182 protein-coding genes, 6 tRNA genes, 1 other RNA gene, 1 pseudogene and 3 riboswitches (2 of these 193 running past the window's edge) are annotated in these 230,686 nt (G+C 39.8%); of the genes and pseudogenes, 103 read left to right on the top strand and 87 right to left on the bottom strand.

The annotated features are described in order from the left end of the window. Positions 1 to 396 carry the start of a YeiH family protein gene (locus tag DOD25_RS02240; RefSeq protein ID WP_032842515.1) on the bottom strand. It extends 666 nt beyond the left edge of the window, so only the first 396 of its 1,062 coding nucleotides appear in the window; it begins with the start codon at positions 394 to 396; its stop codon lies beyond the left edge, outside the window. Positions 397 to 616: 220 nt separating this feature from the next. Between DOD25_RS02240 and DOD25_RS02245 the strand changes: the two genes are divergently transcribed. The 3 genes from DOD25_RS02245 (at position 617) to DOD25_RS02255 (ending at position 6,273) form a co-directional block, all read left to right on the top strand. Then, positions 617 to 982, top strand: coding sequence for a DUF488 domain-containing protein (locus tag DOD25_RS02245; protein WP_004106880.1), 366 nt, complete (start codon positions 617 to 619; stop codon positions 980 to 982). Positions 983 to 1,319: 337 nt separating this feature from the next. Continuing rightward, positions 1,320 to 2,609 carry a uracil-xanthine permease family protein gene (locus DOD25_RS02250; RefSeq protein ID WP_004119362.1) on the top strand — a complete coding sequence of 430 codons (1,290 nt, stop codon included), beginning with the start codon at positions 1,320 to 1,322 and terminating at the stop codon, positions 2,607 to 2,609. 133 nt (positions 2,610 to 2,742) lie between these two features. Further along, positions 2,743 to 6,273 (top strand): UPF0182 family membrane protein, encoded by a 3,531-nt coding sequence (locus DOD25_RS02255; RefSeq protein ID WP_112928605.1) that lies wholly within the window; start codon positions 2,743 to 2,745, stop codon positions 6,271 to 6,273. A 99-nt stretch (positions 6,274 to 6,372) separates the two neighbouring features. Here the strand turns inward: DOD25_RS02255 and DOD25_RS02260 are convergent, their stop codons facing one another. Further along, positions 6,373 to 7,164 (bottom strand): ABC transporter permease, encoded by a 792-nt coding sequence (locus tag DOD25_RS02260; protein WP_112928606.1) that lies wholly within the window; start codon positions 7,162 to 7,164, stop codon positions 6,373 to 6,375. A 310-nt stretch (positions 7,165 to 7,474) separates the two neighbouring features. Here DOD25_RS02260 and DOD25_RS02265 point away from each other — a divergent pair, with 310 nt between their 5' ends. The 3 genes from DOD25_RS02265 (at position 7,475) to mfd (ending at position 12,864) form a co-directional block, all read left to right on the top strand. Then, on the top strand, positions 7,475 to 8,527 hold the full coding sequence (locus DOD25_RS02265; protein ID WP_004106862.1) for an ABC transporter substrate-binding protein: 1,053 nt from the start codon (positions 7,475 to 7,477) through the stop codon (positions 8,525 to 8,527). 139 nt (positions 8,528 to 8,666) lie between these two features. Further along, the gene (pth, locus tag DOD25_RS02270) at positions 8,667 to 9,266 is read left to right on the top strand and encodes an aminoacyl-tRNA hydrolase (protein WP_112928607.1); all 600 of its coding nucleotides are present in this window, start codon (positions 8,667 to 8,669) and stop codon (positions 9,264 to 9,266) included. Beyond that, a complete protein-coding gene (mfd, locus tag DOD25_RS02275) occupies positions 9,256 to 12,864 on the top strand; it encodes a transcription-repair coupling factor (protein WP_112928608.1) in 3,609 nt (1,202 codons plus the stop codon). Before pth ends, mfd begins: the two co-directional genes overlap by 11 nt. 78 nt (positions 12,865 to 12,942) lie before the next feature. On the opposite strand, the gene DOD25_RS02280 is transcribed toward mfd, so the two are convergent. From DOD25_RS02280 to DOD25_RS02290, 3 genes are all read right to left on the bottom strand, one after another. Continuing rightward, complete coding sequence (locus tag DOD25_RS02280) at positions 12,943 to 13,677, bottom strand: ABC transporter ATP-binding protein (protein WP_004106856.1); 735 nt, start codon at positions 13,675 to 13,677, stop codon at positions 12,943 to 12,945. A gap of 175 nt (positions 13,678 to 13,852) precedes the next feature. After that, positions 13,853 to 14,851 (bottom strand): ABC transporter substrate-binding protein, encoded by a 999-nt coding sequence (locus tag DOD25_RS02285; protein WP_112928609.1) that lies wholly within the window; start codon positions 14,849 to 14,851, stop codon positions 13,853 to 13,855. A gap of 155 nt (positions 14,852 to 15,006) precedes the next feature. Further along, positions 15,007 to 15,822 (bottom strand): ABC transporter permease, encoded by an 816-nt coding sequence (locus DOD25_RS02290; RefSeq protein WP_004119379.1) that lies wholly within the window; start codon positions 15,820 to 15,822, stop codon positions 15,007 to 15,009. Beyond that, a riboswitch (TPP riboswitch) is annotated at positions 15,812 to 15,936 on the bottom strand. Its footprint overlaps the gene before it by 11 nt. 210 nt (positions 15,937 to 16,146) lie before the next feature. Between DOD25_RS02290 and eno the strand changes: the two genes are divergently transcribed. The 8 genes from eno (at position 16,147) to DOD25_RS06420 (ending at position 23,589) form a co-directional block, all read left to right on the top strand. After that, complete coding sequence (gene eno / locus DOD25_RS02295) at positions 16,147 to 17,442, top strand: phosphopyruvate hydratase (RefSeq protein WP_004106847.1); 1,296 nt, start codon at positions 16,147 to 16,149, stop codon at positions 17,440 to 17,442. A 197-nt stretch (positions 17,443 to 17,639) separates the two neighbouring features. Then, complete coding sequence (locus DOD25_RS02300; RefSeq protein WP_004106846.1) at positions 17,640 to 18,554, top strand: L-lactate dehydrogenase; 915 nt, start codon at positions 17,640 to 17,642, stop codon at positions 18,552 to 18,554. 257 nt (positions 18,555 to 18,811) lie between these two features. Beyond that, on the top strand, positions 18,812 to 19,312 hold the full coding sequence (folK, locus tag DOD25_RS02305; RefSeq protein ID WP_112928610.1) for a 2-amino-4-hydroxy-6-hydroxymethyldihydropteridine diphosphokinase: 501 nt from the start codon (positions 18,812 to 18,814) through the stop codon (positions 19,310 to 19,312). Between the two features lie 56 nt (positions 19,313 to 19,368). Next, positions 19,369 to 20,508, top strand: a complete 1,140-nt coding sequence (gene folP, locus DOD25_RS02310; RefSeq protein ID WP_112928611.1) for a dihydropteroate synthase — start codon at positions 19,369 to 19,371, stop codon at positions 20,506 to 20,508. A gap of 173 nt (positions 20,509 to 20,681) precedes the next feature. After that, positions 20,682 to 21,158 (top strand): FtsB family cell division protein, encoded by a 477-nt coding sequence (locus DOD25_RS02315; RefSeq protein WP_004106839.1) that lies wholly within the window; start codon positions 20,682 to 20,684, stop codon positions 21,156 to 21,158. A gap of 111 nt (positions 21,159 to 21,269) precedes the next feature. Further along, positions 21,270 to 22,937: a DUF501 domain-containing protein gene (locus DOD25_RS02320; protein ID WP_174191646.1), complete on the top strand. Its 1,668-nt coding sequence runs from the start codon at positions 21,270 to 21,272 to the stop codon at positions 22,935 to 22,937. Between the two features lie 140 nt (positions 22,938 to 23,077). After that, positions 23,078 to 23,161, top strand: a tRNA-Leu gene (locus DOD25_RS02325). A 290-nt stretch (positions 23,162 to 23,451) separates the two neighbouring features. Continuing rightward, entirely contained in the window at positions 23,452 to 23,589 is a 138-nt protein-coding gene (locus tag DOD25_RS06420; RefSeq protein ID WP_196776771.1) for a hypothetical protein, read from the top strand. 364 nt (positions 23,590 to 23,953) lie between these two features. On the opposite strand, the gene DOD25_RS02330 is transcribed toward DOD25_RS06420, so the two are convergent. The 4 genes from DOD25_RS02330 to DOD25_RS02345 are packed head-to-tail and all read right to left on the bottom strand — an operon-like array spanning position 23,954 to position 29,838. Then, complete coding sequence (locus tag DOD25_RS02330; protein ID WP_112928613.1) at positions 23,954 to 25,063, bottom strand: AAA family ATPase; 1,110 nt, start codon at positions 25,061 to 25,063, stop codon at positions 23,954 to 23,956. After that, positions 25,053 to 25,832 carry a DUF6414 family protein gene (locus tag DOD25_RS02335; RefSeq protein WP_112928615.1) on the bottom strand — a complete coding sequence of 260 codons (780 nt, stop codon included), beginning with the start codon at positions 25,830 to 25,832 and terminating at the stop codon, positions 25,053 to 25,055. The genes DOD25_RS02330 and DOD25_RS02335 overlap by 11 nt, the downstream gene beginning before the upstream one ends. Before the next feature lie 2 nt (positions 25,833 to 25,834). After that, a complete protein-coding gene (locus DOD25_RS02340) occupies positions 25,835 to 28,048 on the bottom strand; it encodes a DEAD/DEAH box helicase (RefSeq protein ID WP_112928617.1) in 2,214 nt (737 codons plus the stop codon). After that, positions 28,042 to 29,838: a site-specific DNA-methyltransferase gene (locus DOD25_RS02345; RefSeq protein ID WP_196776772.1), complete on the bottom strand. Its 1,797-nt coding sequence runs from the start codon at positions 29,836 to 29,838 to the stop codon at positions 28,042 to 28,044. Before DOD25_RS02345 ends, DOD25_RS02340 begins: the two co-directional genes overlap by 7 nt. Positions 29,839 to 30,487: 649 nt before the next feature. On the opposite strand from DOD25_RS02345, the gene DOD25_RS02350 reads away from it, so the two are divergent. The 16 genes from DOD25_RS02350 to DOD25_RS02425 all read left to right on the top strand — a co-directional run bounded on the left by DOD25_RS02350 (position 30,488) and on the right by DOD25_RS02425 (position 50,858). Continuing rightward, a complete protein-coding gene (locus DOD25_RS02350; RefSeq protein ID WP_112928618.1) occupies positions 30,488 to 31,066 on the top strand; it encodes a hypothetical protein in 579 nt (192 codons plus the stop codon). A 470-nt stretch (positions 31,067 to 31,536) separates the two neighbouring features. After that, positions 31,537 to 32,172, top strand: a complete 636-nt coding sequence (locus tag DOD25_RS02355; protein ID WP_112928620.1) for a zinc ribbon domain-containing protein — start codon at positions 31,537 to 31,539, stop codon at positions 32,170 to 32,172. A gap of 189 nt (positions 32,173 to 32,361) precedes the next feature. Then, positions 32,362 to 33,393 carry a cation diffusion facilitator family transporter gene (locus DOD25_RS02360; protein ID WP_112928622.1) on the top strand — a complete coding sequence of 344 codons (1,032 nt, stop codon included), beginning with the start codon at positions 32,362 to 32,364 and terminating at the stop codon, positions 33,391 to 33,393. A 112-nt stretch (positions 33,394 to 33,505) separates the two neighbouring features. After that, the gene (locus DOD25_RS02365; protein ID WP_112928624.1) at positions 33,506 to 34,414 is read left to right on the top strand and encodes a TrmH family RNA methyltransferase; all 909 of its coding nucleotides are present in this window, start codon (positions 33,506 to 33,508) and stop codon (positions 34,412 to 34,414) included. Between the two features lie 70 nt (positions 34,415 to 34,484). After that, positions 34,485 to 35,552: a phenylalanine--tRNA ligase subunit alpha gene (pheS, locus tag DOD25_RS02370; RefSeq protein ID WP_162720535.1), complete on the top strand. Its 1,068-nt coding sequence runs from the start codon at positions 34,485 to 34,487 to the stop codon at positions 35,550 to 35,552. Between the two features lie 5 nt (positions 35,553 to 35,557). Continuing rightward, the gene (gene pheT / locus DOD25_RS02375; RefSeq protein WP_112928626.1) at positions 35,558 to 38,179 is read left to right on the top strand and encodes a phenylalanine--tRNA ligase subunit beta; all 2,622 of its coding nucleotides are present in this window, start codon (positions 35,558 to 35,560) and stop codon (positions 38,177 to 38,179) included. A 257-nt stretch (positions 38,180 to 38,436) separates the two neighbouring features. Continuing rightward, on the top strand, positions 38,437 to 38,976 hold the full coding sequence (locus tag DOD25_RS02380) for an arginine repressor (protein WP_032842537.1): 540 nt from the start codon (positions 38,437 to 38,439) through the stop codon (positions 38,974 to 38,976). Positions 38,977 to 39,251: 275 nt separating this feature from the next. After that, positions 39,252 to 40,466 (top strand): argininosuccinate synthase, encoded by a 1,215-nt coding sequence (locus DOD25_RS02385; RefSeq protein ID WP_112928628.1) that lies wholly within the window; start codon positions 39,252 to 39,254, stop codon positions 40,464 to 40,466. 34 nt (positions 40,467 to 40,500) lie between these two features. Beyond that, positions 40,501 to 42,018 carry an argininosuccinate lyase gene (gene argH / locus DOD25_RS02390; RefSeq protein ID WP_112928629.1) on the top strand — a complete coding sequence of 506 codons (1,518 nt, stop codon included), beginning with the start codon at positions 40,501 to 40,503 and terminating at the stop codon, positions 42,016 to 42,018. A gap of 165 nt (positions 42,019 to 42,183) precedes the next feature. Continuing rightward, a complete protein-coding gene (gene tyrS, locus DOD25_RS02395) occupies positions 42,184 to 43,503 on the top strand; it encodes a tyrosine--tRNA ligase (RefSeq protein ID WP_004106818.1) in 1,320 nt (439 codons plus the stop codon). 153 nt (positions 43,504 to 43,656) lie between these two features. Beyond that, positions 43,657 to 45,279 carry a tetratricopeptide repeat protein gene (locus tag DOD25_RS02400; protein ID WP_101892146.1) on the top strand — a complete coding sequence of 541 codons (1,623 nt, stop codon included), beginning with the start codon at positions 43,657 to 43,659 and terminating at the stop codon, positions 45,277 to 45,279. Between the two features lie 145 nt (positions 45,280 to 45,424). Further along, the gene (locus DOD25_RS02405) at positions 45,425 to 46,525 is read left to right on the top strand and encodes an HAD-IIA family hydrolase (protein WP_064340443.1); all 1,101 of its coding nucleotides are present in this window, start codon (positions 45,425 to 45,427) and stop codon (positions 46,523 to 46,525) included. Continuing rightward, entirely contained in the window at positions 46,522 to 47,325 is an 804-nt protein-coding gene (locus DOD25_RS02410; RefSeq protein ID WP_004106808.1) for a TlyA family RNA methyltransferase, read from the top strand. Before DOD25_RS02405 ends, DOD25_RS02410 begins: the two co-directional genes overlap by 4 nt. Before the next feature lie 97 nt (positions 47,326 to 47,422). Then, positions 47,423 to 48,346, top strand: a complete 924-nt coding sequence (locus tag DOD25_RS02415) for an NAD kinase (RefSeq protein ID WP_112928631.1) — start codon at positions 47,423 to 47,425, stop codon at positions 48,344 to 48,346. Between the two features lie 54 nt (positions 48,347 to 48,400). Further along, a complete protein-coding gene (gene recN / locus DOD25_RS02420; protein ID WP_112928633.1) occupies positions 48,401 to 50,194 on the top strand; it encodes a DNA repair protein RecN in 1,794 nt (597 codons plus the stop codon). After that, positions 50,178 to 50,858, top strand: a complete 681-nt coding sequence (locus DOD25_RS02425; protein WP_101886023.1) for an HAD family hydrolase — start codon at positions 50,178 to 50,180, stop codon at positions 50,856 to 50,858. The genes recN and DOD25_RS02425 overlap by 17 nt, the downstream gene beginning before the upstream one ends. Before the next feature lie 20 nt (positions 50,859 to 50,878). On the opposite strand, the gene rnpB is transcribed toward DOD25_RS02425, so the two are convergent. Beyond that, positions 50,879 to 51,252, bottom strand: an RNA gene (gene rnpB / locus DOD25_RS02430) — RNase P RNA component class A. A 211-nt stretch (positions 51,253 to 51,463) separates the two neighbouring features. On the opposite strand from rnpB, the gene hpf reads away from it, so the two are divergent. Together hpf and secA are read left to right on the top strand one after the other, a co-directional pair. Then, the gene (gene hpf, locus DOD25_RS02435) at positions 51,464 to 52,135 is read left to right on the top strand and encodes a ribosome hibernation-promoting factor, HPF/YfiA family (RefSeq protein WP_004106803.1); all 672 of its coding nucleotides are present in this window, start codon (positions 51,464 to 51,466) and stop codon (positions 52,133 to 52,135) included. 188 nt (positions 52,136 to 52,323) lie between these two features. Beyond that, positions 52,324 to 55,119: a preprotein translocase subunit SecA gene (gene secA, locus DOD25_RS02440; RefSeq protein ID WP_004106800.1), complete on the top strand. Its 2,796-nt coding sequence runs from the start codon at positions 52,324 to 52,326 to the stop codon at positions 55,117 to 55,119. Between the two features lie 85 nt (positions 55,120 to 55,204). Here the strand turns inward: secA and DOD25_RS02445 are convergent, their stop codons facing one another. Continuing rightward, positions 55,205 to 55,873, bottom strand: coding sequence for a hypothetical protein (locus DOD25_RS02445; RefSeq protein WP_101886024.1), 669 nt, complete (start codon positions 55,871 to 55,873; stop codon positions 55,205 to 55,207). Positions 55,874 to 55,948: 75 nt separating this feature from the next. Between DOD25_RS02445 and DOD25_RS02450 the strand changes: the two genes are divergently transcribed. Then, positions 55,949 to 56,656 (top strand): lysophospholipid acyltransferase family protein, encoded by a 708-nt coding sequence (locus DOD25_RS02450; RefSeq protein WP_032842512.1) that lies wholly within the window; start codon positions 55,949 to 55,951, stop codon positions 56,654 to 56,656. 125 nt (positions 56,657 to 56,781) lie between these two features. Here DOD25_RS02450 and DOD25_RS02455 read toward each other — a convergent pair whose 3' ends face one another. After that, positions 56,782 to 59,172, bottom strand: a complete 2,391-nt coding sequence (locus DOD25_RS02455; protein WP_101886025.1) for a Stk1 family PASTA domain-containing Ser/Thr kinase — start codon at positions 59,170 to 59,172, stop codon at positions 56,782 to 56,784. 97 nt (positions 59,173 to 59,269) lie between these two features. Beyond that, a complete protein-coding gene (locus tag DOD25_RS02460) occupies positions 59,270 to 60,376 on the bottom strand; it encodes a polyprenyl synthetase family protein (protein ID WP_064340567.1) in 1,107 nt (368 codons plus the stop codon). Between the two features lie 195 nt (positions 60,377 to 60,571). Between DOD25_RS02460 and DOD25_RS02465 the strand changes: the two genes are divergently transcribed. The 4 genes from DOD25_RS02465 (at position 60,572) to DOD25_RS02480 (ending at position 66,817) form a co-directional block, all read left to right on the top strand. Beyond that, entirely contained in the window at positions 60,572 to 61,438 is an 867-nt protein-coding gene (locus DOD25_RS02465; RefSeq protein WP_064340566.1) for a hypothetical protein, read from the top strand. A 130-nt stretch (positions 61,439 to 61,568) separates the two neighbouring features. Beyond that, entirely contained in the window at positions 61,569 to 63,038 is a 1,470-nt protein-coding gene (locus tag DOD25_RS02470) for an RNA polymerase sigma factor (protein WP_162720536.1), read from the top strand. Positions 63,039 to 63,144: 106 nt separating this feature from the next. After that, a complete protein-coding gene (locus DOD25_RS02475) occupies positions 63,145 to 65,526 on the top strand; it encodes a DNA gyrase/topoisomerase IV subunit B (RefSeq protein ID WP_064340565.1) in 2,382 nt (793 codons plus the stop codon). A gap of 115 nt (positions 65,527 to 65,641) precedes the next feature. After that, positions 65,642 to 66,817: an MFS transporter gene (locus tag DOD25_RS02480; RefSeq protein ID WP_101886186.1), complete on the top strand. Its 1,176-nt coding sequence runs from the start codon at positions 65,642 to 65,644 to the stop codon at positions 66,815 to 66,817. 132 nt (positions 66,818 to 66,949) lie between these two features. Here the strand turns inward: DOD25_RS02480 and DOD25_RS02485 are convergent, their stop codons facing one another. Together DOD25_RS02485 and DOD25_RS02490 are read right to left on the bottom strand one after the other, a co-directional pair. Continuing rightward, entirely contained in the window at positions 66,950 to 68,704 is a 1,755-nt protein-coding gene (locus DOD25_RS02485; protein ID WP_101886026.1) for a PASTA domain-containing protein, read from the bottom strand. A 114-nt stretch (positions 68,705 to 68,818) separates the two neighbouring features. Then, on the bottom strand, positions 68,819 to 71,482 hold the full coding sequence (locus DOD25_RS02490; RefSeq protein ID WP_101886027.1) for a DNA gyrase/topoisomerase IV subunit A: 2,664 nt from the start codon (positions 71,480 to 71,482) through the stop codon (positions 68,819 to 68,821). Between the two features lie 161 nt (positions 71,483 to 71,643). Between DOD25_RS02490 and DOD25_RS02495 the strand changes: the two genes are divergently transcribed. After that, the gene (locus DOD25_RS02495; protein ID WP_064340448.1) at positions 71,644 to 72,903 is read left to right on the top strand and encodes an alkaline phosphatase family protein; all 1,260 of its coding nucleotides are present in this window, start codon (positions 71,644 to 71,646) and stop codon (positions 72,901 to 72,903) included. Between the two features lie 138 nt (positions 72,904 to 73,041). On the opposite strand, the gene sepH is transcribed toward DOD25_RS02495, so the two are convergent. Then, positions 73,042 to 74,250: a septation protein SepH gene (gene sepH / locus DOD25_RS02500; protein ID WP_101886028.1), complete on the bottom strand. Its 1,209-nt coding sequence runs from the start codon at positions 74,248 to 74,250 to the stop codon at positions 73,042 to 73,044. Between the two features lie 158 nt (positions 74,251 to 74,408). Here sepH and DOD25_RS02505 point away from each other — a divergent pair, with 158 nt between their 5' ends. From DOD25_RS02505 to DOD25_RS02515, 3 genes are all read left to right on the top strand, one after another. After that, complete coding sequence (locus tag DOD25_RS02505) at positions 74,409 to 74,702, top strand: DUF4193 domain-containing protein (protein WP_004106775.1); 294 nt, start codon at positions 74,409 to 74,411, stop codon at positions 74,700 to 74,702. Then, a complete protein-coding gene (gene dut, locus DOD25_RS02510) occupies positions 74,703 to 75,182 on the top strand; it encodes a dUTP diphosphatase (RefSeq protein WP_004106773.1) in 480 nt (159 codons plus the stop codon). Between the two features lie 121 nt (positions 75,183 to 75,303). Then, complete coding sequence (locus tag DOD25_RS02515; protein WP_004119477.1) at positions 75,304 to 77,655, top strand: RelA/SpoT family protein; 2,352 nt, start codon at positions 75,304 to 75,306, stop codon at positions 77,653 to 77,655. Positions 77,656 to 77,744: 89 nt separating this feature from the next. Here DOD25_RS02515 and DOD25_RS02520 read toward each other — a convergent pair whose 3' ends face one another. From DOD25_RS02520 to DOD25_RS02575, 12 genes are all read right to left on the bottom strand, one after another. Further along, complete coding sequence (locus tag DOD25_RS02520; RefSeq protein WP_004119480.1) at positions 77,745 to 78,026, bottom strand: HU family DNA-binding protein; 282 nt, start codon at positions 78,024 to 78,026, stop codon at positions 77,745 to 77,747. 205 nt (positions 78,027 to 78,231) lie between these two features. Further along, on the bottom strand, positions 78,232 to 80,667 hold the full coding sequence (locus DOD25_RS02525; protein WP_112928635.1) for a lysylphosphatidylglycerol synthase transmembrane domain-containing protein: 2,436 nt from the start codon (positions 80,665 to 80,667) through the stop codon (positions 78,232 to 78,234). A gap of 15 nt (positions 80,668 to 80,682) precedes the next feature. Continuing rightward, positions 80,683 to 82,125 (bottom strand): adenylosuccinate lyase, encoded by a 1,443-nt coding sequence (purB, locus tag DOD25_RS02530; RefSeq protein ID WP_112928637.1) that lies wholly within the window; start codon positions 82,123 to 82,125, stop codon positions 80,683 to 80,685. 61 nt (positions 82,126 to 82,186) lie between these two features. Continuing rightward, complete coding sequence (locus tag DOD25_RS02535) at positions 82,187 to 83,794, bottom strand: esterase/lipase family protein (RefSeq protein WP_064340177.1); 1,608 nt, start codon at positions 83,792 to 83,794, stop codon at positions 82,187 to 82,189. Position 83,795: 1 nt separating this feature from the next. Then, entirely contained in the window at positions 83,796 to 83,984 is a 189-nt protein-coding gene (locus DOD25_RS02540) for a hypothetical protein (protein ID WP_004119491.1), read from the bottom strand. A 110-nt stretch (positions 83,985 to 84,094) separates the two neighbouring features. Continuing rightward, the gene (locus DOD25_RS02545; RefSeq protein ID WP_004119493.1) at positions 84,095 to 84,685 is read right to left on the bottom strand and encodes a DUF6466 family protein; all 591 of its coding nucleotides are present in this window, start codon (positions 84,683 to 84,685) and stop codon (positions 84,095 to 84,097) included. Continuing rightward, positions 84,682 to 85,797, bottom strand: a complete 1,116-nt coding sequence (locus DOD25_RS02550) for a vWA domain-containing protein (RefSeq protein WP_004119495.1) — start codon at positions 85,795 to 85,797, stop codon at positions 84,682 to 84,684. Before DOD25_RS02550 ends, DOD25_RS02545 begins: the two co-directional genes overlap by 4 nt. After that, positions 85,794 to 86,930 carry a vWA domain-containing protein gene (locus DOD25_RS02555; RefSeq protein ID WP_064340179.1) on the bottom strand — a complete coding sequence of 379 codons (1,137 nt, stop codon included), beginning with the start codon at positions 86,928 to 86,930 and terminating at the stop codon, positions 85,794 to 85,796. The genes DOD25_RS02550 and DOD25_RS02555 overlap by 4 nt, the downstream gene beginning before the upstream one ends. Then, positions 86,930 to 87,457: a hypothetical protein gene (locus DOD25_RS02560; RefSeq protein ID WP_112928638.1), complete on the bottom strand. Its 528-nt coding sequence runs from the start codon at positions 87,455 to 87,457 to the stop codon at positions 86,930 to 86,932. The genes DOD25_RS02555 and DOD25_RS02560 overlap by 1 nt, the downstream gene beginning before the upstream one ends. 1 nt (position 87,458) lies before the next feature. Continuing rightward, positions 87,459 to 88,400, bottom strand: coding sequence for a DUF58 domain-containing protein (locus DOD25_RS02565; RefSeq protein WP_064340180.1), 942 nt, complete (start codon positions 88,398 to 88,400; stop codon positions 87,459 to 87,461). Next, positions 88,397 to 89,521: an AAA family ATPase gene (locus DOD25_RS02570; protein ID WP_004119505.1), complete on the bottom strand. Its 1,125-nt coding sequence runs from the start codon at positions 89,519 to 89,521 to the stop codon at positions 88,397 to 88,399. The genes DOD25_RS02565 and DOD25_RS02570 overlap by 4 nt, the downstream gene beginning before the upstream one ends. 90 nt (positions 89,522 to 89,611) lie before the next feature. Continuing rightward, complete coding sequence (locus DOD25_RS02575; protein WP_004106746.1) at positions 89,612 to 90,328, bottom strand: uracil-DNA glycosylase; 717 nt, start codon at positions 90,326 to 90,328, stop codon at positions 89,612 to 89,614. A gap of 129 nt (positions 90,329 to 90,457) precedes the next feature. On the opposite strand from DOD25_RS02575, the gene DOD25_RS02580 reads away from it, so the two are divergent. Then, positions 90,458 to 91,132: a LytR C-terminal domain-containing protein gene (locus DOD25_RS02580; protein WP_112928640.1), complete on the top strand. Its 675-nt coding sequence runs from the start codon at positions 90,458 to 90,460 to the stop codon at positions 91,130 to 91,132. A 199-nt stretch (positions 91,133 to 91,331) separates the two neighbouring features. Continuing rightward, positions 91,332 to 92,957, top strand: a complete 1,626-nt coding sequence (gene groL, locus DOD25_RS02585; RefSeq protein WP_004106741.1) for a chaperonin GroEL — start codon at positions 91,332 to 91,334, stop codon at positions 92,955 to 92,957. A gap of 102 nt (positions 92,958 to 93,059) precedes the next feature. Here groL and DOD25_RS02590 read toward each other — a convergent pair whose 3' ends face one another. Further along, on the bottom strand, positions 93,060 to 93,353 hold the full coding sequence (locus DOD25_RS02590) for a WXG100 family type VII secretion target (RefSeq protein WP_004106739.1): 294 nt from the start codon (positions 93,351 to 93,353) through the stop codon (positions 93,060 to 93,062). A gap of 53 nt (positions 93,354 to 93,406) precedes the next feature. Here DOD25_RS02590 and DOD25_RS02595 point away from each other — a divergent pair, with 53 nt between their 5' ends. From DOD25_RS02595 to DOD25_RS02625, 6 genes are all read left to right on the top strand, one after another. After that, the gene (locus tag DOD25_RS02595; protein WP_112928642.1) at positions 93,407 to 94,312 is read left to right on the top strand and encodes a hypothetical protein; all 906 of its coding nucleotides are present in this window, start codon (positions 93,407 to 93,409) and stop codon (positions 94,310 to 94,312) included. 79 nt (positions 94,313 to 94,391) lie between these two features. Next, positions 94,392 to 95,132 carry a response regulator transcription factor gene (locus DOD25_RS02600; protein ID WP_004106736.1) on the top strand — a complete coding sequence of 247 codons (741 nt, stop codon included), beginning with the start codon at positions 94,392 to 94,394 and terminating at the stop codon, positions 95,130 to 95,132. Positions 95,133 to 95,134: 2 nt separating this feature from the next. Further along, a complete protein-coding gene (locus DOD25_RS02605; RefSeq protein ID WP_112928644.1) occupies positions 95,135 to 97,084 on the top strand; it encodes a sensor histidine kinase in 1,950 nt (649 codons plus the stop codon). Positions 97,085 to 97,275: 191 nt separating this feature from the next. Beyond that, a complete protein-coding gene (locus DOD25_RS02615) occupies positions 97,276 to 97,665 on the top strand; it encodes a cold-shock protein (protein ID WP_004106732.1) in 390 nt (129 codons plus the stop codon). A 17-nt stretch (positions 97,666 to 97,682) separates the two neighbouring features. Next, positions 97,683 to 99,101 (top strand): DUF3027 domain-containing protein, encoded by a 1,419-nt coding sequence (locus DOD25_RS02620; RefSeq protein WP_064340184.1) that lies wholly within the window; start codon positions 97,683 to 97,685, stop codon positions 99,099 to 99,101. Positions 99,102 to 99,252: 151 nt separating this feature from the next. Beyond that, entirely contained in the window at positions 99,253 to 101,862 is a 2,610-nt protein-coding gene (locus DOD25_RS02625) for an ATP-dependent Clp protease ATP-binding subunit (protein ID WP_064340185.1), read from the top strand. An 80-nt stretch (positions 101,863 to 101,942) separates the two neighbouring features. Here DOD25_RS02625 and DOD25_RS02630 read toward each other — a convergent pair whose 3' ends face one another. After that, complete coding sequence (locus DOD25_RS02630) at positions 101,943 to 102,119, bottom strand: type IIL restriction-modification enzyme MmeI (RefSeq protein ID WP_231880161.1); 177 nt, start codon at positions 102,117 to 102,119, stop codon at positions 101,943 to 101,945. Between the two features lie 247 nt (positions 102,120 to 102,366). Here DOD25_RS02630 and DOD25_RS06425 point away from each other — a divergent pair, with 247 nt between their 5' ends. The 3 genes from DOD25_RS06425 (at position 102,367) to DOD25_RS02645 (ending at position 106,469) form a co-directional block, all read left to right on the top strand. Continuing rightward, positions 102,367 to 102,516 carry a hypothetical protein gene (locus DOD25_RS06425; RefSeq protein ID WP_196776773.1) on the top strand — a complete coding sequence of 50 codons (150 nt, stop codon included), beginning with the start codon at positions 102,367 to 102,369 and terminating at the stop codon, positions 102,514 to 102,516. A 222-nt stretch (positions 102,517 to 102,738) separates the two neighbouring features. After that, positions 102,739 to 104,709 (top strand): ATP-dependent nuclease, encoded by a 1,971-nt coding sequence (locus DOD25_RS02640; RefSeq protein WP_101892143.1) that lies wholly within the window; start codon positions 102,739 to 102,741, stop codon positions 104,707 to 104,709. 14 nt (positions 104,710 to 104,723) lie between these two features. Beyond that, positions 104,724 to 106,469, top strand: a complete 1,746-nt coding sequence (locus DOD25_RS02645) for a UvrD-helicase domain-containing protein (protein WP_101892142.1) — start codon at positions 104,724 to 104,726, stop codon at positions 106,467 to 106,469. A 735-nt stretch (positions 106,470 to 107,204) separates the two neighbouring features. Here the strand turns inward: DOD25_RS02645 and DOD25_RS06460 are convergent. Genes DOD25_RS06460 through DOD25_RS02660 form a run of 3 tightly spaced genes read right to left on the bottom strand, consistent with a single transcriptional unit; the run spans position 107,205 to position 107,820 of the window. Further along, complete coding sequence (locus DOD25_RS06460) at positions 107,205 to 107,396, bottom strand: type II toxin-antitoxin system death-on-curing family toxin (protein WP_231880199.1); 192 nt, start codon at positions 107,394 to 107,396, stop codon at positions 107,205 to 107,207. An 8-nt stretch (positions 107,397 to 107,404) separates the two neighbouring features. Next, the gene (locus DOD25_RS06465; RefSeq protein ID WP_231880198.1) at positions 107,405 to 107,581 is read right to left on the bottom strand and encodes a Fic family protein; all 177 of its coding nucleotides are present in this window, start codon (positions 107,579 to 107,581) and stop codon (positions 107,405 to 107,407) included. Next, positions 107,578 to 107,820, bottom strand: coding sequence for a prevent-host-death protein (locus DOD25_RS02660; RefSeq protein WP_004106718.1), 243 nt, complete (start codon positions 107,818 to 107,820; stop codon positions 107,578 to 107,580). Before DOD25_RS02660 ends, DOD25_RS06465 begins: the two co-directional genes overlap by 4 nt. Positions 107,821 to 108,073: 253 nt before the next feature. Here DOD25_RS02660 and DOD25_RS02665 point away from each other — a divergent pair, with 253 nt between their 5' ends. Beyond that, positions 108,074 to 108,799, top strand: coding sequence for a MerR family transcriptional regulator (locus tag DOD25_RS02665; protein WP_112928645.1), 726 nt, complete (start codon positions 108,074 to 108,076; stop codon positions 108,797 to 108,799). Positions 108,800 to 109,151: 352 nt separating this feature from the next. Here DOD25_RS02665 and DOD25_RS02670 read toward each other — a convergent pair. Then, a pseudogene (locus DOD25_RS02670) lies at positions 109,152 to 110,675 on the bottom strand (DNA/RNA helicase domain-containing protein); the annotation flags it as partial. Positions 110,676 to 110,893: 218 nt separating this feature from the next. On the opposite strand from DOD25_RS02670, the gene DOD25_RS02675 reads away from it, so the two are divergent. From DOD25_RS02675 to DOD25_RS06545, 8 genes are all read left to right on the top strand, one after another. Further along, a complete protein-coding gene (locus tag DOD25_RS02675; RefSeq protein WP_101892141.1) occupies positions 110,894 to 111,106 on the top strand; it encodes a helix-turn-helix domain-containing protein in 213 nt (70 codons plus the stop codon). Further along, positions 111,106 to 112,785: a site-specific DNA-methyltransferase gene (locus DOD25_RS02680; RefSeq protein ID WP_112928646.1), complete on the top strand. Its 1,680-nt coding sequence runs from the start codon at positions 111,106 to 111,108 to the stop codon at positions 112,783 to 112,785. The genes DOD25_RS02675 and DOD25_RS02680 overlap by 1 nt, the downstream gene beginning before the upstream one ends. Then, entirely contained in the window at positions 112,779 to 114,992 is a 2,214-nt protein-coding gene (locus DOD25_RS02685) for a DEAD/DEAH box helicase (RefSeq protein ID WP_064340563.1), read from the top strand. Before DOD25_RS02680 ends, DOD25_RS02685 begins: the two co-directional genes overlap by 7 nt. A gap of 11 nt (positions 114,993 to 115,003) precedes the next feature. Next, positions 115,004 to 116,863: an ATP-dependent nuclease gene (locus DOD25_RS02690; RefSeq protein WP_064340562.1), complete on the top strand. Its 1,860-nt coding sequence runs from the start codon at positions 115,004 to 115,006 to the stop codon at positions 116,861 to 116,863. Between the two features lie 396 nt (positions 116,864 to 117,259). Then, a complete protein-coding gene (locus DOD25_RS02700) occupies positions 117,260 to 117,613 on the top strand; it encodes a hypothetical protein (RefSeq protein WP_180947417.1) in 354 nt (117 codons plus the stop codon). 310 nt (positions 117,614 to 117,923) lie between these two features. Beyond that, the gene (locus tag DOD25_RS02705; protein WP_112928648.1) at positions 117,924 to 119,549 is read left to right on the top strand and encodes an ATP-dependent nuclease; all 1,626 of its coding nucleotides are present in this window, start codon (positions 117,924 to 117,926) and stop codon (positions 119,547 to 119,549) included. Further along, positions 119,539 to 120,729, top strand: coding sequence for a UvrD-helicase domain-containing protein (locus DOD25_RS02710; RefSeq protein WP_064340559.1), 1,191 nt, complete (start codon positions 119,539 to 119,541; stop codon positions 120,727 to 120,729). Before DOD25_RS02705 ends, DOD25_RS02710 begins: the two co-directional genes overlap by 11 nt. 635 nt (positions 120,730 to 121,364) lie before the next feature. Further along, positions 121,365 to 121,502 (top strand): hypothetical protein, encoded by a 138-nt coding sequence (locus DOD25_RS06545; protein ID WP_407645749.1) that lies wholly within the window; start codon positions 121,365 to 121,367, stop codon positions 121,500 to 121,502. A 109-nt stretch (positions 121,503 to 121,611) separates the two neighbouring features. Here DOD25_RS06545 and DOD25_RS06430 read toward each other — a convergent pair whose 3' ends face one another. Next, positions 121,612 to 121,752: a hypothetical protein gene (locus DOD25_RS06430; protein WP_196776774.1), complete on the bottom strand. Its 141-nt coding sequence runs from the start codon at positions 121,750 to 121,752 to the stop codon at positions 121,612 to 121,614. Positions 121,753 to 121,918: 166 nt separating this feature from the next. Here DOD25_RS06430 and DOD25_RS06435 point away from each other — a divergent pair, with 166 nt between their 5' ends. From DOD25_RS06435 to DOD25_RS02795, 17 genes are all read left to right on the top strand, one after another. Then, on the top strand, positions 121,919 to 122,236 hold the full coding sequence (locus DOD25_RS06435; protein ID WP_064340557.1) for a hypothetical protein: 318 nt from the start codon (positions 121,919 to 121,921) through the stop codon (positions 122,234 to 122,236). A 140-nt stretch (positions 122,237 to 122,376) separates the two neighbouring features. Then, positions 122,377 to 122,688 (top strand): hypothetical protein, encoded by a 312-nt coding sequence (locus DOD25_RS02720; protein WP_101892139.1) that lies wholly within the window; start codon positions 122,377 to 122,379, stop codon positions 122,686 to 122,688. Positions 122,689 to 123,011: 323 nt separating this feature from the next. After that, complete coding sequence (locus DOD25_RS02725; protein WP_231880182.1) at positions 123,012 to 123,236, top strand: hypothetical protein; 225 nt, start codon at positions 123,012 to 123,014, stop codon at positions 123,234 to 123,236. Between the two features lie 648 nt (positions 123,237 to 123,884). Then, positions 123,885 to 123,957, top strand: a tRNA-Gly gene (locus tag DOD25_RS02730). Positions 123,958 to 123,985: 28 nt separating this feature from the next. After that, positions 123,986 to 124,056, top strand: a tRNA-Cys gene (locus tag DOD25_RS02735). Positions 124,057 to 124,086: 30 nt separating this feature from the next. After that, a tRNA-Val gene (locus DOD25_RS02740) sits at positions 124,087 to 124,158 on the top strand. Positions 124,159 to 124,198: 40 nt separating this feature from the next. After that, positions 124,199 to 124,271, top strand: a tRNA-Val gene (locus DOD25_RS02745). Positions 124,272 to 124,892: 621 nt separating this feature from the next. Next, a riboswitch (TPP riboswitch) is annotated at positions 124,893 to 124,982 on the top strand. A 190-nt stretch (positions 124,983 to 125,172) separates the two neighbouring features. Next, entirely contained in the window at positions 125,173 to 126,414 is a 1,242-nt protein-coding gene (locus DOD25_RS02750; protein ID WP_004574239.1) for a hydantoinase/carbamoylase family amidase, read from the top strand. Positions 126,415 to 126,713: 299 nt separating this feature from the next. Continuing rightward, a complete protein-coding gene (gene allW / locus DOD25_RS02755) occupies positions 126,714 to 128,198 on the top strand; it encodes an allantoin permease (protein WP_082851869.1) in 1,485 nt (494 codons plus the stop codon). A 1-nt stretch (position 128,199) separates the two neighbouring features. Next, on the top strand, positions 128,200 to 129,576 hold the full coding sequence (gene allB / locus DOD25_RS02760) for an allantoinase AllB (RefSeq protein WP_004106667.1): 1,377 nt from the start codon (positions 128,200 to 128,202) through the stop codon (positions 129,574 to 129,576). A 60-nt stretch (positions 129,577 to 129,636) separates the two neighbouring features. Next, positions 129,637 to 129,834: a sulfur carrier protein ThiS gene (gene thiS / locus DOD25_RS02765; RefSeq protein WP_004106666.1), complete on the top strand. Its 198-nt coding sequence runs from the start codon at positions 129,637 to 129,639 to the stop codon at positions 129,832 to 129,834. After that, positions 129,835 to 130,458, top strand: coding sequence for a sulfur carrier protein ThiS adenylyltransferase ThiF (gene thiF / locus DOD25_RS02770; protein WP_004106663.1), 624 nt, complete (start codon positions 129,835 to 129,837; stop codon positions 130,456 to 130,458). After that, positions 130,448 to 131,215 (top strand): thiazole synthase, encoded by a 768-nt coding sequence (locus DOD25_RS02775; RefSeq protein ID WP_004108959.1) that lies wholly within the window; start codon positions 130,448 to 130,450, stop codon positions 131,213 to 131,215. Before thiF ends, DOD25_RS02775 begins: the two co-directional genes overlap by 11 nt. A gap of 143 nt (positions 131,216 to 131,358) precedes the next feature. Beyond that, positions 131,359 to 131,434: transfer RNA gene (locus tag DOD25_RS02780), tRNA-Gly, on the top strand. Positions 131,435 to 131,608: 174 nt separating this feature from the next. Further along, positions 131,609 to 134,854 (top strand): tetratricopeptide repeat protein, encoded by a 3,246-nt coding sequence (locus DOD25_RS02785; protein WP_112928649.1) that lies wholly within the window; start codon positions 131,609 to 131,611, stop codon positions 134,852 to 134,854. A 58-nt stretch (positions 134,855 to 134,912) separates the two neighbouring features. Next, positions 134,913 to 137,681: an NAD-dependent DNA ligase LigA gene (gene ligA / locus DOD25_RS02790; protein WP_082851871.1), complete on the top strand. Its 2,769-nt coding sequence runs from the start codon at positions 134,913 to 134,915 to the stop codon at positions 137,679 to 137,681. Between the two features lie 3 nt (positions 137,682 to 137,684). Next, entirely contained in the window at positions 137,685 to 138,812 is a 1,128-nt protein-coding gene (locus DOD25_RS02795; protein ID WP_064340392.1) for an Mrp/NBP35 family ATP-binding protein, read from the top strand. Positions 138,813 to 138,903: 91 nt separating this feature from the next. On the opposite strand, the gene DOD25_RS02800 is transcribed toward DOD25_RS02795, so the two are convergent. Continuing rightward, a complete protein-coding gene (locus DOD25_RS02800) occupies positions 138,904 to 140,274 on the bottom strand; it encodes a DUF349 domain-containing protein (RefSeq protein ID WP_004574246.1) in 1,371 nt (456 codons plus the stop codon). A gap of 96 nt (positions 140,275 to 140,370) precedes the next feature. Between DOD25_RS02800 and hisS the strand changes: the two genes are divergently transcribed. From hisS to DOD25_RS02865, 12 genes are all read left to right on the top strand, one after another. Then, positions 140,371 to 141,771, top strand: a complete 1,401-nt coding sequence (gene hisS / locus DOD25_RS02805; RefSeq protein ID WP_064340395.1) for a histidine--tRNA ligase — start codon at positions 140,371 to 140,373, stop codon at positions 141,769 to 141,771. A gap of 91 nt (positions 141,772 to 141,862) precedes the next feature. After that, positions 141,863 to 143,659, top strand: coding sequence for an aspartate--tRNA ligase (gene aspS / locus DOD25_RS02810; protein WP_064340391.1), 1,797 nt, complete (start codon positions 141,863 to 141,865; stop codon positions 143,657 to 143,659). Between the two features lie 146 nt (positions 143,660 to 143,805). Further along, a complete protein-coding gene (locus tag DOD25_RS02815) occupies positions 143,806 to 144,618 on the top strand; it encodes an amino acid ABC transporter ATP-binding protein (protein WP_004106646.1) in 813 nt (270 codons plus the stop codon). 68 nt (positions 144,619 to 144,686) lie between these two features. Beyond that, positions 144,687 to 145,520 carry a glutamate ABC transporter substrate-binding protein gene (locus tag DOD25_RS02820; protein WP_064340390.1) on the top strand — a complete coding sequence of 278 codons (834 nt, stop codon included), beginning with the start codon at positions 144,687 to 144,689 and terminating at the stop codon, positions 145,518 to 145,520. 1 nt (position 145,521) lies between these two features. Beyond that, on the top strand, positions 145,522 to 146,199 hold the full coding sequence (locus DOD25_RS02825) for an ABC transporter permease subunit (RefSeq protein ID WP_004574250.1): 678 nt from the start codon (positions 145,522 to 145,524) through the stop codon (positions 146,197 to 146,199). Positions 146,200 to 146,204: 5 nt separating this feature from the next. Beyond that, positions 146,205 to 147,290 (top strand): amino acid ABC transporter permease, encoded by a 1,086-nt coding sequence (locus DOD25_RS02830; RefSeq protein WP_004106637.1) that lies wholly within the window; start codon positions 146,205 to 146,207, stop codon positions 147,288 to 147,290. Positions 147,291 to 147,498: 208 nt separating this feature from the next. Then, complete coding sequence (locus DOD25_RS02835; RefSeq protein ID WP_064340389.1) at positions 147,499 to 148,938, top strand: UTP--glucose-1-phosphate uridylyltransferase; 1,440 nt, start codon at positions 147,499 to 147,501, stop codon at positions 148,936 to 148,938. 292 nt (positions 148,939 to 149,230) lie between these two features. Next, positions 149,231 to 151,150: a helix-turn-helix transcriptional regulator gene (locus DOD25_RS02845; protein WP_004106631.1), complete on the top strand. Its 1,920-nt coding sequence runs from the start codon at positions 149,231 to 149,233 to the stop codon at positions 151,148 to 151,150. Positions 151,151 to 151,152: 2 nt separating this feature from the next. Further along, positions 151,153 to 151,494, top strand: coding sequence for a hypothetical protein (locus tag DOD25_RS02850; RefSeq protein WP_032842489.1), 342 nt, complete (start codon positions 151,153 to 151,155; stop codon positions 151,492 to 151,494). A 27-nt stretch (positions 151,495 to 151,521) separates the two neighbouring features. Next, positions 151,522 to 154,155, top strand: coding sequence for a DEAD/DEAH box helicase (locus DOD25_RS02855; protein ID WP_112928651.1), 2,634 nt, complete (start codon positions 151,522 to 151,524; stop codon positions 154,153 to 154,155). A gap of 109 nt (positions 154,156 to 154,264) precedes the next feature. Next, positions 154,265 to 154,612: an RNA polymerase-binding protein RbpA gene (locus DOD25_RS02860; RefSeq protein ID WP_004106625.1), complete on the top strand. Its 348-nt coding sequence runs from the start codon at positions 154,265 to 154,267 to the stop codon at positions 154,610 to 154,612. Then, positions 154,605 to 155,339 carry an HAD hydrolase-like protein gene (locus tag DOD25_RS02865; protein ID WP_050397231.1) on the top strand — a complete coding sequence of 245 codons (735 nt, stop codon included), beginning with the start codon at positions 154,605 to 154,607 and terminating at the stop codon, positions 155,337 to 155,339. The genes DOD25_RS02860 and DOD25_RS02865 overlap by 8 nt, the downstream gene beginning before the upstream one ends. Positions 155,340 to 155,595: 256 nt before the next feature. Here DOD25_RS02865 and DOD25_RS02870 read toward each other — a convergent pair whose 3' ends face one another. From DOD25_RS02870 to uvrA, 20 genes are all read right to left on the bottom strand, one after another. Next, positions 155,596 to 155,865, bottom strand: a complete 270-nt coding sequence (locus DOD25_RS02870) for a hypothetical protein (protein ID WP_234025950.1) — start codon at positions 155,863 to 155,865, stop codon at positions 155,596 to 155,598. Positions 155,866 to 155,983: 118 nt separating this feature from the next. Beyond that, a complete protein-coding gene (locus tag DOD25_RS02875; RefSeq protein WP_004106620.1) occupies positions 155,984 to 156,589 on the bottom strand; it encodes a MerR family transcriptional regulator in 606 nt (201 codons plus the stop codon). Continuing rightward, the gene (locus tag DOD25_RS02880; protein WP_004106618.1) at positions 156,567 to 157,007 is read right to left on the bottom strand and encodes an FHA domain-containing protein; all 441 of its coding nucleotides are present in this window, start codon (positions 157,005 to 157,007) and stop codon (positions 156,567 to 156,569) included. The genes DOD25_RS02875 and DOD25_RS02880 overlap by 23 nt, the downstream gene beginning before the upstream one ends. An 18-nt stretch (positions 157,008 to 157,025) precedes the next feature. After that, positions 157,026 to 157,862: a DUF881 domain-containing protein gene (locus DOD25_RS02885; protein ID WP_004106616.1), complete on the bottom strand. Its 837-nt coding sequence runs from the start codon at positions 157,860 to 157,862 to the stop codon at positions 157,026 to 157,028. Positions 157,863 to 157,865: 3 nt separating this feature from the next. Further along, entirely contained in the window at positions 157,866 to 158,198 is a 333-nt protein-coding gene (locus tag DOD25_RS02890; protein ID WP_004106615.1) for a small basic family protein, read from the bottom strand. Between the two features lie 2 nt (positions 158,199 to 158,200). Then, positions 158,201 to 159,250 (bottom strand): DUF881 domain-containing protein, encoded by a 1,050-nt coding sequence (locus DOD25_RS02895; protein ID WP_004106613.1) that lies wholly within the window; start codon positions 159,248 to 159,250, stop codon positions 158,201 to 158,203. 19 nt (positions 159,251 to 159,269) lie between these two features. Then, positions 159,270 to 159,875, bottom strand: a complete 606-nt coding sequence (locus tag DOD25_RS02900; protein ID WP_004574267.1) for a CDP-alcohol phosphatidyltransferase family protein — start codon at positions 159,873 to 159,875, stop codon at positions 159,270 to 159,272. A 123-nt stretch (positions 159,876 to 159,998) separates the two neighbouring features. Beyond that, on the bottom strand, positions 159,999 to 160,664 hold the full coding sequence (gene rpe, locus DOD25_RS02905) for a ribulose-phosphate 3-epimerase (protein ID WP_004106609.1): 666 nt from the start codon (positions 160,662 to 160,664) through the stop codon (positions 159,999 to 160,001). 79 nt (positions 160,665 to 160,743) lie between these two features. Then, positions 160,744 to 161,661 (bottom strand): prolipoprotein diacylglyceryl transferase, encoded by a 918-nt coding sequence (gene lgt, locus DOD25_RS02910; protein WP_004106607.1) that lies wholly within the window; start codon positions 161,659 to 161,661, stop codon positions 160,744 to 160,746. A gap of 42 nt (positions 161,662 to 161,703) precedes the next feature. After that, the gene (locus tag DOD25_RS02915) at positions 161,704 to 162,735 is read right to left on the bottom strand and encodes a phosphatidate cytidylyltransferase (protein ID WP_004106605.1); all 1,032 of its coding nucleotides are present in this window, start codon (positions 162,733 to 162,735) and stop codon (positions 161,704 to 161,706) included. A gap of 33 nt (positions 162,736 to 162,768) precedes the next feature. Next, positions 162,769 to 163,323: a ribosome recycling factor gene (gene frr / locus DOD25_RS02920; RefSeq protein WP_004106603.1), complete on the bottom strand. Its 555-nt coding sequence runs from the start codon at positions 163,321 to 163,323 to the stop codon at positions 162,769 to 162,771. Positions 163,324 to 163,342: 19 nt separating this feature from the next. Then, entirely contained in the window at positions 163,343 to 164,092 is a 750-nt protein-coding gene (gene pyrH, locus DOD25_RS02925) for a UMP kinase (RefSeq protein ID WP_004106602.1), read from the bottom strand. A 175-nt stretch (positions 164,093 to 164,267) separates the two neighbouring features. Then, positions 164,268 to 165,119 (bottom strand): translation elongation factor Ts, encoded by an 852-nt coding sequence (gene tsf / locus DOD25_RS02930; protein ID WP_112928653.1) that lies wholly within the window; start codon positions 165,117 to 165,119, stop codon positions 164,268 to 164,270. Positions 165,120 to 165,219: 100 nt separating this feature from the next. Beyond that, complete coding sequence (gene rpsB / locus DOD25_RS02935; protein ID WP_032842488.1) at positions 165,220 to 166,038, bottom strand: 30S ribosomal protein S2; 819 nt, start codon at positions 166,036 to 166,038, stop codon at positions 165,220 to 165,222. A 309-nt stretch (positions 166,039 to 166,347) separates the two neighbouring features. Further along, the gene (locus DOD25_RS02940) at positions 166,348 to 166,836 is read right to left on the bottom strand and encodes a peptide deformylase (protein ID WP_004106598.1); all 489 of its coding nucleotides are present in this window, start codon (positions 166,834 to 166,836) and stop codon (positions 166,348 to 166,350) included. Positions 166,837 to 166,900: 64 nt separating this feature from the next. After that, positions 166,901 to 168,940 (bottom strand): AMP-dependent synthetase/ligase, encoded by a 2,040-nt coding sequence (locus DOD25_RS02945; RefSeq protein WP_004106596.1) that lies wholly within the window; start codon positions 168,938 to 168,940, stop codon positions 166,901 to 166,903. Positions 168,941 to 169,227: 287 nt separating this feature from the next. After that, positions 169,228 to 169,818 (bottom strand): hypothetical protein, encoded by a 591-nt coding sequence (locus DOD25_RS02950; RefSeq protein WP_004106594.1) that lies wholly within the window; start codon positions 169,816 to 169,818, stop codon positions 169,228 to 169,230. A 366-nt stretch (positions 169,819 to 170,184) separates the two neighbouring features. After that, positions 170,185 to 171,315 (bottom strand): GuaB3 family IMP dehydrogenase-related protein, encoded by a 1,131-nt coding sequence (locus DOD25_RS02955; RefSeq protein WP_004106592.1) that lies wholly within the window; start codon positions 171,313 to 171,315, stop codon positions 170,185 to 170,187. A gap of 67 nt (positions 171,316 to 171,382) precedes the next feature. Continuing rightward, a complete protein-coding gene (gene uvrC, locus DOD25_RS02960) occupies positions 171,383 to 173,725 on the bottom strand; it encodes an excinuclease ABC subunit UvrC (protein ID WP_004106589.1) in 2,343 nt (780 codons plus the stop codon). A gap of 102 nt (positions 173,726 to 173,827) precedes the next feature. Next, positions 173,828 to 176,719 carry an excinuclease ABC subunit UvrA gene (gene uvrA / locus DOD25_RS02965; protein ID WP_223293644.1) on the bottom strand — a complete coding sequence of 964 codons (2,892 nt, stop codon included), beginning with the start codon at positions 176,717 to 176,719 and terminating at the stop codon, positions 173,828 to 173,830. A gap of 284 nt (positions 176,720 to 177,003) precedes the next feature. On the opposite strand from uvrA, the gene DOD25_RS02970 reads away from it, so the two are divergent. Further along, positions 177,004 to 178,605 (top strand): ABC-F family ATP-binding cassette domain-containing protein, encoded by a 1,602-nt coding sequence (locus tag DOD25_RS02970; RefSeq protein ID WP_012914200.1) that lies wholly within the window; start codon positions 177,004 to 177,006, stop codon positions 178,603 to 178,605. Between the two features lie 46 nt (positions 178,606 to 178,651). Further along, the gene (locus DOD25_RS02975; protein WP_112928655.1) at positions 178,652 to 180,868 is read left to right on the top strand and encodes a beta-carotene 15,15'-monooxygenase; all 2,217 of its coding nucleotides are present in this window, start codon (positions 178,652 to 178,654) and stop codon (positions 180,866 to 180,868) included. Between the two features lie 19 nt (positions 180,869 to 180,887). Here DOD25_RS02975 and DOD25_RS02980 read toward each other — a convergent pair whose 3' ends face one another. From DOD25_RS02980 to DOD25_RS02990, 3 genes are all read right to left on the bottom strand, one after another. Then, positions 180,888 to 182,075, bottom strand: coding sequence for a pyridoxal phosphate-dependent aminotransferase (locus tag DOD25_RS02980; RefSeq protein ID WP_112928656.1), 1,188 nt, complete (start codon positions 182,073 to 182,075; stop codon positions 180,888 to 180,890). A gap of 93 nt (positions 182,076 to 182,168) precedes the next feature. Next, positions 182,169 to 182,942, bottom strand: coding sequence for a polyphosphate--glucose phosphotransferase (ppgK, locus tag DOD25_RS02985; protein ID WP_004108876.1), 774 nt, complete (start codon positions 182,940 to 182,942; stop codon positions 182,169 to 182,171). 93 nt (positions 182,943 to 183,035) lie between these two features. Further along, positions 183,036 to 184,070 (bottom strand): glycosyltransferase family 2 protein, encoded by a 1,035-nt coding sequence (locus DOD25_RS02990; protein ID WP_004106577.1) that lies wholly within the window; start codon positions 184,068 to 184,070, stop codon positions 183,036 to 183,038. Positions 184,071 to 184,142: 72 nt separating this feature from the next. Further along, positions 184,143 to 184,289, top strand: a riboswitch (FMN riboswitch). Positions 184,290 to 184,295: 6 nt separating this feature from the next. Here DOD25_RS02990 and DOD25_RS02995 point away from each other — a divergent pair. The 3 genes from DOD25_RS02995 (at position 184,296) to DOD25_RS03005 (ending at position 187,711) form a co-directional block, all read left to right on the top strand. After that, the gene (locus DOD25_RS02995) at positions 184,296 to 184,865 is read left to right on the top strand and encodes an ECF transporter S component (protein WP_004574293.1); all 570 of its coding nucleotides are present in this window, start codon (positions 184,296 to 184,298) and stop codon (positions 184,863 to 184,865) included. A gap of 47 nt (positions 184,866 to 184,912) precedes the next feature. Continuing rightward, positions 184,913 to 187,237: an energy-coupling factor transporter ATPase gene (locus DOD25_RS03000; RefSeq protein ID WP_112928659.1), complete on the top strand. Its 2,325-nt coding sequence runs from the start codon at positions 184,913 to 184,915 to the stop codon at positions 187,235 to 187,237. 168 nt (positions 187,238 to 187,405) lie between these two features. Further along, positions 187,406 to 187,711: a YhbY family RNA-binding protein gene (locus tag DOD25_RS03005; RefSeq protein ID WP_004106568.1), complete on the top strand. Its 306-nt coding sequence runs from the start codon at positions 187,406 to 187,408 to the stop codon at positions 187,709 to 187,711. Between the two features lie 115 nt (positions 187,712 to 187,826). On the opposite strand, the gene DOD25_RS03010 is transcribed toward DOD25_RS03005, so the two are convergent. The 6 genes from DOD25_RS03010 to DOD25_RS03035 all read right to left on the bottom strand — a co-directional run bounded on the left by DOD25_RS03010 (position 187,827) and on the right by DOD25_RS03035 (position 197,898). Further along, a complete protein-coding gene (locus tag DOD25_RS03010) occupies positions 187,827 to 188,996 on the bottom strand; it encodes a hypothetical protein (protein WP_004106567.1) in 1,170 nt (389 codons plus the stop codon). 35 nt (positions 188,997 to 189,031) lie between these two features. Beyond that, positions 189,032 to 190,744, bottom strand: coding sequence for a PASTA domain-containing protein (locus tag DOD25_RS03015; protein WP_064340533.1), 1,713 nt, complete (start codon positions 190,742 to 190,744; stop codon positions 189,032 to 189,034). A gap of 135 nt (positions 190,745 to 190,879) precedes the next feature. Next, positions 190,880 to 192,247 (bottom strand): replication-associated recombination protein A, encoded by a 1,368-nt coding sequence (locus DOD25_RS03020; protein WP_064340532.1) that lies wholly within the window; start codon positions 192,245 to 192,247, stop codon positions 190,880 to 190,882. Between the two features lie 87 nt (positions 192,248 to 192,334). Then, positions 192,335 to 194,863, bottom strand: a complete 2,529-nt coding sequence (locus DOD25_RS03025; protein WP_112928661.1) for a DEAD/DEAH box helicase — start codon at positions 194,861 to 194,863, stop codon at positions 192,335 to 192,337. 60 nt (positions 194,864 to 194,923) lie between these two features. Then, on the bottom strand, positions 194,924 to 197,128 hold the full coding sequence (gene der / locus DOD25_RS03030) for a bifunctional cytidylate kinase/GTPase Der (protein WP_064340530.1): 2,205 nt from the start codon (positions 197,126 to 197,128) through the stop codon (positions 194,924 to 194,926). Further along, positions 197,125 to 197,898: a pseudouridine synthase gene (locus tag DOD25_RS03035; protein WP_004106562.1), complete on the bottom strand. Its 774-nt coding sequence runs from the start codon at positions 197,896 to 197,898 to the stop codon at positions 197,125 to 197,127. The genes der and DOD25_RS03035 overlap by 4 nt, the downstream gene beginning before the upstream one ends. Positions 197,899 to 198,143: 245 nt before the next feature. Between DOD25_RS03035 and DOD25_RS03040 the strand changes: the two genes are divergently transcribed. Next, positions 198,144 to 199,115, top strand: a complete 972-nt coding sequence (locus DOD25_RS03040; protein WP_004106561.1) for an MIP/aquaporin family protein — start codon at positions 198,144 to 198,146, stop codon at positions 199,113 to 199,115. Between the two features lie 8 nt (positions 199,116 to 199,123). On the opposite strand, the gene DOD25_RS03045 is transcribed toward DOD25_RS03040, so the two are convergent. From DOD25_RS03045 to DOD25_RS03115, 15 genes are all read right to left on the bottom strand, one after another. Continuing rightward, positions 199,124 to 199,441 carry a hypothetical protein gene (locus DOD25_RS03045; protein WP_004574306.1) on the bottom strand — a complete coding sequence of 106 codons (318 nt, stop codon included), beginning with the start codon at positions 199,439 to 199,441 and terminating at the stop codon, positions 199,124 to 199,126. A 141-nt stretch (positions 199,442 to 199,582) separates the two neighbouring features. Continuing rightward, positions 199,583 to 201,253: a bifunctional phosphoribosylaminoimidazolecarboxamide formyltransferase/IMP cyclohydrolase gene (purH, locus tag DOD25_RS03050; protein ID WP_004106559.1), complete on the bottom strand. Its 1,671-nt coding sequence runs from the start codon at positions 201,251 to 201,253 to the stop codon at positions 199,583 to 199,585. Positions 201,254 to 201,286: 33 nt separating this feature from the next. Continuing rightward, positions 201,287 to 202,660, bottom strand: coding sequence for a cell division protein PerM (locus tag DOD25_RS03055; RefSeq protein WP_064340529.1), 1,374 nt, complete (start codon positions 202,658 to 202,660; stop codon positions 201,287 to 201,289). Between the two features lie 89 nt (positions 202,661 to 202,749). Continuing rightward, the gene (locus DOD25_RS03060; protein ID WP_064340745.1) at positions 202,750 to 203,331 is read right to left on the bottom strand and encodes an adenine phosphoribosyltransferase; all 582 of its coding nucleotides are present in this window, start codon (positions 203,329 to 203,331) and stop codon (positions 202,750 to 202,752) included. Between the two features lie 140 nt (positions 203,332 to 203,471). Continuing rightward, positions 203,472 to 203,870 carry a preprotein translocase subunit YajC gene (gene yajC, locus DOD25_RS03065; protein WP_004574313.1) on the bottom strand — a complete coding sequence of 133 codons (399 nt, stop codon included), beginning with the start codon at positions 203,868 to 203,870 and terminating at the stop codon, positions 203,472 to 203,474. A 59-nt stretch (positions 203,871 to 203,929) separates the two neighbouring features. Continuing rightward, complete coding sequence (gene ruvB / locus DOD25_RS03070; RefSeq protein WP_217428681.1) at positions 203,930 to 204,934, bottom strand: Holliday junction branch migration DNA helicase RuvB; 1,005 nt, start codon at positions 204,932 to 204,934, stop codon at positions 203,930 to 203,932. Between the two features lie 94 nt (positions 204,935 to 205,028). Further along, positions 205,029 to 205,658 (bottom strand): Holliday junction branch migration protein RuvA, encoded by a 630-nt coding sequence (gene ruvA, locus DOD25_RS03075; protein ID WP_004106548.1) that lies wholly within the window; start codon positions 205,656 to 205,658, stop codon positions 205,029 to 205,031. Between the two features lie 87 nt (positions 205,659 to 205,745). Then, positions 205,746 to 206,327 carry a crossover junction endodeoxyribonuclease RuvC gene (gene ruvC, locus DOD25_RS03080; protein WP_004106546.1) on the bottom strand — a complete coding sequence of 194 codons (582 nt, stop codon included), beginning with the start codon at positions 206,325 to 206,327 and terminating at the stop codon, positions 205,746 to 205,748. 6 nt (positions 206,328 to 206,333) lie between these two features. After that, positions 206,334 to 207,092: a YebC/PmpR family DNA-binding transcriptional regulator gene (locus tag DOD25_RS03085; protein ID WP_004106544.1), complete on the bottom strand. Its 759-nt coding sequence runs from the start codon at positions 207,090 to 207,092 to the stop codon at positions 206,334 to 206,336. Between the two features lie 62 nt (positions 207,093 to 207,154). Next, positions 207,155 to 207,811, bottom strand: coding sequence for a CDP-alcohol phosphatidyltransferase family protein (locus tag DOD25_RS03090; protein ID WP_004574317.1), 657 nt, complete (start codon positions 207,809 to 207,811; stop codon positions 207,155 to 207,157). A 215-nt stretch (positions 207,812 to 208,026) separates the two neighbouring features. Further along, positions 208,027 to 210,057, bottom strand: coding sequence for a threonine--tRNA ligase (thrS, locus tag DOD25_RS03095; RefSeq protein WP_112928663.1), 2,031 nt, complete (start codon positions 210,055 to 210,057; stop codon positions 208,027 to 208,029). Between the two features lie 183 nt (positions 210,058 to 210,240). Continuing rightward, positions 210,241 to 211,134: a metal ABC transporter permease gene (locus DOD25_RS03100; RefSeq protein ID WP_112928665.1), complete on the bottom strand. Its 894-nt coding sequence runs from the start codon at positions 211,132 to 211,134 to the stop codon at positions 210,241 to 210,243. Continuing rightward, complete coding sequence (locus tag DOD25_RS03105; protein ID WP_112928667.1) at positions 211,135 to 212,091, bottom strand: metal ABC transporter permease; 957 nt, start codon at positions 212,089 to 212,091, stop codon at positions 211,135 to 211,137. It lies immediately after the preceding gene. Positions 212,092 to 212,097: 6 nt separating this feature from the next. Next, complete coding sequence (locus DOD25_RS03110) at positions 212,098 to 212,820, bottom strand: metal ABC transporter ATP-binding protein (RefSeq protein WP_004574322.1); 723 nt, start codon at positions 212,818 to 212,820, stop codon at positions 212,098 to 212,100. A 144-nt stretch (positions 212,821 to 212,964) separates the two neighbouring features. Next, positions 212,965 to 214,146 carry a metal ABC transporter substrate-binding protein gene (locus DOD25_RS03115; protein WP_004106533.1) on the bottom strand — a complete coding sequence of 394 codons (1,182 nt, stop codon included), beginning with the start codon at positions 214,144 to 214,146 and terminating at the stop codon, positions 212,965 to 212,967. Positions 214,147 to 214,617: 471 nt separating this feature from the next. On the opposite strand from DOD25_RS03115, the gene DOD25_RS03120 reads away from it, so the two are divergent. The 4 genes from DOD25_RS03120 (at position 214,618) to DOD25_RS03135 (ending at position 218,186) form a co-directional block, all read left to right on the top strand. Continuing rightward, positions 214,618 to 215,754, top strand: coding sequence for an ADP-dependent NAD(P)H-hydrate dehydratase (locus DOD25_RS03120; protein ID WP_112928669.1), 1,137 nt, complete (start codon positions 214,618 to 214,620; stop codon positions 215,752 to 215,754). 98 nt (positions 215,755 to 215,852) lie between these two features. Beyond that, complete coding sequence (locus DOD25_RS03125; protein ID WP_004119121.1) at positions 215,853 to 216,503, top strand: HAD family hydrolase; 651 nt, start codon at positions 215,853 to 215,855, stop codon at positions 216,501 to 216,503. Between the two features lie 182 nt (positions 216,504 to 216,685). Next, a complete protein-coding gene (locus tag DOD25_RS03130; protein ID WP_004119122.1) occupies positions 216,686 to 217,618 on the top strand; it encodes a LysR family transcriptional regulator in 933 nt (310 codons plus the stop codon). A gap of 118 nt (positions 217,619 to 217,736) precedes the next feature. Further along, on the top strand, positions 217,737 to 218,186 hold the full coding sequence (locus DOD25_RS03135; RefSeq protein WP_064340324.1) for a Panacea domain-containing protein: 450 nt from the start codon (positions 217,737 to 217,739) through the stop codon (positions 218,184 to 218,186). Between the two features lie 380 nt (positions 218,187 to 218,566). Here DOD25_RS03135 and DOD25_RS03140 read toward each other — a convergent pair whose 3' ends face one another. The 3 genes from DOD25_RS03140 to lepA are packed head-to-tail and all read right to left on the bottom strand — an operon-like array spanning position 218,567 to position 222,279. Next, the gene (locus tag DOD25_RS03140) at positions 218,567 to 219,022 is read right to left on the bottom strand and encodes a hypothetical protein (RefSeq protein WP_004106523.1); all 456 of its coding nucleotides are present in this window, start codon (positions 219,020 to 219,022) and stop codon (positions 218,567 to 218,569) included. A gap of 57 nt (positions 219,023 to 219,079) precedes the next feature. Beyond that, positions 219,080 to 220,402, bottom strand: coding sequence for a radical SAM family heme chaperone HemW (gene hemW, locus DOD25_RS03145; RefSeq protein ID WP_112928670.1), 1,323 nt, complete (start codon positions 220,400 to 220,402; stop codon positions 219,080 to 219,082). After that, positions 220,399 to 222,279: a translation elongation factor 4 gene (lepA, locus tag DOD25_RS03150; RefSeq protein ID WP_032835221.1), complete on the bottom strand. Its 1,881-nt coding sequence runs from the start codon at positions 222,277 to 222,279 to the stop codon at positions 220,399 to 220,401. The genes hemW and lepA overlap by 4 nt, the downstream gene beginning before the upstream one ends. Positions 222,280 to 223,001: 722 nt before the next feature. Here lepA and rpsT point away from each other — a divergent pair. Next, on the top strand, positions 223,002 to 223,262 hold the full coding sequence (rpsT, locus tag DOD25_RS03160) for a 30S ribosomal protein S20 (protein ID WP_004106518.1): 261 nt from the start codon (positions 223,002 to 223,004) through the stop codon (positions 223,260 to 223,262). A 91-nt stretch (positions 223,263 to 223,353) separates the two neighbouring features. Here rpsT and DOD25_RS03165 read toward each other — a convergent pair whose 3' ends face one another. From DOD25_RS03165 to DOD25_RS03175, 3 genes are all read right to left on the bottom strand, one after another. Next, entirely contained in the window at positions 223,354 to 224,067 is a 714-nt protein-coding gene (locus DOD25_RS03165) for a trimeric intracellular cation channel family protein (protein WP_032842495.1), read from the bottom strand. A gap of 142 nt (positions 224,068 to 224,209) precedes the next feature. Next, on the bottom strand, positions 224,210 to 225,379 hold the full coding sequence (locus tag DOD25_RS03170; RefSeq protein WP_004106516.1) for a branched-chain amino acid aminotransferase: 1,170 nt from the start codon (positions 225,377 to 225,379) through the stop codon (positions 224,210 to 224,212). A 279-nt stretch (positions 225,380 to 225,658) separates the two neighbouring features. Continuing rightward, positions 225,659 to 226,285 carry a 50S ribosomal protein L25/general stress protein Ctc gene (locus DOD25_RS03175; RefSeq protein WP_064340722.1) on the bottom strand — a complete coding sequence of 209 codons (627 nt, stop codon included), beginning with the start codon at positions 226,283 to 226,285 and terminating at the stop codon, positions 225,659 to 225,661. 337 nt (positions 226,286 to 226,622) lie between these two features. Here DOD25_RS03175 and DOD25_RS03180 point away from each other — a divergent pair, with 337 nt between their 5' ends. Further along, positions 226,623 to 228,671, top strand: coding sequence for an AMP-dependent synthetase/ligase (locus DOD25_RS03180; RefSeq protein ID WP_004106511.1), 2,049 nt, complete (start codon positions 226,623 to 226,625; stop codon positions 228,669 to 228,671). Positions 228,672 to 228,846: 175 nt separating this feature from the next. Next, entirely contained in the window at positions 228,847 to 230,346 is a 1,500-nt protein-coding gene (locus tag DOD25_RS03185; RefSeq protein WP_112928672.1) for a CAP domain-containing protein, read from the top strand. Between the two features lie 190 nt (positions 230,347 to 230,536). Here DOD25_RS03185 and era read toward each other — a convergent pair whose 3' ends face one another. Continuing rightward, positions 230,537 to 230,686, bottom strand: the final stretch of a protein-coding gene (era, locus tag DOD25_RS03190; protein WP_004119093.1) for a GTPase Era. The gene runs 846 nt beyond the window's last position; 150 of the gene's 996 nt are visible here — the last part of the coding sequence; its start codon lies off the right edge, out of view; it ends in the stop codon at positions 230,537 to 230,539.

Raw genomic sequence — 230,686 nt, forward strand, 5'->3', positions numbered from 1 at the left:
CTTCAAGAGTTTAGCAATGTTATAAGTTACGCAAACCATTATTGCAACTAACACAGCTGCAATAGGCAAGCATTTAATGCCCTTGGTAAACAAATCATGCAAATTCAGCTTAAATCCGAGGAGAATAATACCTAGGCGAAGAAGTTTGTTTGCAATCAAACCAGCAGCGCTTTTAACGCCTGCTCGCCTTGAATCATTATTCATTTTGTACACGTGCAATGGCAGCTGCAGAGCCATGCCAACAAGCAACGCAATAATAAGAGCACCAAGTAATTGGAAACCTGGGTACTGCTTAAGCCAGCTACCAATGAAGGAAGCTAGAAGTGTCAATACAGCAATAAGAGCCATATCGATGGTGCAGATTTTCTTTTTCCATGTATCAAAGAAATTAACCATTTAGCCAAGTATTCTCCCATAATCGGACAAAAACGAACATAAATTAAAAAATTAAGCAAATTTTATATAATTTTGCTGCAAATAAACGCGACACGCCGACAGAAAATCACATAATCGAACATAATAACTCAATTTATATCGCATATATCTTTTGCTAGTAAATAATTCCTTGAAAAAATAAATAAAGCTGCGATTATAGTAAACGTATAAAGGAGATTTTATGAACAAGTGCACTGTGAAGATTAAGCGTGTGTATGAAACGGTTAGTGAAGATGATGGTGTGAGAGTCTTGGTTGATAGACTTTGGCCGCGTGGTATAAGCAAAGAATATGCTCATATTGATAAATGGCTTAAAGATATTGCTCCTACTTCGCAGTTACGTAAGTGGTTTAATCATGATCCGGAGCATTTTGAAGAATTTTCACATCGTTATGTTGAAGAACTTGATTCAAATCATGAAGCTGTTGGTGTGATTATGGATTTGTTTAGTAAGTATCAAACTATAACTTTGTTGTATGCTGCAAAAAATCCAAAAGTAAATCACGCATTAGTTTTGCAAGAATATTTACAAAAATTACTTGCTTGAATATGTGTTTACTAATTTTGCGATTGTTTAACTTTGCCTAACTTTAATTATTTTATAAACATAAGTTAGTAAGTATCAACTTTAGTTGGTGTTCATTGCATTCTTTTCAACACGCCGACTTTGCTTGATATTCCAACAAAAATAAAAAACAAAACTGTAATTTTTTTCTTATGCTCGACACTTTCGTTTTGCAACATTAGAATGTCCCTTTGGCATATGGGTCGGTGGTGCAATGGACCTCCCAGAAGCTGCCATCCCAGCGCTCAATGAGTGCTTGTTTTTTAGCGACACTTGTTTACACAACATTTTGCATAGCTTGTTTTTGCAAGGAGAAGAAATGAATTCATTATTCACGTGGCAGCTTCACGGTAATGGCAAAACGTTAAAGCCTGGTGAAGTTGTAGAGCCAGACGAGCGTTTGACTTGGACTCGTACTGCTGGAATTGGTGCTCAGCATGTTATTGCAATGTTTGGTGCTACGTTCTTGGTGCCTATTCTTACAGGCTTTGATCCATCAACAACATTGATGTTCACTGCTATTTCTACAGCACTGTTCTTACTTATTAACGCAAATAAGCTTCCTAGTTATCTGGGAAGCTCTTTTGGTCTTATAGCACCTGTTATGGCTGTAACAACAGCTCATAAAGGTATTGCAGTTGCAAGCTTTGGCATTATGTGCACAGGTTTACTTCTTGCTCTTATAGGTGTGCTTGTACATTTTGCAGGAGCTAAGTGGATTGACATTATTATGCCGCCTGTTGTAAACGGTGCAATCGTTGCAATTATTGGTTTTAATTTAGGACCTGCAGTTTGGACTAATTTCCAGAAAGCTCCAGATACGGCTCTTGTGACATTAGTTGCTGTAATGCTTATTGCTGTAGTATTTCGCGGTCTTCTTGGTCGTTTAAATATTCTTTTAGGTGTTCTCGTTGGTTACGCTTATGCATGCTTCCAAGGTCAAGTCGATTTTAAAAAGATTGAAGAAGCTTCTTGGATTGGTTTTCCTAAATTCCACACTCCACAAGTTGATTTCTCTGTTCTACTTATGTTCTTGCCGGTAGTACTTGTTCTTATTGCAGAAAATGTTGGTCACGTAAAGTCTGTAGCTCAAATGACTGGTCGCGACTATGACTCTAAGATTGGAACTGCATTATTTGCAGATGGTTTTGGTACAGCTATTGCTGGTTTATTCGGTGGCTGTGGTACTACTACGTACGGCGAAAATATCGGTGTTATGGCCGCAACAAAGGTCTATTCTACTGCAGCTTATTGGTGTGCTGCAGCTTTTGCATTCATCCTGAGCCTTTGCCCAAAGTTTGGTGCTGTTGTAAACTCAATTCCAGCTGGTGTTCTCGGTGGCGTGACCACTTTGCTTTACGGCATGATTGGCATGATTGGCGTAAGAATCTGGGTAGAAAACAAAGTGAACTTCGATAAGCCAGTGAATATTATGATTGCTGCAATCGTTATGATTATTGGTATTGCTAACTTCCAGTTTGCTATTTCTGGCATTCAGTTCAACGGTATTGCAATCGGAACCGTTGTGGTGTTGGTTGTATATCACTTATTGAAGGCTATTGGAAAGCTTACTGGTACGATCGCTAAAGATGATCCTGATGTTGCCTAACTTAAATGCTCCAATTTGATTTAATTTAATCGCTTTAAGCGCGCTTGCATTAATTTGCGGGCGCGCTTTTTGTAATTAGTTTTGATTACATAATATGTAGAGTGGGAATAATTAATATAGTACTATTAACTTTATGTTGAAACTCATCATAGAAATAATTATTGGCGTTGCATGGGCTGCTTTTGGCGTGTATATGGCTAAAAAACCTAAAAATACTAAGACGCATAAGCGTGCCGATTATACAAGCGACGGAAAGAAAAAGCGCCAACAAGATAACGATTCTACTGATTCTATTGAGCAAGATGTAATTGTAGAAAGTATTGATGAAGATAATAAAAGTGATGATGTTGTTGCTAAAGACGATTCTAAAGAGGATGCTAAAGACGATTCTAATAGTGAAAACAAAGGTAAGACTTTTTCAAAGTTTACAAAAAAAATAGAAGATTGGGCAGACTATTATAGTGATGATGGTGACTTTGGTGACCTCTTTAGTGATTTATTAGAAGCTAAGAAAAAACTAGAGAACAAAGGCGATTTTCCAAAAAATAGCGAAAGTAATAATATCAATAAAAGCGATTATAAGAGCACTGAAAATAAGGAGCATAAGCGTTCTATGAGATTAGAGTTTAATGTAGGTAAATTTATTGGCGGCTCAAGAAGATGGCGGTGGATTCTTGCGATAGTATTGTTAATCGTTGTGCTTGCTATAGCTGCAATATTTGCTCTCGCAAGGTTCATAACTGATTGCATGTGGTATTCACAGCTTGGCTTTGAAAGTGTTATTTGGATTCAACTTGCAGCAAAAGTGGGCGTTTGGGTGCTTTATGCAATATTAATGTCTGTTTTTGGCTACTTGTCTGCAGCTTTGGCAATAAAAGCGCGTCCAAGCAATGCAGATGGAACTTATATTCGAATTAAAGGCAATGTTATTGATTTAAAGCAGGGAATTAGTTCAAAGCTTGCTTTGCATGTTGCAGGAATTTTTTCATTGATTGTAGGCGCGGTATTTGGATTTAAATTCTACAATCATTGGGCGCAAATTTTGTTAATGTTTAACGCCCAACCTTTTGGCATTAAGGATCCGCAATTTGGAATTGACAATGGGTTTTATGTATTCGTACTACCAGGATTAAGGTTATTTATAAGTGCATTTGTGCTCTTATTGGTAATATCCCTTGTTTTCTCTATTATTACGCATCTTCTTATGGGAGCAATTCGTTTTAGTATGCCTATCGACGGTAAAAGCATATTAAGTATTACAAAACGAGCACGTAGACAAATTTCTGTATGGTTTATGCTTGTGATTTTGACGTGGGCAGCTCAGCAAATTTTAGACATGTTTGCTGTTGTAACTCTTGACGGTCCTCGTATTACTGGCGGTTCATACACGGATATGAATGCTGGAGTTCCTGGAAGCATAGTTATGGCAGTAATTACAGTGTTAGTTGGTTCTGTTATTGCATTTTGGTTTATGAAATCTCACGCTTTATCTGTAGAAGCACCAATTTCAGTGCGTTTTAAAACTGCTGTAAAAGCTTGGAAAACTCCGACTATTGCTTTAGCTTTTATGATTGTTTGCTCAATTGTTATATCTTTTGCCTGGCCGGCACTTGTGCAGCGATTTAAAGTTGCTCCTAATGCTCAGGAATTGGAAGCTACTTATATTCAGCGTAATATCGATGCTACAAAGTTTGCTTACGGTCTAAATAATGTAAAGAAAGAATCGTATAACGCTACTTCTAAAGGTAAATCAGGTGCATTATCAAAAGAAGCAGAGTCAACTGCGCAAATTCGTTTGTTAGATCCACAAGTTACGTCTCCAACTTTCCGCCAATTGCAGCAATCGAAGCAATACTACACTTTCGCAGATACGCTTTCAGTTGATAAATACGATATTGACGGTGTAAGTCAAGATACAGTTATCGCTGCACGTGAACTCGATTTAGCTGGAAACGATAATCGAAACTGGGTTAATGATCATACAGTTTATACGCATGGCTACGGAATTGTTGCAGCCTACGGAAATAAAGTAACTACAGATGGTCAGCCGCAATTCATGGAGTACGGTATTCCTGCTCAAGGCAAACTTACTAAGTCGCAAAAGTATGAACCACGTATTTACTTCTCTCCGAATGCTCCTGAGTATTCTATCGTTGGATCTCCAAAAGGGACAGCTCCATGGGAGTTTGATTATCCGACTGGTTCTCAAGGTGCATTAACTACTTTTAATGGCAATGGTGGTCCAAGTTTAGGCAATTTCTTCTCTAAACTTTTGCATGCAATTAGGTTTGGGTCTGATCAAATTCTTTTCTCTGATCGTGTGACTTCTGAATCTCAAATTTTGTATGATCGTGATCCTAAGACACGCGTGTCTAAGGTTGCTCCTTACTTAACTTTGGATGGTCGAGTTTATCCTGCAGTAGTAGATGGTCGCGTTAAGTGGATTGTTGATGGCTATACTACTTCTGATTCTTACCCTTATTCTCAGATGACTGATTTTGGTAAGGTAACTCAAGATTCCACAACAACAACTTCTCATTCTATTAAAGGATTGACTAATCAACGAGCAAACTACATCCGTAATTCTGTGAAAGCTACAGTTGACGCTTATGATGGTTCTGTTGATTTGTATGTGTGGGATACGAAAGATCCTGTAATCAAGGCTTGGAGATCAATTTTCCCAGGTCACTATCACGATATTTCTAAGATTTCTGGTGATTTGATGAAGCATTTGCGTTACCCAGAAAGCTTGTTTAAAGTCCAACGTCACTTATTAGCAAAATATCACGTAGATACAGCAAGCCAATTCTTCTCTGGAGAAGACTTCTGGCAGATTCCTGTTGATCCAACTGAATCTCAAAAAGCACAAAAAGAAGATATTTTGCAACCTCCATACTATTTGACTTTGCAAACTGGAGATGCAAAGAAGCCAGTATTTTCGCTTGTTTCTACTTATATTCCAGCTGGTAAAAGTACTCGTGAAATATTAACTGGTTTCTTGTCTGTTGATTCAGATGCGGGGGATACTCCTGGAAAGATCGGTTCAAATTACGGTAAGATTCGTTTGCAAGAATTACCTAAGATATCTAATGTTCCAGGACCTGGCCAAGCTCAGAATAATTTCAATGCTAATGCAAATGTTTCTAAAGAATTGAATTTGCTTGAATCTGGTTCTACTAAAGTTAAACGTGGTAATTTGATTACATTGCCTCTTGGTGGAGGACTGGTTTATGTAGAGCCTGTTTATGTGCAATCTAGCGGTTCTACTAGCTATCCTTTGCTTAAGAAGGTGTTAGTTGCTTTTGGAGATCAAGTTGGATTTGCAGATACATTAGATGAAGCACTTAATCAAGTATTTGGCGGAAACTCGGGTGCTTTGGCTGGAGATGCTTCTAATAATTCTTCTTCAAACAATGCTGCTGAAAGTAATGAATCTAAGGATGCTGATTCTAAAGAAGGTAGCTCTAAGGAAAGTGAGTCTAAGAATTCAGAAAAATCTCATTCTATGAGTCAAAAAGCTAAAGAAGCACTTAAACGTGCAGCTCAAGCGTTAAAAGATTCTGATTCTGCTATGCGATCCGGAAACTGGGAAGCTTACGGAAAGGCGCAAAAAGAGCTGAGCGATGCTATTAATGAAGCAATGAAAGAAGAATCAGGTAAGTAGTAAGTTTTCATTAATATCTCAGTTTGTGAGTTACAAAAGTAGCGAATGTTGCGTTATTTTCGTCACTTTTGTAGCTCACATGCGCTGTTTTAATGCAATTCACAATTGGTTATCTGGATCATCATCTTCGTCTGCTGAACCAATCATAATTCTTTCACAAACGTTAACAATGCACATAAGAAGCGCAGTAAGAATTATTATTACTATTGTTGCAGAAAAAATAAGTGGTGTTCTAAATGAGTTATAAGCGAATTGAAGCCAAATTCCTAGCCCATCTTTGGCTCCCAAATATTCTGCAGTTGAAGCAGTTCCAAAAACATAAGCTGCACTAATGCGTATGCCACCAAAAATTTGGCGAGCTGCAACCCTTAATTTAACATGCCACAAAGTCCAAGTTCTACTTGCTCCACAAGTTAAAGCAACATCTGTATAAAAACTTGGAACGGCGTCAAGACCTCGTATAGTTTGCACAGCAATAGGGAACATGCTGAAAACCATTACTATTACAATTTTCCCCGATATTTCAAAACCAAACCAAATCAAAAAAATTGGCGCAATAGAAATTAATGGCATAGTTTGCGCTGCGCATAAAAGCGGGAATAAAGCAGATTTAACAAGCTTACAAATATGGAAAATAACACCTAAAAGAATTCCAACTACTATTGCAATAGAAAAACCGATAACTGTTTCTTGTGTTGTAATTAATGCTGCAGGTAATAGAGTTGGCAAAGCGTCAGCTGTTGATTGAACAATTGAAGATGGTGTTGGAATCAAATTTTCCGAAATTTTATAATATTCGCATGCATACTGCCAAAAAACAAGTAAAACTATTACAGAAAATACAGTTGGCAGATATTTAATTAGCATACGTTTAAAACGCGATTGCGTCATGAAAACTCGATTCCTTTCTTTAAAGGACTTCGATTGCTGCCCCAATCGAATTATTTAAAACTACAAATAGCATGTACATTCTATTAGAAGCGCACAACTTCTGTGAGTTTAATAGTGTACGAGATTTTTTTATTTGTCTATTTAATCATGCATAATCTAAATGTTTCGTGAGTCAATGTGTGGCAAACTGTAGCAGATTGAATCTGCTCAGGGGCATTGAACGGCGCGGGCTAGGCCCTTTGTTACCGTTTTCTGCCGAGTTCGTGTCACTTTCCCAGAAGAACGGTACAAGAAACAAAGTAGGGAACTCATGAATATGCGTATTGTAAAGCGTACTCTTGCGTTTATTCTTTCTGCGTGCTGCGTATTTTCTTTCTCGGCATGTGGATCTGCAAGTAGTAGTAAGAATGCAAATCTTCGTAAAGTGTCGTTTATGCTATTTTGGGCACCGGATACTAATCATATTGGTATTTATGTTGCTAAGCATAAAGGATGGTTTAAAGATGCCGGATTAGATGTCAATATACTTGCTGTTGCTCAGACTGGTTCGGAACATGCAGTTGATAGTGGTGTTGCTGATTTTGCTCTTAGTACTTTGACAAATGCTGCTGATTTTTCAACAAAGGGAGCAAATCTTGAGCAAGTTATGCAAGTTCAGCAAAAGCCAAGTGCTATTTGGTGTTCACTTGCTTCGAACAATAAGATTCATTCTCCAAAAGATTTTGATGGTCGTACTTTTGCAACTTTTGGTTCAGCTGAAGGTGATGCTGTAATTCGTAGGATGATTCAACACGATGGCGGTCAGGGTAAGTTCGACAAAGTTACTGTTGGAACTTCAACTTTTAGAACTCTTGAATCTGGCAAAGCTGATTTTGGTGGCTTCTACGGCACTTGGGAAGGTGTACAATCTGAAATGTTTGGACCAAAGCTTCGCTGCTTCATGGAGGGCGACTACGGTGTGCCAGGTCAGCCAGATACTATTGGAATAATTGCAAATAAGCGTACTGTAGCTAAAGACCCTAAGCTTGTTCGAGCATTTGTTAAAGCTGCAAAGCGTGGATATGAATATGCTTATGAACATCCTGATGAGGCTTCTGAAATTCTTGTGAAAGAAGCAAAAGATGCTAATCTTGACATAAAGTTTGTTAAGCGTAGCATGAAGATGATTGTTGACGGTCAATATTGGGGCAATCGCGCGGATATTAAGAGCGGAAAATTTGTGTTCGGAACCACTGATGTTAAAGGCGCTCAAGCTTACTTTAACTTCTTAAGTAAGGAAGGTGCTTACACTGATTCTAAAGGCAAAGTAACTCATAAAACTCCGCAAGCAAAAGAATTGTCTACTGACGAATTTTTGAAATAAATAACATAATGACTTGAGTCTTGATAGAATAGGCTGAAGTATATAAGGGCGTATCGAGTAGTTGTAATTTTACGTTCAGCTACAATCGATGCGCCCGTTTTGTTGTTTTGCTAAATATTTGAATGGGGAGTGGTCTGCCATGGCATCGGATTTTTGGCTTATTGCTGGCTTGGGAAATCCTGGTACAAAATATGAGGGTACTCGACACAACATGGGTTTTATGGTTGCAGACGTTTTGGCACAACGTTGGTCAGTATCTCTTTCGGATCACAAAGGTTTAGCTAAACTTGGCAAAGGTGTTATGAATCTTGATGGTCGCGTAGCAAAGTTTTTCCTTGCTAAACCGTTGACTTTTATGAACGATTCTGGTGCTGCAATATCTTCTATAAGCTCCTATTATCAAATAGAACCGGATCATATTGTGATAATTCACGATGATATGGATTTAGATTTTGGGCGCATTAAAGTAAAAGCAGGAGGCTCTGCTGGAGGACATAACGGTATTCGTTCTATCGATCGCTCTCTTGGTACTCCTCAATATTCTCGAGTGAGAATGGGTGTTGGTCATGCGCAGCGTGGTGCTCACGCGCACGATAATACCGTCAATTGGGTTCTTGGAGGTTTTGCTGCAGTTCAAAAATCCGATCTTCCAAACTTTTTAGCAGATGGTGCTGATGCTGCAGAAAGTATTATTTTCCATGGATTAGCAGCGACGCAGGAGAAGTTTAATGGCCGCTGATAGCAGGTCTAATATCAAAAACAACAAGAATGATAAGACTGATGATATTTCAGTAATAAGCTTGAGAGATATTCTTAATGATTTATCAACTAAGGATTCACTTTTTAAAGCTTTATCTGAATATGATCTTGATGCGATATCTGATTATTGTTGCGAAAGTGCAAATAAAAATCGTAAAGATTTAGATTCAATAAGTGAAGATTTAACAATTTCTTCTCCTATTGGAATTCGTTCTGCTATTGTTGCTGCATTAGCTAAGAAAAAGCCAGTTGTTGTTATTGTTCCATCGAGTAGAGATGCTGAAGATTTTATTGCGTCTGTGCGTGATTGGTACGATGGTGATGCTCAAGACGTTGCTAAATTAGAAGCTTGGGAAACGTTACCTCATGAAAGGCTTTCGCCTAGGGCAGATACTGTTGCTAGCAGGATTGCAGTGTTTCGTAGGCTTTGTCATCCTGAAAATAACACATCACTTTTTGGTCCGATTCGCGTGTTGGTTATGCCTGTGCGATCGCTTATTCAGCCTGTAGTTGAAGGCATTGGTGATATAGATCCTCTGTTATTTGAGTGCGGAAAAGAATTAACTCTTGAATATGCTGTGAAACGTTTGGTAGAAAACGCATATACTCGTGTTGATTTGGTGATGGAACGTGGAGAGTTTGCTGTTCGTGGTGGAATTATTGACGTTTTTGCGCCAACAATGACGCATCCTGTGAGAATTGAATTTTTTGGTGATGAAATTGATACTATAAAGCAATTTCATGCTTCTGATCAGCGTACTTATGGCAATAATATTGCAAGCATTTGGGCTACGCCTTGCCGTGAGCTTCAGATTACAGAAAAAATTTGCAAGCGCGCGTGTTCTCTTATTGGCGCAATTCCAAATGCTGACGATATGCTTGAATCAATCGCAAATTCTATACCTGTAGAAGGTATGGAGTCTTTGTTGCCTGCACTAGTGGATCGCATGGAATCAGTGCAAAATATGCTTCCAAAGGAATCTGTTATTATTCTATCTGATCCCGAAAAATGCCGTAGAGCTGCAGATGACGTAACTGCTACAGCTAACGAATTCTTAGCGGCTAGTTGGCATGTTGCTGCTTCTGGACACGGTTCTGGAGCTCCAATAACATTCGATCAAGCTAATTTCTTGGATTTTGATGAAACGATTTCATCGTTAGAATTGTCTAATCATGATGTATGGAAATTAACATCTTTTGGTGTTGACAATCAAATTTATGGAAATATTGCTTTGCCAGCATCGGCGCCACAAGAGTTTCGAGGAGATGAATCGAAAGTTTCTGGTGGTATCACTTCTCTTGTTGACAATGGTTTTGCTGTAACTATTACAGCTGCGGCTTCTGGTACTCTTGCACGCTTGAGACGCGCTATATATGTGACTGGTGTACATGAATTTACTACAGTGCGCTCAAGTATTTCGGATGGCTTTATCGATAATGTTGCGCGTATCGCGATTCTTACAGAGCGTGATCTGACAGGTAAATCTTCTGCATCAGCTCAACTAAAAACTCCAAAACGCAGGCGCAAAGCAATCGACCTAATGGAACTAAAGCCTGGTGATTTCGTTGTGCACGAGCAGCATGGTATTGGACGTTTTGTTGGTATGAAACAACGTAATATTGCTGTTTCGGGTGGTAGTGCAACTCGCGAATATTTAGTAATTGAATATGCTCCTAGCAAACGTAATGCTCCTAACGATAAACTTTTTATTCCAACCGATCAGCTTGATTTAGTTAGTAAATATATTGGTGCCGAAATACCAAAGCTTAACAAGCTCGGAGGTTCTGACTGGGCTCAAACTAAAGCAAAAGCTAAAAAGCATGTTCATGAAATTGCTGAAAATCTTATTAAGCTTTATTCGGCAAGGCAGCAATCTCGCGGATTTGCATTTAGTAAAGATACACCTTGGCAAAAAGAGTTGGAAGATGCATTTCCTTATCAAGAAACTGCTGATCAGCTTACAACTATTGACGAAGTAAAAGCGGATATGGAAAAGCCAATACCAATGGATCGCTTAATTTGTGGAGATGTTGGTTTTGGTAAAACTGAAATTGCGTTACGTGCAGCTTTCAAAGCTGTGCAAGATTCTAAGCAAGTTGTTGTTTTAGTTCCAACGACTTTGCTTGTTCAACAGCATTACGAGACTTTTACAAATCGATTTGAAGGCTTTCCTGTAAAAGTTGCTGCAATGAGTAGATTCCAAACTTCTAAAGAGATTGAAGAAACTTTAGCTGGATTGCAAGATGGAAGCATTGACGTTGTTATTGGAACGCATAAGCTTTTGAATCCTAGTATAAAGTTCAAAGATTTAGGTTTGGTTATTATTGACGAAGAGCAGCGTTTTGGTGTGGAACATAAGGAAACTCTCAAAGCTTTGCGCACAAACGTTGACGTATTAAGTCTTTCAGCAACGCCAATTCCTAGAACTCTTGAAATGGCTGTAACTGGTATTCGTGAAATGTCTACTCTTGCAACTCCTCCAGAAGATAGGCTTCCAGTGCTTACATACGTTGGTGCGTATGATAATTCTCAAGTTGCTGCGTGCATTAAGCGTGAATTGTTGCGTGGGGGTCAAGTTTTTTACGTCCATAATCGTGTTGAAGATATTAGTTCTGTTGCAAGTAAGATTCAGGAGCTTGTGCCAGATGTCCGTGTTGCTATTGCTCATGGAAAAATGGGTGAGAAGCAGCTCGATGCTGTTATTCGTGATTTTTGGCATAGAGATATTGATGTGCTTGTTTGTACAACGATTATTGAAACAGGTCTTGATATTTCTAATGCGAATACACTTATTGTCGATCACGCAGATAGATTCGGTTTAAGCCAGTTGCATCAGTTGCGTGGCAGAGTAGGTAGAGGTCATGAGCGTGCTTACGCTTACTTTTTGTATGATCCATCTAAGCCTATGACGCAACAATCTCACGATAGACTCTCAACAATTGCTCAGCATACTGCACTTGGTTCTGGTTTTGATGTTGCGATGAAAGATTTGGAATTGCGCGGAACTGGAAATTTGCTTGGAGATGAGCAAAGTGGCCACATTGAGGGTGTTGGATTTGATTTGTATGTTCGTATGGTTTCTGAAGCTGTTGAAAAATATAAGGAACCTGAAAGAGTTGAGCCTGTTTGTGTAACTATTGATCTTCCAGTTGAGGCTTCTCTTCCAGTTGATTATATTGCTTCTGACAAGCTTCGTTTGGAAGCGTACCGAAAGCTTGCTGCTGCTAAGGATAATAGTGATTTGCAAGAACTTCACGATGAGCTTCTTGATCGCTTTGGTAATCCGCCTGAAGAGTTTGAGTCTTTGTGTGATGTTGCTCGTTTGCGCTTTAAAGCACGCGAGATTGGTATTACGCAAATCAGCTCTCAAGGAAAATCAGTGCGAGTTGTTGGCGTCGATCCAAAAGAGTCTGTGATGATGCGTTTGAAGCGTATTTATAGAGGATTACAGTATCGTCCTCTTACCCATATGCTTATTGTTCCAGCTCCTTTTGAATCTTCACTCGGGTCTGGTTCAATGAGTGAGCATGAAATAATCTCCTGGGTGCGTCAGCTTCTTGATGACGTCGCTTGGTAAATTTTCTTGTGTTTATTTTATAAATAAAGGCGGCCGCTATTTTGCAGTCGCCTTTATCAATTATTTTTTTTCGCGTTCTTACTGTAACGCTTCTCTAAGCTCGTCTTCTATTTCAACGTGATTATTTGGACGCTTTTGTGCATCAAGTTGGCTTCGATCAATATTCCAGTTTTTCTCAATGATTCCGTCTTTAATCATAAGAATTCTGTCAGAAAGTCTTACTGCTTCAGAAATATCATGCGTGACCATTATTGTGGTCCAGCCATGTTTCTGTCTTAGATTATCAAGCAAATCTTGCATGTCTAAACGAGTTAAAGCATCTAATGCGCCGAAAGGCTCGTCTAAAAGTAGTAATTCAGGATTATGAACTAAAGCTCTAGCTAATGAGACTCGTTGTGCTTGACCACCTGAAAGTTCTGATGGCCATTTTGACCCGCAATTATTAAGTTGCATATCGTTAAGAGCTTTTTCTGCAATAGATTTTAGTTCTGATTTGTTTCCTTGCATGCCGAAAACTACGTTCTTACTTACTGTTATCCATGGTATTAATCTTGCATCTTGGAAACCTATTGCTTGATGTTGTGTGACGTTTATTGTTCCAGAATCAGGTTTGATTAATCCTGAAATAACTTTAAGAAGAGTGGTTTTTCCGCATCCTGAGCGTCCGATTAGAGATACAAATTCACCTTTTTTAATATTTAGATTTATATCTCGCAATATTTTAGCGTTATTTTTAAAAGTCACGCCAATATGTTCTAGAGTAACGCAGTAAGAGTTATCTTTAGTCTCATAGTCTTCTATTTGAGTGTTCATATTTACTCCTACTGCGTTGCTCTAAATCATGTTTATATAATATTTATATAACTTTGTTATACAAGCATGTTATATAACTTTGTTTTAATTTTGATTAATCAGTTATATATTATTTATTTTTGATATTTAATTTTTTGTTTTTACTGATATGTGTTTTATAGATATATGGATTAATTTACTTCGTGCAATCCATTACAGAATCTTTCAAATTCTTTGGAGCTTGCTTAATTAAACCATATTTCACGTATTCTTTAGCCTGAGTTTCCATCATTTTCAAACCTTTTTCATCGATTGGGCGAATAGTTGGATTGTCAAACTTTTTAATTTGCTTAATAATAGTTTCGCTTGCTCCGAGCTGCTTGTAAGCGTTTCCAATAACATTGTTTTCTTTATGAGACTTTTTTGCTTCGCGAACAAGAGCCTTGTACATCTTCTTAACAAGATCCGGATGCTTTTGGGCAAAGCTCTTAGAAACAATGTGAATAGTAACATTCATATTGCCGTACTTTTTAGCATTTACAAGCAATTTTGCGCCTGGAGTTGTCATTGCTGCAGCAAGATTCTGATCGAATGAGGAAATTGCATCAATCTGTCCAGAAGTAAATGCTGCCTGGAAGTTCTTAGGGCTCATCTCAACTTTGTTAACTTTAGAAACGTCTAAACCACTTTTATCGAATGCGCGGTGAAGCATGTAATCGCCAGTATCACCGTTGTGAATAATAGCAACTTTCTTTCCGTATAAGTCTTTTAGTGTTTTCACGCCGCTTTTTGCGGACGCAACGATTCCTTGAGAATCACCATTGTAATATTCGAGCGCAAAAGCTACCCATGGTTGTCCTTCAGCAATCAAATCAATGAAGCGTCCGGTTCCAGTAGTTGTAGCATCTGCATTTCCGCTCATAACAGCAGTAAGACCATCGACTGGAGTGTAAGGACCAGTGTAAACTACCTTAGATTTGCCAAATTCGTCTTGAAGGAATTTCTCATTTTTCAAAGTAGTTAAATAATTTGCTGTAGAAAGATAAGCAACTCTCATAGTTCCAGCGTCTTCTTTTGAAGAAGCGCTTGATGATTTTTGTGAGTTTCCGCAAGCTGCAAGAGATACAGTTGCACAAGCAGCGCAGATTAATGCAATAATGCTCTTTTTAGAAAATCGCATTTTTAAATTAGCCATGATATACAGCTCCTTTTGTTTGTTGTTTTGTTTATCTGTTGTTTGTTTGGTTGTTATTATTTGGTTGTTGATTCTAAATATTGACTGATTCTTAAAAAGCAATTTAATGCATTTTAAAAAGTAGTTAACTTTAGAAAAATGTTGATACTACTAGATTATTGGCGTGATTTTCTATCTAATCTGCGCTCAGGTATAAGAAGATACTCTAATATGTTTGCAGTAAGCTCAGATCCAAGACCTGCAATTGCGTACATAATAACGCATGCCATCATTTGATCTGGCCTAAAGAATTCTTGCGCTCTTGAAAGAATGTATCCAATTCCAATAGAAGAATTGACTGTTTCGCAAGTCACTAATGCAACCCATGCTACAGATATTGCAAATCGCAAACCTGTCATAAAACTTGGAAGTGTACCGCGAAGCAAAATAGATATAAAAATAGTAGATTTTTTAACGTGATAAACCTGCGCTAATTCGAGAAGTTTCGGATCAATATTACGCACTCCGTCGCGAATATTAACGTACATAGGTCCAAAAACGCCAACAGCTATAAGCGCTATTTTCATCGTTTCATCTATTCCGAGGAAAATTATTAATATTGGAGCTAAAGCCGGGAATGGAATTGACCTCAACATGTGGCTTGGTTTATCAACTACAATATTGCCAAGCTTACTGCCTCCCGCAAGTATGCCTGCAGGAACAGCAAAAATAATTCCTAACAAAAGTCCTAAAAGAACTCGTAAAATACTTATTCCTAAGGATTTTAATAATATGCCTTCGTTGTTTAAATCAATAAAAGCTTGTATTACTTCATATGGGGATGGCAAAGAACGGTCTTCGATTGGAGAAAGAGTTGTAAAAAACCACAAAACCAAAATGAGGATGGTTGAAATCCACACTTTACACGAAGATACCGCTTTAAATGCAATCTTCAATATGTTTTTCGCTTTATTAGGCGAACTGTAAGTCATGCGACAATCCCTTCGATAGTTTTAGCTATATCAGGTTCAACGAGTGTATTCTCAGCGCAACACTGTATGTATTGTTGTTTGGCACGATGTAGTTGCGCACCCCGTGTCTGTGGTCATTATCTCCCAAGGGTATGGACATGTATATTTGAAATCGATATTTATAAACGATATTGCTTAAAAATATACAATTGGCTCATATGACTCGAATTAAATCAAAATATTGTGAACGTTCACGGCATAAATACGCTGGTACTCAATATAACGTCCATAAAACGCACTAATCTTGGAAGAGTCATCACAACCCATAGGTATAAAGGAGTAGTTGTGGCAGCTATTGAAAGCGTATATGCACGCGAAATTTTGGATTCTCGTGGAAATCCTACTGTTCAGGTTTATTTGGAGACCGAAGATGGCGCTCAGGGTATTGGTTTAGTGCCTTCTGGTGCTTCTACTGGTGAGGCTGAAGCTTGGGAACGTCGCGATGGCGACAAGTCCCGTTATCAAGGCAAGGGCACGTTGGAAGCTGTTAAGGCTGTCAACGAGGTAATCGCACCTAAGGTTATTGGCATGGATGCCACCGATCAGCGCGCTCTTGATGAGACGATGATTGAGCTTGATGGCACGCCAAACAAGGGCAAGCTTGGTGCTAACGCAATTCTCGGCGTTTCCCTCGCTGCTCTCTACGCTGCTGCCGAGTCTGCTCAGCTTCCGTTGTACCGCTACATTGGCGGCACCAATGGTCACATTCTTCCAGTTCCAAACATGAACATCATGAACGGTGGTGCTCACGCTGATTTCGCAACCGATATTCAGGAGTACATGATTTCTCCTTACGGTTTCGCGACCTACAGCGATGCTTTGCGCGCTGGTGTTGAGGTTTATCACACCTTGAAGAATGTTTTGAAGAAGGAAGGCTTGGCTACTGGTCTTGGTGACGAAGGTGGCTTCGCTCCAAAGATGAAGTCCAACGAGGATTCCTTGAAGTACATCATGGATGCAATCGAAGCCGCTGGCTACGAGCCAGGCAAGCAGATTGGTATTTCTCTTGACGTTGCTTCTTCTGAGTTCTACAACAAGGAAACTGGTAAGTATCGTTTCGATGGCGAAGAGCGCGAATCTGCTTACATGCTCGATTACTACGAGAAGCTCATCAACGAGTATCCAATCGTTTCCATCGAAGATCCATTCCAGGAAGAAGGCTGGGATGATTGGGCAGAAATCACCAAGCGTCTTGGTGATCGTTTGCAGTTCGTTGGCGATGACTTGCTCGTCACCAATCCAAAGCGTTTGGCTAAGGGTATTGAGCTTGGTGCAGCTAACTCCTTGCTCGTGAAGTTGAACCAGATTGGTTCCGTTACCGAAACCCTCGACGCTATTGAGCTTGCAACTAAGAACGGCTTCACTTCTATGGTTTCCCATCGTTCTGGTGAAACCCCAGATACCACCATTTCTGATCTTGCTGTTGCTAAGAACACCGGCCAAATCAAGACTGGTGCTCCTGCTCGTGGCGAGCGTATTGCTAAGTACAACCGCTTGCTTGAGATTGAGGAAGAGCTTGGTTCTACCGCTCAGTATGCTGGTTACAGCGCATTCAAGGCTTGCAAGAAGTATATGAAGTAACTTTTAGTTTTAAGTAACTTAGTGGCTTCTTGAGTCTTTGAGTTTTAACGGTCAGTCGTGTTTACGGCTGACCGTTTTTTATTAAATATTTTTGAAAAAATCACAACACGCAAAAAATTTTTCTTAAATTTACTTTCATTCTCCGCATAATGGTGATATTTTTGTGAGAAAATCGAAACAGAAGGAGATGTTTCATTATGCGAAAAGTAGCAGTTATTGGTATGGGAAATGTTGGCGCAGCTGTTGCTCATCAGCTTGTTGTTGGTGGTTACGCCGACGAGCTGTACTTATATGACAAGAATGAGGCTAAGGTTAAGGCTGATGCATTGGATTTTGAGGATTCAATGGACAATTTGCCTTTTAATGTAAACATTACTGTCAATGATTACGATGCTTTGAAAGATGTTGAAGTTATCGTAAGCGCTATGGGCAATATTAAGCTTTTAGACGTCCCAAATCCTGATCGTTTCGCAGAACTTAAACATAATCGTGTTCAAGTTGAAGAAGTTGGCGCAAAGATTAAAGCTTCTGGCTTCCATGGTGTTCTAATCGATATTACGAATCCTTGCGACGCTATTTGCCAGCTTTATAAAGAAACAACTGGTCTCCCTTATGAAAAAGTTATTGGCACTGGAACATTGCTTGATTCTGCACGTCTTCATCGCGCTGTTGGTAAATTCTTCGGAGTGCATCCAAAAGCCGTGAAGGGCTATAGCTTGGGTGAACATGGTGATTCACAGTTCGTCGCATGGTCCACAGTTAAGGTTCTTGAACAGCCGATTGTTGAGTTTGCAAAAGAAAAGAACATTGATTTAGATGCTGTCGATGAAGAAACTCGTCAAGGCGGCTTCACTGTGTTCTACGGAAAGAAGTATACAAATTACGGTATTGCTGCTGCTGCAGTTCGTTTGGTCCATGCTGTTCTTTCGGATTCGAAGGAGCAAATGCCTGTTTCGAACTATCGAGAGGAATACCATTCTTATCTTTCTTACCCAGCAATCGTTGGTCGCGAAGGTATTGTGAAGCAGTGCCAACTTGACTTGACTGAAGAAGAGTTGCAAAAGTTGCAGCATTCTGCAGATACAATTTTGAGTAAAGCTCAAGCAAAATAGACAAGTCAAAAATAAAATAACTAAAAATACTACTTTTGAATCTAAATATTTTTACAGATTTTAGACAAAGCGTATTGAAAAATGTCGTTGTAGGTTTAATTGCTCATAAGGAGTGTTGAATTTACAGCGACATTTTTGTTATAAGAATTTTTGATATTAGCATATTTATTATTTGAATTTATAAAGTTGGCTAGTCTTAACTGTTCATGATATATACTTTTAACTATAAATTGAATTATTTTTTTGGGGGTGGAAATATGATTTCTAGTGCATACATAAGTGTTGGAAGCAATATAGGTGATAGATTACTTAATTTGCGCCAAGCTGTTTCGCTATTGAAGCAAAATTCACATATAAACAATATTATCGTTTCTTCAGTGTATGAAACTGAACCAGTTGGTGACGTAGTGCAAGACAGTTTTTATAACATTGCTTTACGTTTGGACACTGATTTAACAGCTTTTGAACTGCTTGATTTTATTCATGATATTGAACAGCGTCTTCACAGAAAGCGCATAGTTCGTTGGGGTCCTCGAACAATCGATTTAGATATTATTGATTTTGGTGGTCAAACTATAAAAAGTGAAAATCTTACGATTCCGCACAAAGAAAGAGATAATCGCAGATTTGTATTAGTTCCTTTGCTTGAAATAAGCACAGACGATGCAAATTATCATGAGCTCATCCAAGATAAGCTTAATAAAACTAGCGACACTAATTGGATTAATATTATTGAAAGTAGCGAAGTTTTTAATTAGTTTGGAATATAAATTTAGTTTTTTTAAATATGAGGTTTTAGAAAGAAAGAATACAAATGCGAATTATTGAAAGCAATTTGGAGAATGCATCTTCTAAAAGTATTGCAGATATAGCGTTACTGCAGGATCTTTGTGTAAATCAAAAAATTTTATGCACGTGGGAAAATATTAGCAAAAACGATTTAAGCAAAGTAGCTGATTTTCTCGATCATTTTGATACAGCTATCAAAGTTTCCGAGTCTTCTATTGACTTCATTTTGCCGCTTATTGCTCTTAAACCTTTTATGCAAGAATGCGAAAAAGCATGGTACGAAGATCAAGAATTACTTGCAAGTTTGCGCTCGATATTAAAGCAAAAAGCAATTGTGTGGAATGCAGGGCGATTCTGCTTTGATACACTTGACAAGCCGATAGTTTACGCGATTTTGAATATTACTCCTGACTCATTCTATGACGGCGGCAAGTACCAAAGTGAGGACGAAGTAAATAGCCATATTAAAGAAATAGTTGAAGCTGGTGCTGATGTTATAGAAGTAGGCGGTCAAACTACAAAACCTGGCGGTTATTTAGAAATTACTCCAGAAGAGGAAATAAGGCGCGTTATACCTGCTATTAAGTATATTCACAAAAATTATCCTCAAATTGCTGTAGCAGTAGACACTTACAAGTTACCTGTAATGGAAGCTGCAATTGAAGCTGGCGTAGATATTATAAATGATGTTCGTGCGTTTGATTCTCCAGAAAAAGTAAAGCTTATGGCAGATTCTAACGTTGGATTAGTAACAATGCATAGCAATAGAGATACAGAATATGACAATTTAACAAAGGTTATGTGTCAATTCTTTAGCGATAATTTAAAAATGCTTGTTGATGGAGGAGTTGACTTAAATAGGATTATTCTTGATCAAGGAATTGGCTATGCAAAGGTTGCTGATGGTGAACAAGATTATGCAATGATGCGCAATATTAATCAATTGCATCGTTTTGGTCGACCAATATTGGTTGCGATTTCTAGAAAAGGCTTTGGTAAGAAGCTTTTTAATTTAGATAAAGAAGATCGTTTGCCTGTCACTTTAGTTGCAGAAACAGCGATGTTTATGGCTGGTGGACGTGTAATACGTGCTCATGATATTGCAGAAACAAAGCAATTAGTTGAAATGATCGATGTTATTAATAGAAATTACTGGTTTAAGTAGAAAAATTTGAATATTTTTTTGCAGTTTTGTTTGTCAGTTTTTTTAATTTTAATAACGAATAAATGTAGAGTGACTGTAAATGTGGTACAACAGCATTTTGCATCTAAAGCACGTAAGATATTAGCGGAATACATGATGTTTTCACGTCGAATACATCAAGTAATTTAGAGAGTATGGTTATGAAAAAGCGTCGTAAAACGGCATTAGGTGAGGATGTAGTATCACCATTGCAACAGCGTCGACTACTTTCAGGACCGCTCGTGTTTTTATTTATGGTTTTTGTAGTTACCGTTGGTTCAATTGAATGCATTTCAACAGTTAGAAATTATGCGTTAAGCTTGTCGGAGCTTCATGCACTTCAGCGTGAAGAAAGTGATTTACGTGAACAAAAGCGTACGTTGGATAATAATATTGACCGATGGAAAGACAAAGCATACGTTACCGCTCAAGCTAGAGATCGTCTCGGCTTTATTTTTCCTGGTGAGCAGGCTGTTCGTGTAGAGCATCCTGAGGCAGTAACTGGAAAAGTTCCGAATGAATTTGCTCAAGAAAATAGCGAAACTAAGACTCATTCAGTCTTGCCTTGGTATAGTGACTTAATGTATGCAATACATAAAGCAGACAAACCAGATACCGTGCCATCCTTATAACACATAAACTGATAAAATATATAAACTGATAAAGTAAAGAATTATTTATTTGTAAAACAGCTTTAACAGGAGTAGAAACGCATGGCTAACAGCCAAGAAAGTTCAGATAAAATGCAGAACAGTAATAAGAATTATATTCCAAAAGAAGCTGTAAAACGTTTATTTACTACACCTGCGAGTGATGCTGAGCGTGCAATTGTTGAAAAGCAACTTGGAAGATTCCCTAGAGGAATGGTAGCTGTTGGTGCTCGTTGCGTTTGTGGTAGACCTCTTGCTGTTATTACTAGACCATGCTTAGAAGATGGCACTCCATTCCCAACTACATGCTACCTTACCAGTCCTGAAGCTGTAAAAGCGGTGTCTCGCGTAGAAGCAGACGGTATTATGCGAGAATATAACGAGCTATTACAATCGGACGAAGATTTAAAGAAACAATATGAGCGTGCACATAAGTATTATTTGGAATTCCGTCATGAATTAGCTGTGTCTTTGGGGGATAGTGAAGAGCATATTAGTCAGATGAGCGCTGGTGGAATGCCAGTTCGTGTTAAATGCTTGCATGCTTTGCTTGCGCAAACATTGGTAATGGGCAAAGGTGTAAATCCGATTGGTGACATGGTGTTAGAGCGCATTAAAGATGAGTTTGATCCTAACGTGTGCCGCTGTACTACTCCGTGGAGCGATGATGCATATGCTACTGAAACGGAAGTTGTTGTGGAAGACGAAACGGCTAAAACTGCAGAGGGTGAAGCTGTAAAAAGTGAAACGACTACTTGCGCAGAAAAAACAGTACAGGTTGCTGCAATTGACTGCGGTACAAATTCTATTCGACTAAAAATTGCGCAAGTTTCTGAGCATGGAATGAAAGATATTGTGCCTCGTATGCTTCGCGTCGTTAGACTCGGTCAGGGAATTGACGAAACTCATCGTTTCGCAGATGACGCTTTGAAGCGAGTGAGGGAGGCTGCGCACGAATTTGCGCAAGTTTTGAAAGAACATCCAGTTGATGCGATTCGTTTTGTGGCAACCTCAGCTACACGAGATGCTGAAAATCGTGAGATTTTTGAACAAATGATGATTGATGAGCTTGGTGTTCGCCCTGAAGTTATTAGTGGTAACGAAGAAGCGGCTCTTAGCTTCCTTGGAGCAACAAGCGTTGTGTCTCGCGATGAGTTGCAGCCACCGTATCTCGTAGTTGATTTAGGTGGAGGCTCTACTGAGTTAGTGCTTGGAGGGGATGGTGACTGCTTGCCAGCGCACAAGGTTTCTGCAGCATACTCCATGAATGTTGGTTCCGTTAGAATGACGGAAAGGCATTTGCATACCGATCCTCCTACTGAAGAGGAAATTCAAGCTGCGATTGAAGATATTGACAAGCATATTGATGATGCTTTCAAAGTCGTTCCTGCAGGACGAGCTCGCACTATTATTGGCGTTTCTGGAACTGTGACAACTATGGCTGCTTTGACTATGGGATTGCAGCATTATGATCATACTGCTGTCGATGGTGTGCGTATTGGATTAGAGCAGGCTTATGCTGTTAATAATCGATTTTTGCGTATGCCTAAGGACTGCAGGCGCACGTATGCGACGATTCACCCAGGGCGTGTGGATGTTGTTGGCGGTGGAGCAGTGATTTGGAGCCGAGTGTTGGAGAGATTAGCAAAAGCTGCGTATGAGGATCACGGTGGGGTTTTAGATACGTTTGTTGCAAGTGAGCATGGTTTGCTTGACGGAATCACGATTGATTTGGGAAGAAAGTTACTCGCCACACGCTGAGTGCGTGTGTTTGCGGTTTCTGACGGTTGATGAGTGTGCGTGTTTGCAGTTTCTGACGGATACTGAGAATATGTGTTTGTGATTTCGCCACACGCTGAGCTTGTTCTTTGCTTAAATGTATGGCATAATAAGTGATTGCTGCCTCTGTGGCGGAATTGGCATACGCATCAGACTTAAAATCTGACGCCCTTACGGGCTTGTGGGTCCGAGTCCCACCGGAGGCACAAACAAAGCGCTGCATAGTTTTAGCTGTGTGGCGCTTTTTGCTTTTCTGAGTTTTTGGGTAAGCTGCAAAAAGGGGTAAGCGGCAAAAAGGGTTTCTATTAATCGGTGTGTTCTGAATGAAATATCACTTTTCTGTAGTAATGAATTATCGCTACCAGATTTATCGTTATAATATTATATACGATATCTTGTTGATTTTAGATTAATGTGGTACTATATATAGTAGTTGAGTTGGATATTTGTAAGACATAAATTAATAAAGAATTGTTTTAAAGAAGGGGGTGATGGTATGGTCAGAAATACGAAGCAAACTTCTAAATCTGTTGCTTCTAAAGCTAGTAAAGTTTTGCATGATGGTAGATTTAGTAAAATTTCTAAGTCCGTTGCTGGAAGTGCTTTATCTCAAACTAAAAAAAGTTCTAAATAAAGCAATTTGCATAATTGATTAGCTAGGGGGAGCTAATTCTTATATGAGTTAGCTCCCTTAATGAGTTTTTAGTAATGGATTAAAAGAAAATCGACTGAAAGCCTTTAAGCGGGAACATAAGAAAGCCTACCTAGTGCGCATTGCATGAAGTAGGCTTTCCTTGTTTTTGGTGATTACAGTGGTATTTGCCAAGCCATATTACTTTCAGACATTTTATCTAAAAGTTATTCGAATGGGGCTTGCTATATTCCAAATACTGAGCAATATATACACAAGCAATGCTTGAGGAAGCGTATGAGCTTGGTAAAACACAAAAAAATTATTATGTTTAGTGGCGTAAATAAATAAGACATGAATTATATTATTATGAAAAAGTTGCTTTTAGAATGCGAGTAAATACATATTCATTGACAAATTTATCAAGTTCTCTAGCATTTTGTAAGTTACTTGAATACGACAATAAAGCTTTTAAGCATTCCTGTTCATCGATTCTTTTTCTATCATCATTATCTAAGCTATTTATCAATTTACTAAATGACTTTGATATTAGTTGATTTACAACTTCTTTCGTTAATGCTTTATATTCTATAAAAGCATCAAACCTACTGTATATGGCATCACCTAAGACTCGTTTAATTTGACCCTCATTTGTAAAATTCGAAGTACAGAAAATTATGCTATTTTTTAAATTCACTTGGTAATTCTTATCTTCAAATTTTCCTTCGTCGAACATCTGATAAAATGCACTGTAAAACATATTGTTGGGTTTATCAAACTCATCAAACAGAATAACATTGCTTTCTCTTTCCAAAAGGTCTCTTGAAAGGGAAGATGAGTTGTGACTTGCACCAAAAATATAATCAGCAAACGAATTAGTGTGAAACATAGAGAACTGTTTCCTAAATAAATGTTGACCAAGTACTGATGACAACAATTTTGCTGTTTCTGTTTTTCCAACTCCTGCTGGTCCATACAACATTAATACTATAGGTTTTCCCTTATTATAGTTTTTGGCAAGCTGGTATAAATTCACAAGCAACTTATTTTTTGCTGTTTCCTGTCCTAAAATTTCAGAAGTGAACTTGTTGGCAAATATCTTTAGCGTTTTAGTTTGAATATTTTTGTACAAATAGTTATCTCTACCTATTTTTTCGTAAACCTCTTCTAATTGACTTACGACGCTAGATGGAGGATTTTGAAAGTATATATTTTCAATTGAAAACTCATCCAATAGCGTTATAAGACCATTCAGTCCACTGTCAGATAGTAGAGCATATTCTTCTGTAGTTGCAATCACATTTTTAAAGCTTCGCTTTTTTCTGTTCTCCTTTGTTTTATTAGGGTAATCCACATAGAAATTGTGTCTTTCGCGATCTGATATTTCCACTAATTTTGTAAGCGTTTTAGGTCTTATACCTTCGGGAAGAATTTCATCAAAAGCTTTGCGTGGGCCATAATAAATCTTAATTTTCATATGCTACTCCCGCAAAAAGAACGTCATAAACATCAACACTATCAGTTGATTCTTTTGTATTGTTCTCAATTGCTAGCTCATATGCGTCAATTTTCTTTTCTTCCATTTGGAATTCATTATTAATATCCAACTGATTTATAGACGTCCTTCCAACTTTAACGCCGTGATACGTGAGATTCATTTTAACTAAATCAGCTAGTGAATAGGCATTTCTGAAAGAAGCTAAATTAAAACGCAAAATAATTTTATTATCGTTGAAATTCAAAAGCATTTCATAGTAACCTTTACCTCTCGTTAATGCTTCATCCATCATTGGAATATTAAGTTTAAAATCACCAGCGTCTAGCTTTCCTTCAGTCATAGCCATGTATGGTGTTATTAATTTAAAATAAGATAACGAATTAGGATATGCATATACTAAGGAATTATTAAATTTTTGTATCTTGTTCTCTCTGTACGCAAAATCTAAATAATCAGATAATACATCATTAGTAAAAATTTGATTTACTATTTTTTCAGCCCTACGATTAAGCTCTCCTTTAACCCCAATATTTGCATGCAAACTAAAAGGCCAAAATGGAAATTTAATACCCGCAGATGTGTCTCCATTTAATGATTCAGCATTATTGTTACTTGAAGCATTTTTAATCTCATTAATCACTTTTCCCTTATTTATGATACACAATAAGTCTGTAGCTGCTTCTTCATCGAAATAGATCACTTTTAAGAAGGATATATTATTTGTATCATTGCTTGCACATTTTGCCATTATTAAAACCTATCTTTGATCGGCACCCAGTTCTCGTCTGCCATATCTTCAGCAAATACCGTGTTATTGATATAAAGTTCACCATCTTTATCTCGTACAAAACCCCAGTTAAGTTTTTTAGCTTGAGCATACTGTTTAAAAGCGTTGAACTTATTCTCAATCTGCTTGTCAATATTCTTATCTTGTCCTCTAGCTTCTCCGCCTTTGGTTTCAATTACCCAAATAGAACCGTCTTTCTTCTTAGCAATATAGTCTGCATAGAAGAGCCATTGATGTTGCAAGCCATCGATGTAAACGATAGAGAAATATTGCTGACCTGTATCACCGTTTTTATAAACCCAATCAATATCATCTCGCGTTTCACAATACTTCTCAAACAGCATCTCAGATGTTGAACGTATGATACTTGTTGCATATCCTGAAGTGTATTCACGGTAAGCGTTGGTGAGGTATTCTACTTCATTTTTGACACCCGGATCATACTTAAAGAAATCCTGCTCAGGAATCTTGAAAGTAGACGTTTTAGGCGCAAGCTTCAGTTCTTGCTGTACAGACATTTTAGCTGTAACAGCTCTAAATTCCTCTTTCAAAAGATGCTCATTATTAACAACAAAAGCATAAAAGTCGGCTGTAGGAAGGCTAATAAGTTTTTGCTTATTATTACCACCTTTACGGAATAAGCGTTCCAGAATGACTTTTACTTTGACAGTTGACATACCAATCGTGCTTTTAATCGCATCTACACTATGTAAAAGTTCAATACCGTGCTTATGTGTATCAACACGCTTTCTAACCATATGGTATGTGGTAGCTTCTGCTACTGATGCTGTTTTAATGAACTTACCGTATAAGGCAGAGCTGAGTATTTCATTACCAAAAACATACCCTGCAGCTTCTAAACGTGTGAGGTTTGCTTGCTTATCGTTTGTGAGCTTGTATTTTTCAACGAGGAAAGTATAAATCTTTTGCAACACTTCACGTTCACCTAAACCGTTAAAGTCAAGGTCACGGACTTGCTTTTCTAGCGTGAATGTCTTGCATTTATCTTTGAGAAACAGGCGTCTTGTTTCGTAGGCTTTATCCATTGAAGAGAGTAGTCCTGCCTTGTATTTCTCATCAAAAGTATAAACATAGCAGAAATCAAGCAAGTCATCATCATAGTGTCTTGCTTCTGGCATACGGCGTATACGTCCGATTGTTTGTATTTCAAAGGATTCGCTCATGCCTTCACGAAGCTTTACGAGTATTTTCGCACGAGGACAATCCCAGCCAGTGGATATTGCCTGTTTCATAAGAAGGAATACAGGAATGCCGTCATTCTCAGTTAGATCATCAGGTAGGTCTTTCTTATCCTCACTCATCCACTTGCTGACCATACCGTTTTCATACGTGTAACCCATGGACCCAAGCTTTGCTTCTACTGCTTCAATCGTTTCAGGCTTACCATTTGGGAACTGAATCAACACAAGTGGGCGTATTGTTTTACCAATTGATTTATACCTGTCAGCTATCTCTTTGCGCTTACTATCAGCTAGATCAAGCAAAGTATCATAATCATCATCAATATTGAGATTTTCTTTGAGACCCTCATTAACATAAAGTGCTTTTGTAATAAGACCTGCGTCAATAACATCAAGCTCATCAATCTCAAAAAACTCATATCGTTTGTTTTCAACAGCCGTGGCACTGACGCGAATAGTATGTTTAGCAGCAAAAGCATCAATAATCGTTCTAGCTTTTGCAGTGTTATTGGAGTGTTCCTCGTCGATAATAACAATAAACTCTATACCTGAGCGATGTGCTTCCGCGATACGGTCGAAAAGATTTTTACGTTCACTATCACGAATAGCAGTGTTACCCTTCTTAGTAACCAGCTCCCAGTTGATGAAAGTCGTTGAACTTTCAGGAAATCCGCCTAAAAGTGCGTCAAATAAATTCTGTGTCTTTCTACCCGGAGAAAGCTTCTGCATCTTCTTACGACTTTGCTCTTCAAGGTCTCCTTTACCCGGGCATAGCCAAATAAAAGCAGTTTTCTTATCAACATTACTTAAATATTCATCAACATAGTCAATAAGAATAATTGTTTTACCTGAACCAGTAGGAGCTTTCATGACTACAGTTTCTTTAGCATCAGACTTAGTAGTTAAATCTATTAAACGGATTACGGCTTTTTCTTGAAATTCAAATAAATTGATTGTAAGTCCAGGATTTACCATGCTTCACCAACCTCCTTCAGCTCATACTCGAAGTAGTAATCAGGAATAATATGAATATCCGTGTTACTAAAGAGAGCATTCTGCTCAGACGTAAAGAGAACGTTATGAGAAACATAAATCGCTTTTACATCCTCATAATTAGACCAGTTCTTAGCAAGCTCGTCAGCTTGTTCATCGGTTAAAACAATGAGATAGTGCTTGTTATCCAATGTAATACCATTTTCAAGTTCTACCATCTCTTTGATGTGAGAAAGGAGTTCTTCACTCACATCATCTGCATCTTTGGGAATAAAGTCAGTCTTGAAGTATTTGAGGTTTGCAGGGATGCCTTCTACATCTGCATATCCATGAATCACACGCTTAATACGCTCATAAGTAACTTCTTCACAAATATTATTCTCGTTATTCGTGCAAAGAATAAACTTACGATTCCCACCATCTTCCTTGTTAAGCTCAAGAACAGCTTGAGCAGTAGTACCACTGCCTGCGAAGAAGTCGAGGATAGTAGGATTTTTGCCTACATAGATAGATAGCAGATATTCTATCATGCTCAAGTTCTTAGGATTGCTAAAAGTAGCATTTCTTCCCATCACAGCTGAAAGAGTATTCGTGCCATCGTTTGTAGAGTATTCGATAATACTTCTTGAATTTCTTTCTTCAATAGAGGAATAGAACAAGTTTCCAGAAATATTTTCAACAGATTCTTTAGGAATGAAAGTTCGTTTTTTTACTGTATAACGACCTGCTTTTCCTGTTATTACAATATTGTCAGATTCTGCATTAAATTTTTCTAAAGACCACGTCCAGCATCCCAATTTGCCACGCACTTTTGGAGGTATAATGGCGACATAACCATCATTCAGTAAGTTGGAGCTGTGTTTGTATATTATGCTTTCATCATTAGATTCTTTAACAAGAGAAATATCGTAGTCAGATACTGCTTTTTTAACCCCAGTAGATGGATTAAAATACACAGTGTATCCAAGGTTTGGACGAGCACTTAATACGCCACCCTCACCACGTGTAGTAATAGAATCATTGACATAGTAGTATCTGCCATTTTCCTCGTATACTGGTCGTAACTTTTTTTCCTTTCGTACTAATGTTGGCAACACTTTGGTTCCGTTTATAAATCTAGACTTCTTCCTATATGTGACTATGTACTCATGATTCTTTTGTATATCTAACGTATCATTTTTTGCATTAAGTTTATTCTGAATAATGATACCTAAAAAGTTATCCATACCAAAAATTTCATCACATAACAACTTAAGCTGTGCAATTTCATTATCGTCAATTGAAATGAAGATAACTCCCTCATCAGAAAGCAGTCGCTTTGCTATCTCTAGTCGTTCGCTCATAAAAGATAGCCATTTTGAGTGAGAATATCCATCGTTTTTATCAATAAATGCATCATCGTAAATAAAGTCTTGGTTGCCAGTGTTATAAGGTGGATCAATATAGATTACATCAATCTTTTCTGTATGTGTTTTCTCAAGCAACTTCAAGCTGTGAAGGTTGTCGCCTTCCAAGAGAAAGTTATAAGCATTTTCATCAGTTGCTTTAATTTCACGCTCTTTTACTTCAGTGAACACAGGTATATTGTCTTGCATCATACGGTCGACTTCTTCTTCGTGCTTTTCCCAAACAAGACCGTATTTCTTTGAGTTGAGCTCATTCTCAATCTCATCAAGAGCAATAAGAGTTTCATCATCGTCTTTATGCTCTTCTTTAATCTTATTCAAAAACTCAAGCATTCTTTGGCGTTTTTGTTGCGATAAATTTGCCACTATATCCTCCTACGCTATGATTCAATTCTATCGTTTAGTGTGCAATTAAATTCGAAACATGTGTTTTCTACTTTTTCAACGAGATATATTTATATACGTGTATTGTTTTTTATGATTCCATAAAGAATATTAATCATTTTCATTAATGCTTTATTGTAAATATATTCTTCAACAATGGTGTACATGAATTGTTTGAATTAGCTGACATACATATACTCACATGTTTGAACGAATAAATAATATAAAATCTTGTGTTCACATTTTCCCAACAGTCGAGTAAATATAATTGAATATTTTCTCTTTCTGTTATCAATGGGAAAAGATTTTTGAAGAATAAGTAATAATTATTTTACGTTTGTCTTATCTGATATGCTCTTTATGGAAGCTGGGGCTCCTCTTACCCTTGACCCTTAAAAGGGTAGGTTTGGGGGAATGACCAGCTTCCTTTTTAGCTTAGCGCACTTAATTTTCCTTGGTATTTCAACGAAAACTCTGGTTTTTAGACATACTTTTTGCCGATTGCCTCCGCTTGAAATCTTCTATAGTATTATTGCCAGTTTTGGGACAATTTATGTGAAAATTGAGTATTTATAATAAAATACTTCATTAATAGCAAGAAGACTGTTGTTGCATTTTTTTGGGAGGCAAAATGGATGAAACAATAGCTTGGGGAGATGAAAGTACAAAATCCAGCAAATCTGGGATACAGGCATACCACATATGCGCATGCATTTGCAATTTACCAGAGTTTGTTGTGAGAAATAAACTGTTAGATGCAACAAAGAAACATGTTAATAAATTGCATTGGCGCGATATGACAATGCGTGAAAAAGAAAAATCTATACGAATTATAGAAAATCTAGATTTACAATATATTATCGTTTCTATGCCACGAAATTACCTAAATTTGAAACCTGAAAGAGCAAGAAGAAAATGCATGGAAACTTTACTGCAAACATTGGAATCTCAGTATAAAGTAAATTTACTAATTCTTGAGTCAAGAGAGAAACACCAAAATGCTAAAGATCTTGTATTGCAAAAATATTTGATAAAAAATAAAACAATACAGAAATTACAAATTGAATTTAAGAACGGAAAAGATGACGCAAGATTATGGATATCAGATCAAATTCTTGGATTTTATGGGGAACAATTAAATAAATATGAAGATCCTACATTGGTAAATCTTATCCAAAAATTCAAAAAGGTTCACGTAAAAAATATCTAGCATACTTAACAAAGCATGTGACAATATTGTCGCATACTGATACAATGAACTTATTGCCTATCTCTTCGGAGGATATGGAAGTTGGAGCCGGAATTGCCTGAGTATCTTGGGCGCCGGCTCCTGCGATATTTAGAGTCATGTGCCAAATGCGAAACACTGTTAATATCTCAGCTAAAGAACTGAGCTAGTAACGGTGTTACTACGGAAGACCTGTTTGCGCTGAAATCACAGTATATTTTAGGGTTATGGGCCAAAAAGTGTGTAAAACTAAGCTGATGAGTATTCTTAAAATAGAAGCAACCCGCTTAGCTTTACACACTTTTTGGCCTATAACCCACATTTGCACTTTACTTAGCATATTTGCGATTGACAATCCCGTATTTGTCTTATAGTCAGTTCGATTGTTATAATTGTTGCGAATTTGCAATGCAATAGTTGTATTGCTTAACAACTGAAGTAGAAGGTGAATTATGCTTTGTAATTTTTGCGGTAAAGAGAACGACGCAAATAGTCAAGTATGTGCTAATTGTGGAAATCGCTTAGGAAACCCAAATGTGCAGCAGACTGTTCAAAATACTCAGCAGCCAGCAAACGATACTTTAAATTCTGTTAAAGATGGCTTTAAGAATTTTAATGAGGCAATAGATTCAGTAATTGAAGATTCAGATCCTGAGCTTTTACATAAGTACTCTTTGATTGCTTATATGGCAGCTTCTGTTGTTGCAATTATTGCTCCATTCTTGCCACTTATCACTGTAAATTGCTTTGGTCTCTCCAAGTCGTTTAATTTTGTAAACAATAATAACACTCCTGGCGATGGAATTTTTTATATAATTATTGCTATTGTTGCTTTAGTTTTTGCTTTTATGAATAAGTCAAAAATAATGATGATTGTTGGCGGTGTTGCTGCCGTATTTATGATTTTTGAGTTTTTCCATATTAATGGCAAGATATCTTCCCTCAAATCGCAGTTTGGCGGATTCTCGATGCTTGGATCTGTAAGTTATGGCATTGGTTTCTACTTATTCATTCTCTCTGCACTTGCTTTGCTTGGATCCTCTGTATTGTACTACCTGTGTGAAAGAGTGCTAAAAGCAGAGAAATAGCATTACTTTGTAACATGTTTTATACAATGTTTATGCATGTTGACAGCTTGTGATTACATAGTCATAGACAAAGTAATTGATAATAGTGAACCCCGGCTTAGGCTGGGGTTCATTGCGTATACGGCAAAATGCGAATGATATTGAGAAACGATATCGCCCAAATATTTTAATATTTTAGGAGGCTGGAAAGTGCATAATCATAACGATGTAATTCAAACTAACGGCACTGGTTCACGCTCAAGCAGTGTGAATGCAAATGTCAACTCTTTCGATACTCATTACAATAACGCCAACGCAGCTTCCCAAGCAGCCGCAATTCACGCAAGTCATGCACATCAGCATCGTTTGCTTCTTACGCTTTCTCTTACTGCAACTGTGTTTTTTGCTGAGGTAATTGGTTCTTTTCTAACTAATTCTTTGTCGCTGCTTATAGACGCAGGTCATATGCTTACAGACATTTCGGTTCTTGCAGCTTCAACAGTTACTGCAATTCTTATGCGTCGTCGTCCGAATAGTAAGCGTACGTGGGGCTGGGCGCGTCTTGAGGTTATTACAGCTGCTGCGGGAGCTCTTATTTTACTGCTTGTAGGAGTGTATGCTCTTGTTGAAGCTGGAATGCGTCTTTTTGGTAGTGGTCATCAAGGCATTCACGATGTAAATCAGCTGCTATTCTTTGGTATTCTTGGCTTAGCTGCGAATTTAGGTTCTCTTGTAATTCTTATGTCTCAATCGCAAGACAATATGAATATGCGTGCTGCCTTTCTTGAGGTTATGAACGATGCTCTTGGATCTGTTGCAGTTGTAGTCTCAGCTATTGTAATGATGAGCACAGGTTGGGCAGGTTTTGATGCTGTAGCTGGCGGTATTATTGCGCTTCTTATGATTCCTCGTGCGTTAAAGCTTCTTAAGAATGCTGTTAAGGTTCTTCTTGAGCAGACTCCTGAAGGTCTTGATTTAAACAAAGTTCGGGAACATCTAGAGCATGTTCCTCATGTGATTGCAGTTCACGATTTACATGCTAGTACTGTCTCTACTGGTATGCCGATTTTTATGGCACATGTCGTTGTGGATCCTAATATGACAATGTCTCAATGCTCTCAGGTGCTTTCCCAGCTTCAGGACTGCTTACGCGAGCATTTTCCTGTCTCTGTGTCTCACACTACTTTCCAACTTGAGCCTAAAGGCTATACAACTTCTAGTGCTTCAGAGCATCATGAATAGAGTTTATAAGTTTTTGCTTATAAGTCTTGTTGCAAAGAATGTGACAAGTTTGCATAAATGTGTGAATGCGTATTTCCTGTGTCGTAATCGTTTTTGAAGTAAAGTTATATTTATGCCGTTAAAAGAACTAATTGATAATACTCACAGTGAGCGCGTGCGCAGACTTGTTTCTTTAGGTCGCGCAAAGTCGCATGATTTGCAGCGTTTTTTAGTTGAAGGTCCGCAAAGTGTGCGTGAAGCTATACGTTATGCCACAGATTCGTTATGTGATATTTATGTTACTAAAGATGCTTGTGAAGGTAATGAAAAGAAAAGTTCCCAATTTTCGTCTTTGCGGGAAATAGTTAAAGAAGCTTTATCTCGATCTTGTTATGTTCATCCTGTTGAATCGAGTATTATGCAAAAAATTAGTGCTGATTCACAGGGAATTGTTGCGGTTGCTAATTCGAAATCTTTGGACGATGTCTATTTTAGTGAGTTTAAAAATTTGCAACAATCAGCACAAGTAAAATCAAAAAACGATTTTAAACCTCTTCGTATTGCAGCTTGTTGGCAGGTAAGAGATCCTGGCAACGCTGGTGCTATTATTCGCGTTGCAGATGTTGCTGGATGCGATGCTGTTGTTTTTGTTGATGATTGCGTAAGTCGTTGGAATTCTAAGCTTGTGCGTTCGACTGCAGGTTCACTATTTCATCTTCCTGTAGTGCAATTAAGCGTTCAAGACTGGTTCGAATGCGCTGCAAAATCAAATATTCGAATTATTGCAGCTGATATTTACGGAACTGACAAGATTAAACCTGTGCCATTTCCAAAAATTTTAGTCAATTCCGAGGTTATTAGCAGTTCTTTGGCTATTTTATTTGGCAATGAAGCTAGAGGCTTACCTAAAGAAGTATTGCAACAGGTTGACGATATTTCAATAATTCCAATATATGGAAAAGCGGAATCAATGAACCTTGCAACAAGTGCAGCAGTAATGCTTATGGGCTTGGCTATGTCGAGTCATGAGCGAAAAATATAACTTTGGGCAATATTTTGCAATATCGTATATAAACAATGAATATACATATAACACAGATAGGAAGGGTGCTGTGACCGATAATAAGCCATTCGATATTAAAGCTGTAACTAAAGCAGTAAAAGAAGGTATTGCTAGCGTTACAGCTGCTCAAACTATGGAAGAACTGAAGGCTGTTAAAACTAAGTATGCTGGCGCACAGTCAGTGATGACTGTTGCAAGCAAAGCAATTGGTTCTTTGCCTGCAGATCAAAAGAAGGAAGTTGGCAAGGTAATGTCAACTTTGCGAGCTGATTTTGGTCGAGCTTTTGCAGAAGCTACAGAGCGAATTAAAGCCGTTGAAGAAGCTAACATGCTTTCTGCAGAGACTGTAGATATGACTCTTCCAATTAATCGTAAGCCTTTAGGTGCTCGTCATCCTATTGCTCGTATTATTGAAGATTTTGAAGACTTCTTTGTGTCTATGGGTTGGCAGATTTCTGCGGGTCCAGAAGTTGAAACTGAATGGTTTGATTTCGATGCATTGAACTTTGGACCGGATCATCCTGCGCGTCAAATGCAAGATACTTTCTACGTTCAAGGAAATCAAGCTAAGGATGCCGCAGGCTTTGTTGGTTCAAATATGGTTTTGCGCACGCAAACTTCTTCTGACCAAGTACGTGCGTTAATTGAGTGTGGAGTTCCTCTGTATATTGCTTCTCCTGGTAGAGTGTTCCGCACTGATGAACTGGATGCAACGCATACTCCAGTTTTTCATCAATGTGAAGCTTTGGCTGTGGATAAGCATTTAACAATGGCTGATTTAAAGGGTGTTCTCGATCGTTTGGCTGTTGCTATGTTTGGTCCAGATGCAAAGAGCCGTTTGCGACCAAGCTACTTCCCATTTACTGAGCCTAGTGCTGAGCTGGATCTTTGGTTCCCGGATAAAAAGGGCGGTCCAGGCTGGATTGAATGGGGCGGATGCGGAATGGTGAATCCTAATGTCCTTAAATCTGCTGGTTTAGATCCAGAAGTTTATACTGGTTTTGCTTTCGGAGTAGGTTTGGAGCGAACTTTGCTACTTCGACATGACATTAACGATATGCATGATTTGGTTGAAGGCGATAAGCGCTTCAGTGAACAGTTTGTGATGGGGGAGTAAAACTCATGCCAATGGTAGATATTGACTGGCTTAAAGATCATGTTGAAGTGCCAGAAGGTTTAACATACGAACAGCTTGCTAAAGATTTAGTTCGTGTTGGTTTAGAGGAAGAAGAGATTCACACTTCTCAAGTTACCGGTCCAATTGTTGTCGGTTACGTAGTTGACGCAACCCCTGAACCGCAGAAAAATGGCAAAACTATTAATTGGTGTCATGTTGATGTTGGAGATAAATACAACGATGTTGACGAGAACGGCAAGAAAGTTCCTCGTGGCATTGTTTGCGGTGCTCCTAATATGGCTGCTGGTGAAAAGGTTGTTGTGACTCTTCCTGGTGCTGTTCTGCCTGGAGATTTTAAGATTGAGCCGCGTAAGACTTACGGTCATATTTCTGATGGTATGTGTGCTTCAGAACGTGAGCTTGGTTTGGGAGATAGCCACAATGGCATTATTTTGTTGCGTGAATATGGCTTCTCTAAGGCTGAATATGATGAGTTGAAGCCTGGCGATGATGTAATGGAGTTGTTGCATCTTAATAAGCCGATTTTGGAGATTAACATAACGCCTGATCGTGGTTATGCTTTCTCTTATCGTGGTGTTGCTCGCGAATATCATCATTCAACTGGTGCTGTTTATACGGATCCTGTTTCAAAGTTGAATGAGCAGGTATCGCAAATTAATGATGAAGGTCACAAGACTTCAGATATTGACGTGAGCATTGAAGATACTAATCCAATTCATGGTGTACCTGGTTGTGATCGATATTATGCGCGTGCTGTACATGGTTTTGACTCCACTTGTGCAAGCCCACGTTGGATGCAGCGTCGTTTAACGCGTGCAGGTATGCGCAGTATCTCTCTTGCCGTTGATATCACTAATTATGTCATGCTCGATTTGGGTCAACCTCTTCATGCTTATGATTTAGACAAAATTGAAGGTCCAATTGTAGTTCGTCGTGCACATGATGGCGAACATCTTACGACTTTGGATGGCAAAGATCATGAATTGCATGTTGAGGATTTAGTTATTTGCGATTCTCCTCATGGAAACCACGGTTCACGCGTGCTTGGCTTAGCAGGTGTTATGGGAGGCATGTACGGCGAAGTTACGAGTGAAACGAAAAATATTTTGATTGAGGCAGCTCACTTTGATCCCGTTTCAATTGCTCGCACTGCTAGACGACATAAGATTCCTTCTGAGGCTTCTCGTCGTTTTGAACGTGGCGTTGATACTCAATTGCAGCCAGCAGCTGCGCAAATGGCTGCGAATCTTTTGGAACAGTTTGGTGGAGCTAAGCCATCTACATCGCCGTGTGATGTTAATAATACTCAGTCGCGAAATGTGATTGTGTTTAAAGCTAATGAAGTGCAGCGAGTTGCTGGTTTGGAAGTTGATTTGAATCGCATTAGCGATATTCTTACCGATATTGGTTGCTCTGTTGCTGGTGGTGGCAATGGATCCTTCTCCGTTCTTCCTCCAACTTGGCGTCCTGATTTGAATGAGCCTTGCGATCTAGTAGAAGAAATCGCTCGACTTATTGGATATGATGAGATTCCTGTTAAGGTTCCTGCAGTTCCTGTTACTGGTCGAACCGGTTTAACCACGCAACAGCAAACTAGGCGAGCTATTGCTTATGAGTTAGCAGAAACTGGTTTTGTTGAATCTTTAAGTTATCCATTTGTTGGTGAAGAAGATATTAAGGCTTTCCGCCAAAATGTGGACGAAGTTGCTGAAGTAAGTGTTCGTATTGCTAATCCTTTGGCTGGAGACAGACCTTGGCTTCGTCGTTCTGTTTTGATGACTTTGGCTGGCACTGTTCGACGCAATCTTCATCGTGGTTTAACAGATATTTCCATGTATGAGCTTGGTCATGTGTACTTTAGCGATCCAAATGCTCCTGCAATTCCTGCATTACCTGGTTCTGTTAGACCTTCTAATGCTGAACTTGCTGCGCTGGATGCTGGATTACCGGAACAACCTTTGCATGTTGCTGCTTTGCTAACTGGTCATGCTGAAGAAACTGGTTGGCTTGGTACTCATAGAGATGTTGATTGGAGCGATGCTGTTGAAGCACTCCAGCGAGTTGGTAAGAGAATTGGTGTTAAGTTCATTCTCGAACAGTTTAAAGCTCAAGATGCTCCATCTTCTTGGCATCCTGGTCGTAGTGCTCAAGTTTGTGTTCTTGCTGAAGATGGTTCAAGCGTCAATCTCGGTATTGTTGGCGAATTGCATCCGCATGTTTGTGAAGCGCTAGATTTGCCTAAGCATTCTGCAGCATTCGAGCTTGATTTAACTGAATTGTTTAAGAATATGCTTATGAAGCCTGTTCAAGCTAAACCAATTTCGACTTTCCCTCCTGTAAAGCAAGATTTTGCTTTCACTGCACCAATTGAGTTGAAGGCGAATGAATTGCAGTCTGCTATTGAAAAGTCTGCTGGAGATTTGCTTGAATCTGTTGAGTTGTTCGATGTGTATGAGGGTGAGCAGCTTGGAGAAGGCTTGCGTTCTCTTGCTTATTCTGTAACGTTCCGAGCAAATGATAGAACGCTTTCTGGCGAAGAGGTGGAAGAAGTTCGTAAGAAGATTACGGATGCTGCTGAAGTCTTGCACGCAACTTTGCGAGTGTAAAATATAATATATTTTAATTAATGCGATTGTGCATACGTTCTAATAATAGTATGCATAATCGCATTTATTGTATTATTGACTCTTTTTTCTTTTTATGTAAAGTAACATTCATTTTTTAATGAGAATCTAGCGTTTTCATGCATAATAGATATGTGTGACGAAGAACACATAAATAATTTTTTATGCATGTAGATATGTATACACATATTCGTATATATTTAATTGAAAATATGTTTATGAAAGGTTTTGATAAAACTATGATGAATCCAGAAACGGATGCAGAATCAAATAACGAAGTGTCAATAAAACAGCAACGTCCTGCAACAAAAGCAGCGCGTTTAAACGCTATTGAACAAGCGTTACTGGCAGAAGTGATTACTTCTCAATCTCAACTCGCTAAAGTGTTGGCGCGTCATGGTTTTAATGTTACTCAAGCTACTTTGAGCCGAGATTTAGATGAGTTAAATGCCGTTAAAATTCGATTGACGGATGGCAGGATTGCGTATGTGCTTGGCGATGGTACTGGCAATCGTCATGCTATGGATACTGTGCGAATTGATCAGCAAGTTGCTCGCACTTTAGCAGGTCTTGTCACTGAAGTTGGGCATGCAAATAATATTGTTGTTATTCACACTCCATCCGGCGCTGCACAATACGTTGCAAGTGTTATAGATCGTCAGCCTTTGAAAGGTATTTTAGGATCAGTTGCTGGAGATGATACAGTTATTATGGTTTGCGTTTCGAATGAAGAAGCTGAAAATCGAGCAAATTGGATGCTTTCAGTAGCTTCTCGTTAAACAATTTATTAAGAAATATTGTGGCTATTCAAATAAATATTATATTAGAAAAATAATTTTGCAGTAACGAAAAGAATTTATACGCGTGCAGTGCATTGTTGAGCTGCACGCGTTTTTATATGTATAACTATAATTGATATATTTTTTATATTTTATAATAACTCTTCAAAGATGATAAAAATGTAATAATTTTTGGCGCATCTGTTGATTTTATTTTAGATGTATAATATGCTCTTTATTGTTTATTTATTCAATACATGACCTGGGAGGTCACTATGACTAATAAAAAACGTATTGTCTTGGCGTATTCAGGTGGCCTCGATACTTCTGTAGCAATTCCATACCTTAAAGAGCAAACAGGTCAAGACGTTGTAGCTGTGTCACTAAACGTTGGTCAGGGCGGTGAAGCGCTTGAAGTAATTAAAAATCGTGCTTTGGCTTGTGGTGCAGTTGAGGCATATGTTGTCGATGCTCGAGAAGAATTCGCAGATAACTATTGCATGCTTGCATTAAAAGCTAACGCAATGTATGAAGACGTGTATCCATTGGTTTCTGCTCTTTCTAGACCTTTGATTACTCGGCACTTAGTGAATGCAGCTCATCAATTTGATGCAGACACAATTGCGCATGGTTGCACCGGCAAAGGAAACGATCAGGTTCGTTTTGAAGTTGCAATCCAATCTTTGGATCCAGAATTAAAAGCTATTAGCCCAATTCGAGACTTGTCACTTACTCGTGATGTTGAAATAGAGTTCGCTAACGAGCATAAGCTTCCAATTGAACAGAGCAAGAAAAGCCCATATTCGATCGACCAAAACGTGTGGGGTCGTGCAATCGAAACTGGTTTCCTAGAAGATCCATGGAATGCTCCGACTGAAGAGTGCTACTCTTATACGCAAAATCCTCTTGAATCTCAAGAACCGGATGAAGTTACAATTACTTTTGAAGAAGGTATTCCAGTCGCAATTGACGGTCATAGCGTAACGCCTTTGCAAGCAATTGAAGAAATGAATGCAAGAGCTGGAGCGCAAGGAATTGGACGAATCGATATTATTGAAGATCGTCTTGTAGGAATTAAATCTCGCGAATTGTACGAAGTTCCAGGTGCTCAAGCTTTAATTGTTGCACACCAAGAGCTTGAAAATTGCTGCCTGGAGCGTGAACAGCATAGGTTAAAGCGTGCTCTTGATAAAAAGTGGGCTGAATTTGTCTATGATGGTCAGTGGTTCTCTCCAGTTGTGCGTTCTCTTAACGCATTTATTAATGAAACTCAAGAGCATGTTTCTGGAGAAATTCGAATGACTATGTATGCTGGCAAAGCTGTAGTTACTGGACGCCGTTCTGATGAATCATTGTATGACTTTAATTTAGCAACATATGATTCTTCAGATACATTTGATCAGCGTGCTTCCAATGGATTCATTGAAATCTACGGATTGTCTAGCAAGGTTGCAGCAGCAAGAGATATGCGCGTTGCAAACAACAACTAATACGATATATAAAAAGATATAAAGGTAATAAACTATGCACGATGCAACAAAAGCAGCAGCCGCAGAACTAGAAAATAATGAAACTAATAATACTAATCACCCTATTGCATTGTGGGGTGGACGATTTAGTTCAGGTCCTTCAGCAGAGCTAGCGAAACTAAGCAAGTCCACACAATTTGATTGGCGATTAGCGGATGATGATATTGCTGGTTCTAGAGCTCATGCGCATGCGTTGTATCGTGCAGGTCTTCTTAACGAAAAAGAGTATGCTGATTTATCTTGTGCATTAGATGAATTGCAAAAGCATGTAGATGACGGAACTTTCGCACCCATTGAGGAAGATGAAGATGAAGCTACAGCATTAGAGCGCGGTTTACTTGAAATTGCTGGAAATGAGCTTGGCGGAAAGCTTCGTGCAGGTCGCTCTAGAAATGATCAAATTGCAGCTTTAATACGTATGTTTTTGCGTAGGCATGCGCGCATTATTGCATCATTATTGTTGTCAGTTTGCCAAGCGTTGCTGAATCAATCAAAAAATGCAAAAGACGCGGTGATGCCGGGTCGCACTCATATGCAACATGCTCAACCAATTTTGCTTGCGCATCAGTTAATGGCACATGTTTGGCCGCTTTTACGAGATGTAAATCGCTTCATAGATTGGGATTTGCGTGCAGATGAAAGCCCTTATGGAGCAGGCGCTTTGGCAGGCAATACTCTTGGTCTTAATCCAGAAGAAGTAGCTAAAGAGCTTGGTTTTTCAAAAGTTTGCGCTAATTCTATAGACGCAACTGCAAGTAGAGACTTAGTTGCAGAATTTTCATTCATTGCAGCAATGGTTGGCGTTGATATATCACGATTAAGTGAAGAAATTATTATTTGGAATACTCAAGAATTTGCATTTGTTCGTTTAGATGACGCTTATTCAACTGGCTCATCGATTATGCCTCAAAAAAAGAATCCAGATATTGCAGAACTTGCTCGCGGAAAAGCTGGTAGATTAATAGGCGATTTAACTGGTTTAATGGCAACTCTTAAAGGTCTTCCTACTGCTTATGCTCGCGATTTGCAGGAAGATAAAGAAGCTGTTTTTGATCAAATTGACACTTTAGAAGTGCTGCTTCCAGCTTTTGCTGGAATGGTAGAAACTATGAAATTTGATCTAAATAGACTTTATGAACAGTCTTCTACTGGTTTCGCTCTTGCTACAGATATTGCAGAATGGCTTGTAAAAATGGGTGTTCCATTCCGTAATGCTCATACTTTGTCTGGTTTGTGTGTAAAGCGAGCTGAGGAAATTGGGGGAGATCTTGCTGATTTAAGCGATGATGATTTTTCAAATATTCTAAGCGGTTTTGTTGATAGCGAAGAAATTGCGAATATTAGAACAATATTGACTAGTGCTGGATCTGTGTCTGCCAGATGCGGTCGTGGCGGTACAGCCTTCGTGCGAGTTAAAGAGCAAATTGTAGAGGCTGAAAACGCAATCGATAATTATTATAAATTTGCAAATTCGAAAAGCGATGGTTCTGCTTATATTTCGTCTATAAAATAATTTTAAAATTAGATTATTAGCTGTAACGTTATAGTGCCAAGTATCGTACGTTATGATATTTGGCACTTTTTATTATGCGTGTCGTCATGTGCTGCAAAAATTGAAAGGCTTGTGGACGCGCAAAGCGCCCGATATTTATCGGTATTCTGTATTAAGGAGATACGAATGGCTCAGGTCAGGAACTACAAGGAAGCAGGTTTTGCTTCTTTGTTTGAAGAGCTTAAGTGGCGTGGATTAATTTCACAATCTACTGATGAGCAGCAACTTGCTCAAGCGCTTGACGGAGAACCATTAACGTATTATTGCGGTTACGATCCTACTGCTGCTTCATTGCATATTGGTAATCTTGTGCAGCTTATTAATATGCGCCACTTGCAGGCTGCAGGTCATCATCCTATTGCTTTAGTTGGTGGTGCCACTGGTTTGATTGGTGACCCTCGTCAAAGCGGAGAACGCACTCTTAATTCTAAAGATATTGTGGCTGGCTGGGCTGAACGTTTGCGTAAGCAGATTGGCAGAATTTTGCCTCTTGATGGTGAAAATCCTGTTCGTTTTGTTAGCAATTACGACTGGGTTTCTAAGATGTCTGCTATCGACTTCCTGCGTGATGTTGGTAAGAATTTCCGTGTTGGCACAATGCTTTCTAAGGATATTGTTGCTCGTCGCTTAAATTCCGATGAAGGTATTTCTTTTGCTGAGTTTAGCTATCAAGTTTTGCAAGGCAACGACTTCTTGTACTTGTTTGATAATTACAACGTAACCTTGCAACTTGGCGGTTCGGATCAGTGGGGTAATCTCACTTCCGGCATGGATTTGATTCGTAAGGTTCGTGGCGCATCCGTAAACGTGTTTACTAGCCCAATTATTACAGATAATCAAGGTCGTAAGTTTGGTAAGTCAGAAGGTAACGCCATGTGGCTTGATCCTTCTATGCTTAGCCCTTATCGCTTCTATCAGTTCTGGTTCAATCAGCCTGATGATGAAGTTGTTAAGTTGCTTAAGGTGTTCACTTTCTTGCCAAAAGATGAAATTGAGCGTTTAGCTCAGCAAATTCAGGATGATCCTGGAAGTCGTGAAGCTCAGCGCGTGCTTGCGTGGGAAGTTACAAGTTTCGTTCACGGTGAAGATTTAACGAGCCAGGCTATTGAAGCTTCTTCCGCTTTGTTTGGACGTGGCAATCTTTGCAATATTGATGAGCAGACTCTTGAAGCTGCTTTAGATGGCGTTAAGGTTAAGGCTGAAGACGGTAGTTTAGATTTCGCTAAGGCTAAAGTTGCAGATCGTGTTGTTGAGGCTGCAGTTGCCGCAGGTCTGTTCCGCACTGTTTCCGAAGCTCGTCGCGCTATTGAAGCAGGCGGTTTGTATCTAAATAATGAACGTGTAAGTGGTGTCGACGATGTGTTAAGTGAGGACTCTTTCTTGCACGGTCGTTTCGCTTTGCTTCGCCGAGGCAAGAAAGCTATCGGTGCCGTAGAGCGCGCTTAATAAATGTTTGTATTTATTAAAAAATACATCTGTTGTAAGCTTGCTGCTTGATGTATGCTATAGCTTGCTTACAGCAGATGTTTAGTTGTTTTATGAATATAATTAAAATGTGATTTTGTAATAAAATTGCACATAGATGAGAGGTATGCCAGAATGGGCGAAGAACGCGAACACTCGCGGAGTGGTAAGAAATCTTTTGGTGAACGTGGTGGATTTGGTCATCGCAATGGTAGTAAAAGTAGCGAGCGTCGCGGCGGTTTCCATAAAGATGGTTTCCATAAAGGCGGTTTTAAGAAGGGTGGTTTCCGCCGTAATGATGATGACCGTGAAGAGAGCTTCCGCTCTGGCGTAAAGCGTGATGGTGATCGTCGTTTTAACCGTCATGACGATCGTAAAGATGACCGTCGCGGTGGTTTTAAGAAGAATGGTTTTAAGAAGGACGGATTCCGCTCAGAGAATCGCGATAATGATCGTCGCTTTGATCGTAACCGTCATTTTGATCGTATAGATGATCGTCGCGATGATCGTCGCTCTAGAGATTTTGAACATTCTGGTGAAGAAGGTGGCAACCCACGCTACAAGAAGTTTGATGGTGAACATCGTTTTAACCATCGTGACGATCGCAGGGATAATCGTCGTGAGAACCATCGCAATGGCGATTTCCATAAAGATTTTCATAAAGGCTCTAAGGGTGGCTTCCGTGATGACCGCAGAGATGATCGTCGCGATGAGCGCAGAGATAATGAGCGTCGTTTTGATCGTCGTGACAATCGCAGAGATGACCGCAGAGATGACCGTCGCGCAAATTCGCGTAGTAACTTCCGCTTTGAAGATGGTCCACGCCGCAATTCTGACGGAACTGTTTCTTATCCATCTCAAAATCCTTATACAGCACGCCGCCCTGGTGAGCCTAAGATGCCAAAAGGTTTGGAATGGGCAATGCTTTCTAAAGAAGATCGCGAGCGTTTGCGCGGTCTTTCAAAGGAGCATGCTGAAAATATTGGTCTTCATATTCTTGCGGCCTATACTTTGCAAGAAGAAAATCCTGAACTTGCATTAGAACATGCAAAGTGGGCTGCTAAGCAAGCATCTCGTATTGATTTTGCTCGCGAAACTTTAGCTTTTGTGGCCTATCGTCAGGGCGATTACAAGCTTGCTTCTAAGGAATTCCGCACTGCAATGCGAATGAATGGTTACCTTGATTATTTGCCATTTATTGCCGATTGCGAGCGCGGTATGGGAAATCTAGATAAGGCTTTAGAAATTTGCATGTCAGATGAAGCAAAAACCTTAAGAGGAGAAGTAAAAGCCGAAATGTTCCTCGTTTATGCAGGCGTTTTGGCTGATACTGGTCATGCTGATAAGGCTATTGAATTGGTTCATGCAATGGGTCGTTCAAAGGGTCTTCCTGGAGAGTATCGTATGCGTGCAGTTCAAGCAGAACAATACTTCTTGGAAGAAGCCGGTCGTAGTGACGAAGCAATTGAATTAGAGTCTTTGCTTGATAAGCTTGAGCAACAGTATGCTGATGTTGATGACGAAGATATAAATCCTGATGATATTGTTATCGACTATGATTTAGAGCATTTGAATGATGACATGATGGATGAAATTGGCATGAGTGAAGATGATGCTCAATTTGCTCCTGATGAAGAATCTGATGAAGAATCTGAAGTAACTGAAGATTTAGAAGACTCAGAAGAGACAAGTAACTCTGAGAATGCGGATAATACAGATACTATCGAGATGAGTGCTGTTCACGCTGACGAAGAGTAGTTCGTAACATTTGAATATTTGCGCCCGGCTGCTTTTAAGTAAGCCGGGCACTTGCTGCTTTAAGAGTTGATATTTATAAAATAGGCTTAATAAAATTTGAATCTAAATTAAGTGCAGTGTTTAGCAAACTTAAATGAGGTATAGTATGCAAGTTGAAACGAAAAAGAATTTTTCTTCATGTAATCGTCCGTTAAGCGATGCATTTCGTCTAGCACTGCTTGATTTAGATGGTGTTGTATATCGTGGTGGAAATGCTGTTGAATATGCGTCTGATTCCATTTTGTTTGCGCAAAAAAATGGAATGGCAATTGAATACACAACTAATAATTCTTCGCGTTTCCAATCTGTTGTTGCAAAACAACTGGAAAGTTTTGGTTTAAAAGTAGAACCATGGCAGATTATAACGTCTTCTGTTGTTGCAGCAAGAATGGTAGCTCGCAATGTTGAGAAAGGATCTAAAGTTCTTGTTCTCGGCGCTGAACATTTGCGTCAAGAAGTGCAACGCGTAGGATTAGAGCTTGTAGATTCGTGCGAAGATAATCCTAAAGCTGTTATTCAAGGCTGGTATCCTCAAATGACTTGGCAAGAAATGGCGGAAGTTTCTTTCGCTGTTGAGCATGGTGCAAAATATTTCGTTACTAACCGCGACTTAACTATTCCAAGAGAGCATGGTATTGCTCCTGGATGCGGTTCCATGATTCAAGCTGTTATTAATGCTACGGGTGTGGAGCCTATTTCGTCTGCTGGAAAACCAGAATCTGCAATGTATGATGAAGCAAGGTTTTTGGTTGCTGCTAATGCTAAGCATGATGATTCTGAATGTGAAGAATACACTGAAAAAGACGAGTATGGGAATCCTGTAATTAGTATTGAGCATTCATTAGCAGTTGGAGATCGTTTAGATACTGATATTGAGGCTGGGACAAGAGGAGGCTATGCTTCTTTACTTGTTCTTACTGGAGTTACAGATCCTCGCATGCTTATGCTTGCACCAAAACATTTGCGTCCAAGTTTTGTTTCTAAAGACTTGCGAGGATTAAACGAATCTCATAATGCTCCTGAACGCGTTAACGGTACTACTTTTACTTGTGAAGATGCTATAGCAAGAGTTGTGAATAATAATATTATTGAAGTTAATAACACCAACGATTGCAATGCTTTGAGAGCTGCTTGTGCGCTGGCATGGAGTTTGCAAGATTGCGGTGAAAATATGGAAAATTATACTCTTCCGGAGTTTTCCTTATGACTGTAAATGAGGATTTAAGTAAACTTTCAAATAGCAATATTTCACAACGTTTAGATTGCGCTTTGGTTAAGCGTGGTTTAGCAGAAAGTAGGACAACTGCTCAGCGTTTAATTCGTGCTGGCGTAGTGAGTGTTGACAATCGAAATATTACAAAATCCTCATTTTTAGTAAACAATTCACATGCAATAACAATCAATGAATCAAAAAATACGCAATCTTGTATTAGATACGTTTCTCGCGGAGCGCTTAAGTTAGAAGGTGCCTTCGAAGCGTTTTCTAAAAATGGTTTAACTACTTCCAAATCAACTAAAGCTCTAGATATAGGTGCATCAACGGGCGGTTTTTGCGACGTTCTTTTGCAAAGAGGCGTTCATTCTGTAATAGCTTTAGATGTTGGTCATGGTCAATTACATCCAAAAATAGCTAACAATTCACATGTAATTGAAATGAGCGGTGTAAATATTCGAAATGTGTACGAAGAAAACTTGCCATATAAGCCAAATCTTATAGTTTCTGACGTTTCTTTTATTTCTCTAACGCTTGTTATTCCAGTAATTTCTAGAATAGCTCAATTGCATGCAGATATTGTGCTTTTAGTTAAGCCGCAATTTGAAGTAGGAAAAGGAAACCTTGGAAAAGGTGGAATAGTAACTGACGAAACTTTAAAAATTAAAGCTTTAGAAACAATAAAAAGTTGTGCAAATCAAAACGGTCTAAAGGTTATCTCCTCTTGTGAATCTCCTATTGAAGGAACACATGGCAATACGGAGTATCTTCTTTATGCGCGTTACGAGAAATAAGAAATAAGTTAATCATTGAATGTTTAACATTTTTCAATATGTATCCTAACAATTACAATAGTAGTAGTTGTGTTTAAACAGTACGAAGGGGCTGTATATGCAGGAACATTTCGATACTAATTCCGCTTCGGCGGCTCGTCGTGCTCTTGTAGTTACTCACGCTAGGATCGATGTTCACAGTAATGTGGTAAATCAAGTCAAGACTCAACTTATTAAAGCTGGATTCGTTGTTGACGTATTCAACAGTGCTTCTGTGTCTGATTTTGCTAAAAAAACTACTCGTATAGTTGACGAAAATACAGAAATAGTTGTGGTACTTGGGGGAGATGGCACCATGCTTCAGGCTGCTGAGTTAGTGCATTGTACTACTGTTCCAATTATCGGCATAAATCTTGGCCATGTTGGTTTTTTGGCAGAATTCGAAAGTTTTCAAATTAATGATGCTATTCGTAGAATTGCAAACAAGGATTACACTATTGACAGGAGAATGGAAGCTCATGTAGATGTGTGGCTTCCTGGCGAAAGCGAGCCTTTAAGTGATTGGGCGTTGAACGATATAACTCTTGATCGCGAAGACAGAGGTCGAATGGTAGAACTTTCAATACGAGTAGACGATGTTGAAATGTCATCTTTTGGTTGCGATGGTGTAATAGTTTCAACTCCTACTGGTTCCACAGCTTACGCATTTTCAGCAGGTGGATCAATTATGTGGCCAAATGTAGAAGCATTGCAATTAGTGCCATTAGCTGCTCATGCTCTTTTTGCGCGTCCTCTAATTATTGGTGCCGGTTCTACTTTTACTATTGACATTCTTAATGAATCGTCTTCTGGAGGTTGGATTTGTTGCGACGGTAGAAGACAGCGTGCGCTCCCTCAGGGATCAAGGATTCAAGTTCGTCAATCAAAAGATGAGCTATTATTAGCTAGACTTTCTGGCGCTCCTTTTACGAAGCGTTTAGTTACAAAATTTGATTTGCCAATAGTTGGATGGCGTGAGCACAATAATAATTCTTTAAAATGAATTATTTAAGTAGAAAATAATATTAAATATAGCATTTATAAAACGAGGTACAGCGTGCTTGAAGAGTTAGAAATACGTAATCTTGGGCCAATTTCACATGCGCTTATTACTCCTTCGTCTCACATGACAGCTATTACGGGCGAAACAGGTGCCGGAAAGTCAATGCTTTTAAGTGCTATCAAGCTTATTTCTGGATCCAAAGCAGAAGTTGCAAGGATTTCTCCAAATGCTAAAGAAGCGTGGGTCCAAGGCATATTTAGTATTCCTAAAACAAGTGAATTAGTAGATGCTGTTGGCAAATCCGGTATTGAATTAGAGCCTTCAGAAAATGACGAAAATAAATCAGATATGTATGTTTCTAGAACAGTACCACAAGAAGGTCGTTCAAGAGCAACAATTTCTGGTTTCGCAGTACCAAAAACAGTTCTTGAACAAGTATGTTCTCGATTGATAGTGATTCATGGACAAAGTGACCAATTACGCATAGCAACAAATTCAAAACAACGCGAATTGCTTGATACTGTATCTAAAAATAGTGAATTACTTAAGCAATACGCATGTGCGTATCAAGCGTGGAAAGATGCTAAAGAAACATGTAACCGACTAGAAAATCAAGCGTCTTCTTCACGGCAACGTGCAGATTACCTTAGAGAATCATTAGCGCGAATACGAGATGTGAATCCTCTCCCTAATGAAGATAAAGAATTGCGCGCAAAAAGAGAAAGAATTGAGAATTCTGCTCAAATTGTCAAAGCAGTGAGCATTGCGCTCGCATCCCTTGATTCCAGTCAAATAGATTGTGGTGCTTCAGAATCATCTGAAGATGCTTGTTTCCTTGTAGATAAAGCTTCTCAAGCATTACGAAATATTCGTGTAGATGATTCTTTCAATTCTATTGCAAATCAACTTGACGATATTCATGCTCAACTTGACGATATCGTAATGCAGCTTGCTCAACAGTTGGATATCGATGTAAGTGAAAAAGATTTAGATGATTTAAATTCTCGTATTCATGATCTTACTGATTTAACTCGTAGGTGGGGCCCAACATTAGATGATGTACTTGATTGGTCCGAAAAAGCTCAGTTTGAACTTGAAGATTTAGATGATTCTCCTGAAGCTATTGCCAAAGCGCGTGCTAAATGTGCTCAACGATATGATGATGCTCTTAAACTTGCTGAAGAATTATATAAAACTCGTTTAAATGCAGCTCATGATTTTGGCACTTTAGTTAGTGAAGAATTAAACTCTTTGGCCATGCCAGGTGCTCAATTAATTATCAGTGTAAATAAGCGTTGCGAAGATTTATCTGGTTCTATTCCGCTTGATGCTAACGGATGTGATGATGTAGAGTTTTTGTTCCGACCATTTCCTGCTTCTTCAGATTTGCCGATGAGCAAAAGTGCTTCTGGTGGTGAATTAAGTAGGCTTATGCTTGCAATTGAGCTTGTTATTGCGAAGTTGACAGATTGCGACGAAGAAAATATGACATTTATTTTCGACGAAGTAGATTCTGGTGTTGGTGGTGTTGCGGCAGTAGAGCTAGGTAAACGTTTGGCTCAACTTTCTAAACATGCTCAAGTTATTGTTGTTACTCATTTAGCTCAGGTTGCTTCTTTTGCAGATGTACAATTTGCAGTACAAAAAAATCTTGTTGAAAATGACGATAATAGCGAGAATAGCTCTTTTGCTAAAGTTGCAAATACTTCTGTTATTGAGCTTAATGATTTGATGCGTGAACAAGAGATTGCTAGGATGCTTGATGGAAGTGAATCAAAAACTTCACTAGAACATGCTCGTGAACTATTGAATGCAAGTAGGAAGATCATTGATGGATTTACAAAATAATTCGTCTATTGTTGCAGCGATTTTTGATTTTGACGGCACATTACTTGATTCTTTAAGCGTTTGGGATGATATTGATCGAGTAAGTTTTGCGAAACGTGGTATGAGCGTTCCCTCAATCTTTGCTAGTACAACTGCAACAATGAATCCTAGACAAATTGCAGAATATGTTATTAAAAATTACGGGTTCACTGATTCTCCTGAAGCTTTGATGAAGGAGTGGTCAGATATGGCTTTTGACGCTTATGCTAATCATCTTCCGCTAAGAAAAGGCGCGTATGAATATGTGCATTATTTGCATTCTAATGGTGTAAAGCTTTTTCTTGCCACAACTCTTTCTAAACGCTTGTGTATTCCAGCTTTAAAAAGAGTTGGTATTTTTGATTGTTTTGATTTTCTTCATTTTGGAGAAGATTTATCTGAAAAAGGTAAGCATAGTCCTAAAACTTATACCGATATTGCTAATCAGCTTAAAGCAGATCCAGCTGAATGCATAGTTTTTGAAGATTCTGCTACAGCTTTATGTTCAGCTCAGCAAGCTGGTATGCAAACATGCGGAGTAGTTGATAATTCAAACGTAAAAATTGATTTAGATTCGTCGTTTAATAAGTGTTTAGCAGTATTCTCTGATTTTTCTTTCGCTCCAAAAATCAGCGATATAAGTTGAAAATATGCTATTTGGTTGAGTTGATGAGGTTTCACATACCCCGGGTTTTGTCGCATACACAAGTGCATGCGGATGGCCATCCATCTCGATTTGACGTTACCGCCAAACTCTAGCAGTCTACCCGAAGACTTGAGCGAGCAGCTCTAAAGCGTCTTCTGCTTGACCTTGCTCCCAATGAGGCTTGCCATGCGGCTTACTGTTGCCAGAAGCCCGGTGGTCTCTTACGCCGCCGTTTCACCCTTACCCGAACGAAACGTTCAGGCGGTCTATTCTCTGTTGCGCTATCTCTCAGGTCGCCCTGGGCGGACGTTATCCGCCATTGTGCTCTGTGGAGCCCGGAAGTTCCTCAGTCACTCCGAATGAACATTGTGACCGCGGCCATCGTGAAACCTCAACCTTCCTAATTATAGCAGATAATATTAATATCGTAAAAAATTCGTTATTTTATAAGAAATTCCGTAATAAACGTTAATTTTTTTATTTTAATTTAATAAATTGCTAGGTTTGTATGGATTTAGCAGATATAATAGAAGAACCGACGGCATCGTGGCAGTCGGGTTGTACAAATCGAGCTTAAGGTTCGAGTCTATATGGGGAGGTTTCGCATGGAAATCGTCATTACTGGTCGTCATACGCAGATTAATCAAAGGTTCCGTGACGTTGTAGAAAGTAAGATGAATCGTGTGACCGCCATTGCGCCTGATGCGCAGCGCGTGCAAATCGTGTTGACTCATGAAGGCAATCCAAGGCAGGCTGACACAGCAAAGCGAGTTGAAATCACTGTTGTTGCAGGAAGCACTGTGATTCGCGCAGAAGCTTCTAGCACTGATCAATTTAGCGCATTAGATATGGCGCTTGATAAGTTGACGCTTCGTTTGCGTCGTACTCGCGATCGTCGTAAGGATCATCGCCGTGGATATACGGAAATGACTCCTGTAGATATGGGTGCTGTAGAACCTGAGATTGAAACTACCGTTGAAGAGCCAGAAGAAAATGAGGTTAATAGCGCAGATGCTGCTGTTGCTTCCGATTTAGGTCCTGGTGAATCTGTGGAAGTAAGTGTTGGCGACACTCCTATTGTGATTCGTCGTAAGCTACATATTGCAGAGCCTATGAGCATAGATGAGGCTTTGTATGAGATGGAGCTTATTGGACATGATTTCTTCCTGTTTGTAAACAAAGAAACTATGAGACCATCTGTAGTATATCGCAGACATGGTTGGAGCTATGGCGTGTTTGAAATTGATACACCTGAAAATGTTGCTAAGCAAAAGTAATGGTTAAAAACATGTCTAAAGTGCGCGAATAAGTGCGCGTGCCCGTCTAGCACAATGTTGGGCGGGCATTTTTATGTAGAAATCAGACTCGCTAACTTACAAAAATCGTAGCCGTCGCGTAATATAGGCACAGTTTACGTCTATGTTGGCTAGGCCGTCGTCATAGACATGACCTAAGGGAGCAAAACGTGGTAGATATCGTCGATAAAGCCTTGCGTATGGGTGAAGGCCGTCAATTGAAGCGCCTTGAGAACGTAGCCAAGGCTGTGAATGCGTTGGAAGATGAAATTTCCGCGCTTTCCGATGAAGAATTGAAGGGTCAAACTGCTAAATTCAAGCAGCGTTTAGACAATGGTGCAAAGCTTGATGATTTGATGCCTGAAGCCTTCGCTACTGTGCGAGAGGTTTCAAAGCGTACGCTTGGCCAGCGTCATTTCGATGTGCAGCTTATGGGTGGTGCTGCATTGCATTGGGGCAATATTGCAGAAATGAAAACTGGTGAAGGTAAAACGTTGGTCGCTACTTTGCCAAGCTATCTGAATGCTTTGGAAGGCAAAGGCGTGCACGTTGTCACAGTCAACGATTACCTTGCTAGCTATCAAAGCGAACTTATGGGTCGTATTTATAGATTCCTTGGCATGAGCGTTGGCTGCATTATTACCGACCAGCAGCCACCTGAGCGTCGTAAGCAATACAATGCTGATATTACTTACGGTACAAATAATGAGTTTGGCTTCGATTACTTGCGCGATAATATGGCGTGGGAAAAGAGCGAACTTGTGCAACGCGGTCATCACTATGCAATTGTCGATGAGGTCGATTCCATTCTTATCGATGAGGCTCGTACGCCACTTATTATTTCAGGTCCTGCTGAAGGTGATGTAACTCATTGGTATCGTGAATTTGCAAAGCTTGTTTTGAAGCTTACTCGCGATGTTGATTACGAGATTGACGAAAAGAAAAAAACCGCAGGTATTCTTGATCCTGGCATTGCAAAAATTGAGGATTACTTGGGCATCGATAACCTTTATGAGCCAAGCAATACAGCTCTTATTGGTTATTTGAATAACGCTTTGAAAGCTAAGGAGCTTTTCCTTCTAGATCGTGACTATGTTGTCACCAACGGCGAAGTTTTGATTGTCGATGAGCATACTGGTCGTGTTCTTCCAGGTCGTCGTTATAGCGAGGGCTTGCATCAAGCAATTGAAGCTAAAGAAAATGTGGAAGTTAAGGCAGAAAATCAGACTTTTGCTACTATTACTTTGCAAAACTATTTCCGCATGTACGACAAGCTTGCTGGTATGACTGGTACTGCTGAGACTGAAGCTGCAGAGTTCATGGGAACTTACAAGCTTGGTGTTCTTCCAATTCCTTCCAATCGTCCAGTAATTCGTAAAGATAAGGACGATTTGATCTTCCGCACAAAGAAAGAAAAGCTTACTGCTATCGTGCGCGATGTTGCTGAACGCCATGCTAAAGGACAGCCTGTGTTGCTTGGTACAGCTTCTGTTGAATCTTCTGAGATTCTTTCTTCACTCCTTGACGTTGCTCGCATTCCTCACCAGGTTTTGAATGCTAAGCAGAATGCTAAGGAAGCTGCTGTTGTTGCTGTTGCTGGTCGTAAGGGTGCTGTAACTGTTGCTACTAACATGGCAGGTCGTGGTACTGATATTATGCTTGGTGGCAATGTTGAATTCTTGGCTGATGCAAAGTTGAAGGCTGATGGTTATTCTCCAGACGATACTCCTGAAGAATATGAGAAGCGTTGGCCAGGCGTTTTAGCTGAAGTTAAAGAGCAAGTTAAAGACGAGCATGAAGAAGTTAAGAAGCTTGGTGGCTTGTATGTTCTTGGCACTGAGCGTCACGAATCTCGTCGTATTGATAACCAGCTTCGAGGTCGATCTGGTCGTCAGGGCGATCCTGGCGAATCTCGCTTCTACTTGAGCTTGGAAGATGATTTGATGCGCCTGTTCAACACTCAGCTTGTTGCTCGTGTTATGGCTAAGGGATTGCCAGAAGGCGAACCAATTGAGTCTAAGTACGTTTCTAACGGTGTGCGTACGGCACAGAAGACTGTTGAAGCTCGTAACTTTGAAATGCGTAAGAACGTTTTGAAGTATGACGATGTTATGAATAAGCAGCGTACTGTGATTTATGCAGAGCGTCAGATGGTTCTTAAGGGTGAAGATATTCACGAGGACATCTTGAAGTTCATCAGTGACACCGTAGAAAGCTATGTGCGTGGCGCAATGAACGGTTCTGATAAGCCAAAGAATTGGGATTTGGACGGCTTAAAAGATGCTCTTAACTCTGTAATGCCTGTACTTCTTGATTGGGATCAGGTACGTGAAACTATTATCAATCTCAAGGGCGAAAAAGCTGTTTCTGCTTTGCGTGATTTGATCGTCGACAGTGTAGTAAAGGTTTACTCTCTCGTCGAAGATCGTCTCGGTGCTGATCCACTTCGTCAAATTGAACGTCGCGTTGTTCTTTCTGTTCTCGATCGCAAGTGGCGTGAACATCTTTATGAGATGGATTATTTGAAGGATGGTATTGGTCTGCGTGGTATGGGTCAGCGTGATCCGCTCGTTGAATATCAGCGTGAAGGCTACCAGATGTACAATTCGATGATTGAGGCAATTAAGGAAGAAAGCATTCAGCTTCTATTCCACATTGATGTCAATCAGATTGCTTCTACTGAAGATATTTCTTCTGACGATGAGCTTGATGAAGATGTTGCGCAAGCTTCGTCTGAGGTAGATGCTGAAGATCAAGCTGCTGGTATTGTTGGTCCTGCACCTTTGAGCCATGCTGAAGGCGATGTTCCATTAACCATGCGACCAAAGAATGAAGAATGGAAGACTCCATGGTCTGATGGACGTACATTCCCAGGAACAAATAAGAATGACGAATGCCCATGTGGTTCTGGTCGTAAGTACAAGCTTTGCCATGGTCAAAACGAAGCTGAAAATGAAGCTGAGTGACTTGAAAGCTTACTAAAGTAAATATAAATAAAAGGCGGTGTGATCAAAATCATGCCGCCTTTTATTATATTCGATTGATTATTAGCTATACTCGAGCACCATCTCCATAATCGCTGTAATCTTCTTTATACGGATCAGGTTTTTTGCGATTCATAAGTAATCCTGCTCCACTAAGTAGCATTAATAAGCCGCATATAATACCAACAATGTTCGCTATAGTAGGAATAAAAGCACTTACAATAACACCGAAGATACCTATAACAAATAGAATCCACAAAACTACATTAACTAGAGATACGTTATAAAATTGTGGATTTGGAGGCACAAAATCATCGCCATAGTCTTCCATAGTCTTATCTAAATCGAGCCAACTTGTGCGGGTATTATCACGAGGACCTTTAGCAGTTATAATCGTGTGAGAATCTTGCATTCTAGTAGGAATAATATAAGATTTATGGCTACTTAGATTTTTTAAGTTAAATTTATTTTTTATTACACTTTTTTGATTTTTAGAATTATTGTCGCTTGCTATAGTGTTGCGCTCTTTCTTTTTTTCTTCTTTCTGAGCGTGCTTTTCAAAACTTTTTGCGCTACGTGAATTAGCAATATCGTTCATGTCATCAGAATGTTCTGCAACAAAAGATGACCATTCGTCATCAAAATCTCCGTTGTTTTGTTTTCGATTATTTTTTAACGATTCTGACGTTAACTCGTCATCACGGCGAGGGTCGTTGGTATTCTTAGAAGAAGTCATGAACTATACTGTAGCAAGTCTTCCTGATTCTATGCTTAAAATGTTCGAAATTGGACTTGCAAGAAAGGATATGGTATGTTGTACTGGTTCTTCGTGAAGGGACTTGGGGGTATTGCCCGCATGAGGATTCATCCATCAGCGCAAGGTGTTAAAAATGTTCCTAAAAAGGGTGGAGCTATTATTGCTGCAAATCATCTTGCTGTTATTGATGACGCGCTTCTGCCATTGACTTGTCCTCGTATGATCCACTTTATGGGTAAAGCAGAATATTTTGAAGGCAAAGGTTTAAAGGGTCGTTTTAAGAAGTGGTGGTTTACTTCTGTGGGCGTTTTCCCTGTAGATCGTTCTGGAGGCGCAAAATCTCTTGGCGCTTTGAATCATGCTCGTGAAATATTAGAAAAAGGTCAGCTTTTTGGCATTCATATTGAAGGCACAAGAAGCCCAGACGGTCGTTTATATCGTGGTCATACTGGTGCTGCACGTCTTGCTCTTGAAACAGGTTGCCCGATTATACCTGTTGCAATTATTGGAACTAGAGAATTACAAGTGCATGGTCAAGTTATTCCAGCAAAAGGCAAGACTAAGGCGATTTATGGCGAGCCTATTCAAGTAGAGCGTGTTCGTGACGAAAGTGAGATCACTCACGAGCGTTTACGCGAAATTACAGATAAAGTAACTAAGTCTATTCAGCAAATGAGTGGTCAAGAATACGTTGATGAATATGCTCAAACCGTAAAAGAACGTATGCGTCAAAAACGTGAAGAAAGTAACGAAAATAAGTAAAATATAATGCTGATTCTCATGCTATTAGATTAACATTATTACATATTTAAATTTTATTTATGTTCAAATATGTAAGCGGCGAAAGTTATTGAGCTTCCGCCGCTTTTATAATACTTAAGACACGCTTATATTACTGTAAGAGTAATAATAGAAGGATTTCCATTAGAATCCTTCAATGGCACTTCGCTTCCAGCTCCAGGGGATTGGAAGCGCACTACGTGCATTAAATCACCAAGTGGAGCAGAAACACGAACTTTAAGCCCTAGACTTTCAATAATCCTTCTAGCTTCATCACTGCTCTTTCCGCAAACGTTTGGCAATGTAACAGTTTTTGGACCTTTTGAAACAACAACTTTAACGCTATCGCCCCAATGTAAGTCAGAACCAGCTTCAACAGAAGCGCGGATAATCTTACCCTTTGCTACAGTATCGCTATTTTCTTCTTCGTACTTTACATCCAGCTTAGCGTCAGTCAAAGCTAAGTCAGCTTCATTCTTTGTTTTCCCAACTATATCTGGCATTTGTACAGGCTTAGGTCCCTTAGAAAGTAAAATACTTACTTCTTCGTTATGGTTCATGCGTGTGCCAGGTTTAGGGTTAATATCAATTAAGCTGCCAGCTGGTATATCTATAGAATACGTATCTCCTGACTTATCGTGAATAATGTTAGTAAAGCCTGCTTTACGCAATGTTTTCAAAGGATTTTTGCCATTGTAAGTCTTTGGATCTGTAATATCGTCCGGGATTGTAGCCTTACGAATTCCACGCGAAATTACAACATTAAGAGCACTATTATTGTGCTTTTGAATATGGCTTCCGACAACATCAGGATTTGTTGAAACTACTTTTCCTTCTGGCACATCGTCACTATAATCTTTTGAAACTGTGTAAGGAATTCCAGCAACTTTAAGCGTGTGCTCATATCGTTGCCAATTGACATCAGTTATTTTGCAAGATGCATAATTGTTGCATTGAAGGTCGTCAGGCTTAGGTAGCGTCCAATAACTGCCAGGACCTAAGAAATACCAAAAACCACCAATAGCAGCAATTGCTAATACTCCAGCTGTACTTAAACCTGCAATAATGAAAACACGCTTTTTAGAAGAGCGGTTAGACTTGTTTCCTAAGTCCTTTTCTGTATATGACAGGCCCAATGGTTTTGTTGCATTTAATTTGTTGTTAAAATTGCGAGAGCTAATAGCAATTGTTGGCATATTGCTATCGTCAAATTCTTCTAAAGGATTATCTTGCGAATTGTATGACACATCTTCTGCATTAGTAGCATGCCATTGCATAGCTTGTGTTTTTTGAAGATTATTCGCATCGAAAGCACTGTTGGACTTCGCTAGTGAATTGTCTATTGCTACATTATTGACTTCAGGATTATGTAGATCATTATTTGTGCGTGAATCGAGTTCACCTACAGAATTATCTCTAGGTATTGCAACAGTTTCGTCTGTAGCATTTTGCAATAAAGAGTTGGAATTAGCAGAAAAATTAGAGCCTGAAGTATTTATCGCTCGTGTAGCATCTGAGTCATTATTAGGATTCAATTTGTCCGAATAATTTGCTTCAGGGGGAACACGCAAATTATTAATAGGAGAAAAGTCTGTTTCTTCTGAAAACTCTTGTGGTTCTTCTGCTTTGTATTGCCAATCTTCAGGGTTTAATTGTGTAGAAAGTGCACGTAATTTTGCTAATGCTTCACTTGCATCTTTAGGTCGTTCGTTCATGTCGCGAGCAGTGAGGTTTGCTATGAATTGTGCAACTTTTTCGCTAATTCCAGGGCAAGCTGTAGCAATTGAAGGAGTGTTTTCATGCACATGCTTGAAAACAAGCGTAACAGGATTATCTGCAGTAAAAGGCACTCTTCCTGCAAGCATTTCCCAAGCCATCATGCCCGCTGAATACAAATCACCTTGAGGAGTTGCAAGATTATGCTCAATAAGTTCAGGAGCAAGATAAGCTGCTGTGCCAAGAAGCAATCCTGTAGAAGATAATGTTGCTTGCGAAATTGCTCTAGCTAAACCGAAATCAGTAATCTGAACATGACCTCGATCGTTAATTAAAATATTTTCCGGCTTAATATCTCTATGCACAACTCCAGCATTATGTGCAGAAGCGAGACCATCCAAAGTTTCTGCAAGTAAACGCAGCGTATCTCGCACACTGAATGTGCCTTGCATATTCATTTCATAACGCAAATTAACGCCATGAACATATTCCATCACAAGATAATCAAGCCCATCATATTCGCCCGTATCATAAACTTGCACAATATGTGGATTGGCAATTGCTGCAGCAGAGGTTGCTTCTCTGCGGAATCTAGCAATAAATTGCTGGCGATGCACTCCTTGAGCAAGTTGAGTGTGCATGATTTTAATTGCTACAGGTCTATCAAGGCGTTCATCTTCTGCTTGATACACAGTAGCCATGCCACCCTGAGCTATTTTGCGCACAATGCGATAGCGATTTTCAATGCGCATACCTGGCTGCGCCTGCGTAGCTTCATCCATTGTCACAATCCTTATACGCGTAAAACCATTTTTGCTACTTACGAGTGTACAAGCAAGATAGTAAAGAAGGCTAATTTCGAGCGTTATTTACTAAATATTATTGTACATTACGCCATGCTTCTGGTATAAATCGTTTGCTAATTTCATGCAAAATAGTTTTTCCACTATCGCTCAATGTACTTGATTCGATTGCTTGTTGTGAATCATTCCATAGATTCTCAATTCGCTTTTTTGATTTTTCAATAGCACCAGAAGTATGGTAAATCTGTATTATTTTATTTACATCATCTTCACTCCTAGTACTACTCGTATAAGCTTTTAATAGTATTTCTCTTTCGTTATCGTTTCCGTATTGCAAAGCATCTGCAAGAAGAACTGCACGCTTACCTTCTCTAATATCACCGCCAATAGGCTTACCTGTAATCTTGCTATCTGAAACAATATCAAGCAAATCATCAGCAATCTGGAAAGCAACGCCTAACGAATTGCCAATAGAATTAGCAAGATTGTATGCTTCAGTTGGTTGCATATTTGCTGCAAGAAAGCCGAGAGTTAATGGAGCAACAGTAGTGTAACTGGCTGTTTTCCATCTAAAAACATTCAAAGATGATTCCGCAAGTTGTATTGGATTATCTAGTTGCATCATTTCTATAGACAAATCCAATACTTGACCAATACCAACATTTCTTTGCATAGACGCAAATGCTGCTAACAATTCCTCGCCATAAGTAAAATTCTTCGCACAATTTCTTGCAATATCGAAACTTTCTGTGGCAAGTAGATCTCCTAGCATTAAACCTAAGCCTGTGCCAATATGCTTATTATTGCAAGCTTTACTTAATGCACAATACGCACTAGGCTTTCCACGTCTCAAATAAGATTCGTCAATAATATCATCATGAATTAATGCAGCTGTTTGAAATACTTCTAGAGCACAAGCTATGTCAAATACAGACTGTTCATGGATTTTTTGAATATTGGTTTCTTTTGATGCAGCGTAAAATGCTGAAATCGTAAGAAGAGCTCTAAGACGTTTTCCGCCTTCGCTTGAAACAATAGCTTGCTTTATTACTTGCTGTAGTGTTTGCGCACATGTGGATGAAAGATTATCTTCTAGTCCCGTATTAAATTGCTGAGAAATTAAAAAAGTAATTCTAGATTCAATATCGTTAAGACTGTAATTGTTGCCTATAAATGTGCTCATATTATGAAAGTTATCCACAGGGCTGAACATTACAAAACGCAGTTATTATTATGGTTTAATAAGCTTTTCACCGCGGAAATAGTTTTTTATTGAATGCTGACTTATGTCTTGAGAAACTTCAATATATCAAAAAATGCTATTACATAGTTTGATTATCAAAATAAAAAATCATGTAAAAAATGAGGGGGAGTATGCATGGAAATTGTAGAGGATGATTTGAAAACAAAGATATCGCATAATTGTATGGATGACTTTGATATGCAAAGTCTTATGCAAATTTATGGTGAAAGCGCTAATTCTTTTAATGGTTGTTTAGATTTTGCAGGTTCAGAAGATTTTGAAAGTTTTGCTGGAAGAGAAATTTCAGATATTAATGGGAATATATATCCTTCCAAAGAGTGCAGCTTTTTTATGACTTTTTCTAAGGAATATATTTACAACAACTGTAGTGATAGTGTGCAATGGATTAAAGGATTAGAATATTGGGTTCCGGCAGTTTCGGAAGCTTTTATAGAAAATGTTGATCGAAATGGCAAGCAATACGCCATTAGAGATATTGCAAGCAGAGCGCTTATGCGATGGTACAATATGTTTGCTTACGATGAAAAAATGTTTGGATATGATCTAGTAAACCTGCCAATAGCAATGTTGCATAATATTAATGTTCGTGACGCAATGCTTATTTCTATTCTGGATGAAAATCAAGAATGGTATGACGAAAAAACTTTGTCGGAATTTGCTTGGTGTCCTCACACTTCTGAAGTATCTCGTAATTTGCGGCATTGTTTAGAAGCAAAATTCACTCAAACAAATAATAAGCCTGATATAAAGAGAGCTATTTTCGCGTGCAAAATTTTAAAATCTATGGCTATTATTACTAAAAGCATTCCAAAATTATCTGTGCAAGTTTACGCTTTATTAGCTTATATCAGCTGGTGGTTTAGGCTAGGAGAAGTAAAGTATTATTGTGATTGTGCATTGCGCATTGATCCTGATTGTTCTATGGCAAAAATAGTGTGTGGAGCATTCGAAAATGGTCTTGAGCCAGCATGGATTGAATAATTCGCCACGCCGCAAAAAATTAGTTGGGGAATAATCGTCTTGCTTAAATGGTTTACTACTTAAGGTAAAACTTGCCCTTGCATGAACTATGCCTATATGCGTTACAAGGGGATAATACAGGAGGAACAGTTTGACGAGTGAAGTTGGATCAACGGTCGACAGCGACGAAATGCAAGATGATACTAAGCCTGTAAAAACTCGCAAGGCTAGCGCTGCGCGTAAAACCAGTACTCGAACTTCGTCAGCTGATAGCAAGACACGCAGTTCTCACTCAAAGAAAACTGAAGACAACAAGATTGATACTGAATCAGTATCGTCTGATGCTAAACATGACGAAACTGAGGATAGCGTAGATATTGAATCTCAAGATCAATTATCTATTGACGATCCTTTAGATGACGATCCACATCTTGATGTTGATGATGAACATTTGAATCTTGATGATTTAGACGATATCCAGCCAGAAGATATATCTGATGTTGACGATTTAAGCGATATTGACGTTGCAGATGATCTTGATGATGAAGAGTCTGAAGATCTTGATGAAATTGATGATCACGACGAAATTAAGCATGATGCTCCGCAAGTGCCACAAGCAAAAGGCGCATTTGTTGTACGAGACGATGACGATGATGATAATCTAACTCCGTCTGGTAATCCTAAGCGTCGTGTAATTGCTACAGGCGCTACTGCAGATCCTGTTAAGGATTATTTAAAGCAGATAGGTCGCGTGAGCTTGCTTAACGCTGAGCAAGAAGTTGATTTGTCAGAGCGTATTGAAGCTGGATTGTATGCTCAGCATTTGCTTGATACTCAAATTGATCAAATGGAGTTTAAGCGTAAGCGTGAGCTTAAGTGGGCTGCAGCAGATGGTAAGAAAGCTAAAGATCATCTTCTTGAAGCAAACTTGCGTCTTGTTGTTTCTCTTGCTAAGCGTTATACGGGTAGAGGCATGCTTTTCCTTGATTTGATTCAGGAAGGTAACCTTGGTTTGATTCGTGCAGTTGAAAAGTTTGACTGGAAGAAGGGCTTTAAGTTCTCAACTTACGCAACTTGGTGGATTCGCCAGGCTATTACTCGTGCTATGGCAGATCAGGCTCGTACTATTCGAGTTCCAGTGCATATGGTTGAAGTTATTAATAAGCTTTCTAGGGTTCAGCGTCAAATGCTTCAAGATTTAGGTCGTGAACCTACACCAGATGAGCTTGCTCGCGAACTAGATATGCCAGTAGAAAAGGTTCAGGAAGTACAAAAGTACGGTCGTGAACCGATTTCTTTGCACACTCCTTTGGGTGAGGATGGCGATTCTGAGTTTGGCGATTTGATTGAAGATACTGACGCAATCGCACCGTCTGATGCTGTTGCATTCTCGCTTCTTCAAGAACAGTTTAGGCAAGTTTTGGAAACTTTGGCCCCTAGAGAGGCTGGAGTTATTAAGATGCGCTATGGCTTGGAAGATGGTCAACCAAAGACTTTAGACGATATTGGTCGCGTTTATGGTGTTACTCGTGAACGTATTCGTCAAATTGAGTCTAAAACAATGTCTAAGCTGCGTCATCCTTCTAGATCGCAAACTTTGCGTGACTTCTTAGATCAGTGATTGTGTGAAGTTATATTACAAAGTGTCGTATTGTTGCTTTTGCGATAGTACGACACTTATTGCTTAAAATAATCGGTTGTACGTTTAATAAGTGCAAGGGGTAGAAGTGGTCTCTCATAAAGAGCAATATGATGCTGATAGCTTGACTGTGCTTGAAGGCTTAGACGCAGTTCGTAAGCGTCCAGGCATGTATATTGGCACTACAGACAGTCAAGGTTTAATGCATTGCCTTTGGGAGATTATTGACAACGCAGTTGACGAAGCTTTAGCTGGAGCTTGCGATCATATTATTGTTACTCTTCACGACGATGGATCTATTGAAGTTGCAGATAACGGTCGTGGTATTCCAGTAGACGTTGAGCCTAAAACAAAACTTACAGGCGTTGAAGTTGTTTTAACTAAGCTTCATGCTGGAGCAAAGTTTGGCAACGCTTCTTATAATGCTGCAGGCGGTTTACATGGCGTTGGCTCTTCTGTTGTAAACGCTTTGAGTTTGCGTTTGGATGTCGAAGTTGATAGAGACGGTAAAACGCATCATATGGCGTTCCATCAGGGACATCCTGGAGTTTATAGTGATGCAGATCCAGAGCATCCATCTCCTGCTTCTCCGTTTAAGCGCACGCGAAAAAATAAGCCTACTGAGCTTGAAATTATTGGCACTGTTTCGCCAAAAACTACCGGCACTCGTGTACGCTACTGGGCGGATCCAGAAATTTTTAACTCAACTGCGCATTTCAGCTATGAGCAGCTTATTGCTCGCGTGCGTCAAACAAGTTTCCTGGTTCCAGGCTTAAAAATTACTGTTATTGACGAGCATGTGCCTGAAGGTGAATCTGCAAATATTGAAGAAATTGATTCTCCAGAAGACAATGTTATAGAAGATAATGCTGCAGAAGATAATCTTCTTGAAAACCAGTCTGATAATAGCGATGACTCTGTGCCTGAATTTGAAGAATTAGAATCTGAAACAACATTAGAAGATGAAGATGATTCTGAAGATGAGACTGAAAATATCGCGAATGAAGATGCTGAATCTGAAGAATCAGTTGCACAATCTGTTGCAAATGCTGAGTCTGCTAACTCAATGCAAAATAAGCATCATCCTCGAGTAGTTGAATTTTTGCATAATGGTGGCGTCAAAGATTTCGTTGATTTTCTTTCAAAAGGTGAAGCAGTATCGGATATTTGGCGTATTTCTGGCGAAGATACATATGTAGAAGAAACGCAAGCTGTTGATTCTGCAGGAGATTTACATGCTCAACAAGTAACGCGTAAGTGCGGCGTTGACATTGCAATGCGTTGGGTAAACGGCTACGATTCAACGATTATTAGTTTCGTAAACGTTGTTGAAACTCCTGGCGGAGGTATGCACGTTGACGGATTCTTGCAAGGATTGACCAAGCAAATTCGTAAAGCTGTTGAAGACAACGCACGCAAATTAAAAGTAAATCTTAAAGATTCGAATACGAAAATTGAGCGAGACGACATTACAGCAGGATTGGTAGCAGTCGTAACTGTTCGCATTGCTGAGCCTCAATTCCAAGGTCAAACTAAGGATGTTCTTGGAACCGCACAAGTTAAGCCAATTGTTACTAAAATGACTGATGCTCAATTTGGTGAGATGATTACTGGATCTAAGCGAGGATTCAAAGAGCAGTCTGCTAGGGTTTTGGAAAAAATCGTTTCCGAAATGCATGCTCGTGTTCAGGCGCGTAAAACTAAGGAAGTTACGCGCAGAAAGAATGCGCTTGAGTCTGCTTCAATGCCACCAAAACTTTCTGATTGCCAGCCTGGAAACGACGATGTTGCAGAACTTTTCATCGTCGAGGGTGATTCTGCACTTGGCACTGCAAAAGCTGCTAGGAACTCTGCTTTCCAAGCGCTTCTTCCAATTCGCGGTAAGATTTTGAACGTGCAAAAGGCAAGTCTTGCACAAATGCTTTCAAACAAAGAGTGTGCTGCAATTATTCAGGTTGTTGGAGCGGGATCGGGCGCAAGTTTTGATATTTCGCAAGCGCGTTATAACAAGATTGTTATGATGACTGATGCTGATGTTGACGGCGCGCACATTCGTATTTTGCTGCTGACGCTGTTCTATCGTTATATGCGTCCGCTTATTGAGCACGGTCATGTTTATGCTGCAGTGCCGCCTCTTCACAGAATTGCGCTCGCTGGAAAGCGAAAGGGTGAGTATATTTATACTTACTCAGACGACGAATTGGCTGGAAAGCTTGATGATTTGCAAGCTAAGGGCATTGATTTTAACAGCGATATTCAGCGCTATAAGGGCTTGGGCGAGATGGATGCGGATCAGCTTGCAGACACTACTATGGACCCTAGAACCCGTATGCTTCGAAGGATTCGTATGGAAGATGCTCAGCAAGCGAGCGAAGTATTCGATTTGCTGATGGGTGATGATGTTCCTCCGCGCAAGCAGTTTATTGTTGATAACGCTGATGACTTTGATCGTTCCAAAATCGATACCTGATGTCGGCATGTTGTTTGCGTTGCTTTATGTCGCCTTGTATATTTATATTCCTTTATATTGCTTTATGAAGGCGTGTTTGCGTTAGAAATATGAAGTACTAATGTTTGGGAATTTTATGATTAACCTTCTTCTTGTTGTTATTTATCTTGCTTTTATTAGTTTGGGTTTGCCGGATGCTCTTTTAGGAGCTGCGTGGCCTACGATGAGTCACGATATTGGTGCGCAAATTTCTTGGGCTGGCGGAATATCAATGGTTATTTCTGCAGGAACAATTATCTCTGCATTACTTTCGAACAAACTTACGTGCAAATTTGGCCCTGGGAAAGTTACGCTTATTTCAGTTGCTCTAACAGCTTTAGCGCTACTAGGTTTTTCTTTTGCTCCGAATTATCTTGTGCTTATTTTTCTAGCTATACCCTACGGTTTAGGTGCTGGAGGAGTGGATGCGGCTCTTAATAACTACGTTGCAGTGCACTATGAGAGTTGGCATATGAGCTGGCTTCACTGCATGTGGGGAATTGGTGCTTCTACAGGTCCTTATATTATGGGTTTTGCGCTTTCGCATGGTCAAAGATGGACTGCTGGATACCAGTATATTGCCGTTATGCAGATTGCTTTAACACTTGTGCTGCTCATGAGTTTGCCGTTGTGGAAAAACAATAAAAAGAATGAATTGAATAAGATCGTTGAGTCAAAAACAAAATCTTTTGAAAAGGTATCTTATGCGGGAATTTTGCGCATTCCAGGAGCTAAAAATATACTTATTATGTTCTTTTGCTATTGTGCGTTGGAACAAACTGCAGGCTTGTGGGCTAGTAGTTACATGGTTTTGCATGGAGGAGTTAGCCGCATTGTTGCAGCTGGTTGGGCAAGCCTGTTCTATGTTGGTATTACGGTTGGTCGTTTTGTAAGCGGATTTCTTACTATGCGTTTTAACGATGCAACCATGATTCGTATTGGGCAGTGCGTAATGCTTATGGGCATTCTGGTGTTGCTGCTGCCTTTGCCGAATCATATTGAGCTTGTTACAGGATTCATTATTATTGGACTTGGTTGCGCTCCTGTTTATCCATGCATCATTCATTCAACTCCGCATTATTTTGGTGCTGATAAGTCTCAAGCAATTGTTGGCATGCAAATGGCAAGCGCATACATCGGCTCTATGGTAATACCTGCGATTTTTGGAATAGTTGCACAGAATGTTTCCATGATGCTGCTTCCAGCTTATTTGTTTATTCTTCTCGCTGTAATGACTTTTATGCATGTGCGTCTGATGCGCGTTTATGCATAATAATCTCTTATAATAAAATTAAACCCTTCAAAAGTTGAAATACTACAACTAGAAGGGCTTAATTTATTGATAAGCAAATGATTAAGCGTTTTTAAGTGCTAATATTATTTGCTTTACAACGTCAAATTTTAACTACAAGGTTTTTATAATATCGAACCTTAACCAATTTAAAGGTTCTTCAATCTTGTAATAAACATTGTCGCCGTCTGGAGCTGGCGCGAAAGGCACTGGCTTGTTCTTTTTTGTCGGCACAAACGGGCTAGTTGGATAATCGGGTCCAGTAACTCCATCAGGAATAGCTACTTGTGTTTTATCGTACAGCTTTGGATCTCTTCGCATAATGAATGGTCGGCTAAAATCAGGCTTATTTTTCCCTTTGCCTTTAAAGTATCCGCTCTTTTCAAGTTCATCAAATTTTGTATTTACAGGAACAAGCACAAAGAAATCATGCATTTTGTAGGTTAATCCTGTATTAGCATCTTTGTTAGAACCTTTATACATTCCTTGATCATCAAATTTTTCAGGGCTGTTTTCTGCGTTTATATCTTTACCATGTTCACAAACTCTTACACCTGGTGATGGGGAAAATATATTGTTTCCGCAAGATGGCAAATCTAATCCTTTGTAGAATTCTACTGCGCCAGTATCGCCGGAAAGTAAATGACTTTTCATCATATCATTCATAGGTAATTTTTTATCGTATAGAATAGATCCAGATATATCTTGCGAATAGTTATTCATGCTAAGATAATTTTCATCACTTATCATAATAGGCTTAGCTCCATCATTCATGAGATCGCCAACGCGTGTCCCTAACACAACTGTAGATTCACCTTCAACAAACGATGGCATTTCATTGAAGTATAAGCATTCGCCGCCTTTATTACACCAAACTCCTGCAATTGGAGAAAGGCCTTTTGTTACGCGGACATCAGCATTATTTATTCCGTCCAGATGCTCTTTTTTAGTTAGTACTTCTTTTGTTTCACTTGCATCAACACCGTAGTATAGAGTAACCTTTTTTACTTCTTTCAAATTTTCTTCACCCAATGCAGGGTAGGAGCCCACAATTTTATCAATATAATTACGAGAAGAAAATCGTGGTTTTAATTCGTATTTCGTTATTCCAACTTTTTCCAGTATTTGTTTTGCGCTGTCTATATCTTTTCCTAGCAAGTCTGCAGGTACTACTTTTTTGTTGCATTTACTAGCAATAGCAATATGCATATTGTCACCTTCGTAAGCTGCATTAAAAGCTTCTCCGGGCATAGGATAAGTTGAAATAATGGTTCCAGGCTTTACTGTTGCAGGAACTTTATGAACTTCTACTTTTAAGCCCATTGCTTTTACTTCGTCAGTAATTTCGTCTACAGTTTTCCCAATAACGTTTTTTGGCATACCTGGACCAAGAGATTCCACAACTGTTATTTTTGTGGAATGATTAACCTTACTACCTGGTTTAATGCCTTTTAATGAAATAAAAGAACCTTTTTTGCGTTTATTAAGTTCCCTAACAATTTCTACTTTAAAACCTTTTGAGCGTAAATTCGTTGCAGCAGCTTGAGCATTTGTATCTTTAATCACTGGCACTGTGACCATACCTGAATTTGGCTGTACTTGCGTTATGTAATAAATCGTTCCAGCGGTCGCAACTATAGCTAGAACTATTATTGCGCAAATAATTGATATGAATGCGCCTTTTTTCTTATGATTTTTATTACCTTTATTAGGTTCTTTTTGCAACTCTTGTGCATGTGTTTGTTGCTCTACTTGATTTATTTCTTGTTCTTTAGTTTTATCTTCGTAATTTTCGTTAGGCGTACCGCATTGTTCGCAAAACTTTGCATCGTCTACCATGCTACTGCCGCAATGAGTGCAAAATGACATATTTTCCCTTTCTCTTTAAAAAATTTACCTAATTTTTAATAGCTTTAGTTTTATATTATCTATTTTCTTATTGGTGACTAATCACTAATAATTTTCTAAAAATTGTTCGTAATGCTATCCAATATGTGCAATTGGGGAAACAAGCTCAGTTCCAGAAGCATCCCTACGCATATCTGGTTTAGGTAGCTCAACATTGCTTCCGCCTTCTGTAACGGCTTGCAATGGATAGTATCCAACGTACGCGTGTATCAACGTATCTTGACCTTTAAGGAATCTTTGCGAGCGCACGCCACCAGTTGCGCGACCTTTTGTTGGGTACATGTCAAATGGAGTAATCTTTGCAGAACCGTTTTCGGTTCCAGGAAGAGCTTCACTGTCTCCAGCAACGGTGAACACTACTGTTCCAGAAGCGGAGAATAAACCATTTTCGCCTTCTTCGTAATGCCACTCTATTGATTTTTCTGGCACTACTGCGAAGGTTGCAACTTTAGCGCCTTCTGCTAAACGAATACCTGCCATTCCGCCTGCTGTACGTCCTTGTGGCCTAACTTGTTTAGCGTCAAAAGTAAGTAATGAAGAATCACTACTAATGAACACAAGTCTGTCGTTGTCTTCCGCTGGGGCTGCAGCAATAACGGTGTCGTCGTCTTTTAAGTCAATTATGCTCCATGAATCCATGGTAGTTGGAGCTTCAAAATTCCATCTTTTAACTACACCGTTTCGTGTGCCGATTGCAAGTGGAGTAGCGTTTTGTGAGGCATCAAATGCTATTGCTGAAACTACGCGTTCTCCTCTTACTGGATCCGTGCTTTGTGTGGAAGTTAGCAATTCTTGTGCTTTTACTCCGTGGCTGAGCAGCGCAGGTTTTCCTTCTTCATAGTTAAGTTGTGGCAAATCTGCAACATGAGCTAGAACTAGTCGACCAGATGAAGTAACAAGAGCACAAGTTGAACGCGTTGTTGTTTCAAACATTGTTTTACAAGGAGTGTTAAATACGTTGTTGTTGTGCGAATTCCAATGTTCTAACACTGCAATGCTTGTTCTGGCAATTAACCCTGAAGTACTTAATGCTACTGCACAAGGCTCGTCACTTAATTGCATTGCAACAGAAGATGCGTCAGCTTCTCCAGTTTTACGAGCTGCATTAGCTGCTGCAGCCAAATCTGCTTGAGTTGAAGTAATTTTATTTGCTGATTGCACAGCTTTAATCGCAATATCCTCACTGTTTTTATTTATGCTGGAGGCTACTGGAGTAAAACTACCATCTTCATTTTCGTCAAGCAAAATTGTTCTGCGTGGAGTATCCCATTGTTTAACCGCAGAATCCATATCTGCTATTACGACGTTGTCGAGTTTCGCTTCAGAACTTAATATTTGATTTAGCTCTTCAATTTTCTTGAGCAAATCGTCGCGTTCAGCTTCGAGCTCTATTCGGCTCATTTTAGTAAGTCTGCGAAGACGTAAGTCAAGAATATACTGTGCTTGAATTTCATCAAGATCGAATACTTTAATTAACTTAGTTTTTGCACTATCTGCATCTTCAGATGAACGAATAACCTGAATTACTTCATCAATATCAAGAAGTGCAAGAAGCAAGCCATCAACCAAGTGTAAGCGTTCTTGAGCTTTTTTGCGCCTAAATTCGCTGCGTCTGCGTACTACTGTTCTGCGGTGAGAAATCCAAACGTCTAATAGCTCTCTCAAGCCCATTGTGTGAGGTCTGCCGTCAACAAGTGCAACATTGTTAATAGTAAAGCTCTCTTGCAAAGGAGTGTGCTTAAAAAGTTGAGCAAGCACAGCGTTAGGATCAAAGCCTGTCTTAATCTCAATAACAATACGAGTTCCGTTATGTCGATCTGTTAAATCAATAGCACCTGAAATACCATCTAATTTTCTTGATTTAACTCCTTGAGAAATTCTTTCCAAAACGCGTTCTGGTCCAACCATAAACGGAAGTTCTGTAACAATAATAGCTTTTTTGCGAGCAGTAATATTTTCTATATGTGTTGTAGATCTTGTAGTGAATGCTCCGCGACCTGTTGCGTAAGCTTCGCGAATGCCACTTCGACCAATGATAATTCCTCCGCTAGGCCAGTCAGGTCCTGGAACTAGTTTCATAAGATCATCTAGGGTTGCGTCAGGATGTTTCATAACATATTTTGCTGCAGCAACTACTTCTCCTAGATTATGTGTTGCCATATTAGTTGCCATGCCTACAGCAATTCCAGAAGCGCCATTTACTAAAAGATTTGGAATAGCTGCAGGAAGCACAGTAGGTTCTTTTAGTTTATTGTCGTAATTTGGTACGAAATCAACTGTATCTTCGTTGATATCCGCGTTCATACCTAGTGATGCAGGAGCTAAACGCGCTTCTGTGTATCGAGAAGCTGCTGGACCGTCGTCAAGAGAACCAAAATTACCGTGTCCGTCAACAAGTGGCAAGCGTAGGGAAAATGGTTGAGCTAAGCGAACCATTGCCTCATAGATTGCAGAATCACCGTGAGGATGAAGTTTACCCATTACTTCACCAACAACGCGCGCTGATTTCATATAAGCATGATCAGGACTCAAATTCATATTGCCCATTTGATACACAATGCGTCGCTGCACTGGTTTCATTCCGTCTCGTGCGTCCGGTAAAGCTCGAGCATAAATAACTGAATAAGCATATTCCAAGAAGGATTTGCTCATTTCTTCGTTCAATGGTGTTTCAACAATATGCTCTTTAACTTTTCTTGGGTCGAAAGCTTGCTGTGTTGAGTGATGGCGTGAGGGCATATTTAGAACTCCTTGGATGACATTACGGCTATCAATCTTACCAATTTATATGCACAAACAGCATGTTTTTGTTGAATTTTTCAGCAATTTGACTAGTTATTTATATAAATATTTGTTATTCGCGTTTTGTTCAATGCAATATAAGTGGTTCAATAGTAAGTATGAGTGCTGAAATACCGTCTGAAAATGATCTTTTACAATTCGTTGGTAATGTTAAGTACGGTGATTTTTCTAATTTCGTAGTTAATGAAGATTTTTCTTATGATTTTAATGAAAAAAATCTTGGTGGAGCGTTACATATATCTTCGGTTCTTCCAGCTTTAAGTGATGCAATAGATGCTCCTGTCAAAACAGCTATTCATAACGATCCACACGCTTTACGAGAAAGCCTTGGTTTCCCTAAATCTAATTCTGCAATTGTAGTGCTAATAGATGGTTTAGGATACTGGAATATTCTTATGCGCAAAGGTCACGCTCCTTATTTACGATCCTTACTTAACGAATCAATAAATCAAAGACCAATTAGCACGTGCGTCCCAAGCACAACTGTTGCTGCAATGGCTACTTTTGGAACAGGCACATGTCCGGGTCTTACTTGTATGACCGGTTACACGCAAAAGAATTCTCAAACTGGTAAACTTGCGCAGCTTATTCAATTTAATGATGCGCCTGATCCGCTAGTTTTGCAGCAAGAGCCAACTATATTTGAAAGTTTAGTTTCTAATGGAGTCCGTGCAGATAGCGTGGGATTACCAAAGTTTGAAAATACTCCTCTTACCAAAGCTGCTTTTCGTGGAGCAAATTATATTACTGCTGGAACTCCTAGAGCTCGCATTCTTAAGGCTGCTAATAGCAGTAAAACTCCAGGTTTAACTTATATGTATTTACGTGACGCTGATAAAACCGGTCATAATTATGGTTGGGATTCTCAGCAGTGGGTTTCTGTTTTTGAGCAAATTGACGAGCAGTTGCGTCTTTTGCGAGCAAATTGTGCTCCTGGAACATTAATTGTTATTACTGCAGATCATGGGATGATTAAATCTGATCCAAATAAGCGAGTTGATATTGCTAAGCATGATAAGCTGATAAAAGGCATATCGATGGTTGGTGGTGAACCTCGTTCTGTAATGTTGTATGCTAACAGTGACGCAAATCCTGAAGATATTATTTACCGTTGGCGTGAATATTTTGGAACTAATGCAATTGTACGCAGTAAAAAACAAGCCATTGACGATGGTCTTTTTGGTTTAGTAAACAACAGGGCAGAGGCTGTTATTGGCGATGTTATTGTGCAAGCTTGTGGAGCTTACACAATTGTTGATTCTCGCATTCAATCTGATAAAGCTATGAGTTTACCTAGCGTTCATGGATCAATGACTCACATGGAAATGGATATTCCGTGCCTCATAGATTTAGTGTAATTAGTGAGTTTTTGCTTCTAGTATTGAAAATGTTTTTATAAATCACAACTTAGCAAATAAAATGTGTGACACTCAAATTTTACTAAGAGTGTCACACATATTGTCAATAAGCGAAAAATTTATTTTTAAACTTCTTATTTAGCTTTCACCAAATAATATTTCATCCCAGCTTGGTACTGCTGCTCTTCCAGCTTTACGTTTATTGTGCTCAGAAGATGATTTTTCTTGACCATTAGCATTAATTTCTTGATTATTTTTAGCAGAATTTTGATTACTTTCAGCAGCATTTTTTTGCAAATTCGTACTAACAATATCTGCTTTTTCAGCATTTTGAACTTTTGCAGCCAATGATTTTTGCGCTTCATTAGACTCATTGACGATTTTGCTATTCGTTTCGTTTCTATTAATAAATTCAGTATCCGGTTGTATTAGCGAAGGCTGCTGAGAATTATCTTCTTTAATAAATTGCGTATTTGTTTTAGTAGAACGCTTAGAATAGCCTTTTTCTAATACTTGCTGTATGTCAGAATCATTGTCCTGATTTTCGAAGGAAGATTGGGCTTGTGCATCTGCAAGTTTGTCACTGTTTCTAAGTTCCCATTGAGAAACAGCTCGTTCGATTCTGGCAGAACGAATAGAATTTCCTGGAAGCTCTTCAGTGTTGAATGGGAAATTAATGCTTACAGTGTCTCTATAAGCTCCACCATATGGAGACTGTTTAGAAGTATCCGCTGCATTAACATCTTCACCAAGCAATAATCTAGACGAAGGGTTCGCGCATGTAACAGAGTTGTCATGCATGTTCCATGTCCACTCAGCTTTAATAGTGCGACTAGCAGTTTTGAAAGTAGCAGTAATTCGCCATGGCTCTAATCCTCTGCGCGTTGCTTTCCATTGCACTGTTTCCATGCCAATATGTGCTTTAGCTAACGTTCTTTCAATTAAATCTGCAATAGTGCGCATATTGCTTTGTTTAGGAGCAGGTACTAGAAGGAACTGCTCAATTGCATACTGCTTTTCGGTTTCAACGCCTGCAGAAAAACGCCTAACTTGTGCTTCACTAACGTTGTATCTTTGTGCTACATGTGAAGGTGCAACTCCTGCGCGAATCAATGCCTGAATTTGCGAAATAGGCAATGTTGCATTAGATTGCATAGAATTTGCGCCAGCGTTTGCTGAGTTCTGTTCATCGCTGTTTTTACTCGTAATTTTATGTGAACCAGCGATGGCGCGTTCCAGCGTGTCGTCCACTTGAATACGTAACGGCGTGTTTTCACAAATGAAAATCAAATTACCGTCTGCGTCAATATGGTCGAAACTCGCCTCTTTTGGCGGATTTTCAAGCATTATGCACCACTTTCTTCGCTTTTAACAATACTATTTATACACTTTAGTCCATACACTGCATTCTTTACCATTTTATTTAAAATAAAAAATGTGTAATATACGGGGTAGCATTCGTGTATGCTATGCGCGTAAGTAGCTTTAAAAACGAAAGGACCATAATGGCACAGGATTATGATTCTCCTCGTAGCAAAGATGAGGACGAAGAGTCGTTGGAAGCTTTGAGTAAAGGTTCTCAAAATTCAAGCAGCGATATTGACGATGATGAAAATGCTATTGCTGAAGACTACGAGTTGCCAGGTGCTGATTTAAGTAACGAAGATGCATCCGTAACTGTTATCCCTATGCAAGGCGATGAATTTATTTGTTCTGAATGCTTCTTAGTTAAGCATCGCAGCCAGTTAGCTGAAACTAATGCTGATGGTCAGCCTATTTGCAAGGAGTGCGCAGCTTAAATGGCATATGACGAGACCTATACTGGCCCCGAACAGGTTGAGGTATTAATTAAGTATCTCGATGATGAAACATCTACATTACAGCCGCTTTGCTACGCGCATGCAGGTGATGCAGGTGCCGATTTAAGAACTACCCAAGATTTTACCTTGCGTCCTTTCCAGAGAGCGCTTGTTCCTACTGGAGTTGCTATAGCTTTACCTGCAGGTTATGTTGCTTTAGTGCATCCTCGTTCTGGTTTAGCAGCAAAACAGGGTGTGACTGTGCTAAATGCACCTGGAACAGTTGATGCCGGGTATCGTGGTGAAATTAAGGTTCCTCTTATTAATTTAGATCCTGAGAACACAGTGCAATTCCATAAAGGTGATCGTATCGCTCAAATGGTTATACAACGTTATGTAGAAGCACAATTTATTCCCGCATCTAAATTACCTGAATCTGATCGCTCTGATAAAGGTTTTGGCTCCACTGGCGTACAATAATCTTTTTATAAATATCCGACCGGTTTTTAAAACTGAGTCGGATTTATTGTATGTATTTTTTGTTTTTGTAGTGTATTGAGCGAATTGCAGGTAGGATAGTAAAAGTACCAGGAGGTGCCAAATGGGTGAACTTCAAGAGGATGTAAAAGGATCCAATAGGCTCGGATGTGAAATCAGCGAAGATTCTCGAAATCCATTATTGCCAATATTGAGCATGTGCCAATGGCATCATCCTAATGAGGATATGAGCATTCTTCATAGAGCTTATGATCGTGCTGTAAAGCAGCATACAGGTCAAAGACGCAAATCTGGTGAGCCATACATTATTCATCCTCTTGCTGTAGCTCAAATTCTTGCAGATCTTGGAATGGGACCAATTGTTGTTGCTTCAGGATTATTACACGACACTGTAGAAGATACAGATTACACGCTAGAAGAATGTCGAGCTGAATTTGGCGATACTGTAGCAGGTCTTGTAGATGGTGTTACAAAAATATCCAACATGGAATATGGCGAAAGTGCTCAAGCAGAAACTATTCGTAAGATGGTTGTTGCAATGAGCCGCGATGTGCGAGTGCTTGTAGTAAAGCTTGCGGATCGTTTGCACAATGCTCGCACTTGGAGGTATGTTAAGCCATCAAGTTCACATAAAAAAGCAAGAGAAACTCTTGACGTATATGCGCCTCTTGCTAACCGTTTAGGTATGAATGCAATTAAAACTGAACTTGAAGAGCTGAGTTTTAAAGTACTGTATCCAAAAATTTATAATGAAATTGTTGTTTTAGTTGCTCGTAGAGCAGGTCAGCGCGAAGTTTATTTACGACAAATTCTTGAAGAAATTAATGCAGATCTTGCAGAACAACACGTTAAAGCATCAGTAAAAGGTCGACCAAAAGATTATTTCTCTATTTACCAAAAGATGATCGTTCGAGGTCATGATTTTGCTAATATTTACGATTTAGTTGGCGTGAGAATAATAGTCGATTCTATTCGTGACTGTTATGCAGCATTAGGTGCAGTGCATGCTCGATGGAGCCCTGTTCCAGGACGTTTTAAGGATTACATTGCAACTCCAAAGTTGAATATGTATCAAAGCTTGCATACTACAGTTGTAGGCCCTGGTGGAAAGCCAGTAGAGATTCAAATACGCACATGGGATATGCATAGGCGTGCTGAATTTGGTATCGCAGCGCATTGGAAGTACAAAGCTAATGGTCAGGCTGGTCGCGCTTTAAGTAAGCCTGATAATGATGATTTAAAACGCGAAAATAATATTGATGACAAAAAAGAGCTTAGCGAAGCAGATAATCTTAAGTGGATTCAACAGCTTGCTGATTGGACTAGTGAGACTCCAGATTCAGATGAATTCTTAGGTTCATTAAAGCAAGATCTTGGTGCTTCTGAAGTTTATGTTTTTACTCCAAAGGGGAGTATTGTTGCGCTTCCGCAGGATGCAACTCCTGTTGATTTTGCATATTCTGTGCATACTGAAGTTGGTCATCGCATGATGGGTGCTCGTGTAAATGGACGTTTAGTTCCTCTTGATACGAAGCTTTCAAACGGTGACACTGTAGAGGTACTTACTTCAAAGTCGGATACAGCTGGACCATCACGCGATTGGCTGAGTTTTGTAAAATCTCCTCGTGCTCGAAATAAAATACGTCAATGGTTTAGCAAGGAACGCCGCTCTGAGGCGATTGAAGAGGGCAAGGATGAGCTAACTCGCGCTATGCGTAAACGTAACTTGCCTTTAACTACTTTGATGACGCAGCAGGCATTAATTGGCGTTGCTGATGAATTGAATTTGCCTACTAATGTTGAGTCTTTATATGCGGCTATTGGCGAAGGCCAAGTTTCTACACAGAATGTTATTTCGCGTTTAGTAAAAGATGCGGGCGCTGATGAAGTTGCAGAAGAAGTAGAACAAGAAGCATTGCCTTTACGTCATGTTGAGCGCAGCCATAAGTCTAACGGCGCTTTGGGAGTATCAGTTAAGGGTGTTGGAGACGTTTGGGTAAAGCTTGCAAAATGTTGCATGCCAGTTCCAGGAGATATGATTATTGGTTTTATAACACGAAACCAAGGTGTGTCTGTGCATAGGACTGACTGCCAGAACATGCTCGATTTGCAAAAAACTCAATCAGAGCGCGTTATTCCTGTTCAATGGACTAGCGATAAAGGCTTGTTCTTGGTTAAGGTCCAAGTTGAAGCATTGGATCGACAACATCTTCTTTCGGATGTTACTCGCGTTCTTTCAGATCATGGAGTAAATATTCTTTCCGGAACTATTGCTACAGGCGATGACCGTGTTGCAACAAGTCAATTTACCTTTGAAATGGCAGATCCTCAGCACTTAGCAACTCTACTTGCTGCTATCCGTAAAATTGAAGGCGTTTTTGACGTTTACCGCATTACGGGAGCAAAAGATAGCGCAGAGCCGCGTTTGCGAAAAATGGAACGAGGAGATTTATAAAAGATGGGCACCCCAGCTTTGGAGTGCCCATCTTCGTTTTTGCGCAAATAGTATTTGTTTAATGTAATAAATACGAAAAACGCTTAATTTCAGGCAGTGACAGCCTTCTTCAACAAGGAGCCAGCAGAAATACGTACACCGTAAGAAGCTGGAATCTTGATTGTTTCACCGGTACGCGGGTTGCGGCCAGTGCGCTCAGCACGCTTTACGCGTTCTGCGGAGAACAGACCAGTAAGCTTCAAACCTTCACCGGACTGTAAAGCCTCAACGAACACATCCTGGAATGCGTTGACGGCGGCTTCGGCCTGTGCCTTGGTCAGGTTGGACTTCTGTGCGATCTTAGAAACGAGATCAGACTTGTTGTATGCCATGCAGCATCCTTTGTGTCAGGGGACCTTCTCTTCAAAGGTCACGTTCATACTAGATACTAGTACATTTTCCCTACAAATGTAGCCATTTTTGCATTTTTTCTTAATATTTTTATTTATTTTTTGTTATTTTTTATTTAAAACATACTCGTATTAAATCAGATACGATATTTGCTAATAAAAATACACAAATGTTTGTAAATCTCACTTATATAAGCTCATTATTGCTAAGCCACTTCATTGCAAACGCGCCTAACGGAATTCTTAACCAGTAGAACATAAGTCTATACAGAAGGGTGGCAGACAAAGCAACTGTTGGAGGAACACCTACAGATGTAAAAGCGAAAGTAAGAGAAGCTTCGACAGCACCCAAGCCGCCTGGTGTAGGCACTGCCGATCCAGCAGCGTTAGCAAGTAAGAATAGTAAGATTGTTTCCCAAGGATTTGCGTAATATCCAAATGCAAGTAAAGAAATCCAATAACCCAATCCAATGCATGAAACAAGCACAATAGCACCGAAAGAGCCCGCAATAAGTTGCATAGGATGTGAAATAAGTTCCTTAATTTGACGACCGTAATCAGATAATATTGGCAAATAATGTTTGCGAATTGTTTTACGAGCGGACGGGATAACCATTAAAACACAAACTATAAGAGTGATTATTCCAATGAAAGTAATGAGCATATGAGTAGGAATCATTCCAGAAAGCACATTTTTACCGGTGAAAACGCCTATAGAAAGTAATACTAAAGTTGTCATTAATGCTTGAATAAGCCATACTGCACTAGTAATTGCTGTAGCTTGAGCCGGAGTGTACCCGTTTTTCTTTAATAATTGCATATTTACAAATGCAGGACCAACACCAGCAGGCATAGAAACTGCTGTGAAACCAGAAGCTGCTTGAGATGCAAACAAAACATGTGCAGAAGGTTTTTGATCATCCATGAATGAGCCGAGAGTAATTGCAGATCCAATCCAAGCAAACATGCTGCAAGCAAAGCACATAAATACCATTACATTATCTGCGTGACGCAAGGCAGCAAATATTTCCTGAGGATGCCACTGTGTAGCGATAACAGCAACAGCAACAATTGAAAGAACTAAGCTAACAAAGAAACGTATATTGAAACGAGCTAAACGCACAGTATCATAATCTTCTTCATCTGTGCTTAAAGCAACTGTTTCACTTAGCTTATTGCAAAGATTTTGGAAAACTTTTTTATTCCAAGATGGCAAAGATCTCGTAGAAGCAGGAATAGCGGCTTTTTGCATAAAAGGCAATAGCGCAGATAACTTTTCTACACCCCATGTGTTAATAGCAGCTTTAAGAGCAGTGTCAATATCTGTGCAAGATGCAATAAGCGTTAAAAGCTGAACTTTATCAAGTGCAATATTTGTATCATCGCTGGCAACATCGCCATTTTGCCAACCTGCAATAACTGGGGTTCCATCTTCAAGCCTAGCAATAGTTTCAGGAGTGATGCGTCTATGCGTAATACCGCGAGTATTAGCCGCATCGACATAACGCATTAATTTTGCTGCATCATCAATAGTTAAAGTGTTCAAATTACAAGGCAGCAGAGCGTTAGAAGCATGAAAAACCATTATTGAAGATTTATCACTGTCGCTTACTCCATAAACATTCGCTGTTGGTAAATGCATATTTCGTAAAACAAGAAGCATAGAAAGATGGTGATGAACAGAATGCCTAGCAGAACGATCTCTACGAGTCGGTATATCTACTAAACGCACCCACTGCCATAATTGATTTAAATAACCTGGTAAATGAACTTGATTATCTAATACTGAAATTACATAACGTATGCCGTGAATGTCTGTTGCATCATACAATCTTGAATTTTCAATTAAATCGTCATCAAGACTTGAACGAAGAACTCCAGTATGATCAGCTTGCTGAGTTCTACGAGTTAATTGAGTAAGATTATCTATGCCAATATTTTTTAAAGCAAGAACAATATCGTCACCCCAAGCACCCTTACTGCGTGTGCCTTTTGCGAAACGAATAAGCGTACCAATTGCTCTTCCTAAGCAGCATGATACAAGAACAGCGGAGTAGGAGTCCCAAGATGAAAATAGAAGTATTGCTGTAACAATGAATAAAGCATTCCAGCCCCACATTACATGCTTATATTCGCGTCTAGGACCACTAACTGTAAGAAAAGCAACTAGAACAGCATACATGTCTGGAAGCAAATCAGCCCAAGTGTTATTGGACTGCATTTGTAAAGATTCAATCAAAGCTATATTGTGTGTAGAAAATATCGCAATAGATAACAGCCATACTGAACCATAACTTATAAACAGTGTAATAACAGAAATAGCGGTATCAATCCAACGCCTGTCAGAAACCATGTGTGCAATAACTTCTGCAACAACAATGAGAGTAAGACCTTGCTGTATCAGAACAAATGAAAGATTATTAAAAGATAACCCTATAATTTGAGTAGCACTTCGTGCATCAATCTTCATAGCATCAGCCGTTGCTGACAAACACATTGACGACAACAAAGTAAAAACGCCAATTACAACTGATGATATTGCATACAACAAATCAGCCCAACTACGTACTAAGCTAGGCTGAGTATCTTCAATAACAAGATTTGGATTTATGCTAGATTGCATCGCTTTACCGTCTACTTAATCAATAAAGTCCACCAATCGTGAAGCAAATCCAGTGTAAGATTCTGGTGTCATTGCTTGCAAACGAGCTGCAGTATTGGCATCAAAGCTACGAGATTTAATGAATTCTTCTACGTCACTTTGTGAAATATGGTGACCGCGCATTAATTCTTTTACTTGCTCATATGGTTGTTCCATACCAGGTACGCCAGCAATTTCTTCAGCACGCATTGCTGTTTGAATTGGCTCTCCAAGAACTTCCCAATTTTCGTCTAATTCTTTTGCCATAAATTCTTTATTAGGATGAATAGACTTCAAACCGCCTAAAAGATTATTCAAAGCAAGAAGAGCATAACCGAAAGCTGAGCCAACATTCCTTTGAGTAGTAGAGTCTGTAAGATCACGCTGCCAGCGGCTTTCAGTAAGAGTTGCACATAATGTGTCAAACAGTGAGCAAGAAATCTCAAGATTAGCTTCAGCGTTCTCAAAACGAATAGGGTTAACCTTATGAGGCATAGTAGAAGATCCTGTAGCTCCCTTTACAGGAACTTGCACAAAAATACCCCTAGAAATATACATCCATACATCAACTGCAAGATTATGCAAAATATGGTTTATGTGACTTACAGTGCTATAAAGTTCAGCTTGCCAATCGTGGCTTTCAATTTGAGTTGTTAATGGATTCCATTGAAGACCCATTCTATTTTCAACAAACTCTTGAGATACGCTAATCCAATCAACTTCTGGGAAAGCAGCTAAATGAGCTCCAAAAGTTCCTGTAGCACCATTCAACTTTCCTAAATACTCTTGATTATCAAGATGACGAAGTTGACGACGCAAACGATATGCAAACACTGCCAATTCCTTACCCAAAGTAGTTGGAGTAGCAGGCTGGCCATGAGTTAACGAAAGCATAGATAAATCTCTATATTCGTTAGCATTCTTAACTAAATAATCAACTATCGCTTCTAAATTCGGACGATAAACGTTTAAAACAGCTTGCTTTACGCAACGCGCAATAGAAAGATTATTAATATCTTCACTTGTGCATGAAAAATGCACTAAAGTTTTTAAATTTGAAAGCTCAGTAGCATGACCAAGCTTATTCTCTGCTTCGTCTAACGCATCGTCAATGTAGTATTCAACAGCTTTAACATCGTGATGAGTAATAGCCTCATGCGCAGCATGACGAGCAATTCCTTCAGCATCAAAATTTTCAGGAATAGAACGCAAATATGAGCATTCTTCATCAGTTAAAGGATTAACACCCTTAACAATTGGCTGGAATTGATTAGCTTCATAACCATTTGCGAGAAGAATCATCCACTCAACTTCTACACGCATGCGCTCGCGATTTAACGCAGGTTCGCTTAAATATTCAACGAGTGCGGATGTTTGATTATGATAACGTCCATCGAGAGGAGTCAGAGCTATTGCAGGAGAAATATCGGTAAGCTTCATAGTTTAAGGTTACATCATGCTGCGAATTAGCTTAATTTTACTCAATAAGAATTTAATTATTTTATTTTTTCATTATTCCTTGCCACAATGTAGTACTTTGCAATTTGCCATTAATAGTATTCTGAAAATGTCGATCTTGCTCGCGCACACTTTTAGATCCGAGTTGAAGAGCATCTTCATAAGCTGCAGTATGGTAATGCAAATCATGAGTTAAAGTTCCTTCTTCTGGAACATCATTAACGAATATTCCGTCATTATCGAATTTTTTAATCGAATATTGTTTGCCAGAAAAACGCGTGACTCCAGGAGGTAAAGAACGCTTAGATTCTTTAACATGAATTGCATGCCCATGAATAGTCACCCAATTATTTCTACGAGGATTCTCCTTGCCATCTAAAGAAGGTACAATCTCATCGTCCATCTCAATACTAGTAACCCAAGTCTTCTTGGGAATTGGATGATTTGCAATAGGAGATCCAGCAGTAACAACATGCTGTATGTTGTACTGTTTAGAGTAATCGCTTGCAATGCTTGCTGCAACAATGCCTCCCTGAGAATGGCCTACTAAAGCAACAGGCTCGTTAGGTTTAATTCCAGAACGTTTCATAGCTTCTACAACCATTCGAGTGCTATCAGCTTGTTTTCTCATTAAAGAACTATGACTCATTACTTCTGCGTTTTGTGCCCAACCAAAAGGAGAGTGTGCTTTACCGTCAGTTCCTGGAATTATTACTAACCATGACGAACTGCCATCGCTGCGCTTAAAACGTTGAATTGCAATAGTAGCAGCATCTGGATTAACAAGTGGTGGCCTAACGCCCAAATTTCCGCTTCCAAGTTCCGTTAAATTTTCTAAAGTTTCAAGCAGATTACGTCCAGGTCTAGCAAGAACAGATCCAGGTTTTCTCCACGTCTCATTTACTTTAGTGAGAAGTAAATTATTACCTTGCTTTCGATCATTAATAGGCGCGCTTACGAAGCTAAGAGCACTAGAAATAAATGGAATAGCTTGTGATAAATATTTTTGAGCATTGGATAAAAAGTTTAGTGAGGTTTCACGCTCTTTTTTATTTATGGGGCCTTTCGCATTTCCGGCAATAAATATTGGCAAACTTGTAATAGGATTTAAAATAAGGTGCTGCGATAAACCTCGAATAATTCCTTGTTGCATACTCTTAGTTGCGTAGGACCATTTAGCAAGATATTGGAAACCTGAATGATTTTTATCATCTTGTTTGACAGCAAGACTTGCGGACAATAAAACGTGTAAAGCAAAAATAGGGTTTGCAAGAGCCAAGAAAGAAATTTTATTGTCTAACTCGTCTTTTGCACGAAATTCTGCATCTTCATATAAATTATTTGCTCTTACAATAAGAAAAGCAAGATTTTCTAAATTTTGAGACATTAAATAACATTTATGAGCATACTCATGACATATGCTTTCAGTTAAAAATGATTGCGAAGAATCATGAATATATGCTCCTGATTCTTTTTGTATACCATAATTTTGACCGGCAATAACCATCGCTGCATTAAGCCATAAATTTTTTAGCGTAAGCAATTCTTTAGCAATATTGTTGAGTTTTCTGGAAAAACTAATATACGCTTCTCTATCAGCAACGCTAATCGTCATTCCACCTACAACAGAGGACTTAACTTTCCAAGACATACTATATTCCTCCGCGAATGTTATATAACGCATACGCTTGTGCGGAAATATTTTTCATACTATGACGAAAATGTTCGGCTGCAAGCCCTTGCCAATCTTCTAATTCAGTCGCTGCGGATTCTGCTATAACGCAGCGAGCGCACTCTTGAGTGCGTTGTATAAGCCATTGCCATTCGTAATATGTGTGCATAATCGTTATTACACACGTTCATTAATAAAAAGTCACTAAAAAATATTCAATGTGGTTAAAAGGTTATTCAATGCTTATTGCTTCGCTTATAACCAATCTTGAAGATTTAATTACCAAGGCTTATTGCTGCTTTCATCAGTTTTAGTACGTTTTTCTGTCTTTTCTAAACCTTGCTGGTCTTCTTGATCCTGTGAATATTTAGAATCCACATGATCGTTCTGTTTTAGCAAGTTTTCAACTTTATTGCGCTGAGTATTGTCCAACTGAGGCTTAGACGAATCTGACTGCTTTTTATCTTTAGAAGGATTGTCAGAATTATCGTTTTTAAAATGATTGTTATGCTTTTTCGGTTTCTGTTGCTTATTAGTATTGTTTTGATTCTGCTTTAATTTTTCTGTTAACTTTCGTGATAATTCAGCATTTTTGTCAATACTACTTCGAAGTTGAGGAAGCAGCATCATTTCTTGAGATTTAGCATCATCAAATTGAGCATCAGTTTGCTGTTGCTGAGTTAAAAGCACATTCTTGTCGCTATCGATACTCTTGGAAGATTTTATGTTAGAAATAAGGCTATCAGTAGCAGCATTATATGCGTATTGTGCTCTCCAATTTACGATAGCAAAATACGCTATTAATATCGCAATAATCAAGAACAAGAATGTAACAATGCGAATAATTGTGCGACTAGACATGTGCTTCATACTAATTTCCTTGAAGTTATAAACCACGACATTAATTCCCAAATTAAAAGTATCGACGCAAATATTGCAAACGGCCAAATAATTGGTTCAGGTCTCAAACGAGGCTTTGCTGTCTCGTTCATTCTCCATTGGTGTGAAAGAATTGGTTTTGCTTCGTCTCCAAATGTTACATTTAAAGATGAGTGCATATACTTGCCGCTAAGCTCATCGGCAATATTTCGTAAGTTCTTTTCATCAAGCTTTGAAATGCCAGGATTGCCCGTAGCAGGATCAATAACCCATTGATTAGAGGTATTGTTTTCGCTGTAGTCGTCAAGTTGCAGCTGTGTTTTTTCCAAAGGTATTTTAGCTCCTTTAGATGAGCCTATTCCAATAACAAATGCGTTAGTAATATAAGCTCTGAGCGATGAAAATGTGCGGCGCTTCCGTTGAGTTGTTTCCTCACCGTCGCTTATAACATACAAAACTGTTGTGTCATCTGGATGAGCATCATGTATAGCTTTTGCAGTAAGCAAAGTTTGATCTATAGGTGCGTCAAGACTAGTTCCAGTAGCTACGCTAGTTGGCTCAGTTCGTAGAGTATTTATCCAATTGTCAACTGCTCTAGCATCAGGCGTCAATGGGACATCAACAGACGTAGAAGCACCAAAAGAAATAGCAGCAAAACTTGAGTTAGCATAGGATTTTGTTATTTGATGAATAATATTCCTTGCTGCTTCAATACGCTCAATCTTACTATTTTTTGCATAATCAGCGTCTTTTGCTCTCATTGAACCTGTTATATCTAGAGCAATAATCACGTTTGTTGCATTTACTGCTCTTTGTAAAGTTGAACGCATAATACTTGGAGATAGCACGCAAATTATTAGCATTATACATATGCCAATACGTCTTAATCTCATGCAAAAAGTTTCATCACTTGATTCAGGTTTCCTGCGTATAGGCACAATTTCAAAAAACATTGCTGCCAACAAAACCAATATTGCAATAATCGCAATAATCCAACCATATGATGGAGAAAAAACCAACTGACCTGCTTGAGAAGTGTCAGAAGCTTCAATTTTAGCGTGTGCAAACAGTAGGGTAGTAGCAGAAAATAGTGTTGTTGTCATCGCTTCATCTTCTTTGCAATAGCTAGCCAAATCACAACGCTAAACACAGTAAACAAAACCCAAAGACCAGGATCGTCACTAAATGCAGACTGAGCAGCGCCTTGAGGAATTGCTGTATGTCTTTTTTCAATTTCTTTTACTAAATTAATAACGGAATCAGAATTGCGTTGAGACAGGAAAATTCCACCATGAGATTCAATAAGCTGTTTCATTTCTAATGTAGTGTCATCATTCTCATTCTGTTTTGCGCCAGAATATAACCCATCGACAGTAATTTTAGCCTGCTTTGTTAAATCTAAAGCTTGCTTTAATGAGTAAGTTTGTTTTCCAGAAACAACATTATCTGTAGCAAGAACAATAGAAGAACTTCTATTAAAACGGCTTTGTATTTTATGGTTATTATGAGCAGAACCATAAATAAAACCTGGAAGCATTGCTGCGCAACTAACTAAACCGTCTCCAATAAGCGATGTTGCGTTTTTGCGATTTTGAGTTCCTTCAAGCCAGTCAGAAATTTCTTGATATTGACGTTGTTGTAAACGATTAATGCGACTTTGCGATTGAACTCCGCCAAGCAAATTTGCAGCATATTGCAATTGTTTTTTAGCCAATCGATAGTCGTCAGTCAGTGGAAAAACTGTCCTAGATGTGGAGTTAAAAATGCTCAATCCAATGCGTTCACCCTGAAAATGCTCAATAAAATTAAGATACGCTTGAATCACTTCGCGATCATATGGTAGAGCAGAACCTGAAACGTCTAAGCATAAAACAATGTCTCTAGAACTAACTTGCTCGTTCGCATTAAACACTCGTGCTGGTCTGGAAGCAATAGCAAGCGCACTGCACAAAGATACTACCAATGCAGCCGTAGCAAACCTTCTAAACATTCGCCACATATACCATGAATGACTAGTAGTAGTTCCTTGTAGATCATTGTCAAAAGTAAAAGTATAGAATTTTCGCGTAATATTACTAGTTTGACTCTTATACTTCTTTTTTAAAATATTGCTACGAATGGAATCTAAAATTAGTAAGACAGCAAAAATTGCTACAGAAACAACAACACCTGCAACAAAAAGCAGCGGCCATTGCCATCTCCATGGCCATATGTATTCCCAAACATTATTACTCATCAACGTTTGTCCTTCGTTTGCCAGCCTTCAAGCAATACTAAAACCCATTCAGCAGCCTGCTCAACAGTAGTATTTCGCGCTTGCTCGTTTGCTTTGCGATCAGCAAATTCTGGAGGATACAAAGCAGATATTGTTTGGCGTAACATATCAGCACTTTTTTTATTGCGCCATTTCAAACGCAAAGAAGCCAATTCTCCCAAAGTGTGAGTTTGAATATCTTCACCGCTCATCTTCGAAATATAAGATCTAGCAATAAACGCCAATTTTGCACAAGCCTGATCTTTAGTAAGTTCATTGTTATGATACTTCTCAACAATCGCATCAATATCTTTACGCCAAGCTTGTTTGTTTACATTATGAACGTGAACTGCTTCTGTAGAATTGCTACTTTCAGCTAATTTCTTTGGCTTTTTAAAAGAAAAATATAAAACCGCAAAAGCAATAAAGATAACAACAAGCGATGCAGAAAGTAGTATTAAAAAAAGCGTTTCATCATGCAAAGGCTTTTGAATATCTTCCAGGCTCATTCTATTCAACCTCCTTGCTAAATGAGTCAGCAAGATAATTTGTACGGCTCACTTTTTGCGCAGAAATATGGAAAACTTCTTCACTTGAAGAACCATGAATTATTGAAGATTGAACACCAAGCAGCATATCGTATAAAGCGTTTATTCTAATATTTCTACGAGCTTCAACTTCATTTTTATTTGATTCTTTTTTCAAAAACGCCGGTACTTTACGTAAAGTAATTCCATCAAATATTTGCAAATCAATTGCAGAATCAAAAGGATTAATAGGAGAAATAACAATAACAACAAGCTTATGGTTTTGCGTAATTTTGCGCAAAGATTCAGCGTTATGAGCTTGTAATGCATACTCATCAGTTATTAAAACTACCAGACCATTATTGTCAATATTTTTTAGTAGCGAAGTAAGCAACGCATCAATATCTCTGGTATTTTTACGAGTATTAAGCAACGTATAATCTAGATTTCGCTCAAAATCAGAAAAGTTGCTAGCAGCATGAACATTGATAACATTTTTTCCATCTGCACACAACAACGAAACAGCATCATGACGTTTTAAACTCAAAGACGCAAAAAAGCATGCAGAATTAGACGCAACTTCATACAGAGATTCTCCAGAAACACAAGCTCCATTCATATTTATGCTTGTATCTAAAGCAATCCAAGTATGAGAAGACGAAGTACGCTCTCTAGAAGACACCATAGGCTGTCCAGTTCGAGCGCTCGCAGACCAGTTCATCATGCGAGCTTCATCTCCTGGCTGCCATGCGTGTATGTCAATAACATCACCTGTGCCAAAACGCCTGTGCGAAGGATGGTCTCCCTCTAATAAGCCTAAAGCTTTACGCGCAATAGGCAAATCAATTCGCTGATCCAAAAGCTCAATTTTGCGACGCACGGCTTTAGCAGGTTCAGATAATACTAACCGCTTCGTACGCATCATGGCACAGGAACCGTCTTAACTAATGCATCAATTACTTGATCTGTAGTAATAGAATCAGCTAAAGCTTCAAAAGTTAAAAGTATGCGATGCCTTAACACTTCATGCGCAAACAATTTAATATCTTCAGGTATCACATAATCGCGTCCAGAAAGTAAAGCGTGAGCTTGAGCAATACGAATAAGTGCAATTGATGCACGAGGGCTAGCTCCCATACGAACCAATGAATTAATCGTAGGAAGTGGATGCGTACCTTCACCGCGAGAAGTGGCAACAAGATCAACTACATACTTCATAACTGCTTCAGAAACGTGTATGTGACGCGCTGCAGTACGCATAAAAACAACATCTTGCAAACTTATGCGTTGAGTATTTAGCTTTGAAGGATCAACGACATCCGATCCTCGTTGAGTAAGTAATTGCAGCATACGAACTTCCTCGTCAGGATTAGGGTAAGTCATAACTGCTTTTACCATAAAACGATCCATCTGGGCTTCTGGAAGATTAAATGTTCCTTCTTCCTCAATTGGATTTTGCGTAGCAATAACCATAAATGGTTGAGGCAGAGGAATTCTTTCGCCTCCAATAGTTGTTGCTCCTTCTGCCATAGCTTCAAGCATTGCAGATTGAGTTTTTGCGTTTGAACGATTAATCTCATCCAACAAAATAACATTTGCATGGATAGGACCAATTTGCGTAGTAAAACGTTGGGAAGCAAAATCAAAAACTTGAGTACCAACTAAATCTGCTGGCATTAAATCCGGAGTACACTGCACACGACGGAAACTACCTGACATAGCTGTTGCAAGAGTTTGAGCAGCAGTAGTTTTTGCGAGACCTGGTACTGATTCAATAAGAATGTGTCCGCCTGCAATAAGAGTAAGGATAAGAGACTCTCGTAAAGCGTCTTGACCGACTAAGGTTTGTGCAAAACGTGCGCGCAAAATATTTGCAATTTGTTGGCAACGACGTATGTCATCACTCGAAATAGTTGCAGTAACTTGCGCACTTGTATTAGAAACAGCAGACGGCTGAGGTACAGCTGATCCAATGCCAAGCTTAGAAGCAATTGAAGTTTTATCGGTTAACGGTTTCTTCTGTGGTTGCGGTGGAAATAATGCCATAAGAGACATTTTAACCGATATGCAGTACTGACATGTTCAAAAATGGCATTTTTATTGTCTTTATAAGATAATTTGCAATATTTAAGACAATTAGATTTCTTGAGAATCTAGGGACCAATTAATTGGCGAAACTCCCATATTAATTAAAGCCTGATTAGCTCTTGAAAATGGATGCGATCCAAAGAATCCTCGCATTGCAGAAAGAGGGCTTGGGTGCGCTGATGTAATAAGAGTTGCATTCGTCAGCAAAGGAGCCAAACTTTGCGCATTACGACCCCATAAAATAGCTACAAGCGGCAATGGATTACCATTGCAATCAGTTCTATTGTTTAATGCTCGAATAGCTGCATCGGTTACAGGCTCCCAACCTTTTCCTTGGTGGCTATTTGCCTTACCAGCCTCAACAGTTAAACATCTGTTAAGAAGCATCACACCCTGCCTGGTCCACGGTGTTAGATCTCCACTCTTTGGAGTTTCTACGCCTAAATCGTTTACTAATTCTTTATAAATGTTTATGAGACTTTTTGGCAGTGGGCGCACTTTTGCAGCTGTGCAAAAACTTAAGCCTACTGGATGGCCCGGCGTTGGATATGGATCCTGGCCAACAATTAAAACTTTAATGCTTTTTAGTGGAATAGAAAAAGCACGCAAAATATTGTGGCTAGCAGGAAGAATATGATGTCCGCTTTCTATCTGCTCTCGCAAAAATACTCCCATTGCGCGTATTTGTGGCTCAACTGGCTTTAATGCTTCAGCCCAATCAGGATCCATTAGCTCGTTTAAAGGTTTAATATTTTGAGGATTCATATTGCTACTGTATGTCAAGGCATACCATAAAAGGAAATTAATCAAATTTTCTAAATTTGTGCTTTGTGCTAAGCATTGGATAATATAGATTCATTGTTGTTTAAATGATCTTTTATAAGGAGTGCAATTATGGCGCGAAATAATCAGAACGTGTCGTATACGCCTGATGCTTTTGATGAGCCACCAGAGGGACCAGTTGGAGTTCATCGTGGAAATCCTGCGTGGTATGCCGTAATACTTCCTTATTTTGTTGCATTAATCATTGCGGCGGTTGTTGGCGTTTTGGTTTGGGCTATTGCTTCTGGTGAAATCTCACATCTTCCGTTGCCTTGGAACCATCAGCAACAATCATCTCAATCAACATCTCCTGCTAAGCCTTCTGAAAACAAAAAGTCTGCTAAAAGCGACGAAGATAAATCTTCTGAAGACGAAGATGATGACGACGATAATAATAAATCTGAAGAAAATAAATCAGATAAGAAAGATGCTGATGACTCTAAAGATAATTCAGCAAATGATTCTAAAGCACAAACTTCACTGGACAAATCAGTTGCTGTGAAAGTTCTTAACGCAACCAAGATAAGCGGTCATGCTGCTGCTGGCGCAGATAAGTTAAAGCAAGCAGGATACGCAAATGTGACAGCTGGAAATCCAACTGGTAAAGTCCCAAGCGAATCTGTTGTTTGGTATAAAGACGATTCCCAAAAAGCTGCAGCTGAAGATATTGCAAAGACTTTAGGTATTAGCGCTGTCGAAAACGAAAAAGAAATCGTTTCTCCGATTGTAGTTGTGCTTTGCAAGTAATATTTTTCGCATAAAAATAACCGGTTAGAATTATTTCTAACCGGTTTTTGTGTATAAACGCCAAAAAAGTTGGCACTCGGGTACATAGAGTGCTAATCTTCAAATTAGCACTCAAGCCTTGAGAGTGATAATAAGCAGCTGACGGCTTATTACTCAAGATTGCAGTGAAAAGTCCATAAATAACGTATGTGGAGGAATAATGGCAAAGATTATTGCCTATGAAGAGGACGCCCGTCAGGGTATGCTCGCAGGTCTTGATAAGCTTGCAGACACTGTTAAGGTTACACTTGGTCCAAAGGGTCGAAACGTTGTGCTTGACAAAGCCTACGGCGCTCCAACCATTACTAACGATGGTGTTTCTATTGCTAAGGAAATTGATCTTGAAGATCCATACGAGCGTATTGGCGCCGAACTTGTTAAAGAAGTAGCTAAGAAGACTGATGACGTTGCAGGCGACGGAACCACAACTGCTACTGTTTTGGCACAGTCTTTGGTGCATGAAGGTTTGAAGAACGTTGTTGCAGGAAGCAACCCAATTGCTCTTCGTCGCGGCATTGAAAAGGCTGCTGAAGCAATCGTTAAGGAATTGCTTGCTTCTGCAAAGGATGTTGAGACCAAGGAACAGATTGCTGCTACTGCTACGATTTCTGCAGCTGATCCTGAAGTTGGCGAAAAGATCGCTGAAGCTTTGGATAAAGTCGGTCAGGATGGTGTTGTCACAGTTGAAGACAACAACAAGTTTGGTCTTGACTTGGACTTCACTGAAGGTATGCGCTTTGATAAGGGTTATATTTCCCCTTACTTCGTCACTAACGCTGACGATCAAACTGCTGTTCTTGAAGATCCATACATTTTGCTCACTTCTGGCAAGGTTTCAAGCCAGCAGGATATCGTCCACATCGCTGAGCTTGTTATGAAGTCTGGTAAGCCATTGCTTATTATTGCTGAAGATGTTGATGGTGAAGCATTGCCAACGCTTGTTTTGAACAAGATTCGTGGAACTTTCAATACTGTTGCTGTTAAAGCTCCAGGATTCGGCGATCGTCGTAAGGCTATGCTCCAGGATATGGCTATTTTGACCGGTGCACAGGTTGTGTCCGACGATCTTGGTTTGAAGCTTGATTCAATCGATGCTTCGGTTTTCGGTCATGCAGCTAAGGTGATTGTTTCTAAGGATGAAACAACTATCGTTTCCGGTGCTGGCTCAAAGGAAGATGTTGATGCTCGCGTAGCTCAGATTCGCGCCGAAATTGAGAGCACTGATTCTGATTACGATCGCGAAAAGTTGCAAGAGCGTCTTGCTAAGCTCGCTGGTGGCGTTGCTGTTATTAAGGTTGGCGCTGCTACTGAAGTCGAAGCTAAGGAACGCAAGCATCGCATTGAAGATGCAGTTCGTAATGCTAAGGCTGCCATTGAGGAAGGTTTGCTTCCAGGCGGTGGCGTAGCTTTGGTTCAGGCTGCTGCGAAGATTGAAAAGACACCAGCTATCACAGAGCTTAAGGGTGAAGAAGCTACAGGTGCTGCAATTGTGTTCCGTGCTGTAGAAGCTCCAATCAAGCAGATCGCTCAAAACTCTGGTGTTTCTGGAGACGTCGTTCTCAACAAGGTACGCGAACTTCCAGAAGGCGAAGGCTTCAATGCTGCAACTAACACTTACGAAGATTTGATGGCTGCCGGCGTTACTGACCCAGTTAAGGTAACTCGTTCTGCTCTACAGAATGCAGCTTCTATTGCTGGTTTGTTCTTAACTACTGAAGCTGTTGTTGCCAACAAGCCTGAGAAGGCAGCTGCTGCACCACAAGCTGGTGCCGACATGGGCTACTAAATAAAAAATAAAAGTGGCTCAAAAGTCTAAAACTCAATAGTTTAAGTAAATGGCGGCATGCTCAATGTAAGCGTGTCGCCATTTACTTTTTCATCACATTAATCAGCTCATCCCAAATAACGAAGTAGCTTGCGTTTCAGCATCAAGATACACTCCTGATGCATGTTGCATAGCTTGCTGAATTGCTTCTAGCGATTGTTCCATTTGTTGTTGCGCTGCTCGCCATTGCTGAGCGGTCGACGCAAATCGTGTAGCCGCCGATCCAGTCCACACGCTTTGTAATTGCTGTAAATTGGCATACATCCCGTTGACTGCATCTCTAATTGCACTAACCGAGGTTCCAACGGCTGCCGCAGCCTGCTGAATTTGCTCTGAATCAACTCGAAATTGTGCCATATTTCCCCTCCATTTGTTTTGCGTCTAAATAAACGCTTCTTTATAAATTATTTTTGCGAAACATTTCACATAAATTAAGCAAAGATTTTTATAATGCTACTTTTACTTGTGTGATGTCACGCTATTATGAATATATGCCATCAAAAAAGTACGAAAAAGATTTATGCGCCAATGTGGTTAAAAGCTTATCTTGCACGCGCGTTGCAAATTTTAACTACCAGCTTCCTCGCTCAAAACTATTTTTAGCTAAACGCGTATTGCTTTTATTAATGGCATTTTTATTTAGTTTTTCTTTTATTCTTCCAACTCTTCCAATAAATTCGCTCATATTTTCACCTTTAAATAGAGTAAATACAATTAATGCATATGCTGAAAGTAATGAGCAAAATTCTGGAATAGTTGCAACAGACTCAATAACAGACACAGAAAATTTGCTTGGGGATTCTGTCAGTAAAGTTGCTGACATGATTGAGACAACAAAAAAGCGTACAGGAGTAAATGTTAGGCTCTTATATTTGTCTACTTTTGGAAATACAAAAAATCCATCAAAATGGGCTAGTGATTTGTTGATTAGTACGCTTCCAGCTAAAAATACTGTGCTGCTTGCACTAGCAACTCATGATGGAAGATTAGTTGTAGCTGTTTCACCTAATTCCGATGAATGGCTCAAAAATAAAAATACTGTAGACTCGTTATCCGATGCAGCTTATAAGCCATTAGTAAGCACAACTGGAACGCATTGGGATCAATCTGCAATAATGATGATGAAACAAATAATGCGTGCAAAACGTACGTCAACAACTTCTTCTGCAAGTCTTATTTCTACAATTATTATGCTATTAATATTGTTGGCATTATTCTCAATAGTCGCGATTATTCTGTTTAGAAAGAATCGCATACAACGTCAAATACTTGCTGGTGCTAGAAAAGCTCGTAGAAGGCACGCTCGTCACAGGTAGACAAAAAATATTCGATAACTTGTTTTATTTTCAGCAATTATTCAGGAAACATTCAGCTTGATAAGTGATGCTAATCAATATGAGTAAGAACGTTGAAGCATCTATTGTCGTGGTCGATGACGAGCCATCAATCCGTGAACTTTTGGTAGCATCTTTGCATTTTGCTGGGTTTGAAGTAGAAACTGCCGCATCCGGCTCAGAAGCTGTTGAAGTAATTGAACGAGTAAATCCGAATCTTATCGTTATGGATGTTATGCTCCCAGATATTGATGGTTTTACTGTTACGAGGCGTATTCGTCAAAATGGAATTAAAGTTCCCGTATTGTTCCTAACTGCAAGAGACGATACACAAGATAAAATTATGGGTCTAACTGTTGGTGGAGATGACTACGTTACAAAGCCATTCAGCTTGGAAGAAGTAGTGGCAAGAATACGAGCAATTCTTCGCAGAACACAAGAACCTGATGAAGAAACTCATATTATAAAAGTTGCGGATCTTGAGATTAATGAAGATTCTCATGATGTAACTCGATGCGGTATGCCAATCGAACTTAGCCCAACTGAATACAAACTACTTCATTATCTTATGGACAATGAAGGTCGAGTTCTGTCAAAAAGCCAGATTTTGAATCATGTATGGCAGTACGATTGGGGCGGAGACGCAGCGATAGTTGAATCTTATATTTCTTATTTAAGAAAGAAGATTGATGGCATTGAAATTACTGACGATTCAGGAAAGCCGCAAAAAGTAGTTCCTCTTATTGAAACTAAACGTGGCATCGGTTATATGATTCGAGAACCTAAGGCAGGTCAAGCCTGATCATGCAATCTAGTAATAATAACTACGATAATGCTGAATCAACTATTAGCAACAGTACGAATAATAACTCTAAAGATGATTCAGATGTTAGCACTGCTGGAAAAAGTGTTGCGATAGTGCTAAGCGAAAATGACAAAAGAGATAAAAAACCTCGTAAAACCTGTTGGCTACGTCGTCGCATAAATACAATACCACTGAGTACGCGCTTAGTTGCATGTACTCTCGCTATTTTAACTGTAGCTGCTTTTTGCATATCACTATCGATCCAGCAGCTCGTAGGAAATTATTTGCTAGAAAAAACTGATGCACAATTAGCCGGTCAAGCGCAATTTGTTTATGACAATGTTGATTCATTGCGCATGAAAAACTCAAATCAATCTTCAGTAGGTCCGAATAATTACTTTATGCAAGTTAGGGATACGCATAATAAGATTATTTCTACTCCGTTAATACCAAAAATTAAAGGATCGATTGTTTCGGTTCCTAAACTTCCTGCAGACGGTTTTGATAGTAAAAAAATTGTTACTCACAAACCTTACACAGCACCTGCAATCGTCAGGGGAAATACCAATAAAGTCGATGCAATCACTAAAAAAGCTGCAAAATCACCATGGAGAGTTTTAGTATTAACGTGGGGTCAAAAGAATAACTATAACTCAGAGTTAAGCGTTAGCGGTTACGTCTATATTGCTTTATCTCTTAGCGATCAAATTGACACCGTTAGCACACTTACTCGTTACTGCATAATGGTAAGTATTGCAGTTATTTTGTTTGGAGCAGTATTTGCAGCAATTATTATTCAATCAGCTTTAAGACCGTTAAAACGAATTGAAAAAACAGCTTCGAAAATTGCTTCTGGAGATTTAAGCAAACGAGTTCCATCTGCTCCTGAAAATACTGAGGTTGGATCTTTAGCAGCTTCTCTTAACTCTATGCTCGCTCGTATTGAAAGAGGATTTAATGAGCAAGAAGATATGACAGAAAAAATGAAGCGATTCGTTTCAGATGCAAGTCATGAATTACGTACTCCATTGGCTGCAATTCATGGATACGCTGAATTGTATACAATGTGGCGCAACATGCCAGGAGAGCAGGAGAGAGCAGATGACTCTATTGCTCACATTAAAGCTTCTAGCGAAAGAATGACTGAGCTAGTAGAAGATTTACTTTCTTTGGCGCGTTTTGATGAAGGTCGTGGAATTAATATTTCACAGCAAGTTAGCTTGTCTCCAATACTTTCTGACGCAGCTAATGATTTACATGCTCTTGATCCTGCTAGATCCGTTCAGCAAGGCTATTTGACTATTTCGGATGAGTGGAAGCTTATGAATTGCACAAATTGCAATTTTGAGCGTAAGCTCCAATTCCATGCTGGAAAACTTCCAAGTGTTATGTTACTTGGCGATGGCGCTAGATTACGCCAAGTAATGACAAATATCGTAGGAAATATTCATAGATACACCCCTGTTGATTCTCCTGTAGAAATTGCAGTAGGAGTTATGAAGGCATCTATAACTCCAAATGAATTATCTAAATTACCTTCTGTAAAAGAATCACTGAAGGAGTTTTTGGAAGCAGCGGAAGTTAGCCAATCTACTGATACTGGTCATAAGTATGCTGTAATTCGAGTTGTTGACCATGGTCCTGGAGTTCCAGAAGAATCTTTATCTAGAATTTTCGAGCGTTTCTATATTGCTGACCCATCAAGAGCTAGAGAAAAAGGTGGAACTGGCTTGGGTATGGCAATTGCGCAATCTGTAGTAAAAGCACATCATGGTTTTATTTGCGCAACTATATCTTCTCCATCAGAAGCATCGACCGATTCTAAAACTAATCTTGATGACACTATGGATGGGTCTGAGCCGATAGATGTTAAACCTCATGGCTTAACTCTTACTGTAGTGCTGCCAGTTAATGAAATTGAAGATCCTTCTAAACTTGTTAGCGATTAAAATATTGGCATGAGTAACACTTGCGTAGGTTAAAAAAATTTTATTGCCCGCGTGTATGCGCTACAATGTAATAAGGAAACAAGTAATAATAATATTTGGTACACTATCTATAGACCTATCGCATATGCTGATGCTTGATGCCTTGTGCACTTCAGCGTGCGAAATGAGAATTATTTGGAGTGAGGTGTGTTATGCCCAATGGGCGCGTGCGTTGGTACGATACGCAGAAGGGGTACGGCTTTATTGTTGGAGATGATGGTAAGGATGTTTTCCTGCCAGCAGCAGCATTGCCAGTTACTGTAAAAACTCTACACAAGGGTACACGAGTTGAGTTTTCTGTAATTGAAGGTCGCAAAGGACCACAGGCGATGGGTTTGAATGTTATTGCAACAGCACCGTCGCTTGTCAAGGCTACTCGTCCTAAAGCCGAAGATATGGCGGCTATTGTAGAAGATCTTATTAAACTTCTTGATTCTGCTGGTAATGGTTTGCGTCGACGTCATTATCCATCAACTGCTGAAAGCAAAAAACTTGCTACATTGTTGCGTGCAGTGGCAGATAATTTTGACGTTCAGGAATAGTGTCTGGAATATTATTTATGACTGATGAAGTGATGGATCCACAAGAACTAGCTAGAAGTATAGCTGTGGAAACTTCAGAACGTACTGGTGCAGTAGGTGATTTTGTATCTTCTACAGAGCTTGGTGACGGAGTTACAGACTTTCGTTTCGTAAGCAATTTAGTTGGATATGAAGGCTGGCAGTGGTCAGTTACGTTGTATCATGATGAGGAAACGCAACGTTGGACTGTGAATGAATCAACGCTTGTTCCTACTGAAGATTCTTTGCTTCCACCACCATGGATTCCATGGAAAGACCGATTGAAACCAAGTGATCTTTCTGTAATGGATTCTATTGGCACATCTGAAGACGATTCTCGACTAGAAGATGGCTTCCGTCAAGTAAATAATATTGATGATAGTAATTCTGAAAAGAATATAGAATCAGCAAATTCAGATGATAATTCTGAGTCTAAAACTGAAGATGACGCTAAAGCTAATACTGAGGCTGAAGATAATACTGAAGCTAATACTAGCGAAGAAGATGCAGACACAAACGCAAACGCAAAAAAAGATATTAATCAAAATCAAGAATCTTGCGATGCAAATAATGATTTTGACGAAGATCTTGAAGAAGCTGTTTCAACGCTAAGACTGTCTCGCAGACGAGTAATGACTGCGGAAGCAATTTCGCAAACAGCTAAACGCTGGTACGCAGGTCAACATGGTCCAAAGTCGTTATCTACAAAAATTGCCGATGGCAAAGCATGTTCATCATGCGGATTCCTCATTCCTCTAGCTGGAAGTTTAGGCTCTATGTTTGGTGTATGCGCAAACATGTGGAGCCCAGACGATGGGCGAGTTGTCTCGCTTGATCATGCTTGTGGTGAGCATTCTGACATTGAACCACCTGAGCCATCGCAGCTTTGGATTCAATCTGAGCCCGCATACGACGATTATCATATTGACATTTTGCAACAAGCTCCACGAGATGAGCGAGCAGACGTTGAGCTTATTGAGGAAGCAATTGAAGACAGTAAGATGCATCGTCGTAAGCGCAGAAAATTAGATTCAAAATTGCGCAACAAAAAAGAAGCCTCAACAGACAAAGATGAACAAAATAATTTATCTGAACCTGATTTAATTGACAATTCAACTATTGACGAAAAATTATATGAAAATAATGATGACAAAAATCGTGAAATTGAAGTTAAAAATCAAACTGAAAAAATTGAAGAGACTGTAGCTAATGAATCTGAAAAATCTGAAAAATCCCAAAACGATGCAGATTATCCTGATTCTTCAGAAGTAAACTTGCCAGACGAAAATTCTGTTACAGAAGAAATACCGTTAACAGAAAAAATTGAAGAGCCACAAGAATCTGAAGACACTTCAAAAACTACAACATCCGCATCAATGCGATTATATAAAAGAAAATCTCGCAGACAACATAAGTAATTATGCAAGAAACGAAAATATGAACATTTAGATTCATCATTCATGATTATTGTGATGCTATGGAATGCTGTACGAATGAGTAAATATATACGACGCTTCGCGTCATGGCGACTCGTTACCATGGAATGAAAGAAAAGAACGGAAGGCAGTTATGTTTGAACGGTTCACTGATCGCGCACGACGCGTGATTGTGCTAGCTCAGGAAGAGGCTCGCTCACTTCAGCACAATTATATTGGTACTGAGCATATTTTGCTCGGGCTTATTCGCGAAGGTGAGGGCATTGCCGCGAAAGCGTTAAGCTCAAAAGGCGTAGACCTAGAAGGCACTCGCAAACAGGTTGAAGAGATGATCGGCAAAGGCACTGTTTCGCCTGCTGGTCATATTCCTTTTACGCCTCACGCTAAGCAAGTGCTTGAACTGAGTTTGCGCGAAGCTCTTCAGCTTGGTCACAGTTATATTGGTACTGAGCATATTTTGCTAGGGCTTATACGCGAAGGCGAAGGTGTGGGCACGCAAGTACTTATAAAGATGGAAGTTGATCTTGGAGATTTGCGAAGCACTACTGTTGATTTAATTCGTGGAGATAATGCTCCTAACGGTAGCGAGAAGGGCGAGTTAGCTAATGCTGGAAGTGTACAAGATAAGCGAAATCAATCCGGCTCTGCTCTTCTTGATCAATTTGGACGCAATTTAACATTTGAAGCTCAAGAAGGAAAGCTTGATCCTGTTATAGGTCGTTCTGAAGAAATTGAACGCGTTATGGTTGTACTTAGCCGACGCACGAAGAATAATCCTGTGCTTATTGGCGAGCCTGGAGTTGGTAAGACTGCAGTTGTAGAAGGTCTCGCACAGAAAATCGTTGAAGGCGATGTGCCTGAAACGTTAAAAAATAAGCAAGTTTATTCGCTAGACTTAGGTTCAATGATTGCAGGATCTCGCTATCGTGGCGATTTCGAAGAGCGCTTGAAGAAAGTGCTTAAAGAAATTAAAACACGCGGCGATATTGTGCTTTTTATTGATGAAATTCACACTATTGTTGGAGCAGGTTCTGCTGATGGAGCTCTTGGCGCATCCGATATGCTTAAACCAATGCTTGCGCGTGGAGAGCTACAGACAATTGGTGCTACTACTACTGACGAGTATCGCAAGTATATTGAAAAAGATGCTGCTTTGGAGCGTCGTTTCCAGCCGATTCAAGTTCCAGAACCTACAATTGCTGAAACTATTGAGATTCTTAAGGGATTGCGTTCTCGCTACGAAAATCACCATCATGTAACTATTACCGATGGAGCTTTACAGTCTTCTGCTGAGCTTTCTGATCGTTACATTCAAGATCGTCACCTTCCAGATAAGGCTATTGATCTTATTGATGAAGCTGGTGCGCGCTTGCGTATTAAGCGATTGACTCAGCCACCTGAGCTCAAAGAATTAAACCATAAGATTGCTAAGATTTCCGAAAAGAAAGATGAAGCAATCAAGCAGCAAGATTTTGAAGAAGCTGCCAATCTTCGCGACGATCAAGAAAAGCTCGAGAATGAAGCTGCAGAGAAGGAAAAGGCTTGGCGCGAAGGCGAGTCTAACGTCAAGATGGTTGTTGACGAAGACATGATCGCTTCCGTTGTTTCAAGCACTACAGGCATTCCTGTAGTAAAGCTTACTCAAGCGGAATCGCAGAAGCTTCTTCAAATGGAATCTGAACTTCACAAGCGTATTGTTGGTCAAGATGAAGCTGTGTCTGCTTTAGCTCGATCGATTCGTCGTGCTCGAGTTGGTTTGAAGGATCCTAAACGTCCTTCTGGATCGTTTATTTTTGCCGGTCCTACTGGAGTTGGTAAAACTGAGCTCGCCAAGGCACTCGCAAACTTCTTGTTTGATGACGATAATGCCTTAATTAGAGTTGACATGTCAGAGTTTGCAGAAAAGTATGCTGCGTCTAGGCTTTTCGGTGCTCCTCCTGGATATGTTGGATATGAAGAAGGCGGCGAGCTTACTGAAAAAGTTCGCAGAAAGCCATTCTCTGTGGTGCTTTTCGACGAGATTGAAAAAGCTCATCCAGATATTTTCAACACGCTTTTGCAAGTACTCGATGACGGTCACTTAACAGACGGTCAGGGTAGAAAAGTGGACTTTAAGAATACGATTATTATTCTTACCACAAATCTTGGTACTCGCGATATTGCGAAGGCTGCAAACACTGGCTTTACACTTGGAAATAACGCTGATTCCACGTATCAGCGCATGAAAGATCAGGTTAATTCTGAGCTTAAGCGTCATTTCCGTCCAGAGTTCTTAAACCGTTTGGACGACACTATTGTGTTCCGTCAGCTTACAGAGCCAGAAGTTCGTAAAATTGTTGACATGGACGTGAAGTTGCTTAACGACAGGCTGTTTGACCGTCACATGTCTCTAGAAATTACGGATGCCGCTAAGAATTTGCTTGCACAGAAGGGCTTCGATCCTTTGCTTGGTGCACGTCCGTTGCGTCGCGTAATTCAGAGAGATATTGAGGATACTATTTCTGAAAAGATTTTGCTTGGTGAACTTTCTGACGGCGAACACATTAAGGTGGATGCTGAAGGCGAAGGATTGCTGGGGGAGTTCACAATTAAAGGCGAAAAGTTCGAGACAATAGACACAACTGCTGTTGTTGCTACTGAAGATAGCAAGTCTGAAGAAAATAAATCTGAAGATAGCGAAAAAGAAGATAGCGCAGCTAAAGAAGATATTACTGCTAAAGAAGATAGCAATAAGAATAAGTAAAGTTACACAATAACTAACTGAATACACTAAAAGCCCGGCGCATAAATCTCGTCGGGCTTTTCTACTTATTTAACTTAAATTCATTCCTTAGTCATGCGAATATAGGATTTGAAGAGAATTTCCAAACGCTCGTCATTATTAGAGCAAGGCTTTGTGGCACCAAAAGCAACGTCTACTATTTTATCTAGCTCGTTGTGAACTTTGCGCAAATCTTGAGGCATGTATGTTGGGTCTAGTTTCTTAATTCTTGGATACAATGAAACTTTTCCTTCTGAACTCTGGAACTGTTTGCTTTTATAATATGAAACTGTTGCTTTCTGTGTTATATATCCCAACACTCATCATGTTGAGACAATCGTGTTGCTTTCCAAACTAGATTCAAAGAAATATATTAGTGTAGAACTTCCGATGGATGATATGGACTTAACAAGTGCCGAAAGTAAAGCAACCTATAAATAAATTCAAAACTATGTTTTTAAGAAGCTTGGATTTAAGGTATCTAATTTGTATATAGCACAAGTAAAAGAAAAATGTGGAATTAAAGAAAGAGAAAATTATAATAAACCTAAAAAAGAAGACTTAAAACAACCAATTTGTCCAATAGAAAAAGAAGAGGCAATAAAAGATGCGTTTAGATATTTTCAGATGATCTAATAGATATTTGCTAAAGCTAAAATTTCAAAATTAGTATTTGAAAATGTTTAAGTTTAGTATCCTATTAATAATTAAATATTGAATAGAGTAAGTCTATTTTAGCAATAGGTGAGCAATATTATATAAATATAAATTATCAGAATATGAAATTGATTTTTCGAGGAAAAGATTAAGCCTATGGAATAATGTTAAAGTTAAAAAAATAGTGAAAGGATGGCTAAAATGCGATTATCGAAGATAAAGATTAAAAACTACAGATTGCTTATTGATGCCGAATTGGATGTCGATGCAAAAACAACCCTTATTGTTGGCAGGAATAATACGGCCAAGACTTCCTGTAGCAACTGTATCAACACCGTGCTACAAGGAAACGATTTTTCATATAATGATTATCCTATATCAAAGCGAGAAAACCTCTACAACCTGTTTTTTCAGTTCATGGAGAAAAAATTGAGTTATGAAGATCTCTGCAGAGGAATAGAACCTATTTCTATAGAGTTTGTAGTTGATTATTCATTGGATGATCAAGATACAAAATTGGGGGCATTATCACCTTTCATTATTGACGTTGATGTGGATACCACTACAGCGTTAATTCGTGCGGAGTATCAGTTGAAAACTGACGAAAGCAAACTGCGGGAACTGTTTAAGGATAGTTGCTATAGTAATGATAAATTTGCGCCCAAAGCAGAGGAAATGCACGCTATGCTTGCAAGCAATTTTTCGAGGTTGTTTGGCTTAATTATCTATGCGGTTAATCCAAAGAATTTAGAAGATTGGCAAGTTAAAAGTCATAGAGAACTTAAAGACCTTTTCCCTTATTATCCGATTCCTGCAGAACGCATGCTTGGAGAAGATGGTACTCAAAAGAACGAGTCCCTTAGTTCGTTGATTGCGGACTATTTCAGCTTGAACGAGGAAGATTTGACACCTGATATAGCAGAGAAAGTCAAGGAACTCCGTGCAGTAGTTGATGGTGCAAACAAAAATGTGCAAAAAGAAAGCGATCGAATACTCAGTGACTTGGTCAGCAAGGCAGTTGGTTTTGGATATCCTAATGTTGAAGAATTGCAGCTTGGTGTTACTACTGAGTTAAAAATTGACGATCAAATAAAAAACCAGACACGGCTTTCATATAGCTCTGGCGCCGATGACGAAAGCCTGCCCAGCTCCCATAACGGATTGGGGTACAAGAATTTGATTAAAATGGAATTTCTCTTGGCTGCGTTTGCACGAGATGTTGAGAAAAAGGGAGACGCCTGCATTCCATTGTTGTTCATTGAAGAACCTGAGTCACATATGCATCCTCAAATGCAGCATGCGTTTGCGGAGCATTTAGAAAAATTCCTCGATAAAATTACAACTGTTCATATTCAGACGTTTTTAACTACTCACTCTGCACATATAGCGAATACTATGGATTTCTCTAAAATCCGGTATGCGAAAAAGTCTAAATCTGGAGTTGTTTATAAGAACCTTGATATTTTTGCGAGAGAAAATGCTGACAACATGGATTTCATCAAGAAATACCTTACCCTTAGCAGATGTGATTTGTTCTTTGCAGATAAGATCATTTTTGTTGAGGGTGCTTCGGAGCGGTTGCTACTACCGGACATGATAGAGAAATGCGAGAAAGAAAAACTGTTTGATTCAGAAAAATATAAACTGCCCGCACAGTATTATGCTTTGATCGAAATTGGAGGAGCATATGCATACAAATTCATACCTTTTGCAGACTTCCTTGGACTCCCTTGCTTAATCCTTACGGATATAGATTCTATGATAGATGGCAGAACAAAGGCTGTTGTCAGCAAAGGTAAGACTACCTCCAATGCAACAATAAAATGGTGGATGCGCAAAATTAAGGGTATTCCGCAGAATAGTAAAGATAAGATTTACCTTGCGGATATCACCGCTGCAACAGATGCAGAAAAGACTTTGGGGAAATGTCATATTGAATATCAAACTTCGGAAAATGGGATATGTGGCAGATCTTTGGAAGAAGCCATCATGAATGTGAATCGTAGTCATTATGGGTTCACAGAACCTGTTGCCGAAGAAGATTTGGAGTTTACTGAGAAAAGAAAGACGGACTTTGCACTCAATCTGATTTGCAACAATCCTAATTATTCTATTCCTCAATATATTAAAAATGGTTTAATATGGCTTAATCGGCAGCGAGTTCTTGAATGAGGAGGTATTGAGAATTGTCTAAGAATTATGAGTATTTAAATTATAACATAGCTAAGGCGGAAGCAGATAAAGTCGACGAACAAATAATTTCTGCACTCAAGGCTGGGCGTAGCTTCCGCGTGGAGGCAGGCGCTGGTTCTGGAAAAACCTACTCACTAAACCGTGTAATCGAATGGATTCAAGCAAATAAGTGGAATGATTATCGCCGAAAAAAGCAGAATGTAATATGTATTACATATACAAATGCAGCTGTTGATGTGATTTCGCAGCGCTTATCCCAAGATTCATTTATTCTTCCGTCGACAATCCATTCATTTGCTTGGAATGCAATCAAGCAGTATCAAAGTACCCTTATTGGCATTATCGAGAATGATGCGTCATTAACAACGACGGAAACGGACTTCAGCAAGGTGTTAGAGATTCGTTATACTTTAGGACACCGTTATGTATCCCAAGGAGTTCATTACTTGCACCATAATGATGTTTTGAAACTTTTTTGTACTATGCTGGATAATGCAAAATTTCGCCACGTTTTCTCTGACAATTATCCGTTGATTTTAATTGATGAATACCAAGATTCCTACAAACCGATTATCACACGTTTTATAAACTTTTTTATTGCAGAAGGAATAGGCCCACAATTTGGCTTTTTCGGAGATGCATGGCAAACTATTTACCAAACCAACAACGCTTGCGGTGCGATAGAGCACAGCAAGCTTCAGGAAATTAAAAAGGGTTCAAACTTTAGATCAGCTCCCAGAATTGTGAAGCTTTTAAATGATATTCGCCCAGATTTACCACAACAATCTGCAATAGATAATTTTGAAGGTGAAGTAGTTGTTGTGACTTGCGATGATTTTTCTGGAGAACGTCGAACAGAACGGACATTCAAAGACGATCTCCCCGCAGAAGAACTGAAATCCAGACTGTTCCAGCTTTCAGAACACATCAAGAAAAACGTGTCAAAGGATGAAAATATCAAAATTTTGATGATTACTCATAAGGTTCTTGCCACACAGCAAGGATATGAGCGTCTATTAGCCATTATTGATGATGGACTCCGAGATAAACAAGATCCATTTTTGCTATTCTTCATGAATACCGTTGAACCGATATATGAAGCACTCAGCACATCAAATATGCAACTTCTGTTTGATACGCTTGGAATCAGACGATATCCTATCACGAAAAAAGCTGATAAGATGAAATGGAAAGAGTTTGAGTCGCAGCTAAAGAAAGCTCGTAATGGCAGAGCCATTGATGTTATCAACACTATCGTAGAGACAAAGCTAGTGCCTATTCCATCATTGGTTGATGGATACTACCATCTATATTTCGATGCCCCTGATACAATCTATGGATTGGATGCAACAATCCAGGATGTTTTAGATTTAGATTACAGTCAATTTAAGGCGGCCATTGAATTTCTGTACCCTGAATCAGAGTTTTCGACAGAACATGGTGTTAAGGGCGAAGAATACGATAATGTTGTCTTCGTTATCAGTAAGGGATGGAACCAATATCAATTTGAGACTTATGCACCTATGATAACTGGGAAAGTTCCAATACCAGTAGGTAAAGAGGCATCATATGAACGAAATAGAAATTTGTTTTATGTATGCTGCTCAAGACCAAAGAAAAGATTATTTTTATTTGTTTCAATACCTCTTAATTCCACTTTTAGAAATTTTCTAATCGATATAGTTGGATTAGAAAATATTTATACATTTAATGAATATTTAGATAATAAAGCCAAATAAAATGTTGGTTTGAACAAATCTGAAAAGAAAGTTGTTTCTTTACTTATTGAAGATTCAGCTTCCACTTCAGATGAGCGAGCAATTTAAATTGGTTTAACAAAAAGAACCATAGAGCGAACATTTATTTCTTACAAAATGAAAAAGTCATCGAAAGAATCGGAACAAAACGTGATAGAAGATGGTTTGCAATAAAATAGGAAAATAATCCTCATAGATATATTTTATCTTGATGTTTACATGTGGGAGTTTGGACAAAAGTTCGTATGTCGAGAGTGTCGTATTGATGTCAAAGGCTGACTAGGTGGGTGCAAATTTGCCCTTATGCAGCAAGGCTTAGCGAGGACTATCGTTAAAAGGTTTAATGCGTGGCGGCTTTAAGCTGGGTTCTCGCGGTTTTTGAGCGTGATTTTGCTGTATGAGGGAAGATATCAACGCTCTAGGGTCGAGTGCACAGGATGTTAATGTACTTCGCTTGCGTTGAAAGCACACTGTGCTTTCAACTTTGAGCAAGCTCAGCGAATCGAAGTGCATTCGCGCGCATTATGCAGCTCGAAATCATCGACTCGCACGCAGGTTAGCTGCGCTCACGTCTTCGCCACGCAGAAGCAGTGCTTTTGCCTTGAGTGGCTCAGCGCTCTGAATTACCTTTTCGCGCTACGCTCTAAGCGAAAAGGTAGGCTTTGCAGGTCAGACAGACTCTGACAAGTTCTAAAAATGCTCTCGAATGTGGGAGCATTATTCTTGGTGGTTTTCTATCCACTGATAAAGATCGCTTTCATTGGCTTGATTAGATGCGACTTTGAGGATGATATCGATCAAATCTTCATCATTGTAAGAAAGCGTGATGCCATTTAGAGCTAGAAAGATTAGCATGGTGTGGGTGCCAATACGCTTATTGCCATCAATAAAAGGGTGGTTTTTGATCAAACCAAAGGTTAGTCATGTGGATTTATCCAGTAGTGAAGGAAAAGTTCACTTTTATCAAAAGTCTGTAGTGGAGTCTTTAATGCAGAATCAAGCATTCCCTCATCACGAATACCTGAGGAACCACCGCTTGTTTCAATCAGAGCCTGGTGAAGTTTAATCACCTGTTCTCGTGTTAAATACTTCATTTAGCTAATTCCTCATAGACTTTTGTATTCTTTTTGATGAACATATCCGATAAAGCCATGACCTCATCATCAGCTGGAGCAGAAACCTCATCGGCTTTAGGGAACTCTAAAATCACATAGCGCGGAGAGTTGTTTTTTAGTATTACAGCCGAGCCGTATTTATCGACAAGACGAGCAACCTTTGAGAAGTTTTGATTGGCTTCAGAAATTGAAATCAGCGTATCTGTATTTACATTCATAACGATAGCCTCCTTTTAAGGGGATTGTGCCCTATATTTTAGGATAAATAAATCCTAAGTATTTCAAATCTACGTCATAACTATTAACTCAGAAAAGATGTGACAGGTGTCAATCGGAACTCATGGTTTGCCGATTGAAGCTGTATAAATACAACAGTCTTAGGTTGAGTATTAGACGGCAACGCTAGCAAAAAATACTTGACTATGACGTTGCGTAATACTTTATTCTAGTGATAAGGAAGGAGGTGAGATAGTGGAAACAGTGAATGAAGTCAGCAAGATGGCAGGAATTAGTATTCGTACTCTTCAGTATTACGACAAAATCGGTTTGTTAAAACCGTCCGCTTATTCGGAGTCAGGATATAGGTTGTATGGTGATGAGGATCTAAAGGTACTACAATCCATTTTGCTGTTTAAAGCTTTGGAATTTCCGCTCAAAGAAATTAAAGAAATAATAACCAGTGAGCATTTCGACAAAGATTTAGCGCTGGAACAACAAATCAAATTATTAATCCTGAAAAAAGAGCATTTGGAAAATTTAATTCTTTTTGCAAAGGGATTAAAAGCATTAGGAGGTAACTATATGAACTTTACAGCATTTGACACAAGCAAAATTGATGAGTATGCCAAACAGGCGAAAGAGTATTGGGGAGATACACCGGAATTCAAGGAATTTGAAGCTAAAGAAAAAAGGAGAAACAGCGAGAAAACAAAAATGCTCCATCAACAACTCATGCTGATTTTTGCAGAATTTGGCAAGGTAAAATCACAACCCAGCGATTCAGTTGAAGTTCAGGCTTTGGTAAAGAAACTGCAGGACTTTATTACAGCTAATTTCTATAAGTGCTCGAATGAGATTTTATCCGGACTTGGGAAGATGTATGCTTCCGGTGGTGATTTTACGAAAAATATAGATGCGTTTGCAGGCGAAGGGACATCAGTATTTGTCAACAAGGCAATCGAATATTATTGCAAGTAAGTTTTATAATCGAGTTATCGATTAAAAACACCTAATTAACTAATGTAGTGCTCCCAAAAGTTGGACCAAAAATCTAACTTTTGGGATCATTACAAAAAGGTACTTTAATTTTCTACCAGAATAAAAAATTGTTTTGTAGAAAATAGATTCTCAAACTTTTTAACGATAGCTTTTCCTATCGTTAAAAAGTGCACCCAATATCCATAGTGTGCACTAAAGAGTGTAGTTTTGCAATACAGAATATCTAGGCGTAACTTTATACATTTTTGACTTAACTACACACAAACATTTTTCCATGTAATTGTGGATAAAAGGTGCTAGAAGATTCTATTACATAAGCAGGTAGCTCAAATTAATTTAATGAATTACGCTTGCACTGAGCCTCTAGTAACGCTTTTTCTAATTCCATATCGACAGCAAAAATGTAGAGTCCATTAACTCCGCGTTTAAGCAGCACATTAAGCTCATTTCTAAGATTATCAATTGAATAATCTAGCGCAATTCTCTTATTTGCTGATAAATCTTTAATGTGCCTTTTATTAGTTGCTTTATCGTTTCGACTATTTTCTGGGCAAAAAACAACTTTACCATTACGATATTGCACTGATGGACCAATTATTACACCAGCATAATTTAAATCAAATCCTTGAATAGTAAATGTAGATCCAATCTCATTTATAGTATGAGACTGTTCTGCCCATGATTTTTTTGATTCTTTTATTGAATGTGAATGCTTCGCGTGGTTTTGCGATGACAATTGATAATTCCAAGGATGGCTAAAAACCTTACCTTCTTTTTCCAAAATTTCCAACTCGTAACTACTAGCATTAGCATATTGACCAAGTCCAATATGCCATTTTCCATTGTTATCGCAATACAAATCTACATTCCAAGTACCATTTACCGAATTAGGATTATTCTTATTGCTCTTATACTCCCAATCGTATGTTGCAACAAGACGTGATAATCCGTGTCCATCACACCCCGAAGCTTTTTCTTCAGATTTAGACTTAATAGCATTAAATAGCTTAATGGGCGAATCAAATACTTTGAAATCAAAAGGCTTATTGTCAGTATTTGAATCTTCTTTTTTTGTTTCATAATTACGACATACTGGAAGAGTATCAATGCAACCATTGTATACAAAATTTTTAATCCATTCGAGAACATTTTCATTAGCTCTCATACGCATCTGATTTTCAAGAATGAAACGACGGACACTCACACTTATTGAATCATTTAATAATAATTCTTCACAATCATCATCATTATTTTTGAAAGAATTCTTATCCTTGTAATCTGTTCCCAATAATTTTTCTAAATCTTCGGAATTCCAACGCTGGTTGCTTTGTAAAATTTGATTAGGATCAAAAGCTGCAATAACAACTCGAGACCTACATAAAATATCAGACAACATATTTGAACCAGAGTAAGCCTGATTAGCTTGTGTATTCAGCAAATGAGCCTCATCAATAAGAGCTACATCACAGCAACGTTTTGGTCTGTCAATAATGCCACGTCCTTGTTCTGTTTGTTCGCTAAAACGATTAATAAACTGGGAAGGCAGCATAACAAGTTCATCATTATTTTTTTGTAAACGTAATTTTGTTGCTATTTGATTGTATACATTCACTTGTTCTTTATGATTTACAATTATGCAAGCAGTTTTCCTACTATTAATAGTTGAAAATTGCTTATATTCATAATCATAATCTTCTTCGTCGTTTCTTTCTTCAATATCCTCATAATTGTATTGGAGTGATTGGTTTTTTATTTTGCTTAGCTTGTTACAAATTTTATAGAACAAATCACTAAGTAAAACTGTTTTTCCGGTACCAGCATCACCCTCTAATAAAATAAGCGTAGACGAATTAGAGGCATTCACTTAGTGATTTAATTCCTAAAAAATTATCGGCGTAATCGGTATTACTACTGCTACGCCGATTTTACTTATAGGGATGAGCATTTGCCTTGAATGAATAACAAAGGAGACTTTTTTAATCTGCTATATATTCCGGTACTATCGGTTCTTTATATCGTTGATATACTCACAGAATCGTGATAATATTTAATTATTAAAATAAGGAGGGAATTATGGCTGTTAGTTATAAAAAACTATTACATCGCATGATTGAAGAAGATATTTCCAATCAGGACTTAATGAGAATGAGCAATATTTCCGCCAACATTATTACAAAACTACGCACCGGGCAATATATATCACTAGAGAAAGTGGAAGATATCTGCACGGCTTTACACTGCACACCCAATGATATTTTGGAATTTATAGCGGAGGATGAGAAGTAATGGGGAATCTATCGCAAGAAAAGCGCGAGCGCATGCTGGCATTCTTAAATAAAGTTAAAGAAGAACATAAAGACGATGATGAAATGCTTATTGCTCTTGATGAGATTGAGAATGAGCTCAACTCGAAAAAATATGGTCTTGTGTGGGAGAAACACGAAGAAGAAGTTGACCGTATGATGCAAGACAATATTCCCGTGTTCACTGAAGTAAAAGAGCGTGAAATTAAAGCGACTGATGAAAACGCTTATAACTTTCTATTGGAAGGTGATAATCTGCATAGTTTGAAGTTGCTTGAGAAAACGCATGCAGGAAAGATTGATGTGATCTATATCGACCCACCTTATAATACAGGAAGTAAAGATTTTACTTATAACGATGTATTGGTTGACGAGAACGATGGGTATAGGCATAGTAAGTGGCTCTCTTTTATGAGTGAAAGACTTCAATACGCAAAGAAGTTATTAACTGATAGCGGTATGATAATGATATCTATTAATGACATAGAGCTTTACTCATTAAAATTGCTATGTGATTCTATCTATGGAGAGTCCAATTTATTAGCTAACATGATATGGCAATCCACTCCTGGATCCAATACAGGGCTTGACATAAAAACAGTAACAGAATACGTGCTATGCTATGCCAAAAACAAGATGGAATGTACTACAGCCTCTAGACCTATTGAAGATGACCAAAAATACAAATTTAGAGACAATTATGTTGAAAAAAGAGGGAAATATCTTCTTAATAAGTTGGATCGAAGAATGACGGGGCAACACTATTCTGAATCATTAAATTATGCAATAAAGACTCCTGACGGTAGGCTCGTATTTCCTGGTGGTGAAGAAGAAAAACAAAAACACTGGAATTGGAGATGGTCAGAAAGTAAGGTTGCGTGGGGGGTAAAAAATAACTTTATAGAGTTTAAGCAATCTAAAAACGGTAAATGGGCTATATATTTCAAACAGTACTTTAAAGTGAATAATAATGATGAAGTAATTGAACGCTCTTTACCTTATCAAAATTTGATTAAGGATTTAAATGGAGCAAATTCAGCTCGCGGCACTCAGGAAATTATGAGTATTTTTGATAAGAAGGCGTTTGATTATCCCAAACCATTAAATTTAATAAAATATTTATTAAGAATTCACGCAAATCAGAATGCCACCGTCCTCGACTTCTTCGCAGGCAGTGGCACTACCGCTCAAGCTGTTCTTGAGCTTAACAAGGAAGATGGTGGGAATCGTAAGTTTATTCTTTGCACGAATAACGAGAATAATATTTGTGAAGAAGTTACTTATGAGCGTATTAAGCGTGTGATTCATGGATATGCAGATGTAGAAGGCATCCCTGCAAACCTCAAATACTTCAAGACTGACTTTATTCCCAAAGATGCAGATGATGTGAGTGAAGAACTCCTTTCTCACATCAAAGAGATGGTAGAACTTGAAAATGGTATTACATTGGATAACAAGCACTATCTCATTGTTTTAACCGATGAACAAGCTGACGAGCTTGCTAAGAACTGGTCTAATTATGAGGATGTAAAAGCGATTTATGTTTCTCATAACGTTCTCTTTACGTCTGAGCAGAATGCTCTCTTTAGTAACACGGATATTCATATTATTCCTGATTACTACTTCGAGTATGAGCTGAAGGAGGTTGGTGAAGCATGGTAAATCCTGGACTTACAATCAATTTATTTGAATTTCAAGAAAAAGCCGTAATCCGTTTAATAGATTTAACTACTAAGCCGGATGCTAAAGAAACTGTAGTCATGAAAGCTCCTACTGGCTCGGGTAAAACAATTATTCTTATTGACTATGTTGATAAATATTTAAGTAATGTTGATAAGAAAACTGCTTTTATTTGGCTATGCCCGGGTAAAGGAGACCTTGAAGATCAAAGTCGTAAGAAGATGCAGAAACTTTCTCCAGGTAGAAAGACACAGAATTTATTTGACGCGCTTTTAGGCGGATTTCCTGAAAGTTCAACGACTTTCATCAACTGGGAGCTGGTTATTAAGAAGGGTAACACTGCTATTCGTGATAGTGAACGTAAAAATCTATTCGACCGTATAGCGGAAGCACATCGCTCAGGTATAGAGTTTATTGTTATTATCGATGAGGAACACTCCAATAACACGGCAAAAGCTAGAACGATTATTGATGCTTTTGCTGCCAAGCATACTATTCGCGTCAGTGCCACAGCTGTTGAAAACAAGCGATATGAGTTTTTTGAAATTGATGAACTTGATGTCATTGACGCAGGTCTTATTACCAAAGCACTCTATGTTAATGAGGGTCTCAAGGAAAATCTCAATATTGATGACGATTATGATACTTTGCTTGATCTAGCTGATAGTAAGCGCAAAGAGATAGCTGACAGGTATAAATCAATTGGTAAAACAATACGCCCACTTGTGTTGATTCAGTTCCCAAATGGTAAGCCTGAAACGATTGAAGCAGTAGAAGCAAAGCTTGGGTCCATGGGTTACACGTATGAAAACGGTATGGTCAGCAAGTGGATGAGTGAGGATAAGAAAGACCTACCTGATGATCTAACTGAGAATGACGGCATTCCTGTATTCCTTCTTATGAAACAGGCAATATCCACTGGCTGGGATTGTCCTCGTGCGAAAATACTCGTAAAGCTTCGTGAAGGCATGAGCGAATCCTTTGAAATACAAACAATCGGACGTATACGCCGTATGCCAGAAGCAAGACACTATGATGATGACTTGCTTGATTTCTGCTATGTTTATACTTTTGATGAGAAATACAAGGCAGGACTACTCTCTTCAATGGATAAAGCCTACGAAACAAGACGCCTGTTTCTCAAAGATAAATGCAAGACATTCACGCTAGAAAAGCAAGTCCGTGACCTTGACTTTAACGGTTTAGGTGAACGTGAAGTGTTGCAAAAGATTTATACTTTCCTCGTTGAAAAATACAATCTCACAAACGATAAGCAAGCAAACCTCACGCGTTTAGAAGCTGCAGGCTATGTTTTTGGTAATGAAATACTCGGCTCTGCTTTATACGGTAAGTTCATTAAAACAGCATCCGTAGCAGAAGCTACCACATACTATATGACTAGAAAGCGTGTTGATACGCATAAGCACGGTATCGAACTTTTGCACAGTGTAGATGCGATTAAAAGCACGATTGGTATGTCAACTGTCAAAGTAAAAGTCATTCTGGAACGCTTATTCCGTAAAGGTGGTAATAATAAGCAAAAACTCATTAACCTTCCTACAGCTGACTTTTATGCTTTTGTTGTTAACAATGAGCATCTTTTGAAAGAAGAATTTAGAGCTGTTACAGCTAAAATGTCTGTACAGCAAGAACTGAAGCTTGCGCCTAAAACGTATACTTTCAAGATTCCTGAGCAGGATTTCTTTAAGTATGATCCGGGTGTCAAAAATGAAGTAGAATACCTAACCAATGCTTACCGTGAATACACTTCAGGATATGCAACAAGTATCATACGTTCAACGTCTGAGATGCTGTTTGAGAAGTATTGTGAAACGCGAGATGACATTGATTGGGTTTATAAAAACGGTGATACAGGTCAGCAATATTTCTCGATCGTTTATATCGATGGTTTGCAGCATCAATGGCTCTTTTATGCAGACTATATTGTAAAGAAGAAAGACGGTTCTATCTGGGTAATTGAAACCAAAGGCGGCGAAGCTAGAGGACAAGATAAGAATATTGACAAGCAGATTGAGAATAAGTTCAACGCTTTTAAACAGTATGCTCAAGCTAAAAATCTTAACTGGGGTTTTGTGCGAGATAAAGATGGTGAGCTTTATATCAATAACACGGTATTTGCTGAAGATATGGCAGACGAGAACTGGGTGCCGTTATCTGAGAAGTTTTAAGGAGGTTAATTATGAAACTGAAAAAATATCGAGTAACAAATTTCCGTTCTGTTGAGGATAGCGGCTGGATAGATTGTGATGATGTTACAACACTTGTAGGTGTGAATGAATCGGGGAAAACTAATCTTTTGTTAGCTTTATGGAAATTGAATCCAGCAAGGCAAGGCAATATAGATATCTTGCACGATATGCCTGTGTCAAAACTTAGTACACTGAGAGAAAAAACCTCAGAAATCGCTTTTATTTCTGCAGAATTTGTTCTTGATAAGGAAACTAAAGAGAAATTATCGCGGCGTTTGAATTTCAAAAATATTTGCGACGAATCAGTCATTGTTAATCGCTTTTATGATGGACATTATACCATTGATTTCCCAGATGGGATGCCTGAATTTAATGATAGTAGTGAGGATGAGATTGAATCCGATAGCGATTCAGAGGCAAAAAATCTTTTAGATAAATTGCAGGAAGAGATATTAGAGGTTTTGCCGAAATTTGTATACTACTCAAATTATGGAAATCTATCTTCTAAAATATATCTGCCTCACGTTATTCAATGGCTTAAAGGAAAAACTGTTGAAGGTATTGAAGTTAATGAAGATCAGGTAAGGACTCTTAGGGTATTGTTTGATTTTCTGGATCTTAAACCTGAAGAAATTTTAGAATTAGGAAAAGATCCAAAAGAACTTGCTCATGAACGTTCCAACTATTATTCAAATCCAAATTCAGAAGAAATCAAAAAAGCTGAAAAAGACAAAGAAGAACGCAGTATTTTGCTTCAATCTGCCTCGGGTAAATTAACAAGAGAATTTAAGGAATGGTGGAAACAAGGAGAGTATAAATTCCGCTTTGAGGCTGATGGTGATTATTTTAGAATATGGGTGTCTGATCAATTGAGACAAGATGAAGTTGGTTTGGAGCTTCGTAGCACTGGTTTACAGTGGTTTCTTAGCTTCTATTTAATTTTCCTTGTTGAAAGCCAAGAACAACACAAGGATGCAGTACTTCTGTTAGATGAAGCTGGATTAACGCTACATCCTCTTGCACAGAAGGATTTATGCCGATTCTTTAATAGTTTGTCAGAAAAGAACCAGATTATTAACACTACACATTCCCCTTTTATCGTTGATACGAATAATATTGACCGCTGCAGAGTTGTATATGCTAGCGAAAAAGGATTTACAGTTGCATCAAGTAATTTACGAGAATGTATAGGGAAATTAGGCGATCAGTCAATTTACGCTGTTCATGCAGCACTTGGATTAAGTGTGTCTGATATCCTTTTTCAAGGTTGTCAAACAGTTATAGTTGAGGGACCATCAGACCAGTATTATTTGAATGCAATTAAAAACTACCTTATTTCTGAAAAGTTATTATCACACAAGCAAGATATTGTTTTTGTGCCTTCAGGCGGTGTTCGGGGAGTTCCTGGTGTTGTTAGCTTGCTGACAGGAAAACAAGGAAGGTTACCATACGTTATTTTAGATTCAGACAAATGCGGACAGGATTCTAAGAAAAAGTTAGTGTCAAATCTTTATGCAGAATCCCAAGATTCTATTATCGAAATTAAAGACTTAGTAGATTATGAGAACTGTGAAGTTGAAGATTTGATTCCATATACTCTGTTAGGAAATGGCATATGGAATCTATTTAATACAGTAGAGGAACAATTTGAAGATTCATATGATAATCAAAAATCAATAGTTCCTCAGATAGAAAGCTTCGCTGCTAATAACAATATTGCTCTACCTAACGGCTGGAAGGTTGAACTAGCAAAGTCAGCAAAACGGAAATTGCTCAGCAACAAAACGCCAGATTTTGATGAAAAATATAAGAAGATGTGGCAAAAGCTGTTTGGTCTTTTGCAACAGTAATCGTTTTAAGTAGATATTTCATGGTTGCTATGTTTTAATGGTTATCCTTTCCTGGTGACTTGCTTTGCTTTCCAAAGCATACGCTTCCTCAAGCATTGCTTGTGTGTATATATTGCTCAGTATTTGGAGTATAGCAAGCCACATTCGAATAACTTTTAGATAAAACGTCTGAAAGTAATATGGATTGACAAATACCACTTTAATTACCAAAAACAAGGAAAGCCTACTTCATGCAATGTGCACTAGGTAGGCTTTCTTATGTTCCCGCTTAAAGGCTTTCAGTCGGTTTTCTTTTTAATCCCTTTCTGAACACTCCATTGCGGCTATCTTTCCTCTGCCGAGGTTCGTTCTTCTTCGGAGCGCAAGTTTGAAAAATACTGCGAACACGATGACAGTGTGGATTGGGTGTATAAGAACGGCAACAAGGGCAACGAATACCTTCCCACCGTTTACGTCGATAACTCCGAAAAGCAGAAGAATTTCTATTCCGACTACATTATTTCCGTCTGTGGTAAGATTTGGATTATCGAAACCAAGGGCGGTTTTGACCGTTCCGGCAACAGCCAGGATATTGATATTTTCACGCCGAAGAAGTTTACGGTGCTGAAAGATTATCTTGAACGCTATGAGCTGAACGGCGACATCGTCCGCTACGATGAAAAGAGCGAGGAATTGCGTATCTGTATGGATAACTATTCAGATGACATCGGAAGTGACAGTTGGAAACTGCTCAGTGAGGTTTTAGATTAAAGCAAAACTCCCTATATCCGTTTTAACAGGGGTTATGTGGGGCATACAGAACTTTTCTGAGTCAAAGACTAACCATGCCGTAATGTGGGTGTATGACATTGATGCTATACCTGTGACGGAATACATTTGTATGATGAGCAGATAAAGATATAGCGGAGATTGACAGAGAGCAAATTCATGATGTTTCATATTGTTATTTTAGGCACAGTCGCAACAATGGTTGTAATTCAAAATGGAGATAAAAGGAACGATATCATTCAAAAATATCTTTAGCATATTCCTAAAAGCACTATAACCAAAGGGGATTGGTATGAGAATTAAAGAACTCCGAATAGAAAACTATAAAATTTTCAATACCATAAATATTTTATTTAACGATAATGTCAATATTTTTGTTGGAGAAAACGACTCGGGAAAAACGACAATTCTTGAAGCGTTGTCTATGGTTCTTACAGGAAAGATCAACGGGGGATCTATTATCTCTCGGTTAACTCCGGATTGGTTTAATAACGAAATTCGAACCCAATATATTAACGATGTTAAAAACTCTGGCGAACCTCAACCGCCGCTAATTTCTATCGAAGCATATTTTGACGGTTTAACTGAGAAAGATGAAAAAATCAAAAATTATAGAGGTGCTAACAATTCTCGACGGGAAGACCACATTGGGGTTAAACTGGAAATCAAGTTCAATGAAGAATATAGTGCAACATATAAACAGTTATTACTTGAAAAGAAAGTTGAAGATATTCCTATTGAACTATATAAAGTAAATTTTAGAACTTTTGCTGCTTCAGATTATTATATAAATACCACTGCAAAAAAGGTCGCCTATATTGATGCAACCAAAAAGGATTATGGCGTGGTTTTGAATAAATTTGTAGCATCAAGCATAAACGAATATTTGAGCGAAGAAGAACGTACCAATTTGAGATTGGCATATAGAAGTAATCGACATAATTTTACAGATAGCGACGCTGTAAAAAACCTAAACACGAAATTGCAAACTAAACATCATTTCCGTGATAAGCGAATCACGCTAAATCTCCGTGAAAATGATATCGACGGTTGGAAAAATGAAATGTCATTATCATTGGATAGCATACCGCTCGATAATGCTGGATTTGGAACTCAGAATATGATTAAAACTGAGATGTTTATGCAGCAAAATCTTGATGTTGACATTTTGATTATTGAAGAACCAGAAAACAACCTGTCTTATACAAATATGTCGATTTTAATATATCGTTTATCCGAAAATACAGACAAGCAGATATTTATATCAACACATAGCAGTTTCGTGGCTAATAAAATGGGCTTGCAAAATATACATTTGATGGGTAACGGCGACACAAAGCCGTTTAAAAAATTATCAAAGGATACATATAATTATTTTATAAAGCTCCCTGGCTTTAATACATTGAGAGTTTTATTGGCAAACAAAATAATACTTGTCGAAGGTCCTGCTGACGAACTTATCATACAACGGGCATATATAGATAATTATGGGAAGTTACCTATTGAAGATGGTATTGACGTGATGTCTGTTGGTGGAGTGGCTTTTAAAAGGTATTGCGAGTTAGCAAAGCTAATTAACAAAAATATCGTTATTGTTACCGACAATGATGGTAACCCATCAAGCGTTAGGGAGAATTATAGCGTTTTTGCTGATATAGCTGATTTGTGTATAGAAGATGATAAGAACTTAAACACTTTGGAGCCAACGGTATTAAATGCCAATAAAGATAACTTTGAAGCTTTTCGTGACATCATATACCACAAAACCGATATCAAAACTATAGATTATGGAGCTTTGAATAAGTTTATGGAAAAAAATAAGGCTGAATGGAGTATGAGGGTATTTCTCAGCGACCAAAAAATCAACTACCCAAAATATATTCTTAAGGCGATTGGAATTACCGGCGATGAACAATGATGTGACTTTTGCAGCAGCAGGAAGTGGAAAAACATATAGTATATGCTCTAAAGCGATTAAACTCGCTAAAGAAACTAAAAAAACAATTCTTCTTGTTACATATACTAACGAAGGAGTTCATTCGTTAGAAACTGAATATAGAAAACAAAATTTTGGTATTATTGATTCCAATGTAAAAATTACCACGTGGTATTCCTTAGTTTTGTCCGACTTTATAAAGCCATATCAGTGTTTGCTAAGCTTGAAATGTAAAGATTTCAAAAAGGAAATTCCTTATGATATTCCAGAGAATTTCATAAAATCAATAGCTTTTTATCAAAACGAGGACACGACAAAATACTTCAATAAAGGTCATATGCAATACTTTTTTATAAACGGTGCACATGATATTCAAAAAAACAAGGTGAGCGAACTTGCATATAAATGCAATGTCGATTCATCGCGAAAAGTGATAAAGCGATTAGAAGAAATATATTTTCACATATTTTTTGATGAATTACAGGATTACGCGGGTTGGGATTTAGAATTGATATCGCTTCTTTTTTCTTCTACGATTTCAACTACATGCGTTGGTGATTATAAGCAAGCAACATTTCGAACAAACAACTCCCTCAAAAACAAACAATTTAGGGACGATAAAATTAAGGATTTCTTCGAGTTACAGCAAAAGAAAGGCCTTTGTTCTATAACATATAGTAAGATTACGCGACGTTTTAATCAAGAAATTTGCAATTATATCAACACAATTCATGGCGACGAAAATAATCAAGTTTGTCAATGTTGTGAGATTGAATTTTCGGATGAGAATGCAGGCGTTTATGTAATGGAACCAAAATATTTGAGTGATTACTGTAATTATTATCACCCTACTATATTGCGGTATAATCGTGATTCCAAAATTCCTTTTCCACATAATTGTCAAGTTCTGAACTATGGAAATTCGAAGGGATTAACTTTGGATAGGGTGGTTATTATACCTGTAGGTACGGTGTTACCATTTATTCAAAAGGGAACAAGAATAACATCACCTCAAACAAAATCGAAATTTTATGTTGCTTGCACAAGGGCTCGGCATAGTGTTGTATTCGCTATAGAAAATTTTACAGAAACGGATTGTTTTAAGTGTAGTGTAATTCGATATGATGGCAAAGAATTCCCGGTATGGAAATATGTAAAATAATATCAACAACATAACTAAACTGAAAAGAGTGCAACAACAGCGATGTAAGGCTGAAATCCTTACATCGCTGTTGTTTTTAGCTTTTATGATGGAATGGAGAGATATGAAATCGGTGCATCATATGCCGAATTTTTGGATAAGCCTCCTTCGGAGGTGTTTATTTTTTGTATCAGAAACACTACATTTACATCATCAGAGAAAATATAGGGACAATGTATAGGCAAATTATCTGCAGGGGCGCACAGCGCACGATACAAGTCACAGTTAAAAAACGTCGTCAAGGTTGTATCTGCCACCGAGGGTTATATCGGATGGCGCAGAGGGCATTATTCTTGAATCTATGCTTGAGGGATTCGCTGAATACCATTCTTCTGACCTCTCCGAAAAAGTTGTTCGTGGTATGACTGACAATGCCTTGAAGTGCAAATATAACGGCGGAGCACTCCCAATAGGCTATATCATTGATGCAGAAACAGTATTTTCAAGTTTACCCTGTAACCGAGCAGTTTATTTTGGATGTTTTCAAGAGATATGATGAGGGCGCGACGATGACGTGAATCCGCGATTGGCTCAATGAGCAAGGGATGAAAAATACTCGCGGAAATCCTCTTACATACAACAGCGTTTAACATCTTTTGAATAACCTCCGCTATGTTGGTGAGTATGTTTACAGAGATATTTTTGTTCCAGACGAAATCCCCGATATCGTTCCAACAGAGCTTTTCGAGAGTATGCAGCGCAAGATGGAGAAAAACAAGAAAGCTCCCGCCTAACACAAGGCAGAAGATGATTATCTCTTGCAACGAAGCTCTTCTGTGGACATTGCGGTGCATACCTTTGTTGTGAAAGCGGAACGAGCAGAACGGGAATAGTCCATCACTATTACAAGTGCGTTTCCGTAAAAAGAAGCGTAAAGAGTGCCACAAAAAGCACGTCAAAAAGTCTTGGATCGAAGATTTGGTGGTTTCCGCTACGGATGGAAATGATTATGGATGCTGCTGCAATAGAAGCCATTGTTTCCATGCTGATGGATTTGCGGGAACAGGATAACAGCAATATTCCTTGTATTAGCAGCAGTTGCAGGAAACAAATAACTCCATACGAAATTTGCTGAATGCTATTAAGTAAGGTATTTTGACAAAATCTACCAAAGGAACGCCTTGGGGAATTAGAAGCCGCAAAAGAGGAATTGGAACAGAGCCTTGATTATGAGAAGTTGTCCAAGCCTCCGAAAATCAGCACTGATTTTATGACATTTTGGTTGCACCGTTTCCGCAAACTGGATGTTACAAAGCAGAGCCATAGAAAAATTCTGATCGATACGTTCATAAAGGCCATTTACATCTATGACGACAAAATGCTGCTGACATTTAATTACAAGGACGGAATAAAAACAATTACTTTTGGCGATATCAAGAAGTCGCAAAATCTGCGGCTTCTGGTTCGGATTTGGATTGCTCAACTGCACGATACACGCGGTTTTTGCTGCGTTTTTTTTACTGCTTAATTCATTATTGGTTTTGGTTTATAGGCCTAACCCCAAGTTTCATGTGTTGTATGATGTATACTTAAATGATACGTGCAGAATCATATTGAATGTACAATATTTATCCAAATAACAGTAATAAAGTCTGAGGTAGAACTTGAGTGATTACAAAAATCGATTCTAAGAATATCTTTGATAAAAATTTGGATGAACAGTCTTTGTATAAAAAATATCCGCAATTATTAGATATATTACTTATTGATAGAACTACTGGTAATAACATTTTATGGGCAACAGATAATTACGAGCAGACCGTCTTTTATATGCTTATAGCACAGGCAGAAGAAACGCTGGCAAAATCCTTTATGCCAATCGCTGTGTGCGCTGCAGATTTGGCTGAATCTATTGATGTTCGCGAGCGCCAAGCAGGATTAAACAAGCTTGCGGAATTGCTTGCTAAACATAATCACTAAACATAATCATGCGATAAAAGAACAAGGTCTTTCCCGCATACGCGGGGGTGATCCCATAAATATTGGGATACGATATAACCAGCGTGGGGACCTCGGCAACCAGCTTTCAAGACTGGAACATTAGTCTGAGGAGCACCCCACGTTTTTAAGTTTTTCCTGCAACGATGATGTAATCCTAAAAGTGCATTTATCGAAAAAAAAAAATGGCGTGATAATACCGCGTTCCTAGTTGTGGAAAATAAGAGAGGAATTAAAAGCTGATGAACATGATGAAAATTTGTTATAACATGGCTGAGAAACTTCGACCTTAAGCTGAGCCATACATGAGTGAATTTGCAAAAGAATTTGTTAATGATGCTATTGGAGCTGGAGAACCGTCAGTTGCAATTGATCTTTATTTAGTAGAAGCATGGCTGCACAAGAGCGCGCCTAAAGAATTGTTAATCGAAGCTTATAACCTGCTAGATCCTTATGAATGCGGAGACTTGTATGACGATATAGCAGACGATTTAGGTGTACCGCGTAAAGTTCATTCACCAGATGAATAAAGAATAAATTTTATATTAAAAAAATCTACTTAGAATGAAAATTGCGAGGGAACCCCTCGACTAACAATCTGACGTAAACGGCAGCTGCGAGGCCCTCGCGTTATGTTCATTATAGCTTTATTTTTTATAATATCCAATGCACCAAAGGATTCAATGAATACTATTGTTCAAAAACATTTATCTAGAAAAGATACGAAACTAAATTGCGTTTGAATAATAAAAAACGGGAAAATTAACTATTACAAAAGAGCTGGTCATTCCCCCAAACCAACTCGTTACGAGATTAAGGGGTAAGGGGAGCCCCAGCTCTACATTCAATTCTATCATATGAGCATCTACATTATCGCAAGTGTGACTCATATTGTTGTTATTGTTTAGCAGATTTATCATACATAATAAGCACAAGTATCAAAACTGTTTCCCTAACGCAACAATTTTGAGAAATAACTCAAGAATCACAATAACAATGTTGTTGATGCGTAATCGCTTCTGATAGAGTTTCCCACATAAGCGGGGCGAGACAACCTGCTTGAGCACACCAAGCAACACCAAGCGACACGCCAAAAGACGCAAAGCTTGCATTTGTAAATATTTCGGGTATAGTAGTTACTCGTGCTTCGGCGCTGACACAGTTAGCAAGAAAGCATTGCGGACATAGCTTAGTTGGTAAAGCGCAACCTTGCCAAGGTTGAGACCGCGGGTTCGAGTCCCGTTGTCCGCTCTAGGTCCGATGAGTTATTCGACCTTACGGTGGGTTAGCCAAGCGGTTAGGCAGCGGCCTGCAAAGCCGTATAGATGAGTTCGACTCTCGTACCCACCTCGATTAAGCTTCAAGCTTAATAAACAACCTGGGCGGTTGGCGCAGTGGTAGCGCACTTCCCTGACACGGAAGGGGTCACAAGTTCGAACCTTGTATCGCCCACTCGAAAGGATTGCCTTTCACGCATAATTAAAAAAATTTTGGGTGATTGGCGCAGCGGCTAGCGCACTTCCTTCACACGGAAGGGGTCATAGGTTCGATTCCTATATCACCCACAATATGTTCGCAGTGTAAAATCACTGCGTTTTTTGTTATCTGGATATTTTTTTATTTGCCAACTTTCATATGAAAATTTTTGCATGCGAACACAGGGGGTCATAGCCACAAAAGTGTGTAAAGCTAAGCTGATGAATATCTTGCGGTATAAGACGCAGCTCAAACACCGTTACTAATTTAAGCTAACGAACTGAGAAAACAACGGTCATATGTTACTGGTGCAGTGCACAAACTGCTCCAGTAACGAATAATTGCAATTTAGTATTACTCATGCAGTATGTAAACTGCGCCAGTAACAAACAATTGCGATTTAGTGTGCGCCGAGCTTGCTCAAGGTTAAAAGCACACTGTGCTTTCAACGCAAGCGAGGTCTGCCTTCGTCAGAAAAGACGAAGGCAGGGCAGAGTCGTGTGAAACATTTGCGCTGTTGGCGAATGAGCAGAAAACAGATTAGATTACCGCAAAACGCTTGTATTGCAAGACTTAATACAAGATTTCTTACACACTTTTTGCCTATAACCTAAATAAATCAAGCAACCAATCATTTCTTCACAGAAACACACATACTAATGTTCATTTTGAGTTCATTTAATATCGTGCTATACTCGTCCGAGTACAAGTGAAAATTGCAGGGGTACTGGAAACAGTTGAGAAACACCCTTTGAACCTGTTTTGTTAAGACATGCGTAGGGAGCAATTACAATAAGTGATTTCTTTCTGTCACGATTTTCGTGACATCTTGCGTTGCCACAAAGTAGTAGCAATTACACGAGTATCAACTAAACAATTAAAAAAGATTTAAAAAACAACTAAAAACAAAAACCAAACACCAAAACCAAAAAATATCCGCCTGAATGTCACTTTTGGGAAAACTTGCACAAGTGAGGAGGAATACTGCACATGATTGATAGCAGCATAAGTGCTGAAACTATAGAATCGGCCATAAGCTGGCTTGCAGGATTCACAGAAAAACCAGGAGAACAAGGAGTTACTCGACCTCTTTACACAAAATCTTGGAAACAGGCTCTTTTTGCTCTTCGTCAACGATTTGAAAAACTCGGTATGACTGTAGAATTCGACCAAGTTGGAAACCTAATTGCAACTGTTGAAGGATGCGAAAAACCAGAAAGCATAATAGCTTGTGGATCGCATATTGACACAGTTTCAAGAGGAGGTCGTTTTGACGGCCAACTTGGAATAGTTGCAGCCTATTTAGCAATTAAGAATTTACTTACTAGATATGGAAAGCCAAAGAAAAGTCTTCGCATTATCTGCTTAGCAGAAGAGGAAGGCTCACGTTTCCCATACGTATTCTGGGGTTCAAAGAATTTCTTCGGACTAGCCCAAAAAGAGGACGTAGAAAATATTTGCGACAGCGAAGGTGTTCCTTTCGAAACAGCAATGCGTGAAGCTGGGTTCAATTATCAAACAACTCAACCTAAGTTCGCAAATCTTGAAGCCTGGATTGAGCTACACATTGAGCAGGGACCAACGCTTTACAGCAATCACGAAGATTTAGGTATTATCACTAGCATTGCTGGCCAGCATCGTTGGGATATTCATCTTAAAGGCGTACAAAATCACGCTGGCACAACAATGATGTCCTACAGGCACGATGCAGTAGATTGCATGTCTCATATAATCGCCAAAAATCTTGACAAAGCTAAGCAAGCAGGCGACCCACTGGTGCTTACTTTCGGTAGAATCAGCGTAGTTCCAAATCAAGTAAATATTGTTCCTGGAGAAGTTACTTTTTCAATGAACTGCCGTCATACAGATAAAGCTTTTCTTGATAAATTCTTGCAGGAACTCGACGAGGATATTCACGAAACTGCCAAGTCTTATGGCATTACAGCGCAGATCGATAAGTGGATGTCTGACGATCCTACACCACTTAGCGACGATATTATTAATCTTTTGAAAGATCAAGCTAATAAGCAAGGTTATGCGTACAGAGTCATGCATTCAGGTGCTGGTCAAGATACGCAAATTTTTGCTCCGTTTGTAAAATCCGGAATGATTTTCGTTCCTTCAAAAGATGGTATTAGTCACGCTCCAGAAGAGTACACAGATCCACAAGACGCTGTTCACGGAGTAAAGCTTTTACGAGATGCTCTGCATAGTTTGGCTTATGAGGACTAACTAAAAACCAACTAAAAAGATAACGAAAACCAAATAAATAGAAATCTAGGAAGGACTCAAAAGGCATATACGATGCAAACTTCACTGCTTAATTAATCGCAGCGAAGAAAAGTGAATATCGAATGAGAGTACAACGCTTATTCACGAATAAGAGGCTGATACGAAGGGGCGCACCACCACGGGTACGAAATCCTTTCGTATCTTTTTTTATTTTTGAGCAAAGTTGCGATTATTACTTTCAAAAAACTCAAAACACAAAAAAGAATCAAATTACAAACAAGAAAAGTAAGGAGGTGCGCATGCAAATTAGTAAACTGCTACAAGATGAGCCAGTAGCTAGTAAAAACTTGGAATGTTACCGCGAGCGCGGCTACACCAACGAAGATTTACTGCCAAAGCCGCAAGAAAAACGCACAATGAGCGCTCTTAATTTCTGCACTTTGTGGATGCAGTCTGTACACAATATTCCTAATTATGCTGCAGTTGGCGCGTTCCTTTTAATGGGATACTCTCCAATTTACGTAATGATTGGTATCATGCTTGGCGCAATTCTTACAGCAATTGTCATGGTTGCTAACGGTGTTGTAGGTTCCAAATACGGCATACCGTTTTCTATGCATTTGCGCGCAACATACGGAAAAGCAGGCGCTCAACTACCAGGATTCCTCAGGGGAGTAGTTGCTGCAATATGCTGGTATGGAATTCAAACATATATAGGTGCGAAAGCTTTAGAGATTCTAGTTGGCAAAATTTGCCCTGAGTTTCTTACTTTTGGAAACAAAATACCATTTGTAGGTTCACACATACCTATTATTATTTCCTTCGCAATATTTTGGTTGCTTAATTTGGCGATTGGTTTAGGCGGAGGAAAAACTCTTAATAAGCTAACTGTAGTATTAAGCCCACTTATTTACGTTGTTTTTGGTTGCATGAGCGTATGGGCTATTAGCTGTGCTGGTGGATTATCTGCAATCATGCAATATCATGCTACTGTTCAAGCGCCAACTAATTACGGTCTTGGGCTTTTCATGATGATGGTTGTAAATTCTGTACTGGGCGTTTGGGCTGCTCCTGCCGTTTCTATTGCTGATTTTACGCAAAACGCAAAGTCAACTATGGCTCAACTAAAAGGTCAAATTGCCAGCTTCTTGCTAAGTTACGCGCTTTTTGCTTTTACAAGCGTAGTTATTTTAGTGGGCGGATCGCTTTTTTACCATGAAACTATTACAGATGTTCTTGTTATCATAAACAAGTGGGATAATCTTCCTGCAATTGCAATAGCTACTGGGTTGCTTCTACTTACTACAGTTTGCACAAATGCTACTGGCAATATTGTTCCTGCAGCATACCAGCTAACTGCTTTAGCTCCGCGATTTGTAAATTATAAGCGTGGCGTAGTTATTGCAGCTCTTGTAAGCACTGTGTTAATGCCGTGGAAGTTTATGGCTAATATTACAGGCTTCTTGAATCTTATTGGTATGCTTTTAGGCCCTATTGCAGGTGTTCTACTTGCCGACTATTACGTAGTAAAGCGCACACATATTGATCTTGATCAAATTTATTACGATACAAATAGCTCGTCAAAATCTGCTTATTCTGGAACTAACTGGATATCTTATACTGCTACGATACTTGGGCTTTTATTTGCTCTTTCCGGGCAGATAATTCCTCTACTTTCACCACTTACTCAAATCTCATGGATTGTGGGATGCGCTGTAGGATTCGTGTGTCAAATATTACTATCAAAAGTTTTTCAGCCAACAATGGCTAAAGAAAGGAAATAATATGAACTACGATGTAGTAATCACAAATGGTTTGGTTGTATTCGATAATGAAGCAACTAAAGCCGATATAGCAATTAAAGACGGCAAGTTTGCTGCTTTTGGAAGCAACTTTACAGCCGATAAAACTATTGATGCAACTGATTTAATAGTTGTTCCTGGAAAAGTTGATTCTCACGTTCATATTAACGCTCCAGGCGGCGGCGTTCGCGACGATTGGGAAGGTTTTGTAACAGCAACTTCTGCCGGCGCAAAAGGCGGTATTACTACAATGCTGCAAATGCCTTGCAATCAAATTCCTGCAACTACTGATGGAAAATCATTTGAAGCAGTGCTTAAAGAAGCCGACGGAAAGCTCAAGGTTGATGTTGGTCAAACTGGTGGCTTGGAACCACAAAACCTCAATGGCGGAATATGCGAGCAAGATAAGCAGGGTGTCGTTAATTACAAAGCATTCCTCGGCACTACTGGCGACAAGGATTTGCAAGTTGATTTGTATAATTGCGACGATTATTCCCTCTACACCGGTATGCAGCAGATTGCAAAAACCGGCAAAATTTTGATTATGCATTGCGAAAATGCTCCTATTACAGACCAGCTTGGAAAGAAAGCTCATCAAATGGGAGCTAGAAAGCTTTCTGAGTTCGTAGCAACCAGACCTGTTTTCACTGAAGTTGAAGCGATTGAACGCGCTTGTCTTTTTGCTAAAGAAACTGGATGCAGAATTCATATTGTTCATGTTTCTTCACCAGAAGGTGCTCAAGCTGTTGCTGACGCTCGTAAGAATGGCGTAGACGTAAGCTGCGAAACTTGCAACCATTACCTATATTTCGACACTTCTGAGCTTGACGAAATTGGAAATATCGCTAAGTGCACTCCGCCAATTCGTGACAAGGAAAACCAGAATGGCTTGTGGGAAAAGGTTTTTGACGGTTCTATTAACTTCATTGTTTCCGACCATTCGCCAGCTCCTTTGAGTTTGAAGCAAACTGATGATGCTTTCACAGCTTGGGGTGGTATTGGTAGCGTTCAAAACGATGTTGATGTGTTCTTTGATGAAGCTGTGCAAAAGCGCGGAATGTCATTAACTCAATTTGTGGCATTGAATTCTAGCAATTCTGCAAAACGCTTCGATTTGAAAGGAAAAGGCAGCATACGTTTGGGTTACGACGCAGATCTTGCATTCATTAAGCCAAACGCTCCTTATGTTCTTAAAGCTGAAGACCTTGAGTATCGAAACAAGTTCAGCCCATACGTTGGTCGCACTATTGGCTGCCAGGTGGTAAGAACTTTGCTTCGCGGCGAAGAAATTTACAGCCAAGAAAATGGCGTTTGCAAAGGCTTCAAGGGCAAGTTTATTCTTCATCCAGCTAAGGATTAGGTAGAATCTTTAAACGTAATATTTAAAACTTAAAGCATATTCTACAGAAAGGAGGTAAGTGTGCTGAAACTTAATCACGATACTGTGGATTATGTTGAGAACGAGAATTTACTTGAACTACTTAAGCGCGAAGGTTACGACAGTACTTTTGTTGCAATAGAAGTTGATGGTGAATTAGTAAAACGCAAAGATTTTGAAACTTTCATAGTTAAAGATAACGCAAAAATTGAAGTATTTAGCATTATGGGAGGAGGATGAATGGAAAGTGACGATATTCGCGCAAAAGTTCTTAAACGTCAGCTAAAGGAAGATAATGATTTGTTTGCTCAACAATCAGTTTCAATACTTGGCTGCGGCGGTTTGGGATCAAACATTGCGTTGATGCTTGCGCGAGCCGGCGTAAAAAAGTTGTACATTTACGATTTTGACAGTATCGAGTATTCGAATTTAAACCGTCAAAATTATACGATTAACGAAATTGGACAACACAAAGTATCTGCTACTAAAGCGCGGCTTAATGAAACTTTGCCGTACGTTGAAGTAGAAGCTTTCGTGCAAAAAGTTACGCCGGAATCGTTAGATGAGATTGCTGAGCGCTCCGACTTGTTTATTGAAGCATTCGACAATCGCGAATCGAAAGCAATGGTTCTTGACTATTTCATGAATCATCCTAACAAATATGTTATTACCGCTTCTGGCTTATCTGGACTAGGAGATATTAAGAACGTAAAAATTAAGCATCTTTCAAACGTGTGCTTAGTAGGTGATTTTAAGTCTTCTCCTGAAGAAGGCTTGTATTTGCCTTATGTTTCGATTATCGCAAGTTTAGAAGCGTTAGAAGCGTTGAAATGGATAAAAAATGGAGGAAATTATGGAGAATGAAGATTATTTAGAATTAGGTGGTAAGAAGTTTACTTCTCGATACATTTTGGGTTCTGGAAAGTATTCTGAGGAGCTTATTGATGCCGCAGTAAATAGTGCTAAAGCTGAAATGATTACTGTAGCAATTCGCTATAGCGAGAAAGCTGCAGGAATTTTAAAGCATATTCCAGAAGGCGTTACCATTTTGCCTAATACTAGCGGATGCGTAACTGTAGAGGAAGCAGTTAACACTGCACATATTGCTCGCGAAATGGGTTGCGGAAACTTCATCAAGCTTGAGATTATTCCTGATCGCAAGTATTTGTTGCCAAACAATGAAGCTACTTTGCAAGCAACAAAGATTTTGGCTGACGAAGGTTTTACTGTTCTTCCTTACATGTATCCAGATTTGTACTTTGCTAAGGCAATGCGCGACGCTGGAGCTGCCGCAATTATGCCTCTCGGCTCTTTGATTGGCTCTAACAAGGGTCTTGAAACTAAGAAGTTTATTCAGCTTATTATCGACGAAATCGATCTTCCTGTTATTGTCGATGCCGGCATTGGCGTTCCAAGCCAGGCTGCTGAAGCAATGGAAATGGGTGCTGCAGCTGTAATGGCAAATACTGGAGTTGCTACTGCAAACGATATTGTGCTTATGGCTAAAGCATTCAAGCTTGGTATTGAAGCAGGCCGCGCAGCTTATCTTGCAGGCCCTGGTCGAGTGCTTGAAAAGGGTGCAACACCATCTTCTCCAAAGCGCGATGACGAAAGCAAGTAAGCAAACAAATAAAATAAGTCTTCAACTTAAAACACTGAAAATCTGAAACAAGTAAGCCTTACAAGTGCAGCCAGTACTTGTAAGGCTTGCGACATACCTAATTTGCACTTTTTATGAAAATGATATAAGGTATTCACTTGTTTGCGGACATAGCTTAGTTGGTAAAGCGCAACCTTGCCAAGGTTGAGACCGCGGGTTCGAGTCCCGTTGTCCGCTCCATTTGAAAATAAAATATCCACAATTCTGCAACATTCACACATCGAACATGCGTTTCCTATATACTACTTATATACTGAACTATGATGTGACGAGTGCAGTCAGCGCACAAGATTAAATGCTGAATGCTTACGAACGCAACTTGCATTATGTCAACGACTTGAAAGAATGGGGATTATGGCTGAAGACGTGCAATCTACCGAGCAGACACACTCTAAAGAAGATCGTATGTCAATCATGTCAGACGCTATTGATTCCTTATGGCAACAAGGCGAAATTACTTCCATTCCTACTTTTTCTAAACACCGTATTTTTTGTGATTTTCCAGGACTTCCAGCAAATACCCAACTAGCTTGGTTTAAAATCCCTGGGAAACTATTTGGAATTGCGCTAGGTTTATGCAAAGATGATGGAAAACATTTTCGTCAACTTGCAATCGCAGACAAAGATGGGAGAGTTTACACAGGAGATAAAGTAACTCCTGTAGAAGCAATTGAGCGCATACCACAATTGTCATTTATTGAGCAAGGGTCTTTTAATCTATATAACAAAACTAGATTCTATGGATCTAAGCAAATACAAGCATCACATAACTTTACAAAACAACTACAAAACGTATTTAAAAATTTACGAAAAAAGAAAGTAAATAAGAATACTTCAAGCTCATACGCAAAACAAAACATTAACGATAAGCCTTTTGTCTATGGCGATGTTGTTATGCAAGTTTCTTTAGATGATGGCTTACATCAAGTTGCTTCATGGATCTGCTTAAACAATGGAAAGCATAAAAAATATACTATCGAAGGCACACGCGTATCGTTGAGTGACGATTTTAGATGCAATCTTTCATATGAAGACGCTATTGCTACAGTATTTTTTGCGACTTTTTTTGTGCCAGATTTACACCAATCATTAGTTGGTTTTGGATATTTTCACGTATTACACCGCTTGCATACAGAAGCTCCTCTTGGCGCAATAAGAAGAAGCGTTTCCGATATTAAAACTGCGCGCAAAGAAGGTTTTAGAGTTTCCGGTTTGGAAGAATACTACGAACGCGTCATGCGCGACGTTGGAGCATTAGAGCAAACTCACAGTCTAGAAGCAGTCCATGCAGCGGAAAGATTACACTTACAACCTGCACAGAAAACTTCAGCACATTACTTGATTTGGGATGATTCATTAGAGCCTTCTGCAGCTTTGAAAGTGTTGCGCATTGAAGGTGCATTAAACAGACTACAAGCAATTTATCAATGCATTCAAGCAAACGCATCGCAAGGTGGTAAAAGTTTAGAAGATAATATTACTTGCGAGCGCATTTGTGCTATCGATAACTCATTTATTGAAGATCCAGCTTTTATTGCTAGCGAAGATTTAGGAATGCAAAGTTTCGGAGATCCTACGCAAGATGACTGTATTCGCCCATTAATGCATTTATGGCGCAAAGCTCGCAAGTGCCAACAGTCTGCATCGTATTTAAAACAGACTGAAGCAGGAGAGTGGTTGTATCGCCAATCTTTAGCTGAACTTATTCGTAGCTTGTATTTACCGTTCCGTTTTGATGCAGATTTTCGCTCTAATTTAGGAGATGGGAAAGTTGCATTAGCTTTTACAGCAACAGGATCATCACTAATGCCAAGAAGTATCTACGATACTCATAAAAATAAGTGGCATGAGTATAGCGATAGCGAAAAGTCCAATATTTCAGTAAATTACAATTTGAGAATTGGAATTATGCTTGCAACTCTCGCTTTTGGTATTAGCGATAAAATACAGCAAGTTTCTATTAGACTTGACTCTATAGGTTTAGAAGAAATGGTTGCTGCACAAGATAGCGCTATTAGCAATCTACTAAATCGTACGCTAAGAGCACTAAATAGAATTGATAACAATAGTACGACGCACGAAAAAGGTGAGCCAAAAGATGGAGACATTCATGGCGACCCTTCTAAGTTGCAAGATTTGCAACACCTACCGTTTGCTGATGTTGTAGAAGCTGCGCAATCATTAGTAGATGAGCATAGTGATGATTTAACAAGCGCAATGGCAGCCGGAAACAATGAAAACAACGCAAATAACACAAATCCTTTAGCAGCATTTAGCGAACCGCCAGAAGTGCGAACTTTAATGACCGTCACTTTCGAACGTGACAATTTCGTAAAACATATTCGCTCGCACGGATTACGAAATCCTATAGAATTCTACAAAAAATCTAACGCTCGTATAAGCTTAAACGAAAATTGCAAGCTTAACACTGTAGAACCATCATTCGATTTGCATGACACTTGCTTCTCACCTAACGGCGCACAGGAAGAGCCAGAGTTTTCAGACACACTATTTAACGAAGAACAAGAAGAAATACTCGGAACAGAACATGCTAAAGGTCTTTCTATACAACGAGAAGACTTGCTACAGCAAGCAGTCGCCGATTTTCATCATATTGCTTCACAACCATTGCTAACAACAGCTGAAAAAGCTCGTGAAGCAATGAATATCATCGAACAAATTGGCGACCCAGAGCTTAACAACCAAGCAGATATAGTAACTCGTTCACTTATTGACGAAACTACAATACCGGAACTTCATTTCAAAGCATCTCAAAATATAAGAGATATGCGCATACACGCCCAAGAACAACTCATAGAGGGCGACATTAAACAAGCATTAGAATCTTATGAGAACAATATTGCAAAATTTGACACCATGTTCACAATAGATAATGCTGTGCCACGTTACTTTAATTCATATGCAGAACGAGTAGTGTACAACCGCTTATTCGCAACACCAGACGAGCAAACACTACTTATTCCAGACGGATTATTCTACGCCCACATGGAATTAGCAGATTTGCTCTCACAACTACATCAATATGATGCGGCGTTAAAACATTTAAACACAATGGTTTCATACGCTCCAACATACGCATTATCGCATTTGCGACTTGCAGCAGCATTATCGCAACAAGAAGATTGGACGTCAACAGTAGCAGCATGTCTAAACGCACTTCGAGTCGCATTAGACAAAGACGACGCAGCATTCGCATACTATAGATTAGCTTATGCAGCTTGGATGCAAGACAAGTTCACTCTGGCAGCAAGCGCTTACCGAATGGCAGACTATTTAGCTCCAGGAAGAATAGAACCGCTACAAATGGAACTAGAAGAATTATTATCACGAATGCGCTCGCAGTGTTATAAAGCTCCTACTAGTATGGATGATGTTAGACATTGCTTTATGAGTGACGATATTCCTGTCTGGCCTAATATTGAAGCAAATCATATTATTGGAAAAGCCGCAAAGCTAACTGTTGACGATGGAATGTTTGTAATTGCAAGAACTTTGTGCGTAGCGCATATTCGAATGTCACTGAATGACGATTGTGAAGGTGCAGTACAATCACAGTTCTTACGTTCATTAAATGCGTAAATGGTAAGTGACATAATCTATATAAAGCAACAGCTGATTTGAAGGGGGTTTCATGAGTATGGCTCACGATGATATCGAGTCAAAAAACGCACAATGGACTCTTTTTGACGATTTTGACGAGCAAAATGAGACTCATGAAAATACGCAAAAAACAGATACGTGGATTGCTCAACTTCAGCCAACAGACACTGATGCGTTGGCTCTTGGAAACTTGCAGCCAGCGACGCTTACTATAGAGCAAGCTGCGAAACTTTGGGCAAAATTGGCAGCTTGGGCACAATCTGATCAAATTGCTTATTACGTAGAAGATTCTCCGACTAGTTCAGACGCAGCATATGATGCAAGAATGCGAGCGCTAAGCGCTTTAGAAGCTGCCTTCCCAACTTTAGATACTCCTCAATCTCCAACACATCGCGTAGGTGGAACTTTTTCTAACGATTTTACTTCTGTAAAGCATCCGTCTCGAATGATGAGTTTGGATGACGTATTTTCAATTGAAGAATTACATGATTGGTATAACAGCGTAATTCGCGATTTACAATGGGATGAGTCTAAGCCTCTTCCTATGACTTGCGAAGTAAAAATTGATGGTCTTGCTTTAAATCTTATTTATCGCAACGGTACTCTTGAACAAGGTCTTACTAGAGGCGATGGCGTAACTGGCGAGGATATTACATTAAACGTAAGAACGATTGAAGCAATACCAACACAGCTTCATTCTGATAATCCTGACGATATTCCTGAGTTCGTGGAAATTCGTGGCGAAGTTTTTATGAAATGGGAAGACTTTAGAAAATTAAATGATGAACAAGAAAATGCTGGACGAGTTGCTTTTGCAAACCCTCGTAACGCTGCAGCCGGCTCTTTGCGCCAAAAAGACCCACGAATTACAGCCACGCGTCGATTAAGCTTTTTTGCACACGGACTAGGTGAGCTTCGTTGGAAAGAAAATACAAACCATAACAATAGTGAAACAAAATTTAATCAGTCTGACGCATATAAGCTCTATCAACAGTGGGGAATACCTGTTTCTCCGTACACAAGAAAAGTCACAAATTTTTCTGAAATAGAAGAAATGATTGACTATTACGGAAAGCATAGAGCAAATATTTTGCACGCTTTAGACGGCATAGTTGTAAAAGTTGATGACAGAGCATTACAGCATCAACTAGGAGCTACTTCTAGAGCTCCACGATGGGCTATTGCATACAAGTATCCTCCTGAAGAAGTTAATACTTATTTGAAGGATATTATTGTCCAGGTTGGAAGAACTGGAAGAGTAACTCCTGTAGCTGTTCTTGAACCTGTTACTGTAGCAGGATCGACAATTTCTCGCACAACTCTTCATAATGCTTACGAAGTTGAACATAAAGGCGTGCTAATTGGCGATACTGTCGTAGTTCGTAAAGCTGGGGATGTTATTCCAGAATTAGTCGGACCGGTACTTAAAGCTAGGGAAGGGCGAGAAAATGAACTTAGAAAGTTTGTTATGCCAGAATACTGCCCATCTTGTGGAACTAAGCTAGCTCCTGCAAAAGAGGGAGATAAAGACATTCGTTGCCCAAATGTAGAAAACTGCCCAGCTCAACTTACAGAACGAATAATTCACTTGGCTTCCAGACAAGCTTTTGATATTGAAAATTTGGGCGATAACGCTGCGCTAGCTCTTACAAATCCTGAGGATTGCAGACCTACAACTGCAGAAGTTTACTGCCCAGATATGGATAAAATTATAATTCAGCGAGGCGCAACTCAACAACCATATATACCGTCACCAGATTTAACGCTACCTGAACCACAAACTCCAGTACTTAGAAATGAAGCTGGATTATTTAGTATTACTGCCGACGATTTGCAAAATGTAATGGTTTGGAAAGAAATTCCTCTTGTTGAAGAGTGGAAAGAAGTTAGTAAAGACGGTAGCTTTAAAAAGCGTACACGCAAAATAGGCGGATCTGGTCTTTGGCATCAAGTTAGAGCATTTTGGACTCGCACAATCGAAGCAAAGTTATCTACAAATTACGAAGCAGAAGGAACTCCCGAAAAAACTACTTCACCAAACGAACAATGGGATCCTCAATATCCTAAATTCCAAGTTCCAATTGACGCTAAAGTGGTACTTTGGAAAAATAAGCGCATTACTAGAAATGCTAAAACTAGCGACAACGCTAAAGAAACAATAAATGTGCCATGGTATACAAGACCTTCTGAAACTACTCGTAGTATGCTTGAAGAAATAGCTCAAAAAGGCAAGAATGCAGCACTGTGGCGAGTTTTGGTTGCTTTATCTATTCGTAGACTAGGTCCACCAACTGCACGTCTTATAGCGGCAAATTTTGGATCTTTAGACAATATTTCCAAAGCATCTATTGAAGAACTTACACAAATTGATGGAGTTGGTCCTGAAATTGCGCAAGCAGTATACAACTGGTTCCAACAAGCTAAAGACCCTGCTAATTGGCAATTTGAAGTATTAAAATCGTGGCAAGAAGCAGGTGTAGTAGGGAAAGTTGAAGCATCATCTTTCGCTCAAACATTAGTAGGTAAAACAATAGTTGTTACAGGATCTTTGCAAGGATTTACAAGAGACAGCGCAAAAGAAGCTATAGTCTCAAGAGGCGGCAAAGCATCAGGATCAGTAAGCAAGAACACATATTGCGTTATTCTAGGCGAAAATGCAGGATCCAAGGCAACTAAAGCGCAAGAACTTGGCATCCCTATGCTTAACGAACAACAGTTTAATACTCTTTTAAAAACTGGGAACTTAGAAGAAATACTACAAATTGCAAATAATACTGTTCCAAATCTCATTGCTGAGGAATCATAACGGATGAATACAAGTGAACTCGAAAAACAAGTTTACGATTTGCTGGGTAGCGTTATTGATCCAGAATTAGGTCGCTCTGTTACCGAATTAAATATGGTAACCGGAGTGCATGTGATAAAGAAAGCTGAAACCATTGATACAACAAAGTTTGCTTATGATGTAGAGATAAATCTTGAACTTACTGTGCCAAATTGCCCTCTTGCGGAAGTAATTACAGGACGAGTTCAAGAAGCTATATCTAAATATCCTCAAGCAATACTCATACCGCACGTTAACGCTACTGCAATGAGTAAAACTAAATTAGAAAAGTTGGTTGCAGATTTAAAAGCTGAACGCAAAGAAAATCCATTTAATAAAGCTGGCACTCGCACGAGAATTTTTGCTATAGCCTCTGGGAAAGGCGGAGTGGGAAAATCTTCTATAACTGCTAATTTAGCTGCAACTTTTGCCGCATTAGGTTACGATACTGCAGCTATTGACGCCGATATTTACGGCTTTTCTTTACCGCGAATGTTTGGAGTTAATTCTCAACCAACAAATTTAAACGGAATGCTTATGCCTGTAGTTGCTTGGGGAGTAAAGCTTATTTCTATTGGAATGTTTGCTGGAACTGATCGTGCTATTTTGTGGAGAGGACCACGATTACAACGTTCTTTAGAGCAGTTTCTTTCAGATGTTTGGTGGGGCAACCCTGATGTTTTACTTCTTGATTTAGCTCCAGGCACAGGAGATATGGCATTAGCTGTAGCGCAATCCTTACCAAACGTAGAGCTTGTTGTAGTAACAACTCCACAGCCTAGCGCATCAGATGTAGCAGTTAGGTCAGGTCTTATGGCTTTGCAAATTCCTGTAAAAGTTCGCGGAGTTGTTGAGAACATGAGCTGGTTTGAAAATAACGGCGAGCGCTTAGAATTATTTGGTTCAGGAGGAGGAAGGAGAGTAAGCGAACAACTTTGTAACGCTCTTGACACTAATGTGCCTCTTTTAGCTCAACTTCCTTTAGATCCTGCGCTTAGAGAAACTGGTGAAGCAGGGAGACCTGCTGTTCTAACCGAAGATGGAAAATTGGCAGATTCTAATTTAGCTAATACTTTTATTCATTTAGCTAAATCTTTAATAAAAAACTCTTAAAGCAAATAAAGCTTAAAATACAGCCGAAAAAATAAGTATGGGGTTGCTTAAAATCAAGCGACCCCATACTTTTAGTTAGTTATAAAACTAATTATTTAACAGCGTTCAACCACTGCTCTTTAGTAGCCTTTTCAGCTTCCAACTTAGCTTTACGCTTATTATCGGTTTCCTTAGCAATAGCAGCGTTAAGCTCTTCTAGTTGTGCTTCCAACTGTAAAGCAAAACTGGACTTACGAGCGTTAGCTTCAGGATCAGCCTCACGCCAAGCAGCTTCTTCAACAGCCTTAATCTTTTTATCAACGTCGTTTAAGCGAGACTCAATACGACGCATATCTTCACGAGGAACGAAACCAATAGCATCCCATTCTTCCTGAATCTGAGACAAAGCCTTACGAGCTTTCTTAGCAGCTTCTTCATTTTCTACTGGCAACAAAGCCTCTGCTTTTACGAGCAAAGCTTCCTTCTTAGCAAGATTTTCGTGTTCTCCAGCATTAACCTTTTCACGGTCATTTTGACGAGCATGATAGAAAGCATCAGCAGCTTCGCGGAACTTAGCCCACAAAGCATCATCGTGCTGGCGGCCAGCATTGCCAGCTTTCTTCCAACGATCCATCAAAGCATTGAACTTCATAGAAGTTTCACGCCAATCTTTTGAATCTTTTAAGCTTTCAGCTTCTGCAATAATAGCTTCCTTAAGCTGCTTAGCAGTATTACGCACGTGCTCACGTTCTTTAACCCAAGAATTGCGAGCCTGAGAGAATGCAGAACGAGCCTTTGAAAAACGCTGCCACAAAGCATCGGCATCAGACTTATTCAAGTGAATAGTAGTACGCTGATGCTCCTGCCATTCGTCAAATAAAGCACGTAGCTTATCGTTTAATTCACGCCAATTAGTAGATTCATTCATTTGCGCTACTAACAATTCTGCACGTTCTACAATATTTGTACGCTCTTTCAAAGCTTTTTCCAGAGCTTCTTTTCGAGCTTTAGCGATTGCTTCCTTCTTTTCATTACCTTTTGCAGTCAATTCGGCGTGTCGCGCACGTAAAGCAGCAATATCGCCTACGGCAGCAGGATTTTCCAATTCAGCTTTCAAAGTATTAAGCGTTTCGTCAATTTCTTTTGCTTTTACATTGGAAGCTTCTAAGCGCTTAGCAAAAAGATCAAGCTTAATCTTCAAATCAAGATAACGGTGAATATAGAAAGTCAACGCTTCTTCAGGAGTGCCAGTGGAGTATTGACCAACCTCACGCTCAGCACCGTTTTCAGTAACGTAAACAGTGCCATTTTCATCAACACGGCCAAAAGTTTTTGCGGCTTTAATATCCTCTTCACTATAAGAAATGGTTGGTGCTTGAGCAACAACACGAGTCTTATGCGCGAAGCTTGCTGGAGATGGAGCAACTGGCTTTGGCGCGGTAGTAGTTTTAGTAGTTTCTTCAGGTTTAGTCTGTTCGGTCACGGGACGACTCCTTACAGCAGATGCACGGTAACAATGTTACGAATAAGTATGACGGTAAGCCATGATTTTTCCGCAACACCACCTATTATAGTGGACATGGTACAAGGCTCATCAATATCGGGTTTCCCTGAATGGCTTCCTAGTGAACGCGCTGTTGAACAGCAAGTAATTGACACACTAAGAGAAGTGTTTGAACTCAACGGTTTTATTGGAATTGAAACGCGTGCAGTAGAACAGGGTTCAAGCTTATTAAAAAAAGGCGAAACCAGTAAAGAAATTTATTTATTATCGCGTTTACAAGAAGTTGGTCACGAATCCGACACTCCTGTAGAAGAACGCATTGGTTTACATTTCGATTTAACAGTTCCACTCAGCCGTTACGTCGTTGAGCATACTGGTGATTTGACGTTCCCATTTAAGCGCTGGCAAATGCAAAAAGTTTGGCGAGGGGAGCGTCCACAAGAAGGTCGTTTCCGTGAGTTTGTTCAAGCAGATATCGATGTCGTAGGAAATGGCGAATTACCTTCACACTACGAAGTTGAACTTCCACTTGTCATGGTTGAAGCTCTTGAGCGTTTACGTAAGTTCGGTCTTCCTAAGGCAACTGTTCATGCTAACAATCGAAAGCTTTCTGAAGGTTTTTATCGCGGTATTGGATTAAGCGATATCGAGGGAGTTCTTCGAGAAATCGATAAGCTAGACAAAATTGGCGCTGAAGAAGTATCCAAGCTTTTGGTAAAAGAATGCGGAGCTACGGCTTCTCAAGCTGATGCATGCTTAGAATTAGCTGAACTTACTGCCGAAACAGGAGATGAGTTGAAGTCTCGTTTCGACGAATTATGCGATAAGCATAATATTTCTCGAAATGATGATAACGAGTCTTATGTTTTAGCTTCTCAAGGTGTTGAAACTCTTGCAATGATTGTAGACGAGGCAGCACGTATTCGCCCAGGCGCTGTTGTTGCTGATTTGAAGATTGCTCGTGGACTTGACTACTATACTGGTTCTGTTTACGAAACTTTCCTTGATAATGCAGCATCTCTTGGTTCAATTTGCTCTGGTGGACGTTACGATAATTTAGTTTCACAGGGCAAGAAGAAGTATCCAGGCGTAGGACTTTCAATTGGCATGTCTCGACTGCTTTCTTATATGCTTCACACTGCAGGAGCTACTGTTTCTCGAGTTTCTCCTGCTGCAGTACTTGTTGCAGTGTGGAATGAAGAAGATCGTCCTGCATGCAATGCTATTGCTAAAACTTTACGAGATCGAGGCATTGCAGCAGATGTTGCTCCTAGCGCAGCAAAGCTTGGTAAGCAAATAAAATATGCTGACAAGCTCGGCATTCCTTATGTGTGGTTCCCTGCTGATAGCACTGAATCAGAGTCATCTCACGATGAAGTAAAAAATATTATTACTGGCGAACAGGAAACCGCGGATGCCACGTCTTGGCAACCGGATACTGTTTATGCCCGGCAGACAGTTTCTTGCGCTAAATAATGTTCTTGCAAATTTGCTTGAATATTGTGCGCAAAATCATGTCAATAGAAACAAATGAATATATCAATTAGATTGTAGAGGAAGTGGACTTATGAGCCAGACGGCGTATCGCACACATCATGCCGTTGAAGTGACTGAAGAATTAGTCGGGCAAAAAGTAACCATCGCTGGTTGGGTTGATCGTCGCCGTGATCATGGTGGAGTCGCCTTTGTTGATGTCCGTGATAACACAGGCTTAGTGCAAGTTGTTATTTACGATGAAGAAACTGCACGACCATTGCGTAGTGAATTCGTTGTACAAGTGACCGGCGAAGTTCGCTTGCGTCCAGATGGCAACGAAAACGATCATTTAGCAACCGGTAAAATTGAGATTGTTGCTCAAACTGTTACTATTCTCGCAAAGTCAGACGCTTTGCCATTCCAGGTTTCAACAGCTTTGGAAAACGAGTCCGAGAACAAGCTTCCAAGCGAAGATGTTCGTTTGAAGTATCGCTACCTTGATTTGCGTCGCCCATCTATGCAACGCAATTTGAAGCTTCGCTCTGATATGGCTAAGGCTGCCCGCCATGCTTTGGAAGACATGAACTTTACTGAAGTTGAAACACCAACTTTCATTAAGTCAACTCCTGAAGGTGCTCGCGACTTCGTTGTTCCAGCACGATTGGTTCCAGGCTCTTGGTACGCACTTCCACAGTCTCCTCAGCTTCTAAAGCAGTTGCTCATGGTTTCTGGCGTCGAGCGCTACTATCAGCTTGCTCGTTGCTATCGCGACGAAGACTTCCGTGCGGATCGTCAGCCTGAGTTCACTCAGCTTGATATGGAAATGAGCTTTGCAAGCCAGGAAGATGTTATGGCTATGGCAGAGCGCGTTATTGCTGCTATTTGGAAGGAAGCTGGTCACGAGATTGCTCTTCCTTTGCCTCGTATTACTTGGCAGGAAGCAATGGATAAGTATGGTTCCGATAAGCCTGATTTGCGTTTTGGAAACCCACTTATTGAGTTGACTGACTACTTTAAGAACACTCCATTCCGCGTGTTCCAAGCTTCATACGTTGGCGCTGTGCTCTTTAAGGGCGGTGCTGCAACTCCTCGCCGTCAGTTTGACGCTTGGCAGGATTGGGCTAAGCAGCGTGGAGCTAAGGGATTGGCTTACGTTGTGTTTGGTGAAGATGGCGAGTTAAAGGGTCCTGTTGCTAAGAATCTTAGTGAAGAAGAGCGCGCAGGTCTTAAGGAAGCTGTTGGAGCAGAAGATGGCGATGCAGTGTTCTTCGCAGCAGGCTCCCGCGAGTCTTCGCAGCTTTTGCTCGGTGCTGTTCGTGTAGAGCTTGCTAGCCGCGCAGGATTGCTTCACCCAGATGAGTTTGCTTTCACTTGGGTTGTTGACTTCCCACTGTTCAAGCGCACTGATGATCCAGATGATGACGACGTTGCTGTTGGTCACTCAAAGTGGACTTCTATGCACCATCCATTCACAATGCCATCTGCTGATTGGATCGATAAGTTTGATAAAGATCCAGAGCACGCTATGAGCGATTCTTACGATATCGTGTGCAACGGTAACGAAATGGGCGGCGGATCCGTTCGTATTCACCGCGACGATATTCAAGATCGTGTGCTTAACGTTCTTGGAATCGATAAGGCTGAAGCTGACGAAAAGTTCGGCTTCTTGCTTGAAGCTTTCAAGTATGGTGCTCCACCTCACGCTGGTATTGCTTTGGGTTGGGATCGTACTGCTGCAATTTTGGCAGGCGCAAGCTCAATCCGCGACGTAATTGCATTCCCTAAGGCTGGCGGCGGTAGGGATCCTCTAACCGGCGCTCCTGCTCCGATTTCTGACGAGCAGCGTGCTGAAACTGGCGTTGATTACGATCCAGAAGAAAACGAGTAAATAGAAATACTTGTAAAAAGTGTTATTGATAAGCCGTTGATTGTTGATTTTATGATTACAATTAACGGCTTTTTTGTAACGTAAGAGTTACAAAACGTAACGATAGTGATAAATAGCCGTAACACAGGTTAGCTAAACTTCTTGTTATGGATAAGCAAGTATCAAAGTCAAATCCAAACGCCGAGGATATGACTAATCGCACTATTTCAGTGCAAAAAGCGGCAAATCCCCTCGTAGAACTAAGTCATGTCGAAAAGCATTATGGAAAACTTCATGTGCTTAAAGACATCAATCTGACTGTTAATAAAGGCGAAGTACTAGTTATTATCGGTCCATCTGGTTCTGGTAAATCGACAATGTGTCGCACAATTAACCGTCTCGAAACTATTGATTCAGGTGACATACGTATTGACGGTGAGCCACTTCCTCAAGAAGGAAAAGAACTTGCAGCTTTGCGAGCAGAAGTTGGTATGGTATTCCAGTCCTTTAATCTTTTCGCTAACAAGACTATTTTGGAAAATGTTATTCTTGCTCCAATGAAAGTGCGCCATATGGATCAGCAAAGTGCTGAATCTCTTGCTATGGAATTGCTTACTCGAGTCGGAGTTGATAATCAAGCAAATAAAATGCCTTCACAACTTTCCGGCGGTCAGCAGCAGCGTGTTGCAATTGCTCGAGCTCTTGCTATGCAGCCAAAAGTTATGCTTTTTGATGAACCTACATCTGCACTAGATCCGGAAATGGTTAATGAAGTTCTTGATGTCATGGTTGAACTTGCAAAAGAAGGCATGACTATGATTTGTGTTACCCACGAAATGGGATTTGCACGCAAGGCAGCTGACAGAATTGTATTTATGGCAGATGGTCAAATTCTTGAACAAGGCACTCCTGAAGAATTCTTTGAACATCCAAAAACTGATCGTGCAAAAGATTTCCTTTCCAAGATTCTTACGCATTAATCTGCTTTTTGTTTTATCTTTCAGTAAAATTCTGAAACTTTAAAACAGTTCTTATGAAGGGAAAAGATATGAAAATATTACAAAATCGCATTTTTCGTGCGATACTAGCGATGCTTTGTACCATATGTTGCGTTATGCCACTTACAGCGTGCGATCGTAGCGATGGTAAAAAAGTCATACGCATCGGTATTAAATTCGATCAGCCAGGCATCGGCTTCAAAAAATCAGGAACTTACGTTGGATTCGACGTTGATGTTGCAAAGTATGTTGCTAAAAAGCTTGGCTATTCCGAAGATCAGATTGTGTGGAAAGAATCACCATCTAAACAACGCGAAACGATGCTCCAAAATGGCGATGTTGATATGATTGTAGCCTCATACTCTATTACGGATGCTCGTAAAAAAATGGTGACATTTGCAGGACCATATTTTATTGCTGGCCAGGATTTACTAGTTCGAAAAGATGAGCATAAAGTAAGCGGTCCAAATGATTTGGACGGAAAGCGTTTATGCTCAGTTTCAGGCTCAACATCTGCAATTGCTATTAAGGAGCGTTACTCTTCAAAGGTACAGCTTATGCAACAGCCTGGTTATGCAGAATGTGCAACTGCATTATTCTCAGGAATTGTAGATGCTGTAACTACCGACGACATTATTCTTGCTGGTTTAGCAACCGCTTCTCGAGGTCGTTTAAAGCTTGTAAACAAGCCATTTACCGCAGAATATTACGGAATTGGCATTAAAAAAGGAAATACAGGCTTAGCTAAGAAAATTAACACAGCCTTAAAAGACATGATTCGTAACGGATCATGGAAAAGAGCTCTAGACGACAATTTACGAGGCACTGGCTTTAAGCCAAACGCAAAGTATAATCCGCCAATTCCTCAAGAAGGAGAGAAGTAATATGCAAGATTTTATGCAGCTATTTACCTCCTACAATATTCCAGGAGCATTCTTGGTTAATATTGAAATAACTTTATGGAGTGTACTTTTTTCATCAATTATTGGCGTAATTCTTGTTACTATGCGCATTTGCCCTGTTTCATCATTACGTATGATTGCTACAGTTTATGTTGAATTGTTTAAAAACATGCCACTTACCATCATTATGGTTTTCATGGTTTTAGGCGTTTACGCTCAGCTTAAGATAGGATTCTCCTCAATTTTTGAAGTGAATTTCTTCTGGCTGGCAATTGCTGGATTATCGCTTTATACTGCAGCATTTGTTTGCGAATCTTTGAGATCTGGTCTTAATACAGTGCCTGTTGGCCAAGCAGAAGCTTGCCGCGCTCTTGGATTAAATTTCTTCCAATCTGCAACACAAGTAATTCTTCCACAAACTTTCTGCGGTTCAGTAGCACCATTAGGTAATACTTTTATTGCTTTGCTTAAGAATTCTACAGTTGCTGCTGCAGCATCAGTTGCCACAGAGACTTCAACAATGATGAGCGAAATGATTGAGAAACATGCAGATTTGATTGTTCCAATCTTCTTAATTTTCGCTTGCGGATACATTATGCTCATCATTCCTATCGGCATTTTGACTACTTATTTGTCAAATAAACTTGCTGTGAGAAGGTGATAACAATGGCTAAACAACGTGAACAATCATTATTATTTGATGCTCCAGGTCCAAAAGCTCTTAAGAAAATTCGCATAGCTAATATTATTGCCGGTTGCATTTTTGTTATTTGCATTATTGCTATTCTCGTTCGTTTGAGCAATCCTCCAGAGGGAGAAAACCAACTTTCTTGGACACTTTGGAATCCTGCACTCGAATCTGAAGCCTGGGTTGATTTTTATCTTCCTGGATTATGGATGACACTAAAGGCATCGTTACTTGCAGTAGTTGGTTCTATTGTATTTGGCTTATTCTTCGGACTTTGCCGTTTACTACCTAATTTTATTATTCGTAGTATTTCCGCAATAGTAGTAGAATTTTGCCGTGCAGTACCAGTATTGATGCTTATGATTTTCTTGTGGAGAGCATTCGCACTTTCTGGTATGAAAGAATCATCATACTGGGCTGTTGTTTTGGCACTGATTATGTATAACGGTTCTGTTGTTGCAGAACTTGTTAGATCTGGTGTTGGCAACTTGCCAAACGGTCAAAGAGAAGCTTCGCTTGCATTAGGATTGAGCGAATACCAATCATTGACACAAATTGAAATGCCTCAAGCAATTATTGCTATGATGCCTGCAGCAGTAACTCAGCTTGTAGTTGTTTTGAAGGATACTGCACTTGGTTCAATTATTATGTACACTGATTTGCTTCAGGAATCGCGTCGACTCGGATCAATGTACTTTAATATTTTGCAAACATTAAGCGTTGCAGCAGTAATATATTTCCTTATTTGCTTGGCATTGTCTTGGTTTGCACAATGGTTGCCATCGCACTTGAAGAATCGAACTGCCGCTCCAACAGAACCAGAGCCTGTTGCTCCAATTGCTATTATGGATCCTTCTAATGTGAACCAAATAGCAGTTGCTAGCGAAGTTAAAGAGCTTCCTTATGGTGGTACTCCACGTAAGTATCACGTACATCATCGCGGTACAAACGCTTCTATTCACCATTGGCGTCACACTCGTTACTTGCAAGGCTATGACGAGCATCATCTAAAAACTGGAGATGAACCGGAAGAAAATGATGACAACAATGCAGAAAATAACTAAATTTCATATTTAGTGGTGTTTAGTAGCAAATTTCTCATAAGCGCAGTCAGTATTTATTATTGGCTGCGCTTATTATTTTCTATCTTGCAATTTCTAACTTTGGTAGAATCATAATAGTATTTCAAAATAACCGTTAAAAGCAATATTTGCGCAGCGACGCACAAATCGCTAAACTATTAAGGTCACATGCATACGAGGAGGCTTTTACATGGATGACGCGTTTGAGTTGTCCGCTGCAAAGATGCGCGAACAAGGCATGAGCGAAATTGCTATTGAACAATTTAAACACTTATATAATGCTTGGAATTTAGATAAATCAGGGGATAAGCCTGCGGAGTTTATTCGCGAGAACACGGTTGAGCCTATTAAAAGCGTTCCAACTTTCCACGAAATTTACGAAACTATTGATCACGACAAAGCTGTTAACGCATTCGCAAAAACTGCTTTTATTAAATTAAATGGCGGTTTGGGAACATCTATGGGCTTGTCTTGCGCAAAATCTTTACTACCAGTTCGTAGGCATAAAGCTCGCCAAATGCGCTTTATTGATATTATTATTGGACAAGTTCTTACAGCTCGTCAACGATTAGGAGTTAATCTTCCGCTTATTTTCATGAATTCTTTCCGCACGTCTCATGATACTTTGCAAGTACTAAAACGCAATCGCAAGTTTGTGCAAGACAATATTCCTGTAGAAATTATTCAACATCAAGAACCAAAATTAGTAGAGGAAACTGGAGAACCGGTTTCTCACAAGGAAGATCGATCTCTTGAATGGTGCCCTCCAGGTCACGGCGATATTTTTTCAACTCTGTGGGAATCTGATTTATTGCATACTCTTAAAGAAAATGGAATTGAGTATTTGTTTATTTCAAATTCTGACAATTTAGGTGCTAGACCGTCGCGCACTCTTGCTCAACATTTTGAAAATACTGGCGCACCTATCATGATTGAGGTTGCGAAGCGAACGCAAGCAGATCGTAAGGGCGGTCACATTGTTAGGGACGCGCAAACAGGAAGACTAATACTACGAGAAATGACACAGGTTCATCCTGAGGATCGTAGAAGCGCACAAAGCATTAAAAAACATCCATACTTCAACACAAATAATATTTGGGTTCGTGTAGATGCTCTAGAAAAAAAGTTAAAAGAGCACAAAGGAATTTTGCCTTTGCCTGTTATTTTTAATCACAAAACTGTTGACCCAACTGACGAAAGCAGCACACCAGTAGTGCAATTAGAAACAGCAATGGGCGCAATAGCTTCACTTTTTGATGACGCAATTTGCGTAGAAGTTGATCGCATGCGTTTCTTGCCTGTTAAAACAACCAATGACTTATTTATTATGCGATCAGATAGATTCCATCTTACTGATTCATATGAAATGGAAGATGGTAACTATATATTTCCTGATATTGATTTGGATCCACGTTATTACAAAAACATCAATGATTTCAACGAAAGATTCCCATATTCTGTTCCAGCTTTAGCTGCTGCAAAATCAGTAACTATTAGAGGGGATTGGACATTTGGAAATCAAGTTTCAATGTTTGCTGACGCTGTTTTAGAAGATACAGGAGAACCAAGTTATGTGCCGAACGGAGAATTCGTGGGACCGCAAGGAATTGAACCAGACTCTTGGGTTTAAAGCAGATTTCTTGCAAATATGCGATTTTTATTGATAGTAAATAAAATTATCTATAAAAAAGTTATATGGCGTGTCGCGAAAAAATGGCGTATTTTCAACGTTGTTGATGTTCGTGTGAATAAAAAATACATAATTATTAGAAGTTTTTTAAAAAATGTCCACACGTACCGCAAAACACCATTAAAATAGAAAAGGTGTGCGCAGTATTGCAACACAAGTTTTGCTGCATTTCGTAGTCGCTTGTATGCAAGGCGCATAAGTAAATTGATACAAACATGATACGTGAGGACTAATGGTAGAAGGAAGCAACGGAAGGCGACGTTTTTCCGACAAATGGGGCAAACACGAGTTAGATGTACTCGCTGTATTGTCTTCCGCATTCCCGCAATGGCTGACTTCGCGTCAAATTGCACAGCGCGTAAAGGCATATGCAGATTCGTACGGTGAGCTTGCAGATCAAGCAGCTAAAGCAGCATTCGCAAAACAATTCCAGCGAGATCGCGCAAAGCTTGCTGCTATGGGTATTGCAATCGAATCTAGGCAGCCAGAATATTCTTCAAAGTCCGAAGGTCAAGACTTTGCGTCTTATCGTTTGCAATTAGGCGATGAACCTCGCGTACGTTTACGCTTCGACCAATCTGAATTACCAGTTTTAGCTGCAGCAAATTATCTTGCTCGTTCAATGTCTATTTCTTCTCTTGATTCAGGTCAACACGAGCAACAGCGCACTTCTCGCACTGCTCCTAGAGTTCCACAAACTCCTATTCCTGGCTTAGGCTTAGATTCAATCGCACCTGGTCTTGGAACACAAATGCTACCTGATTCATTGGTAAAAGTTATTGATTCTCGCAGATTTGCCGCAACTGTGGATGTCGATGGTGAACATTTAAACGTTGCTTATACTGATGCTGACGACTTAGCGATGTTTGTGCTAGAACATCCTGGATCTAGCGTAGTAAGCCCTCAAGAAGCAGTTGATGCTTTCCATCGCCGTTTGCACGCAGCAGTTAATTTTGCTCAATGTGACGAAAATGAGCAAAAAGATGAAGAAGATGCTATACAAGAAGCGCAAAATATTGAAGAACAAAATAGCGACACTGATAAATCGCATACCAAAAAAGGCTCTTCATTCCAAACTGGAAGTGAAGTAGATCGTAGGCTTCGATTGATGCTTTTCTTGTCTGCTCATCTTGGAGAGGAATTCCCATTAGACGAGCTTGCTGAGCGTTTTATTGGTAGACCAAAAAGCGATGATGAACTTCGTCGATTTGTTACAATTCTTCACAAGGATATAAATACTCTTACTACTGTTTCTGACGATGGGGAAATGGCCGGAAGCCAATTCTTTGATATAGATTGGACTCTTCTTGAGAACGAGGGAATTGTTTCTGCTACTAATTCTTTAGGATTGGAAAGACTTGCTGGAATTTCGCAGCAATATTTGAGCATGCTTACTGCGTCTGCTAATTATTTGGCACATTCCTTGCTTTTGCCTATTGAACAGCGCACACAAGCTGAATCCTTGTATAAACGTCTTCGCCGTCATGTTCTTCCTGGTCAAACTCCATGGCTGAGTTTAACAGGTTACGAAATTGAGCCTCGAAATTGTTCTATTGTTCGCAGTGCTATTAACTCTGGATCTTTGCTAGATATGGAATACACTGACGGGGCAGGACGTATTCGTCGCAAGATTGTTGCACCGTCGAAGATTTACGTTGATGAAGGCGTTTACTATGTTGCAGTGTGGACTGATGTAGAGCAGCAAACACCAGAAGATAAACGTGAATTTGTTGCTAAAGATACGACAATTAATAAAGCGAATGGATTGCCTCGCATTTGGCAAGTTCTTCGCGTAGCACGTATTGAACGTGCAGAAGTTGTAGAGCCTGTATCTCAAGTTGAAATTCCAGATGTGCCAGTTAGTGAACTTCGTAAATGGTGCTTTGATAACGGAACTGAAACTTGCTTTATTACCGATGAAACAGAATTGAACTTTTTGAAGAATCTTTCTGGAGCCACTATGGAAACTTGTGGCAGCGGAGTAAAAGTCCATCTTACTGTTTCTTCTGATTCATGGTTCGTTGCTTTTTGCATTGCTCACGCACGTCATATTACAGCTGTTGCTCCTGAAACATTGCGCAGTATGATTATTGCTCGCGCTCAACGTGAATTAAGCGTTAATCACGCTGATAATGCGAATACAGAGGAATAACAATGCCTTGGTGGATTTGGCTACTCATAACAGTTTTTATGCTGCTCATGGTAGCGCTAGGAGTTGCTATTGTCGTTTTAAGCGCAATAAAAATAGCTAGGGTCTGCTTTGGCATTTCCGAAGACGTTTCTTCTAGATTTGAACGTTTGCATGAACCAAATAAAGAAGATAATGAAAATCCTCGAGATCCATTATTTACACTTCCTATTAAAGATGCAACGAATCGATATGAGCGAACGCACGCAAAAGTTATTGAGCGTCATCAAAAAATTCGCGAAAATCACCGTAAAATATGGCAGCATTGGGATAAAAAATCTCTTCGCGAAGAAGACATTCAGCTATAGCATATAAGAAAGCGACTAATACTTTTTATGTCTCATTTATCACATAAAAAAGACTGCAAAAATAAATCAAGCAATCCAACTGACTGCAATGAGAATGATGTAGTATTATCTCCTTCACAACGTTTCGCAGCTTTTAAAAATACAATGAAGCACGAGCGTTCAATGGCATCTAAATTTGAGCGTTCTTTGTCTTTTGAACTTGATGATTTTCAACTTGAAGCTATTGATGCACTAGAAAATGGCAATAATGTTTTAGTTGCTGCTCCTACTGGAGCTGGTAAAACTGTTGTTGCGGATTTTGCTGTATTTCTTGCGCAAAATCGTAATGTAAAAGCTTTTTACACAACGCCTATTAAAGCTTTAAGTAATCAAAAATATCACGATTTCTGCGAACAGTACGGCTCAGACAGAGTAGGGTTATTAACTGGCGATACTTCTGTAAATCCTGAAGCAGACATTGTTGTAATGACTACTGAAGTTTTAAGAAATATGCTTTACGAGCATTCGATTACGTTGCAATCTTTAGGGTTTGTCGTTCTTGACGAAATTCATTATCTTGCAGATAAATTCCGCGGAGCTGTGTGGGAAGAAGTTATTATTCACCTTCCAAAATCGGTGAAAATTATTGGGTTGTCTGCAACTGTTTCAAATGTTGAAGATTTTTCTGCATGGCTAGAATCAGTGCGTGGAGAAACTCATTTGGTTGTCGACGAACACAGACCTGTGCCTTTAGAAAGACATGTTGTTATTCAAGAGGATTCTGCAACTGAGCCTGAGTTACTCGATTTGTACGACCATGACAATAATGGAAACGTAACTAAGCGCGTTAACCCTGCATTGACTAGGAAACTTAATGAATTTGAGTACCGCGCTCGTCGCCGTAAAGAATCTTACAGCGATAGCAAATACCGTTACAGAAAAGGTAAGAAGCACAGTGCTAACGGGGGAGTTGCACAGTTAGATAAATGCGCGAAACGACATACTCCTCGTCGCTGGGCTGTTATTGACGAATTAGATTACCTAGGAATGCTGCCAGGAATTTATTTTATATTCTCTCGTTCCGGTTGCGATCAAGCTGTTCAACAATGTTTAAACGCAGGATTAATACTTACATCTGATGAAGAAATGTACGAAATCCGTAAAATTGTTGACAGTATGGTTGCAAATCAACTTTCTAAAGAAGATTTACACGCTTTAAGCTTTGAGCGTTTTCGTTTTGCTCTCGAACAAGGATTTGCAGCACATCATGCAGGTATGATTGCGTTATTCCGTCACATTGTTGAAACGCTATTTGAACGCGGACTTATTAAAGTTGTTTTTGCAACAGAAACACTTGCTTTAGGCTTAAATATGCCAGCTCGAAGCGTTGTTGTAGAAAAGCTAGTAAAATTTGACGGTACTGGGCATGTACCTCTTACACCTGGAGAATTTACGCAACTTACAGGTCGTGCTGGAAGACGTGGAATTGACGATATTGGTTACGCAATTCTTGTAGATCATGCTGATTTTGTTCCTCAACAGGCTGCAGCGCTTTCTAGTAAACGCGTATACCCACTACATTCCAGCTTCGTTCCTACGTTTAATATGGCAGTTAATTTGCTGAACTCAAGCGATGCAGATACTGCTCGAACAACACTAGATCGTTCTTTTGCTCAATGGGAAGCTAATGCTTCTGCTGAACGTTTACATAATCGCATGAACGAACTTGAAACAGCTCTTAAAGGCTATGAAGAAGCATTCCACTGCGAACATGGGGATTTTGCTGAATTCTTACAATTACGTATGAAGCTTAAAGAAGCTCAACACGATCAACGCCGTAAACTGAAACATACTTTATTCCACACAGATGCAGAACGCACAGCAGCGTTTAAAGCGCTGGATGATGTTATTGCAAATCTTAGAGAAGCTGAGCAAACGCATCCGTGTGCAGGTTGTGCAGATATTCAACAACATTTGCGTTGGGGCTACCATTGGATTAGAGAACATAAGGAACTTGATCAAGTACGTGAACGCTACGAATCTCGTACTGGTTCTGTTGCTAGAACTTTTGACCATATTTGTGACGTATTGTACAGTTTGGATTATTTACAATCTGAAGATTCTTCACAAAACCAAATTTTGCACCTTACTGAGCGCGGTCAATTGTTAAGAAGGTTGTATAACGAACTAGACATTGTATTTGCTGAAGCTATTTGCGAAGGAATTTTTAATAATCTTTCACCGCTTGAATTATTATCGTGCTTGTCTGCATTAGTTTATGAATCTAGAGGACCTGCAGGGGGAGAACCTAGACGATATCCAGGCGGCAAGGATGGCGCGATATTTAATACAGTATTGCGAATGAAAGAATTATTTATGCGTACTAGCGCATTATGCGCAGACGCTCATTTGCCAGCGTTAAGACCGCTTGAATTTGGTGCTGTAGATATTATGTATGATTGGGCTAATGGTGCTGATCTAGCTGAAATTTTGCGCAATACCGACAGCACTGGAGGAGATTTCGTGCGTCAAGCTAAACGTCTTATTGATTTACTTACTCAACTTTTCGCAGCAGGAGAATATTTACAATCTATAGATGGCGTAGATAAAAATCTTTCTTCGTGCGCTTATGAAGCTGCAAAACTATTAAACCGTGGAGTTGTTGCATACTCAGATGTATAAGTATGAGCATATACAAATAAAACGCATGTATTTTGTATATATAAATCGTTTTTATATATATAGTCCGTGCAATTCGGTAATTTTATAAAGTACTACACAAGGAGATACTATGGCAGAACGCAGTTTACGCGGTATGAGCATTGGTGCGAAATCATTAGAATCTGACGATAATGTAGATTTCGCGGCACGAAATGATGTTGTGTATGTGTGCCCAAAGGGACATCGCACGATTCTTCCTTTTGCTCAAGGCGCAGAAATTCCTGAAGAGTGGGAATGCCGCTGCGGCACGATTGCACATCGCGAAGGCGACGATGATCGTCCAGATGATGATTTCAACAAGCCTTCTAGAACGCATTGGGATATGCTGCTTGAACGTCGTAGTGAAGAAGAATTAAAAACTTTACTAGACAAACGTCTAAAAATGCATCATGAGGGCTGGATTCCTGACTATGAGTGAATTCTCGGTGACTTCAGGATGCACTAGTCGTCGCATTATTCTGCTTGATCTTGATGGCACATTAACAAAGTCAGATGCTGGTATTATTACTTGCGCAAAGCTTGCATTGAAAGAATTGAAACAGTCTATTCCGGACGATGCTGAAATGCATCGTTTTATAGGTCCTTCAATTTTAGAATCTCTTCAACGCAATAATGTGCCTGAATCGCTGCTAGCAAAGGGACTTGCTACGTATCGCAAGTATTATTCTGAAGTAGCAACTTTTGATGATCCAAATAATCCTGGTAAAAAGATTCCAGGATGCCTACTTAACAAAGTATACGATGGAATACTTGAGCAACTCACAAAACTTCGTGAAGCTGGATATTATTTAGCAACCGCATCTTGCAAGCCAGAATATCAAGTAAAGCCTATTTGCGATTATTTTGGTTTAACGAAGTATCTTGACGGAATTTATGGCGCTAGCAAAGATATGTCGCGCATTAGCAAAACTCAAGTTATTCGTTATGTTTTTGATGAGATTGATTACAATCCAGAAAAAGGCGACAGAGCTTTGATGGTTGGAGACCGCTGGACTGATGCCGACGGAGCAAAAGATTGCGGCTTGGATTGCTTGGGATGCGCTTGGGGCTATGCTGAGCCTGGCGAGCTTGAAGCACACGGATCTTACAGAATTATTGGTAGCGTAAGCGAATTAAGCACTGCAATTTGCGAATATTTCGCTTAATCTAATCAGAATTTTTGTCGTAACGGCTTTTTCTTTACACCCTCGTAAAGTTTCGGTCGTTTTTTGGCGGGAAAACGGCTTTTTCTTTACATACATGCACAGTTTCTGTCGGTTGAGCTTATTATTTGACTAGATTTACTTGATATTTATCCGATAATGTACGTTATGTCAAATTAGAGATAAACAATCAAACACAACCAACAAAATCTCAACTACTATCAAATAATATCCCTATTGATACTTCTTACTAAATAATCTAAGACTTGCAGCTTCGGTACGCACAAAATAGCATTGCAAAAATATTGACAAAAATAAGCGCGATAATAATCACATATGACGCAATCAGCGTTGATCTCATTAATAACCAATAATCATCGCGAACAAATCCAAAATCGCGAACAATATGCAAAAGCATGTACGCAAGCATTGCGCAAGGAAGCCCACAACAATGCGTAATAACAATACTCCAAGGCATTAAACCAATAGAATTTCTCTTATTACTATTGCTAATACTATTTGCCTTCAAATAAGCATTTTTTCGAAATTTTACTAAAAAACGCACGCAAGCAAATAAACTATAGAAAAACAATGATACTGAAGCAAACCAGCAAATAACAGCGATAATAACAACTACAAACATGCCATTATCCCCACGTTTCCTGAACAAGACTCCATGAGTTTGAAGATGTATGAGAAGTAGGTTTTGAATAAGATTTGCGAGTAGACTTACTACTTTTTTCTTCAACTTGCGTAGCATCAACAGAATTTTCAGAAGATAAGTCCTCTTCAACTCTAGAAACAATGCGGCCAACAGCAATAGCAAATACTGCTAAACCAGAAGCAAGCATACTACGCATATTATCTTGATTCTCATCGCACTCTTGAACAGATTGACCATCACAAATAATAGTCATATTTCTCAAACGCTCTTCTGAGTATCGATTAAGAAAAATAATAGCCGTAGTAACATTAACTAAATTAACGCCAGCATCAAGCAGCCTTTTAGCTACAGCCATAATCGCAATATCCTTAAAAGAATACAAACGACGAGAACCAGAACCACTAGATGCATGAATTGAAGGCTCTATAATGCTTTTACGAGCCCAATAATCGAGTTGCCGGTAAGTAATACCGGCAACCTTCATAGCGACACTACCACGGTATCCTGAAGCGTGATCAGCAGACAGAGAAAAATTAAAAAGCTCCCCCTGTACTGCGTTAATCACATTATCGGACTGTGACTGCGTCATGTGCGAAAAATACCAGTCTGAATTTGCCAATCATAATTTCATCGCCATTATGCAGCACTGATTCATCAACACGTTCACGATTTACATACGTACCATTTAGACTTCCAGAATCTGAAATGCTAAACACGCCATTATGGCGCTTAAACACTGCATGAGCACGCGAAACAGTAGAATCATCTAACAAAATATCAGCATGCGAATCGCGCCCAACTGTTACTAAGTCTTCATCGAGAAGATAGCGAGAACCAGACACTGCTCCCCTAGTTGAAATCAACAACGCAGTACCAGGACGTAGTTTCGCTATAGTATCAAAATCATCCTGCTGCATAGGACGATCTGAAGTTGTATTCATTGGAATATGAATAGCTGGCATACCAATAATAGTGGTTTCGCCAGCTGTAGGAATCGGTTCAGTCATACTTGCTATTCTACCTTGTTACTCGACTGGTTTTGCATATTCGTACTGTTTTGGTTCGCGTGTCGAAGTAATTTCTACCTCATCAGGCACTGAAACCATTACAGAAGAACCAAATTTAATTTTTAAACGCGACCCAACACCGCCTGCAATATTAACAGCATTTTGCAAATTCTGAGGGTCACCAATTGCTTTCACAATATAAGGAGGATCAATCATAATATTGTCACATATAAGACCATGCTTAGTTTGTGAAATATAGCTTGAAGTAACTATTCTCACATCGTTAATAGACATAACTTCTACGCCAGCATTTCGCAATTCCTCTATTAGCTGAAACATCGTAGCAGCATCAATATTCTCTTTTTCACCTGCAGTAATGTGAACTACAATACCTTTACCTACTGCCGGCAGACGTCCAGAAATAAGACCATTTGCTTGAGCATTCTGCTGAGCAATACGACGAGCTTCATCTTGTTTATCTACTGCTTCGCGCAACGAATTAAGCTGACCTGTTAATTCACTTTTTCGGCTTTCCAAACTCTGAATTTGAGAATGAGTTTCTGTAATAAGACGTGTCAACTCCTCTTCGCTCATTGTTTCATACAAAAGTGAGTTACTACGATTAACTTGAATCATGTACGCAAAACCTAATAAAGCGCAGAGCAACATCATTAAAAAGCCCGTAAATATACGCGCCCGCGTCACATGACCACTTAGTGAAGATTTTACTTTACGATGAACTGCTGGGAAAGATCCAGTTTGAGTTTCATCACTTTCACGATCATGCGCTTTTTGACGACGCATTTTATGAAGAATATCATCACCTTGTGGAGAATGAGAAAACATTGAAACCATATGCTAACTCCTGAAGATGAAACGACGAATTGCAGAAACGTTAGAGAAAATACGAATTCCTAAAACAACGATAACTGCAGTTTGTAATTGTGCACCTACACCAAGCTGATTTCCAAGTAAAACAAGCAACGTAGCTGCTATAACGTTTGAGAAGAATGAAATAACAAAAACTTTATCCGAAAAGTTTCTCTCAAAATATGCACGTGCGGCACCAAGCAACGCATCTAGTGCTGCAACGACCATAATAGGTAAATAAGGCTGAATGACAATAGGAATATCTGGATGAACAACAACTCCAATTAATACTCCCAAAATTAATCCAAAAATCGCTGCCATGCTTATCTCCTAATTCTCTCGTTGGCAAAACTGATATCGCCTGTGTTTGCTGCGCTGAGTCGTATAACTCTCGAAGGTGAAACCTGTGGATTAATGCCTGCATTAGCTAAAGATGCGTACCATTTCATGCGTTTCATATCATTACACTGTTTAATTAAATCATCAGAATCGCCAATAACTTCAATAACATATGGACTTTGAGTTTGATTAACTCCAATAAGAATAGTTTGACCAGCAACACGAATAGAAGTTTGTGCTCCAAGTCTATGCCCATTAACAGAAATAGCTTCAGCGCCTGCTTTCCACAATAATGATACAAATTGTTGAATATCGCGATCTGTAACTAATCGCATTCTTGCGCCATTACTCTCGCGAGGCAAAGAACCGCTATTCACATCGCTCGAAGCAGAAATAGGATTAGCAATAGTTACAGTAATCCCAGAACCTTCTACAGCATGAGTGCCATTAACCATATCATCTGATTTACTAACTTCATCCTCTTCAGGCGTAGTAATTTTTTGCGACTCATGATCTACGTTATTTCTCAATAACGTTACTTCTTCTACAAGCTTATCGAAACGAGACGTATAACCTGACAACTCATTAGCTAATGAAGAACGTATTGCTTTTCTAGGATCAGTGTGTAACTTACGAACAAACTGACTCCCAACAGTACCGATAGAAACACACAATAAAAATACTATAGCTCTAGTGAACCACAGATTAAACGGTTTAACAGGTTGTTTACTTAATCTTGCATCCATAAACATTGGATCAACCGGACGATTAGTTAAATCATCAATAAGACGCAAAGCATAATCGTCAATATAACGTCTACGATCATGATTGTGAGCAAAACCACTGGGAGACATTACAACATGATGCGTTGAAATACCAGTAAATGAGTGCGAGAATAATGCTCTACGTCTAGTTAACAACATTCCATCAGGAGCAGCAAAAGACATTGGCATAGTGCTTTTATGAGACGTATGTTTTACATCTAAATCTTTGATACTATCTTTTAAACTAACAAATTCATCTTGCTTAGTCATATGTGCGTACACGCCTTATTTAGTTTTTTCTTGACTTAGCAAGTAACAAATAAGCTTGCATATAGTAAAGCAAGCCAGCATACCAATATAGAGCAATACCCCACACTCCACATGCAAGTGCAGCAGCATAAAGCAGGAACATAGACTCAGTAGCTACAGCATAAACAATCATTAAAGAAACGATTGAAAGCATAAGAAGCGCTGTACCAGCTTTACCTACGAAGTTAACAGGCAAAGGACCATAATCTCTTTGCGCAAGTACTATTACAAGTACAGCCATAATAGCATCACGCAATACTACTAATAAAAGTGCCCACCAAGGGATAATCATTGCAACAGCTAAAGCTAACGTACTGCAAAAAATCAATAGACGATCAGCTATAGGATCAAGGATTTGACCCAACTTACTAACTTGATTCAAAGTACGAGCAATATAACCATCAAGACAATCAGAAAACGCAGATATTGCTAAAACAATAAGAGCAAAAGTCATCTGATGCTGTGTAATAAGCCAAGCAATATAAGGAATTGAACATATGCGCAAAAAACTGATTAGATTAGGTATTGTCAAAACTCGATTCATTGCTTCAGGACTATATTCCTGATTAATAACGAACTTAGTCATAATATCTTCCTCATACGAAATCACTCAATTAATCAGCATATATTCGCATCAAAAAAACTCGCTTGTTGTGCAATACTTAACATGTTGGGGACATATTTCATGTCCCCAACATACATCTAATATTTATTCGCGCCAAGCAGCCTTTGCAGTATTACGAATAGCTTCAATCGCTTCTCTAGGACTTTCTGCTCCATAAACTGCAGAACCTGCAACAAGCACATCAGCACCAGCTTCAGCAACTATTGCTGCAGTCGAAGGGCTAACTCCTCCATCAACCTGAATATGAGTATTAAGACCACGACGAGTAATTTCGTCGCGTAAACGGCGAACCTTATTCATTTGATTAGCTAAGAACTTCTGTCCACCGAAACCAGGCTCAACAGTCATAATAAGAACCATATCGAATTCATCAAGAATATCGAAAATAGGTTCAACTGGTTCCGCAGGGCGCACAGCAAAGCAAGCTTTACAACCCATATCGCGAAGCTGACGAGCTAATCTCACTGGAGCATGAGTAGCACCCATATGGAAACTCACAGAAGCAGCTCCAAGCTTAGCGTATTCTGGAGCCCAACGATCTGGATCCTCAATCATCAAATGTACGTCAACTGGAAGTTTAGTAACCTCACAAATTCGCTTAACAATTGGTTCACCTAAAGTCAAGTTAGGTACAAAGTGATGATCCATTACATCGACATGAACAAGATCCGCATTAGATATTGCATCAAGGTCACGCTCAAGATTGCAAAAATCTGCGGAAAGAATGCTAGGTGCTATTTGTATATTCATGTGTACTATTCTAGAAAATGCAAGCGACTAGTTTTATAAAAACAAAATTTTTAAAATTGCTTTTTCAAATACTTGAATCTTATTTACTAGAAGTATTCTGAGACTCACGTTCTCTTTCGTCTGAAGTTATATCTATAAGTCGTTCAACAAGAGAATCACGAGTACTAGCACTCTTTTGCAGCAAAGCAAAAACAATAGTTGCACAAATAAATACGATAATAGAAACCCAAACATTAATGCGAACACCTAAGAAAACATGTGAAAAATCAATTCGCAATGCCTCAATCCATACTCGTCCGATTGTGTACCACATAACATAAAGTGCGAATACGGAACCGGCTTTTAACTTCTTAGCTATAACTTTGCCAAAATAAATAAGCAATGCAGCACCGATGAAATTCCAAATCATCTCGTACAAAAATGTTGGATGAAATAATGTGCCTTCTGGGCACGTTAACCCATCATAACATCTTTCACTATGACCTATTGCTTGTGTGGTATCATAATTTAACTTCAAACCCCATGGCAAGTTAGTAGGAGCTCCGTAAAGTTCTTGATTAAACCAATTCCCCAATCTTCCTATACCTTGAGCAATAAGCACTGCAGGAGCTGCACAATCAGCTAGTAATCCAATAGGATATTTACGATACTTGCATAACACACAAGCAGCCAATGCGCCTAAGAATATGCCGCCCCAAATTCCTAGACCACCATTCCAAATTCTAAAAATTTCTAAAAAATCACCATTAGAGCCAAAAAACTTTTCTGGAGTTGTAATAACGTGATACAAACGCGCGCCAATTATTCCAGCAGGAAGACTGACTAAAACAAGATCAAGTATCTGGTTAAAATCTCCTCCAAGACGCTTCCATCGACGCGTAGTAATCCACATTGCAACCAAAATACCGGCAAGAATACTAAGAGCGTAAAACTTTATGTTTACAAAGCCAAGAGAAAATTGCGAAATACTTGGCGACGGGATAAAACAGACTGTCATGGCGTCGATATTAGTCTAAGCCCACGATTGCGACAGATAAATTCAGAAATGAGCAAGTTGCAAAAGCACAAGCAGCACAGGACCGCACAGCAAAATAGAATCTACTCGGTCAAGAACACCACCATGACCTTTTAGCAAATGCCCCATGTCTTTAATACCAATATCTCTTTTAAGCATAGAAGCACACAAGTCACCGAATGTGCCAATGATTCCAGAAGAAATACCCATGACTAATGGCATCCACCAGAAATTGAACCAAGAGGAACCATAAAAACCTGCAATAATTGCATATGCTCCTATAATTGCAAAAAGCATTGAGCCTATTAAGCCTTCTACAGACTTCTTAGGAGAGATTCGCGGAGAAAGCTTATGTTTGCCCAACCATGCACCAGCAAATAATCCGCCAGTGTCACTTAATGCAGGTAAAAATACCAAAAGCATAGCGTGAGCAACTGCGTATTTTGTATTTGTAAGAGCTAATACAATGCAAGAAGCTAAAAGTGGAATGTACAACACCACGAATAGCGAAACAGACGTATTCGTAAATAAAGTATGTTCGTATGATGAGCGGTTAGAACCATCGAGCTTTTTTTCTACAGCTTGCATCGTTCTATCTGAAATAGTACTGCTAAGAGTCGCACAAATTACTGTAAGAAGCAAAGATGCAGTAATTCCACTAGCCATAGCAACAGCATGCCATTTTGCATAGTATGTTGAAAAAATAGTTACAAGCGAACATATTGATAACGTTACGAAAGGAATACGCAAACCGAGAGTTGCAAAATCAACATGTAATTCCCACAATGCCAGAACCATAAAAATGGCCATAAGCACTATAAAGACATCAATGCTAATAATTAAGCAAGAAACAATTGCTACAACTAGTATTGCGGCAGTAGCAATTGCTTGAGGCATATTCCTGCCCGTGCGACGATTAATATCACTTAAAGTTTCATGGGTGCCATGTGTAGCAGTATCTGCTTTGTCAGAAGACAATCCTACTTCTAATGCAGCTTTTTCAGCATTTGCTTTACTGACTTCATTGGCAAAATTATGCTGTTTTATTTGACTCATACGGCACCCATTCAGTTTGAAACTACAAAAATCTCAGACTTCCATAATTTCTTTTTGCTTACCTTCAAGCAAAACGTCTAAAGAATCAGTAACTTGCTTAGTTACTTTATCAAGCTCTTTTTGTAAACGATCGCCTTCATCTTCGCCAAGTTCACCATCTTTAACAGACTTGTCAATAGATTCCTTAGCTTTGCGACGAATATTGCGAACTGCAACTTTGCCTTCTTCTGCTTTATTCTTAGCAAGCTTGACGTATTCCTTGCGACGCTCTTCCGTGAGCTCTGGCATAGTAACACGAATAACATTGCCATCACGATTAGGGCTTACACCTAAATCAGAATCGCGAATAGCCTTTTCAACAGCATTCGCTTGAGAAGCGTCAAAAGGCGTAACTGAAAGAGTTCTAGGCTCTGGAACACCAATAGATGCAACAGCTTTAATTGGAGTTGGAGCACCATAATAATCAACCATAATTCCGTTTAGCAAAGCAGGATTAGCACGACCGGTGCGAATACCCATAAAATTCTCTTTAGTAGCTTCAACAGACTTATTCATCTGTTCACGGGCTTGATCAATTATTGCTGACATGTGTTCTCCTTTATAATATTTAAGCAAATGTTGGCTCTGCATTAGACACTAATGTGCCAATAGATTCTCCAACAAGAGCACTAGTTACGTTACCTTCGCCCTCAAGACCAAACACACGAATTTTTTGATTATTATCGCGAGCCATAGAAAGCGCAGACGCATCCATAACAGCTAAACCATCAACGATAGCGCGATTGTAGTTTAATGTTAGGAACTTACGAGCAGTAGAATCTTTACGAGGATCAGCACTATATACGCCATCCACACCATTCTTGCCCATAAGAACTTCATCGCAATGAATTTCCAATGAACGTTGAATAGAAACAGTATCAGTAGAAAAATATGGCATTCCGGCACCAGCACCAAAAATAACCACACGACCCTTTTCAAGGTGACGAATTGCTTTCAACGGAATATAAGGTTCTGCAACCTGACCCATTGTAATAGCAGTTTGTACGCGAGTTGCTTGCCCCGCTTGCTCAAGAAAATCCTGAAGAGCCAAGCAGTTCATTACAGTGCCCAACATACCCATATAATCGCCACGGCTACGATCAATACCTGCTTGCTGCAGTTCTGCTCCCCTAAAGAAGTTACCGCCGCCGACAACAATAGCAACCTGAACGCCTTGATTCACTGCAGCTACTATTTCGCCAGCAATCCTACGAATAACATTAGTATCAATACCAACAGCGCCACCACCGAATGCTTCTCCAGAAAGCTTTAATAAAACCCTACGGGACTTTCCTTCATCCGTTTGTGCAATAGCCATACAGATTCCTCCAGTCATAACGGCGAATGAGGTATATCTTTGTCAGTTTATCTATCAATAACGACACTCAAAACGCACGTTAAGCTGGAAAATGAATATAAAAAATGGGTTGCGCACAACTTGTGCACGCAACCCTATATACAAGAACAAAAATAAATTCTTATATAATTAGTGCTTATTCAGCAGCACCTTTGCCAACCTCAACGCGAGCAAAGGCAAGAGCGGTGCCGCCAACTTCCTTGAACAAGTCACCAACGCTCTTGGATGGATCCTTAACGTATGCCTGCTCGAGAAGTACAGTTTCCTTGAAGAAAGCGTTCATACGTCCTTCAACAATCTTTGGAACAATCTTCTCTGGCTTGCCTTCAGCCAAGGACTTCTCGGTTGCAACGCGACGCTCAGATTCCAAAACTTCTTCTGGAACATCTTCGCGGCGAAGCCACTGCGCACCCATAGCGGAAATCTGCAAAGCAGCTTCGTGAGCAACCTTTGCACCAGCCTCGTCAGTAGCAATCATGGAAACGATGCTTGGAGGCAATTCCACAGACTTCTTGTGAGCATAAATCTCAACGTGTGGACCGCTTACCTTAGCAACCTGACCAACCTTGACGTGCTCGCTAAACAAAGCTGCTGCTTCTTCAACAGATTCCTTAACAGTTGCGCCATCAGCTGGTGCTGCAAGTACTTCTTCAGCAGTAGAAGCATTAGCTTCAACAGCATGGTCAAGAACAGTGTTTGAGAATTCCACAAACTTTGGTGTCTTTGCCACAAAGTCAGTTTCAGAATTCAACTCAACTGCGTAACCAGTTTCGCCTTCAGCAGACTTAACAACCTTAGAAGCGATGGTACCTTCCTGAGCCTTACGACCTTCACGCTTACCAGCTGCCTGAATACCCTTAGCGCGGATGATTTCCTTAGCGCGGGCAACGTCGCCTTCAGCTTCAGTAAGAGCCTTTTTAACGTCCATCATGCCGGCGCCGGTTTCTTCACGCACCTGCTTAATCAACGCTGCAGTAATTGCTGCCATTTTGTTCTCCTCGTATCAATATGATTCTTAAAAGCTGCAAAAAGCAAAATCAATTGGATTTTGCAGCTTCTAGATAAGAATCTGGTTGCAAATTAGCTTATCAGGCGTTTGCCTCAGTATTTTCTTCCTTGGCAGGCTTAGCTTCAGCTTCGCCTTCCTTGGTGAGCAATTCCTTCTCCCAAGCTGCCATTGGCTGAGCATCATTACCTTCAGACTTAGCGCCCTTACCGGCATGCTCAAGCAAGCCTTCAGCTACAGCATCAGCCATCAAGCTGGTCAATAACTCAATGCCACGAATAGCATCGTCGTTAGCAGGAATTGGATACTCAACAGCCTCAGGATCAGTGTTGGTATCAACAATTGCCACAACTGGAATACCGAGCTTATGGGCTTCTTCAACAGCCAAAGCTTCCTTGTTAATATCAACAACGAACATGGCGGATGGAGTGCGGTTCATGTTGCGAATACCACCGAGCTGCTTGGAAAGCTTGTCCTTCTCGCGCTCGAGAAGCAAAAGTTCCTTCTTAGTCAAGCCGGATCCACGAACATCGCTGAAGTCCATTTCCTCAAGTTCCTTCAAGCGCTTTACGCGAGTAGAAACAGTCTGGAAATTGGTCAACATACCGCCAAGCCAACGCTCGCAAACATAAGGCATGTTTACGCGAGTTGCCTGATTCTGTACAGCTTCCTGAGCCTGCTTCTTAGTGCCCACGAAGAGAACAGTGCCGTTGTGAGCAACAGTCTGCTTGATGAAGTCATAAGCCTTGTCGATCATGTCGAGAGACTTGAACAAATTGATGATATGAATACCATTGCGCTGGGTAAGAATGAACTGCTTCATCTTTGGGTTCCAGCGACGAGTCTGATGACCGAAGTGCAAACCAGCCTTCAGCATTTCGCTCATGGTAATCTGTGCCATATCTATATACCTTTCTTGTCGGTTATTTCCTGGCCATGTCTGTTCGCATGCAACTTGGCTGACACATGCCTAAATCCAAGCCGACCGACACGAACGGACGCGTACATGGCGCGTATTTGCGAATCCGTGTAGACAATAAAAAGCGAGCAATCATATAACGCGGCAATACTCATGCTCAAAATGGACACGCAGAGAGTGATTATATCAGATACTCAATACCAAAAATCGGCATCCTTGTAGCTATAAAAGCAACAAAAATGCCGATAACTTTTAAAAAATTATTTACACATAACGCATAAAAACTAAAACTTAGCTACGCATATTATTGCGCAACTCACGCAACGCTTGACGGCGCACATCCTTTTCAAGCCTATCCAAATAAATATGACCATCTAAATGATCACACTCATGCTGAATCATTCTAGCCATAAGACCTTCACCTTCAAGCACTACAGTCTTACCATCTAAATCAATTCCACGAGCTCTAGCATAATTTGCACGCCTAGTTTTGTACCATAATCCCGGAACAGAAAGGCAACCCTCGTCGTCGTACTGTTCACCTTTTAGCTCTTCAATTACTGGATTTAGAATATAGCCAATTCGACCATTTATATTGTAAGAAAAAGCTCTAAAACTTACACCAATCTGATTAGCAGACAATCCAGCTCTACCTGGATCATTTACCGTTTCCAATAAATCATCAACTAAATGTTTCACAGCTGGCGTAATTTCACGAATCTCATCACAAGGAGTTCGCAATACGGGATCCGGAACAATACGAATTTTTCTAATAGACACTCGATTACTCTTTCTTTTATGTAAGTAGGAATAACGAAAAAACAACTACAAATATGTAAGCTTTTTACTCGACATGTTCATTATGATCACTATGCGATGTCGAAGAGGAATCTGATGAAGATTCTTCACCAAAACGCTTCAAATGATTCGCAGCTTGATCGATAGCTTGACGTACTCGAGGAGTTACAGCTTCCTGTGCTTGCTTAACAGTCTCCTGTGCTTGCTTAACAGTCTCAGTAGTTTTATCGAGAATCTTTACAGTTGCTGGCAAAGGACGAGTATTAGGCTTTGGAGCATACAATTGCGTTTCGATAATATCAGCATAGCGAGCAAGAATCTTCGGACGAACAATCTTCATACTTGGAGTCAAGGTTCCAGCATCTTGAGTAAATTCATCTTGCAAAATAACAAACTTACGAACAGACTCAGCGCGAGAAACAGTACTATTAGCTTGGTCAATAAATTGCTGAATTACTGAACGCACTGCTTCGTTAGTAGCAATCTCACTCATAGTAAGGTTAACATCCATACCCTTATTCTTTAGCCAAGAACGAACCATATCTGGATCAAGCTCAATTAAAGCAGAAACAAATGGCTTACCATCGCCCACTACTACAGCATGAGAAACTAATGGGCATTGAGCAATAATACCTTCCATAGGAGCAGGACTTATATTCTTGCCACCGGCAGTAATAATAATATCTTTTTTGCGACCAGTAATAGACAAGAATCCTTCATCATCTATTGAGCCAAGATCGCCTGAATGCAACCATCCATCTTCGTCAATAACTTCTGCAGTAAGCTCAGGCTTATTGAAATATCCCATAAATACGTTAGGACCTTTAATAAGCACTTCATCGTCGTCAGCAAGACGGATAGCTATACCAGGACCAGGTCGACCTACAGATCCAACTTGATTTGCATGCTCAAAATTAACTACACAAGGAGCGGCAGTTTCAGTCATTCCATACCCTTGAATAAAAGTAATACCATCAAGACCATTAAAGAAATGAGCCAAATCAGCATCCATTGGAGCTCCACCGCAAGCTAACCATGAAAGATTAGGACCTAAAGCTGAACGAATAGAAGAACCAACTGTTTTCATGTACATCGCATGATTCATGCGTGCAGCAAGAGAATGAGTTTTACCTTCAACATTGTCGCGAGACCATTGAATGAAATGCTTTACAGCTTTAGCAAAGATACGACCCTTTATGCCAGCACCAGCTTTTTGTGACGCAGCATTATAAACTTTTTCAAAAACTCTAGGCACGCCAAGTAAATACGTAGGCTTAAAACTACGCAAATCAGCCAAAAGATGCTTAGCATTAGGCACATATCCAATAACACCGTGAGCACCAATAGCAACATATTGAATGTACCGAGCAAAACAATGCGCCAATGGAAGGAATAAAAGCAAACGATTTGGTTTGCATAACATATCGTTAAGAACATCGTAACCAGCAAAAACAATATGCGTAAAATTACGATTTGAAAGCATTGCGCCTTTAGGTCTACCAGTCGAGCCAGAGGTGTAAACAATAGTAGCTAAATCATCTGCCTTAACAACATCAACAGCTTTATTAAGCTCATCCTCAGTAATAGATCTACCAAAATCAACAACTGCTTCCAAGCCACCAGCTTTGAAATTAAATACGGTTTTCAAAGTTATATGTTTATGATCCTGACGAACACGCTCTAAGCATTGAGCATGCGCATCGTCTCCAGCAAAAGCAATAACTGGCTTAACTTCATCGATAATGTCAGCTGCCTGCAATGCTGAATCTGTTTCATAAATAGGAACGCTTACAGCACCAATACATGCACAAGCAAAATCGACAATACCCCACTCATAACATGTAGCAGAGTAAATAACAACTTTGGAGCCATGCTGAACTCCGAGTGCTATTAAGCCTCGAGCTACTGCACGAACTTTCGCGAGCATTTCAGATGAAGTAACATCATGCCAACGACGAGTTTCATCGTCTTGCCATTGAGCAACCAAGTCTTGTGGGCTACGCATAGCACGATTGGCGAGTAAGGAATAAATGGTATCACCGTCTTGAGTTGGGTGAATGGCTTCTACAGCAAATTCTCGGAGCATATTATTTATTGTACTTGATAACAGAATCGACACGACTGCACGAAGTACAAAAAATAATACTTAATATTGTCATTTACAAACAAACACTGGGAAAAAACTTAGATTCTACAAGTCGTGCAAGGTAGAATGTTTAATCTTACAAAAGTGAACCCCTTTATTGCTAAAATTGTTGAAAAATCAGCAAATCAAGCAATAAGGGGCTCATATTTATTTGAATATATGTACATAAGTCTTCAAACGCATTATCATAGATGTCTTATTTCAGCTACCTACTATAAGCGACGATTTTATCCTAGATCTGCATACGTGCAAATCCAACGATTATTTTTCAATTCCAAAGATAACGACGCCCAGTATTTCACAGGTCCTGCACAAATGCGCACAACACCTTCAAAATGATTCGGGCTGACTAACATTCCATTAAACAAACTCGGAACTGCAGGAAAACTACGCACAGCAGAGCGAGTTTCCGAATCGTTATTATCAGTGAAATACTCATCCATCAGTTTCCACATGTTAGTTAATTTAGTAATACAACTTTTTGTTAAAAGCTGCGACATAGCTGGAGAAATAGGCCTACCTCTCGAAATATCTGCAGCTATGCAAGCAATTTGACAAGTTTTTAAAGCTAAATTAACAAAAGCCTGCTCATCTCTACTGTCGAAATAACACATTCCAACATGGTATTTCAAGCATTCACGCGAAAAACCAACACTAACTTCACCCTCATATACAGGCAAGCTAATACGAGGTCTACAGAAAACATGTGGAGGATCCTCGTCATTGTTTTTCTTAGTCTTTGAGGACTTATCTTTCAGCTCATCATCACTGTAATCGTTATCTTCCATGCCATAGGCATCAGCAAAATCTATCTTCATGTTTCTCTCCTGTTTTAACAATTATTTAAAACTGTTGTTATTTAAAACTTGTTAAGCTTATATTTCTACAAACTAAACGAGTTTAGATAAAAGCTTACAACGTAATTTTTCTCTAACTGCGTAATTAATAAAAATGTGGATAAATTACAAAATATTCGTCGTTTTTATTGAAAATAAACGATTTTATGCGTGTTGAATTATACACATTACGGTTTAAAAGAATAGCAAATATAGCTAAAAAATCATATTTATGCATAAATCAATAGAATGTTCATATAGATATAACAATTTTGAAAACAAAAATGGCGGCTCAGAGCAAATTACTGAACCGCCATATTTTATGCAATAAGCATCATACTTATAACACTAACGAATATCCTGATGGAATGGGTTAAATACTACGTTGCAACGCTGGAAGCTCTTAACATCAACATAACCTGTAGAAGCCATTGTTCTGCGCAATGCACCAACAAAGTTTGTAGTACCATCTGCTTCATGACTTGGACCGAAAAGAATATTTTCTAACGGAGCCACAGTGCCAACATTTGAGCGCATGCCACGAGGAAGTGATGAATGGCGAGCCTCAGCACCCCAATGAGTGCCATGACCAGGAGCCTCAGTTGCGCGAGCTAATGGAGTACCAAGCATAACTGCATCAGCTCCAACTGCAAGAGCCTTAATAAAGCTGCCGGAATTACCCATTCCTCCATCAGCAATAATTTGCACGTAACGACCGCCGGATTCATCCATATAATCCCTACGAGCTTCAGCAACATCCGCAATGGCAGTAGCCATAGGTGCTTGCACACCTAAAGTATTCATTGTTGCGGATACTGCTCCGCCGCCAAATCCGACTAAAATACCTGCAGCTCCAGTTCTCATCAAATGAAGAGCAGAAGTATAATCCGCGCAACCTCCAACAATAACAGGGACATCGAGATCGTAAATAAACTTCTTTAAATCAAGAGGTTCATGATCTTTAGAAACATGTTCCGCAGATACTGCTGTTCCGCGAATCACAAATAAATCAACACCAGCTTCTAGCACAGTGTTATATAATTCTTGCGTGCGTTGTGGAGAAAGAGCTCCTGCTACTGTCACTCCAGCATCTCTGATTGTATGCAAACGCTTTGCAATCAATTCTGGTTTGATTGGCTCAGTATAAATCTCCTGAATGCGGCGGGTTGCAATATTTGACGGCATCTCAGCTATTTCTTTTAACAAAGGTTCTGGATTCTCATATCGAGTCCATAAACCTTCTAGATCAAGAACTCCAAGACCACCCATTTGACCAATTGCAATCGCAGTATCCGGGCTAGTAACAGAATCCATCGGAGCAGCAATAATTGGGATATCAAACGTGTAAGCATCTACTTGCCATGAAGTAGATACAGCTTGAGGATCACGCGAGCGGCGCGAAGGAACAATAGCAATATCGTCAAGCGAATATGCAACTCGGGCTTTTTTGCCCAAACCAATTTCAATTTCCTGAGACATACTTCTTAGGCTAGTGCCTTATGCTGACGAGTTACGACTCATAGTAAGACTCATAGTAATTCAAAAGCTATTTATCATTATTTTTACGCAAAGCACTGTATATAGCTTTTGCTTTATTCTCGCCAATTCCAGGTACTTTTTGCAAATCTTCTAATGAAGCATTTTTCAAAGATTTTATTGAACCAAAAGATGCAAGCAAACGCTTGCGATACACTGCTCCAATTCCAGGAATTGCATCAAAAGTAGAATGCAATGAACCTTTTCTTCGCAATTTACGATGATACGAAATAGCAAAACGATGAGACTCGTCTCTAGCACGCTGCAATAAATACAATCCTTCTGAGCTTCTCTTAAAAATGATTGGATAATCTTCGTCAGGAAGCCACACTTCTTCAAGCTTCTTAGCTAAACCACAAACAGTAATATCACTTACGCCAGCATCTCTCATAGCTCTTTTAGCAGCTTTTGCTTGTTCTTTTCCTCCATCGACAATAATTAATTGAGGTTTATAAGCAAAATGCCGCGCACTAGTCAATGAATTACCTGAAAAATGCTTATTAGAAATACTGTTAGCATCGCAAATATTAATATCAGATGAGTCAGATGTATCTGATGTATCTGATGAATCTGATGCATCAAGCCTATTTTCTGCATAAACATCTTTATGCTTAAACCTTCGCAATAATGTTTCATAAACAGCACTTAAATCATCTATTTTACCATCACCATGTTCACCTCGAACCGCAAAATGACGGTACTCACTAGGACGAGCAACACCATCTTCAAAAACAACCATAGAAGCAACTTGATAACTGCCATCAACTGTATTTGAAATATCATAACATTCAATTCGCAAAGGAGATTTACTCATTCCAAGCGCTTTTGCTATTTCGTTCATAGCTTCTGTTCTCATATCTATGCTGTTAATACGGCTAGATTTTATTCGTTTCAATTCCTGACTAGCATTATCGTTTGCACGATCCATAAGAGCACGTTTTTCTCCGCGCTCTGCAACTCTAATACTTACTTGAGAACCACGAATATTGCTAAGCCACAATTCAAGCTCTTGCTTACGTTCATCAGAAATTTTAATTGGAACTATAATCTCACGAGGAACAGGCGAAATAGGAGCAAGTAAATCCTCACGACCTGTTCTCTCTTGACGTTCACGACGAGTTTTAGTAGCTTGCGCTCGCAATATTACATCAGTTGCAGTAGCTTGCTGCGTAGAGCTAACAGCGTCGCGAACTTTCTTAATGCTAATAGTATCTTCATGGTTTTGTGTGTAATTTTGCTCATATTCTGCGTATACGCGAGTTAATAAATCAGCTATAAGATCACTGTCACTGATATGCTCATTTCGTTCTACCGACCAATTTTTCTCTCCACGAATCATTCCAGCTCTGACAAAAAATACATGAATTGACGCTTCAAGCTCATCTCCGCAGAATCCAAAAACATCTGCTTCTACATCATTGTCAAACACAACTGCATTTTGTTGCAAAATAGTGTTCAAAACAGCAATTTCGTCACGCAATTTAGCTGCACGCTCAAATTCTAGCTCTTCACTTGCTTCTTTCATCTCATTCTTAATTTGTGAAATATAAGACTCTCCAACACTGCCTGTAAGTATGCCAACTACATGTTCTACCATCTTGCGATGTTCGCTAGGATCTATGTTTCCTATACAAGGAGCTGAACATTTACCAATCGAAGCAAATAAGCAAGGTCTACCAGTCCTATGAGCTTTGCTAAAAACAGAGGATGAGCATGTGCGAATAGGAAAAGTTTTAAGTAAAGAATCTAAACTATGACGAAGAGGCCACACTTTTGCATACGGACCAAAATATCTAGCATGCCGCGCACTACGATTTCTAGTAATCCATACTCTTGGAAAAGTTTCCTCTAGCGAAACTGCAACATAAGGATATGTTTTATCGTCACGAAAAACTACATTAAACCTAGGATTAAAAGCTTTAATCCAAGTATATTCAAGTGTAAGAGCCTCAAATTCAGTGCTTACAACAGTCCATTCCAAACTGCGAGCTGTAAGAACCATAGATTGAGTTCTAGGATGAAGTTGGTAAAGAGGTTGAAAATAATTCGCTAAACGATTGCGTAAATTTTTTGCTTTTCCAACGTAAATAACTCGCCCCTCGCCATCACGCCACTTGTATACTCCAGGTTGCGCTGGAATATCACGAGAAGCTGGACGGAATAAATCACGGGTATCACCAAGCAATGGAGCTCCTAATGCATTTACTCTTTCATCATCAAATGATGAATCTTTCGAAAACTGTTCATCTATTATTGCTTGCGTTTTACGCCATTTTTCACTATCTCTCATCCTATTTTCTTCTTGCAAATCATATGCTTTATAAGAATTTTTATTAAGATCATTATCTTTCATTTTCACCTCCTTTCCTAAACAAGATTTATGCAACTATTCATAAGATTTGTCGAGTAAATTTCTCAGTTCAGCAAATTACAGATCGGTAACTTTTTTGAACGCTTAATGTAACATTTGCTTAAGGAATTTACCTGTCCAACTCTCGCCATTACGCGCTACGCTCTCAGGACTACCTTCTGCAACTAAGGTTCCGCCTTTATCTCCTCCTTCTGGACCTAAATCAATAATCCAATCTGCAGATTTCACAACATCAAGATTATGTTCAATTACAATAACACTGTTGCCTTTATCTACAAGAGATTGCAAAACCGCTAGAAGTTTCCTAACATCTTCAAAATGCAGTCCAGTAGTAGGTTCATCAAGAATATAAACTGTTTTACCAGTAGATCTTCTCTGCAGCTCTGTAGCAAGCTTTACTCGTTGAGACTCACCGCCAGAAAGCGTTGTTGCGCTTTGACCAAGACGAATATAGCCCAAGCCAACTTTTACTAAAGTATCTAAATATCGAGAAATAGAAGGATATGCTTTGAAAAATATTGCAGCTTCACAAATAGGCATATTAAGAACATCTGCAACAGACTTTCCGTTATATGTAACTTCCAAAGTTTCACGGTTATAACGTTTACCATGACAAACTTCACACTCTACGTATACGTCAGGCAAAAAGTTCATTTCTATTTTTAAAGTACCGTCGCCATGACATGCTTCACATCTGCCTCCTTTAACATTAAACGAGAAGCGACCAGGACCATAGCCACGAACTTTTGCTTCTGGAGTCTGAGCAAACAATGAACGTATTTTATCCCAAACACCAGTGTAAGTTGCTGGATTAGAACGAGGAGTTCTTCCTATAGGATTCTGATCGACATGCACTACTTTGTCACAAAGCTCAATACCATCAATACGTTTGTGCTTTCCTGGAACAATTCGAGCACCATTTAGTTTGTCTGCAAGAACAGGATATAAAATTGAGTTTATAAGTGTTGATTTACCAGATCCAGATACACCCGTTATGCATGTGAATACTCCCAAAGGTATGCTTACATCAATATTTTTTAAATTATGCTCATGGGCATTAATTATATGGAGCATACGATTTTCGTCTACACTACGACGTTGTTTTGGCACATCTATTGAGCGTCTGTGAGCAATATAATCTCCAGTAATTGAACGCTGAGCTTTAATAATTCCATCAGACGGACCTGAATATACTACTTCTCCTCCATGCTCGCCAGCTTCTGGACCAATATCAACAAGCCAATCGGACTGACGAATAGTATCTTCATCATGCTCGACAACAATAAGCGTATTACCAAGATTTCGCAGATGATGCAATGTTGCAATCAAACGCTCATTATCTCTTTGATGCAATCCAATAGACGGCTCATCAAGCACGTACATAACACCAACTAAACCTGATCCAATTTGAGTAGCTAAACGAATACGTTGAGCCTCTCCACCAGACAAAGTTTTTGCAGCTCTTGAAAGAGTGAGATAGCTTAAACCCACATCGTTCAAAAAACCAAGTCGAGCACGAATCTCTTTTAATATTTCTGTTGCAATTACTGCTTGAGAACCATCCAAATGCAAAGCATTTACCCATGCTAGACTTCGCTCTACTGGCATATCGCAAACTTCAGCTATGGAAGTATTAGATACTGTAACTGCAAGAACTTCTGGACGTAAACGCTTTCCATTACATTTTTGGCATGGAACTTCACGCATATACGACTCATAATATTGACGCATTTGATCAGAATCAGTTTCGTCATGTTTGCGCATAAGCGTACGAACTACACCTTCAAAGCCAGTAGAATATTCACGCTGACGCCCCCACCTATTTGTGTAGGAAACTTGAACTGTGAAATCATGACCATACATGATGTCATGTTTAACGTCTTCCGCTAGATCCTTCCACGGAGTATTCATATCAAAATGCAAATCTTTAGCAAGTCCTGAAAGTATGTGCTGATAATACATTCCAGCTGACTTATTCATTGCCCACGGCTCAATAGCTCCCTGCGCAAGAGATTTGTCTGGGTCTGGGATAACAAGTTCAGGATCAATTTCGAGATTGTATCCAATGCCAGAACATTCAGAGCAAGCACCATAAGGAGCATTGAATGAAAATGTTCTAGGCTCAATCTCATCAAGCTCTAATTGATGATTATTTGGGCATGCGCGATGCTCCGAAAATGATTTACGACGCGTTTGTGAGTCTTCTGGTTCGTCAACAAAATCAGCAATTACTACTCCCTTAGATAGTTTTAATGCTGTTTCAATCGAATCAGTTAATCGAACACGAATGCCATCTTTAATAACTAAACGATCTACTACTACTTCAATTGTATGTTTCTTCTGTTTAGTAAGAGTAATATCTTCAGAAAGCTCATGCATTTGTCCGTCAATAATCGCACGAGCATAACCATCTGAGCGCAAAAGCTCAAGCGTGTCTTTAAATTCTCCTTTACGACCACGAACTACTGGAGCAAGAATTTGTAACCTCGTACGTTCTGGCATAGCAAGCAACGAATCAGTCATTTGCTGAGGAGTTTGAGAGCTTACTATTTGACCACATTCAGGACAGTGAGGCACACCAATCCTAGCAAACAATAATCGCAAATAATCATATATTTCTGTAATAGTTCCAACAGTAGAACGAGGATTACGATTCGTAGTTTTTTGATCAATAGAAACAGCAGGACTTAGGCCCTCAATAAAATCAACATCAGGCTTATCCATACGTCCTAAAAATTGGCGAGCATAAGCACTAAGCGACTCAACATAGCGTCGCTGACCTTCTGCAAAAAGCGTATCAAACGCAAGCGAGGACTTACCAGATCCAGAAAGACCAGTAAAAACAACCATACGATTCCTAGGAATCGATAAACTTACATTTTTTAGATTATGCTCTCTAGCACCCTGGATAGTTATTTTCCATTCAGAAGGAATACTAGATAAATCAGCTATAAAAGTACCGTTGTTAGCGCTCATAGGAGCATTATCAAGCAATTCTTGCAACGAGTCATTTTGTTCATTCGCCTGTTTTGACACAATTACCTCCACACTTCCCCATAATCACTTGAATATTCCCAACCAATACCCAATTTTATTACTAACAAGAAAATTATAGAACAAGTGTTCGAAAAAGTAAAGTATTTGACTATCAACCACATGCTGTATTCGTTACCAGTAAGCAGTATAATGGTGAGTTTGGTTATGACTTTTATAAGTAATAAATACTAACAGCCTAAATTTTGGGGAACGGAACAGACATTATGCCTATTGACGCACAAGCTTTAACCATTCAGATTGGTGCGCGAACGCTGTTAAATCCTACCGATTTTCACGTCACAAAGGGAGATAAGATCGGTTTAGTCGGCAGAAACGGCGCAGGCAAAACTACGCTTACTCGCGTTATTACAGGAGACATGCTGCCAGCAGGAGGCTCGGTTAGAGTTAGTGGAGGTTTAGGCTACTTACCTCAAGACACGCACGCAGCAGACCCAGAGCAAAGTGTTATAGATCGCATTATGAGTGCTCGAGATATTGCTTCTATCGTTTCGCGTATTCGCAAAGCGGAAAAAGAAATGACAGATCCAGATCCAGACATAATGACTAAAGCTATGAACCGCTACGACAAAGCAATGCAAGATTTTGAAAAAGCAGGCGGTTATTCAGTGCAATCTGAAGCAATATCGATGGCAACAAGCTTGGGACTTCCACAAGAAGTTATGCAACAAGCTTTAGGAACACTTTCAGGTGGTCAACGTCGCCGCATAGAACTTGCTAGAATTCTGTTTTCTGACGCAGATACATTAATTCTCGATGAGCCTACAAACCACTTAGACGCAGACTCAATAATATGGTTGCGCAATTATCTTAAACGATTTGAAGGCGGATTCCTAGTAATTTCTCACTCCACAGAATTACTAGACGAAGTAGTCAACAAAGTATGGCATTTAGATGCGCAACTTGCAAAAATAGACATGTACTCAATGGGTTGGAAAGCATACTTGCATCAGCGCGTAGTAGACGAAGAAAGACGTCGTCGCGAACGAGAAGTTGCAGAAAAGAAAGCTGAACGCCTTATGAAACAAGGCATTCGCTTGCATGCTAAAGCTACAAAAGCAGTTGCTGCTCAAAACATGATGCGAAGAGCTGAACGCCTATTAAGCGAAACAAGTGAAGCTCAAAAACAAGAAAAAGTTGCAGATATTCGTTTTCCAGAACCAGCTGCATGCGGAAAAACTCCAATTATGGCAAAAGATATTTCCAAAGCGTATGGTTCTAATATTGTTTTCGCTGGAATTAATCTTGCTATAGACAAAGGTTCACGCGTTGTCATTCTAGGCTATAACGGTGCTGGAAAAACAACAACATTACGCATTTTGGCAGGAGAAGAAACAGCAGATACTGGTGAAGTTCAATACGGACACGGATGCAAAATCGGTTATTTTGCACAGGAACACGATACATTAGACTTGGATTCTACAGTTTTGGAAAACCTTCAGCATGTTGCACCAAACCTGGATGACACGCAAGCACGTTCTATGCTTGGCAGCTTCCTGTTTTCCGGCGACGACGCAATGAAGCCTGCAAGAGTGCTTTCAGGTGGCGAAAAAACGCGTCTAGCACTTGCAACACTAGTCACTTCCAAGGCCAATGTGCTACTACTAGACGAACCTACTAACAACTTAGACCCAGCATCTCGAGATGAAATACTTAAAGCTATTGCAAAGTATGAGGGAGCAATTGTTCTTGTTACACACGATGAGGGTGCAGTTCAAGCCTTACAACCTGAGCGAGTGCTACTCATGCCTGATGGCGACGAAGACTTGTGGAATGACGAATATCTCGATTTAGTTGCCGAAGAGTAAAATGTTGAACTGAATTACTTGAATTGTGCAATAGAATGGTTAAGCAGTGATTTCAACGTACGCGTCTAAGACTTTGCCAAATACGGCAAATAGTGACAACAGTCGTATAAGCAATCAAATTGACAAACATTGCATAAAACGTACGCTACATTTTTTGCGAATACCATTCATCGTAATAATTCTTATAACCTTATTTGAATGTTCTATTGGAAATCTGCCATTTTGGAGCAGTGTTACAGGAAGCACAGATAGCATTTCTGCACACAACGATATAGGTTCTGGAATTAGACGCTTAGCTTCCGGCGGCATTCTTATAACGGATCCTTCAGAAGCATATTTAGAAGTAACATCCGATGGAAGTTCGCCTTATATTCGCTTAGAGCCTGCGATTATTAAAAAGAAAAGCAAAAATAATAATCTTATTTCAAACATCAATGTTTTAGTTGAAGCAAACAAATACTTAAGCAAACCTCAAAGCACAAACACTGCTTCTCTAAACCCATCTTTGCTTAAACTTCCAAAACAAGCAGTAGGAAAATCTTGCATTGTTAGAGTGTGGCTGCAACATCCAATAGGATCAATATTAAATATTGAAGACTCAAGAGCAAACGTTCGAGTGCCTTTTAGGTGGTCATGGGGTCGCGTATTAATACTTGCTATTTTTGCATTTCTTGTTACGCTTTGGAATCCTTGGTCCAAGCTTTGGAAAATTAAACTCAACACTCATAGTCTTATTCAACGTTGCTGCTTTGCTGCTTCTCTTCTTCCATTTATTGCTGTTGGGTTAATAACTATTTTTTGGAATTTACGAAACGCAACTCCTATGCATTTTTACACAAACGGTAATTATGCATATGATTTTGATCAATATGCCCACACTGCAGACGCATTGTTAAAAGGTCAAGTGCATTTAAATCTTCCTGTTCCTAATGAGTTAGAACACTTGCAAAATCCTTACGACCCTACGGCTAGAAATAATTTGTTAAACCACTCAGTACAACATATGTATTGGGATTACGCATACTACAAAGGTCACTGGTATTCCTACTTCGGAGTTCTTCCAGCAATATTGCTATTTTTGCCTTATCGCATTATTTCAAGACTATGGACTCCTGAAGGCTCTATGCTTCCAACAACAGTAGCTACGATAATATTCTTAATTGGTTTTCTTATCGCAGGCTCCCTATTGGTTATTCGAATTATTGAGCAGACTTCAAAAAAAGTATCTTTAGGAACGACATCCATTGTTCTTGCTTTATTCTTCATTACTTCAAATACAGTGTATTTGTGGTTTAGAACGTCATTTTATTCCGTACCTATGGCAGCCTCACTTTTCTTCACATCTCTTGGATTGTGGTGCTACCTAGGTTTTAATAAAACACACTCTTTGCTAAATATTGTTTTAGGTTCTTTCTTTATTGCATTAAATTTAGGATGTAGACCTACTTTTTCTATAGCCGTTCTTTTTGCACTTCCTGCAATTTATTCGCATATAGAAAAAGATTTACCAAATATTTTGCGCAACTGGAAAAAAGTTTCTTCATGGCATAAGCCTTTTAAATATTTTGCAGCTTGGATACTGCCATGCGTAATTACTGCAATTCCATTTGGCATTTATAATCTTTTGCGCTTTGGCTCACCGTTAAATTTTGGCAATGAGTATCAAATAACTATTACTGACATGACGACTATGCGTTTGCCGTCACAAAATATTTTGCCGTCTATTTTCAGCTATATTGCGCTACCTTTACGTTTTATTCCAACTTTTCCTTGGATTGGTATTCAGCCTATTGCATTTGACCGTTGGCAATATGCAGAGCCTATGATTGGCGGAATGTTTACACTTTCACCATTGGCATTAGTTGGCATAATATGCGTATTTATTATGAAAAAACGCTGCCGCACGCATATTGCTTGGCAAACAAGCGTAATAGCTATAATAGTTGGGCTTGTTCTTATTGTTTTTGACAGCTTAAAAGCTGGTATCGGATGGAGATATATTGCTGATTTTGCGTGGTCTTTTGCTATAGCTGCCGCAATTGGAATTAGCTTGCTTTTAGAATATGCATCCACTTTGCAATCAGAAAATTCTTTACATAAAAAAACTATTGCTTACACAATACGCTTACTTGTAGCAGTATTGCTATTTGCTTCTATTGCTATCGCTGTACTCAGTTGGTTTGTTACAGGACGTGAAGACAGCACGCTTCGTTTTAACCCAAACTTATGGTTCGCGTTTAGAAGTTGGATGACATTGTTTTAAATAATTATTTATATAATTACTATTCTTCTAACAATGCATCTACAGTTCGAAGAAGCGCATGCAATCCGCTAATAAACTGTTGCGGCTCTGGCAATAATGACAATGCTAAATACCCATTAACTGGCATATCGAAATAATATCCAGGTTGAGAAACTAAATTATAATCTTTCATCAATCTCAAAGCTAATACATCATCGTCAATGCAAGATGGTACACGCAATAAAATATTCCATCCGCCCTCCGCACGCAACGCGCTAACACAGCATTTAGGCGTGGATGCCAACGTTTCTCGAAGCGTATGCAGATTATTAATAATACGATTTCGTACAATAACGTTTTGAGAAGATGCATATTGCAATAATTCTGGTATTCGCTCAGAAACAGTATTACCAATAGGCAAAAAATCATCCGCTATAACGTCAAGCCTTTTTTGTGCTTCATAAACATCATCTTTAAGACCTGAAACTTCAATCCAACCAACTTTTGCGTGAGGAGCAGCAAGCATTTTGGAGAATCCATCAAGCGCAAAAACTAAAGTAGAAGATTCTCCAGCAAGACGAGCATTTCCAGCAAAAGGTTCAAGCGAATATTCATAAAATACTTCGTCTGCAATAATCGCAACACCATTATCACGACATAATTGCAATAGCATTTCACGTTCTTCAGGCTTGACATATGAGCCTGTAGGATTATTTGGATTAATAAGCACAAGAGCTTTAATACGCAAAGACACATCTTCTAAAAGTTCTCTAACACGCGCAATATCAATAGTCCAAGAACCATCATAGTGCAAAGGATACGGTATTGCATTCACGCATTGCAAGCGCGCAATAGACTCTATAAGAGGATATCCAGGAGTCGGTCCCATAACGGCATCCCCTGCATCACATAAAAGCATCATAAGCCATGCGTAAGCTTGAGAAGTTGAAGAAAGCACATAAAGCTGATCTGGATTAAGCTTTGATGGAACAGACTTTTCAGTGCGGTTATCTCGCTTATTGATAAAGTTTGAAAGAATATCGCGAATTTCCTTAGGACCCCTAGGGTCTGCCGTGTAACGTCCACTTAAACATTTAGGCGCTAAGCCGTGAGACGTTGGATTGGAATCGTTTAATTTAGTAAGCTTTACACCATTAAAAATAGCTTTTCGCTGAGCTAAAATAATAGGATTTGGCTCACTCACATCTACTCTAGAAGAAAATCGCACGAAACTACCCTAACACTTGGCATAACAAAAGCTGGGCTGCAGCATAAACTGCTCACCCAGCTCAATAGATAACAAATAATATTTAGTTATTTTTTAGTTTTGCTGCATCTTTTGCATTGCATAGTAAGCTGCACCAATAATTCCAGCCTCATTATGCAATGTTGCAACAACAATAGGAGTTTTAATATCGATATGCGGCAAGAACTTTTCGCTTACGCGGCTAACACCGCCACCGACAACAAACAAATCTGGGTTGAAATACTTTTCCATCAGGCCGTAGTACTTAGTCAAACGCTTAGCCCACTTCTTATAGCCCATATCCAACTTTTCACGAACAGAAGAAGCAGCGTACTTTTCAGCATCGCCCTTACCTTTTTCAAGCTGAATATGACCAAGCTCAGTGTTTGGAATAAGCACACCGTTGTAAATCAAAGCCGTGCCGATACCAGTGCCAAGAGTAGTAGCAATAACCAAGCCATCCTTGTCTTTCGCCGCACCAAAACGCTGCTCAGCTAAACCAGCAGCATCGGCATCGTTAACTACTGTTACAGGACGACCACAAGCCTCGCTAAAGACTTCAGTAACATCAACACCAATCCAAGACTGGTCAAGATTTGCCATAAAATCGAGCTTCTTACCAGGCTTAATTGGAGCAGGGAATGCAATTCCAACAGGAACATCTGCAGGTACTTCAAAATGTTCAAGCTGCTGACGAACAATATCTGCAACTGCTTGAGGCGTAGAAACCGCAGGAGTGAGAATTTTGTATCGAGGTTCTGCGAACTCTCCCTTTTCCAAATTTACTGGAGCAGCCTTAATACCGGATCCACCAATATCGACGCCAAATGCTTGTGCAGTGTCAATCATTTCACTAACACTCCCCTCTGAATGTGTGCTGTATGGACAATTACCAGTATTCTATCGTATATTTGATACGACACGCTTACTGTTTACTAACTTCTACTTCAACGAAGGCATAGGTTTCCAGTCTTGATCGTGCAAAATTTTTCGAGAATCAATCCAACCGGTAAACAATTTACCAATACCCGAAATAATATGCTCACGATCGACAGCTATCAAACGAATAAGCTCTTTAGCAGCTGTTAAAGCAGTTCCAAGCGCAAACATAAACGGACGAAAATCGCCATGAACCATAAAGTAGCGAGCCATAAAGCCTCTATTTCGCATAATATGATAACGATTCATGTCCGATGTTGAATTTAGCTGACGCACTCCTGCAATATCCCAATTAGGAATATCACGAGTGCGACGAAGAATAATATCCGGAACAACAATAGGATTCGTAACCTTACTCGCAAGATACCCGTAAGTAGTATCATCCCAGTAAATAAAGTAGCGCGAATCCGGGAAGCCGATTTTTTCAACTATATCTCGACGAATCAAACCGCCCTCAAAACACATCGTATTCATAACTTTGTATCCAGCTCTGCCGAAAGCAGCAGGCGCAATAGGATTTGGAATACCAAGCGGAACCAAAAAATCGTACTGCCAGTAGAATTTACCACCGTCATAATCTAAACGACTTCCTTGAACAACAGCATGACGCTTAGTCCAAGGAGCAAGACGCTCAATAGATTCAGGCACTGTTTCAACATCGTCATCCATAACCCAGAACCACTTAGCTCCAAGTTCATAAGCTTTTTTAACACCAGCACTAAAACCGCCAGCACCACCAAGATTTTCATCTTGAGGAGCATACACAACATGAAGTTCATTGCCTTCACAATCTTTTTGAGCTTTACCCCAACGATTAGTTAAAGAAGCTTCAAGACGAGCAACCATTTCGCCGGTTTTGTCACTGCACTCATTGTCAACAACGACAATACGCCAAGGGCATTCTTTTAAACATTCAAACGAATGGAATAAATTCTCCAAAAGCTCTTGACGCTTATAAGTGACAACAACAATAGCTAATTTATCAATGCTAGTTGCGTTATTAGTAGTAATTTTTTTTGATGCACTCGTATTGCTCATACTTGTATTCTCGCACCTACCCTCGCCACACAATTATCACAACAATGTTCTTAGCATGAGATACAAAAGAATAGTTAGTTTCAGGGAAGGTGAAAATCCTTACTGGCGGTAACAAAATACGTATTTCATGCGTTTTTGAAGCCCGCGAGCGGCTTACAAGCTGCTGATTCGGTTAAATTCCGAAGCCAACGGTTACAGTCCGGATGAAAGAAACGGAGACCCATCATGGGCATTTCTAATACAAATAATCACCAAACTTATGCAAAGAACTCTAACTGGTCTAGCGAAAAAATAGCAAAATACGCTCTATTCGTGGCACTTTCAATGGCTGTAAGTTTCATAGAATTTCCACTTATTCCAGACTTGTCGTATTTAAAATATGATCCTTCAGGAATAGTATGCCTAGTTGCAGGATTCGCATATGGTCCTGCAGCTGCAGCAATAGTAAGCATACTAGGTTTCGCACCGCACTTATTTACCAATCCACTAGGCACAGTTATGGCAGTGCTAGTATCTTTAGGAGCTAGCGTCACAGCGGCATTGATTTACAAAAAAATGCATACCAGAAAAGGCGCAATAATCGGACTTTTGGCAGGATCAATTATTGCTATTGCTCTTGCAATAGCTGGAAATCTTGTTATTACGCCACTTTATGCTCACATGACTGTTTCACAGGTTGTGGCTCTTATTATTCCAGCACTGCTACCGTTTAATATTATTAAACTTGCACTTCACGTTGTAGTAACTATGCTTATTTACAAACCAATTTCCAACCTGCTACACGAAAATAAATAATAATTCTAAGCGGCATAATTATGCATAATATCAGCACAAGTAGTAGCATGAACGAAGCTAAAAAGCACATGATTGAAAACAATGCGCAAGTAGTGTTGCGAAATATTTGCTATAGCTACGATGATGGAAAAACTTGGACGCTTAATAATTTAAGTCTTACAATTAACGCTGGCGAGCGCTTGGCAATTGTGGGATTAAACGGTTCTGGTAAGTCAACCTTGGCAAAAATTATTGCAGGTTTAACGGCACCAGATAGCGGTTACGTTACATTATGCGGTGAAAAAGTTTTTGAAAATACTACTGCTTGTGCTGAATCATATAAAAATGCACGAAAATATATTGGTGCACTTTTCCAAAGTCCTGAAGACCAGATTATTACAACAATTACTGAAGAAGATGTTGCTTTCGGACTAGAAAATTTGCAATTCCCTCGAAAAACAATGTATAAGAGTATCAGCGAAGCTTTAAAAACTGTTCACATGGAAGATAAGCGTTACGATGACCCTAGCACTATGAGCGGCGGACAGCAGCAACGAGTAGCTTTAGCAAGCGCTATTGCTATGAATTCTAAACTGCTTGTTCTTGACGAACCTACTTCTATGCTCGACTCGTTCGCTCGCAAAGACGTTGATGCTTTATTCGATAATTTGCATAAAAATGGCACTACTATTGTTCAAATTACACACAATTTTGAGGAATGCAAACAAGCAAATCGCATACTTCTACTAGAAAATGGCATACTGAAAGAAGTAAGCTTTAATGGTTTAAAAACTTACTTTTCTAATATTGAGTTGGCTAATAATCATTTAACTAAAATTAGCAAGAACAAAAACTTAACAGATAGCAGATTCAAAGAAAATGAGTCAGATATCGCTGTAGAAATTTCCGGACTAACTGTTCAATATGATAAAACTTCTCCAGCTGTTATTGACGATTATTCACTCACTGTTAAAAGTGGCGAAACAGTTGCAATAATGGGCGAAAACGGCTGCGGCAAATCAACTCTTGTTAAAACAATGTGTGGATTGTTAAAAGCCAATTCAGGAAACATAACAGTGCATGGCATATCTGTTAGAGGTAAAACATCTAGAATAATACGACAAAAGCTACATCAAACAATTGGCTACGTTATGCAACTGCCAGAACAACAGCTTTTTGCTGATACAGTACGGAACGATGTCGCTTATGGGCCAAAAAATTTTGGGCTGAAAGGCAATGCTCTCAAAGAACGTGTGGATGAAACCCTACGCTTACTGAACCTTGAGAACTTGGCTGAAAAATCACCTTTTGCGCTTTCTGGAGGTCAGCAGCGTCTTGTTGCAATAGCTGGCGTTTTAGCTTGCAAGCCACGCGTACTCGTACTGGATGAGCCAACAGCTGGATTAGATTTTGAAGCTTCGTTGCGTATTCGAGAAATTCTTGGAACGCTACACAATCAAGGCGTAACCATAATACTTATTACGCATAATCTTCAAGAAGCAGAAGATTTAGGCGCAAGATTAGTAACATTAAAAGCAAGGAATAAAGCAAGCAATAAAGAATGCAGCACAGCAAAAAATATTGAAAATACCAAAAACAAAGAAAGTTCCACAAAAGCAAAAACAACTTCGCTACTTCAATCTTTTGACCCACGCGCGACGCTGCTATCATGCTTTATTCTTATGCTAAGTGCTTTTAGTATTACTAACTACATACAGTTAGCTATTCTTGCTTTTGTAACATTTACTCTAACTGTTGCTGCAAAAATACCATTTGTTAAGCTTATTGCTTCACTGCACATGATTATTGCGGTATTTGTTTTCTCCGGATTACTTAACATTCTGGCAGTGCGAACCGGCACAGTGCTAGCAAATATTGCAACTATTCCTATTACAACTGATGGAATTAATTACGCAATACTTTTTGCAACACGATTCTCGCTTGTTATTATCATTGGAGCAATTCTAGTACTAACAATGAGTCAGACAACGCTTAACGAATCTTGCACACGATTACTATCACCACTTCGACATATTGGAATACCAACGCAAGAAATAGCACTTATTATGAGCCTAGCGCTACGGTTCTTACCAACACTCAGTGCAGAAGCGCACTCTGTGGCACTAGCGCAAATCGCTCGAGGAAGTAGCATTCGAGATGGTTCTTTTAAGCAACGAGTACACGCTATAACAGCTTTAATAGTGCCAGGTTTTGCAGGAGTAATTCGCCATGCTGACACTCTTGCGCTCGCATTAGATGCACGCTGTTACACGCCTGGAGCTGAAAGAACTCACTTGCACTCATGGAAAATGCGTATAAAAGATGTGCTGCTATCAGTAGTTACTCTTGGTGTTGTAAGCGCGATTATTGTGTGCAAAATGCTACCTTTGTAATAAAAAATTTTGAAAATATTTCACCCTTTGCAGCAAGCGCAATAAATACGGAATAAATAAATTTGCATTATCACATACAACAATTCGCAATATACTGTATAATCCGTTAAGCACTATGTAATTTATGTAATATTTGCGTTATAAAACTTGCATTTGAAAGGACGCCTTATGGCATTGACAAAAAAGCAGATTAAGCAGCTCCGCGCGCTCGCTAATACGCTTAGCCCACTTTTATACGTTGGCAAGAACGATATTACTGATGCAGCTGTGAAGCAAGCAGACGAAACCATGCAGTACCACGAGCTCATGAAGTGCTCTGTGCAAGATGGTTCCGGATTAAGCGCTAAAGAAGCTGCTGATGCACTTGCTCAAAAGCTCGGCGCCGAAGTCGTGCAAGTAATTGGCAATCGTTTTGTGTTGTTCCGCGTCTCTCCGCTAGACAGCGTTGAACACATTATGCTTGTGCGCGAATAAAACTCTCTCTTAATATTTTTATATTTTTGCGATAATTCGTAAATAAAAATGCTCCATGATTGCAAAACTGCTGAGGCAATTCAACATTCATGGAGCTTAATTTTATAGTAGCTTGCTATTCGTCAATGATTTGTACGCCACTAACTGTTGACTGACCTGCTGGAAGTTCCAGCCAATTTGATCCATCATCCCCATATTGAGCAGCAATAGTAATTTTTTTGTTATTATATTTTTCAAACCTATTGCTTTCATTTGATTTAGAGATCTTCATCGTAACCAAAATATTATTAAGATCATTGCGCGTTTGCATTACTCCACAATCTGTACCATTACAAAATCCTCCAACAGACATCTTTCTATCGAATACTAATATCGTATAAATATTATCTTTATTTTCTTCCAGAACATTGTCTTTATTACCAGTATTATTTGGTGTAGTTCCAGGAAAATCATATGCTTCATCAACATTTAATATTTTTACAGTTCCAGTAAATACTTGATAACCTTTCTCGCGCCAAAGTTGAACAAGCTTATTATGCTTACGCTGAGCTTGAGTCAAGTTTTTAGCATTAATCATCATATTAATATCAGTAAAATCATCAACTGACACAAAAGTTGGATGTAATAATTTACTTATCTCACCAGTTCCAGGAACTGGATCGTATGTATTATCTTTATCTAATGGGTGATAAACAATAGACCTAGTATTGGTAAAGTTGCCTTCATTCAGCTTATAGATTGTTTTAATCCACGGGAAAACATTAGGCGAATTTTTTTCAATAGCACGCAGAATTACAATTCCTTTATGGTGCGGATCAAAATATATTGTACCTGAATTCTCATTTTCATCATGCGCATTATCTATAATTTCTGGATATTTAACTAACTTGCCATTCTTAAATGAAAATACATGAATACACTTGTTAGAGTTATTATTATATTCATTTGTAGCAATAACAATCATTTCTGGAATATTATCGTTATCAATATCCCACAAATCATAATAATATTCGAAATCCTGCGGGAATTTATTTGAAACATACGATGAAGTTTCAAGCACCTTTTTGTATTCTTTACCAGCTTGAGAAAGAATATCGTCAGTACTGCGAGTATGCGGTTTTGTGATTGTGCTTATTATGCTATTGCTGGTAATACTTTTCAACGAAAAGCCGCTGTTTTGTAAGGTATCTGCAGCAAAAAGAGTATACACAACGCAAGCAGTAAGCCAGCATATAAGCACAACAGTCGATACGCAATAATACAGAAAATCACTATTCTTTTTCATAGACAACATATCTACTTTCGATTTATTTAAAACCTTTAGTCACGTTCAGGAAGCTTACTCCAGTCGAAAGGCTTTTCAACCAAGTAGTATGCAACACTATCGTCTGGAGCAGGCTTAAATGGAACAGCCTTGTGCTTAACTGTTGGCACGAACGGGTTATCTTCTATTGCACCTTTGTAAGGTTCAGCATCAACAGTCGTTTTAGAATACAATTTCGGATTTCTGCGTAAAATAAACGGTCTTGTAGTATCTGGCTTTTTATTGCCTTTTCCTTCAAAATAGCCAGAAGATTCAATCTTATTAAGATTTGCATGAACTGGAACTACAAGGAAGAAGTCGCGCATTCTAAACGAAGAGTCTTTCCAATAGCCAGGAATTTTATCAGGGCTTCCATATTGTTTAATGTCTTCAGGAGGTTCAAACGCGTCAACCCACTTACCATTAACACACATATTGCCAATATTGTCATTAGCTGTTTCACCACAATACGGCAATCCCATTCCACGATAAAGTTCAAAAGCACCAGTATCTCCAACAATCAAATGATTCTTCATCTGACTGTCTTTATTCTTATCATTATCCTTATAAAATATCATTCCGCCCATCTGATGAGCACCATTACCAAAAGTTAAATACTCATAGAAATGAGAATCATCAGGATACTTAGGATCGGTAGGAAGCTGCAAAAACATATAGTCCGGATCATCTTTAGGATAATCATGTTTCTGAAGCTCAATACAGTCGCCATCATTAGTACACCAAGTGCCAATAACAGGAGACGCATTAGTCACATACATTATAGTCTTGTCACTAGGATCATTTTCTGTAAGCACATTTTTGGTTTCAGAAGCGTCAACACCGTAGTACAAGTCAACATGCCCACCAGAAAACTTTGTGCCTAAAGCAGGTTTAGAAGAAATAATCTTACCAAGATTCTTTTCTGACGAGAAATGCGGGTGCAATGAAACATCTTTCAATCCTAAATCTCGCAACTTATTTACTGCTTCGTCTTTATCCATGCCGAACAAGTCTGCAGGAATACCTTTGTCTTTAACTCCAACAGCAATACGAATCACGCCATCATCACTACTTCCGCTCGAAACTGAGAAGCCTGGCATCGGGTCAGTTGCAATAACTTTTCCAGTATTAGTAGAAATAATATTGTATGTTTCAACAGGAACACCCATAGATTCAGCTATTTTCTTAGCTTTTTCGAGAGGCTGACCTACTACTCCCTTTTTAGGAATTCCAGGACCTTTAGATTCTATAACAGTAACATGCGATGAACTTTGCACACGTTGACCAGGACGAACATTAGTAAAACGAACAAAACCACCACGTTTAACAGAAGAAAACTCTTTAACAATAATAACTTTCACACCCTGCTTACGTAGATCGTCTACAGTTTTTTGCAATGGCGCACTTTTTAATGCACTAGCTTTAGGAATAAGAACAGTATGACTACTTTGTGAAGGTAAATAAAATACCATAAACGCAACCGCAGCAGCAATAACAAGTACTACAGTAACAATTGAAGCAATCAGTAGTTTAAATTGCTTTGATTTAGCAAAAGATTTCTCGCTACTACTTTTTGCAATATACCCAGGCTGAGTATAAGTTTCTTTTACAGGTGGCACATTATAATTTTCATTCGCAACGTCCGAATAATTTGCAACAACATTGCCACATGAATCACAAAACTTACTATTCTGCTCTAGTTTATTTCCACAATTTTCACAAAATGCCATAATTCCCTCTCTTAACTGTGCTCGCACTTACCGAGTTTTTAACACAGCAAATCCCTCTTAAGTGAAATATCTACACACGATTCTAGTTACACTGTCTGATAAACACAAAGATGCAATAACAAACACAGCACTTATTTATTTGTTAGATTCATGAAGAATGGCACGGATTTGAGATAAACGTTGCGAAATCTCGTGCTCGTAGCCGCGATTCGACGGCTGATAGTATTCGCAACCAACTAGCTCATCTGGCATGTACTGTTGGGATGCTACAGCACCCGGATAATCGTGAGCATACTTGTACCCGTCATGGTTTCCCCAACTTTTCATCAAAGCAGTTGGAGCGTTACGCAAATGAAGAGGAACTTGACCAATATTTCCAGCATCAACATCTTGCAAAGCCTGATTAATAGCATTGTAGCTTGCGTTTGATTTAGGAGCGGTTGCTACAGCAATCACAGCTTCCGAAAGAATAATACGCGCTTCTGGCATGCCGATTAAAGCAACTGCTTGAGCTGCTGCAACAGTTACTTGCAAAATTTGCGGAGCTGCCATACCAACTTCTTCGGCAGCAGCAATCATAATTCGCCTTGCAATAAAACGCGGGTCTTCACCAGCTCGAAGCATTCGCGCTAAATAATGCAAAGAAGCGTCAACATCACTTCCGCGCATCGACTTAATAAAAGCAGAAATCACATCATAATGATCGTCGCCGTCTTTGTCGTAACGAACTGTAGTAGTATCCATTACGTTAGAAACAATATCAGCAGTAATTACAGGCTTCTTTTTGCCATGCTGTAACGCAACATCTCCTGTTACTGCTCCTGCAGCCGCCTCTAAAATAGTGAGAGTTTTGCGAGCGTCTCCCCCGCTTAAGCGAATAATAGAATCTATTGCGTCATCGTCGATTTTAAGCTGATTATTAAGACCATTTTCGCTAGTTAGCGCACGTTCTATAAGAGTATGCAAATCTTCAACGCTAAGTGACTCAAGTTTAACAACTACTGATCTACTAAGTAGCGGCTTAATAATTGAAAAGCTTGGGTTTTCGGTAGTAGCTCCAATAAAAGTTACGTCGCGATTTTCAACGCTTGGAAGCAAAGCATCCTGCTGAGATTTAGAAAAACGGTGAACTTCGTCAATAAATAAAACTGTTTCTTGACCATTACTAACTAAACGCTCATGCGCGCGATCAAGTACCGCACGAACGTCTTTAACTCCAGAAGTTACAGCAGAAAGCTCTTCAAACACGCGACCAGACTGACGAGCAACAATATAAGCGAGCGTAGTTTTGCCAACTCCCGGAGGACCAAACAACACAACAGAACTTGGAGCAGTAAGAGAACCTTTAGATTGCGGATTTGCAAGCCTACGCAAAGGCGAACCTTCTTTTAGAGCATGCGACTGCCCTAGCACGTCTTCAATACTGCTCGGGCGCATACGCACTGCCAACGGACGAGTCACATCACTCGGCGCGCTACTTGCTGCAAATAAATCCTGCTCCATAAATACCAGCTTACACTACATATAGAACAAACGTTCGATTGCATTTTGCGTCTTGCATTTCGTATTCTGTTAACACATTTTTAAAAATCACACGTGCGAAACTTGGTAATCGAAGAACACAACTTCACCTTCGTCTTGAGTTGTATCTAAATCGACAACGCCAGTAATAGCCCAATTGTGATCCCCGTCTGAATCGTCAATAATCTGCCGAACTTTCCACGAATGTTCACTTTTCTCAAGCGAATCATCCAAAATAAACAAGTCGCCACTTCGAGCCTTAGCATCTATTCCAACATACTCGTGCTCATCGTAATAGTCGTCAAGCACATCATTCCACTCGTGAACGCCATAACCCCAAGCTTTGTCAAGCTCTCCTAAAGTATCCGCATCTTCCAAATCCATAAGCTGCACGCGACGAAACATTGCGTTTCTAATCAACACAATAAGTCCACGACGATCCTCAACTACAGACTCAGAAGTTGAAGGCGCAGCCGTAGTTACAGCGCTAGCTTCAGCATCCGATCCTCCAGCACTCTCCCACTCGTCAACAAGACTTGAATCAATAGAGCGCACAACAAGACGAAGCCACGAAATAATATCACGCAATTCTTCGTTAAGCATGTCTTCTGGCACAGTGCGAGCAAGCGAACGGTAAGCGTCCGAAAGGTAACGAAGAAGCGTTCCCTCACTTCTAGCAATGCCATAACGAGAAATGTATCCAGTAAAATCAGAGGCGGTTTCAACCATGTCTCGAAGCACAGATTTAGGCTTAATCCAGTAGTCGTTCGCCCAGGGCACATCCTTGCGATATTGCGCAAAAGCAGGAGCTAGTAAGTCTTCAAGAGGCTTAGGATAGCTAACTTCAGCTAAGCGTTCCATGCGCTCCTCATAGTCAATGCCATCGTCCTTCATACCAGCCATTGCAGCATCGCGTGCTTTGCGCTCTTGAGCACGAAGAACAGGCTTAGGATCATCCAGAGTTGCTTCAACCATGGAAATTACGTCAAGTGCGTAGCTTTGAGACTCGGGATCTAACAATTCCAAAGCTGCGAGCAAGAACGGAGAAAGCGGCTGATCTAGAGCAAAACCTTCAGGCATTGCAACGTCAAGCTCATAATCGCAAGAACCGTCCGAAAGCTCTCTGCATTCAATAACTTGAGTATCGAGCAAAGTCTGGAAAATATCGTCGCAACGCTCAAGTAATTTTTCTTTATCTTGCGGCTTTTGTGCGCTATCTTCAATAAGTTTTTCAACTCGCGCTCTAGCATCCCCACCTTGCGTAACTTCGTTCAAAATCATTGAATGCGTTACAACCATGTGAGGATTCAAAGTTTCAGGAGCGCTTTCAATAAGCTTAGTAAACGTTGGCTCACCCCAAACAACAAAGCCTTCTGGAGCTTTCTTACGCTTAACTTTTTTAAGCTTTTTAGGATCATTTCCAGCTTTTGCAACAGCGCGCGCATTCTCAATCTCGAACTCTGGAGCCTCTGCAACTACTAAGCCCTCAGTATCGAATCCCATTCTGCCTGCACGTCCTGCAATTTGGTGAAACTCGCGAGCGCGAAGCTTTCTACTACGATTCCCATCAAATTTTGTAAGAGCTGTAAGCACAACCGAGTGAATTGGCACGTTAATGCCAACGCCGAGAGTGTCTGTGCCGCAAATAACTGGTAGAAGTCCAAGCTGAGCGAGCTGTTCGACAAGCCTACGGTAGCGCGGAAGCATACCAGCATGATGTACGCCTACACCAGTGCGCAGTAACCTTTGCAAAATTTTGCCGAAACCTGTAGTAAATTTAGTACCTTTAATGGCTTGAGCAATTTTGTCTCGCTGCTCTTTGCTTGAAACTCCAGTACTTGCGAGCGCTTGCGCTGTTTCAAGAGCTGCGTCTTGCGAAAAATGAACTACGTAAATTGGCGTTAAACCCTTGTTAAATAAGAGTTCTACAGTTGTTGCAAGCGGCTTATCTGTGTACTCGTATTCGAGCGGGATTGGTCTTGGAGCGTCTGCAATAATATCGACGTTTCTTTTTGTTGATTTTTCTAAGCGTTCCGCAATATCCGTTACGTCTCCAAGAGTTGCACTCATAAGTAAGAATTGCGTATTTGGAAGCGTAAGTAACGGAACTTGCCAAGCCCATCCGCGCTCTGGATCACCACAGTAGTGGAATTCGTCCATTGCAACGCAATCGACTTCAGCGTTTGCGCCTTCACGCAGAGCTTGATTTGCTAAGATTTCTGCCGTGCAGCAGATTATTGGAGCATCCGCATTAATATGCGAGTCGCCTGTAATCATACCAACGTTGTCACGCCCAAAAATAGCTACTAAATCGAAGAATTTTTCGGATACAAGAGCTTTAATTGGCGCAGTATAGTAGGAGCGTCTGCCGGTGGCGAGCGCCGCGAAATGCATACCGAGCGCGACAAGCGACTTTCCAGAACCTGTTGGAGTGTTTAAAATAACGTGGTCTCCTGCAAGCAAATCCATAACAGATTCTTCTTGATGCGGCCACAAATCTACATGTTTGTTATCTTTAACCCAATCAACAAATGCTTGAAAAATCTCATCTTCGCTAGCATGATGCAAATCGAAAGCTAACTCGCCCAAACCAGCCATATACGCTCCTACTTTACTTAACCCTAACTTACTTTGACTTAATCACGCTTTATTTGCGCTTTACTTGCGCTTCTTCTTATCTCGTACTTTTACAGAGATTTGAATAGGAGTTCCCTCGAATCCAAACTCTTCTCGAAGAGAACGCTCAATAAAGCGACGGTATCCGTGCTCTAAAAAGCCAGTTGTGAATATTACAAAACGCGGTGGGCGCGTAGAAGCTTGCGTAGCAAACAAGATTCTCGCTTGCTTTCCGCCTCGCAAAGGATGCGGATGAGCAGACTGAATACGACCTAAGAAAGCATTAAGCTTGCCTGTAGGAATGCGCTTATCCCAGCTGTCTAAAGCTGTTCGCATAGCGCGCGCAAGACGATTCGTATGCCATCCTGTTTTTGCGGAAAGATTTACGCGCTCAGCCCAAGTTACGCGCTCAAACTCAGTTTTCCATAAGCGTTCCATGCGCTGTCTGGAAAATTCGTCCATCAAGTCCCATTTGTTAAACACAAGTACGATTGCTCGACCCGCGTCTACAGCCTGGCTCATAACTTTCAAATCCTGCTCTGCAATCGGCTGGGAAGAATCGAAAAGAATCAAAGCAAGTTCCGAGCGTTCAATCGCAGCTTGCGTACGAAGTGAAGAATAGTATTCAGCACCCGTAAGCTTGTGCTGCCTGCGCTTAATACCAGCAGTGTCAATAAACAGCCAATCCTCGCCGTCAACTCGCACAACCTCATCAACAGGGTCACGAGTAGTTCCAGCCAAATCGTTTACAACAGATCGCTCTTCATGAGCTAAATGATTCAAAAGCGAAGACTTACCAACGTTTGGACGACCTACTAAAGCAACTCTGCGAAGTCCTTCTGGAGTTAAGAATCCTGAAGTTTTATTCGCTTTCTTCAAAGAATTGAGCGCTGCATCAAGCAAATCTCCAACGCCTCTGCCGTGCATTGCAGAAATTCCGTAAGGCTCACCCATTCCGAGCTTCCAAAACTCTGCAGTCAAATACTCGCTTCTAGCATCGTCAACCTTGTTAACTGCCAGAGTAATAGGCTTACCTGCAGCGCGAAGCATTGAAACAATACGCTCGTCTGTAGCTGTTAAACCAACTTGACCATCTACTAGGAAAATCACAGCATCGCTTAAACGCACTGCTACTTGCGCTTGTTGAGCAATAGAAGAATCAATACCTTCAACATCTGCTTCCCAGCCGCCAGTGTCAACAAGCTTGAAGTTGGTCCCAGCCCACTCAGCGTCGTAGCTTACGCGATCTCTCGTAACACCTGGAGTATCTTCTACAACAGCTACACGATGACCCAAAATACGATTTACAAGCGTTGATTTTCCAACGTTTGGTCGACCTATAATGGCGATTACTCCAACAGCTTTAGAGTCTTTTGCATCGCCTTGACTTACTTCGTCGCCTCGAAGAAGCGCACGATCTTCATCGTCAAGATCGTAGCCTTCAAGATTAGCAGCATAACGGTCATACTCATCCTGCTCAATTGCAGCGTCAACCATTTCAACAAGAGCATCGAGAGTCTGCTCAAAAGTCAAATCAGAATTATCGAGCGTTGTAACACCGTCTGCTGCTTGAAGAAAATGCGTAACTTTAGCATCTTTAGCATCACGAGCGCGAATATCGTCTTCTTCAGATTCATTATTTTTAGATTCATTATTTTGCAAATTTTCTTGCGCAATATTCTGCTTGTTTCTGCGAGCTTGACGCACTTCTTCGCGTGCAGTAAGAAGCACTCGAACTTGAGCATTAGGAGCAACAACAGTAGTAATATCGCGTCCTTCTGCAACTATTCCCTCACCTTTAGAGAAAGAATCTTCATCTGACTCTGAAGCAATATACGCACGCTGAGCAGCAATAAGCATACGGCGAACTGCAGGAATCGAAGATACAGTAGACACATGCGAAGAAACTTCGCTGGAACGCAATTCTTCGCTAATATCCTCACCTTCAACAGTCACTACAGGATTCTTAGGATCAACACTAAAGTCAGCGTCACTTTCAGTAAATAAGGCTCCAACAGCTTCAACAATTTGATTAAAACGTTCAGCATCCGCTGGATTTACAGGATTTCCTTCTTCATCCAATTCAAGTTGCGTGCTTAAATCAATACCTTGCTTCAAGCACCACCAAGCAGCAGCTCTATACATTGCACCCGTATCTAAATACGCAAAACCATAGTATTGCGCTAAAGCACGAGAAGTAGAAGACTTACCTACTCCTGCTGGTCCATCAATTGCTACACAAATCACAGGCCAACCTCCTTAGAAAGCGAGCGCACTTCTGTTTGAGAAAGCACGCGATACGATCCAGCTTTTAAGTCACCCAATTTAATAGGGCCAATTTGCGTACGAACAAGACGCTTTACAGGGTATCCTACGGCTCCAAAAATCCTGCGAACAATACGATTTTTGCCAGAATGCAACACAACTTTTACCATGGTTGTGTCGTGATTCTGATCGATTATTGCGCAACGGTCGAGCTTAATCCAACCATCTTCAAGATTTACGCCTTGCGAAACCAAGCGGCGGCAAACCATACCGTTGATTTTGCCTTCAACAGTTGCAATATAAGTTTTCTCAACCTCATACTTTGGGTGCATTACGTGCTGGCTTAGCTCGCCATCGTTGGTCATTAAAATAAGACCTTCAGAATCGTAATCCAAGCGTCCCATGTGGAAAATTCGCTCGTACTTGTCTCCAACAATATCTCTTAAAGTAAAGCGACCTTTTGGATCGTCCATTGCGCTAAGAACTCGCTTAGGCTTATGCAATGCGAGCGTTACTAGCTTTGTGTTGAACTTTACGCGAGATCCATCAACGCGCACTTTTTGACGTTTTGGATCTACTCGAGTACCAAGTGTTGTAACCAATTCGTCGTCTACTTCAACACGCCCGTCAAGAATAATCTCTTCACACTTGCGTCTTGAACCAAATCCCGCTTCAGCAAGCAGCTTCTGCAGTCGAATGGCGTTGTTGTCATCTGAATGCGCCTGATTGGCGCGGGAATATGCGTTTGGCATCGTTCTCCCAACGTGACCTAAAGAATTACATACATACTTGCGCCAGAATTTACTTAAGAATACGCAATATAAGCAATTCATTACTCATTAACTTACTAATTTCTGTGGCAATTTATTAAATTTGCAATAAATCAAAAACACCACGTCTTCCTATGTTACCGTATGGCATAGCCGTGATAGTATAGCCTAGGTTTCATTGTGTTGCAATCATTAACAAAGCGGCACAACTAAAATTAAGGAAAGTTATGATTAAAACTACAGATACACCGTGCAGCACAACTAAAACTGCTGCGCCACTTATTGTTCGTATTGGTACTGAATTTATTGCTACAGCTTTAGCGATGTTCGTTGTTTACACTTTTTATTCTCTTACTACCGTAATGTATGGAATCAACGTTTTAATGATTGCCGCAGGCACTGGTATCGCTTATGCTGCAGCGACATATATTGCATCTAAAGTTTCTGGAGGCCACCTTAACCCTGCAGTGACAGTTGCTTCGATGCTTACTGGACGCACTTCATACACTGCAGGATTATGCTACATTGTTGCCCAAGTTCTTGGTGCTATTGCAGCTGCAGGATTGTTTATTCTTATTATTCCTCAGCAGGATTCAAGCATTGATCCGTCACAAGTTGGTCAAGGCTCAGGTTTTGACAAAAAGTATTGGTTTGTTTCAATAGTAAACGGATTCGAAAAGGCATCCCTTTCTGCACGTCAACTAAAAGAAATAAACTTGTCTTTCGGAATAGTATCTGCGTTATTAGTTGAAGTTATTGCTGTTATTTTGATTGTTGCCACTGCATTGCGCAGCACAGACCATGAAGGTAATACTAAATGCGGTTATGCAACACACATCGGTATTGCATACGCAGCTGGCGCTTTCATTACGTATCAAATTACAGGAGCTGGTTTGAATCCTGCTCGTTCTACCGGCATCGCATTATTCGCAAACTCTCATGATTTGGAAGTTAAACCACTAAGTCAATTGTGGGTATTCTGGATTGCTCCAATTTTTGCTGCAGCGCTTGTTAGCCTAGTTTTGCTATTAACAAAGCTTCTTTCAAACTCAGCACAAAAACTTGCTGTATCAAATGAAACAAATCCTGCACCAATACAAAATTTTGCAGACACAAAGGCAGATGCTCCTGCAGCGCCAGATATGAGCTATGAGTACGTTCAAAACGTATCTGACAATAACGTTGCGAACAATCTTTAAAAATAAAGTTATAGCAAAAATATAATTGAAGCGTATGTTATAAGCAAACCTATGCCGAGCGTAATACTTATGAAAGAATCAAAGCCAACTGAGCGAACTTTCCAAGGGCTACGCTGACGCATAATTAAGCGCATAACTCCTAGAAGTACAGCCGTCACAGAAATAACAACTGTGGCGGCTTTTACATATCCTATAAATGCCAATAATGCGCAAAGTGCAATAATAATTGCTACAATCCATTCAGCATAAGGCTTACCCTCACGTTTTTCCGACACGTACGGATGCTCCGTTTTAGCACTTCTAGTCTGATGCTCACTATCTGTCATACTTGTATCATACCTGCTCCGCGATAAGAAAACATAAGTTGTTTTAGGCACTAACACAAAGATGCAGCGCTTGAAGTACACAAGCGCTGCATCCATAATATTGATTAATTTATTTGTCTATGAATCTTAGTTAAAGCAATTTTAGTGGAAGAAGTGACGAGTACCGGTAGTGTACATCGTTACACCAGCTTTGCGCGCAGCTTCGAACACTTCTTCGTCGCGAATAGAGCCACCAGGTTGCACGATTGCGCGAACGCCAGCTTCAATAAGAATCTGCGGACCGTCAGCGAATGGGAAGAAAGCATCCGAAGCCGCAACAGCTCCGCGAGCACGTTCAGCACCATCAGCCAAAGTATTCGCACGTTCAACAGCCAAATGGCACGAATCCACGCGATTAACCTGCCCCATACCAATGCCAACAGTAGCATTATCATGCGCGAGTAGAATTGCGTTAGACTTTACACAACGAAGCGCACGCCAGGCAAATTGCAAATCACGCAAAGTGTCAGCATCAGCAGGATCTCCAGAAACAAGCGTCCAGTTTTCAGGATTATCACCAAAAGCATCAATCTTATCTGCAGACTGAACTAAAGCACCACCGTCAATAGGATGAACTTGCAAATCTAAGACTGGCGGAGTTGCAACCTTCAAAATGCGAAGATTCTTTTTCTTAGTGCGAAGCAATTCCAAAGCTTCAGGCTCATAGTCTGGAGCCACAATAACCTCTGTGAAAATTGGGCGCACACTTTCTGCCATTTCCAAAGTCACAGTAGTGTTTGCAGCAATCACACCACCGTAAGCACTTACAGGATCGCAAGCATGAGCTTTTTTGTGCGCTTCTACTGCAGTCGTGCCTATTGCCAAGCCGCAAGGATTATTATGCTTGCAAACAGCAACCGCAATTTGTGGAGCAAAATCCCAAACTGCACGCCAAGCAGCATCCGCATCCACATAATTGTTGTAGCTCATAGGTTTTCCGCCAAGAAGCTCAGCCTGAGCCAAACCACCCTTATGCAAAGGATCTAAATACAATCCTGCTTGCTGATGGGGATTCTCACCATATCGAAGCGTATGCTCTAAACTCCAAGTGCGCGTGTAGTTTGCAGGAAGCTTCACAGCTTCAGCATTTTGATTATCTTCTTCATCATTTGTGTTCAAACTTTCAGGCTTCTGCCATGCTTTACTTGTCCACTCAGATATAGAAGCATCGTAAGCTGCTGTATGAGCAAATGCTTTACCAGCCAAATATTCGCGCTCTTGCAAATTAAAGCCTTCACCTGAAACGATTCTATTAGCTAAAAGCTGGTAATCTGCAGGATCTGTAATAACAGCAACAGACTTATGATTCTTTGCTGCAGCACGAATCATAGAAGGTCCACCAATATCAATTTTCTCAATAATTGCGTCACTATCAGCACCGCTCATTACAGTGTCTACGAATGGATACAAATTAACTACTACAGCATCAAACGGCTTTATGTTTAACTTTTCAAGTTGCTTTACATGATCAGCATTACTCATATCTGCAAGAATTCCAGCGTGAATATGCGGATCTAAAGTCTTCACTCTTCCATCAAGACTTTCTGGGAAACCAGTAACGTCAGAAACTTCAGTAACATGAACGCCAAGTTCAGCCAATTTAGCAGCAGTAGAGCCGGTTGAAACTACTTCAGTATCAGCCTTTCTAAATGCTTCAGCTAATATTTCAAGTCCCTCTTTATGAAAAACTGAAACAAGAACTCTACGAATTTGCTTTTCACCTGTGGTTATCAGCACATTTGCGTTTGATTCTTTGCTCTGTGTCTGTTGCACGGCGGCCTTCCTTCCCAAAATAGTAGTGAGGAATTATTTTCTTTTAGCCTTCGATGAAACCGTCCTAGGAGCAGCTTTTTTCAAAGGCAAAGGTTGATTCTTTTTATTACTAGTCTTATTTTCGATTAATTCTGCAGATTTTACAGGTTTATTCGACTTACTAGCAGCAATAAGATTAAAGCAATATCGCACGCCACAAATAAGTAGGATACTAAAAATCGAAATAACCCATGCTACAGCAGAAGCGTATAGAGTAAGATGACCAACAGCTCTAGTACTTTCAATAATGTCAACTCCAATATAAGAAAGTCGACATTCACCCAATGAACCATTTGCTATTGAGAAAACAACAGTCCACATAATTGTAATTAAAGCGGATACACCTACACTATCAGTTGCAGCTTCTACAGCATTCAACATAAAAGACTCACGCTCGGTTTTGTCAATAATATTTTTTAAACGCAAGCCACAGCCGCTTTTATGCAATAAAGTTATAAGCATTACAATAAAGCAGAAAATTGGAACTATGGAGTAAAAAACAGTGCGATGCATAACATCAACAATAGCATCAGGAAATATTCCAAAAACCGGAATAGGAGGCAAAGATTTACGCTGAGAAACTGCTAAAGTAAATTGTGCAACAGATCCAATATTAAATCCAGATCCACAAATCCAAGATAATGCCCAAATAGCAATATTTGGCAGCCAAACTAAGCAAGCAATAGTTGTAAGAATACGAGAACCATTTTGCATGCCTAATTTATTGAAATATGAATTAACATAGCCAAAATTTGTGCAAGCCCAAACTACAACAGTTATTAACGCAACGAAAGCGTATAAACCAAATAAAATTACTGCTGTACGCTTAGTAATACGAATATTTTTTTGAATATACTCAGGGCACATTTGCTTGTAGCGCTGCTTTAACGACATAAACAATGAGCTGCTTGGGAAAACCGCTATAAGCAAAGAAATTAAATAAATACAAGAAGATTTACAAGCAACAATAAAAGTAGAATCCAGTAAAGTAACATGCGTATTTTGAGAAAGTATCGCATTAATAACAGCCCAGACTACAAGCCCAGTAAAATATGCTATATCTCCACCTCGAATACGGCGAATTAAACATACAAGTGTTGCAATAAGTAGAAAAGTAAGACCTAAAGGAATAATCGTAAGAATGCAATTGCCAAAAGTAAGACCTACGCCTTGAGCAAACATAAACACAGCCCAAGTCATAGACATTGCAGATTCAGAAAGATTGCCTGCTCCCTCTTCGATAGAAACCACAAGAAGTGTGAGAGATAGGAAAAGACCTATTGTAAGAGAAAAAATAAAAATAACAATAATAGGAGTTATTACACCTTTAGACATGTTTATTAAGAATGACTTAAGTTTCTCAACCATGCCTTTTCCTTTCAATTCTTTTAGGTGCAAAACCAATATATTGCTTTAAATAGGATATTACTTTAATAATAAGCGATAATAATAAACTTTTAAGCTGGCATAGTAATTAAACTACTGCAAGGATAATCGCATAACTCACTCATTCCACTAATACCTGTAAGTTCAATAACAAAACTAAAACCTGCAACTATTCCTTGAGCGCGCTTGACAATATTTGCAGCAGCTTTTGCAGTGCCTCCAGTTGCAATAAGATCGTCAACAATAAGCACACGTTGACCTGGCTTAATAGCGTCGTTTTCAATTTCAATACTTGCCTGACCATACTCAAGCATGTACGACTCAGTAATAACTGGAGGAGGTAGCTTACCAGCTTTACGAATAGCAAGAAAACCTTTGCCTAACCGAGATGCCAACAATGGTCCAAAAAGAAAACCTCGAGCTTCAAGCCCAGCAATCAAATCAATTGAATCAGCTGGTACAGGCAATGCATCAATCAAAGAATCAATAAGAATTCGCGAAGAGCGAGCATTTGAAAATATAGGAAGAAAATCACGAAATATAATACTAGTATTGGGGAATCCTGGAACGGTACGAATCAAAGAAGCAAGATAAGCGGCGTCATCGTTACTTACTGTTTTCAACGTTTTCACTGTAATATCCGTTGCTGTCATAATTCTAACGTTCTTTTCTTCACAAGACTTGTTATTGGAATATGGAAAGAATGTCACATATTCGCATGATGTGTGAGACATGCGCTAACTCACACATCACGACTTAAGTATTAAATTATAAATTTATGGAATAAAAGTTATTACTTTTCAGATTCTGCAGATTCTGATACTGGCTTGTTATCTTCGTTTACAGACTTATTTGCATCATCCTGCTTAGCTTCTTCTGCTTGTGCAGCTTCTGCCTCTTCATCGCTAATAAACGCTGGACGCACATACAATCTGTTTACAGCGCGGAAAGATACTCGCATCAAGCTACCTTCTGAATCGATAACAATCTCTTCATACTGCGTATCTACGCTTACAATCTTGCCGATAATGCCGCCAATTGTAATAATTTCAGTGCCTGGCTCCAAAGATTCATGGAAGGAACGCATTTCAGCTTGACGCTTCTTAGCATTGCGAGTCTGGAACATCATCATGCAAACCATTGCTACAACGAGAATAATAAGCATGCCATACTGCTGGAAAAATTGAGGCAAAGTAAACTCCTTAAGTATCCAACCCTAAGACGGTCGAAATGCCGTCCAAGTTAATTATTTTAAGCTAGCTCACTGACATTACTAGGCTCTTTAAAGCCCAAATGTTTCCAAGCTTTACTAGTTGCAACACGACCTTTAGGAGTGCGAATTAAGAATCCTTCACGCACTAAATATGGTTCACATACTGTTTCAACAGTTTCAGCTTCTTCACCAACCATTGCAGCTAAATTATTAAGACCAACCGGTCCACCGTTAAACTGACAAACCATAGCCTTCAAAACTGCAATATCAAGTCGATCAAGACCTTGCGTATCAATCTGGTATAAAGCTAACGCTTCAACAACAGCTTCATGATTTACTTCTGACAAATCATGCACAATAGCCCAATCTCTGACACGCCTCAACAAACGATTCGCTATACGAGGAGTGCCACGAGAGCGCAATGATAGCTCTTTAGCAGCTTGATCAACAAGACGAATCCCTAAGACTTTAGCAGATCGTTCAATAAGTTTTTCAAGCTCTTCGTGAGGATAAAAATCAAGATGAGCAGTAAAACCAAAACGAGCACGCAATGGAGAAGGCAACATTCCTTCCCTAGTGGTAGCTCCCACTACAGTAAAACGAGGAAGAGTTAACGGTATTGATGAGGCGCCAGGACCTTTACCCACCATAACGTCAACGCGAAAATCTTCCATAGCAATATAAAGCAACTCTTCTGCAGCACGAGGCAAACGATGAATTTCGTCAATAAACAACACTTCACCTGCATCAAGCGCGCTTAGTATAGAAGCTAAATCTCCAGCATGCTGGATAGCAGGACCTGAAGTAATTCGAATAGGAACTTGCAATTCATTAGCAACAATCATTGCTAATGTAGTTTTTCCCAATCCAGGAGGGCCTGCCAATAACATATGGTCAGGCGCAACATCACGCTTTTTAGCAGCATCTAAAAACAGTTGCAATTGCGCTTTTAAAACTGGTTGGCCAATAAAACCTTCTAATGCGTGAGGACGAAGCTCCTCATCACTGAGTTGCTCATTTCCTAAAGGAGTTGAAGAAACCATGCGTAAGGATTCTTCAGCAACACCAGTATTTAGCGCAGAAGCATACTTTTCACTCACTTCAACTCCCCCAATACTAGATTCTTTACAAACATGATTACCTACCTCTATCAAGTGAAGCTAATGCCATTCGTAAGACATTAGGCAAATCTGCATCAGATATAGGAGTTGAAATATTATTCTCTGCACAGACTTGCTCAACTGCTCTTTGAGCGTCAACTTGTCTCCAACCCAATGAAATAAGACCCTCTATGACGCATTGCACGCTAGAATCAACAATCTGCTTATTAGATTGAGTAGAATCATTAGAACTATCTGCCAGTATTGAAGGATCAAGAGAACCCTTCAATTCCAAAATAATCTTCTGCGCACCCTTTTTCCCTAAACCAGGCGCAGAAGAAAGAGAAGTTACATCTCCCTCAGAAATAGCTTGTAAAAGACGATCAACATTCAAAGTTGAAAGCATAGAAAGAGCAACTTTAGGACCAATTCCACTAACTTTTTGCACTTGCAAAAACATTCGTTTAGCAGCTTGAGTTGTAAAACCATAAAGAGTTAAAGCATCTTGCGAAACTTGAAGCGACGTATAAACGCGAACTTCCTGCCCTTCATGCAAAGAAGACAAATCTTGAGAAGGCATATAAGTCTCGTAGCCAACTCCAGAAACAACAATAAGAGCAGAACGAGCATCAATTGACGCAACTTGCCCAACAAGCATTCCAATCATAAGCTCACTCCTACTTAACAAAAACTCATAACTTAAAGCACATAAAGTCAAATACAATTATAATAGAACATCTGTTCTATTAATATCCTACATGTCTCGAACGACAGAAGAAGATTTACGCGCCTGAGCTTGAGCTAAAGCCCATTGTTTCTGTGCAGCAGTTAGATGCTGCTCGCGCTCGCCACCTTGCAAAGCACCAGAAGGACGAAGAGCATGACAAATAGCTTGAGCTAAAGCGTCGGCAGCATCAGCAGGAGTAGGCAAAACATTAAGACCAAGTAATCGCGCTACCATGCGCTCTACTTGAGGTTTTTGAGCTTTTCCGTTTCCAGCTACAGCAAGTTTAACTTCAGTAGGAGTGTGTAAAGCAACAGGAATATTGCGCTGAGCTGCAGCAAGCATTGCGATACCAGCAACCTGTGCAGTGCCAAGAACAGTATTTCGATTTTCTTGCGCAAAAACACGTTCAATAGACACAGTATCAGGCGAAAAACGCTCAATTTTTTCAACTAATCCGTTATAAATCTTTAAAAGTCGCAAATCTTGCGAAAGATCAGGCTCAGACCTCAACACATCGACGTGAATAAAAGAAAGCCGACGCGAGACGCCGGCTTCAATCACGCCGACCCCGCAGCGAGTAAGCCCGGGGTCAACGCCCAAAATCATCATAGGAGACTATTCATCTTCCTCAAGCTGAGCCATAACCTCATCTGAAGCGGTCCAGTTGCTGTAAATATTCTGAACATCGTCCAAGTCATCGAGATTATCGATTAAGCGAGAAACCTTTTGAGCATCTTCGAAGCTTAATTCAACCTCATTGTTTGGATGCATAATGATATCTGCAGAATCATAGTCGAAACCAGCTTCCTGCAAAGCCTTACGCACAGTTACCAAATCACTGGAATTGGTGTAAACAGAATAAACATCGCCATCATCAGCAACATCTTCAGCTCCAGCTTCAGCTGCAACTTCGAAAAGCTTATCATAGTCAACGCCTTCGGATGGAACCTCAATCAAACCTTTACGTTCGAAGTTGAAGCTCACGGAACCGCTTGTTGCCAAAGAACCGTTGCCCTTAGTAAGAGTTGAACGCACATCAGCGGCAGCACGATTACGGTTATCAGTAAGGCATTCAATAATCAATCCAACACCTGCAGGAGCGTAACCTTCGTAAACGATCTCTTCATAGTTTGCGCCGCCAGCTTCTTCACCAGAACCACGCTTTACAGCGCGCTTGATGTTGTCAGCAGGCATGGAAGCCTTCTTGGCTTTAACGATGGCATCGTACAGCGTAGGGTTACCATCAGGATCGCCACCACCCAAACGTGCAGCAATTTCAATGTTCTTAATAAGCTTGGCAAAAAGCTTGCCACGCTTTGCGTCGATAGCGGCCTTCTTGTGCTTTGTAGTCGCCCACTTGGAATGACCTGACATGATACTCCTAAAACGTACAGTTAATCAAACGAAACGATTTTATTGCGCTTTCGCGACAAATTTTATTTATCTTTTATATCAAGCCCATGCTTTACTTCAAAAATACGCTGGAAAACTGTAATAATACCGCCAACAGCAAGCAGAATCATAGCAAAACTCAACCAAAAAAGTTGATTTGTAAAACCAACAAGCCCCATAGCAACAAGAATCACGGCAACTCTATCTGCACGAGTTATTAAACCTTTTTTAGGATCTACATTTATTGACTGACCGCGAGCGCGAGTGTATGAAGTTACGAAAGCTGCCATAAGAGCAACCAAACAGCTTAATAATCCTACATACTTTATTGCATTGCCATTCAAAGTTGAAATCCAAGTGCACATATTTTTTTCGTGAGCTTCATACAAACAAATGCATACAGAGGAAAATAATGACCAGTCTGCAATGCGATCGAGAGTTGAGTCAAGAAATGCACCAAATTTTGTGCCGCCTGTTGTCAAAGCAGCAACAGAACCATCTAAACTGTCTGCAAGCACAAAAATAGTTAAAAATATAGTGCCAACAACAAACTGTTTAGTAAAAGCAGTAACAAAAGCAATAATAACTACAGCTATTGTGCCGACAATTGTTACACAGTTAGCACTTATGCCTAATCGGACTAGCAATTTTGCAATTGGAGAAATAGTGCGCTTAAACCCACTGCGTAATGATTCCAACATTGAATGCAACCTTCCTAGCGTAATCAAGCAAATAAAACTTGGGTTCAATAAACAATCCCATATTAGTCAATCGGCTGTAATACACACAAAAGCCCACACAACTTTAAGAAGTGTGGGCTTTTGCTTATTTCGTTTATTTATTGCAATTTAGTTTTCAAGCGAAACTGTGCTGCTTAAGTAACGTTATTTAAGTTACATAACTTAAATAGCTTATGCTACTTAGTGTAGCGCTCAAAATCTTCTGCAGTATTGACCTGAACGCGCTGCTTAATGATGGACAAAATCCACTCTTTAGCTTGCGAAACAGGAACGCCATTCAATTGGCTGCCATCGCGGAAGCGGAAGCTCACAGCATTGTTGTTCACATCCTCTTCGCCAGCAATCAAAGTGAAAGGCACTTTAGACTTAGAAGCGTTACGAATCTTCTTGCCGAAGCGATCGTCAGAGTTGTCCATTTCGCAACGAACCATATTCTCTTCCAAATCGCTAATCAACTTTTGCAAGTGTGGAGCGAACTCATCTGCAACAGGAACGCCAGTCACCTGGACTGGAGCCAACCATGCTGGGAATGCGCCTGCATAGTGCTCAAGCAAAATAGCGAAGAAACGCTCAATAGAGCCAAAGAGTGCGCGGTGAATCATCACAGGACGCTGGTGGCTACCGTCAGCCGCAATGTATTCCAACTTAAAGCGCTCAGGCAAGTTGAAGTCGAGCTGAATAGTAGAAACCTGCCAAGTGCGGCCGATTGCATCGCGAGCTTGCACGGAAATCTTCGGGCCGTAGAATGCAGCTCCACCTGGATCGTCCACGAGTTCCAAACCAGACTCTTTAGCAACCTCTGCCAAAGTATTAGTTGCTTCTTCCCAAATCTCGTCGGAACCAACGAACTTGTGCTCATCCTTAGTGGAAAGCTCCAAGTAGAAGTCGTTCAAACCGAAGTCTTTAAGAAGACCAAGCACAAAGTTAAGCAAGCTCTTCAACTCATCGCGCATTTGCTCGCGAGTGCAGTAAATATGCGAATCATCCTGAGTCAAGCCACGAACACGAGTTAACCCATGCACAACGCCAGACTTTTCGTAGCGATACACAGTACCAAACTCAAACAAGCGCAAAGGAAGCTCGCGATAAGAACGCTGGCGAGACTTGAAGATCAAGTTATGCATTGGGCAGTTCATTGGCTTCAAGTAGTAGTCAGCACCTTGGCGAGTTACGTTACCGTTTTCGTCGCGCTCTTCGTCAAGCTTCATTGGAGGATACATGCCATCCTTGTACCACTGCAAGTGGCCGGAAGTCTCATACAAGCCGCCCTTAGTAATGTGCGGAGTTTGTACGAAGCTGTAGTGATGCTTGCGATGCTGTTCGCGGGAATAATCTTCCATTGCGTTAATAATTGCAGCACCTTTTGGATGGAACACTGCTAAGCCTGGACCAATCTCATCTGGGAATGAGAACAAATCCATTTCTTGGCCAAGCTTACGATGATCGCGCTTAGCAGCTTCTTCCATGCGAGTTGTATAAGCTTTAAGCTCTTCCTTACTAGGCCAAGCAGTTCCGTAAATGCGCTGAAGCATAGGATTATGCTCCGAGCCACGCCAGTAAGCTGCAGCAACACGCTCAAGCTTAAAAGCCTTAATATAGCGAGTGTTTGGCAAATGAGGTCCACGGCACAAATCGCTCCAAACTTTATTGCCTTCGCGATCCAAATTGTCGTACATGCTAAGCTCATGCTTGCTAATTTCGCCAGCAGCAGCCGAATCAAGAGCAGCTTCCTTATCCCCAATCAACTCCAACTTATAAGGTTGATTTGCTTCTTCAGCGCGCGCTTCATCTTCAGTTACAACGCGACGACGGAAGCTTTGAGACTCTTTAATAATGCGCTGCATATGCTTTTCGATTTGCTTCAAATCGTCTGGCGTAAATGGAGTATCAACATCGAAATCATAGTAGAAGCCGTCTTTAATTACAGGACCTACGCCCAACTTTGCGTCTGGTCGAATTTCTTGAACAGCTTGAGCCATCACGTGAGTAGCGGAATGACGCATGATTGCGATGCCATCTTCACTATCAAGTGCTACTGATTCCACGGTATCGCCGTCATGAAGAGGCGTGTACAAATCACGCAACTCGCCATTTAAACGCACGGCAATAATATTCTTATCTTCCGCGAAAAGTTGGGCGCCAGTGAAGCTTGCATCCACCTCCTTGCGTTCCTCGTTTACGGTGATGGAGATGGTATTTTCAGCCATAATTGTCCTTTTCTATCGGGGTCTTGCGTTACTAATGTGCAGACCTGGACTTGTGTGGCGTCGATAAACTTACGCGATTAAAACATAAATAAAACGCGCAAAAAACGACGTCAATCGCACGCATTTTTCACGCGCAATTCGTTGATATTCTAGGACAACAGAACGACTTTTAAGGCACTTTTGCTAAATAGCGTTTTCGGCTACTTTTTCTCGCCTTGCATGCAATCTTGATGAAAAATCATTAATTTTTATAAAAATACTTTCACCAATCTTGACTATTAAGAAGAAAGCTCCAGCTACGATAGCAATAGTGCCGCCGGCAGAAAGTTTCAGTATTACAGCCAAAGCTAGTCCAATTAAAGCAATCGAAACAGCAGTAATTACGCATGCAAGCACGAATTTATTTATAGAAGCAATTCTTCCCTTTAATGCTGCAGCAGGAGCAGCAATAAGAGATACTGAAACAACTGTACCAACTGCTGGAATAATAACGGAAACAGTAATAATAATCAAAGCAAGAACCATGCCCTGTATAAAACCTGATCTTCCGCCTGCAGCACGGTAATTAATCGGATCAAACGAGCAATGCACAAGATTAGCAGAATTAAAAATCCATAATCCCAAAACAAGCAAGAAAGCAACAGAGGCTGAAATCACGTCTGCAGGAGTGCAATTAAGCAATGATCCAGTTAAAAATCCCTCAATACGCAATGGCAATGGAGCAAACCACTTATTTAAAAAGTATCCACTAGCAAAGCCGACAGTTAAAGTAATACCAGCTGCAGCTTGCGAAGAAATGCCTTTAAGATGCGAAAGCGCATACATTACTAAGGAAAGTACAACGCACGCAACAGCAGCACCAACAAAAAGCCCAAGCGATAAAATATTTTGATCTATTGTATAAGCAGAAGTTAAAACTACACCTAATACTGCTCCAGGAAAAGCAGCATGAGTAATAGATTCAGTAAAGAATATTCGCTGATTAAGAAGAGCAAGAGAGCCAACAAAACCGCATAGAGCACCTACAACAATTGCTTCAACTATAGGTAGAGCGATAATTTGCCAAATACTTACCATCTATTCCCTACCTTTATAAGATTTTGCTAAAACTTGCATATCGCTATCGCTTGTATGAGTTTTATGCGCAAAAACTATAGATGAAATAACTTGGAACAGCCAGCGCACAACAAGCACAACTACGAACATTGCACACATGCTTAATGCAATTGCTGCTTGAGGAGAAATAGGATGATCAAGCTCCAAATTCATAACGTACATACCAAGAACAACTCCAGCAATACCAACAAAAATACCAACTGCAACCATGCGCCCAACTGTTCTAGACACTAAACGAGCACTAGCTCCTGGAATAATAAGGTATCCGATCACAAGAAGAACGCCAACAGCTGAAGATGCAGAAACAACAACCGCAGCAATACCAACGTTAAGAACAATATCTACAAAAAGAGTATGCACTCCCATTAATGGAGCACTTGCTCGATCGAAAGCAACAATAATCTGCTGTTTCCAAGTTGCCAAAAGCACAATAATTGCAAACAAGCAAATCCACATTGCTTGAGTCATTCGCTCATCAGTGACATCAAGCAGCCTACCAAACATCAACGCTTCGAGCTGACCTGACATATCACCTTTTTTTAGTGAAATTACTACACCAAGAGCAAAGAAAGTAGTTAAAACAGTTGCGATAATCGATTCATTTATGCGAGCTGAACGAGAAGCCCACACTAACGCAGCAACTAAAAATACTGAACAAATTGCAGCACCAGGAATAATTTGATCTATGCCACCGTACAAAGCGCCTACAACAATTCCAGGAAATATGCCATGCACAATAGCTTCCGCATTAAATTCAGCACATCTCAAGTTCACGAATACACCAACGATTCCGCTAGCTATAGACAGAACTATAAGTAAGCAGAACGGGCGAAAAATATAAGGAGCAGAAGCAATAAAATCAAAACCTGGAATTGGTTCCAGAGCTTCTCTTAATGACTCAACTAATTGGGCAAGCATTGAAAATCAGCCTTCCGCAATTTCCGAAAAAGTAAGACCTGCAGAAGCAGCAGGCATGCTTCCACCATATGCGCGAGTAATATTTTCTTTAGTCATTACTTCTTTAAGCGCACCAAAAGCAATCTGCTTGCCAGCTAAAAGTAGCGCTTTTTCACAAATAGCATCTGCAATAACTAAATCATGCGTAGACACAACAAAAGCAATACCTTCTTGCTTTGCTGATTTCATAATATTAAGAAGTTCTCGGCGATTCGGTTCATCAAGACCATTAAAAGGTTCGTCGAGCAAAATAAGCGTTGGCTTTGCAACAATAGCGCGCGCAAGAAGAATGCGTTGGCGCTGACCGCCAGAAAGGTCACCAAATCGCACATCTGCACGATTTAATAAACCAACATGATTAAGAGCATCCTCAACAGCTTTTTTCTGATCTTTTTTAAGCAATCCAAGAAAACCTGTCTGTCTACTTAAGCCCATTGCAACAACTTGCCGTGCAGTAATAGGGAATGTTAAATCCAAATCAACCTGCTGTGGCACATATCCAATAGACAAAGCCTTAGGCATTTTCAGTTCACCGCGACTTACGCGCACGATACCAATAATAGCCTGCAAAAACGTTGTTTTTCCAGAACCATTTGGACCTATTAAAGCCAAAGCTTCCCCGGCTTGCACACTGCCATTAATACCAGTCACTACAGTTTTATAACCGTATGCCAGGTCGCAATTTTTCATTGCAAGGACGCTCTTATTCACTATATTTCCAGTCTTTTCAGTTTATTAATAAGTATTCGTAACAGTAACTTCCTGCTTTCGCTATTAAACTTTCGCTATTAAAGTTACTGTTACGATACTATTATTTTTACTGTTATTTATATGTCACTTCTTCAATGCAGTCTTAACTGAATCTGGAAGTTCAGGAACATTACCATTCCAAGCTTTCACCAATGTTTCAACATTGTGAACAATGGAACCGATGTAAGTTTCTCCGGCAGATCCGACTGGTCCAAGCGAATCTCCATAAAGTGCGTCGTCGCCAATAACAGCCTTTACTCCTGCTGCTGCAGCAACAGCCTTGATAGACTTGGAATTGTTAGAATTCTCAGCAAAAATCGCAACAGCTCCGGACTTCTTGACATCTTCTGCAGCTTTCTGAATATGATCTGCAGTAGCATCCTGCTGGCTGTTGAAATCAGAAAGTGCTGCACCAATGAACTTCACATTGTAATCACGAGAGAAGTAACCGAATGCATCGTGAGAAGTGAAGAGAACACGATGCTTTTGTGGCACACTATTCAAAGCTTTAGTTGCCCAAGCATCCAAATCAGTCAAAGACTTAACGAACTTTTCAACATGCTCATCGAAAATAGACTTGCTCTTAGGAAGAGCTTTCCCGAGGAAATAACCGATATTCTTAACCTGAATCATCGTGTTCTTCGTGCTGGTCCAAATATGTGGATCGTACTGGAATTCAGGCTCCTTCTCGCCTTCTTCTGGAGGGAATGGCCACTTTTCAGCATGCACCTTAGCGATACCGCGATCAACCTTGTATGGAAGATCCTTTTCCTTAGCAGCCTCAGCCTTTGAATCCTTGATTTCATCAGCAGTGAGAATACCGGAAGTTACACCCATAGTGCCCTTAAAACCGGTAGCTTTCACAGCTTGATCCAAGAAGTGCTCGAGATCTACACCAGAAACGAGCATCAAATCAGCCTTAGAAAGAGCTTTAGATTGAGCTGGAGTCATTTCATGCTCATGAGCAGAAGCGTTTGGCGCAAGCAAGCAGGTCAAATTAATTGTTGACTTTGCTTTGTCTTGAGGAGCTCCGATTACAGACTTCTTGCCCTGAGAATCAGTCTTATTGAGGCTCAATCCAGATTTTGCGTCAGCAGTTGAAGCGATTTGAGTTACGTAATCGCAAATTTGAGTTGTAGTTGCCACTACATTTACTTGATTGCCCTTCGCCTTATTTTCGGCATTTTTTGCAGAGCCGCAAGCACCCATAGAAGTTGCTAATAATGCAACCGCAGCTGCAGTTGCGAAAATTCGTGAAGTTTTCACACTCGTTCCTTTCGGGAATCTTTAACTGTTATTGCATGGGTTGATTGTGAGAGGTACTCATGAAAGCTATTCATGAAAAAAATAATCATTCGCAATAACGCTTATAGCATAAGAAAAATATGCGTGACGGTCAATAAAAAATGTGAAAAAATATAATTATTTTTGCAAAAATGCGTTTCGCGACTTTTCCATCTGTTATAATGCAAAATTTCAAAAAAGACCGTGCTACTTTCTGCTTTATCTTGCATTAAAAAACGTTAATATACCAACGAAAAAATAAATGTGATTATAACATTTGAACAAATTTATTAATCAGGCATTTTTGTTTATTTTTTACACAAAACTAGTAGCGACACGCCGTAACACTCACGACACGCAGAATAACAAAAAATTACAAATATTTTCAAAATGTTTACAAATTGTAACAATACATAAGTTTAGACAATAATACACATGTTTAGCCAACTCTGCATGTGCTTAACAGCAATTACACTTAATACTATGTTTGGCAATACAGATGGTATGAATTACATTGCAAAACCCGACAGTTCACGCACTGACGATAAAAACTCTGCAACTAATGAAATATCAGTAGATATTCATCTTGCTTCCACACCATTGCGCACGCCTCACGCAAGCGATAATAAATATTCAAGAGGTGTTCTAGGCGTAATTACCGGTTCAAACGACTATCCCGGAGCAGCAGTGTTAAGTACAAGCGCTGCAATACATGCAAATATTGGAATGGTTCGTTATTCAGGTCCTCTTCGCGCACAAAACTTAGTATTGCAAGCATCGCCTGAGGTAGTAGCATCTGAACAATTAAACGGAAAAATAGACGCAATAACAGTTGGATGCGGCATACCAGACGAAAGCCATTGCAACGACGAAACTGCTTTATCTCAAAGAAAATACATTGCTAGCATACTTGCAAAATACTCCAACGAAAACGACAACAAAAACGAAAACGACAACGCTGAAACGCAATTAAATAACAATCTTCCGCCAATATGCGTAGATGCTGGAGCATTAGACTTACTACCAAAACAAGTTTGCGAAAAAGTAGTTCTCACACCTCATGCAGGAGAATTAAGCTCGCTTTTTACTAGATATGATTTAGAAGTAAGCGCACAACAAATATCTAGCAACCCAACACACTACGCTCAAAAAGCAGCAAATCTTACTGGAGCAACTGTGCTTCTTAAAGGCGCAACAACAGCAGTTGCTTCACCATCATCGCTGCACTCTCCTATTTATATTGCACAATACGCTCCATCTTGGCTAGCAACTGCAGGCTCAGGAGATGTGCTAGCAGGAATTCTAGGAGCATTGCTAGCACAGTACGAAAAAGATAACGAAAACGCCGACAAGAACGACAACAACAATGCAAACAACAAAAATTACGCACTTATTGCAGCGAGCGCAGCTGTAATCCACGGAATTTGCGCAGTATTTGCATCACGCAGTAGCGGAGGAAACAATTACACTCAACTAGTGCAAGACATAGTGAAATCAAAGCATGCTTTAACTTTGGAACATCCAATTGTGGCAAGCGACATTATAAATGCATTACCGCATGTTCTTGGGATTCTTATTAATATAAAGTAGCGCGCAGAATAATATCAATAGCGTGCAAAATTAACGCATGAAACAAAATACGCAAATGTAAAATAACGTATGAAACAAAATAGAAGGAGTAGAAACAAATGACTAACGCACAAAATATTGAAATCCATGACGTTATGTTTGACTATTGCAAAGTTCTACTCGAATGGAATTGCCGAAACTGTTTGCAAAAGCAATTCCCGAATTTAGTTGATACTATTTGCCCTAATGGAAGCTTTGGAAAGAACGATTTAGCCGGGTTCTATGAATTTGAGGACCGCATGGATGGCGGCGAGCTTTTGAAAGATCTTATGCCTGAATACGAACGTCGCTTTGGAAGCGAACTTGCTGAAGCTTTCCGTTGGTATTGTGCTCATTATGACCAAGTTTTGACGCGCATGATGCCTGGAATGGTTGATTTATTGCATGATCTGCGTAAAGCTGGATACGGCGTGTGGGGCTTAACGAATTGGTCTAAAGAAACTTTCCCACTTGCTTTACGTAAATTCCCAGAACTTTCTACTCTTTTACAAGGAACTATTATTTCCGGTGTTGAGCATTTGCATAAGCCAGAACCGGAAATTTTTGAACTTGCTATAAGTAGATTTGGATTGAATCCGCAAACAACTGTTTTCTTCGACGACAAACCAGCAAATATTGATGGAGCTCATAGAGTTGGCATGCATGGCTTTGTTTTTACAACCGCAGAGCAGGCGCGTAAGGATTTAGCTTCAGTGGGAGTAAATCTTTAATAATATTGCTTAAATATTTAGCTTATATTACTAAGATCATGTATGAGACTATGGTTATGTGAAACTATGGTTATGGCAACTAAAAATTAAGTTATGCCTATACCTTTTGCTAGATTCGTTAGCGGTTCATTTATGTGATTTTTGATGATTATCGTAACTTTTAGCTCACGAAAGAAGCTCGTATGACTTTGCTACAACTGAAATATATTGTAAAAATCGTTGACTGCGGTTCAATGAACGAAGCAGCACGAGCACTATATATTTCACAACCAGCATTGAGCTCTTCTGTAAAAGAGCTTGAAAGAGAACTTAACATTGAAATTTTCACTAGGTCCACTCAAGGAATTGCATTAACAGCTGATGGAGCGGAATTTTTGACGTACGCTCGACAAGTAATTGAGCAGGCAGATCTTCTTGAAGAACGATACAAAAGTACGAAGCCTCGCCCACAATTATGCAGCGTTGCAACACAACACTATATGTTTGCCGTTGAAGCATTCGTCGATATGATTCGCAGTATTCATTCTGATGAATACGAGTTTTCAATTCGCGAGACACGCACAAAAAATATTATTAAGCAAGTAAGCGATATGCGCGCAGACCTTGGAATTCTTTATCTTTCTGACTACAACAAGGATGTAATCGGCAAGCTGCTTCGTGAAAAACATTTGGAGTTCCACCCGCTTTTCCGTGCAAAATTGCATGTTTTTCTTTCTAGAAACAATCCGCTTGCAGCGCGAAAAAGCTTGAGCTTGGAAGATTTAAAACCGTACCCGTTTATTCAATACGAACAGGGAGAAGAAGGAAGTTTCTTCTTCGCAGAAGAGGCTGTTTGGCCTACTCGCCCACCGAAAAAAATCAACGTTTCTGACCGCGCTACCATTTTAAACTTTATTATTGGGTTGAATGGTTATACTGTTTGCACTGGAATAGATAACGGCGATTTAAACAATGAAAAAATCGTCACTATTCCGCTTGAATGTGATGACACTATGCTTGTTGGCTGGATTACCAACGAGCGCACGAAGCTTTCAAGAGCTTCACTCGCTTATCTTACGCAACTTAAATCTGTGCTTGTAAGACATGGCTACGCGCTTATAGATTCACAAAATTAACGCAAGCCAAAAACTACGCATAATAAAAGTTGTCCACATTTCTTTAATCGAATTGACGCTCACTTTTTCCATTCATAAAATCGCTATTAATTTGTTGCAAAGAAAAAGGAGGTGCGCGATGGGTATTATTAACGTAGCGGCAAAAATATTGGAAATTATGGGGCCAATGACAACTATGAAGCTGCAAAAGCTTGTGTATTATTCTCAAGCGCACAGCTTAGCTACAACTGGATTGTCGCTATTTCCGGAAGATTTTGAAGCTTGGACGAACGGTCCAGTTTCATTGGAATTATTTAACAGGCATCGAGGAAGATTCACAATTCGCAAAGAGGAACTACTGATTTCTCTTCCAGAAAGATGCGCAACTTTAGAATATGAGCAGGTGAAGATTATAGAGGAAGTGTGCGCAAAACTTGGAAATCTTACAGGAAATCAGCTCAGCGAAAGAACACATAAAGAAGATCCGTGGATTCGCGCGAGAATCGGCATATCTGCAAATCAAGGCAGCGAGGAAATAATTTCCAAGAAGTCAATGCGAGATTACTACATTAAGCATCCTATTGTGTAAATGCGCGAATGCCCGAAGAGCGCCAACTAGAGACCGTAACGCAGTATGCGCTCGCGCGCTTTGGCCGAGCTTGAAATCAACAGGATTTCAAGCTCTTTCAAAGCGTGATTTGGCTCAATTGTGAAGCACGGTGTGCTTCACATGCCAAATCAGCCGAACGGCTACCAATAGCCGTGAGGAATAAGCGCTCGCTTACGAAACTCGCGTTGGAAGTCCACTGGACTTCCAACTTAAGCGAGTTTCCGCTCCGAGTTGCTTTCGCGCGCTACGCTCTAAGCGCGAAAGCAGTTCGGAGCGCACACAAATAACTAAGGCGAGCACGTTGTTATTAGCAAGTGCCCGCCTTAATTATTAAAAACATTCTTATTTTATAAGTACATCTAAATCGCAGTGCCGTGCTCGTCAAGGCGCGGATTCTGCCTAGAATTACTAAAGCTAAAGAACAAGCCAAACACGCCTAATGCAAACAAAACAGAAACTACCACAACAAGCACAATAGGCTGATTAGGAAGCCACATAATCACCAAGAAAGCAAGCGCTGAAAGCAAAATCACAGCCCAGGAAAACACTCCAACAACTTTACGAACAACATTCCAAGTATCATCGCCAACCTGAGATCGCTTAACATTGCGAGCCAATCTCTCCTCCTCAGCTGTCACGTTAGACGTTGGCTTCCAAGGACCAGTTCCCCTCTCTTGAAGTCTTCTAGAGCGTTCTTGTAAATTGTATTCGTCAATCATGCCTCCGCGAGCGCGACCTTTTGTTTCATCATATTGAGAAGGAATCCCTTTGCGGCTCTGCCTTTCCTTCGCGCGACGCTCTTTGCGGTTTGCCATGATTGTTCCTTTCTACATTGAATTTTCTTATATCAAGCATTTATGACACAATACGCATTATTTTAGCACGGTCATACCTTCTTCACACGCGTCAACAATTCTTTCTATTAATAAATCGTTGAGCAGCCTACCTTTGCGTGTTGCGATAATGCGATTTTCGTGCAATACTGCCAAATCTTCCTTACACACTTCGCGTAACACTTTTTGCAAATGTGAATCATCGAACACCTCATTAGTTTCGCGCATTTTTTCGCACAATTGCGAAATATCAAGCCCTTCTTTAATGCGAAGCCCAAGCATTACCTCTTCAATAAGCGCGTCTTCAGCATTTATACACTCGTAGTTTTGCCACGGCACGTTTCCTGCGTTAATAGCATGAGCCCAATGTTTTGGGTGCAAAATATCCCATGAGCGAAGGTTATAAAACTCACTTGTATTAGCTAAAGAAGCACTATCATCCATGCTTTGTTTACTAATGTGATTTGCAGCATTGTAGTGCGAATGTGCTCCAGGACCAATTCCAGCCCAATCAATATTTCGCCAGTAGCCAAGATTATGACGAGACTCAAAACCAGGACGCGCCCAATTAGAAATCTCGTACCATTGTAATCCAGCAGAGTTAAAAAGTTCGTCTGCCAACTCGTATTTTGCGGCTTCATCATCATCATTTGGCGCTTGAATAGTGCCAGCAGCGATTTGACGGCCCATTTTTGTACGCGGCTCTACCGTTAGCGCGTATGCAGAAATATGGTTAACGCCTAGACTTAAAGCCATTTCTACCGACTTTCGCCAATCGTCTAAACTCTCCCCCGGAGCTCCATAAATCAAGTCAACGCTTGAACGCAAGCCACATGCGTTTGCTGCGTTTACACCGCGAGTTACATTTTCTGGAGTATGAGTACGGTCAAGAGTTTTAAGAACATGCGGAACAGCCGATTGCATTCCAAAAGATATTCGAGTAAATCCACCTTCTGCAAGCGTCTCAATATACTTTTCATCTGCAGTATCCGGATTTGCTTCAGTAGTTATTTCCGCTCCAGTTTTCAATCCCCACAAGTTACGTATTTCTTGCAAAATTCGCACTAAGTCGCGCGCTTTAAGAACTGTTGGAGTGCCGCCGCCGAAGAAAACAGATTGCGCTTTAGACTCGAAAATCCCGTGATATTCCTGCCATTTTTTTACGAGTTGCATTTCACGAATCGCAACATCCGCGTACCCTTCGCGACTTGCTCCCTCTCCTAAATCGCGAGCAGTATACGTATTAAAATCGCAATAACCGCAGCGACGCAAACAAAACGGCACATGCACGTACACTTCAAAAGGCATACTTTTAGTTTGCATAGCTGATTTATTTAATTCAGCATCCAACTCTAAACTCATCCCTCGGACTTTTGTGCTGCACGAATCTTATCTTTAGTATCGCGATCGTTTGCGCTCTCGTCTGTAGCTAATGCAGCAACAAACGCTTCTTGAGGAACTTCAACATGGCCGAGCATCTTCATACGCTTCTTACCAGCCTTCTGCTTTTCGAGAAGCTTACGTTTACGCGTAATATCGCCGCCGTAGCATTTAGCGAGCACGTCTTTTCGAAGTGCGCTAATAGTTTCGCGAGCAATAATTCTAGAGCCGATTGCAGCTTGAATTGGGATCTCAAATTGCTGGCGAGGAATAAGTCCACGAAGCTTCTTAGTCATCATAACGCCGTAAGAATAAGCCTTATCGCGGTGCACAATTGCGCTAAAAGCGTCAACCTTATCTCCCTGAATAAGAATATCAACCTTCACAAGATCCGCAGACTGCTCGCCGTCTTCATGGTAGTCGAGAGAAGCGTAGCCTTTTGTGCGACTTTTAAGCTGATCGAAGAAGTCAAAAACGATTTCTGCAAGAGGAATCCTGTAATGCATCTCCACGCGGTCGGCACTAATATATTCCATTGTGCCCATTTCTCCGCGATGTTCCTGACACAAATCCATTACAGCACCAATAAATTCTTTCGGCGTAATAATATCGGCAGCAACCATTGGTTCAATAATGCGCTTAATCTTGCCTTCTGGAAACTCGCTAGGATTCGTTACATGATGCTCTTTACCATCTTCGCTAGTAACGTCATAAGTTACGTTAGGAGCAGTGGAAATAAGATCCAAGCCAAACTCTCGGCTTAAACGCTCGGAAACAATCTCCATATGAAGAAGACCCAAGAATCCGCAACGAAAACCAAAGCCCAACGCAACCGAGGTTTCTGGCTCGTAAATAAGAGCAGCGTCGTTAAGTTTTAGCTTGTCGAGAGCATCTCGAAGATCCGGGAATTGCGCGTTATCAATTGGGAAAAGACCTGCGTAAACCATAGGTTTAGGATCGCGATAACCATCCAAAGGCTCAGATGCAGAATTTATAGCGCTGGTAATGGTGTCGCCAACTTTAGATTGACTCACGTCTTTTGCACCTGTAATTACATAGCCTACTTCTCCGGCTCCAAGCGCCTTAGTTGGAGTCATATCTGGGCTAATAACGCCGATTTCAATAGGATCGTGCGTCATGCCGATTCCCATCATATGCAACTTTTCGCGCGACTTAAGTTCGCCATCAACCATACGAATATAGGTGACGATTCCGCGATACGAATCGTATACTGAATCAAAAATAAGAGCGCGAGCAGGAGCATCAGGATTTCCGCTTGGGGCTGGAACTTCCAGCACAATTTGATCAAGTAAGTCTTTAACACCTTCGCCGGTTTTACCAGAAACGCGCAACACGTCCTCCGGCTTGCAACCAATTAAACCAGCTATTTCTTCAGCATGCTTATCTGGTTCAGCGCTAGGCAAATCGATTTTGTTAAGAACAGGAATAATCGTTAAATTATGGTCGATTGCCATATAAAGATTAGAAAGCGTTTGCGCTTCAATGCCTTGGGTTGCATCTACCAACAGCACCGCACCTTCGCATGCTGCCAGCGCGCGCGAAACTTCATAAGTAAAATCGACGTGTCCAGGAGTATCAATCATTCCAAGCGAATACTCTTTGCCTTCAAAAGTCCAAGGAACGCGAACAGCCTGCGATTTAATAGTAATACCGCGCTCTTGCTCAATATCCATGCGATCCAAGAAACGGTCTCGCATTTCACGCTCTGGCACGATTCCTGAAAGTTGTAAAATGCGATCTGCTACAGTGGACTTGCCATGATCTATATGCGCAATAATGCAGAAATTGCGTATCAACGATTGATCCGTAAATCCTGGCTGGTTATGCGGTGTAATCAAAGCAAGCATCTCCTTATTAAATACGCGGATAGTATTAAATTGCGTAAGCTACGCAAGTAATTAATCTTACCAACTCTACTACCCTATTTTATAATATAAATCAATATTTTTAGCACTTATTGAGTTTTGACAATACAAAATAACGCTACGCAAAAAACTAATAGCTTATTTGACTTAATATTCGTCGTTATCAGTTAAGTAAGTATTCACGTGGTAGAGATTTGAGATTTTTCGCACTGAGCGCGGACGCTCGCGCGGGTAACGCGCTTGCTACGAAACTCGCGTTGGAAGTCCACTGGACTTCCAACCTGAGCGAGTTTCCGCTCCGAGTTGCCTTCGCGCGCTACGCTTTAAGCGCTCAGGCAGGTCGTCGCGCAGAACCGCAGGCTGCTGATTCGCCAAGCGAAGAAGAAAAATCGAAAAATCTCTGCGATTAACACGGTTATTAAAGATTAAACACGCAGAGTTTGGGGGATTTCTCTACGAGCACTAAAAGAGGACTGAGAAGCTACATTCTTTAAAGAAAGACGAACACACTAAGCTCTTTTAGCAGCCAGAGCGCACGAAGGACGGGACGTGCGAGGAGAGAAATCCCCCAAAACTCGCGCCACATTGAGGAGGAAATCCCAAAACGAACAATAGAAACGAATAACGTTATCTAATAAGCATGATACACTTACTATTTGTATGTCCTTATATAGCAAACGTCGTTTGGAGTAACAGTGGCAAACATTAAGTCGCAGAAAAAGCGTGTTCTCACTAACGAGAAAGCACATAAGCGTAACGTAGCAGTAAAGTCTGCTTTGAAGACCGCTATTCGTGCTACTCGTGAAGCCATCACCGCTGGTGATAAGGCTGCAGCGCAGGCCGCTTTCGCAGTAGCCGCTAAGAAGCTTGACAAGGCTGCAGGTCGTGGCGTGATTCATAAGAATCAGGCTGCAAACCGCAAGTCTGGTCTTGCTGTAGCGATTAACGCTCTGTGAAGTTTGTGCAGATAACTGCATAACACAGCATGTAAGGAAAATCCCCAGTACCAATCGGTGCTGGGGATTATTTTTATCATCGTATGCAATATTAGCGGTGACGACGATTATTAATACGACGAATACGAGGACGTCTAACCTTAATAGGTTCCGTGCGGTTCATTGCTCCAAATAAAGTTAAATCTAGTTTCACAGACAACAAGCGCATTGCAACAACAAGAACAACAATAAGAACATCAAGCAATATTTCAACAGTTAAACCAAAGTAACCTGCATGCTTTGCTTTTACAACAAAAACAGTTAATACACATCCAAGAGCAGCAGGTAAAGCATACCAATGCTTATCTCGCACAATAACAGGAACTTGGTTCAAAATCATGTCGCGAATCAAACCGCCACCCAAAGCAGTTGCCATTCCTAAAAATACTGAAGCCATACCAGACATGTGAAAATCCAAACCTTTTGCTGTGCCATTCACAGCAAACAGACCCAACGCCAAGGCATCAAGCGTAAGCATAAGCCAACGCCATTTATCAATCTCAGGGTGAGCAACAGCCACAATAACACCAGAAAGCAGACCTGTAATAACAAAACCACGATCAGCAATACCAACAGGCGGCAATGCTCCAAGCAACACATCACGAACAATACCGCCACCCAATGCAGTTATCCAAGACGTAGTAATAATCGCAAAAACATCATAATTCTTACGAATAGCCCACATGCCGCCAACCATGCCACAACATCCCATAGCAACATACTCAACTATAAGAAAAAAGACGTTATCCCCTAACGCACCTTCCAAAGCATTTCCCTTCAAATAAATTCGCCAAAACACTACGTGTATAACAAACAAACGCGTTGTACTCTATACGATATCTAAATATATAGAGTACAACGCGCCATAAGCAACATTAGATGAGATAATATTAACTAACTTATATAAATTAGTCGCAAACTTTCCACATCCAGTTATGCTTATCTTCGACATCACCGAGCTGAATGCCAAGTAACTCATCGCGCAAAGCCTGAGTTAACTCACCAACGCCACCATCGGCAACCTTAAGATCGAATTCATCGGACTTAAAACGACCAATTGGCGTAATGATTGCAGCAGTACCGCAAGCAAAGACTTCAGTAACCTCGCCAGAACGAATATCGTCAAGCAACCCTTGAAGAGGAATCATGGTTTCAACAACCTTATGTCCTGCTTCCTCAGCAAGCTGAATCAAAGAACGACGCGTAACGCCAGGAAGAATGCTGCCAGTAAGAGATGGAGTTTCCAAATGGCCATCCTTGTGGAGTGCGAACATATTCATGCCACCAAGCTCTTCCAAATATGTCTTAGTTGCAGCATCAACGAAGCACACTTGCTCACAACCATGCTCAATACCCTTGTATTCACCAAGTAAGGAAGCTGCATAATTTCCACCACACTTAGCAAAACCAGTACCACCAGGACCAGTGCGGAACCACTGATCTTCAACCCAAATGCTAACAGGCTTCAAACCACCCTTGAAGTATGGGCCGGATGGAGAAGCAATAACACAGTATTCAACTTCGTGAGCTTCGCGCACACCGAGGAACGGCTCGGAAGCAAACATGAATGGACGCATGTAAAGCGTATACTCTCGACGGCTCGGAACCCATTGCTTGTCTCGCTTTACCAAGGCTGCAACCGATCCAATAAAATCATCAATAGAGAGTTCCGGCAAATACAAACGCTTAGCAGAATTTTGGAAACGAGCAGCATTAATATCTGGGCGGAAAAGCCAAATAGAGCCGTCGGCGCGCTTATAAGCCTTCAAACCTTCAAAGCACTCCTGAGCATAGTGCAACACAGATGCACCTGGATCCATTTTCAATGGACCATAAGGCTCTACACGACGATCAGACCATCCTTCACCTTTAGTCCAAGACATATGAACCATATTGTCGGAGAAAATCTGACCGAAAGCAGGCTTATCAATAAGTTCGTTGCGTTTTGCATCCGAAACTGGATTATCATTCGGCAGAACTTCAAAGTTGCCAGCCAATTTGTTCAACAGAGCTGTATCGCTATGATCATAAGACTCATAAGCGTCAGAAAACTCTGGAGCTACTTCTAAATCAGCCATTATGTCTCTTTTCTATGTGGATTATTTCTACTTGCCTTTTACCGCAATTAACGTATAGATTAATACGATTCTTGTTTTTCGCAAAACTTACACGCCAAAATATCTTAAGAAATATTTCAAAAAATATGCTTTAAAATAAAAATTATTTAGCAAATTTGTTGATTTTATATGAAAAAAGCCGCATAAGAACTGACTTATGCGGCTTAAAATTTTAAACTATTTTATAAGTTATGAATTATAAGTTAATTAGTAATCAAATACATTAACTTATTTTATAACTTACTTTTCTTCTGCAGCTGGAGCGGCAGCAGGAGCAGCATCAGCAGCAGCATCAGCAGCTGGAGCAGCAGCTTCGGTTGTAGCAGCATCTTCAGGAACAGTGACGCTCACCACGGATTCTTCGCCATCCATATCGAGCTCAACACCCTGAGGAAGCTTGACATCCTTAGCAAACACCTTGGTACCGTCGGTCAAACCATCAACGTTAACAACCAAACGCTCTGGCAAGTTAGCAACGTCTGCGCGAACCTTGAGCTCCTGGACATCCACGAATGCAACTGCAGCACCCTTTGGAGTGCCTTCAACGAAGACTGGAACTTCAACGTCAATCTTTTCGCCAGCCTTAACTTCGTAGAAGTCAATGTGTTCTACAATGCGCTTAACAGGGTTACGCTGAACATCCTTAACAACTGCAATGCGAGATTCCTCGCCAAACTTAATAGTGAACAAAGCATTAGCGTGACGCAAAGCCAAAGTGGTCTCGCGCATTGGAAGAGTAACATGCACTGGTTCAGCACCGCCAGCATAAAGGCTTGCTGGAATCAGCTTAGCTACGCGCAAACGACGAGCAACACCCTTACCAAACTCAGTGCGCAATTCGCCTTCAAGAGTAATTTTTGTAGCCATATCGGTCTCCTTATGGTCTGGATAGTTTAGTTTGTTAATCCAGCTTCAGGCGCACCGACGCGCCGAAAACCATAAGAGGCTATCAGCCCAGTCGATAACGGAACTCTGCCAACAAACTAATCACAAGCTAGTGGCATATTCCCTCGCCAAAGCAACTTTGCTATTCTAACGACAGGCTACGACTTATAGCAAATACAAAATTATTACTAATCAAATCGAATATAACTGCTACTTGAGCATACAAACGATTATTATAGTTAATAGTATGTAAGTGCATAGCATGATACTATGATGTGCGCTTAATCCGCAAGCCGTTTGGCATAATGAAGGAGCAAATGTGTCCGTTTTTAATGCACTCCAACAGCAAGCGTTTAATCTTGCCCGTAAAGCATTGCGTATTGGCAGTAACTTCGCGCACCCAGTCAGTGATGACCGTGCAGGCGGACCAGACTACCTTAATACGGATCAAGAAAACACAAATACTTTACTTTCACAAAAACAACGCCTTCCACACGTAGAAGAGTGGGGTGCGCAAATGCCAACAACGACGTTTATCGATCCGGAAACAGGCTTGCTGACCACAAAAACCGAAAGCGCAGCACCTCTTGACGATGGCACAAGCATTTATGACTTATACGCAGATCGTGCAGCACGTATGGGCGACGATCCTCTTTACACTTATAAAGAAAACGATAAGTGGGTCACAAAAACAGCTAATCAGTTCCTTCAAGAAGTACGCGATGCCGCAAAAGGTTTGATGCACTACGGATTGCGCAAAGGCGACGCTGTTGCTTTTATGTGCAAAACATCATACGAGTGGGATGTAACAGACGCAGCAGTTATGGCTTGCGGCGGTGTTCTTGCAACTATTTATGACACGGATTCAGCTGAGCAAATTCGCAATATTGTGAATAATTCCGACTCGCGTTTCCTTATTGTTGAAACAACTGACATGCGAGATAAAGCTGATGGAGCTATTGAAGAATGCCCAAGTTTGGAACGCATTATTTGCATTGAAACAGGCGGTTTAGCAGAACTTCAAGCTTTCGGATACGCTGTTAGCGATGAGGAACTAGATGCTCGCATTGATTCTGTAAAGAAAACAGACTTGTGCTCTATTGTTTACACTTCTGGCTCCACAGCTGCACCTAAAGGTGTGGAAATGACTCACGAACACTATTGCACTACAGCGTTGAATTTGCCTGTTTACTTGCCGAATTTGCTTAGCGAAAAAGACGGCTCTGTGCTTCTATTCCTTCCTCAAGCACACTCTTTTGCAAGAGCAATTAACTATATTGTTGTTGCAAGTACGTTGCGCATTTATATTGCTCAAGGTATTCCTACTTTGATTTCCGATTTGCAAGTTGCAAAACCTACGGTTATGATTGTTGTCCCTCGAGTTCTTGAGAAGGTTTATAACGCAGCTTCGCAGAAGGCTGGTCACGGTGCTAAAGGCTTGGCTTTCCAGGGTGCTGTTGTGACAGCACAGCAGTATATGAAGGAAGTTCAGGAATTTGGTGACGCTAAGGCTCTTACTAAAGCTCGCCGCACTGCTTACGATCCGCTTGTTTATCGTCCACTTCGCCAAGCTCTTGGCGGTCGCGCACGCTGGATTGTTGCAGGTGGAGCTCCTCTAGATCCTGAATTGCTTTCATTCTTCCGCGGAGCAGGAGTTCCTGTCTACGAAGGTTATGGTCTTACAGAAACTACTGCACCATGCGCGTTTACTCCTATTGGAGTTCCATTCCGAGAAGGTTCTGTTGGCATTGCATTCCCAGCTTTTACTTTGCGAATCGCATCCGACGGCGAAGTTCAAATTAAAGGCACTTGCGTATTCCATAAGTATCACAAGAACGATGAAGCAACAGAAACTTCATTTACTAAAGACGGATGGTACGCAACAGGCGATTTGGGACGAATTGACGACGATGGCATGCTTTATATTACCGGACGTAAGAAGGATTTGATTATTACTGCTGGCGGTAAGAATGTTGCTCCTGGACCTATTGAAGAGATGATTAAGAGATGCGAACTTGTGTCTCAGGCTCTCGTTCTTGGAGATAAGCGTCCGTTTATTTCTGCACTTGTTACTTTAGACGAAGAAACTTTACGAAATTGGCTTAAACTCAAGGGTCTTGACGCTACTATGAGCATGGAAGAGGCTGCTAATAATGCTGTCGTTCGTGCTGAAGTGCAAAAATTTATAGATCTTGCCAATGAAGGCGTGTCACGCGCAGAATCTGTGCGAAAGTTCATTATTTTGCCAGAAGAGTTTACGCAAGAAAACGGCTTAATGACTGCGTCTATGAAGATTATTCGTCCACGAGTTATTAAGCGCTACACTACTTTACTTAATACACAAATGTATACGACGCGCAAAAAGTAGTTTGTTTAAATTAACTCAGCTGAACGCACACAATTTACCCCGTATTTGGAAAGTTAATATATTTAACTCTACAAATGCGGGGTAAATTGCATAAAAAATACACATTTAAAATGTTTCACATACTTATTAAAATTATGCGTGCAAGGGAATTTTTCCTACAAGAAAGAGAACAATTATGAATAAAAACAAAACTATAAAATCTGAAAGAAAAGTTTATTCAAATACTTTTTCTAAGAAACTTACTGCCGCAAGCGTAGCGGTAATTTTAACTGGGGCTTCTATCTCAATGTTTGCAGTTACTGCCAATAGTGCATATGCAAACGAAACTGATTTAAAACAACCTACTGTTCTCATTCCTAACAATAAAGTCACTTACAATGTAGCATCAGCTCCACTAACAAAAGGCGCAACAACTTCACAAAGCAGTGTAGAAAAGACTGCCGCAGGTCTTTTTAGATTTGCAATGAACGATCCTTCTCTTACTGCGGCACAGCGCGAAGATGCTCGCAAAGCTTACGAAACTTTGACCGGACAATTAAATAAGCCAAGCTGGTACGACTCAAAGGTGACTTTAGGAAAAGGAGATATTTACCCAGATTCTCTTTCTCGCTTAAGCAAAGCAATATCTTATATGCAAGCAATTAATGCTTATCGCCAAAGCATAGGATTAAGTCCTATGGGCGTAAGCCTCCAATTAACCGCTGATGCAATTAACGATGCATTCTATTCTGCAAACTACATCGGTCATGCTCGTCACTATAATACTTATGAAAATTTGGCTTGGGCTGATTACGGCGATGGTTCATACACCGGTGGCACAACACCTGAAACAATGACTGGCGCAATGAAGCAGTGGATTACAGACGAAAAGAAAGTTTACGACGAATACAAGTCACGTGGACAAGAGGCTCCAGAAGGCGAAGTTGGTCACTATTTGAACTTCATTAACGGCTCACTTGGTTCAATGGGATTCACTACTGGAAACATTAGTAATGAGTACGGTAGCATTGCAGCATGGGATGCTTCAACAGAAAGCGCTCCTTTCACAATCGAACAATACAAACAACTTATTGACAGGTACATCAATGGTAATGGTGGATCTTCCAGCCAAACACCAACACCGTCAGTTCCTGATCACACCGTGCCGTCGGTTCCTGATCACACCGTGCCATCGGTTCCTGACCACACCGTGCCGTCAGTTCCTGACCACACCGTGCCGTCAGATCCTGAAGTAGATCATACTGTTACACCAGATGTTATGCCAAATATCAATATTCCAGAAGAATATCCAAGCTTTAGCCATTCCGATTACAATATTGGTGTAGGAGATATCAATTCTTCTAACTTCGGCTTAGGAGACTTCAACTTCGGCTTGGGCAACACCACCGACTTCGGCGGAACCAACATCGGAGACTTCAACTTCGGCTTAGGCAACACCACCGACTTCAGCGGAACCAACATCGGAGACTTCAACTTCGGCTTAGGCAACACCACCGACTTCAGCGGAACCAACATCGGAGACTTCAACTTCGGCTTAGGCAACACCACCGACTTCAGCGGAACCAACATCGGAGACTTCAACTTCGGAGACTTAAACGGCTCCAACGCTTCAACTACTTTACCTGCATCTAGCACTACGGATACCCCTGTAGTTGATCCTGACACACTTCTGTAAGAAGCTGAAATCTAATTAACAAACAAAAATGAAGTGACGCAGCGGCATTCACCGTTGCGTCACTTTTTATTACAACTTATTTGCAAAGAATTGTGTTTTCAACTTGAGTAAGGTTACTCTCATAATCACTTCCACAGAAACCATTATTACTTATTAAGTAGATTGTCACAAAATAAGTAAATATGCTCTACTAGAACCCCAAACGCTCAAGCTTCTTAGGATCGCTCTGCCATCCTTTTGCAACCTTCACATGCAATTCAAGCACAGCTTTTGTGCCAGTAATACGATTTACAGCCGTGCGCAAACGCTTCTTTACGCGCACTAAATGCTCCGCACGATG

It is taken from the genome of Gardnerella leopoldii (assembly GCF_003293675.1).
Classification (GTDB): Bacteria; Actinomycetota; Actinomycetes; order Actinomycetales; family Bifidobacteriaceae; genus Bifidobacterium; species Bifidobacterium leopoldii.

What these genes read in the sequence shown, in the direction of transcription:
- DOD25_RS02350 (WP_112928618.1), top strand. Translation starts at nt 30,488, where the DNA reads ATGGATGAAACAATAGCTTGGGGAGATGAAAGTACAAAATCCAGCAAA.
- DOD25_RS02680 (WP_112928646.1), top strand. Translation starts at nt 111,106, where the DNA reads ATGGGGAATCTATCGCAAGAAAAGCGCGAGCGCATGCTGGCATTCTTA.
- ruvA (WP_004106548.1), bottom strand. Translation starts at nt 205,658, where the DNA reads ATGATTGGAATGCTTGTTGGGCAAGTTGCGTCAATTGATGCTCGTTCT.
- DOD25_RS02785 (WP_112928649.1), top strand. Translation starts at nt 131,609, where the DNA reads ATGGCTGAAGACGTGCAATCTACCGAGCAGACACACTCTAAAGAAGAT.
- DOD25_RS03185 (WP_112928672.1), top strand. Translation starts at nt 228,847, where the DNA reads ATGAATAAAAACAAAACTATAAAATCTGAAAGAAAAGTTTATTCAAAT.
- DOD25_RS06465 (WP_231880198.1), bottom strand. Translation starts at nt 107,581, where the DNA reads ATGAAGTATTTAACACGAGAACAGGTGATTAAACTTCACCAGGCTCTG.
- DOD25_RS02525 (WP_112928635.1), bottom strand. Translation starts at nt 80,667, where the DNA reads ATGCAATCTAGCATAAATCCAAATCTTGTTATTGAAGATACTCAGCCT.
- uvrA (WP_223293644.1), bottom strand. Translation starts at nt 176,719, where the DNA reads ATGAGCGCTAACAACGGTACTTTTATAGCTGATTTATCTAGTATTCCT.
- DOD25_RS02245 (WP_004106880.1), top strand. Translation starts at nt 617, where the DNA reads ATGAACAAGTGCACTGTGAAGATTAAGCGTGTGTATGAAACGGTTAGT.
- aspS (WP_064340391.1), top strand. Translation starts at nt 141,863, where the DNA reads ATGAGCCAGACGGCGTATCGCACACATCATGCCGTTGAAGTGACTGAA.
- dut (WP_004106773.1), top strand. Translation starts at nt 74,703, where the DNA reads ATGGCATATGACGAGACCTATACTGGCCCCGAACAGGTTGAGGTATTA.
- uvrC (WP_004106589.1), bottom strand. Translation starts at nt 173,725, where the DNA reads ATGAAAGATAATGATCTTAATAAAAATTCTTATAAAGCATATGATTTG.
- DOD25_RS02865 (WP_050397231.1), top strand. Translation starts at nt 154,605, where the DNA reads ATGAGTGAATTCTCGGTGACTTCAGGATGCACTAGTCGTCGCATTATT.
- DOD25_RS02495 (WP_064340448.1), top strand. Translation starts at nt 71,644, where the DNA reads ATGAGTGCTGAAATACCGTCTGAAAATGATCTTTTACAATTCGTTGGT.
- DOD25_RS02900 (WP_004574267.1), bottom strand. Translation starts at nt 159,875, where the DNA reads ATGACTAAGTTCGTTATTAATCAGGAATATAGTCCTGAAGCAATGAAT.
- DOD25_RS06430 (WP_196776774.1), bottom strand. Translation starts at nt 121,752, where the DNA reads ATGGAAACAATGGCTTCTATTGCAGCAGCATCCATAATCATTTCCATC.
- argH (WP_112928629.1), top strand. Translation starts at nt 40,501, where the DNA reads ATGCACGATGCAACAAAAGCAGCAGCCGCAGAACTAGAAAATAATGAA.
- DOD25_RS02640 (WP_101892143.1), top strand. Translation starts at nt 102,739, where the DNA reads ATGCGATTATCGAAGATAAAGATTAAAAACTACAGATTGCTTATTGAT.
- tyrS (WP_004106818.1), top strand. Translation starts at nt 42,184, where the DNA reads ATGGCTCAGGTCAGGAACTACAAGGAAGCAGGTTTTGCTTCTTTGTTT.
- DOD25_RS03090 (WP_004574317.1), bottom strand. Translation starts at nt 207,811, where the DNA reads ATGTTGGAATCATTACGCAGTGGGTTTAAGCGCACTATTTCTCCAATT.
- DOD25_RS02260 (WP_112928606.1), bottom strand. Translation starts at nt 7,164, where the DNA reads ATGACGCAATCGCGTTTTAAACGTATGCTAATTAAATATCTGCCAACT.
- DOD25_RS02485 (WP_101886026.1), bottom strand. Translation starts at nt 68,704, where the DNA reads ATGTCATTTTGCACTCATTGCGGCAGTAGCATGGTAGACGATGCAAAG.
- DOD25_RS02540 (WP_004119491.1), bottom strand. Translation starts at nt 83,984, where the DNA reads ATGCACACATATTACGAATGGCAATGGCTTATACAACGCACTCAAGAG.
- DOD25_RS02320 (WP_174191646.1), top strand. Translation starts at nt 21,270, where the DNA reads ATGCAGAACAGTAATAAGAATTATATTCCAAAAGAAGCTGTAAAACGT.
- DOD25_RS02890 (WP_004106615.1), bottom strand. Translation starts at nt 158,198, where the DNA reads ATGGCAGCGATTTTTGGATTAATTTTGGGAGTATTAATTGGAGTTGTT.
- DOD25_RS03055 (WP_064340529.1), bottom strand. Translation starts at nt 202,660, where the DNA reads ATGGTTGAGAAACTTAAGTCATTCTTAATAAACATGTCTAAAGGTGTA.
- DOD25_RS02705 (WP_112928648.1), top strand. Translation starts at nt 117,924, where the DNA reads ATGAGAATTAAAGAACTCCGAATAGAAAACTATAAAATTTTCAATACC.
- thiF (WP_004106663.1), top strand. Translation starts at nt 129,835, where the DNA reads ATGGAAAGTGACGATATTCGCGCAAAAGTTCTTAAACGTCAGCTAAAG.
- DOD25_RS02725 (WP_231880182.1), top strand. Translation starts at nt 123,012, where the DNA reads ATGAGTGAATTTGCAAAAGAATTTGTTAATGATGCTATTGGAGCTGGA.
- DOD25_RS03110 (WP_004574322.1), bottom strand. Translation starts at nt 212,820, where the DNA reads ATGAAAAATTGCGACCTGGCATACGGTTATAAAACTGTAGTGACTGGT.
- DOD25_RS03130 (WP_004119122.1), top strand. Translation starts at nt 216,686, where the DNA reads ATGACTTTGCTACAACTGAAATATATTGTAAAAATCGTTGACTGCGGT.
- DOD25_RS03085 (WP_004106544.1), bottom strand. Translation starts at nt 207,092, where the DNA reads ATGTCAGGTCATTCCAAGTGGGCGACTACAAAGCACAAGAAGGCCGCT.
- purB (WP_112928637.1), bottom strand. Translation starts at nt 82,125, where the DNA reads ATGAAGCTTACCGATATTTCTCCTGCAATAGCTCTGACTCCTCTCGAT.
- DOD25_RS02795 (WP_064340392.1), top strand. Translation starts at nt 137,685, where the DNA reads ATGAATACAAGTGAACTCGAAAAACAAGTTTACGATTTGCTGGGTAGC.
- DOD25_RS02535 (WP_064340177.1), bottom strand. Translation starts at nt 83,794, where the DNA reads ATGTCTTGGAAAGTTAAGTCCTCTGTTGTAGGTGGAATGACGATTAGC.
- hpf (WP_004106803.1), top strand. Translation starts at nt 51,464, where the DNA reads ATGGAAATCGTCATTACTGGTCGTCATACGCAGATTAATCAAAGGTTC.
- DOD25_RS02335 (WP_112928615.1), bottom strand. Translation starts at nt 25,832, where the DNA reads ATGGCAAAATGTGCAAGCAATGATACAAATAATATATCCTTCTTAAAA.
- DOD25_RS02560 (WP_112928638.1), bottom strand. Translation starts at nt 87,457, where the DNA reads ATGAGCCTGGAAGATATTCAAAAGCCTTTGCATGATGAAACGCTTTTT.
- DOD25_RS02875 (WP_004106620.1), bottom strand. Translation starts at nt 156,589, where the DNA reads ATGACGCAGTCACAGTCCGATAATGTGATTAACGCAGTACAGGGGGAG.
- DOD25_RS03060 (WP_064340745.1), bottom strand. Translation starts at nt 203,331, where the DNA reads ATGACAGCAACGGATATTACAGTGAAAACGTTGAAAACAGTAAGTAAC.
- DOD25_RS02690 (WP_064340562.1), top strand. Translation starts at nt 115,004, where the DNA reads ATGAAACTGAAAAAATATCGAGTAACAAATTTCCGTTCTGTTGAGGAT.
- DOD25_RS02415 (WP_112928631.1), top strand. Translation starts at nt 47,423, where the DNA reads ATGCAGGAACATTTCGATACTAATTCCGCTTCGGCGGCTCGTCGTGCT.
- DOD25_RS02465 (WP_064340566.1), top strand. Translation starts at nt 60,572, where the DNA reads ATGGAAATTGTAGAGGATGATTTGAAAACAAAGATATCGCATAATTGT.
- DOD25_RS02815 (WP_004106646.1), top strand. Translation starts at nt 143,806, where the DNA reads ATGGATAAGCAAGTATCAAAGTCAAATCCAAACGCCGAGGATATGACT.
- DOD25_RS03120 (WP_112928669.1), top strand. Translation starts at nt 214,618, where the DNA reads ATGTGCTTAACAGCAATTACACTTAATACTATGTTTGGCAATACAGAT.
- DOD25_RS02520 (WP_004119480.1), bottom strand. Translation starts at nt 78,026, where the DNA reads ATGGCATACAACAAGTCTGATCTCGTTTCTAAGATCGCACAGAAGTCC.
- DOD25_RS02340 (WP_112928617.1), bottom strand. Translation starts at nt 28,048, where the DNA reads ATGGTAAATCCTGGACTTACAATCAATTTATTTGAATTTCAAGAAAAA.
- folK (WP_112928610.1), top strand. Translation starts at nt 18,812, where the DNA reads ATGATTTCTAGTGCATACATAAGTGTTGGAAGCAATATAGGTGATAGA.
- ruvC (WP_004106546.1), bottom strand. Translation starts at nt 206,327, where the DNA reads ATGATGATTTTGGGCGTTGACCCCGGGCTTACTCGCTGCGGGGTCGGC.
- ppgK (WP_004108876.1), bottom strand. Translation starts at nt 182,942, where the DNA reads ATGATTGACACTGCACAAGCATTTGGCGTCGATATTGGTGGATCCGGT.
- DOD25_RS03105 (WP_112928667.1), bottom strand. Translation starts at nt 212,091, where the DNA reads ATGCTTGCCCAATTAGTTGAGTCATTAAGAGAAGCTCTGGAACCAATT.
- DOD25_RS02825 (WP_004574250.1), top strand. Translation starts at nt 145,522, where the DNA reads ATGCAAGATTTTATGCAGCTATTTACCTCCTACAATATTCCAGGAGCA.
- DOD25_RS02550 (WP_004119495.1), bottom strand. Translation starts at nt 85,797, where the DNA reads ATGACAACAACACTATTTTCTGCTACTACCCTACTGTTTGCACACGCT.
- DOD25_RS02915 (WP_004106605.1), bottom strand. Translation starts at nt 162,735, where the DNA reads ATGAGTCAAATAAAACAGCATAATTTTGCCAATGAAGTCAGTAAAGCA.
- allB (WP_004106667.1), top strand. Translation starts at nt 128,200, where the DNA reads ATGAACTACGATGTAGTAATCACAAATGGTTTGGTTGTATTCGATAAT.
- ligA (WP_082851871.1), top strand. Translation starts at nt 134,913, where the DNA reads ATGGCTCACGATGATATCGAGTCAAAAAACGCACAATGGACTCTTTTT.
- DOD25_RS02660 (WP_004106718.1), bottom strand. Translation starts at nt 107,820, where the DNA reads ATGAATGTAAATACAGATACGCTGATTTCAATTTCTGAAGCCAATCAA.
- DOD25_RS02450 (WP_032842512.1), top strand. Translation starts at nt 55,949, where the DNA reads ATGTTGTACTGGTTCTTCGTGAAGGGACTTGGGGGTATTGCCCGCATG.
- DOD25_RS02570 (WP_004119505.1), bottom strand. Translation starts at nt 89,521, where the DNA reads ATGGCATTATTTCCACCGCAACCACAGAAGAAACCGTTAACCGATAAA.
- DOD25_RS02515 (WP_004119477.1), top strand. Translation starts at nt 75,304, where the DNA reads ATGGGTGAACTTCAAGAGGATGTAAAAGGATCCAATAGGCTCGGATGT.
- DOD25_RS02445 (WP_101886024.1), bottom strand. Translation starts at nt 55,873, where the DNA reads ATGACTTCTTCTAAGAATACCAACGACCCTCGCCGTGATGACGAGTTA.
- DOD25_RS03100 (WP_112928665.1), bottom strand. Translation starts at nt 211,134, where the DNA reads ATGGTAAGTATTTGGCAAATTATCGCTCTACCTATAGTTGAAGCAATT.
- DOD25_RS02455 (WP_101886025.1), bottom strand. Translation starts at nt 59,172, where the DNA reads ATGGATGAAGCTACGCAGGCGCAGCCAGGTATGCGCATTGAAAATCGC.
- DOD25_RS02845 (WP_004106631.1), top strand. Translation starts at nt 149,231, where the DNA reads ATGGTAGAAGGAAGCAACGGAAGGCGACGTTTTTCCGACAAATGGGGC.
- thrS (WP_112928663.1), bottom strand. Translation starts at nt 210,057, where the DNA reads ATGGCTGAAAATACCATCTCCATCACCGTAAACGAGGAACGCAAGGAG.
- mfd (WP_112928608.1), top strand. Translation starts at nt 9,256, where the DNA reads ATGGCCGCTGATAGCAGGTCTAATATCAAAAACAACAAGAATGATAAG.
- DOD25_RS02955 (WP_004106592.1), bottom strand. Translation starts at nt 171,315, where the DNA reads ATGTCTCAGGAAATTGAAATTGGTTTGGGCAAAAAAGCCCGAGTTGCA.
- DOD25_RS03125 (WP_004119121.1), top strand. Translation starts at nt 215,853, where the DNA reads ATGACTAACGCACAAAATATTGAAATCCATGACGTTATGTTTGACTAT.
- DOD25_RS02835 (WP_064340389.1), top strand. Translation starts at nt 147,499, where the DNA reads ATGGATGACGCGTTTGAGTTGTCCGCTGCAAAGATGCGCGAACAAGGC.
- DOD25_RS02600 (WP_004106736.1), top strand. Translation starts at nt 94,392, where the DNA reads ATGAGTAAGAACGTTGAAGCATCTATTGTCGTGGTCGATGACGAGCCA.
- DOD25_RS06420 (WP_196776771.1), top strand. Translation starts at nt 23,452, where the DNA reads ATGGTCAGAAATACGAAGCAAACTTCTAAATCTGTTGCTTCTAAAGCT.
- DOD25_RS02300 (WP_004106846.1), top strand. Translation starts at nt 17,640, where the DNA reads ATGCGAAAAGTAGCAGTTATTGGTATGGGAAATGTTGGCGCAGCTGTT.
- DOD25_RS02885 (WP_004106616.1), bottom strand. Translation starts at nt 157,862, where the DNA reads ATGGTTTCAATGTTTTCTCATTCTCCACAAGGTGATGATATTCTTCAT.
- DOD25_RS03040 (WP_004106561.1), top strand. Translation starts at nt 198,144, where the DNA reads ATGATTAAAACTACAGATACACCGTGCAGCACAACTAAAACTGCTGCG.
- DOD25_RS02265 (WP_004106862.1), top strand. Translation starts at nt 7,475, where the DNA reads ATGAATATGCGTATTGTAAAGCGTACTCTTGCGTTTATTCTTTCTGCG.
- DOD25_RS02555 (WP_064340179.1), bottom strand. Translation starts at nt 86,930, where the DNA reads ATGAGTAATAATGTTTGGGAATACATATGGCCATGGAGATGGCAATGG.
- DOD25_RS02365 (WP_112928624.1), top strand. Translation starts at nt 33,506, where the DNA reads ATGCCGTTAAAAGAACTAATTGATAATACTCACAGTGAGCGCGTGCGC.
- DOD25_RS02820 (WP_064340390.1), top strand. Translation starts at nt 144,687, where the DNA reads ATGAAAATATTACAAAATCGCATTTTTCGTGCGATACTAGCGATGCTT.
- DOD25_RS02505 (WP_004106775.1), top strand. Translation starts at nt 74,409, where the DNA reads ATGGCACAGGATTATGATTCTCCTCGTAGCAAAGATGAGGACGAAGAG.
- DOD25_RS02400 (WP_101892146.1), top strand. Translation starts at nt 43,657, where the DNA reads ATGGGCGAAGAACGCGAACACTCGCGGAGTGGTAAGAAATCTTTTGGT.
- ruvB (WP_217428681.1), bottom strand. Translation starts at nt 204,934, where the DNA reads ATGGTTTCTTCAACTCCTTTAGGAAATGAGCAACTCAGTGATGAGGAG.
- DOD25_RS02380 (WP_032842537.1), top strand. Translation starts at nt 38,437, where the DNA reads ATGATGAATCCAGAAACGGATGCAGAATCAAATAACGAAGTGTCAATA.
- DOD25_RS02490 (WP_101886027.1), bottom strand. Translation starts at nt 71,482, where the DNA reads ATGCCCTCACGCCATCACTCAACACAGCAAGCTTTCGACCCAAGAAAA.
- DOD25_RS03140 (WP_004106523.1), bottom strand. Translation starts at nt 219,022, where the DNA reads ATGGCAAACCGCAAAGAGCGTCGCGCGAAGGAAAGGCAGAGCCGCAAA.
- DOD25_RS02895 (WP_004106613.1), bottom strand. Translation starts at nt 159,250, where the DNA reads ATGACTAAGCAAGATGAATTTGTTAGTTTAAAAGATAGTATCAAAGAT.
- DOD25_RS02330 (WP_112928613.1), bottom strand. Translation starts at nt 25,063, where the DNA reads ATGAAAATTAAGATTTATTATGGCCCACGCAAAGCTTTTGATGAAATT.
- DOD25_RS03005 (WP_004106568.1), top strand. Translation starts at nt 187,406, where the DNA reads ATGGCATTGACAAAAAAGCAGATTAAGCAGCTCCGCGCGCTCGCTAAT.
- DOD25_RS02750 (WP_004574239.1), top strand. Translation starts at nt 125,173, where the DNA reads ATGATTGATAGCAGCATAAGTGCTGAAACTATAGAATCGGCCATAAGC.
- DOD25_RS02830 (WP_004106637.1), top strand. Translation starts at nt 146,205, where the DNA reads ATGGCTAAACAACGTGAACAATCATTATTATTTGATGCTCCAGGTCCA.
- DOD25_RS02580 (WP_112928640.1), top strand. Translation starts at nt 90,458, where the DNA reads ATGGCGCGAAATAATCAGAACGTGTCGTATACGCCTGATGCTTTTGAT.
- DOD25_RS03025 (WP_112928661.1), bottom strand. Translation starts at nt 194,863, where the DNA reads ATGGCTGGTTTGGGCGAGTTAGCTTTCGATTTGCATCATGCTAGCGAA.
- DOD25_RS02880 (WP_004106618.1), bottom strand. Translation starts at nt 157,007, where the DNA reads ATGACTGAACCGATTCCTACAGCTGGCGAAACCACTATTATTGGTATG.
- rpsB (WP_032842488.1), bottom strand. Translation starts at nt 166,038, where the DNA reads ATGGCACAGATTACCATGAGCGAAATGCTGAAGGCTGGTTTGCACTTC.
- DOD25_RS02480 (WP_101886186.1), top strand. Translation starts at nt 65,642, where the DNA reads ATGATTAACCTTCTTCTTGTTGTTATTTATCTTGCTTTTATTAGTTTG.
- DOD25_RS02590 (WP_004106739.1), bottom strand. Translation starts at nt 93,353, where the DNA reads ATGGCACAATTTCGAGTTGATTCAGAGCAAATTCAGCAGGCTGCGGCA.
- DOD25_RS03010 (WP_004106567.1), bottom strand. Translation starts at nt 188,996, where the DNA reads ATGAAAAAGAATAGTGATTTTCTGTATTATTGCGTATCGACTGTTGTG.
- DOD25_RS02860 (WP_004106625.1), top strand. Translation starts at nt 154,265, where the DNA reads ATGGCAGAACGCAGTTTACGCGGTATGAGCATTGGTGCGAAATCATTA.
- DOD25_RS02285 (WP_112928609.1), bottom strand. Translation starts at nt 14,851, where the DNA reads ATGGCTAATTTAAAAATGCGATTTTCTAAAAAGAGCATTATTGCATTA.
- folP (WP_112928611.1), top strand. Translation starts at nt 19,369, where the DNA reads ATGCGAATTATTGAAAGCAATTTGGAGAATGCATCTTCTAAAAGTATT.
- DOD25_RS02620 (WP_064340184.1), top strand. Translation starts at nt 97,683, where the DNA reads ATGACTGATGAAGTGATGGATCCACAAGAACTAGCTAGAAGTATAGCT.
- DOD25_RS02250 (WP_004119362.1), top strand. Translation starts at nt 1,320, where the DNA reads ATGAATTCATTATTCACGTGGCAGCTTCACGGTAATGGCAAAACGTTA.
- DOD25_RS02990 (WP_004106577.1), bottom strand. Translation starts at nt 184,070, where the DNA reads ATGAGCAATACGAGTGCATCAAAAAAAATTACTACTAATAACGCAACT.
- DOD25_RS03035 (WP_004106562.1), bottom strand. Translation starts at nt 197,898, where the DNA reads ATGCCAAACGCATATTCCCGCGCCAATCAGGCGCATTCAGATGACAAC.
- DOD25_RS03020 (WP_064340532.1), bottom strand. Translation starts at nt 192,247, where the DNA reads ATGGAGCAGGATTTATTTGCAGCAAGTAGCGCGCCGAGTGATGTGACT.
- DOD25_RS02775 (WP_004108959.1), top strand. Translation starts at nt 130,448, where the DNA reads ATGGAGAATGAAGATTATTTAGAATTAGGTGGTAAGAAGTTTACTTCT.
- DOD25_RS02545 (WP_004119493.1), bottom strand. Translation starts at nt 84,685, where the DNA reads ATGAAGCACATGTCTAGTCGCACAATTATTCGCATTGTTACATTCTTG.
- DOD25_RS02615 (WP_004106732.1), top strand. Translation starts at nt 97,276, where the DNA reads ATGCCCAATGGGCGCGTGCGTTGGTACGATACGCAGAAGGGGTACGGC.
- DOD25_RS02685 (WP_064340563.1), top strand. Translation starts at nt 112,779, where the DNA reads ATGGTAAATCCTGGACTTACAATCAATTTATTTGAATTTCAAGAAAAA.
- DOD25_RS02675 (WP_101892141.1), top strand. Translation starts at nt 110,894, where the DNA reads ATGGCTGTTAGTTATAAAAAACTATTACATCGCATGATTGAAGAAGAT.
- DOD25_RS02565 (WP_064340180.1), bottom strand. Translation starts at nt 88,400, where the DNA reads ATGATGCGTACGAAGCGGTTAGTATTATCTGAACCTGCTAAAGCCGTG.
- DOD25_RS03000 (WP_112928659.1), top strand. Translation starts at nt 184,913, where the DNA reads ATGAACGAAGCTAAAAAGCACATGATTGAAAACAATGCGCAAGTAGTG.
- pyrH (WP_004106602.1), bottom strand. Translation starts at nt 164,092, where the DNA reads ATGGCTATTGCACAAACGGATGAAGGAAAGTCCCGTAGGGTTTTATTA.
- pheT (WP_112928626.1), top strand. Translation starts at nt 35,558, where the DNA reads ATGCCAATGGTAGATATTGACTGGCTTAAAGATCATGTTGAAGTGCCA.
- hisS (WP_064340395.1), top strand. Translation starts at nt 140,371, where the DNA reads ATGGTACAAGGCTCATCAATATCGGGTTTCCCTGAATGGCTTCCTAGT.
- DOD25_RS02625 (WP_064340185.1), top strand. Translation starts at nt 99,253, where the DNA reads ATGTTTGAACGGTTCACTGATCGCGCACGACGCGTGATTGTGCTAGCT.
- frr (WP_004106603.1), bottom strand. Translation starts at nt 163,323, where the DNA reads ATGTCAGCAATAATTGATCAAGCCCGTGAACAGATGAATAAGTCTGTT.
- DOD25_RS03175 (WP_064340722.1), bottom strand. Translation starts at nt 226,285, where the DNA reads ATGGCTACAAAAATTACTCTTGAAGGCGAATTGCGCACTGAGTTTGGT.
- lgt (WP_004106607.1), bottom strand. Translation starts at nt 161,661, where the DNA reads ATGACAGTCTGTTTTATCCCGTCGCCAAGTATTTCGCAATTTTCTCTT.
- pth (WP_112928607.1), top strand. Translation starts at nt 8,667, where the DNA reads ATGGCATCGGATTTTTGGCTTATTGCTGGCTTGGGAAATCCTGGTACA.
- DOD25_RS03015 (WP_064340533.1), bottom strand. Translation starts at nt 190,744, where the DNA reads ATGGCATTTTGTGAAAATTGTGGAAATAAACTAGAGCAGAATAGTAAG.
- DOD25_RS02850 (WP_032842489.1), top strand. Translation starts at nt 151,153, where the DNA reads ATGCCTTGGTGGATTTGGCTACTCATAACAGTTTTTATGCTGCTCATG.
- sepH (WP_101886028.1), bottom strand. Translation starts at nt 74,250, where the DNA reads ATGCTTGAAAATCCGCCAAAAGAGGCGAGTTTCGACCATATTGACGCA.
- DOD25_RS02575 (WP_004106746.1), bottom strand. Translation starts at nt 90,328, where the DNA reads ATGAATCCTCAAAATATTAAACCTTTAAACGAGCTAATGGATCCTGAT.
- DOD25_RS03135 (WP_064340324.1), top strand. Translation starts at nt 217,737, where the DNA reads ATGGGTATTATTAACGTAGCGGCAAAAATATTGGAAATTATGGGGCCA.
- DOD25_RS02280 (WP_004106856.1), bottom strand. Translation starts at nt 13,677, where the DNA reads ATGAACACTCAAATAGAAGACTATGAGACTAAAGATAACTCTTACTGC.
- DOD25_RS02405 (WP_064340443.1), top strand. Translation starts at nt 45,425, where the DNA reads ATGCAAGTTGAAACGAAAAAGAATTTTTCTTCATGTAATCGTCCGTTA.
- DOD25_RS02425 (WP_101886023.1), top strand. Translation starts at nt 50,178, where the DNA reads ATGGATTTACAAAATAATTCGTCTATTGTTGCAGCGATTTTTGATTTT.
- DOD25_RS03170 (WP_004106516.1), bottom strand. Translation starts at nt 225,379, where the DNA reads ATGGCTGATTTAGAAGTAGCTCCAGAGTTTTCTGACGCTTATGAGTCT.
- DOD25_RS02410 (WP_004106808.1), top strand. Translation starts at nt 46,522, where the DNA reads ATGACTGTAAATGAGGATTTAAGTAAACTTTCAAATAGCAATATTTCA.
- DOD25_RS02970 (WP_012914200.1), top strand. Translation starts at nt 177,004, where the DNA reads ATGCCTATTGACGCACAAGCTTTAACCATTCAGATTGGTGCGCGAACG.
- rpe (WP_004106609.1), bottom strand. Translation starts at nt 160,664, where the DNA reads ATGAATATACAAATAGCACCTAGCATTCTTTCCGCAGATTTTTGCAAT.
- DOD25_RS02945 (WP_004106596.1), bottom strand. Translation starts at nt 168,940, where the DNA reads ATGCTCCGAGAATTTGCTGTAGAAGCCATTCACCCAACTCAAGACGGT.
- DOD25_RS02255 (WP_112928605.1), top strand. Translation starts at nt 2,743, where the DNA reads ATGTTGAAACTCATCATAGAAATAATTATTGGCGTTGCATGGGCTGCT.
- DOD25_RS02315 (WP_004106839.1), top strand. Translation starts at nt 20,682, where the DNA reads ATGGTTATGAAAAAGCGTCGTAAAACGGCATTAGGTGAGGATGTAGTA.
- hemW (WP_112928670.1), bottom strand. Translation starts at nt 220,402, where the DNA reads ATGAGTTTAGAGTTGGATGCTGAATTAAATAAATCAGCTATGCAAACT.
- allW (WP_082851869.1), top strand. Translation starts at nt 126,714, where the DNA reads ATGCAAATTAGTAAACTGCTACAAGATGAGCCAGTAGCTAGTAAAAAC.
- DOD25_RS02855 (WP_112928651.1), top strand. Translation starts at nt 151,522, where the DNA reads ATGTCTCATTTATCACATAAAAAAGACTGCAAAAATAAATCAAGCAAT.
- DOD25_RS02995 (WP_004574293.1), top strand. Translation starts at nt 184,296, where the DNA reads ATGGGCATTTCTAATACAAATAATCACCAAACTTATGCAAAGAACTCT.
- DOD25_RS02605 (WP_112928644.1), top strand. Translation starts at nt 95,135, where the DNA reads ATGCAATCTAGTAATAATAACTACGATAATGCTGAATCAACTATTAGC.
- tsf (WP_112928653.1), bottom strand. Translation starts at nt 165,119, where the DNA reads ATGGCAGCAATTACTGCAGCGTTGATTAAGCAGGTGCGTGAAGAAACC.
- DOD25_RS02460 (WP_064340567.1), bottom strand. Translation starts at nt 60,376, where the DNA reads ATGAGCACATTTATAGGCAACAATTACAGTCTTAACGATATTGAATCT.
- DOD25_RS02710 (WP_064340559.1), top strand. Translation starts at nt 119,539, where the DNA reads ATGAACAATGATGTGACTTTTGCAGCAGCAGGAAGTGGAAAAACATAT.
- DOD25_RS02385 (WP_112928628.1), top strand. Translation starts at nt 39,252, where the DNA reads ATGACTAATAAAAAACGTATTGTCTTGGCGTATTCAGGTGGCCTCGAT.
- DOD25_RS03045 (WP_004574306.1), bottom strand. Translation starts at nt 199,441, where the DNA reads ATGACAGATAGTGAGCATCAGACTAGAAGTGCTAAAACGGAGCATCCG.
- DOD25_RS02290 (WP_004119379.1), bottom strand. Translation starts at nt 15,822, where the DNA reads ATGACTTACAGTTCGCCTAATAAAGCGAAAAACATATTGAAGATTGCA.
- DOD25_RS02355 (WP_112928620.1), top strand. Translation starts at nt 31,537, where the DNA reads ATGCTTTGTAATTTTTGCGGTAAAGAGAACGACGCAAATAGTCAAGTA.
- DOD25_RS02950 (WP_004106594.1), bottom strand. Translation starts at nt 169,818, where the DNA reads ATGAAGATAGATTTTGCTGATGCCTATGGCATGGAAGATAACGATTAC.
- groL (WP_004106741.1), top strand. Translation starts at nt 91,332, where the DNA reads ATGGCAAAGATTATTGCCTATGAAGAGGACGCCCGTCAGGGTATGCTC.